At 42.9% G+C, this 220,997-nt stretch carries 234 protein-coding genes, 7 tRNA genes, 2 rRNA genes and 5 pseudogenes (2 of these 248 cut by a window edge); 118 read left to right on the top strand and 130 right to left on the bottom strand.

Going from position 1 to position 220,997, the window contains the following annotated elements; translation table 11 throughout:
• A protein-coding gene (locus tag ACZ5NL_RS09370) for a hypothetical protein (protein WP_464842025.1) crosses the window boundary here: on the bottom strand, positions 1-225 show its start. The gene continues 660 nt to the left of window position 1, outside the view; the window shows 225 of its 885 coding nt (coding positions 1-225); its start codon is at positions 223-225; the stop codon falls past the left edge of the window.
• Positions 226-332: 107 nt separating this feature from the next.
• On the opposite strand from ACZ5NL_RS09370, the gene ACZ5NL_RS09365 reads away from it, so the two are divergent.
• Positions 333-725: a 30S ribosomal protein S8e gene (locus ACZ5NL_RS09365; RefSeq protein WP_004067041.1), complete on the top strand. Its 393-nt coding sequence runs from the start codon at positions 333-335 to the stop codon at positions 723-725.
• Between the two features lie 63 nt (positions 726-788).
• Complete coding sequence (locus tag ACZ5NL_RS09360) at positions 789-1,682, top strand: zinc ribbon domain-containing protein (RefSeq protein WP_464842023.1); 894 nt, start codon at positions 789-791, stop codon at positions 1,680-1,682.
• On the opposite strand, the gene ACZ5NL_RS09355 is transcribed toward ACZ5NL_RS09360, so the two are convergent.
• Positions 1,645-2,700 (bottom strand): NOG1 family protein, encoded by a 1,056-nt coding sequence (locus tag ACZ5NL_RS09355; protein ID WP_464842021.1) that lies wholly within the window; start codon positions 2,698-2,700, stop codon positions 1,645-1,647. The two genes, ACZ5NL_RS09360 and ACZ5NL_RS09355, sit on opposite strands and share 38 nt — an antisense overlap.
• Before the next feature lie 90 nt (positions 2,701-2,790).
• Here ACZ5NL_RS09355 and ACZ5NL_RS09350 point away from each other — a divergent pair, with 90 nt between their 5' ends.
• Positions 2,791-3,738 (top strand): DUF835 domain-containing protein, encoded by a 948-nt coding sequence (locus ACZ5NL_RS09350; protein WP_464842019.1) that lies wholly within the window; start codon positions 2,791-2,793, stop codon positions 3,736-3,738.
• Here ACZ5NL_RS09350 and ACZ5NL_RS09345 read toward each other — a convergent pair.
• From ACZ5NL_RS09345 to ACZ5NL_RS09335, 3 genes are read right to left on the bottom strand one after another with little or no spacing between them, the layout of a single operon-like run.
• Positions 3,733-4,797, bottom strand: a complete 1,065-nt coding sequence (locus ACZ5NL_RS09345; protein ID WP_464842017.1) for a DUF512 domain-containing protein — start codon at positions 4,795-4,797, stop codon at positions 3,733-3,735. The two genes, ACZ5NL_RS09350 and ACZ5NL_RS09345, sit on opposite strands and share 6 nt — an antisense overlap.
• A gap of 51 nt (positions 4,798-4,848) precedes the next feature.
• Positions 4,849-6,171: a TldD/PmbA family protein gene (locus ACZ5NL_RS09340; protein ID WP_464842016.1), complete on the bottom strand. Its 1,323-nt coding sequence runs from the start codon at positions 6,169-6,171 to the stop codon at positions 4,849-4,851.
• A gap of 5 nt (positions 6,172-6,176) precedes the next feature.
• Positions 6,177-7,547, bottom strand: a complete 1,371-nt coding sequence (locus ACZ5NL_RS09335) for a metallopeptidase TldD-related protein (RefSeq protein WP_464842014.1) — start codon at positions 7,545-7,547, stop codon at positions 6,177-6,179.
• 152 nt (positions 7,548-7,699) lie between these two features.
• Between ACZ5NL_RS09335 and ACZ5NL_RS09330 the strand changes: the two genes are divergently transcribed.
• Complete coding sequence (locus ACZ5NL_RS09330; protein WP_464842013.1) at positions 7,700-8,578, top strand: ADP-dependent ribose-1-phosphate kinase; 879 nt, start codon at positions 7,700-7,702, stop codon at positions 8,576-8,578.
• Here ACZ5NL_RS09330 and ACZ5NL_RS09325 read toward each other — a convergent pair.
• The 3 genes from ACZ5NL_RS09325 to ACZ5NL_RS09315 are packed head-to-tail and all read right to left on the bottom strand — an operon-like array spanning position 8,575 to position 11,151.
• Positions 8,575-9,396 (bottom strand): ABC transporter permease, encoded by an 822-nt coding sequence (locus tag ACZ5NL_RS09325; protein WP_464842011.1) that lies wholly within the window; start codon positions 9,394-9,396, stop codon positions 8,575-8,577. The genes ACZ5NL_RS09330 and ACZ5NL_RS09325 overlap by 4 nt on opposite strands.
• On the bottom strand, positions 9,383-10,186 hold the full coding sequence (locus ACZ5NL_RS09320) for an ABC transporter permease (protein ID WP_464842009.1): 804 nt from the start codon (positions 10,184-10,186) through the stop codon (positions 9,383-9,385). The genes ACZ5NL_RS09325 and ACZ5NL_RS09320 overlap by 14 nt, the downstream gene beginning before the upstream one ends.
• Positions 10,183-11,151, bottom strand: coding sequence for an ABC transporter ATP-binding protein (locus ACZ5NL_RS09315; protein WP_464842007.1), 969 nt, complete (start codon positions 11,149-11,151; stop codon positions 10,183-10,185). Before ACZ5NL_RS09315 ends, ACZ5NL_RS09320 begins: the two co-directional genes overlap by 4 nt.
• Before the next feature lie 147 nt (positions 11,152-11,298).
• On the opposite strand from ACZ5NL_RS09315, the gene ACZ5NL_RS09310 reads away from it, so the two are divergent.
• The 3 genes from ACZ5NL_RS09310 to ACZ5NL_RS09300 all read left to right on the top strand — a co-directional run bounded on the left by ACZ5NL_RS09310 (position 11,299) and on the right by ACZ5NL_RS09300 (position 13,006).
• Complete coding sequence (locus ACZ5NL_RS09310) at positions 11,299-11,580, top strand: hypothetical protein (protein WP_464842005.1); 282 nt, start codon at positions 11,299-11,301, stop codon at positions 11,578-11,580.
• Between the two features lie 146 nt (positions 11,581-11,726).
• Complete coding sequence (gene tfe / locus ACZ5NL_RS09305; protein WP_464842004.1) at positions 11,727-12,242, top strand: transcription factor E; 516 nt, start codon at positions 11,727-11,729, stop codon at positions 12,240-12,242.
• A gap of 32 nt (positions 12,243-12,274) precedes the next feature.
• On the top strand, positions 12,275-13,006 hold the full coding sequence (locus tag ACZ5NL_RS09300; protein ID WP_464842002.1) for a DUF2110 family protein: 732 nt from the start codon (positions 12,275-12,277) through the stop codon (positions 13,004-13,006).
• On the opposite strand, the gene ACZ5NL_RS09295 is transcribed toward ACZ5NL_RS09300, so the two are convergent.
• From ACZ5NL_RS09295 to ACZ5NL_RS09255, 9 genes are all read right to left on the bottom strand, one after another.
• Positions 12,990-14,327, bottom strand: a complete 1,338-nt coding sequence (locus ACZ5NL_RS09295) for a hypothetical protein (RefSeq protein ID WP_464842001.1) — start codon at positions 14,325-14,327, stop codon at positions 12,990-12,992. The two genes, ACZ5NL_RS09300 and ACZ5NL_RS09295, sit on opposite strands and share 17 nt — an antisense overlap.
• 111 nt (positions 14,328-14,438) lie before the next feature.
• On the bottom strand, positions 14,439-15,320 hold the full coding sequence (locus ACZ5NL_RS09290) for an Mrp/NBP35 family ATP-binding protein (RefSeq protein ID WP_464841999.1): 882 nt from the start codon (positions 15,318-15,320) through the stop codon (positions 14,439-14,441).
• Between the two features lie 100 nt (positions 15,321-15,420).
• Positions 15,421-16,368 carry a pyruvate synthase subunit PorB gene (gene porB, locus ACZ5NL_RS09285; protein ID WP_464841997.1) on the bottom strand — a complete coding sequence of 316 codons (948 nt, stop codon included), beginning with the start codon at positions 16,366-16,368 and terminating at the stop codon, positions 15,421-15,423.
• A gap of 10 nt (positions 16,369-16,378) precedes the next feature.
• Complete coding sequence (porA, locus tag ACZ5NL_RS09280) at positions 16,379-17,563, bottom strand: pyruvate synthase subunit PorA (RefSeq protein WP_464841996.1); 1,185 nt, start codon at positions 17,561-17,563, stop codon at positions 16,379-16,381.
• 10 nt (positions 17,564-17,573) lie between these two features.
• The gene (gene porD, locus ACZ5NL_RS09275; RefSeq protein ID WP_464841995.1) at positions 17,574-17,891 is read right to left on the bottom strand and encodes a pyruvate synthase subunit PorD; all 318 of its coding nucleotides are present in this window, start codon (positions 17,889-17,891) and stop codon (positions 17,574-17,576) included.
• 62 nt (positions 17,892-17,953) lie between these two features.
• Complete coding sequence (locus ACZ5NL_RS09270; RefSeq protein WP_464841994.1) at positions 17,954-18,889, bottom strand: 3-methyl-2-oxobutanoate dehydrogenase subunit beta; 936 nt, start codon at positions 18,887-18,889, stop codon at positions 17,954-17,956.
• Between the two features lie 5 nt (positions 18,890-18,894).
• The gene (gene porA / locus ACZ5NL_RS09265; RefSeq protein ID WP_464841992.1) at positions 18,895-20,076 is read right to left on the bottom strand and encodes a pyruvate ferredoxin oxidoreductase; all 1,182 of its coding nucleotides are present in this window, start codon (positions 20,074-20,076) and stop codon (positions 18,895-18,897) included.
• A 9-nt stretch (positions 20,077-20,085) separates the two neighbouring features.
• The gene (locus tag ACZ5NL_RS09260) at positions 20,086-20,403 is read right to left on the bottom strand and encodes a 3-methyl-2-oxobutanoate dehydrogenase subunit delta (protein ID WP_464841990.1); all 318 of its coding nucleotides are present in this window, start codon (positions 20,401-20,403) and stop codon (positions 20,086-20,088) included.
• A 39-nt stretch (positions 20,404-20,442) separates the two neighbouring features.
• On the bottom strand, positions 20,443-21,000 hold the full coding sequence (locus ACZ5NL_RS09255) for a pyruvate/ketoisovalerate ferredoxin oxidoreductase subunit gamma (RefSeq protein ID WP_087037513.1): 558 nt from the start codon (positions 20,998-21,000) through the stop codon (positions 20,443-20,445).
• Positions 21,001-21,252: 252 nt separating this feature from the next.
• On the opposite strand from ACZ5NL_RS09255, the pseudogene ACZ5NL_RS09250 reads away from it, so the two are divergent.
• The 4 genes and pseudogenes from ACZ5NL_RS09250 to ACZ5NL_RS09235 all read left to right on the top strand — a co-directional run.
• Positions 21,253-21,717, top strand: a pseudogene (locus ACZ5NL_RS09250) (anion permease); the annotation flags it as partial.
• A 49-nt stretch (positions 21,718-21,766) separates the two neighbouring features.
• The gene (locus ACZ5NL_RS09245) at positions 21,767-22,144 is read left to right on the top strand and encodes a hypothetical protein (protein ID WP_464841843.1); all 378 of its coding nucleotides are present in this window, start codon (positions 21,767-21,769) and stop codon (positions 22,142-22,144) included.
• Between the two features lie 50 nt (positions 22,145-22,194).
• Positions 22,195-22,572 (top strand): hypothetical protein, encoded by a 378-nt coding sequence (locus ACZ5NL_RS09240; protein ID WP_042696758.1) that lies wholly within the window; start codon positions 22,195-22,197, stop codon positions 22,570-22,572.
• A gap of 18 nt (positions 22,573-22,590) precedes the next feature.
• A pseudogene (locus ACZ5NL_RS09235) lies at positions 22,591-23,094 on the top strand (inorganic phosphate transporter); the annotation flags it as partial.
• Positions 23,095-23,104: 10 nt separating this feature from the next.
• Here the strand turns inward: ACZ5NL_RS09235 and ACZ5NL_RS09230 are convergent.
• From ACZ5NL_RS09230 to ACZ5NL_RS09185, 10 genes are all read right to left on the bottom strand, one after another.
• Entirely contained in the window at positions 23,105-24,379 is a 1,275-nt protein-coding gene (locus tag ACZ5NL_RS09230) for an ABC transporter permease (protein ID WP_464841988.1), read from the bottom strand.
• Entirely contained in the window at positions 24,380-25,120 is a 741-nt protein-coding gene (locus tag ACZ5NL_RS09225) for an ABC transporter ATP-binding protein (RefSeq protein WP_464841986.1), read from the bottom strand.
• Positions 25,121-25,140: 20 nt separating this feature from the next.
• Entirely contained in the window at positions 25,141-25,338 is a 198-nt protein-coding gene (locus ACZ5NL_RS09220) for a helix-turn-helix transcriptional regulator (RefSeq protein WP_087037506.1), read from the bottom strand.
• 2 nt (positions 25,339-25,340) lie between these two features.
• On the bottom strand, positions 25,341-25,640 hold the full coding sequence (locus ACZ5NL_RS09215) for a DUF2178 domain-containing protein (RefSeq protein ID WP_464841985.1): 300 nt from the start codon (positions 25,638-25,640) through the stop codon (positions 25,341-25,343).
• Positions 25,641-25,931 (bottom strand): hypothetical protein, encoded by a 291-nt coding sequence (locus ACZ5NL_RS09210; protein WP_087037502.1) that lies wholly within the window; start codon positions 25,929-25,931, stop codon positions 25,641-25,643. It abuts the gene before it with no gap.
• Positions 25,932-26,312, bottom strand: a complete 381-nt coding sequence (locus ACZ5NL_RS09205) for a DUF2178 domain-containing protein (protein WP_464841984.1) — start codon at positions 26,310-26,312, stop codon at positions 25,932-25,934. It abuts the gene before it with no gap.
• Between the two features lie 99 nt (positions 26,313-26,411).
• Positions 26,412-26,792 (bottom strand): hypothetical protein, encoded by a 381-nt coding sequence (locus ACZ5NL_RS09200; RefSeq protein WP_464841983.1) that lies wholly within the window; start codon positions 26,790-26,792, stop codon positions 26,412-26,414.
• Positions 26,793-26,801: 9 nt separating this feature from the next.
• A complete protein-coding gene (locus ACZ5NL_RS09195) occupies positions 26,802-27,107 on the bottom strand; it encodes a PRC-barrel domain-containing protein (RefSeq protein ID WP_252743630.1) in 306 nt (101 codons plus the stop codon).
• 73 nt (positions 27,108-27,180) lie between these two features.
• A complete protein-coding gene (locus ACZ5NL_RS09190) occupies positions 27,181-29,691 on the bottom strand; it encodes a CDC48 family AAA ATPase (protein WP_252743631.1) in 2,511 nt (836 codons plus the stop codon).
• Entirely contained in the window at positions 29,688-30,461 is a 774-nt protein-coding gene (locus ACZ5NL_RS09185; protein ID WP_020953776.1) for a RuvC family protein, read from the bottom strand. Before ACZ5NL_RS09185 ends, ACZ5NL_RS09190 begins: the two co-directional genes overlap by 4 nt.
• Before the next feature lie 139 nt (positions 30,462-30,600).
• On the opposite strand from ACZ5NL_RS09185, the gene ACZ5NL_RS09180 reads away from it, so the two are divergent.
• The 3 genes from ACZ5NL_RS09180 to serS are packed head-to-tail and all read left to right on the top strand — an operon-like array spanning position 30,601 to position 33,493.
• Positions 30,601-30,813: a hypothetical protein gene (locus ACZ5NL_RS09180; RefSeq protein ID WP_464841982.1), complete on the top strand. Its 213-nt coding sequence runs from the start codon at positions 30,601-30,603 to the stop codon at positions 30,811-30,813.
• Between the two features lie 57 nt (positions 30,814-30,870).
• On the top strand, positions 30,871-32,073 hold the full coding sequence (locus ACZ5NL_RS09175) for a molybdenum cofactor synthesis domain-containing protein (RefSeq protein WP_252743633.1): 1,203 nt from the start codon (positions 30,871-30,873) through the stop codon (positions 32,071-32,073).
• Positions 32,074-32,125: 52 nt separating this feature from the next.
• Entirely contained in the window at positions 32,126-33,493 is a 1,368-nt protein-coding gene (gene serS / locus ACZ5NL_RS09170; RefSeq protein ID WP_464841981.1) for a serine--tRNA ligase, read from the top strand.
• Here the strand turns inward: serS and ACZ5NL_RS09165 are convergent.
• From ACZ5NL_RS09165 to ACZ5NL_RS09150, 4 genes are all read right to left on the bottom strand, one after another.
• Entirely contained in the window at positions 33,490-34,179 is a 690-nt protein-coding gene (locus ACZ5NL_RS09165) for a DUF257 family protein (RefSeq protein WP_464841980.1), read from the bottom strand. The genes serS and ACZ5NL_RS09165 overlap by 4 nt on opposite strands.
• Positions 34,180-34,379: 200 nt before the next feature.
• The gene (locus ACZ5NL_RS09160; RefSeq protein ID WP_464841979.1) at positions 34,380-34,754 is read right to left on the bottom strand and encodes a ribonuclease P protein component 4; all 375 of its coding nucleotides are present in this window, start codon (positions 34,752-34,754) and stop codon (positions 34,380-34,382) included.
• 7 nt (positions 34,755-34,761) lie between these two features.
• A complete protein-coding gene (locus ACZ5NL_RS09155) occupies positions 34,762-36,264 on the bottom strand; it encodes a hypothetical protein (protein ID WP_464841978.1) in 1,503 nt (500 codons plus the stop codon).
• Positions 36,265-36,283: 19 nt separating this feature from the next.
• Positions 36,284-36,985, bottom strand: coding sequence for an IS6-like element ISPfu1 family transposase (locus ACZ5NL_RS09150; protein ID WP_011011522.1), 702 nt, complete (start codon positions 36,983-36,985; stop codon positions 36,284-36,286).
• Between the two features lie 122 nt (positions 36,986-37,107).
• On the opposite strand from ACZ5NL_RS09150, the gene rrf (ACZ5NL_RS09145) reads away from it, so the two are divergent.
• A 5S ribosomal RNA gene (gene rrf, locus ACZ5NL_RS09145) occupies positions 37,108-37,229 on the top strand.
• A gap of 74 nt (positions 37,230-37,303) precedes the next feature.
• Here rrf (ACZ5NL_RS09145) and mce read toward each other — a convergent pair.
• From mce to ACZ5NL_RS09130, 3 genes are read right to left on the bottom strand one after another with little or no spacing between them, the layout of a single operon-like run.
• Positions 37,304-37,705: a methylmalonyl-CoA epimerase gene (gene mce, locus ACZ5NL_RS09140; protein ID WP_004068105.1), complete on the bottom strand. Its 402-nt coding sequence runs from the start codon at positions 37,703-37,705 to the stop codon at positions 37,304-37,306.
• Entirely contained in the window at positions 37,702-38,661 is a 960-nt protein-coding gene (meaB, locus tag ACZ5NL_RS09135; protein ID WP_464843463.1) for a methylmalonyl Co-A mutase-associated GTPase MeaB, read from the bottom strand. Before meaB ends, mce begins: the two co-directional genes overlap by 4 nt.
• A gap of 43 nt (positions 38,662-38,704) precedes the next feature.
• Positions 38,705-39,136, bottom strand: a complete 432-nt coding sequence (locus ACZ5NL_RS09130; protein WP_464841977.1) for a cobalamin B12-binding domain-containing protein — start codon at positions 39,134-39,136, stop codon at positions 38,705-38,707.
• Positions 39,137-39,277: 141 nt separating this feature from the next.
• On the opposite strand from ACZ5NL_RS09130, the gene ACZ5NL_RS09125 reads away from it, so the two are divergent.
• Complete coding sequence (locus tag ACZ5NL_RS09125) at positions 39,278-39,925, top strand: PHP domain-containing protein (RefSeq protein WP_464843462.1); 648 nt, start codon at positions 39,278-39,280, stop codon at positions 39,923-39,925.
• Here the strand turns inward: ACZ5NL_RS09125 and ACZ5NL_RS09120 are convergent.
• Entirely contained in the window at positions 39,920-40,477 is a 558-nt protein-coding gene (locus tag ACZ5NL_RS09120) for a Maf-like protein (RefSeq protein WP_464841976.1), read from the bottom strand. The two genes, ACZ5NL_RS09125 and ACZ5NL_RS09120, sit on opposite strands and share 6 nt — an antisense overlap.
• 103 nt (positions 40,478-40,580) lie before the next feature.
• On the bottom strand, positions 40,581-42,389 hold the full coding sequence (locus tag ACZ5NL_RS09115) for a PINc/VapC family ATPase (protein WP_464843461.1): 1,809 nt from the start codon (positions 42,387-42,389) through the stop codon (positions 40,581-40,583).
• A gap of 90 nt (positions 42,390-42,479) precedes the next feature.
• Between ACZ5NL_RS09115 and minD the strand changes: the two genes are divergently transcribed.
• The 7 genes from minD to ACZ5NL_RS09080 all read left to right on the top strand — a co-directional run bounded on the left by minD (position 42,480) and on the right by ACZ5NL_RS09080 (position 50,230).
• Positions 42,480-43,217, top strand: coding sequence for a cell division ATPase MinD (minD, locus tag ACZ5NL_RS09110; RefSeq protein ID WP_464841975.1), 738 nt, complete (start codon positions 42,480-42,482; stop codon positions 43,215-43,217).
• Positions 43,214-43,957 carry an ATP/GTP-binding protein gene (locus tag ACZ5NL_RS09105; protein ID WP_464843459.1) on the top strand — a complete coding sequence of 248 codons (744 nt, stop codon included), beginning with the start codon at positions 43,214-43,216 and terminating at the stop codon, positions 43,955-43,957. Before minD ends, ACZ5NL_RS09105 begins: the two co-directional genes overlap by 4 nt.
• A gap of 123 nt (positions 43,958-44,080) precedes the next feature.
• The gene (gene asnB / locus ACZ5NL_RS09100; RefSeq protein ID WP_464843458.1) at positions 44,081-45,523 is read left to right on the top strand and encodes an asparagine synthase (glutamine-hydrolyzing); all 1,443 of its coding nucleotides are present in this window, start codon (positions 44,081-44,083) and stop codon (positions 45,521-45,523) included.
• Positions 45,524-45,667: 144 nt separating this feature from the next.
• Entirely contained in the window at positions 45,668-46,843 is a 1,176-nt protein-coding gene (locus ACZ5NL_RS09095; protein ID WP_464841974.1) for a cell wall-binding repeat-containing protein, read from the top strand.
• A gap of 35 nt (positions 46,844-46,878) precedes the next feature.
• Positions 46,879-47,946, top strand: a complete 1,068-nt coding sequence (locus ACZ5NL_RS09090; protein ID WP_464841973.1) for a glycosyltransferase family 4 protein — start codon at positions 46,879-46,881, stop codon at positions 47,944-47,946.
• Positions 47,912-48,937 carry an L-threonylcarbamoyladenylate synthase gene (locus ACZ5NL_RS09085; protein WP_464841972.1) on the top strand — a complete coding sequence of 342 codons (1,026 nt, stop codon included), beginning with the start codon at positions 47,912-47,914 and terminating at the stop codon, positions 48,935-48,937. The genes ACZ5NL_RS09090 and ACZ5NL_RS09085 overlap by 35 nt, the downstream gene beginning before the upstream one ends.
• Before the next feature lie 108 nt (positions 48,938-49,045).
• Positions 49,046-50,230 carry a hypothetical protein gene (locus ACZ5NL_RS09080; protein ID WP_464841971.1) on the top strand — a complete coding sequence of 395 codons (1,185 nt, stop codon included), beginning with the start codon at positions 49,046-49,048 and terminating at the stop codon, positions 50,228-50,230.
• Here ACZ5NL_RS09080 and ACZ5NL_RS09075 read toward each other — a convergent pair.
• Together ACZ5NL_RS09075 and ACZ5NL_RS09070 are read right to left on the bottom strand one after the other, a co-directional pair.
• Complete coding sequence (locus ACZ5NL_RS09075) at positions 50,217-50,420, bottom strand: winged helix-turn-helix domain-containing protein (RefSeq protein WP_464843456.1); 204 nt, start codon at positions 50,418-50,420, stop codon at positions 50,217-50,219. The two genes, ACZ5NL_RS09080 and ACZ5NL_RS09075, sit on opposite strands and share 14 nt — an antisense overlap.
• Before the next feature lie 80 nt (positions 50,421-50,500).
• The gene (locus tag ACZ5NL_RS09070; protein WP_464841970.1) at positions 50,501-50,920 is read right to left on the bottom strand and encodes a hypothetical protein; all 420 of its coding nucleotides are present in this window, start codon (positions 50,918-50,920) and stop codon (positions 50,501-50,503) included.
• Positions 50,921-51,407: 487 nt separating this feature from the next.
• Between ACZ5NL_RS09070 and ACZ5NL_RS09065 the strand changes: the two genes are divergently transcribed.
• Both ACZ5NL_RS09065 and ACZ5NL_RS09060 read left to right on the top strand, forming a co-directional pair.
• Positions 51,408-52,115 carry a nucleotidyltransferase domain-containing protein gene (locus ACZ5NL_RS09065; protein ID WP_464841969.1) on the top strand — a complete coding sequence of 236 codons (708 nt, stop codon included), beginning with the start codon at positions 51,408-51,410 and terminating at the stop codon, positions 52,113-52,115.
• Between the two features lie 57 nt (positions 52,116-52,172).
• A tRNA-Gly gene (locus ACZ5NL_RS09060) sits at positions 52,173-52,250 on the top strand.
• 213 nt (positions 52,251-52,463) lie between these two features.
• Here the strand turns inward: ACZ5NL_RS09060 and mtnP are convergent.
• From mtnP to ACZ5NL_RS09040, 4 genes are all read right to left on the bottom strand, one after another.
• Positions 52,464-53,264, bottom strand: coding sequence for an S-methyl-5'-thioadenosine phosphorylase (mtnP, locus tag ACZ5NL_RS09055; protein WP_464843455.1), 801 nt, complete (start codon positions 53,262-53,264; stop codon positions 52,464-52,466).
• 45 nt (positions 53,265-53,309) lie between these two features.
• Entirely contained in the window at positions 53,310-54,350 is a 1,041-nt protein-coding gene (locus tag ACZ5NL_RS09050; RefSeq protein WP_464841968.1) for a tetratricopeptide repeat protein, read from the bottom strand.
• A 105-nt stretch (positions 54,351-54,455) separates the two neighbouring features.
• On the bottom strand, positions 54,456-54,665 hold the full coding sequence (locus tag ACZ5NL_RS09045) for a hypothetical protein (RefSeq protein WP_087037464.1): 210 nt from the start codon (positions 54,663-54,665) through the stop codon (positions 54,456-54,458).
• A gap of 82 nt (positions 54,666-54,747) precedes the next feature.
• The gene (locus ACZ5NL_RS09040; RefSeq protein WP_464841967.1) at positions 54,748-55,593 is read right to left on the bottom strand and encodes a damage-control phosphatase; all 846 of its coding nucleotides are present in this window, start codon (positions 55,591-55,593) and stop codon (positions 54,748-54,750) included.
• 66 nt (positions 55,594-55,659) lie between these two features.
• On the opposite strand from ACZ5NL_RS09040, the gene ACZ5NL_RS09035 reads away from it, so the two are divergent.
• The 6 genes from ACZ5NL_RS09035 (at position 55,660) to ACZ5NL_RS09010 (ending at position 60,588) form a co-directional block, all read left to right on the top strand.
• Complete coding sequence (locus ACZ5NL_RS09035; RefSeq protein ID WP_464843454.1) at positions 55,660-56,943, top strand: MFS transporter; 1,284 nt, start codon at positions 55,660-55,662, stop codon at positions 56,941-56,943.
• 376 nt (positions 56,944-57,319) lie between these two features.
• A complete protein-coding gene (locus ACZ5NL_RS09030; protein WP_464841965.1) occupies positions 57,320-58,666 on the top strand; it encodes a signal recognition particle protein Srp54 in 1,347 nt (448 codons plus the stop codon).
• The gene (locus ACZ5NL_RS09025) at positions 58,663-58,902 is read left to right on the top strand and encodes an Lrp/AsnC family transcriptional regulator (RefSeq protein WP_464841963.1); all 240 of its coding nucleotides are present in this window, start codon (positions 58,663-58,665) and stop codon (positions 58,900-58,902) included. The genes ACZ5NL_RS09030 and ACZ5NL_RS09025 overlap by 4 nt, the downstream gene beginning before the upstream one ends.
• A gap of 12 nt (positions 58,903-58,914) precedes the next feature.
• Complete coding sequence (locus tag ACZ5NL_RS09020) at positions 58,915-59,436, top strand: YkgJ family cysteine cluster protein (RefSeq protein WP_464841962.1); 522 nt, start codon at positions 58,915-58,917, stop codon at positions 59,434-59,436.
• A gap of 65 nt (positions 59,437-59,501) precedes the next feature.
• Positions 59,502-60,215, top strand: a complete 714-nt coding sequence (locus tag ACZ5NL_RS09015; protein WP_087037453.1) for a phosphoribosyltransferase family protein — start codon at positions 59,502-59,504, stop codon at positions 60,213-60,215.
• 28 nt (positions 60,216-60,243) lie between these two features.
• Positions 60,244-60,588: a hypothetical protein gene (locus ACZ5NL_RS09010; protein WP_464841960.1), complete on the top strand. Its 345-nt coding sequence runs from the start codon at positions 60,244-60,246 to the stop codon at positions 60,586-60,588.
• Here ACZ5NL_RS09010 and ACZ5NL_RS09005 read toward each other — a convergent pair.
• The gene (locus tag ACZ5NL_RS09005; protein WP_464843452.1) at positions 60,577-61,023 is read right to left on the bottom strand and encodes an Lrp/AsnC family transcriptional regulator; all 447 of its coding nucleotides are present in this window, start codon (positions 61,021-61,023) and stop codon (positions 60,577-60,579) included. The two genes, ACZ5NL_RS09010 and ACZ5NL_RS09005, sit on opposite strands and share 12 nt — an antisense overlap.
• A gap of 111 nt (positions 61,024-61,134) precedes the next feature.
• Here ACZ5NL_RS09005 and ACZ5NL_RS09000 point away from each other — a divergent pair.
• A tRNA-Arg gene (locus tag ACZ5NL_RS09000) sits at positions 61,135-61,212 on the top strand.
• A gap of 261 nt (positions 61,213-61,473) precedes the next feature.
• On the top strand, positions 61,474-61,677 hold the full coding sequence (locus ACZ5NL_RS08995; protein WP_464843451.1) for a MoaD/ThiS family protein: 204 nt from the start codon (positions 61,474-61,476) through the stop codon (positions 61,675-61,677).
• A 53-nt stretch (positions 61,678-61,730) separates the two neighbouring features.
• Here ACZ5NL_RS08995 and ACZ5NL_RS08990 read toward each other — a convergent pair whose 3' ends face one another.
• From ACZ5NL_RS08990 to dapA, 6 genes and pseudogenes are all read right to left on the bottom strand, one after another.
• Positions 61,731-62,924: an aminotransferase class I/II-fold pyridoxal phosphate-dependent enzyme gene (locus tag ACZ5NL_RS08990; RefSeq protein WP_464841958.1), complete on the bottom strand. Its 1,194-nt coding sequence runs from the start codon at positions 62,922-62,924 to the stop codon at positions 61,731-61,733.
• A gap of 231 nt (positions 62,925-63,155) precedes the next feature.
• Positions 63,156-63,887 (bottom strand): annotated as a pseudogene (gene hypD / locus ACZ5NL_RS08985) (hydrogenase formation protein HypD); the annotation flags it as partial.
• The gene (locus tag ACZ5NL_RS08980; protein WP_011011522.1) at positions 63,886-64,587 is read right to left on the bottom strand and encodes an IS6-like element ISPfu1 family transposase; all 702 of its coding nucleotides are present in this window, start codon (positions 64,585-64,587) and stop codon (positions 63,886-63,888) included. The pseudogene hypD and the gene ACZ5NL_RS08980, both read right to left, overlap by 2 nt.
• Positions 64,588-64,658: 71 nt before the next feature.
• Positions 64,659-65,054, bottom strand: a pseudogene (locus ACZ5NL_RS08975) (hydrogenase formation protein HypD); the annotation flags it as partial.
• Between the two features lie 2 nt (positions 65,055-65,056).
• Entirely contained in the window at positions 65,057-65,281 is a 225-nt protein-coding gene (locus tag ACZ5NL_RS08970) for a HypC/HybG/HupF family hydrogenase formation chaperone (RefSeq protein ID WP_464843449.1), read from the bottom strand.
• 77 nt (positions 65,282-65,358) lie between these two features.
• On the bottom strand, positions 65,359-66,240 hold the full coding sequence (gene dapA / locus ACZ5NL_RS08965; RefSeq protein WP_464841957.1) for a 4-hydroxy-tetrahydrodipicolinate synthase: 882 nt from the start codon (positions 66,238-66,240) through the stop codon (positions 65,359-65,361).
• Positions 66,241-66,286: 46 nt separating this feature from the next.
• Here dapA and ACZ5NL_RS08960 point away from each other — a divergent pair, with 46 nt between their 5' ends.
• From ACZ5NL_RS08960 to ACZ5NL_RS08950, 3 genes are read left to right on the top strand one after another with little or no spacing between them, the layout of a single operon-like run.
• Positions 66,287-67,141: a PfkB family carbohydrate kinase gene (locus ACZ5NL_RS08960; protein WP_464841956.1), complete on the top strand. Its 855-nt coding sequence runs from the start codon at positions 66,287-66,289 to the stop codon at positions 67,139-67,141.
• 35 nt (positions 67,142-67,176) lie between these two features.
• On the top strand, positions 67,177-67,692 hold the full coding sequence (locus ACZ5NL_RS08955) for an NUDIX domain-containing protein (protein ID WP_464841954.1): 516 nt from the start codon (positions 67,177-67,179) through the stop codon (positions 67,690-67,692).
• A gap of 1 nt (position 67,693) precedes the next feature.
• On the top strand, positions 67,694-68,047 hold the full coding sequence (locus ACZ5NL_RS08950) for an Mth938-like domain-containing protein (RefSeq protein ID WP_464841953.1): 354 nt from the start codon (positions 67,694-67,696) through the stop codon (positions 68,045-68,047).
• Here the strand turns inward: ACZ5NL_RS08950 and ACZ5NL_RS08945 are convergent.
• Complete coding sequence (locus ACZ5NL_RS08945) at positions 68,037-69,515, bottom strand: hypothetical protein (protein ID WP_464841952.1); 1,479 nt, start codon at positions 69,513-69,515, stop codon at positions 68,037-68,039. The genes ACZ5NL_RS08950 and ACZ5NL_RS08945 overlap by 11 nt on opposite strands.
• Before the next feature lie 8 nt (positions 69,516-69,523).
• Positions 69,524-70,285, bottom strand: a complete 762-nt coding sequence (locus ACZ5NL_RS08940) for an ABC transporter ATP-binding protein (protein WP_464841950.1) — start codon at positions 70,283-70,285, stop codon at positions 69,524-69,526.
• Positions 70,286-70,369: 84 nt separating this feature from the next.
• On the opposite strand from ACZ5NL_RS08940, the gene ACZ5NL_RS08935 reads away from it, so the two are divergent.
• A complete protein-coding gene (locus ACZ5NL_RS08935) occupies positions 70,370-71,884 on the top strand; it encodes a dihydropteroate synthase-like protein (protein WP_464841948.1) in 1,515 nt (504 codons plus the stop codon).
• A gap of 98 nt (positions 71,885-71,982) precedes the next feature.
• Here the strand turns inward: ACZ5NL_RS08935 and ACZ5NL_RS08930 are convergent, their stop codons facing one another.
• Both ACZ5NL_RS08930 and ACZ5NL_RS08925 read right to left on the bottom strand, forming a co-directional pair.
• Positions 71,983-72,270: a DUF3216 domain-containing protein gene (locus ACZ5NL_RS08930; protein WP_464841946.1), complete on the bottom strand. Its 288-nt coding sequence runs from the start codon at positions 72,268-72,270 to the stop codon at positions 71,983-71,985.
• A gap of 5 nt (positions 72,271-72,275) precedes the next feature.
• Entirely contained in the window at positions 72,276-73,037 is a 762-nt protein-coding gene (locus ACZ5NL_RS08925) for a YchF/TatD family DNA exonuclease (protein ID WP_464841944.1), read from the bottom strand.
• A gap of 77 nt (positions 73,038-73,114) precedes the next feature.
• Between ACZ5NL_RS08925 and ACZ5NL_RS08920 the strand changes: the two genes are divergently transcribed.
• Positions 73,115-74,062: a DUF835 domain-containing protein gene (locus tag ACZ5NL_RS08920; RefSeq protein WP_464841942.1), complete on the top strand. Its 948-nt coding sequence runs from the start codon at positions 73,115-73,117 to the stop codon at positions 74,060-74,062.
• Here the strand turns inward: ACZ5NL_RS08920 and ACZ5NL_RS08915 are convergent.
• The gene (locus ACZ5NL_RS08915; RefSeq protein WP_464841941.1) at positions 74,039-74,302 is read right to left on the bottom strand and encodes a DUF504 domain-containing protein; all 264 of its coding nucleotides are present in this window, start codon (positions 74,300-74,302) and stop codon (positions 74,039-74,041) included. The two genes, ACZ5NL_RS08920 and ACZ5NL_RS08915, sit on opposite strands and share 24 nt — an antisense overlap.
• Positions 74,299-74,988: an MBL fold metallo-hydrolase gene (locus tag ACZ5NL_RS08910; RefSeq protein WP_464841940.1), complete on the bottom strand. Its 690-nt coding sequence runs from the start codon at positions 74,986-74,988 to the stop codon at positions 74,299-74,301. Before ACZ5NL_RS08910 ends, ACZ5NL_RS08915 begins: the two co-directional genes overlap by 4 nt.
• A gap of 180 nt (positions 74,989-75,168) precedes the next feature.
• Here ACZ5NL_RS08910 and ACZ5NL_RS08905 point away from each other — a divergent pair, with 180 nt between their 5' ends.
• Positions 75,169-76,221, top strand: a complete 1,053-nt coding sequence (locus ACZ5NL_RS08905; protein ID WP_464841938.1) for a M20/M25/M40 family metallo-hydrolase — start codon at positions 75,169-75,171, stop codon at positions 76,219-76,221.
• Here the strand turns inward: ACZ5NL_RS08905 and ACZ5NL_RS08900 are convergent, their stop codons facing one another.
• From ACZ5NL_RS08900 to mtnA, 3 genes are read right to left on the bottom strand one after another with little or no spacing between them, the layout of a single operon-like run.
• Positions 76,222-78,972, bottom strand: coding sequence for a DEAD/DEAH box helicase (locus tag ACZ5NL_RS08900; protein WP_464841936.1), 2,751 nt, complete (start codon positions 78,970-78,972; stop codon positions 76,222-76,224). It abuts the gene before it with no gap.
• Between the two features lie 29 nt (positions 78,973-79,001).
• Positions 79,002-80,144, bottom strand: a complete 1,143-nt coding sequence (locus ACZ5NL_RS08895) for an iron-containing alcohol dehydrogenase (protein ID WP_464843448.1) — start codon at positions 80,142-80,144, stop codon at positions 79,002-79,004.
• A gap of 47 nt (positions 80,145-80,191) precedes the next feature.
• Entirely contained in the window at positions 80,192-81,256 is a 1,065-nt protein-coding gene (gene mtnA, locus ACZ5NL_RS08890) for an S-methyl-5-thioribose-1-phosphate isomerase (protein WP_464843446.1), read from the bottom strand.
• A gap of 109 nt (positions 81,257-81,365) precedes the next feature.
• Here mtnA and ACZ5NL_RS08885 point away from each other — a divergent pair, with 109 nt between their 5' ends.
• Positions 81,366-81,890 carry an NTPase gene (locus tag ACZ5NL_RS08885; RefSeq protein WP_464841935.1) on the top strand — a complete coding sequence of 175 codons (525 nt, stop codon included), beginning with the start codon at positions 81,366-81,368 and terminating at the stop codon, positions 81,888-81,890.
• On the opposite strand, the pseudogene ACZ5NL_RS08880 reads toward ACZ5NL_RS08885, so the two are convergent.
• Both ACZ5NL_RS08880 and ACZ5NL_RS08875 read right to left on the bottom strand, forming a co-directional pair.
• Positions 81,879-82,529, bottom strand: a pseudogene (locus ACZ5NL_RS08880) (ABC transporter ATP-binding protein); the annotation flags it as partial. The gene ACZ5NL_RS08885 and the pseudogene ACZ5NL_RS08880 sit on opposite strands and share 12 nt — an antisense overlap.
• A 67-nt stretch (positions 82,530-82,596) precedes the next feature.
• Positions 82,597-83,595 carry a FecCD family ABC transporter permease gene (locus ACZ5NL_RS08875; RefSeq protein ID WP_464841934.1) on the bottom strand — a complete coding sequence of 333 codons (999 nt, stop codon included), beginning with the start codon at positions 83,593-83,595 and terminating at the stop codon, positions 82,597-82,599.
• A gap of 115 nt (positions 83,596-83,710) precedes the next feature.
• On the opposite strand from ACZ5NL_RS08875, the gene ACZ5NL_RS08870 reads away from it, so the two are divergent.
• The 3 genes from ACZ5NL_RS08870 (at position 83,711) to ACZ5NL_RS08860 (ending at position 86,723) form a co-directional block, all read left to right on the top strand.
• Positions 83,711-85,738 carry a hypothetical protein gene (locus ACZ5NL_RS08870; protein WP_464841933.1) on the top strand — a complete coding sequence of 676 codons (2,028 nt, stop codon included), beginning with the start codon at positions 83,711-83,713 and terminating at the stop codon, positions 85,736-85,738.
• A 134-nt stretch (positions 85,739-85,872) separates the two neighbouring features.
• Entirely contained in the window at positions 85,873-86,295 is a 423-nt protein-coding gene (locus ACZ5NL_RS08865; RefSeq protein ID WP_156882076.1) for a hypothetical protein, read from the top strand.
• 50 nt (positions 86,296-86,345) lie between these two features.
• Complete coding sequence (locus tag ACZ5NL_RS08860) at positions 86,346-86,723, top strand: hypothetical protein (protein WP_042696758.1); 378 nt, start codon at positions 86,346-86,348, stop codon at positions 86,721-86,723.
• Here ACZ5NL_RS08860 and ACZ5NL_RS08855 read toward each other — a convergent pair.
• The 4 genes from ACZ5NL_RS08855 to hjc all read right to left on the bottom strand — a co-directional run bounded on the left by ACZ5NL_RS08855 (position 86,695) and on the right by hjc (position 90,241).
• Positions 86,695-87,147 carry a DUF86 domain-containing protein gene (locus ACZ5NL_RS08855; protein WP_464841932.1) on the bottom strand — a complete coding sequence of 151 codons (453 nt, stop codon included), beginning with the start codon at positions 87,145-87,147 and terminating at the stop codon, positions 86,695-86,697. The genes ACZ5NL_RS08860 and ACZ5NL_RS08855 overlap by 29 nt on opposite strands.
• A gap of 44 nt (positions 87,148-87,191) precedes the next feature.
• Positions 87,192-88,229, bottom strand: coding sequence for a lysyl aminopeptidase (locus ACZ5NL_RS08850; RefSeq protein ID WP_464843444.1), 1,038 nt, complete (start codon positions 88,227-88,229; stop codon positions 87,192-87,194).
• A 76-nt stretch (positions 88,230-88,305) separates the two neighbouring features.
• The gene (locus ACZ5NL_RS08845; RefSeq protein WP_464841931.1) at positions 88,306-89,844 is read right to left on the bottom strand and encodes a CARDB domain-containing protein; all 1,539 of its coding nucleotides are present in this window, start codon (positions 89,842-89,844) and stop codon (positions 88,306-88,308) included.
• Positions 89,837-90,241 (bottom strand): Holliday junction resolvase Hjc, encoded by a 405-nt coding sequence (hjc, locus tag ACZ5NL_RS08840; protein ID WP_464841930.1) that lies wholly within the window; start codon positions 90,239-90,241, stop codon positions 89,837-89,839. Before hjc ends, ACZ5NL_RS08845 begins: the two co-directional genes overlap by 8 nt.
• Positions 90,242-90,315: 74 nt before the next feature.
• On the opposite strand from hjc, the gene ACZ5NL_RS08835 reads away from it, so the two are divergent.
• From ACZ5NL_RS08835 to ACZ5NL_RS08815, 5 genes are all read left to right on the top strand, one after another.
• The gene (locus tag ACZ5NL_RS08835; protein ID WP_464843443.1) at positions 90,316-90,840 is read left to right on the top strand and encodes a gamma carbonic anhydrase family protein; all 525 of its coding nucleotides are present in this window, start codon (positions 90,316-90,318) and stop codon (positions 90,838-90,840) included.
• A 6-nt stretch (positions 90,841-90,846) separates the two neighbouring features.
• The gene (uppS, locus tag ACZ5NL_RS08830) at positions 90,847-91,647 is read left to right on the top strand and encodes a polyprenyl diphosphate synthase (RefSeq protein WP_464841928.1); all 801 of its coding nucleotides are present in this window, start codon (positions 90,847-90,849) and stop codon (positions 91,645-91,647) included.
• Between the two features lie 72 nt (positions 91,648-91,719).
• A complete protein-coding gene (locus tag ACZ5NL_RS08825) occupies positions 91,720-93,918 on the top strand; it encodes an elongation factor EF-2 (protein ID WP_464841926.1) in 2,199 nt (732 codons plus the stop codon).
• Positions 93,919-94,116: 198 nt separating this feature from the next.
• Positions 94,117-95,022 carry an asparagine synthetase A gene (locus ACZ5NL_RS08820; RefSeq protein WP_464841925.1) on the top strand — a complete coding sequence of 302 codons (906 nt, stop codon included), beginning with the start codon at positions 94,117-94,119 and terminating at the stop codon, positions 95,020-95,022.
• A gap of 79 nt (positions 95,023-95,101) precedes the next feature.
• Positions 95,102-96,718, top strand: a complete 1,617-nt coding sequence (locus ACZ5NL_RS08815; protein WP_464841924.1) for a hypothetical protein — start codon at positions 95,102-95,104, stop codon at positions 96,716-96,718.
• Here the strand turns inward: ACZ5NL_RS08815 and ACZ5NL_RS08810 are convergent.
• The 3 genes from ACZ5NL_RS08810 to ACZ5NL_RS08800 are packed head-to-tail and all read right to left on the bottom strand — an operon-like array spanning position 96,715 to position 99,519.
• Positions 96,715-97,248: a nitroreductase family protein gene (locus tag ACZ5NL_RS08810; protein WP_464841922.1), complete on the bottom strand. Its 534-nt coding sequence runs from the start codon at positions 97,246-97,248 to the stop codon at positions 96,715-96,717. The two genes, ACZ5NL_RS08815 and ACZ5NL_RS08810, sit on opposite strands and share 4 nt — an antisense overlap.
• Before the next feature lie 30 nt (positions 97,249-97,278).
• Positions 97,279-98,682, bottom strand: coding sequence for an NADPH-dependent glutamate synthase (gene gltA / locus ACZ5NL_RS08805; protein ID WP_464841921.1), 1,404 nt, complete (start codon positions 98,680-98,682; stop codon positions 97,279-97,281).
• Positions 98,683-99,519: a sulfide/dihydroorotate dehydrogenase-like FAD/NAD-binding protein gene (locus ACZ5NL_RS08800; RefSeq protein ID WP_464841920.1), complete on the bottom strand. Its 837-nt coding sequence runs from the start codon at positions 99,517-99,519 to the stop codon at positions 98,683-98,685.
• Positions 99,520-99,742: 223 nt separating this feature from the next.
• On the opposite strand from ACZ5NL_RS08800, the gene shyB reads away from it, so the two are divergent.
• From shyB to ACZ5NL_RS08760, 8 genes are all read left to right on the top strand, one after another.
• The gene (gene shyB / locus ACZ5NL_RS08795; RefSeq protein WP_464841919.1) at positions 99,743-100,747 is read left to right on the top strand and encodes an NAD(P)-dependent hydrogenase/sulfhydrogenase 2 subunit beta; all 1,005 of its coding nucleotides are present in this window, start codon (positions 99,743-99,745) and stop codon (positions 100,745-100,747) included.
• The gene (gene shyC / locus ACZ5NL_RS08790) at positions 100,744-101,610 is read left to right on the top strand and encodes an NAD(P)-dependent hydrogenase/sulfhydrogenase 2 subunit gamma (RefSeq protein WP_464841918.1); all 867 of its coding nucleotides are present in this window, start codon (positions 100,744-100,746) and stop codon (positions 101,608-101,610) included. Before shyB ends, shyC begins: the two co-directional genes overlap by 4 nt.
• A complete protein-coding gene (gene shyD, locus ACZ5NL_RS08785; RefSeq protein WP_464841917.1) occupies positions 101,607-102,347 on the top strand; it encodes an NAD(P)-dependent hydrogenase/sulfhydrogenase 2 subunit delta in 741 nt (246 codons plus the stop codon). The genes shyC and shyD overlap by 4 nt, the downstream gene beginning before the upstream one ends.
• The gene (gene shyA, locus ACZ5NL_RS08780) at positions 102,344-103,591 is read left to right on the top strand and encodes an NAD(P)-dependent hydrogenase/sulfhydrogenase 2 subunit alpha (RefSeq protein ID WP_464843442.1); all 1,248 of its coding nucleotides are present in this window, start codon (positions 102,344-102,346) and stop codon (positions 103,589-103,591) included. Before shyD ends, shyA begins: the two co-directional genes overlap by 4 nt.
• Before the next feature lie 73 nt (positions 103,592-103,664).
• On the top strand, positions 103,665-104,336 hold the full coding sequence (locus ACZ5NL_RS08775; protein WP_464841916.1) for a DUF257 family protein: 672 nt from the start codon (positions 103,665-103,667) through the stop codon (positions 104,334-104,336).
• Positions 104,327-104,998: a DUF257 family protein gene (locus ACZ5NL_RS08770; RefSeq protein WP_464841915.1), complete on the top strand. Its 672-nt coding sequence runs from the start codon at positions 104,327-104,329 to the stop codon at positions 104,996-104,998. The genes ACZ5NL_RS08775 and ACZ5NL_RS08770 overlap by 10 nt, the downstream gene beginning before the upstream one ends.
• A 2-nt stretch (positions 104,999-105,000) precedes the next feature.
• Positions 105,001-105,309 (top strand): tRNA-binding protein Pbp11, encoded by a 309-nt coding sequence (gene pbp11, locus ACZ5NL_RS08765; protein ID WP_464841914.1) that lies wholly within the window; start codon positions 105,001-105,003, stop codon positions 105,307-105,309.
• A gap of 42 nt (positions 105,310-105,351) precedes the next feature.
• Positions 105,352-106,197 (top strand): TatD family hydrolase, encoded by an 846-nt coding sequence (locus ACZ5NL_RS08760; protein ID WP_464843440.1) that lies wholly within the window; start codon positions 105,352-105,354, stop codon positions 106,195-106,197.
• Between the two features lies 1 nt (position 106,198).
• Here the strand turns inward: ACZ5NL_RS08760 and rtcA are convergent, their stop codons facing one another.
• Genes rtcA through ACZ5NL_RS08745 form a run of 3 tightly spaced genes read right to left on the bottom strand, consistent with a single transcriptional unit; the run spans position 106,199 to position 108,928 of the window.
• Positions 106,199-107,251, bottom strand: a complete 1,053-nt coding sequence (gene rtcA / locus ACZ5NL_RS08755) for an RNA 3'-terminal phosphate cyclase (RefSeq protein WP_464843439.1) — start codon at positions 107,249-107,251, stop codon at positions 106,199-106,201.
• Entirely contained in the window at positions 107,238-108,380 is a 1,143-nt protein-coding gene (locus ACZ5NL_RS08750; RefSeq protein WP_464841913.1) for a hypothetical protein, read from the bottom strand. The genes rtcA and ACZ5NL_RS08750 overlap by 14 nt, the downstream gene beginning before the upstream one ends.
• Positions 108,381-108,415: 35 nt before the next feature.
• Complete coding sequence (locus tag ACZ5NL_RS08745) at positions 108,416-108,928, bottom strand: metallophosphoesterase (protein ID WP_464841912.1); 513 nt, start codon at positions 108,926-108,928, stop codon at positions 108,416-108,418.
• A 112-nt stretch (positions 108,929-109,040) separates the two neighbouring features.
• Between ACZ5NL_RS08745 and ACZ5NL_RS08740 the strand changes: the two genes are divergently transcribed.
• From ACZ5NL_RS08740 to ACZ5NL_RS08710, 7 genes are all read left to right on the top strand, one after another.
• Positions 109,041-109,535 (top strand): hypothetical protein, encoded by a 495-nt coding sequence (locus ACZ5NL_RS08740; protein WP_464841911.1) that lies wholly within the window; start codon positions 109,041-109,043, stop codon positions 109,533-109,535.
• Positions 109,535-111,580 carry an AAA family ATPase gene (locus tag ACZ5NL_RS08735; protein ID WP_464841910.1) on the top strand — a complete coding sequence of 682 codons (2,046 nt, stop codon included), beginning with the start codon at positions 109,535-109,537 and terminating at the stop codon, positions 111,578-111,580. The genes ACZ5NL_RS08740 and ACZ5NL_RS08735 overlap by 1 nt, the downstream gene beginning before the upstream one ends.
• Positions 111,581-111,625: 45 nt before the next feature.
• Positions 111,626-112,048, top strand: a complete 423-nt coding sequence (locus tag ACZ5NL_RS08730) for a translation initiation factor IF-2 subunit beta (protein WP_004069445.1) — start codon at positions 111,626-111,628, stop codon at positions 112,046-112,048.
• Between the two features lie 123 nt (positions 112,049-112,171).
• Positions 112,172-113,740: a carboxyl transferase domain-containing protein gene (locus ACZ5NL_RS08725; RefSeq protein WP_464841909.1), complete on the top strand. Its 1,569-nt coding sequence runs from the start codon at positions 112,172-112,174 to the stop codon at positions 113,738-113,740.
• A 10-nt stretch (positions 113,741-113,750) separates the two neighbouring features.
• Positions 113,751-114,131 (top strand): OadG family protein, encoded by a 381-nt coding sequence (locus ACZ5NL_RS08720; RefSeq protein ID WP_464841908.1) that lies wholly within the window; start codon positions 113,751-113,753, stop codon positions 114,129-114,131.
• A 2-nt stretch (positions 114,132-114,133) separates the two neighbouring features.
• Positions 114,134-114,610, top strand: coding sequence for a biotin/lipoyl-containing protein (locus ACZ5NL_RS08715; RefSeq protein ID WP_464843437.1), 477 nt, complete (start codon positions 114,134-114,136; stop codon positions 114,608-114,610).
• Between the two features lie 6 nt (positions 114,611-114,616).
• Positions 114,617-115,750: a sodium ion-translocating decarboxylase subunit beta gene (locus tag ACZ5NL_RS08710; protein ID WP_464841907.1), complete on the top strand. Its 1,134-nt coding sequence runs from the start codon at positions 114,617-114,619 to the stop codon at positions 115,748-115,750.
• Positions 115,751-115,820: 70 nt separating this feature from the next.
• On the opposite strand, the gene thsB is transcribed toward ACZ5NL_RS08710, so the two are convergent.
• Positions 115,821-117,467 carry a thermosome subunit beta gene (gene thsB, locus ACZ5NL_RS08705; RefSeq protein ID WP_464843435.1) on the bottom strand — a complete coding sequence of 549 codons (1,647 nt, stop codon included), beginning with the start codon at positions 117,465-117,467 and terminating at the stop codon, positions 115,821-115,823.
• A 187-nt stretch (positions 117,468-117,654) separates the two neighbouring features.
• Here thsB and ACZ5NL_RS08700 point away from each other — a divergent pair, with 187 nt between their 5' ends.
• Positions 117,655-118,296 carry a YigZ family protein gene (locus ACZ5NL_RS08700; protein ID WP_464841906.1) on the top strand — a complete coding sequence of 214 codons (642 nt, stop codon included), beginning with the start codon at positions 117,655-117,657 and terminating at the stop codon, positions 118,294-118,296.
• Here ACZ5NL_RS08700 and ACZ5NL_RS08695 read toward each other — a convergent pair whose 3' ends face one another.
• The 3 genes from ACZ5NL_RS08695 to ACZ5NL_RS08685 are packed head-to-tail and all read right to left on the bottom strand — an operon-like array spanning position 118,297 to position 120,047.
• Positions 118,297-118,689: a hypothetical protein gene (locus tag ACZ5NL_RS08695; protein WP_464841905.1), complete on the bottom strand. Its 393-nt coding sequence runs from the start codon at positions 118,687-118,689 to the stop codon at positions 118,297-118,299. It abuts the gene before it with no gap.
• Entirely contained in the window at positions 118,682-119,389 is a 708-nt protein-coding gene (locus ACZ5NL_RS08690; RefSeq protein WP_464841904.1) for a hypothetical protein, read from the bottom strand. The genes ACZ5NL_RS08695 and ACZ5NL_RS08690 overlap by 8 nt, the downstream gene beginning before the upstream one ends.
• Entirely contained in the window at positions 119,379-120,047 is a 669-nt protein-coding gene (locus tag ACZ5NL_RS08685) for a hypothetical protein (RefSeq protein ID WP_464841903.1), read from the bottom strand. Before ACZ5NL_RS08685 ends, ACZ5NL_RS08690 begins: the two co-directional genes overlap by 11 nt.
• A gap of 108 nt (positions 120,048-120,155) precedes the next feature.
• Here ACZ5NL_RS08685 and ACZ5NL_RS08680 point away from each other — a divergent pair, with 108 nt between their 5' ends.
• Complete coding sequence (locus tag ACZ5NL_RS08680) at positions 120,156-120,479, top strand: hypothetical protein (protein ID WP_464841901.1); 324 nt, start codon at positions 120,156-120,158, stop codon at positions 120,477-120,479.
• Positions 120,480-120,483: 4 nt separating this feature from the next.
• Positions 120,484-121,149, top strand: coding sequence for a Kae1-associated kinase Bud32 (locus ACZ5NL_RS08675; RefSeq protein WP_464841899.1), 666 nt, complete (start codon positions 120,484-120,486; stop codon positions 121,147-121,149).
• On the opposite strand, the gene ACZ5NL_RS08670 is transcribed toward ACZ5NL_RS08675, so the two are convergent.
• Positions 121,146-122,843, bottom strand: coding sequence for an endonuclease MutS2 (locus ACZ5NL_RS08670; RefSeq protein WP_464841897.1), 1,698 nt, complete (start codon positions 122,841-122,843; stop codon positions 121,146-121,148). The genes ACZ5NL_RS08675 and ACZ5NL_RS08670 overlap by 4 nt on opposite strands.
• A 33-nt stretch (positions 122,844-122,876) precedes the next feature.
• Positions 122,877-123,338 carry a cyclic pyranopterin monophosphate synthase MoaC gene (gene moaC, locus ACZ5NL_RS08665; protein ID WP_464841896.1) on the bottom strand — a complete coding sequence of 154 codons (462 nt, stop codon included), beginning with the start codon at positions 123,336-123,338 and terminating at the stop codon, positions 122,877-122,879.
• Between the two features lie 87 nt (positions 123,339-123,425).
• Here moaC and ACZ5NL_RS08660 point away from each other — a divergent pair, with 87 nt between their 5' ends.
• From ACZ5NL_RS08660 to ACZ5NL_RS08640, 5 genes are all read left to right on the top strand, one after another.
• Positions 123,426-123,755: a YbjQ family protein gene (locus ACZ5NL_RS08660; protein ID WP_464841895.1), complete on the top strand. Its 330-nt coding sequence runs from the start codon at positions 123,426-123,428 to the stop codon at positions 123,753-123,755.
• A 146-nt stretch (positions 123,756-123,901) separates the two neighbouring features.
• Positions 123,902-124,873 (top strand): ABC transporter permease, encoded by a 972-nt coding sequence (locus ACZ5NL_RS08655; RefSeq protein ID WP_464843433.1) that lies wholly within the window; start codon positions 123,902-123,904, stop codon positions 124,871-124,873.
• A gap of 23 nt (positions 124,874-124,896) precedes the next feature.
• Complete coding sequence (locus tag ACZ5NL_RS08650) at positions 124,897-125,811, top strand: ABC transporter ATP-binding protein (RefSeq protein ID WP_464841894.1); 915 nt, start codon at positions 124,897-124,899, stop codon at positions 125,809-125,811.
• Positions 125,812-125,816: 5 nt separating this feature from the next.
• Positions 125,817-128,015: an NEW3 domain-containing protein gene (locus ACZ5NL_RS08645; RefSeq protein WP_464841893.1), complete on the top strand. Its 2,199-nt coding sequence runs from the start codon at positions 125,817-125,819 to the stop codon at positions 128,013-128,015.
• Entirely contained in the window at positions 127,985-128,935 is a 951-nt protein-coding gene (locus ACZ5NL_RS08640) for an ABC transporter permease (protein ID WP_464841892.1), read from the top strand. The genes ACZ5NL_RS08645 and ACZ5NL_RS08640 overlap by 31 nt, the downstream gene beginning before the upstream one ends.
• 18 nt (positions 128,936-128,953) lie before the next feature.
• On the opposite strand, the gene ACZ5NL_RS08635 is transcribed toward ACZ5NL_RS08640, so the two are convergent.
• Genes ACZ5NL_RS08635 through ACZ5NL_RS08620 form a run of 4 tightly spaced genes read right to left on the bottom strand, consistent with a single transcriptional unit; the run spans position 128,954 to position 133,569 of the window.
• Entirely contained in the window at positions 128,954-131,770 is a 2,817-nt protein-coding gene (locus ACZ5NL_RS08635) for an RtcB family protein (RefSeq protein WP_464841891.1), read from the bottom strand.
• A gap of 48 nt (positions 131,771-131,818) precedes the next feature.
• Entirely contained in the window at positions 131,819-132,223 is a 405-nt protein-coding gene (locus ACZ5NL_RS08630; RefSeq protein ID WP_464841890.1) for a methyltransferase RsmF C-terminal domain-like protein, read from the bottom strand.
• Positions 132,220-133,134: a tRNA (cytosine(49)-C(5))-methyltransferase gene (locus tag ACZ5NL_RS08625; RefSeq protein ID WP_464841888.1), complete on the bottom strand. Its 915-nt coding sequence runs from the start codon at positions 133,132-133,134 to the stop codon at positions 132,220-132,222. Before ACZ5NL_RS08625 ends, ACZ5NL_RS08630 begins: the two co-directional genes overlap by 4 nt.
• A 9-nt stretch (positions 133,135-133,143) precedes the next feature.
• The gene (locus tag ACZ5NL_RS08620; protein WP_464841887.1) at positions 133,144-133,569 is read right to left on the bottom strand and encodes an archease; all 426 of its coding nucleotides are present in this window, start codon (positions 133,567-133,569) and stop codon (positions 133,144-133,146) included.
• A 57-nt stretch (positions 133,570-133,626) separates the two neighbouring features.
• On the opposite strand from ACZ5NL_RS08620, the gene panB reads away from it, so the two are divergent.
• Positions 133,627-134,499, top strand: a complete 873-nt coding sequence (gene panB, locus ACZ5NL_RS08615; protein WP_464841886.1) for a 3-methyl-2-oxobutanoate hydroxymethyltransferase — start codon at positions 133,627-133,629, stop codon at positions 134,497-134,499.
• A complete protein-coding gene (locus tag ACZ5NL_RS08610; RefSeq protein ID WP_464841884.1) occupies positions 134,486-135,544 on the top strand; it encodes a pyridoxal phosphate-dependent aminotransferase in 1,059 nt (352 codons plus the stop codon). Before panB ends, ACZ5NL_RS08610 begins: the two co-directional genes overlap by 14 nt.
• Here the strand turns inward: ACZ5NL_RS08610 and ACZ5NL_RS08605 are convergent.
• The 6 genes from ACZ5NL_RS08605 to ACZ5NL_RS08580 form a co-directional block, all read right to left on the bottom strand.
• Positions 135,530-136,375 carry a DMT family transporter gene (locus tag ACZ5NL_RS08605; protein ID WP_464841883.1) on the bottom strand — a complete coding sequence of 282 codons (846 nt, stop codon included), beginning with the start codon at positions 136,373-136,375 and terminating at the stop codon, positions 135,530-135,532. The two genes, ACZ5NL_RS08610 and ACZ5NL_RS08605, sit on opposite strands and share 15 nt — an antisense overlap.
• Complete coding sequence (locus tag ACZ5NL_RS08600) at positions 136,359-136,697, bottom strand: PqqD family protein (protein ID WP_464843432.1); 339 nt, start codon at positions 136,695-136,697, stop codon at positions 136,359-136,361. Before ACZ5NL_RS08600 ends, ACZ5NL_RS08605 begins: the two co-directional genes overlap by 17 nt.
• A gap of 47 nt (positions 136,698-136,744) precedes the next feature.
• Positions 136,745-136,832, bottom strand: a tRNA-Ser gene (locus ACZ5NL_RS08595).
• Positions 136,833-136,849: 17 nt separating this feature from the next.
• Positions 136,850-137,158, bottom strand: a complete 309-nt coding sequence (gene rpsJ / locus ACZ5NL_RS08590; RefSeq protein WP_004068568.1) for a 30S ribosomal protein S10 — start codon at positions 137,156-137,158, stop codon at positions 136,850-136,852.
• A gap of 67 nt (positions 137,159-137,225) precedes the next feature.
• Positions 137,226-138,512, bottom strand: a complete 1,287-nt coding sequence (gene tuf / locus ACZ5NL_RS08585) for a translation elongation factor EF-1 subunit alpha (protein ID WP_464841881.1) — start codon at positions 138,510-138,512, stop codon at positions 137,226-137,228.
• 278 nt (positions 138,513-138,790) lie between these two features.
• Positions 138,791-139,363: a hypothetical protein gene (locus ACZ5NL_RS08580; protein ID WP_464841880.1), complete on the bottom strand. Its 573-nt coding sequence runs from the start codon at positions 139,361-139,363 to the stop codon at positions 138,791-138,793.
• Between the two features lie 188 nt (positions 139,364-139,551).
• On the opposite strand from ACZ5NL_RS08580, the gene ACZ5NL_RS08575 reads away from it, so the two are divergent.
• Positions 139,552-140,145 (top strand): ATPase, encoded by a 594-nt coding sequence (locus tag ACZ5NL_RS08575; protein ID WP_464841879.1) that lies wholly within the window; start codon positions 139,552-139,554, stop codon positions 140,143-140,145.
• Here ACZ5NL_RS08575 and ACZ5NL_RS08570 read toward each other — a convergent pair.
• A complete protein-coding gene (locus ACZ5NL_RS08570) occupies positions 140,142-141,287 on the bottom strand; it encodes an alanine--glyoxylate aminotransferase family protein (RefSeq protein WP_464841877.1) in 1,146 nt (381 codons plus the stop codon). The genes ACZ5NL_RS08575 and ACZ5NL_RS08570 overlap by 4 nt on opposite strands.
• A 147-nt stretch (positions 141,288-141,434) precedes the next feature.
• Here ACZ5NL_RS08570 and ACZ5NL_RS08565 point away from each other — a divergent pair, with 147 nt between their 5' ends.
• From ACZ5NL_RS08565 to ACZ5NL_RS08545, 5 genes are all read left to right on the top strand, one after another.
• A complete protein-coding gene (locus ACZ5NL_RS08565; protein ID WP_004067179.1) occupies positions 141,435-141,977 on the top strand; it encodes a 50S ribosomal protein L16 in 543 nt (180 codons plus the stop codon).
• Positions 141,978-142,164: 187 nt separating this feature from the next.
• Positions 142,165-143,145: an ABC transporter substrate-binding protein gene (locus ACZ5NL_RS08560; RefSeq protein WP_464841876.1), complete on the top strand. Its 981-nt coding sequence runs from the start codon at positions 142,165-142,167 to the stop codon at positions 143,143-143,145.
• A 67-nt stretch (positions 143,146-143,212) separates the two neighbouring features.
• On the top strand, positions 143,213-143,383 hold the full coding sequence (locus ACZ5NL_RS08555; RefSeq protein WP_464841875.1) for a hypothetical protein: 171 nt from the start codon (positions 143,213-143,215) through the stop codon (positions 143,381-143,383).
• 90 nt (positions 143,384-143,473) lie between these two features.
• Positions 143,474-144,211, top strand: a complete 738-nt coding sequence (locus ACZ5NL_RS08550; RefSeq protein WP_464841874.1) for a uracil-DNA glycosylase family protein — start codon at positions 143,474-143,476, stop codon at positions 144,209-144,211.
• A gap of 155 nt (positions 144,212-144,366) precedes the next feature.
• Positions 144,367-145,080: a ThiF family adenylyltransferase gene (locus ACZ5NL_RS08545; protein WP_464841873.1), complete on the top strand. Its 714-nt coding sequence runs from the start codon at positions 144,367-144,369 to the stop codon at positions 145,078-145,080.
• A 16-nt stretch (positions 145,081-145,096) separates the two neighbouring features.
• Here ACZ5NL_RS08545 and ACZ5NL_RS08540 read toward each other — a convergent pair whose 3' ends face one another.
• Positions 145,097-146,329 (bottom strand): 2,3-bisphosphoglycerate-independent phosphoglycerate mutase, encoded by a 1,233-nt coding sequence (locus tag ACZ5NL_RS08540; RefSeq protein ID WP_464841872.1) that lies wholly within the window; start codon positions 146,327-146,329, stop codon positions 145,097-145,099.
• Between the two features lie 93 nt (positions 146,330-146,422).
• Between ACZ5NL_RS08540 and ACZ5NL_RS08535 the strand changes: the two genes are divergently transcribed.
• A complete protein-coding gene (locus ACZ5NL_RS08535) occupies positions 146,423-146,914 on the top strand; it encodes an HIT family protein (protein WP_464841871.1) in 492 nt (163 codons plus the stop codon).
• Between the two features lie 29 nt (positions 146,915-146,943).
• On the opposite strand, the gene thyX is transcribed toward ACZ5NL_RS08535, so the two are convergent.
• The gene (thyX, locus tag ACZ5NL_RS08530; protein WP_464841870.1) at positions 146,944-147,675 is read right to left on the bottom strand and encodes an FAD-dependent thymidylate synthase; all 732 of its coding nucleotides are present in this window, start codon (positions 147,673-147,675) and stop codon (positions 146,944-146,946) included.
• 192 nt (positions 147,676-147,867) lie between these two features.
• On the opposite strand from thyX, the gene argF reads away from it, so the two are divergent.
• The gene (gene argF / locus ACZ5NL_RS08525) at positions 147,868-148,815 is read left to right on the top strand and encodes an ornithine carbamoyltransferase (protein WP_464843431.1); all 948 of its coding nucleotides are present in this window, start codon (positions 147,868-147,870) and stop codon (positions 148,813-148,815) included.
• A gap of 38 nt (positions 148,816-148,853) precedes the next feature.
• Here argF and ACZ5NL_RS08520 read toward each other — a convergent pair whose 3' ends face one another.
• From ACZ5NL_RS08520 to ACZ5NL_RS08490, 7 genes are all read right to left on the bottom strand, one after another.
• Entirely contained in the window at positions 148,854-149,543 is a 690-nt protein-coding gene (locus tag ACZ5NL_RS08520) for an HAD family hydrolase (protein ID WP_464841869.1), read from the bottom strand.
• 85 nt (positions 149,544-149,628) lie between these two features.
• Positions 149,629-149,704 (bottom strand) — tRNA-Gln (locus tag ACZ5NL_RS08515).
• Between the two features lie 54 nt (positions 149,705-149,758).
• Complete coding sequence (locus tag ACZ5NL_RS08510; protein WP_464843429.1) at positions 149,759-150,445, bottom strand: hypothetical protein; 687 nt, start codon at positions 150,443-150,445, stop codon at positions 149,759-149,761.
• 56 nt (positions 150,446-150,501) lie between these two features.
• Positions 150,502-154,329 (bottom strand): DNA polymerase II large subunit, encoded by a 3,828-nt coding sequence (locus ACZ5NL_RS08505; protein WP_464841868.1) that lies wholly within the window; start codon positions 154,327-154,329, stop codon positions 150,502-150,504.
• 11 nt (positions 154,330-154,340) lie between these two features.
• Positions 154,341-156,353 carry a DNA-directed DNA polymerase II small subunit gene (locus ACZ5NL_RS08500; protein WP_464841867.1) on the bottom strand — a complete coding sequence of 671 codons (2,013 nt, stop codon included), beginning with the start codon at positions 156,351-156,353 and terminating at the stop codon, positions 154,341-154,343.
• Positions 156,346-157,608, bottom strand: coding sequence for an ORC1-type DNA replication protein (locus tag ACZ5NL_RS08495; protein WP_464841866.1), 1,263 nt, complete (start codon positions 157,606-157,608; stop codon positions 156,346-156,348). Before ACZ5NL_RS08495 ends, ACZ5NL_RS08500 begins: the two co-directional genes overlap by 8 nt.
• 291 nt (positions 157,609-157,899) lie before the next feature.
• The gene (locus tag ACZ5NL_RS08490; protein WP_464841865.1) at positions 157,900-159,225 is read right to left on the bottom strand and encodes a RuvB-like helicase; all 1,326 of its coding nucleotides are present in this window, start codon (positions 159,223-159,225) and stop codon (positions 157,900-157,902) included.
• Positions 159,226-159,431: 206 nt separating this feature from the next.
• On the opposite strand from ACZ5NL_RS08490, the gene ACZ5NL_RS08485 reads away from it, so the two are divergent.
• Genes ACZ5NL_RS08485 through ACZ5NL_RS08475 form a run of 3 tightly spaced genes read left to right on the top strand, consistent with a single transcriptional unit; the run spans position 159,432 to position 161,199 of the window.
• Positions 159,432-159,740 carry a Gar1/Naf1 family protein gene (locus tag ACZ5NL_RS08485; RefSeq protein ID WP_464841864.1) on the top strand — a complete coding sequence of 103 codons (309 nt, stop codon included), beginning with the start codon at positions 159,432-159,434 and terminating at the stop codon, positions 159,738-159,740.
• A 6-nt stretch (positions 159,741-159,746) separates the two neighbouring features.
• A complete protein-coding gene (locus tag ACZ5NL_RS08480; protein WP_464841863.1) occupies positions 159,747-160,667 on the top strand; it encodes a transcription initiation factor IIB in 921 nt (306 codons plus the stop codon).
• 16 nt (positions 160,668-160,683) lie between these two features.
• On the top strand, positions 160,684-161,199 hold the full coding sequence (locus ACZ5NL_RS08475; RefSeq protein WP_464841862.1) for a metallophosphoesterase: 516 nt from the start codon (positions 160,684-160,686) through the stop codon (positions 161,197-161,199).
• Positions 161,200-161,226: 27 nt separating this feature from the next.
• On the opposite strand, the gene hpkA is transcribed toward ACZ5NL_RS08475, so the two are convergent.
• Positions 161,227-161,430 (bottom strand): archaeal histone HpkA, encoded by a 204-nt coding sequence (gene hpkA / locus ACZ5NL_RS08470; protein ID WP_004068982.1) that lies wholly within the window; start codon positions 161,428-161,430, stop codon positions 161,227-161,229.
• Between the two features lie 418 nt (positions 161,431-161,848).
• Between hpkA and ACZ5NL_RS08465 the strand changes: the two genes are divergently transcribed.
• Together ACZ5NL_RS08465 and ACZ5NL_RS08460 are read left to right on the top strand one after the other, a co-directional pair.
• Positions 161,849-162,238, top strand: coding sequence for a cell division protein SepF (locus ACZ5NL_RS08465; RefSeq protein ID WP_004068980.1), 390 nt, complete (start codon positions 161,849-161,851; stop codon positions 162,236-162,238).
• A 55-nt stretch (positions 162,239-162,293) separates the two neighbouring features.
• Entirely contained in the window at positions 162,294-162,899 is a 606-nt protein-coding gene (locus ACZ5NL_RS08460; protein WP_464841861.1) for a ZPR1 zinc finger domain-containing protein, read from the top strand.
• Positions 162,900-162,902: 3 nt separating this feature from the next.
• On the opposite strand, the gene ACZ5NL_RS08455 is transcribed toward ACZ5NL_RS08460, so the two are convergent.
• The 3 genes from ACZ5NL_RS08455 to ACZ5NL_RS08445 are packed head-to-tail and all read right to left on the bottom strand — an operon-like array spanning position 162,903 to position 165,318.
• Positions 162,903-163,430 carry an ASCH domain-containing protein gene (locus ACZ5NL_RS08455; protein ID WP_464841860.1) on the bottom strand — a complete coding sequence of 176 codons (528 nt, stop codon included), beginning with the start codon at positions 163,428-163,430 and terminating at the stop codon, positions 162,903-162,905.
• Between the two features lie 32 nt (positions 163,431-163,462).
• Positions 163,463-164,473 (bottom strand): homoserine dehydrogenase, encoded by a 1,011-nt coding sequence (locus ACZ5NL_RS08450; RefSeq protein WP_464841859.1) that lies wholly within the window; start codon positions 164,471-164,473, stop codon positions 163,463-163,465.
• Complete coding sequence (locus ACZ5NL_RS08445) at positions 164,470-165,318, bottom strand: CBS domain-containing protein (protein WP_464841858.1); 849 nt, start codon at positions 165,316-165,318, stop codon at positions 164,470-164,472. Before ACZ5NL_RS08445 ends, ACZ5NL_RS08450 begins: the two co-directional genes overlap by 4 nt.
• Before the next feature lie 143 nt (positions 165,319-165,461).
• On the opposite strand from ACZ5NL_RS08445, the gene rrf (ACZ5NL_RS08440) reads away from it, so the two are divergent.
• Positions 165,462-165,583 (top strand): 5S ribosomal RNA (gene rrf / locus ACZ5NL_RS08440).
• Between the two features lie 9 nt (positions 165,584-165,592).
• A tRNA-Asp gene (locus tag ACZ5NL_RS08435) sits at positions 165,593-165,670 on the top strand.
• Positions 165,671-165,684: 14 nt separating this feature from the next.
• Here ACZ5NL_RS08435 and surE read toward each other — a convergent pair.
• Together surE and ACZ5NL_RS08425 are read right to left on the bottom strand one after the other, a co-directional pair.
• Entirely contained in the window at positions 165,685-166,470 is a 786-nt protein-coding gene (gene surE, locus ACZ5NL_RS08430; protein WP_464841857.1) for a 5'/3'-nucleotidase SurE, read from the bottom strand.
• A 2-nt stretch (positions 166,471-166,472) separates the two neighbouring features.
• Positions 166,473-167,039 (bottom strand): DUF996 domain-containing protein, encoded by a 567-nt coding sequence (locus ACZ5NL_RS08425; RefSeq protein ID WP_464843427.1) that lies wholly within the window; start codon positions 167,037-167,039, stop codon positions 166,473-166,475.
• Between the two features lie 92 nt (positions 167,040-167,131).
• On the opposite strand from ACZ5NL_RS08425, the gene ACZ5NL_RS08420 reads away from it, so the two are divergent.
• From ACZ5NL_RS08420 to ACZ5NL_RS08385, 8 genes are all read left to right on the top strand, one after another.
• Positions 167,132-168,103, top strand: coding sequence for an archaeosine biosynthesis radical SAM protein RaSEA (locus ACZ5NL_RS08420; protein ID WP_464841856.1), 972 nt, complete (start codon positions 167,132-167,134; stop codon positions 168,101-168,103).
• 210 nt (positions 168,104-168,313) lie between these two features.
• Positions 168,314-168,571: a 2-oxoglutarate ferredoxin oxidoreductase subunit delta gene (locus tag ACZ5NL_RS08415; protein ID WP_179193041.1), complete on the top strand. Its 258-nt coding sequence runs from the start codon at positions 168,314-168,316 to the stop codon at positions 168,569-168,571.
• 4 nt (positions 168,572-168,575) lie between these two features.
• Positions 168,576-169,793 carry a 2-oxoacid:acceptor oxidoreductase subunit alpha gene (locus ACZ5NL_RS08410; RefSeq protein ID WP_464841855.1) on the top strand — a complete coding sequence of 406 codons (1,218 nt, stop codon included), beginning with the start codon at positions 168,576-168,578 and terminating at the stop codon, positions 169,791-169,793.
• Between the two features lie 53 nt (positions 169,794-169,846).
• The gene (locus ACZ5NL_RS08405) at positions 169,847-170,710 is read left to right on the top strand and encodes a 2-oxoacid:ferredoxin oxidoreductase subunit beta (protein ID WP_464841854.1); all 864 of its coding nucleotides are present in this window, start codon (positions 169,847-169,849) and stop codon (positions 170,708-170,710) included.
• Entirely contained in the window at positions 170,700-171,212 is a 513-nt protein-coding gene (locus ACZ5NL_RS08400) for a 2-oxoacid:ferredoxin oxidoreductase subunit gamma (protein ID WP_464841853.1), read from the top strand. The genes ACZ5NL_RS08405 and ACZ5NL_RS08400 overlap by 11 nt, the downstream gene beginning before the upstream one ends.
• Positions 171,209-172,366: a 2-oxoacid:acceptor oxidoreductase subunit alpha gene (locus tag ACZ5NL_RS08395; RefSeq protein WP_464841852.1), complete on the top strand. Its 1,158-nt coding sequence runs from the start codon at positions 171,209-171,211 to the stop codon at positions 172,364-172,366. The genes ACZ5NL_RS08400 and ACZ5NL_RS08395 overlap by 4 nt, the downstream gene beginning before the upstream one ends.
• A 5-nt stretch (positions 172,367-172,371) precedes the next feature.
• Positions 172,372-173,217 carry a 2-oxoacid:ferredoxin oxidoreductase subunit beta gene (locus ACZ5NL_RS08390; RefSeq protein ID WP_464841851.1) on the top strand — a complete coding sequence of 282 codons (846 nt, stop codon included), beginning with the start codon at positions 172,372-172,374 and terminating at the stop codon, positions 173,215-173,217.
• Complete coding sequence (locus tag ACZ5NL_RS08385) at positions 173,214-173,774, top strand: 2-oxoacid:ferredoxin oxidoreductase subunit gamma (RefSeq protein WP_464841849.1); 561 nt, start codon at positions 173,214-173,216, stop codon at positions 173,772-173,774. The genes ACZ5NL_RS08390 and ACZ5NL_RS08385 overlap by 4 nt, the downstream gene beginning before the upstream one ends.
• Before the next feature lie 39 nt (positions 173,775-173,813).
• On the opposite strand, the gene gltA (ACZ5NL_RS08380) is transcribed toward ACZ5NL_RS08385, so the two are convergent.
• A complete protein-coding gene (gene gltA / locus ACZ5NL_RS08380) occupies positions 173,814-175,256 on the bottom strand; it encodes an NADPH-dependent glutamate synthase (protein ID WP_464841847.1) in 1,443 nt (480 codons plus the stop codon).
• Positions 175,257-176,105, bottom strand: a complete 849-nt coding sequence (locus tag ACZ5NL_RS08375) for a sulfide/dihydroorotate dehydrogenase-like FAD/NAD-binding protein (RefSeq protein ID WP_464841846.1) — start codon at positions 176,103-176,105, stop codon at positions 175,257-175,259. It abuts the gene before it with no gap.
• Positions 176,106-176,270: 165 nt separating this feature from the next.
• On the opposite strand from ACZ5NL_RS08375, the gene ACZ5NL_RS08370 reads away from it, so the two are divergent.
• Positions 176,271-176,735 (top strand): DUF192 domain-containing protein, encoded by a 465-nt coding sequence (locus ACZ5NL_RS08370; RefSeq protein ID WP_464841845.1) that lies wholly within the window; start codon positions 176,271-176,273, stop codon positions 176,733-176,735.
• Between the two features lies 1 nt (position 176,736).
• On the top strand, positions 176,737-177,444 hold the full coding sequence (locus ACZ5NL_RS08365) for a nucleotidyltransferase domain-containing protein (RefSeq protein ID WP_464841844.1): 708 nt from the start codon (positions 176,737-176,739) through the stop codon (positions 177,442-177,444).
• Here ACZ5NL_RS08365 and trm5b read toward each other — a convergent pair.
• Positions 177,413-178,405, bottom strand: coding sequence for a tRNA (guanine(37)-N1)-methyltransferase Trm5b (trm5b, locus tag ACZ5NL_RS08360; RefSeq protein ID WP_464843425.1), 993 nt, complete (start codon positions 178,403-178,405; stop codon positions 177,413-177,415). The two genes, ACZ5NL_RS08365 and trm5b, sit on opposite strands and share 32 nt — an antisense overlap.
• A gap of 86 nt (positions 178,406-178,491) precedes the next feature.
• Here trm5b and ACZ5NL_RS08355 point away from each other — a divergent pair.
• Positions 178,492-178,569: transfer RNA gene (locus ACZ5NL_RS08355), tRNA-Glu, on the top strand.
• Between the two features lie 35 nt (positions 178,570-178,604).
• Here ACZ5NL_RS08355 and ACZ5NL_RS08350 read toward each other — a convergent pair.
• Both ACZ5NL_RS08350 and ACZ5NL_RS08345 read right to left on the bottom strand, forming a co-directional pair.
• Complete coding sequence (locus ACZ5NL_RS08350; protein ID WP_042697605.1) at positions 178,605-178,982, bottom strand: hypothetical protein; 378 nt, start codon at positions 178,980-178,982, stop codon at positions 178,605-178,607.
• 50 nt (positions 178,983-179,032) lie between these two features.
• The gene (locus ACZ5NL_RS08345) at positions 179,033-179,410 is read right to left on the bottom strand and encodes a hypothetical protein (RefSeq protein ID WP_464841843.1); all 378 of its coding nucleotides are present in this window, start codon (positions 179,408-179,410) and stop codon (positions 179,033-179,035) included.
• 65 nt (positions 179,411-179,475) lie between these two features.
• Between ACZ5NL_RS08345 and ACZ5NL_RS08340 the strand changes: the two genes are divergently transcribed.
• Positions 179,476-180,030, top strand: coding sequence for an archaemetzincin family Zn-dependent metalloprotease (locus ACZ5NL_RS08340; RefSeq protein ID WP_464841842.1), 555 nt, complete (start codon positions 179,476-179,478; stop codon positions 180,028-180,030).
• Positions 180,027-180,578 (top strand): class IV adenylate cyclase, encoded by a 552-nt coding sequence (cyaB, locus tag ACZ5NL_RS08335; RefSeq protein WP_464841841.1) that lies wholly within the window; start codon positions 180,027-180,029, stop codon positions 180,576-180,578. The genes ACZ5NL_RS08340 and cyaB overlap by 4 nt, the downstream gene beginning before the upstream one ends.
• Here the strand turns inward: cyaB and ACZ5NL_RS08330 are convergent.
• A complete protein-coding gene (locus ACZ5NL_RS08330; RefSeq protein WP_464841840.1) occupies positions 180,556-181,395 on the bottom strand; it encodes an energy-coupling factor ABC transporter ATP-binding protein in 840 nt (279 codons plus the stop codon). The genes cyaB and ACZ5NL_RS08330 overlap by 23 nt on opposite strands.
• Positions 181,396-181,397: 2 nt before the next feature.
• Positions 181,398-182,882 (bottom strand): TrkH family potassium uptake protein, encoded by a 1,485-nt coding sequence (locus tag ACZ5NL_RS08325; protein WP_464841839.1) that lies wholly within the window; start codon positions 182,880-182,882, stop codon positions 181,398-181,400.
• A 102-nt stretch (positions 182,883-182,984) separates the two neighbouring features.
• Between ACZ5NL_RS08325 and map the strand changes: the two genes are divergently transcribed.
• Both map and ACZ5NL_RS08315 read left to right on the top strand, forming a co-directional pair.
• A complete protein-coding gene (gene map, locus ACZ5NL_RS08320; RefSeq protein WP_464843423.1) occupies positions 182,985-183,875 on the top strand; it encodes a type II methionyl aminopeptidase in 891 nt (296 codons plus the stop codon).
• Between the two features lie 208 nt (positions 183,876-184,083).
• Positions 184,084-184,719 (top strand): DUF257 family protein, encoded by a 636-nt coding sequence (locus tag ACZ5NL_RS08315; RefSeq protein ID WP_464841838.1) that lies wholly within the window; start codon positions 184,084-184,086, stop codon positions 184,717-184,719.
• A 30-nt stretch (positions 184,720-184,749) separates the two neighbouring features.
• Here ACZ5NL_RS08315 and ACZ5NL_RS08310 read toward each other — a convergent pair.
• The 6 genes from ACZ5NL_RS08310 to hpkB all read right to left on the bottom strand — a co-directional run bounded on the left by ACZ5NL_RS08310 (position 184,750) and on the right by hpkB (position 190,923).
• Positions 184,750-184,836: transfer RNA gene (locus tag ACZ5NL_RS08310), tRNA-Ser, on the bottom strand.
• A 288-nt stretch (positions 184,837-185,124) separates the two neighbouring features.
• Entirely contained in the window at positions 185,125-186,135 is a 1,011-nt protein-coding gene (hypE, locus tag ACZ5NL_RS08305) for a hydrogenase expression/formation protein HypE (protein ID WP_464841837.1), read from the bottom strand.
• Positions 186,136-186,206: 71 nt separating this feature from the next.
• Positions 186,207-188,519, bottom strand: a complete 2,313-nt coding sequence (gene hypF / locus ACZ5NL_RS08300; protein WP_464843421.1) for a carbamoyltransferase HypF — start codon at positions 188,517-188,519, stop codon at positions 186,207-186,209.
• Positions 188,520-188,651: 132 nt separating this feature from the next.
• On the bottom strand, positions 188,652-189,347 hold the full coding sequence (locus tag ACZ5NL_RS08295; protein WP_464841836.1) for a metallophosphoesterase family protein: 696 nt from the start codon (positions 189,345-189,347) through the stop codon (positions 188,652-188,654).
• Positions 189,348-189,382: 35 nt separating this feature from the next.
• Positions 189,383-190,654, bottom strand: coding sequence for a TIGR04013 family B12-binding domain/radical SAM domain-containing protein (locus ACZ5NL_RS08290; protein ID WP_464841835.1), 1,272 nt, complete (start codon positions 190,652-190,654; stop codon positions 189,383-189,385).
• Positions 190,655-190,719: 65 nt separating this feature from the next.
• Positions 190,720-190,923, bottom strand: coding sequence for an archaeal histone HpkB (gene hpkB, locus ACZ5NL_RS08285; protein ID WP_004069603.1), 204 nt, complete (start codon positions 190,921-190,923; stop codon positions 190,720-190,722).
• A gap of 511 nt (positions 190,924-191,434) precedes the next feature.
• Here hpkB and ACZ5NL_RS08280 point away from each other — a divergent pair.
• On the top strand, positions 191,435-192,730 hold the full coding sequence (locus tag ACZ5NL_RS08280) for a sodium/proline symporter (RefSeq protein WP_464841834.1): 1,296 nt from the start codon (positions 191,435-191,437) through the stop codon (positions 192,728-192,730).
• Here the strand turns inward: ACZ5NL_RS08280 and ACZ5NL_RS08275 are convergent.
• Positions 192,722-193,423 carry an IS6-like element ISPfu5 family transposase gene (locus tag ACZ5NL_RS08275; RefSeq protein ID WP_011011653.1) on the bottom strand — a complete coding sequence of 234 codons (702 nt, stop codon included), beginning with the start codon at positions 193,421-193,423 and terminating at the stop codon, positions 192,722-192,724. The two genes, ACZ5NL_RS08280 and ACZ5NL_RS08275, sit on opposite strands and share 9 nt — an antisense overlap.
• 97 nt (positions 193,424-193,520) lie before the next feature.
• On the opposite strand from ACZ5NL_RS08275, the gene ACZ5NL_RS08270 reads away from it, so the two are divergent.
• Positions 193,521-193,694, top strand: coding sequence for a hypothetical protein (locus ACZ5NL_RS08270; protein WP_464841833.1), 174 nt, complete (start codon positions 193,521-193,523; stop codon positions 193,692-193,694).
• A 142-nt stretch (positions 193,695-193,836) separates the two neighbouring features.
• Positions 193,837-194,415, top strand: coding sequence for a thymidine kinase (locus tag ACZ5NL_RS08265; protein ID WP_464843419.1), 579 nt, complete (start codon positions 193,837-193,839; stop codon positions 194,413-194,415).
• Here the strand turns inward: ACZ5NL_RS08265 and ACZ5NL_RS08260 are convergent.
• The 4 genes from ACZ5NL_RS08260 to ACZ5NL_RS08245 all read right to left on the bottom strand — a co-directional run bounded on the left by ACZ5NL_RS08260 (position 194,412) and on the right by ACZ5NL_RS08245 (position 198,195).
• Positions 194,412-194,858, bottom strand: coding sequence for an alanyl-tRNA editing protein (locus ACZ5NL_RS08260; RefSeq protein ID WP_464841832.1), 447 nt, complete (start codon positions 194,856-194,858; stop codon positions 194,412-194,414). The genes ACZ5NL_RS08265 and ACZ5NL_RS08260 overlap by 4 nt on opposite strands.
• Before the next feature lie 22 nt (positions 194,859-194,880).
• On the bottom strand, positions 194,881-196,221 hold the full coding sequence (locus tag ACZ5NL_RS08255) for a glycerate kinase type-2 family protein (RefSeq protein WP_464843417.1): 1,341 nt from the start codon (positions 196,219-196,221) through the stop codon (positions 194,881-194,883).
• A gap of 327 nt (positions 196,222-196,548) precedes the next feature.
• Positions 196,549-197,676, bottom strand: a complete 1,128-nt coding sequence (locus ACZ5NL_RS08250; protein ID WP_464841831.1) for an AAA family ATPase — start codon at positions 197,674-197,676, stop codon at positions 196,549-196,551.
• Positions 197,677-197,766: 90 nt separating this feature from the next.
• On the bottom strand, positions 197,767-198,195 hold the full coding sequence (locus ACZ5NL_RS08245; protein ID WP_464841830.1) for a DUF371 domain-containing protein: 429 nt from the start codon (positions 198,193-198,195) through the stop codon (positions 197,767-197,769).
• Between the two features lie 103 nt (positions 198,196-198,298).
• Here ACZ5NL_RS08245 and ACZ5NL_RS08240 point away from each other — a divergent pair, with 103 nt between their 5' ends.
• On the top strand, positions 198,299-198,502 hold the full coding sequence (locus ACZ5NL_RS08240) for a 30S ribosomal protein S17e (protein ID WP_004069582.1): 204 nt from the start codon (positions 198,299-198,301) through the stop codon (positions 198,500-198,502).
• Here ACZ5NL_RS08240 and ACZ5NL_RS08235 read toward each other — a convergent pair.
• Positions 198,499-199,101 (bottom strand): ArsR/SmtB family transcription factor, encoded by a 603-nt coding sequence (locus ACZ5NL_RS08235; RefSeq protein WP_464841829.1) that lies wholly within the window; start codon positions 199,099-199,101, stop codon positions 198,499-198,501. The genes ACZ5NL_RS08240 and ACZ5NL_RS08235 overlap by 4 nt on opposite strands.
• A gap of 137 nt (positions 199,102-199,238) precedes the next feature.
• Here ACZ5NL_RS08235 and ACZ5NL_RS08230 point away from each other — a divergent pair, with 137 nt between their 5' ends.
• The 5 genes from ACZ5NL_RS08230 (at position 199,239) to ACZ5NL_RS08210 (ending at position 206,511) form a co-directional block, all read left to right on the top strand.
• Positions 199,239-199,868 (top strand): MBL fold metallo-hydrolase, encoded by a 630-nt coding sequence (locus ACZ5NL_RS08230; protein ID WP_464841828.1) that lies wholly within the window; start codon positions 199,239-199,241, stop codon positions 199,866-199,868.
• 244 nt (positions 199,869-200,112) lie between these two features.
• Positions 200,113-203,946: an Eco57I restriction-modification methylase domain-containing protein gene (locus ACZ5NL_RS08225; protein ID WP_464841827.1), complete on the top strand. Its 3,834-nt coding sequence runs from the start codon at positions 200,113-200,115 to the stop codon at positions 203,944-203,946.
• Positions 203,947-203,952: 6 nt separating this feature from the next.
• On the top strand, positions 203,953-204,963 hold the full coding sequence (locus ACZ5NL_RS08220) for a hypothetical protein (RefSeq protein WP_464841826.1): 1,011 nt from the start codon (positions 203,953-203,955) through the stop codon (positions 204,961-204,963).
• Positions 204,960-205,607: a hypothetical protein gene (locus tag ACZ5NL_RS08215; RefSeq protein ID WP_464841824.1), complete on the top strand. Its 648-nt coding sequence runs from the start codon at positions 204,960-204,962 to the stop codon at positions 205,605-205,607. Before ACZ5NL_RS08220 ends, ACZ5NL_RS08215 begins: the two co-directional genes overlap by 4 nt.
• Positions 205,608-205,776: 169 nt before the next feature.
• On the top strand, positions 205,777-206,511 hold the full coding sequence (locus ACZ5NL_RS08210; protein WP_464841822.1) for a hypothetical protein: 735 nt from the start codon (positions 205,777-205,779) through the stop codon (positions 206,509-206,511).
• Positions 206,512-206,583: 72 nt separating this feature from the next.
• Here ACZ5NL_RS08210 and ACZ5NL_RS08205 read toward each other — a convergent pair whose 3' ends face one another.
• The gene (locus tag ACZ5NL_RS08205) at positions 206,584-207,228 is read right to left on the bottom strand and encodes a nucleotidyltransferase domain-containing protein (protein ID WP_464841821.1); all 645 of its coding nucleotides are present in this window, start codon (positions 207,226-207,228) and stop codon (positions 206,584-206,586) included.
• Entirely contained in the window at positions 207,197-207,526 is a 330-nt protein-coding gene (locus ACZ5NL_RS08200) for a HEPN domain-containing protein (protein WP_464841819.1), read from the bottom strand. Before ACZ5NL_RS08200 ends, ACZ5NL_RS08205 begins: the two co-directional genes overlap by 32 nt.
• A 295-nt stretch (positions 207,527-207,821) precedes the next feature.
• Here ACZ5NL_RS08200 and ACZ5NL_RS08195 point away from each other — a divergent pair, with 295 nt between their 5' ends.
• Genes ACZ5NL_RS08195 through ACZ5NL_RS08180 form a run of 4 tightly spaced genes read left to right on the top strand, consistent with a single transcriptional unit; the run spans position 207,822 to position 213,608 of the window.
• Positions 207,822-208,523 carry an IS6-like element ISPfu5 family transposase gene (locus ACZ5NL_RS08195; RefSeq protein ID WP_011011653.1) on the top strand — a complete coding sequence of 234 codons (702 nt, stop codon included), beginning with the start codon at positions 207,822-207,824 and terminating at the stop codon, positions 208,521-208,523.
• 57 nt (positions 208,524-208,580) lie between these two features.
• On the top strand, positions 208,581-209,207 hold the full coding sequence (locus tag ACZ5NL_RS08190) for a type IV toxin-antitoxin system AbiEi family antitoxin domain-containing protein (RefSeq protein ID WP_464841818.1): 627 nt from the start codon (positions 208,581-208,583) through the stop codon (positions 209,205-209,207).
• Positions 209,197-210,213 carry a nucleotidyl transferase AbiEii/AbiGii toxin family protein gene (locus ACZ5NL_RS08185; protein WP_464841817.1) on the top strand — a complete coding sequence of 339 codons (1,017 nt, stop codon included), beginning with the start codon at positions 209,197-209,199 and terminating at the stop codon, positions 210,211-210,213. Before ACZ5NL_RS08190 ends, ACZ5NL_RS08185 begins: the two co-directional genes overlap by 11 nt.
• A gap of 5 nt (positions 210,214-210,218) precedes the next feature.
• Positions 210,219-213,608: a helicase-related protein gene (locus tag ACZ5NL_RS08180; protein WP_464841816.1), complete on the top strand. Its 3,390-nt coding sequence runs from the start codon at positions 210,219-210,221 to the stop codon at positions 213,606-213,608.
• Here the strand turns inward: ACZ5NL_RS08180 and ACZ5NL_RS08175 are convergent.
• Positions 213,605-214,048 carry an ASCH domain-containing protein gene (locus tag ACZ5NL_RS08175; RefSeq protein WP_464843415.1) on the bottom strand — a complete coding sequence of 148 codons (444 nt, stop codon included), beginning with the start codon at positions 214,046-214,048 and terminating at the stop codon, positions 213,605-213,607. The two genes, ACZ5NL_RS08180 and ACZ5NL_RS08175, sit on opposite strands and share 4 nt — an antisense overlap.
• Before the next feature lie 98 nt (positions 214,049-214,146).
• Here ACZ5NL_RS08175 and ACZ5NL_RS08170 point away from each other — a divergent pair, with 98 nt between their 5' ends.
• Positions 214,147-214,581 (top strand): EVE domain-containing protein, encoded by a 435-nt coding sequence (locus ACZ5NL_RS08170; protein WP_464841815.1) that lies wholly within the window; start codon positions 214,147-214,149, stop codon positions 214,579-214,581.
• A gap of 119 nt (positions 214,582-214,700) precedes the next feature.
• Here the strand turns inward: ACZ5NL_RS08170 and ACZ5NL_RS08165 are convergent, their stop codons facing one another.
• The 4 genes from ACZ5NL_RS08165 to ACZ5NL_RS08150 all read right to left on the bottom strand — a co-directional run bounded on the left by ACZ5NL_RS08165 (position 214,701) and on the right by ACZ5NL_RS08150 (position 218,283).
• The gene (locus tag ACZ5NL_RS08165) at positions 214,701-215,111 is read right to left on the bottom strand and encodes a PIN domain-containing protein (protein ID WP_464841814.1); all 411 of its coding nucleotides are present in this window, start codon (positions 215,109-215,111) and stop codon (positions 214,701-214,703) included.
• Positions 215,099-215,326, bottom strand: a complete 228-nt coding sequence (locus ACZ5NL_RS08160; protein WP_464841812.1) for an AbrB/MazE/SpoVT family DNA-binding domain-containing protein — start codon at positions 215,324-215,326, stop codon at positions 215,099-215,101. The genes ACZ5NL_RS08165 and ACZ5NL_RS08160 overlap by 13 nt, the downstream gene beginning before the upstream one ends.
• 88 nt (positions 215,327-215,414) lie before the next feature.
• On the bottom strand, positions 215,415-216,746 hold the full coding sequence (locus tag ACZ5NL_RS08155) for a TrpB-like pyridoxal phosphate-dependent enzyme (RefSeq protein ID WP_464841810.1): 1,332 nt from the start codon (positions 216,744-216,746) through the stop codon (positions 215,415-215,417).
• A 331-nt stretch (positions 216,747-217,077) separates the two neighbouring features.
• On the bottom strand, positions 217,078-218,283 hold the full coding sequence (locus ACZ5NL_RS08150) for a CGP-CTERM-anchored Cys-rich protein (protein WP_464841808.1): 1,206 nt from the start codon (positions 218,281-218,283) through the stop codon (positions 217,078-217,080).
• A 163-nt stretch (positions 218,284-218,446) separates the two neighbouring features.
• Between ACZ5NL_RS08150 and ACZ5NL_RS08145 the strand changes: the two genes are divergently transcribed.
• Positions 218,447-219,748: an acetamidase/formamidase family protein gene (locus tag ACZ5NL_RS08145; RefSeq protein WP_464843413.1), complete on the top strand. Its 1,302-nt coding sequence runs from the start codon at positions 218,447-218,449 to the stop codon at positions 219,746-219,748.
• A 67-nt stretch (positions 219,749-219,815) separates the two neighbouring features.
• Here ACZ5NL_RS08145 and ACZ5NL_RS08140 read toward each other — a convergent pair whose 3' ends face one another.
• Together ACZ5NL_RS08140 and ACZ5NL_RS08135 are read right to left on the bottom strand one after the other, a co-directional pair.
• A complete protein-coding gene (locus ACZ5NL_RS08140) occupies positions 219,816-220,604 on the bottom strand; it encodes a DUF8155 domain-containing protein (RefSeq protein WP_464841807.1) in 789 nt (262 codons plus the stop codon).
• On the bottom strand, positions 220,605-220,997 hold the 3' portion of the coding sequence (locus ACZ5NL_RS08135) for an SPL family radical SAM protein (RefSeq protein ID WP_464841805.1). It continues 405 nt past the right edge of the window; the window shows 393 of its 798 coding nt (coding positions 406-798); its start codon lies beyond the right edge, outside the window; the stop codon is at positions 220,605-220,607.

The raw sequence follows: 220,997 nt of genomic DNA, 5'->3' as shown, positions 1-220,997 counted from the left end.
AAGCATCTCTTCAGAAAACGCGCCATGCTCCTCAAAGATAACGCTCTCATTGCCACCTTCTTGAAATTCAGAAAAGCTTCCAAACATCGGCATCTCCTTGACAAGGTAAGCAGAAATCGGACTTAGGATGATTGAGATAATCAGCGGAATTAGCAAGAGCTTGGGATTTTTTGTAATAACTACAATGGTTCTGGCGAAGGCATTTACAGCTCCCATTCCCACCACCAAGCGAGATAGAGGGGTCATGGTTTTAAGGATTTTGGAAAGGGAAAAGATTTATAAGCAAATCCCTAAAATGCCCATAGGGTTAAGATCATCATGAGGTGAGAGTTATGGCTATCTGGCAGGGAAGATCACTCAAAAAGCCTTCAGGTGGAAGGATTATACTCGCAAGAAAGAAGAGAAAGAGGGAACTCGGAAGAGAACCAGCCTTTACAAGGGTAGTTGAAGACAAAGAAGAGAGGAAGATAATCAGAACATACGGCGGCAACAGAAAGGTCAGGCTCGTAAAGGCACTCTATGCAAACGTTTTCGAAAACGGAAAGGGTAAGAAGGTAAAGATAATCAGCGTAGTTGAGAACCCAGCCAACAGGCAGTACGTAAGAAGAAACATCATCACAAAGGGTGCAATAATCCAGACAGAGATTGGAAAGGCAATCGTTACCTCAAGACCAGGCCAAGATGGTGTTGTAAACGCAGTTCTCATTAAGGAAGAAAACGCATGAGTTCTTCTCTTTTTCTGCGAACCTTTTATATATTCTGAACCCCTATTTATTCCGGTGTGAGTAATGGAATACTCGCGCATTGAAAAGATACTCGCAAGTTTATTTGTCGTTTTTCTTCTTCTGGCGAGCATAAACTTTCTCAGAGAGCTTGAGAACATTCCCCAAAGACCAAATTATGAATATTATCAAGAGAAGTACGGGATAAAGGCTCTTCTCGAAAACCAAAGCCGCTTAATGGAACTTGACAGACAGCTATTTGAGGTATATCAAAAGGCAGAGAGCAACCTAACCGAAGCTGAGAGAGTTTACCTCTTCAAAAGAGAAGAATATAGAGTTGCACTCGAGAGCGGGAACGCAACAGAGGAACTAAAGACAGAATACCTAAAAGCCAAAGAAGAATACGAGAGAGCCTACTTCCAATACCTTGGGGCAAAAAGTGCATACGAACAAACGCATGAAAAACTGGAAGAGCTTAATTCAAAAATCCAAGAGCTCATGCAGAAGGCAAATGAGGAATATAGAAGAGCTTACAACGCCTACAGGCTTAAAGTTCTAATTTTAAAGCTTTTATTTGCCGTTCCGATTTTCATAGCATCGCTTTTACTCCTTCGGAGGTACAAAAACATCTACACTTCATCTTTGATAGCGTATTCTTCGCTGTTGCTTATCTATCTCCTCCTCTCTGCAATATGGAGTACAATTCAGCTTATAGGCTTAAGTCTCTTTGGAGCATTTGCAACGCTTTTAGCACTCTATTACTTGAGAAAGGAATACTTCAAGCCTGAAAGAGTGTATAAAAGGAGAATCGCCCAAAACAAGTGCTACAACTGCGGCTTTCCTGTAAAGGATGATTATCTCTACTGCCCTAACTGTGGAGCAAAACTAAAAGAAAAGTGCGAGCACTGTGGAGCCCTAAAGCCTATTCACCTTCAATTTTGCCCATACTGTGGGCAATAGCTTCCATCTCCGGTTTTAGTATTTTTATTACCCTTTCCTTTAGCTCTTCTATTCCAATTCCCTTTTCAGCAGAAATCCTTAGGGGTTCGATTCCTCTACTCCTAAGGAACTCCTCCACCTTCTTTATTTTTTCTTCATCTGCGATATCTATCTTGTTGAGCACCACTATAAACGGGAACTCCCCAAATTCCTCGTAGATTTCCTCAAAAAGGTGCATTTGCTCCTCTATTGGGAAACCACAGTACTCACTCGGATCAAAGATGTAGATTATCAGCTTACCGAGATGCTTTAACGCTAAAATCGCCTGCTTCTCTATTTCATTTCTCTCGCTCAATGGTCTGTCCAAGAGACCTGGAGTGTCTATAACCTGATACTTCATCCAGTGCTCCTCGAACTGCCCAACGTTTATACCCTTCGTCGTGAAAGGATAACTCGCCACTTCAGGCTTGGCGTTTGTGAGTTTTCTAAGCAGTGTGGACTTTCCAACGTTTGGATGGCCGGCTATCACTATAGTAGGAAGGCTGAGGTCAATTACGGGCATATCTTTGAGAACGTCCCTAGCTTTGTTTAGGTATTCGAGGTTTTCGGCTATGTCCTTTATAACGCTTGCAACCCTGCCGTAAAATTCCCTTCTCAGCTGTGCAATCTCCTTTGGATCCCTGGAATACCTAATCTTTTCTACGTATCTCTCTTCAAGTGTCCTTATGGTCTTTATCGCCCAGTTTATTGAAGCAAGAGCCTTATGGAAGGTTCTCTTATCAACCAGCGTGTCAAGAAGCTCCTGATAAAAAGGAGGTAGCGTTGAAACCCCAGGAGTCCTGTCAAGGACTTTCTTTAGGTTGTCCCTAATAACGTTTGAGACGGTTCTTATTCTAAGCTCTTCTCTCTGTCTCGCCTTGCTAATCACACTTCCCCTCGGATTAAAAGCCGAAGCAGCTTTCTCAGCTCGCCTGAAAGCTTTGTCAATGATTTCATCTGCCAGAAGTATTGTTGGCATCTTTTCAAATGGATTTTTCATGCTCTCTCACCTTTCCTATTTTTCCTCGCCGTTAGTGACTTTCCCAATAGGTTTTTAAAGATGTTGTTCAAATTTTGTAAAGGGAAAATAATGGATAGAGAGATTGTTCTTGATGAATACCTTGAGAAGGTGGTCAGTTCGCTTGAGAATAAATCTCCAAAGGAGATTCTAAGCTACGCTATTTTTAACGAAGAGGAAGAAGCAAAGTACTATGCCGAGCTTTCTAAAAAAGCCAGAAGAGAAAGTATCAAACTTCTATTCATCCAGATGAGTGAAGAGAGCGAAGAACACAAAAACAGACTTTACACCCTTTTTAAGAAGCTTTATCCTGATGAAGAGCCAGTTAAAGTGGAAGCTCCACCTGTTGAAGTCCTTCCATTCTACCCAAAATTTGAAACGGTAGATGATTACCTAAAAGCCCTCAATTACTGTATGGAAAGCGAGCTCTTTGCAAAGAAAGCCTACGAGCTGCTTGCTCAAAAAGCTGAAGATGAAGATGTCAAAGCCTTAGCCCTACAGCTGGCACTCTTTGAAGAGGATCATTACGAAAGGGTTAAGAAAGCTTACGAGCTCTTCACAGCTATTAAACAGGGGGGCATTGATCTAAGGGACATTACTCTCCCAGGTTATCTTTTTAGTGACAAAATAAAAGCTCGATATCTCTTTTTAGAACTCCTGAACGGCCGCAAAGGGATTATTTTTTCAAGAGACTCTCCAGAGGAAATCAAAAAATGGATAAAAAGAGAGATACCCTCATTTTGGATAACATCCAAAACGTGCCAGCGGTGCATAACACCCAGAAAATTGCTGGAATCTCTGGAGGACATTCCCAGCGAAGAAAATTCCGTAATTTTGATAGAGAACTTAGAGACACTTAGGATAGCAGCAAAAGATTTTGAGGAATTCTACACAAGCATATCAAGGCTTAAAGACGAGGCTGTAGTAAAGAGGTGCTACGTTATCTTATGTGGAAACAAAAGGGCCTTTGAAAATAAAGAATGGGCGATACTGGAATCGGAGTTCAAGTACGTTTCATAACCTCTCAAGTACTTTTAGAATCTCTTGGGGTTCAAGGGCAGTCTCGACGATGTAGCCCTTTTCCACCAAAATTTTATTAAAGAGCTCTTCTCTCTTCCATCCATCCAAAGTAAGATCTCCATAAAACATGACTTCTGGGAGAAAAAGTACTCCTAAATCCACTTCTGGCAGTTTTTCAACTTCTCTAAGGATATCATAGGCCGTTAATAAGCCAGCAGTGCCTATGTTCCCTCCAAAGAATTCATTTTTGACCATGATCACGTTAATTTTTGGAAAGAGGCGTCTAATCTCTGGATAAGCAAGCTCCCCGGTAAGGATATAGGCTGGTAGAGAGGGTTCAATATCAAAGGGCTCCAGAGGGGTTTTGAACTCCCCAAGCAGAGCTTGGAATATCGGCGGAATGACTATTTTTAAGCTAAGCTCCTTCTGCTTATCAAGGGCAACGTTCTTAACAAAGAGGAGCTCCTCTCTTGTCAAGCCTCTCGTCCTTGAGTACTTTGTGACTCCAATTGGGAAGAGCCTAACTTCGTGAACGCCGATTTGATCTAGGTCATCCAAAATCTCCCCTATATCGGAGACGTTGTAGCCCGGGGTTAGGATTATGTCCGCTATGACTCTAAAGTTCTCTACAACCTTTGGTAAAAGGTCAATAACTTTTCCGGCGTTTCTGTTCTTCATAAGCTTAATCCTCACATCCTTCTTGGTTGTGTGAAGGGAAATCTGGATCTCATCAAGTCCGGCCTCATAAAGGCTTTCAATTCTGCTCTCATCAAAGCGGACGTTTGCACTCGTGTCGGTGACCCTTATCCAGAGATCATAGTGTTCTCTCGCATATGCTATTCTATTCTCAAGCTCCGGATCGTTGAGGGTGTCATGTTTAGAAACTCGATATATCATCTGCGGTGGATTTTGCATAAGGTAGCAAAAAACGCAATCATTACCACATGAGCCAGCTTTCGAAGATGGGGGGATTATGAGCAAATCTTCCCTCTCATCTACCATGTCAAGTTCATATTTGGTAATCTTTCTTAGCTTATAGTCTTCGGTCAGCTCATACATGTTGGGAAAATTAAAAAGATGTTTTAAAAATACTTGGATGGATAAATTATCCTACTTTCCCGCTATCCTCACGTTCTCAAAGGCCATTGCTGGAACTACCATGCTTCCTCCGAAGGGCAATACTTTTTGCTCCTTGCTTACTGCATAGAGGTTTGGCAGCAGCTCGTAAACGTTGCCGCTCACCATGAACACCGTAGAGCCTTTCACTTCTCCGTTTTCGATTAGGAATGCGGGGTTAGCTACAACGGCAAAGTTCCCGTTGTCTGGGTTGCTTGAATGAGCCCCTTGGAATCCATCTACCAGATAGCCGTGCTCTATCTCACCTATAATTTCCTCAAGGCTTCTATCTCCGCTCTCGATTACAACGTTGTGGAGGCCTATGCTTATTCCTCCCGTAGACAGATTTCTCTTTCCATTTCCAGTACTCTCAACTCCGCGGATCTTTGCCCAGTAGTTGTCCCAGATAAAGCCTTTGAAGACCCCTTTCTCTACTAGCATATTTCTCCTTGTTGGGACTCCTTCATCGTCCGCTATGATCGGGTTTATGCTGAGCTCGTGTAGTGGGTCATCATAGATTGTGAGGAGCTCATTTGAAACCTTCTCGCCTATTTTATTAGCCAATGGCGTTGTGCCCTTGATAAGTCTCTCCCCGCTGAACGCTGGAAAGAGCGCATAGGATAAAAGGCTCGAAATTGCCCATGGTTCCAGTATTACTTTTGCTTCCTCTGTTCTGCTTTTTTCAGCTTTAAACGCCCACTTGACTTTTTGTAAGGCATTTTTAACAACGTTTTCCACCTCAAGCTTGAGGGAAAGCTTTGCATCGAAATCAAAAATTCCTGGGGTTACCCTCCCTTCTTTCATCCCGACGAGTTCAACATAGAAGAAAGCTCCACCGCCTTCCTGAGATACGTTAACGCCGTGAGAATTCATTATCAGGCTTTCTCCCCATTCTGCTCCACCGCCACCACCTGCAACTACAACTCCTTGCTCTTGTAATGCAAGCTCTATACCTTCTCTCGCAAGTTCCACAAAGTAATCTGGAGAGACCTCTTTGAGTTCTCTATCAATTTTCCTTGGCTCTCTGTACTTCCCCGGCTCTGGGAACGAAACCCACTTTTCATCAGGTTTGTTAAGCTTTGCCATTTTGTATGCTCTTTCTATAGCTTCTTTGATTTTCCCTTTATCTCCGGTGTCAACTATAGCCACTCCGAGCTTTTTGTCTTTAATGCCCCTAACAACGGTAACAACCCTTTCCCTTAAAGCTGAAGTAGAAACCTCGTTAAGTTCAATGTTAACGCTTGCGTCTCTGTTCTTGTAGATAGCGATCTCGAGCTCATCAAAGAATTTTTCCCCAAAACGAATCAGCTCTTCCATCTTTATCACCCTATTATTATTCCCCCATCAAAGCGCATATGCGGACCGCCGGAGCTGACAAAGGCAGTCTGTCCCTTTCCGCATCTTCCCATTTCGAGACCAAAGTCATTTCCCACGGCGGTTATTTTCTTCAAGGCCTCAATAGCAATTCCGCTTATTGATGTGTCTCTTATGGGCTTCGTTATTTCACCATTCTCTATCATATACCCCTCCTGAACTCCTACCTGGAAGGCTGAGTTAAGCTGTGCTTGGCCTCCCCTGAAATCAACCACATAGTAGCCAAACTTAACATCCTCTATCATCTCCTCGAACTTCCAGTCTCCCGGTTCAAAGATTGTGTTGCGCATTCTTATTATCGGAGGATACGTGTAGTTCTCAGCTCTTGCATGACCATTTGGCTCCATGTTCCACTTATGAGCGTATTCCCTGTTCAGCATTATCTCCTTCAAAATTCCGTTTTCAATTATATGAATATCCTTGACTGGAACGCCCTCATCGTCATAGCGATCGTTTCCGAAACCCCCTTCCACTATGCGCTCGCTCATTGTGACATATTCTGGTGCGATTTGTTTGCCAATTAGTTCCTTGAACGGAGAGTTTATCGTCAAATCCGCCTCTGCAAGATGTCCGAGGGCTTCGTGGGCTATAATGCCTACCACTATTGGCCCAGCAACTATCGGAAACTCTCCCCGCTTTGGTGCAACGCCCTCTAATTGAGCATGAACTTTCCTGATTACTCTTTTGGCGACTTCTTCGTTTGGCTCCTTCTCCTTAAAGAGTTCCCAACCATAGTCCACAGCCCCAACTTCGTCTCTCGCAGCGGCAAGCTTTTCTCCCTCCTTCCCTGTAGCCCAGACGTATTGCCATACGTAGTTCAAATCCCATTTTATTTTTGTGCCTTCGTTTGTTATGAGGATCTTTTCCCCGCTTGCGTCTTCGTAGCGAAGCCACGTTGACCTTATAGTTTTGTCATCTTTAAGAAGAGCCTCCAAATCCATCAATCTCTCAACCTTTTCCTCTATTGGGATCCCCCTAGGTTTTATTTTCATCTTGCTTTTTACCACATCTTGATGAGCTTTTATCTCTGCAAGTTGAATTTTCTCCTTTTTGGCTTTTGCTGTTGCTTTTGCAAGTTTGTATGCACTTTCTATAGCTTTTTCAAGGTTTTCAAGCCTGTTTGTTGAAGAAAACCCCCACGCTCCATCTGCTAGAACCCTAATGGCAATACCCATTTGCCCCTTGCCGGCAAAAGTTGTAAAAGTTCCATCCTTGAGCTCCAAGGTGTTCTTGCTGATGTTTTCATAGCGGATCTCTATGTAATCTGCTTTAAAGTTTTCAAGAGCCCAATTAAGGGCTTTTTCTAATTTATCTTCCATGCATATCACCCACAATCTAAAGGTTTAGATAATCGTTTAAATTAACACTAAGGACTATAAAAGCGTTATCTTGGGTCGAGATGTATACAAAAGGACGTTTGGAGGAGAAAAATATAAATCGGTCAAATGGGGAAGATGTTAGGGGTGAGGGAATGTTTGATGTAATTGCAATAGGCAACCTTAACTATGATATAACACTCCTCGTAGAGAGGTTTCCCGAGTTTCATGAGAAGGTAATTGCTAAGAGAGCCCATTTTGGGCTGGGAGGCGCTGCGGGCAACACAGCTTCTTGGTTAGCCCATATGGGAGTTAAGGTGGGATTCATCGGAGCGGTTGGTAATGATGAAATTGGAGAAGCACATATAAACTACTTTAAGAAAATCGGCGTGGATGTGGGAGGTATTAGAGTCGTTAATGAACACTCTGGAATAGCTATCTCCCTAATAAAAGGCGAGGACAAAAGGATAGTGAAGCATTTAGGCGCTAATGCCTACAGAGATGTTGATTTTGAGTACCTTTCAAAAGCCAAGCATATTCACATGTCATCAAACCCAAAAGAACTTATTGAAAAGACCGTTAACTTCGCCTTCGAGAACGGAATCTCCATTTCGCTGGACATAGGTGAAGCAGAGGTACCGGGATCTGTAGAGGACAAAATAACATATCTGCTAATGAACGAAGATGAGTTCAAACGAAAGTACGGAAGCCTAGAGAAAATCCACGATGTTAAAGCTAAAAACGTCATTGTAACTCTAAACGGCGGTGGAGCAATGGTCAGAGATGAGAAAGGAAAGGTTTTTGAGATTAGGGGGCTGAGTGCCGAAGTAGTAGACTCCACAGGGGCTGGAGATGCCTTTGATGCCGGGTTCATTTATGGGATTCTTAATGGATGGGAGCTGAAAGACGCTGCAAAACTCGGCACTTTGCTAGCATACCTGACGGTGCAGAAGGTTGGTGCCAGAAGTGCGATAATTCCATTAAAGGAAATTAAAAAAATAGCAGAAGAACTGAACTTGGGACTGCCTCTTTAATAACTCTTCAGCCCAACAGTTCTTGCCTGCTTTTCGCTCCACTTATAGCCTAAATAGCCTAACAAAGCATAGACCACTGAAAGGATTATAAGATAGGAAATCTCCCCCACAGATTTTTCGTATCCATAGGCAACAACCTTTCTTACAGCTTCACTAGTTGGGGCATAGGGAAGGATTTTTGCCATTATCTGCAATCCCTTAGGCAAGATTGAAACCGGGTACATTGCTCCGCTTAAAGCAAAGACCAGCATTTCAAGAATCGTTATGAAAGGACCCGGGTCTTTTAAATAAAGAACTATGCCAGCGGCAGCCATTCCCATACCTATCATCCCTGCAGTACCCACAAGCAATACTGGAAGGGCTTTAATGAAGTTGAAGAGGTTAAAGTGAATGTCAAATATTACCACAAAAAGGGGAACATAGATGGACATGTAGATTAGGGACAGGAAGATTCTGGTAAGGACGTTGCCCATAAAGAACGTTAGCCTCCTTATTGGCGCTGCGAAAGAATACTCAAGAGTGCCAGCATAGAGCTCATCGACAACGCTCCACACAAAGCCGCTGAGAAAAGTTAATCCAAAGCCCAATACCATAAATCCCAAAACTGCAAAGGTTACGTAGTCCGAGTATCCCGTAAGCTGCTGAAGCGCGGGGGAATTTCTCTGCCCAGTGAGGCCTATTCCTATTAGCAAAGCCTGACCAACAAAGAAGAAGCCCAACATAACATCGCTGATAAACCATAGCCTGTAGCTCAAAAAGATTCTCCAACTCTTAACTGCAACACCATAAAGTGCTCTGAGCTCGCTAGTAACCTCCATATCCTATCACCCGGGTTATCTTTTCTGCCCATTTGAAAAGCAGATATCCAACCATCCAGTAGAGTGGAATCAAAAGGAGAAGCCAAGTTATTTCACCTTGTATTTCTGCGTAAGTTTTCCCAACAAAAATCGCCCTAACAGCGGAGGCAGCATGGGTGAGGGGAAACACCTTTGAAAAAGCAACCAGCCATTTGGGCATTACACTAAGGGGAAAGAAGACGCCAGAGAAAAAGAGCATTGCAAACTCAAATATCTGAGCAAAAGGACCTATATTTTTTAGAAGCATCACAAGCCCCGCAAAGATGAATCCAAATCCCAAAAAAGCGAAAAGCGATGCCAGAATAATTGGGATAGATTTCAGAATTATTGTAAATGTTAGGGGAATGTCAAATATCACAGCACCAATTACGAAGACAACCCCCATAAGAGCAGAGTCCATTAAAAGCCAGCTAATGGCTAACCCAGAGAGGAGTTCTAAAATCCTAGCTGGAGAGAGAATGTTCATTTCAAAAGTTCCTCTCTGGAGCTCTCTTCTCACACCCCAAACGTAAGCTTCCATTGGTGAAACTGAAACCCACCACAAAACGTACCCAATCAAAGCGTACGTTGGATAATCTCCCATCCCTGTAGAAGAAGCCAAAAGCTGTGAATACCTCCCTCCAAGAACTGCCTGTCCAAAGAAGACAAACTGAAGAAGAAAAACTAAGCCAACGAGAATAGAGCTTACAACCCTTAAAGGATACCTGAAAAACATCCTAAATTCCTTCTCTATTATGGCAGGCAATATCAATCCCTCAGCCCCCTTCCAGTGAGCTTTATAAAAACATCCTCGAGAGTTGGCTCTTTTTGTTCTACGCTTATTATCTTTGCCCCCTTCTTTACAAGCCATTCCACTACCTTAGGAAGCTCTTCCTCATCCACCTGACCTCTTAGGGTTATAATTCCCCTCTCAGCATCTTCCTCGACAACCGCTATCCTCCAAGGTAAGCTATCAAAAGTTCCCTCCCATTTAAGGCGTATTTCCACGGCATCTTCGTCTTTAACAAGCTTCTTAAGACCCTCTGGGGTATCAAGAGCTATAATCTTGCCATAGTCTATTATGGCAATCCTATCGCAGAGCTGTTCTGCCTCGACCATATAGTGGGTGGTTAGGAGAACGGTTTTACCTTTCTCATCAACAAGCTTCCTTATAAATTCCCGGACGAATATAGAACTCTGGACGTCCAAGCCCAGAGTGGGTTCATCCAAAAACAAGACTTCAGGATCGTTTATTAGAGCCTTTGCTATAGCAAGCCTCTGCTTCATTCCTCTCGAGTAGTTCATGACAAGATCATCTTTTCTTTCCCATAGTCCCACTAACTTGAGGAGTTCCTCAATTCTTTCTTTTTCCTCTCTCTTGGGAACATAGTAAATCCTAGCAAAATATTTCAGGTTTTCGTATGCACTTAAGCGCCAGTACAGGGTTCTTTCTCCTTCTGCCACAAGGTTTATCCTCTTTCTGATCTCTCTTGCATCCTTTCGTATGTCATATCCTAAGATTCTCGCCTCTCCTCCGGTAGGCTCAAGCAAAGTGGTTAACATTTTTATTGTAGTTGTCTTTCCAGCTCCATTGGGTCCAAGAAGGCCGAAAAGTTCACCCTTTTTAACTTTAAAGCTGATGCCTTTAACTGCCTCAACCCATTCTACCTTTCTCAATGGGAGCGGAATCTTTTTAGGGTATCTCTTCTTTAAATCAAAGACCTCAACTGCATACATAATTGTTCCCCTAAGATACTCATGCCGATCAGAATACATAAAGATAGTGGTCTTTAATATGCAAAGGCTTAAAAATGGTAACAAAGATAAACCATAAAAAAGACTACAAAAGGCTTAAAGGGCAACTGTATCATGGAGGTGGCTTCGTTGGAAATAATAATTGAGAAATTCAAGCCGAAAGTTACCCGACCTTTTAAGAGGAAAAACGAATACTGGGTGAAGCTCATAGATGAAAGTGGCGAGTACATAATGAAGTTTAAAACCCCTCTAGAAGCTGAAGATGCAATATACGGGCTTCTCGATCTTCAGGTTTATGGTGGTAAAGTTAAGCTGAAGCTTAGAGAGGGAAATGTTATAGAAGATATTCAAATTCTTGAGCTCTATAAGCCCTCTGCAAAGGAACTTGTTGATGAGTATTTTAGCGAATAGCTGAAGTCCTTTTTTGTACATTAAGCTTCTTTTTTCGACAAAAACCTATATATACTACGGGGCCCAAATATATAAGTAGTAGAACCGTACAGTATTTCACAAAATCAATTTTTAAGATAAAATCCAAAAACTTGGAGGTCTTACTTATGGCCAGAAGAAAAAACAAAGAACTCCTGAAATTCGCAGAGGAGATAGGCGGAGAAGAAGCGATTGAGGTAATCAAGGCTCTCGAAAAGAAAAAAGAGGCGACTGATGAAGAGATTGCAGAAATGACTGGGATTAGGGTAAACACTGTCCGAAAAATCTTATACGCTCTCTACGACAACCAGCTTGCAGAGTTCAGAAGGGTTAGGGATAAAGATACAGGATGGTACTACTACTATTGGCGCCTCGAAACGAAAAGACTCCCAGAAATCATGAAAGCTAGAAAGATGCAGGAGCTCAAAAGATTAAAAGAAATGCTTGAGGAGGAGACCAAAGAGGTTTACTACCACTGCGGAACTCCCGGTCATCCAAGGCTGACTTTTGACGAGGCAATGGAGTATGAGTTCAAATGCCCTCTATGCGGTGAAATGCTTATGCAGTACGACAATAGCGAAATAGTCAAGGAACTCCAAGAAAAAATTAAGAAGCTTGAAAAGGAACTGGGAATAAAGGCGTGATTTTAAGTTTAGTGAACTGCGGGGATGATAGAATGGAGATTGTTATTCTTGAGAAGATATATGGAGATAGAAGTGGCTTTGAAAAGCTCAATAAAAAGCTTAAATCTCTTATAGGAGATTTGGAAGTCTCGTGGAAGATAGGGATCACTCAAAAACAATGGGTCAAAATAACTGTAGAAGGAGAAGACGAAGAGATTTCTGCAAATCTCATAAGAGAAGAATTCGGAGAGATCCCATATAAGCTAAGCAACGTAAAGGAAGGAGAGATATACAGGGGAAGGTTTATTGACCTTGGAAAAGTAGGTTATGGAGTCTACGTTGACATTGGGATATTCTCGCCGACCCCAAAGGACGTTTTGGTCCCTCTTTACTATCTCAAGTCCATCTTCGGAGACAAGCCAGTTAGAGCACTCATAAAGGAGTTTGGCTGGGTAGATTATTTGCCAGTAGAATTAGAAATCACAAAAGTAGAATTTGGAACCAGGGAGATGGAGGGAAAATTCAGTGAAAGGCAGCTGAAGCAAATAGAGAAGTGGATAAGCGATGGATATGATAAGATATTCATTGCTGGCACAATAAGCGAAAAGGTTGAAGAAGCATTAATAAAAACCGGGCATTCGAGGGATGTAAAGAGACTTGAAGAGCTCGGACTTATGGAAACCCTTCTGGTTCTTAAAAAAGACACACAGGCCCCGGGGATTATTAAAGAAATAGGGCCATACCTAAAAGCCGCGGTATTTGGAGCAATTAAGTTTGGGGAGTAAGCTCACATATCATTCTAACCGCAAGAGCCGCTGATATGTACTGAACCATTGGGAAGAGCTGAGGGGAGTAAGCCAATAATGGAATAAAGACGATTAGAAGCCAGAAGAACAGGGCTTTTCCTCCTCTCATATTTAACACAGATCTTCTGAAGTTAAACAGCAAGTAAGATATTAAGATCAGTTGAAGAATCCCCTCCCTCAAGAAGGTGAAGAGGGAGCTGGGATCAAAGGACAAGGATATGTTTGGAATTGAAAAGACATTTATTCCCAAAATGAAGAAAGTAATGCTCAGACCCACATAGATTGAGTTTCTTATGGACTTTGTTGGAAAGACAAAAAACGTGAAAAATGGGAAAACAATCAGATAAGGCCACACGAGACTACTCGCCGCAACGATAAGTGAGAGGAGAAAGACATGCCCGATTACTTTAGGGCTGTCTTCCGCGAATTTTGTGTTTAGTGTAAGCGCTGCAACAAGGACTAAGAGAAACACACTGAGATTTGTGGAAAGCTCTGTAATAGAGTTTCTGAAAGAGGGAGACGAGAACATAAGACCAAACACCAGAAAACCAAGCTCTCTATATGGCTTTGGAGCTGTAAAAAATATTAGGGTAGCTGTAAAGAAGAGAACAAAGAAATGAAGAACAAGAAGGGCCTCCTCCGTTGGAGAGTAAACTTGGAAGTAAGAATTGAGAGCAAAAGACAAAAGCGAGTCTTTATTCCCCAACAAGGCACTTTGAAAAGTATTCTTAAGGAAGTCTTCGCCAATAGTAAAGGGCATCGAGTTTGAAATCCAGAGCGCAAAAAGAGAAATCACTAGAAGGTAGAAAAAGTGGGTATATGTTCCATGCCTGGAGAACAAAAACGCAAAGAAAAGCGATAAGAGAATACCTGCGAATAAGAGAGTATATTCCTCTCTGTTTCTGAATCTGTAATGCTGTGAAAATGCCTTTTCTATAAGATATATGTTATTTTCATCTCCCGTGAGGAACACGAGGTTGTTGAGAACTATAACAGATGGTTTCAAGGAAGCCTCTGGAGGTAATCCCGTTAAATTCCAGAGCTTTTTCATCTCTGGGTTGTCGTACACGTTCCCAACAAGAACTAGAGTTTCATCCCCCTTATCTTTAAACCGAGAAAGCTTCTCATCAACGTACCATCCCCATGCTTTAGAATAGTCGCTCTCTCCGGTGATCACATAATATGTCTTCCCATCAGATAAAAACTCTTCAAAGGCATTTTCATTGGGATAGAACTCTAACTGAGACGCAGAAGCAAGGGGAAGCATAAAGAGGAGCATCATGATTAAAAATTTCTTCATTTCCTCCACCGAACAAAATTATGTAGCCAGGTCCAGCGCGGCATCATGGTTTCGGCCTATGCCGATCTCAGCCGCGCATCGATAGATAATAATTCAAAAGAGATTTAAGCTTTACTCTTTTTTCTTTAGCTCTTCCAATTTTGTAACAAGTTTTTTGGCTATTTCCATAAATGCTTTTGCCGCAGGGGTGTCTTCATAAAGGACTATGGGTATACCGTTGTCGCTTGCTTCTCTAGCCTTCAAATCTATGGGAACTTTTCCAAGAAAGTCAACCCCCTCCTTCTTTGCCAGCTTTTCCCCTCCACCTTCTCCAAAGAGATCTATTTTGTTTCCACAATGGGGGCATATTAGATAGCTCATGTTCTCAATGACCGCTATGTAGGGAACGTTCATCTGCTTCATCATGTTCACAGCTTTACCAGTATCAAGCAGGGCAACCTCTTGAGGAGTGGTGACTATTATAGCGGCATCGAGCTGGATTGTCTGAGTAACTGTTAAAATCTGGTCTCCTGTTCCTGGAGGAAAGTCAACTATCATGAAGTCTAGGCTTCCCCACTTTACATCACCAAGAAGCTGTTTAATAGCCTTTGTGACGAGAGAGCCTCTCCATATTATTGGCTGATCTTCAGGAACCATGAGTCCCATGCTCATGACCTTAATTGGAGTTGTTTGACCCAAAAAGTCATTCATTGGAGGTATCATTTCAAAATGCCCATCTTCAAACTTCTCTGCCAGAATCTCGGCCTTTTCAACACCAAGCATTTTTGCCACGTTTGGCCCATGAACATCAGCATCTAAGATACCCACGAAATAGCCCTCCTTTGCAAGGGCTGTCGCTAGGTTTACCGCAACTGTAGATTTTCCCACGCCCCCTTTTCCACTTAAAACTGCCACTTTGTATTTCCACTGCTTCTCTTTCTCTTTTATCCTTTGGGTTAATGGATCAACACCCAATCCAGGCACGTTAAAACTAGGTGGAGTTTTTATTGTCATTTTTATCACCTCTGGTTTAGGCTAGTCTAAAAATGCTTATAAGTTTTGCTCACAAAATACACAACATTACACAAAAATGAGTAACAAAAAAGAAGGGAATTCATGGAAGTTCGACTTCTTTACCGAGAATTCTCCATAGCTCTTTTATCTGGTTCTTGAGCTCCTGTATCGCTTCGGGTCTCTTGAAGAGGTGCTTAAACCTTCCTTGCAACCTAAGGTAGTCTTCAATTGGCTTCTTGAACTTTCCATCCTTGGGGAACCTCTGGAACTTTATGTTATGGAAGTCTCCATTCTCAATCTCAAATAGTGGCCAGAGACCTGTCTCAATTGCCAGCTTAGCTACTTCAACTGTCTTCTCCGGTGGAATCCTCCATCCGGGGACACATGGCGCCAAAACTTGAACAAAAGCTGGCCCATCAACACTAGCTGCTTTCTTCATCTTCCTGTAGAAATCATATGGGTCCCCAATGCTAGCCGTTGCAACGTATGGGACTTGGTGGGCTGCAGCGATTAACGCCACCCACTTCTTTGGCTTGTCCTCACCAATTGAGTACTTCCCTGGAGGTGAGGTGGTTGTCCATGCTCCGTATGGGGTTGAGGAAGACCTCTGAATACCAGTGTTCATGTAAGCCTCGTTATCGTACATGAGGTAGACCACGTTGTGCCTTCTCTCAAGCATTCCGGAGAGTGCTTGGAGACCAATGTCAGCTGTACCACCATCTCCACCAATAGCAAGTATCTTTCCTTTCCTGCCGAGCTTCTTCCATGCAGCTTCAACACCGCTGGCTGCAGCTGCAGCATTTTCAAAAGCTACATGTACCCATGGAGCTTTCCAAGCTGTGTATGGAAATACAGCAGAAACAACTTCCATACATCCAGTTGCATGGGCTATTGCAAAAGCGTTTGGATCACCATATTTCTCCTCCATAGCCTCACTGAATGCTTTTGTAGCTAGCTTCATGACTATAGCCGGTCCACAACCGGCACATGCAGCGTGACCAGGTGCCCAGTATTCGCGAGTTGTGATTGGGGGTTTTCTAACTGCCATCATAACCACCTCACAAAATCTCCTTTCTCAATCCTATCCAGTTGACTTCCTCAACCTTCTCTCCCTCAAGCGCCTTCTTTGAAATCTCGACAATCTCTTCGAGATTTTCGAAGGTGACATCTCTTCCACCGAGACCCAATATGAAGTCGAGGATTATTGGCTTTTCTTTCTCATTTATGAGTGCTCTGCTGGTGTCTGCAAAGACCGCACCGCCAATTCCAAAGCTGATGTCCTTTTCGAGAATTGCAAGAACCTTTGCCTTCTTAGCGAGGGCTCTAATTTCCTCAATTGGGAATGGTCTGTAAACCGTCATCTTTGCTGCTCCGATCTTTACGCCCTCTTCCCTCTTTTTATCCACGAACTCTTTGAGTGTTCCAGCGAGTGAGCCCATAGTGAGGAGAATTATCTCAGCATCGTCTGTCTTGTATTCCTCAATCATGTGATACCTTCTACCGAACTTCTTCTCGAACTCGTCAAATACTTCCTTGATAACTTTTCTCGCGTTTTCCATAGCCTCCCAAACTGTGTATCTTGCCTCCATGTAGTGAGCTGGGAACCCAAGAGCACCCTGAGTAATTGGTCTAGCCGGATCAAGGTAAGCGTGCTTTGGAACGTACTCCCCAAGGAACTCATCAACTACCTCTTGGTCTGGAATCTCAACTGGCTCTACTGTGTGGGTCAATATGAACGCATCGAATCCAACCATTGCTGGGAGCAAAACGCGTTCATCTTCTGCAACCTTAAAGGCGATTAATATCAAGTCAAGTGCCTCTTGGTTGTTTTCCGCATAGAACTGCATCCAGCCAGTATCTCTCTCACTTATCGTGTCCTGCCAGTCGTTCCAGATGTTAATTGGGGCTGAGAGGGCTCTATTACCAATTGCCATAACAATTGGGAGCCTCATTCCTGCAGCTATGAAGAGAACCTCATGCATCAAAGCCAAACCTTGGGAAGCAGTTGCTGTAAAGGTTCTAACTCCTGCAGCAGAGGCACCAACACATGCAGAAATTGCTGAGTGCTCGCTCTCAACTTTTATGAACTCGGCATCCATTTCTCCATCGGCGACAAATTCACTAATCTTTTCGGGAACGAGAGTTGATGGTGTAATTGGGAATGCAGCCACAACCTTTGGCTTTGCAAGCTTAGCTGCCCAAGCAGCAGCTTCATTACCCTTCATAACTTTCCTCATAGGCATTTATACCACCTCACTTGACTTCTCTAACCATCTCAATTGCATTGGTTGGGCATTCGTTTGCACAGATTCCACAACCCTTACAATAGTCGTAATCAAACACTGGATAGCTTTCCTCGTCCAGATAAATTGCGGGCTCTGGACAGAAGGTGTAGCACAAGAAACATCTGACGCACTTATCTTTGTTAAACTTTGGCATGAAAACTCTCCAACCACCGGTCTTGTTAACAACGCTGCTTCCGGGAATGTAGACTATTGCACCTGGTGTCATTTTTTCGCTATACTCCTTTTGGACTCTCTCAATATCAGCCTTGAAAGGACTTTCCGCCATACATACCACCCCGAGTGAGTTATCACACTTTTCTTTAAACTTTTCGCAAAAAGAAATAAAAATCAACCGAAGAGCTCAGCCTTCTTCTTGAGCTCTTCCCATTCCTTGAGCACCCATTCTTGGAGTATCTTTATATCCTCCTTTGTCATGTACTTAAATCTTCCCTGGAGCTTGAGGTACTCTTCGAGGGGCTTTGGTTCTTTGTTTGGTGAAGGCATGTTTATCTTGTATTTTCCGTTCTCGTATTCAAAGAGCGGGAAGTATGCAGTCTGAACCGCTAGGCGAGCAAGCTCTATGCTCTTGTCTGTTGGGCTTCTCCATCCGGTTGGACATGGGGCAAAGAGCTGAATGAAAGAGGGCCCCTTAATTGTTTGGGCCTTTTTGAGCTTTCTCATGAAGTCCTCTGGATAGGCAATGCTCGCAGTTGCTGCATAAGCCGGCTTGTGGGCTATAACAATATCGATAACCTTCTTCTTTGGCCTCTGCTCAAGGAAGTGCTTCTTTCCACCCGGAGTATTGGTTGTCCAAGCACCGTATGGGGTTGAGGAACTCCTCTGGATACCGGTATTCATGTAAGCCTCGTTATCGTACATGATGTAAAGGGCATCGTGTCCCCTCTCAAGGAAACCGCTTAAGGCCTGAAGACCAATGTCAGCTGTACCACCATCTCCAGCCCATCCAATGACCATTATTCCATCTTCGCCCTTTATCTTGTATCCTTTTGCCTTTAATGCCGCCTCAATACCACTAATTACTGCACCCGTTGTCTCGAATGCAGTGTGGAAGAGGGGAGCATTTAAAGCAGTGTAGGGCCATGGGCCGGCTATGATTGTAGAACAGCATGCTGGAATTGTGAATATTGCTTTTCCTCCATAGGCTTTAAGGACGTATCTCAAACCCAAGGCTGCACCACAACCTTGGCAAGCAGTGTGCCCAGCATAAAAGTGCTCTTCAAAGGGAAGGGTTAATCTTTTCTTAACATCAGCAGGAAGCTCCATTTTTCTCACCTCTTCAAGTGGTACCATTCAATTTCCCTATCGAGCTTGCCCTTTTGGATTATCTCCTTCATGTTCTTGGCTATTGCTTTCACATCGTTCACTGTAAGGTCTCTTCCACCAAGTCCAACGATGTAGTTCTTCATTATTGGCTTTGCGTCAGTGTTGTAGAGGACACCCTTAGCCTCGTTGAAGAGGATTCCCTCTTGCCCAAAGGAGAAGTTCCTATCGAGAACCGCTATTCCTTCAACGTTCTTTGCCAATTCATAGAGCTCTTCCTTCGGGAACGGTCTGAACCATATAACTTTGGCTGCTCCGACCTTATACCCCTCACTTCTGAGCATGTCAACTGCCTCTTTTACGGTTCCCATAAGAGAGCCCATTCCCATGAAGACTATCTCAGCATCATCAGTCTTGTAGAGCTCTATCATCTGACTGTAATCCCTTCCAAATCTCTCACCGTATTCCTTTCCAACCTCTTTGATGACCTTCTTTGCCTCTTCCATTGCCTTGGCTATCTTGTACCTAAACTCATAATAGTCAGCTGGAGTTCCTAAGGCGCCAACTGAGAATGGGTTTTCAAAGTCAGTAAGTGTGTACAAGGGCTTCCTCGGTGGGAGGAACTCATCTATCTCTTCCTGCTCTGGCATGTCAACTACATCGTAAGTGTGACTGAGGATGAAGGCACTCTCAACTACCATTACAGGAAGGTTAACCTTCTCATGCTCTGCAATCTTAAATGCCATCAATACTCCGTCATAAACCTCTTGGTTGTTTTCGGCGTAGAATTGAAGCCATCCTGTGTCTCTTTGCGCTAGGGAGTCAGTTTGATCATCCCAAACGCTCCATGGAGGAGCCATAGCTCTGTTAACATCGACCATAACAATTGGGAGCCTTGCTCCAGCCGCCCAGTGGAGCATCTCGTGCATTAGGGCAAGACCTTGGGCGGAGGTAGCAGTAAAAGCCCTAGCACCTGTTGCTGAAGCACCTATACAGGCAGCCATTGCAGAGTGCTCGCTCTCAACGGGCACATATTGAAGGTTTTCAACTTCCCCATTAGCAATGAACTCGGCTATTTTCTCAATAATTGAGGTTTGAGGTGTGATAGGATAAGCGGCTACAACCTCAACTCTAGCATGTTTAGCAGCGTAAGCTGCAGCGTAATTACCACTTACAACTTTCTTTGGCATTTTACCACCTCACTTCTCTTCTCTTACCATGCTTATTGCTTTGGTTGGACATTCGTTTGCACAGATTCCACAACCCTTACAATAGTCGTAGTCCACTGCAGTGTAGCCATCTTCCTTGATATATATTGCTGGCTCCGGACAGAACTTCCAGCAAATGTAGCACTTTATACACTTGCTCTCGTCGATAACTGGCATGAAAGTTCTCCAATCGCCTGTGAAGTTTGATAGTGTCGTCCCTAGTGTTATTGGGGCCTCTGGATACTCATCAACGGACTTAAATACCATTTTTTCAGATTTTGCCTTCTTCTCCCCAAATAAAGTATTCAAGACGTTTCACCCCTAAATGGATTTTAAAGGAAGGAAAAATCAAAGCTCGTAAACAACAGTCTTCTCAAAGGCTTCTCTTGCAGCTTTGGCGTTCTTTTCGCCAAGCTCTCCGGAGAAAGTATCCTTGATAGCCTCTTCCACGCTTTCTATCTTAACTATCCCAGTTGCTTTTGCAACAGCACCAAGAATTGAGGTATTTGTAATCGGCAGACCGAGAATTTCAAGGGCTATTGTTGTAGCGTCAACGAGTGCCAGTTTGGCTGGCTTCTTCTTGAGCTTCTCGAGGACTTCCTCCTTGGTTTTCTCGGTGTTTACAATTACCATTCCTCCCTCTTTAAGACCGGCTGTAACGTCAACCGTATCCAAGAGAGAGGGATCAAGGACAACTACAACATCTGGCTCATAAATCTGGGTCTTGATTCTAATTGGCTTGTCGTCAATTCTTGTGAAAGCTGTAACTGGAGCACCTCTTCTTTCAACACCAAAGAACGGGAACGCTTGGACGTACTTGCCCTCTAAGAAAGCTGCCTCGGCTAGAATGTTTGCGGCTGTAACTGCACCTTGTCCACCTCTACCGTGAAAACGAATCTCTATCATCGTCTCTTCCTCCCAAGTTTTGTCGGTATTATTTCACCTAGTGCATTTATTTAGTTTTCGGTATGGCAAGAAACCTCTTTCGGCATCTGTCTTTGAGTAAAAGTGAACAAATAGTATGTTCAATGGATAATATGATACACCAGCAGACACAAAAAATACCTTTACGTTTGTAAAACATGGAACTAGGAAAGCACAAGAGTTAATTTTTTTAAGCTCTCCTCCGCTATATAGACTATATAGATGGTGAAGGCAATGGAGGCAATAGTAATAGCGGCAATTGCAATTACATTCTACATAGCATGGAACATAGGAGCTAACGATAGCGCAAATGCAATGGGAACTGCAGTAGGGGCTGGATTGCTAAGCTTCCATCAGGCAACATTAACCATAGCGATATTCGTCATGCTTGGGGCTTACCTGAAGGGTTACAAGGTCATGAAAACAATAGGCAAAGGTATTGTTCCTCCAGAGTACCTCACACTCAAAATTGCCATAATAGCCCTCCTTGCGGCTGGTATTTGGGTCACTATAGCAACTATAAAAGGGCTCCCCGTATCTACCACCCAAGCCATAGTTGGAGGGGTTGTGGGAGTTGGAATAGCGATAAATGCTCCGATAAAATGGGAGACTCTATTGAAAATAGCCGGAGCCTGGGTATTTTCCCCTATTTTAGCGGGTTTATTCGCCCTGATACTCTTTAGGTTTTATGGAAAAATAGGGCGTGTTTATAGTAACCTTTATTAGGGTTTTTGCTGAATTCTTTCGGGTGGTTGTCGTGATCCCCAGATGGGATCACAGACTCAAAGACCCTGAAAGCGTGGCATTCGCAATTCTTGACGTTTTAGCAGACTTCGAATCAGAAGGAAAGCTGAAGAACCTGCCAAAATCCAAAAAATTTCCAGTAAAAACAATACTGGCAATACTCCTCTTTAAACAATACTACAACCTACCTCTCAGAGACGCCCAGCACTACGGCAGAAAATTCTTCGGAGCAAACATTCACTACTCAACCCTCCACAACTGGGAGAAAAAGCTGAACCTCGAAGAACTGACAAACCACCTCCTGAAAAAACTCCAGAAATTACCCTACGCCAGCACTCAAGCAGACTCAACCATTATTACAAATAAAAAAAGGGCAGGATAGAAGTTCAGGCAATAACGAGAATCCTGCCGGGTTTACTGTATCCGGTTGCTGTGAAGATCACAACTTCTGAGAACGAGCTGATTGAACTCCTGCCGGGGGGTTCTGGGAATTTTTATGCTGATGGGGCTTATGATTCAAAGAAAGTTCTGAACACTGTGGTGGAAAAGGGTTATCGGCCGATTGTTAAGAAAACTAAGAACGCTCCAGGTGGTTTTGGTAGTAAGAAGAGAGACAGAGTGTTTTCTGAAGAAGAGTACAGGCATAGGAATCCTCATGAGGGGTTCTGGGGTGCGTTTACAACGTGGTTTGGCAGTAGGATCCCCTGTTTTCTGAAAAAGACTACTGTAACCCGAATCCTGCTTGGGGTAATGTGTTATGGTCTGAAAATCCTCCTCAGAGTCAAATACTGTTTAAATAACAGGGGGTGAAACTAAACACGCCCTGGAAAAATAATAAACAGCATTAAAAGCTTGGGGAGAATTGAGTTTCTTTACAAGTGGCTTGCTGTTCTCGGAGGATCATACATGGCATTTAACTTTGGGGCAAATGAGGTGGCAAATGCAACGGGTCTTCTCGTTGGGGCAGGCTTCTTTAGTCCGAAAACTGCTGGGATGTTTGGGGCGTTAAGTCTAGCCTTGGGTTCTTTAACGTTCAGCTACGCCGTAATGTACACGGTGGGTAAAAAGATTACATCCCTCGGCCCCATCTCGGCTTTTTCAGCCCAATTCGGCTCGGCTATAGCGGTTAGCTTGGCGAACATGTTTGGGCTCCCAGTTAGCTCAAGCCAGGCTATAGTGGGAGGAGTTGTTGGAGTAGGACTTGCGGCAGGAAGGGGAGTAGAGAAGAAAGTTATATGGGAGATAGCGTTTGGATGGATCGCTACACCAACAGTTAGCATAGCCTTAGCCCTCGGAATCTTCAAGCTTTTCCAATTCTCAGGATTAATTTAAAAAAGAAAAATTACCCTCTTCTCCTAAATCTCAGCTTTGCCGTGAGGATTTTTTCTGTTGTGAAAAACCTTGCGGTTACAAAGAGCGTCAGTACTGATATAGCTCCTAAATAGATTGCACTGGCGTACATTGTGGAATATTCTCCCATAAGCATTGCCCTAGAAGCCAATATCGGGTGGCTGAAGGGGATTGCTAGCAAAAAATACTTGATTGCCAAAGGCAAAGTTTCTATGTCTGCAAACATGAGTATGAACGTAGGAAATGCCAGCGGCATTATTCCCGCACTTACTACGGTGTTTGCGCTCTTTGTGTCCTCTGCAAAAACAGCAAGTAGCATCGCGAAACTCAAGGCGAATATCATCGCTAGGAACATTATAAGAACAAAAAGTGCCGCCCCCTGTGGAGTAACCGTCAGTCCAAGGTCTTCAAGAGAAATTCCAACCTGAGCTGAAGAAGTCAAGCTCCCGAGATAGTTTCTCATACCTATCATATAGGCTATTGCCGCTATTATGCCTATTACAGCCGTTCCTACCATTTTTCCAGCCACAATAGTTATCCTCTTCACGGGCAGAGTTAGAAGGGTTTCGAGAGTTTTGTTCTCCTTTTCCATAGCCATGCTCCCAGCTGACATTTGGGCAACCAATATTATCATTATGAATATTACGATAGGCATAGAAAAAGACTGAGATGCTATGATGTTCGCTACCAACGAAGGTGGAACGGCAACAATGCGCCCCTTAATTACGGTGAAGCTTTTTGCGTCTATTGGTCTTAGAATAGCCTCGGGGTCACCTTCTATGTTCTGCTGTATCTTTAGCTTCGCGAGATACTCGTTGAGAACTGTCAGCACAGCGTTTATTCTACCTTCGCTTACCGCTTCCCTCATGCCTCCACTTATCCCCTTGATTATGCCGTACACCTCAACTTGAGCCTTTTGGTTGTTTTCTATAGCCTTTGAAAAGTTCTTCGGAATTATTACAATCATGTTGTAGTTCTTCTCTTGAGCTTTCCTGATAGCTTCATCAATGCTCAAGGCATCTATCTTGGTTAGAGTCACATTAGGGGCAGTTTCTAAAGCTTTGATCAGCAGATCGCCGTATTGACCTTCATCAAGGTTCACCAATACAACCTTAGTTTCCTCTTGAGCCTGTTCAAAGCCTACCTGCATCATCTGTCCCAAGGCGGGATATATGATTAGAGGCACTATTATTATGCCAAAGATGAGTCCCTTGTCTCTCAGAAGGTCTTTGAGTTCTTTCATTACGAGTATCCAGAAGTCGCTCATTCAAACACCTCCACCGCCCGTTTGGATTATGGACATAAAGACCTCTTCGAGGTTTTCCGCTTCGTATTTTTCCTTCAGCTCTTTTGGGGTTCCGATCTCAACTATCACACCACGGTTTATCAGAGCAACCCTATCACAGAGAAACTCTACCTCAAGCATGTTGTGACTCGAAACTAGAAATGTTATCCCCTTCTCTCTTGCAAAGCTCTTTATCGTCTGCCTTATGGAGTATGCGTTTATTATGTCCAGCCCGCTTGCCGGCTCATCCAGAATGGCAAGCTTAGGCTCAACCATCAAAGCCCTCGCAAGCAAAAGCTTTCTCGTCATACCCTTTGAGTACGTGGAAATTTTGTCGTTCAGCCTATCTCCAAGGCCACTAAGCTTTATACCAAGCTTAAGCATCTCTCCATAGCTCTTTCCCGTTTTAGCATAGAGCTTTGCCATGAACTGGAGGTACTCAATCCCCTTGAGGTTCTTATAAGCCCCGGCTTCCTCCGGAAGGTAGCTTATGAGCTTCCTTACTTCATCTCCCTCTTTAACTACATCGTGGCCAAAAACTTCAGCCCTTCCTCCCGTTGGAGTTAACAAAGTTGCTAGAATCTTGAGCGTTGTGCTCTTTCCAGCGCCGTTAGGACCAATTAAGCCGAAGATTTCTCCCTCTTTAATCTCAAAGCTTATTCCTTTGAGAGCCTTGATTTTTCCATAATCCTTCTCAAGGTTTTCAACTTTTACAGCGGGCAACTTCTCACTCTCCTACAAGATTACTCTTCTTCGTATATGAATATATCCTCAATCTTCGTGTTAAAAAACCTTGCTATCTTAAAGGCTAACCTTAGAGATGGGTCGTATTTGCCTTTCTCTATCGCTATTATAGTCTGCCTCGTGACGCCAAGGGCTTTGGCAAGCTCCTCTTGCGTTAGTCCTCTCTCTTCTCTGAGCTCGCGGAGACGGTTCTTCATGCTCACATCCTCCTAGCGTAGTATGCTCTAAAGATCCAGATGCTAAAGAATATCGCCATGAAGATTATCAAAGCTGTGTCCCTAGCATCGCTGTTTTTTGTAACAAACCAATGATAAAATAATAAAATGATGTCCACAATCATAACGAGCTCCAAAGCTTTAAGTGCAGTCCTTTTATCTATTTCCCTCGCTCTCTCATCGGCGGGAAGCCCTATTTCTCGAAGCATAATTCTCGTCATCAAAGTTCCAAGAAGAACTCCACCAATAAGGGAGACAACTGCAACGATGAGTAATTCGTTCATTCACATCACCCTGGAATAGTGAATTTCAAGAATCGTTGGAAGGAAAAAGCTGATAAGAGCAACGATCACTAATACAATACAGCGCTCCCTCCCCCAGAAGGCCTCATAAAACAGCATTAAACCAACGAACACTTGCAACACTTGAAGGGTCTTCTTCGCTGCTAGTCTGCTGATATTCTCTCCCCTCTCATCTAGCTTTTCCCCCAAAGCTTTGCGTCTCATATAATTTAAACACGCCAAGACGAGAACGATTGAGAGAACAATTAGATAGTAAACTGCCAATGGATTCATTCACATCACCCTCGCGTAATAGTGCCTTAGAATGAAATGTAGGAAAAGCATTCCAGCAAGTGTGAGTCCTATGGCAGCAAAAGCCCCCGCAAACTTCGGATCACTCAGCTTTCCTGTGAGAGCTATCATAGCGATAGCCAAAGTTACTTCTACAATTTGAATAGTTCTTACTGCGGCAATTTCGCTTATCCTTTTTGTACGCTCGTCCTCGAAGACATGACCCCTATTTTCAAGGATTAAGTAATAGGTGTGAATGAAAAACGCTCCTAAGACAAAAACCGCCACGGATACTTCAACTTTTCCCTCTGGGAGTGCCCAACCCATTATCCATCCCATTGTCATAACACCAACTAGTGGTGGAAGATGGACAAGCTTGCTCATCTTTCTCACCATGTAAAGTTTCCTTTACGTAAAGTTTCCTTTACATCCTTATAAACCTTTTCCCCACACACCTGTTCCCAACTTCAATATTTCAAAGCTCTACCTTTTGAGCCAGTAATAGAGCCTTGCGACTAGAAAAGAATATACAAAGAGTTGCACTACAACAAAAAAGTATCTACTGAGGATTTCAAACTCCTTTGTCCCATAACTGCTCGCTAACTTCCATACGGAGAATGCCGCTATTATCGGAAAGGAAATCTCAAAGGTTAAAGTTAAAACTTCCATTTCCTTAATTCTCTCATCTTCGCTCCTTTCAATTCCTGCAAGTTTCATTCCCAAATATATGGAACAAAACGCCAGAATCACAGATATCGCAGCTTTATCGGGATTTTTAGATTTTATAAAGTGAACCGTGAGAATTACAAATAAAATCATGAAGACAAAAGCAGATATCCAAACACCCCAGCGCTTAATCTCCATGCAATCACCTCAAGGTCTTTGAAGTTTCTCCTTTATCGTTGAAATCCTTCTTAGCTTGGACTTTACAGCGAGTTTGCTGTGATCAATAACAATAAATTCTCCGATGCTCTTAACGGCCTTCATCGGTATGAGGAGAAGCCCTTCATGATCGGTAACAAACTCACTCGTGTCTAGGTCTTCATCCGGCTCAGCAACAATCACCAAAATTTCTCCGGTTTCCTCATCAAAACTCAGATCGTAAAGCCATCCGAGTCTTATTCCAGTGTCAGTTATAAGTTCCATATCCCTAAGCTTTGATGCCTTAATTTTCACCATCTTAGTCCCCTCCAATTTTTGCCTACATAAAAAATCGCCTTTTTTCTATAAAATCTTTTCTGAAAATGAAAGATCAAAGGGTGAAGTAATCAACCTCCTTACGTTCCCCTCCCCCAGTAGCTTTCCTGCTCTCCTCAAATTGTTTGTAATAATCGAGCATATACCTTGTTATACTTGGCCTGACTTTTTTCATCGCCTCTTCAAAGTCCCTCTTTGAAACGCGAAGCTTTTCAAGGAACTCTTCAGCTTGTTCTTCTATTAGCTCCTTAGGAGTTCTGGAAACAGCTCTTCTAAGGGCAATCAAGGCTGCTTCTCTAACCAATGCAGCTAAATCTGCACCGCTGTAGCCTTCGGTTTTCTTTGCTAGCTCCTCCAAGCTAACATCACTTGCAAGAGGAACCCTCCTCGTGTGAACCTTGAGAATCTCAAGTCTTGCCTTCTCATCCGGAGCTGGAACTAAGATGAGCCTATCGAATCTTCCCGGCCTAAGTAACGCCGGATCGAGGATATCAGGCCTGTTTGTAGCAGCAATGACCACAACACCACTGTTCTCTTCAATCCCGTCCATTTCTGTGAGCAGCTGGTTAATAAGCCTATCAGTAACCCTGTTGATGTCGCTTCCCCTCATTGGGGCTATTGCGTCAATCTCGTCAATGAACACCACCGTAGGAGCAGCCTGTCTTGCCTTTCTAAAAATTTCTCTAACCCTTTTTTCGCTCTCTCCAACCCATTTGCTAAGCACTTCTGGCCCTCTGATGCCAATGAAGTTGGCCTCACTTTCGTTAGCGACGGCTTTAGCTAATAAAGTCTTACCAGTTCCCGGAGGACCATAGAGGAGGATTCCCTTCGGTGGAGTAATTCCAAGCCTCTGGAAAGCCTTAGGATACTTGAGAGGCCACTCCACTGCTTCCCTCAGTTCTTGCTTAACGTTCTCAAGGCCTCCAATATCTTCCCACCTAACGTTGGGGACCTCTATGAGGACTTCCCTTAAAGCCGAAGGTTCAATCATCTTCAATGCCTCATAGAAATCATTCTTTGTGACCTTAAGCTCCTGAAGCACCTCTGGTGGGATCCTTTCTTCCTCGGGGTTTATCTTCCCTTCTGTTATTAGCCTCCTCAGGACAACCATTGCGGCTTCTCTCGCTAATGCTGCCAAGTCAGCACCAACGAACCCGTGAGTCTTCTCAGCAAGCTCCTCAAGGAGAAGGTCAATCAAACGATGCCTAACTTCTTTGTATATCTCGCCGTCCTCTTTTAAAATCTCCTTAATCTCGTTTTCGTCCTTTGCTCCCTCAACTTTCTTAATAATTTCATCGAGCTTTGCCTTCTCGAAGGAGGATTTCCTTTTCAGCTCATTTAACACCCTCAAGACGCTCTTCTTATCATAATCTGGCTCAAGGGGCATTCCTCTTGTGTGGATTTGGAGTATTTCCTTTCTTCCCTGCTTGTCTGGAACGCCAACCTCAATCTCCCTATCAAACCTACCAGGCCTTCTAAGGGCAGGATCTAGAGCATCGGGTCTGTTAGTGGCAGCTATTACTATTACCTTGCCTCTGCTCTTCAAGCCGTCCATCAAGGTTAAAAGCTGAGAAACAACTCTCTTCTCAACTTCACCTGTAACTTCTTCTCTCTTTGGAGCTATTGCGTCAATCTCGTCAATGAAGATTATGCTCGGAGCATTTTCTTCCGCCTCCTTAAAGATCTCCCTTAGCCTCTCTTCGCTTTCTCCGTAGTATTTGCTCATGATTTCTGGACCGTTAATTGCTATGAAGTGAGCATTAGCCTCATTGGCAACAGCCTTAGCCAACAAAGTCTTACCAGTCCCCGGAGGACCATAAAGCAAAACACCCTTAGGCGGCTCAATGCCAAGTCTCTCAAACAGCTCCGGATGCTTAAGAGGAAGCTCTACCATCTCTCTAATCTTTTGGATGGCTTCTTTAAGGCCTCCAATGTCCTCATAGGTAACTTCAGGAACCTTTTCTTCTTTAACCTCTACCGCCTGTGGAAGAACCTCTATTTCGGTGTTGTAGGTTATCTGAACGATCCCTTTTGGATTAGTGTTCACAACGATGAACTTAAGCTCGCCAAATCCCAAAGGAAGGCTCTCAAAGAAGCCCCTAAACAGCTCATCAAATGGGGAGCCGGTATAGAATTCTGTCTCCCTTCCACTTGCCACGATTAGGTCTCCTTTGACCACCGGTCTTCCGAGGAGGTTTCTTTTAACGAGCTCACCTGGAATCTGGAGATAGACCCCCTTTTGTGCCGGTGCCAAAACGACCCTCTTTGCTTCTTGAACCTCCGCTTTTCTTACCGTGACGTAATCCCCTATGCTAACTCCTGCATTTCTCCTAATATAGCCGTCCATTCTTATTATGTCAAGGCCTCTATCGTCGGGATGAGCATTTTCAACTATTGCTGCGGTTTTCCTCTCTCCTTCCAGCTCCACTATATCTCCAGGTTCAACGCCAAGCTGCTTTTGATACTTTCTATCAAACCTAACTATCCCCCTACCAACATCTCGCTTTAACGCTTCAGCAACCCTCAATTTTATTTCTTCTTTGGTTTCCTCCTTCCCAAAAATCATTTTTTATCACCCTTTTTCTTTTTATGAATTTCAATCGCTTCTTCCAGGGTCAAATTTCCCTTAGCCACTTCTCTCGCAAGCTTCGACGAGATTGTTATTTTACCATTACTCAATTCTCGGCTCCGAGTTTTTATGTACTCGATTTCACCCTTTGTAGGTTCACCAGCATGGATAAGCTCTCCCAATTTAACCTCTCTTCCATCTCTTAAAGCTATGTTTATCGAGGCAACTATATCCTGCACCTGAGAGATTTCTATCCCACCAACCTTTGGGGTTGTGCCCCTCTCATTCACGAGGATAATGGGAAAATCCTCACCAAGCACTGAAGCAAGGCTTTTAAGCATTAATATTCGATGTCTTTTTGCCCCATGTCCTATCTTAATCTTTGCCTTGGGATACTTCTCCAAAAGCTCTAAGATCGTGCCAACGTCCTTAGGATTTTTGAGATGATAGACCTCAATTACCCGGTTGTCTGCAACAACGGCCACTCCCGGCCTCTCTCCGGGATCTATGGCAATGTATATGTTCTTAAACCTTTTTCTCCCTTCAAGCCTCGCCAGAAGTTCGTCTATGAAGTTCTCATTTACAACCGCTATCTTGACTGGGAAATTGATTTTATCGTACTCCTCCAAGCTCGTCAGAACGACCTCAACATCAAAGGGGATTCTATCTGTAAGCTTAAGGCTGTAAAAAGGGATTTTATACTCACGTAAGACCTTTGTTGCAAGGTAGTAAACCCTCGCATTCTCAGTAACAACCGCAACCCTCATGATTGATAAATCACGTGAGGACATTAAAAACATTAAGGAAAACACAAAAAAGCAGGAAACTGCTTGAATTTGGAAACAAAGCTGTAAAACTTGAAAAATTTTTTGATAAAGTTTATAAACCTTGGCTGCAGAGATAAGAATGCCCCTAGAGGGGGCGGAGGTGATAAACATGCAACCTCCCAAGAAAAAGAAAGTCGAGGATTATGAAGAGGAAGAAGAGCTCTTCGAAGAGGAAGAATGGGAAGAAGATTGGGATGAGGACTGGGATGAAGAAGAATGGGAAGAGGAAGACTGGGAGGAAGATTTTGAAGAGGACTGGGACGAAGACTGGGACGAGGAAGAAGAGTGGTAAACCATCTCATCCAACAATTTTATTAATCCTTTTCTCCTTCTTTATCCGGGTGATAAAATGGCATTTTTGAAGGTTGTTCCTCTTGAGGAAGCACTAAAAATCATTAACTCCCTACCGCTCAAGCCGAAAATTGAAGAAGTTGCCTTGGAAGAAGCTCTTGGAAGGGTTCTTGCGGAAGATATACGCTCCCCCATAGATGTTCCGCCCTTTGATAGGGCAACGGTAGATGGATACGCGGTTAGGAGTCAAGACACCTGGAACGCGAGTGAGAGCAATCCGGTAGTTCTTAAGGTAATTGGAGAAGTTCATGCTGGGGAAGAGCCTCAAATTGAGCTCGGCGAAGGAAAAGCTGCATACATCTCAACCGGAGCGGTGTTACCAAAAGGAGCCGATGCTGTAATAGAGTTCGAGATAGTAGAGAGAAAGGGAGATGAGGTAATAATCACCAAGCCTACGTATCCCCAAGCGGGTGTAATGAAAGCGGGGACAGATATTCCAAAGGGAACTCTTCTTTTAAAGAAGGGGACAAAACTTGGCTTCAAGGAAACTGCCCTTCTCTCTGCCGTAGGGATAAGCAAGGTGAAGGTCTTTGCAAAACCCAAAGTTGCAGTGATCAGCACGGGGAATGAGGTCATCTTACCCGGAGAAGATCTCAAACGGGGAAAAATTTACGATATTAACGGAAGGGCTGTAAGTGATGCCGTTAGAGAACTTGGAGGCGAAGCATATTTCCTCGGAATAGCAAGGGACAATGAGGAGAGCTTGAAAGAGAAAATACTTGAGGGGCTTAAGTATGACATAGTAATCCTCTCTGGCGGAGCAAGCGGAGGTACGAGGGACTTAACGGCATCAATAATAGAGGAGCTTGGGGAGATAAAAGTGCATGGAATAGCCATACAGCCTGGCAAACCAACAATAATCGGGGTTATAGATGGAAAGCCTATTTTTGGACTTCCGGGGTATCCAACTTCTTGTCTAACGAACTTCACCCTTCTCGTTGCCCCGCTGATTAGGAAGATCCTAGGCGGAGAGTTTGAAACCCAAAGAATCAAAAAGAAGTTGGCCCATAAGGTGTTTTCCGTCAAAGGTAGAAGACAGTTTTTACCGGTTAAGCTAGAAGGAGAAATTGCAAAACCGATCTTGAAAGGCAGTGGAGCAGTCACAAGCTTTATAGAAGCAGATGGGTTTGTTGATATTCCAGAAAACGTTGAGATACTCGAGGAAGGAGAGGAGGTAGATGTTATACTGTTCCGCTTTTAATTTCCAAATAACTTTTAAATGATCTCCTCATTATTAGGGTAGGTGAAAAGGAATGCTCGATATAAAGCTCATCCGTGAAAACCCGGATCTGGTAAAGGGTGACCTAATAAAGCGTGGAGAATTAGAAAAGCTCAAATGGATAGACGAGATTCTTGAACTCGATGAAAAGTGGAGAGAAAACTTAAAGAAAATTAATCTCCTCAGAAGAGAAAGAAACAGGCTTGCCGTGGAGATAGGAAAAAGAAAAAAGGCAGGAGAGCCTGTGGAAGAGCTTTTAGCAAAGAGCAACGAAATAGTAAAACAAATTGAGGAAATCGAAAGAGAAAACAGGGAAATCAAAGAAAAAATCGACTATTATCTCTGGCGCCTTCCCAATATAACCCACGAAAGCGTCCCCATAGGAAAGGACGATACAGATAATGTTCCAATAAAATTCTGGGGCAAGGCAAGGGTATGGAAAGGTCACTTAGAGAGCTTTCTAGAGCAGAGCCAAGGAAAGATGGAGTATGAAGTGATTGAATGGAAGCCACAGCTCCATGCTGATCTTTTACCTAAACTTGGAGGAGCGGACTTTGAAAGGGCCGCAAAGGTAAGCGGTTCAAGGTTCTTCTACCTCTTAAACGAAATCGTCATCCTCGACCTTGCATTGATAAGGTTTGCCCTCGACAAGCTCATTGAAAAAGGATTTATCCCTGTAATACCGCCGTACATGGTTAGAAGATACGTGGAAGAAGGAGTTACCAGCTTTGATGACTTTGAAAACGTGATCTACAAAGTAGAGGGAGAAGACCTCTACCTAATCCCAACCTCAGAACATCCACTTGCTGGTCTTCACGCAAACGAGATTCTTGATGGGAACGATTTACCTCTCCTCTACGCTGGGGTAAGCCCATGTTTCAGGAAAGAGGCAGGAACAGCTGGAAAAGACACTAAGGGAATCTTTAGGGTACACCAGTTCCATAAAGTTGAGCAGTTCGTATATTCAAAGCCAGAAGAAAGCTGGGAATGGCACGAAAAGCTCCTCCAGAATGCGGAAGAAATCTTTCAAGCCCTTGAGATTCCATACAGAGTTGTTAACATATGTACCGGAGACTTAGGCTATGTTGCGGCAAAGAAGTATGACATTGAAGCGTGGATGAGTGCACAAGGAAAGTTCAGAGAGGTTGTAAGCTGTTCAAACTGTACAGAATGGCAAGCGAGGAGATTAAACATAAGGTTTAGGGACAAGCCAAACGAAAAGCCGCGCTTCGTTCACACACTCAACTCAACGGCAATAGCTACATCAAGGGCGATAGTGGCAATAATAGAGAACTTCCAGGAGGAGGATGGAACAGTAAAGATACCAAAAGTTCTTTGGCCATACACAGGGTTTAAAGAAATAGTGCCGGTAGAGAAGAAAGAAAAGTGCTGCAAAGGTTAATCTCTGCTTTGGCTTTCCTTTAACAATTTCATTCCCTCTTTTACATCAACTTCGCCTTCAAAGCCATCCAGCTCAAGGTTCAAGGCTTTGAGAACCTTAAATTGAAAAACCGAGCCACGTTTGTTCACTCTTACCACAGTTGTAGCAAACTCTTCAAACATCGGAAGTATCATCGGTTCAGCCTTTTCAATCATGTCCAAGTTCAAGAAATAGAATATCTTTCTTCTCTCATCACCAACAAAGCTTAGCATAAAATTAACCAAGCTTAGGGTATCCCTCACGGAGCTTGAGTACAGTGCAAAGAGCTTTCCCACACCGACAACAATATTAACAACGTTTCCCTCCGGAAACAGACTTTCCAACAGTTTTGCAATTTCCTTTTCTATAACGCTTTCCTCACTTATGGGAATTCTCCTAAGGACGTTACCGACCTCAAGCCTGCCCCCGAGCTTGATAACTTTGATATCATGAAAAACATTCACATCAAGGCCACTAAGCCTAGCATGCTCCATATAAATCTTTAGCGTGTCCAAAATATCCGTGACCACTACCATGTACCCATTTTTCCTGGCCCAGCTAACCAAGCTATAGAGCCCAAACGAAGGGAAACCTATGCTGTTGTACTCAAGGAGCACAGTCTCACCAAACTTCGTTTTCTCCCAAATATTAACAACAGGGTGCTGCATCTTCCATCACCTTCGTTATAACTCAGCAAGAACATTAAAAAACGTTGCTATTTCTTCCGAAAGTTTTCCATTAGAGAAGTTAGGTAAGAAGCAAACGGCTTTTGAATTATCAAACCCTGCCAAGTTTTGAAACTGTAAGAGGAGCTTGAGGAGGTTTCTTTAAAAACCGAAGAGATAATGAGTGAAGAATGGGAAAGGCATCAGTGTGATGCATTGGCATCTTTCTTTTTCCTCCGTTCTTTCTTCTCTCTCAAATACGGGTACCTCATTATATGCCCACATTCCAAGCATTTTATAACAACGTGAGGCATTCTCTTCTGTCTCAACCTAACCTGAGCATTAACGCCGGGAACAAGAAAGGAATGGCACCTCTTGCAGTACCTTCTCTTCCATTTCCTTGGCATTCTAACCTTAGCCTTTTGTTGCACTGCCAAGGCTATCTCAACGTAGCGATTTGCTAGGTCTTTATCATAGGGGAAAACCCTTTCAGCTAAGCTAAAAAGAATATCTATCCTTTCGAGGGCTATTCTTTTCTTTTCCCTCTGTTCCCTACGCTTTATGAACTTTTTTGACATATTCCCACTACTCCGGCTTTATCATCTTTAACCTACCCATGAACGGCTCATAAAGGTATCCATCGGCAATAAGGCGTTCTATGACCTGTTCAGCATAGGATGGCTTGAACCCATATTCCACCAGCGCGTTGTAAAACTCCTCCCTGCCAACCGAGCCATCTGTGGAAGTTGCCTCTAAATCCATAAAAACTCTCAAAGCCATTACCAAGCGTTTATTTCTAAAGTCCTGCTCGATGTATTTCTCATAAATCTCCAGCACCTTCAACATATCCCTTTCTGAAATTTCGTTTATCCACATGTCTACTATCTCTTGGTTCATGTTTATAACTTCATTTATGATGCGGGTGTTTATCTCGCCTTCAAATCGTCCCATCGATCCGAGAAGACGGAGGCTCAAGAGATACCTCGTGTTTGTTTCAAATATCATTCCTTTAAGTCTTAAAGCATCGAACTTTTCTCCATATTCCCGAGCATTTCTAAAGACCCATCTTTCAAATCTTTCTCTAAACTTCTCTATCATTTTATCAGAAGGGTTAAGCGAGGGTATTTTTTCTTTTTCCAGAAATATTGTGGCTAGGAGATTTGGAACAAGTTGCTCCAGCTCCCGGTTTTTCTCCCACCCTATGGGTTCATTTACAATAAAAGGCGTTTCGGAAGTGTAGGCCAAAGGATCCTCTGGAGAAATCCGTTTGTATACTTTTGGGGTCAGAAATATTGCCCGCTTTTTCTCAAAATAATCTCTAGCCCATTCTGCAACCGGAATTTCTTTTTTAAGGAGGCTTTTGTTTGAGGGCGAGTAGTACTTACCCCCTTCAAGGAAGAAGGGAAAGTCAAGATCAAGATTATCATCTACAAAGGATTTTGCTTTTCCTTTTTTCAAGATAAGCTCTTCAGGAAAAAGGTTGATCAAGTATTTCGAGGCTTCCCAAAGAGATTTTACAATCTTGAGGTCATTTTTGAGGGCAGAAAACGTCACGCCCTCTCCCCAAAACCTTCCACTACCAACTACCGAAGGAGAGGCAAAGAGAGAATAAAGAATAGCCTGCCTGAGCTCGTAATTGGCATTGATTGTCCCCTCTATGAGATTCTCCAGCTCTTCCTTTTTAAGGGCAAGCTCCTTATACTGAAGCCAGTAATTCTCAACACTGGCTTTTTCCAGAGAGATAACATGTATAAGGCGCATGTTTCCGAAGGGATACGCATCCATAATTCCTTCAATTTTAACGTACTCCCCACTCTTCAGTTCTGCATTTATCCTGCTCTTTTCGGTTATCTTTATAGCCACGTAGGGTCTAATATCACTTTTTGAGAGCTCACTTGGGGAGAGAGGGGAGAGAAGATAGTACACTCCATCTTTCGGCACATCTGGAGGCGGTCTTAGGATCAAGAACCCCTCTACCTCTATAGGTTCCCCATTTTTATAGGATTGAATAACCCTCTGAAAGTCCCTAGCCCTCTTTGAGGGGCTTATTGCTAATCTCTCAACACTTCTGAGCAATGCGTAGATCATCAGAGGAAATTCGATACTGTTAGGATAACTGGGGCATCACCTCCTGAAGCCATTCAGTAACATCACCAGGCGGATCACCAAAACTAGAATGAATTCTGACAAAATTATACCAGAAGGCAAACAGAAAAACAAACCTATGAACCCTCCTCCAGTCTTTACCCCTGAAATTATTCCAGAAACGCTTCGTCCTCTCCTTCAACGTCCTAAACCAGCGCTCAACACTGTTCCTCGGCCCGAAAGTCACATGCAGATAACCCAACCTCAAACTCTTAAAAGCAGACTTATACCAGCTCGCCCTGTCAACCAGAAAGACAGGCTGCCCTTCACACGACTTTAAAACAACCAGAATGAAATCCCTGGCAACCCACCAGTTTCTAACAGTCGTAATCCAGACTGCTAAAACTTCCTTGCTCTCAACGTCAATTGCAGCCCAGAGGTATCTTTTCTTCCCGTTGATTTTTATTACTGTTTCGTCAACTGCGATGAAGTTTCGCTGTTTTTTGACTGCGAGGATTTTTGGCTTGTAAACTGCTTCTGCGAGTTTTTGGACTGCCTCCCAGACTGTTACGTGACTGATTTTGAGTATTCTGGCGGTTTGCCGGTAACTGAGGCCTCGCAGGTATAATTCTACTCCCCTGATTTTCTTTTCTGGTGGGATTTTGTTGCGACGAAAGGGTTTTAAGGCTGAAACCACCCAGTAAATAATGGTTTCAGACTTCATGTTCCCCCTTCTTTTTCTAAAGTACTGCCAGTAACTTAAACCTGACACCCCACAGCTTATCCTAACAGTATCGGAAATTCAACCGTAAACTTTATAAAGCCTGTGCTGAGAGTTAGTATCGGTACGGCGGTCATAGCGGCGGGGTCACACCCGGACTCGTTTCGACCCCGGAAGTTAAGCCCGCCAGCGATCCCGGGTGTACTGCCCTCCGAGAGGGGGCGGGAAACCGGGGACGCCGCCGGCCACTCAATAAACTTCTTCTAAGAAAAACTCCCGATAAGAATAGACTTTCCCTTTTTGTAAAAAATTAAAAAGGAGTCACTCTTCTCTTTCACAAAGCTCGAGAAGAACTCCGCCAACACTCTTTGGGTGCACAAAGGCTATTTTGGCACCACCTGCTCCTATTCTAGGCTTTTCATCAATAAGCCTGAATCCTTTTTCTTTAAGCTTCTCTAGGTGCTCCTCAATATTGTCAACGCCGAGAGCTATGTGGTGTATTCCCTCTCCTCTCTTCTCAATGAACTTAGCTATTGGCGAATCCTCTGCCGTTGCTTCCAGGAGCTCAATTCTTGTTTCGCCAGCGTGGAATATCGCTGTTCTAACTTTTTGATCCGGTACTTCTTCAATCTCCTCAACTTTTAATCCGAGGTTTTCCCAGATTTTAATTGCCTCCTCGAGGTTCCTAACAGCAATTCCAATATGGTCAACTTTCTTTATCACACTTTCACCCCCAAAGCTTTCTCTAAAACAAGATCAGCAGCAGAATAGGGATCAATCTCCCTGTTGGCAATCTTCTCTATAAGCTGAGATATTTCGTTATCCCCCATCATTTCTCCAATTTTCCTTGCGATAGTGCTTGAAACTATTGCTTTAATTTCTTCCTCCACTCTGAATTTCCTTTTCTTTTCGATTTCCCCGCTCTCTAACAAAAAGACCCTATGCTTATTGATGGCTTCCCAAAGCTGGTCGATCCCTTTATTGGTAAATGCAACCGTGGAGACTATTGGTGGTCTCCAGCCCCTTTTCTCCCACTTTTCTTTCTCAAGATCGAGCATTAGCTCAAGCTCAAACATTGTAGCCTCTGCACCTTCTTTGTCAGCTTTATTGACCACAAAGATATCTGCTATCTCCATAAGCCCCGCTTTTATTGCCTGGATATCATCTCCCAATCCAGGAACGGTTACCAAAACTACCGTATCGGCAGTTTTTACGATATCCACTTCAATCTGTCCCACACCAACGGTTTCTACAAATATCACATCACACCCATAGGCATCAAGTATTTTTATAGCATCGTTGGTTGCCTTTGCTAGCCCCCCAAGGGAACCCCTTGTTGCCATACTCCTTATAAAAACACCTGGGTCTGTAGAGTGCCTCTGCATCCTTATCCTATCCCCGAGAAGAGCCCCCCCAGTAAATGGAGAAGTGGGGTCTATGGCTATAACTCCTACTATTTTCCCTTCGTCCCTAGCTTTTTTTATGAGCTTATCAACTAGAGTTGACTTCCCAGAGCCAGGGGGACCGGTTATTCCAACTATATAAGCATTTCCCGTATATGGATAGATCTTCCTGACTATCTCCCTTGCTTTTTCTTCGTCGTTCTCTACTAGAGTTATCAGCCTTGCAGTTGCTCTCTTATCCCCTCTAAGCATTCTCTCAATTAGTTCATCTATCATGCCTACCACTTGGATTAATTATCCAAAAAAGAAAATATAAACCTTAGCTTTCTCCCTTAAACTTTTTGAGTTTTGGGACATTTTCGTCGATAAATTTAATAATCTCCTCAATTGAACTTCCGGGACCAAAGACCCTTGCGACGCCCATTTTTTCAAGCTCTTGAGCATCATCAGGCGGTATTATACCTCCAGCGAGTACGAGTATATCTTCATTCGGTTTTATACCTCTCTCTTCTAGAAGCTTGAGAATCTTTGGGATAAGAACCATGTGTGCTCCGGAAAGGATGCTCAAGCCGAGAACATCTATGTCCTCTTGGATGACGCTTTCCACTATCTGCTCCGGCGTTTGTCTTATTCCGGTGTAGATGACTTCAAAACCCGCATCCCTAAGTGCTCTCGCTATGACCTTTGCTCCTCTATCATGACCATCCAGTCCTGGTTTTGCTATTAGAACTCTAACTTTTGAGCGGTTCATCTTTCACCACCGACTTTCATTAGAGTAAAATAGTATTTAAAGGTTGTCAAACCTAAAGGTTGGGGTTTACATTGGATATTTTATCCAGAAAAGTGCAAGGCTTTTAAATTTTTAAGCGAATAAGACATGGGAGCTAAAATGATGGATCTCCACACTCATACAAGGTTTTCTGATGGAATTGGTTACATAAGGGACAACATCGCCGAGGCTGAGAGAAAGGGACTAAAGATTGTTGGAATCAGCGACCACATACATTTCTTTACTCCCCACTTGCTCAACTCCTATCTTTCCCTTATAAATCAGGCCAAAAAAGAGAGTGAAATAACTGTTCTAGCTGGAATAGAAGCCAATATTCTCCCAGAGGGCATCGATATAAACGACGACTTTAGAAAAAAGCTCGACTATGTAATAGCTTCCGTTCACCTTTACTTCGACCCAGGGAGGTATGATGAGTATCTCAAACTTATAAAACTCGCCATTCAGGATGAGAGCATCGATATAATAGGACACTTTGGAAACGTCTTTCCGTACATAGGCTATCCCTCAATAGAGGAATATGCAGAGATTGTTGAGCTGGCAGAAGAATATGGGAAGGCTTTTGAGATAAGCTCCCGGTACAGAGTGCCAGAGCTAGATTTCATAAAGCTGTGCATCCAGAAGGGAGTAAAACTAACCTTCGCAAGCGATGCTCACCAGCCGAGAGACGTTGGAAGCATAAGCTGGAGTTTAAAAGCATTTAAAAAAGCAGGTGGAAAAAAGGAAGATCTACTTTTCTCCGAGCTCTTATGAGAGTTTAAATCCCAAGTTTTTAAGTTCAAGGATTACCTTCATTGGGAAGCCAACAACATTGTAGTAGTCACCTTTTATCCATTCCACCAGAATGCTGCCTTTCCCTTGAATTCCATAGGCACCAGCCTTGTCAAATGGTTCGCCTGTGGAAACGTACCATTCTATCTCCTCCTCGCTGAGGTCTCGGAACTTAACCTCTGTGACCACATAACCTGTAATCTCCTTTCCCTCATGGAGGATGCAGTAACCAGTTATAACCTTATGTATTCTTCCGCTTAAAGTTTTGAGCATTTCTCTTGCTTCTTCCCCATCTTTTGGTTTGCCAAGGATTTTGCCATCTAAGACAACAATGGTGTCTGCGCCAACTACAGTTCCCCCATATCGGGAGTAGACATCACGGGCTTTCTTCTTTGCCACTTCTACCGCGTGCTCTATTGGATTTGTTGTTTCAGATTCCTCACTAACACTACTCGGGACAACATCAAAAGCATCAAAGAATCTCGCAAGGATTTCCCTTCTCCTTGGACTTTGGGACGCTAAGATTAGTCTCATCAAAAGGCACTTAAAGGATTAAAATATAAAAATTTCGGGCAATGAAGACAATTTCGCTAGCTGAGTAGTGATGAGTACCCTCGCAACTGAGCCAAAAAATATATCAGAGAGAAGCCCAGATCTCTATTCCTGCATCCAACACTCTCTTGAGCTCTTTACCTATTGGGGTGTTCTTATTAACCTTTACAAGCCCCTTTCTCGAAGGCGTCGCGGTGAAAATATACTGCTCACCTGCAAAGAATTTAAGGGGTTTCTTGGCAAAATCAGGTGAAACTCTGAGGACTATTTGCTTTTTCTTCTCTTCTGCTTCAACAGCTATCTTTTCCTTGGGCATTTCTGCGAGCTTTTCGTCAAAACTCCTTACATCAATACTTATGCCGAGCTTTTTCTCTATTTCGCTAATTCTTTTGCCCTTCTTTCCTATTATTGCCGGGATATCAAATTCATCTGCGTATATTATGGCCTTGTGCGGACTTGCAAGCTCAACTTCCGTGTAAACATCTGGCAAGAACTTCTTGATCTCCTGTTTGAGCTTTTTCTCAGCAAGCTTCATTGCCGGCGGTTTCTCTTTTTTCTTTACTGGAACAACGCTTATCTCTTCTCCATAGGTATAGATCTCGTATTCAAGTTCACCCGTCATGAAGTCTCTAACCTCTATAACCGGTCTTGCTAAGTCCTCCTCTGTCATTCCACTAGGCACTTTAACTTTATACTCTAAAGTCAGAACTTTATCAACATTCCCTGCTTTTATGAATATCACGGTATCAACTATTTGCGGGATCATTCCAAGCTCAACCCTTCCAATAAACCTCTGAATGGCATCTATGGGCTTTGTAGCGTGTACAACGCCTATCATTCCAACTCCAGCGAGTCTTAAGTCGGCATAAATCTTGAAGTCACTCGTCTTTCTCATCTCGTCGAATATAGTGTAGTCTGGTCTTACAAGCAATAGAACATCCCCAGTTTTCTCCATTCTTCCTCCAAGTGCTGTATACTGGGTTATCTCTTCACTAACCTGAAGGTCTCTGGGCTTCTCCATGGTCTTAACTATTTTACCCATGGAGGCATAGTATTCAGCTAAAGCCTGTGCAAAAGTTGTCTTTCCCTCACCAGGAGCGCCAGCTATAAGTATCCCTTCCGCTTTGTCGGTTAAACGTTCCAAGAGCTTTTCTGGGAGATCATAGTCCTCTATGCTTAATTTGGTTATTGGCCTGACAGCTGTAATCTCTATTCTATCGGCAAATGGAGGCTTTGCTATGACTATACGGTAGTTCCTCAGCTGAACAACAGTGGCTCCGGGTTCGTCAAGCTCTATAAATGACTCTGGATCCCTCTTAGCCCTCTCTACTATGTCATCTGCTATCTCTTCGAGCTCCTCATCTGTGAGTTTCTCGTCCCTTATGGGAACAAGCCTCCATTGACCGGGCTTTCCTTTCTTTGCCAAAGGCCTTACACCAGCTTTTAAGTGAACGCTCATTGTATGCTCATCAAAAAAGTCCTCAAGTCTGTGTTTGACCTCTTTTTTGCTCTCCAAGTAGATTACCTCAATGCCTTTAGCTATAGCAATGTCCCTCTGCACCTGATCCCCGGTTATAAGGGTTGCATTAAGCTCTCTAGCAACTTCTCTTATCATGTGGTCTATTTCCCCGGCTTTTGCCCTCCTAATTTGCCACAAATCCGGCCTCTCACCGTAGAATTCCAAAAGAATTTTATCTTCTTCCGCGAGCTTTCTAAGTTTTTTTAGCTCTTCCAGTCCAGTGTGCCCTATAGCCTTGCCTTCATTTGCCTGATGCTCGATCTCAGCAACGACAGCCTCAGGAATAATCACCTTAACCTTTTCGTTAATCCTGTTAAGGTATTGAGTGAGCCGTCCATCAACTATAACACTCGTGTCCGCAACAAATACTCTCATTTTTCTCACCTTCCCATTGCTGGTCTCTCCACTTATAACCTTTTGGTAAAAGTTCATAAAGGTTTAGGAGAATTATAGTGGGGAATAAACATGGGGAGAATAATCTCAATAGCTTCTGGAAAAGGAGGCACTGGGAAAACAACCATTACAGCAAACCTTGCGATTGCTCTAGGGAAGTTAGGAAAAAGAGTATGCGCTGTTGATGCAGATTTGACCATGGCAAACTTAAGCTTGCATTTTGGACTAGACGATGCCGGAAAAACTATCCACGATGTGTTGATTGAAGGGGAAGACATAAGAAAAGCTGTACACACCACGAGATACGAACTCGTGTACGTAGTCCCAGCTGCAGTGGATTGGGAGCACGTTGCTAAAGCAGACCCCAGAGATCTGCCCAAGGTGATCCCAAAGCTAAAGGAGGACTTTGACTATATCCTTATAGACTGTCCAGCCGGGTTGCAAATAGATGCCATGAGCGCCATGCTAAGTGGAGAGGAGATTATTCTAGTGACTAATCCAGAAATAGCAAGCCTCAGCGATACAATGAAAGTGGGGATAGTCTTGAAAAAGGCTGGACGAGAAGTTTTGGGGTTTGTACTCAACAGGTACGGCGGACATAAAAACGACATACCCCCGGAGGCTGCCGAAGAGGTTATGGAGTTTCCTCTCTTAGCCGTTATCCCAGAAGACCAAAAAGTAAGGGAGGCAGCGCTGGAAGGAATGCCCGTAGTAGTATACGAGCCAAATTCAAAAGCCACGAAAGCATTTTTTGAACTGGCGGAGAAGCTTGTAAGAATGGAAACGGAAAAACAATGGTGGATGGAGTGATAGTGGTATTTGTTGGAACTGCTGGAAGCGGAAAAACAACTTTGACAGGAGAATTTGGAAGGTTTTTGGAAGAGAATGAAAAAAGGGTAGCATATATAAACCTAGATACTGGAGTTAAGACCCTTCCTTACACTCCTACAGTGGATGTTAGAGACCACATAACCGTGGAAGAGCTAATGAGAAAGGGCTACGGGCCTAATGGAGCTATTGTGGAAAGCTATGACTTTTTGATGAACTACCTCGAGGATTATCTTGAAAAGATACTAGAGCTGGAAAAAGAAAACGACTACGTTCTTATAGACACCCCCGGCCAGATGGAAACGTTTCTCTTCCATGATTTTGGAGTTAAGCTAATGGAAAATCTCCCAAGTCCGCTTGTTGTGTACTTGTTTGATCCCACAATACTCAGAAAACCCCATGACTACTGCTTTGTTAGGTTTTTTGCCCTTTTAATAGACCTTCGACTTGGTGCAACAACTATACCAGCCCTTAACAAAACAGATCTCCTTAGGGACTTGAAAAAGGTAAAGAGATACTTAGAGGACGTTGAATACCTTTCAGGCCGCTTAAAGCTTGACAGTTCAATGCAAGGGCTTTTGGCATACAAGCTGTGTAAATTTTTGCCCGAAGTCTCGCCTCCTGTTAGGGTGCTCTATCTATCTGCAAAAACGAGAAGCGGATTTGACGAGCTTGAGACTGTTGCTTATGAACACTACTGCACCTGTGGGGATTTAACATAAGTTCAGCAGAAAAAATGAGAACAGAAATTCCATTCAAGAACTCCTTTCCAAAATGAACCCTTTTTTAGGAAGAAACCGGGAAAGTTTTTATTGGCAGGTAAATAAGAGATTTTGGTGAGAGAAGTGTGCCTTATCGCAGGAGGGATCGGGAGACATCTAAAACCAAAACTCATAGCAATGATAAACTCCGGAAAACATAGGGGTAGAGACTCCTTCGGTGTGTGGACTGAGGAAGGAGTATTGAAGAGCGAGGATTTTTCTCAGATTAACGAAATTCCAGACGGAAGTATAGGGCTTCTCCAGTGCCGTTTGGCCATGACAGGCTCAAAAAGCTTTACTCAACCGTTCTTTAATAATTTTGTCTTGATCCATAACGGAGAGATATATAACCACAGACAAATAAGAGAGTTTTTAGAGAGAAAAGGAGTTGGATTTGAGAGCGACGTCGATACGGAAGTAATTCTGCGCTTCTTGGAGTTTCAAATTGAAAGAGGTAATTCTATAGCTGAGAGCGTGAAACGCTTAATGAGAATCTTAAACGGAGATTACGCTGTAGCATTTTCTGATAAAGAGAACATTTATCTTTTTAGAGATCCAATTGGGATTAGGCCCCTTTATTACTCCCAGAACGGCTTCTTTGCCTCGGAAAAGAAAGTTCTCTGGAGCATAGGAGAAAGGGCAACCCCTGTAAATCCAGGAGAGCTCGTTAAAATATCCAGAAAGGGCATTGAACGAGTCCAGCTCTTTACAATCTTAGAACTAAAAGGGAAGTCTTTTTCCTATGAACAAGCAAAGCTAAGCATAAAGAAAAGCCTAGAATATGCCGTGAGAATTAGGAGTGCAAAAAAGGTGGGAGTGTTGTTTTCAGGGGGGCTAGATAGTTCTTTAATAGCCTTTCTTGCTTCAAAATACTCAGATGTAGTCCTTTACACAGCGGGAGCAGAAGGAAGTCAAGATTTGGAGTGGGCTAGAAAAGTTAGTGAGAAACTTGGCCTGAAGCTTAGGGAGTACGTGTTTGACCTAGAGGATGTAAAAAGCTCCCTTGAAAAAGTTATGTTTGCCATAGAGGAGCCCAACCCCATGAACCTCGCGATAGGGATCCCAATCTACTTCGCAACAAAACTTGCCCGAGAGGACAACACCAAAGTTCTTTTAACTGGTCAAGGAGCCGATGAACTTTTTGGAGGGTATGCAAAATATCTCCGGGATCCTTCACTAATGGAGAAGGATATTTTGGAAATGGGGGAAAAGAACCTTGCCAGAGATGATAAAATTGCCATGCTAAACAGCGTTGAAGGAAGGTTTCCGTTTTTGGATCTTAACGTCGTCGGAAGTGGACTCAGAACACCTCTGGAGTACAAAATCCACAGTGGAGTAAGAAAAGCTATCCTAAGGGAAGTAGCTCTTGAAACAGGCCTCCCCAAAGAGGTCGCATACAGAGAAAAGAAGGCCTGCCAATACGGAAGCAATGCACAAAAGATTCTGGAAAAGATAGCAAAGAAAGAGGGTTTGAGATTATCTCAATTTGCTGAAAAAGTCTTTTATGAAGTTTTTGAACATACATAAACGGTTTTAAACTTTTTTTAACTCTCACAAAGCCAAAAAGAATTCTCGCGGGATTTGAATAAACAAATGAAGACAAAACAAAACGATTTCATGAAAAAAGCTTAAATAGGGGTTCTTCTCTATAACAAAGTGAGGTGATAAGCCATGATGGTGAAAAAAGTATTTGCATTGTTGTTTGGTGCTTTGCTCTTAGCAAGCATAATGCCACTATCACAAGCACAGAGTCTTTCAATAGTTATCCTCGTAAGCGACAACGAGGCAGATTCAGCACTTGCAGAGGAGCTTGCGGAAGTGTTAAACGCAACCGTAGTAGTTACAACCTGGGGAGTGTACGATCCAAACGTTACGGCGGAGATAATGAGCTATGCTCCAGACAAAGTTATAATCATAGGCGGGCCTGATGCAGTGCCAAAAGACTACGAAACGGATCTAGGCGAGCTGGGAGTTTCATATGTTAGGTGGTATGGTGAAAATAGGTATGAGACCAACCTAGAAGTGCTTAAAAAGGCTATTGAAGAGTATCCAGAGCTCTTTGAAGGTGTCAAAATAGTAATCGCCCACGGAAGAGATCTGGGGGCAATTAAACAGGCAAAGGGCATAGAAGGAAAGAAATTTGTCCTGTATGTGGATAACAATCTAACAAATACAACTGAAATAATTGGCACTCTGCTCAAAACCAAGAGCGTAATAATAATCAAAAGCCCATTAATGGACAATAAAACTGCCGAAGAGGTAAGAGAACGTGTTAGGGAGAGGGTCAGAGACGGAAACATAACCGAAGAGAACGTAACCATAACACCTGAGATGGCATGGGAGGCAATACAAGTAGCCATTAACAGAACTGAAACGGCAAAAGAAATGCTGGACGACCTCCCAGTTCCAGCCGCTAAAAGGCTAATTGAACTTGCCGAAAAGAAGATACAAATCGCAAACGAGAGCTACAATGAAGGAAAGTATGGAAAAGCATATGGACAGGCAATAGCCGCAAAGGCCCATGCAGAGGCAGTAATTAAGCTGGCCAGCAAGGAATGGCAAAAGGTCATTCATGCGAGGGTTGACATCCAGCTCGAAAAGGAAGTACACAGACTTGAAGTTAAAATAAAAGTTCTCGAAAAAGCTGGAATTGATGTAACTCAAATAAAGGAGAAGATAGATGCTGCAAAAGCTGCAATACAGGCAGGAGATTATGACACTGCCAGAGAGCTCATTGAAGATGCCAAAAACATGCTAAGAGAAGCCTTTATACAAGGAAAAGGCAAAATAAAGGAAAAGCACTTGCCGGTAAATCCACCACGTGGAAAAGGTAAAGGCAGACCATAGAAAGGCTTTTTACTTCTCTTCTATATTTTTTATTCATGAGAATATTGGTAGTAGGGCATTACCCTCCCCACAAAGGGGGAGTTGCAAATCACACTGACAGCTTAGTTAAAGAGCTTAGAAAACGTCATAAGGTTTACGTCCTCACTTACGGTCCTATAACACCCAGAAAGTTCGAGAGGGAGTTAGTTCATCAGGTAAAAGTTCCTCCAGTCTTCGGGTTGAGAGGAATTTTCTTTGCTTTCTTAGCTTTCTTAAAGATAGTGAAACTCCACAAAAAGCTGAATTTCGAGCTCATCCACGCCCACTACGTTGGAACAACCAGCTATGCAGGAGTTCTCGCAAAGAAGAAACTGAGGATCCCCTTAATTGTAACAGCCCACGGAAGCGACCTTGACTTTATGTCAAACCTTCCGCTCGGGAAGTATTTTGTTAGAGAGAGCATAGCAAAGAGCGATGTGATAATAGCTGTAAGCCACTACCTAAAAAAAAGAGCTCTCTCATTTGGAGCAAAAAGAGTAAAAGTTATTCCAAATGGAATAAAGGCACTAAAGCTAAAAAAGGCAGCAAAACGGTACATCACATTCATCGGAACACTAACTTATTATAAAGACCCAAAAACGTTTATACAGCTTGCAGAGTGCTTTCCCACCGAAAAGTTCCTAGTGGTTGGTGAAGGCCCGTTAATGGAAGAACTGAAAAGCACAGCACCTCCCAACGTTAAGTTTCTCGGCTATAGAGAGGATATTGATAACATACTCGCGGAAAGCAAAATGCTGATAGTTCCTTCCCTAAGAGAGGGGTTTGGGCTTGTGGTTGTTGAGGCGAACTCCCTTGGCGTGCCTGTAATTGGGAGGGCTGTTGGAGGTATAAAGGAGCTCATAAGAGACGGAAAAAATGGGTATCTCTTTAAAGATTTTGACGATCTTGTGGAAAAAGTAACACTTTTGCTTGATAACAAAAAAGCTTTAAAAATGGGCAAAATTGGAAGAAGAATCAGTGAAAAGTACACGTGGGGAAAAGTTGCTGAAAGAGCTGAGAGGGTTTACATGGAAGTTTTGGGTGAGGAACATGACAATAGTGATAAACATGCGAGAGGGCATTGACTGGAAAAAAATTAAGATAGCTGCCAGGTTTATTAGAGAGGGAAAGCTTGTTGCATTTCCTACGGAGACGGTTTATGGGTTAGGTGCAGATGCTCTAAATGAAAATGCCGTCAAAAGGATATTTGAGGCAAAGGGGAGACCCCCAGATAATCCTCTAATAATCCACATAGCTGAGTTCAATCAGGTTTATGAGCTTGCAAGAGAAGTCCCGGAGAAGGCCAAAATGCTCGCAGAGAAGTTCTGGCCAGGCCCATTAACAATAGTGCTCCCAAAAGGGGACAAAGTTCCCTACGCGACTACAGGTGGGTTAGATACGGTAGCAGTAAGAATGCCCGCTCATGAGATTGCGCTTGCATTGATAAAGACAAGTAAGAGACCAATTGCTGCTCCATCTGCAAACATAAGCGGAAAGCCGAGTCCTACCATAGCGGAACACGTTGCTGATGACTTTTATGGAAGGATAGAGTGCATAATAGACGGAGGAGAGACAAAGATAGGAGTAGAGTCAACGGTAATAGACCTAACCACAGAACCTCCAATGCTCCTAAGACCTGGTGGGCTGCCTCTTGAAGAAATAGAGAGAGTAATCGGAAAAATAAAAATTCATCCAGCCGTAAAAGGAAAACCGGTAAAGCTTGCAAAAGCTCCCGGGATGAAGTACAAACACTACGCCCCGGAGGCCCAGGTTGTGGTTATAGAAGGGGAACGTAAAAAGGTTAAAGAAAAGATCAAGGAACTTGTCAAGGAATATAGGGCTCAAGGCTTGAAAGTGGGTGTAATGGCTACTGGAGGATTCTATGAGGCAGATGCATATTTTAACATAGGAGAGAGCGAGGAGGAGATAGCAAGGAATTTGTTTAAAGCTCTTAGAGAACTCGACAAGTCTGGGGTAGACATAATACTAGCCGAAGGGATTGAAGAGAGGGGATTAGGGCTTGCGGTTATGAACAGGCTTAGGAAAGCGGCTGGATATAGAGTGATAAGAGTATAATTTTTCGAAAATTTTTTGAGTTTTAATGTGTTCTATTGTCCATCGGAGAAAGCGTTAAATACACTGGGGTAGAATAAATAATTGCTAAAACCAGGTGAGGTGACCCTTTTGATAACTGGTATAATAAGGTCCAGTCCGGGGGAGCTTGAACTAGCTGGGAAAAGCTTGGTGACTAAGGGAGAGCTGAAAACGGGTATACGGCTTCTTATAAAATCCGCGAGAGAATATGAAAAGCAAAAAAGAATTTTAGATGCTGCCCGGATTTATAGATACATTGGGGACCTCATTCTTAGTGCTAATCCACAGGCCCTAAAAGATGCTAGACCTTTTCTCCTTAAGAGTGCGTATTATTATCTGGACATTCTGGAAAGAGAAGTCGAAGCCGAGGAGCCCAATTTAGAGCTCCTCGATGAATTCTGCTCCAATATCCTCAGAATATTTGAAATTCTCGGTGAGAAGAACAAATTTGAAAAATACGCAAAGGAATTTGCAGTGATGTACAAATCAATGGGCGACACTCAAATGAAAAGAAAGAAAATTCAGAAGGCGATTGAGTCATATGAGGCAGCGTATAGATATTACAAGATAATCCACGATTCAAAGGGCATCGAGGACATGGCAAGCATTCTCCTTGACCTCTATGGGAAGGGAGCGGAGATATTTGTGGCCAAAAAAGAATATCAAAAAGCAGGAGACACCTTTTTCAAGCTCGCATTTATTGTTAAGGATATTTTTGGTTATAATGACCACTTTATGGAACTCATGGAGAACGCAGGAAGAAACTACGAAAGAGCAGGCAGAGAATGGTACGCCGATGGAAATCTCTACTATACCGCAAAAACTTTCCTTAGTGCTGAATATTCCTACCTACTGGCAGGAAACTCTCAAAGAACAAAACTCGTAGGCCTAAATACCACAAAAATGCTCTACCAGCTCTCAGGAGAATACAGAAAAGAAGGATTCATGGAGGAGCTTGGGGATACCCTGCTAATGCTTGCCCAATCCCTCTTCGCCCTCGATAAACTTCTGGAGGGTCTCAAGACTTATAAGAACCTCATCCTGGAAGTAGAGGCAACATTAGAACACAGGTACAGGATAAGAAAGGCCCTTCTTCTTTATCTGGCCGCTAAGGAAAGAAGCAGAAACTACTTAGAATTTGTTGAGCAAATGGATTTCTATGCAAAGAGAGAGGCCTATGCACAGGCAATAGAGCTAGCGGAGCTCATCTTCGAGACAAGATATCCAGAAATTAAAAAAGGATTACAGAAGGTAGAAGGATTCAGCCCAGAATGACTTTTCTTCTATAGCCCCTCCTTCTGGCGTCTCTTAAGAAAAATATTTCCTCAACAAGCTCTTTCTCCTTAAGAATCTTCAGGGCATAACGAACAGTCCTTTCAGAAAGGTTTGTTTTTCTTGCAAGCTCCTTAGAAGATACTGGCCTGTCTTCTAAGGCGTTAAATACCTGAAGCGCTGATTTTGGCAGAGCAAAGTAAATCCCCCCTCATCACAACCACCAAAAAAGAAGGGAAAAGAGAGTTTATAAGAATTTTGATAGAGGCAATTTCAAGATTGCTGCCTTATAGTTACTCTTGGAAGAGGAATCGGATAAGGAATTCTCATTTCTTTAGAAATTACCATTATCAGAGGGGTTATTTCATTAGTTACAAAGTTCACTATCTCTGCAAACATTTCTGGAGGTATCTTCTTCTCTTTTTCCCAACCATCAAGGATTTCATCTATCTGTTCTTTTTTGGGCGGTAGATAAAACACAGCCCCCTTTACTAGTGCCCTTGCAATTTCGGGATTATAGCTAATCTGATAAGTGAAGAACACCTCAATACCATTCACTTTCCCAGAAGGGGTCTTTACTTCTCCCAATCTAACCTCCTCAATCTTTGGAGAGAGATTCACCTCAACCTTACCTAATGCCCCTCCCTGCTTTTCGACCTCAATGTTCGTTATGTTAACACCTACAACAGGCATTTTTCCACCTCCTTCTAAAGATAAACATTGCCCTATTAAAGGTTACTTTTTTCTCTTAAAAGCCTCGCCATTTAGGGCAGGGATGCAGTAGACCACCTAATTATTCTTTAAGTGTCGAAAGTTTTTTAAACTTTGGATTGTATTTTTAATTGAGCCCGGTAGGGTTCATAAAGAAGAGCCCGTTGAAAAGCTTTCAAACGTGTCCCTGCTTCAGCAGGGATGACACCGGGAGGCGTCCTCTAAAAATTGTCGTTGGGCAGTTTGAAACTGGAGGGGGCTGGAACGATAACCCCGAGCCGGCTTTGCCGGTAGGGGTAACGGGCCGAAGACCCGGCCTTCGGGCTGAACTGAAACCGGCAACGGGAGTAGGTTGTGAGCCCGTAAACCGAACCGCTCGTTGGCGAGGGGTTAAGCTGAACCCTTGCCTTTCAAGGCGGGGAGGAGGTCAGCGATTGGATTTAAAAAGAACAATGACAAAAAGGGTATCATGCCAAGAGAGAAGATTGTTAGAGTGTGGGACGAAAGGGAGATCGTATACTCATCCAAACGGTGGAAAATCTTGAAAGAGAAGCGTGAAAAGGCCCTAAAAATAATGGAAAGGCTAGACCAATTTGAGCCCTATGTCTACGGGAGCGTGGCAAGAGGGGACGTTAGGAAAGATAGTGATATTGACATCGTGATACCCTATAAAGTTCCCAGCTTCCTAATCGAGCTAAGCTTGGAGGGAATCCCATTTGAAAAGCGAAGAATTGTAATGGCGACACCATGGCACTTAATAAAGGGACATATCGAAATCGACGAAGAAACTACGATAACGTTTCCCCTTGTTGAGCCCAAAGATAGAGAGATCGAATTTTATAAATGGGGAGGAATGGTTGATCTCTGGGGACTCAAAACAAACCTCCGAGTGCCGGGAGTTAACAAAAAGCTGATACTAATAGTCCCAACGGAAAAAGGACATATAGAGAGGGAAGTCATTGGGAGAGAGAGCGAGGTTGCGAAAATTCTTGGAGTGAGTATAGACATAGTCCAAGAAAGGGTGAAGATTTTAACCAAAAGGGACTCTATCGGGAGAACGGGGATATACCTCAATGAGGAAGTCCCCGACTGGATGAGCTTTGAAGAAGCATTGAAAAGGATAGCTGATAGAGATCCGAACGTTAGGAAAAGAGTCAGGGAAAGTGGTGGAATTTAAAAACACCTTGGCGAAAAATTTATAAAGCGTCTGCAATTGATTATCTACCGGGCTTGTGCGGTGGTAGTCTAGCCTGGCCTAGGACAGCGGCCTGCCACGCCGCGGGCCCGGGTTCAAATCCCGGCCACCGCACCACACTCCATTCTTCAAGCCTCGGGAAAGCCTCTTCTAAAAACAAAAATTCTCAAACTTTGTGCCATTTTTCTCTAAGGAGCGGATCTTCATAAACCAAATCCTTTAGGTTGATCCCTTACTCTCCAATTGCTCCAATCGGGCAAGTAATTCCTTCGATTTTGTCTTCCAAGATTAATCTTTGACACGCCCCTGGATATATTGAAAAAATAAAAATCAACCTGTAGCACCTTTTAAAGCATCCTTACATGCACATCTCCTGATTTTAGGGATGTATTCCACAGCTTTCATTAAAAGAAGCTTTATTTCTTCACTTTTTTGCTGCATAAGCTCCACTACTTCCGAGTGGGTGAGCTTGGTCTTGCTTATTCCCGCAGCATAGTTAGTTACAATAGCAACACTTGCATAGCACATCTCAAGCTCCCTTGCTAAAATTGCTTCAGGAGATTGGGTCATCCCCACAACATCAGCCCCTAGGATTTTTAATGCTCTAATCTCTGCCCTTGTTTCAAACCTAGGCCCTTCCATAGCAGCGTAAGTCCCTCTGGGATGATAGCTGAATCCTAGCTCTCTAGCCGCTTTTATTAGAGCGTCTCTAAGCTCCGGACAGTATGGATCAGTGAAATCAATGTGGGCAACGAACTTCCTTTCATGGGGAGAGTCTTCCCCATCGTAAAATGTATAAACCCTGTTTTTTGTAAAATCAATTAGCTGATCAAGTATAACAAAATCTCCCGGTTTCATGGCCTCATTTAGAGATCCCACTGCCGATGTTGCGAGTATTCTTTCAACACCAAGCTCATACAACCCCCATATGTTGGCGCGGTAGTTTATCTTATGCGGTGGAACACTGTGCTTTTCTCCGTGTCTTGCTAAAAACGCAATCTCTTCGCCCTTGTACGTTCCAATTTTTACCGTAATGTCCCCATAAGGAGTTCTAATCCTTTCTTCCCTTATGTTTTCTAGAAGCTTTGGATCGTAAACCCCAGATCCACCTATTATCGCTATCCTTACCACAGACATCACCGGAAAAAGTTGGAAGAAAAGAATTTAAAGCTAATGTCATCCCTCAGATTCTTCTTTGGCTGCAAGTCTTAGAACCTTAATCAATATCTCCGCCAAAAGTCTCGAGTTCCATTTTAGATCTCTAACGTTTTTTACGGTCTCTATGGCTTTATCCAGATCATCTTCTTTTAGGTAACCCAGAGCAATTTCTCCAAATGCTAATGAGCGCAGGTAGCTATCTTGCAGTCTATTTGCGTATGTTAATGCTTTCTCTTTTTCTCCAACCCTGGTTAAAAATGACACCACTTTTACCTGCACACTTTCATCGGGCACTTTCGCTGCAATTCTCTCTACTAACTCGATATACTCTCTCCTCGGAGACTCTATGAGAATGTCGAGCAATTTCTTTGCAGCACTTACCAATTCTTCCTCTTTTAGCAGTTCAAAGAACTTTGAAACATGTTCTGGAGAGTCAACAAGCTCTTCTATGATCTCGTTGATGAACCTTTCCCGGTTCCCCTCAACGGTGTTAAAGATATCTAGAGCATTCATGACTTCTCCGCTCTTGATGTAGTACTTTATTATCTCCGACTTTGCTATTGAGCTCCAAGGCTCTTCAAGCAGGTCTTTTGAAATTTTAATTGCTTTAGCAAGCTGACCTTCAGAGAGGTATCCCCTAATAATTGGGATAAGCATGCTATTTCTCACTCTACCGTCTTTGATTTTCATTGCATAAGAAACCGCTAAATCGTAGAGCTTGAGTTTTAATGCAGCTTCTATCATCTTTTCTAGGGCTCTATTACGGATTTTAGTTGGCATGCGTTCAACCAGTTCAAGAACCCTATTAAAAACTCTTGCAGCGGCGGCTTTGTTTGTTTCTCCCAGATACGTGGCAATCTGGATGAGCAAAAAAGCGAGCTCGGCTGCATCTTCAATTTCTTCTGCAGTTTCTAGTGCTTTTCTAAAGGCATCCCTGTACTTTTCGTTGCCCATCCGAAAAAGTTCAACCCCAATATTAGCATAGGTGAGTGCCCTAATTTTCGGGTCTGCTATTATACCGACGAGATCGAAAATATCGTTAATTGTACTCTCTTTCATTGTTCATCATCATAAAAAATTGGATAAAGAAATATTTAACCATTTTGACATTTTTGTTTTATGCCTATAAAACAAAAGTCGGAAAGAAATTCGTCAAAAAACGAATTAACTGAGTTCATCATAAACTACACTGACAACTTCACCATCGTCCAATGAGACAAAGCTCACTTTTATCTTTTTGCCAGTTTTGGGATCTACTACAACAAAATCAGGCTTCTTAAGGTATTCACTTGATGGAACACGCCAGACATCGTCGTAATGAAGTTTTAATTCCTTCATAAACTTTTTTAAATCCTTTTTAATCATCGTCGGCATAGGTATCACCACTATATTATACAACTTTAAAGTATAAAAGCCTTTCTAATCGATGCTTGTCAATAATAATATCGTCAAATGTCTATATACACAGCATGCTCCCTTGAGGCACTCCCAATTCCCTCGCCACGGGGCGACATTTAGCCTTTAAAAGATAAAAAACACGCTTATCGTCAATTTCGCTAAGAGTTTCAAAGTTTCCCTGCCCTTTTGCTATAATGACGTCAGCTTTTTCGAAAATTTCTTTGAATTCGTCAGAAACTTCCTCAAAAGGAACTCCTACCATTCCAGAACCTGTCGAGATCACTTTCCCGATTTTGTTTAATCCAGCTTTTATTAAATCATCTACAGTGGCATCGTTTATTATTGGAGTTTCTTTTCCAACAATGTAAATATCCAAATGAGGGAAGTTTTCTCGAACCTTTTTCAAGAAGAGCCTATCAAAGTATATCTCGCCACAGTTATCGGTAAGGTACAATAAAACTTCAGCATTTTCAAGCTTTTTGAATAGCTCTTCAGAGCGGTCTATGTATAGATCCTCTTTAACCAGTTTCACCACGTCCTCCCCAATCTTTTCTGGAGAGTAACCAACAGCAAAATCAATCACATTGCCCACTATTGCAAGCTTCAACGCGGTTTTAAGGTCAACCTTTATAACCTTCTCAATCTCATTCAAAATCCTCTCCGCTAACTTATTGGAGGACTCTTTGTAGTCTTTAAACGGATCATCAACTCCAAGGAATGCGTAGAGATTAAAGAATATCTTGCTGGACACTATCGCAGGTATTGAGTCTTCCTCAAGCTTTCCCATAAGTTTTGCGCTAAGAACAGCGGCTTTCTTTCTTTTTGCCAGGTCTTCTGTACTCATCTCAATTATCCTCTGGCACTGATTTGCGATACATGTGAAACATTCATAGTGGATCTTCATGTCAATCCTATTAAAATTTGCAATAGATTTAAAAAGCATTAACCGAACATTTGTTCGGTGATGGTCATGGAGGTAATAGACAAGGCAAGATTCGGAAGGTTTCACTACATCCTTCTGGCCATCCTTGGAACGGTATGGGCATTCATAGCAATAAACACTCTCTCCGTGAGCTTTGTCATTCCCCTCCTAACCAAAGAACCGGCGTTTCAGGGGAGTCTGAGCAAACTTGGAGCAATGGGATCTGCAGCATTATGGGGGATGCTCTTCGGTGCATGGCTTTTCGGGACAGTTGCAGATTATATAGGGAGAAAAAACGCCTTAACATTAGCAGTTTCGCTTTTTGGATTGGGAAGCATCACAAGTAGCTTTGCTAATAGCTTAAATCAGCTTATAACACTTAGGTTTATAGTTGGGCTTGGTTTGGGGGGAGCTTTGCCCGTTGCGAGTTCCTACTTTGCCGAGTTCATGCCCTCAAAAATTAGAGGAGCCATGATATCTATCTTGGAAAGCTTCTGGGCCGTTGGTACGATAATAATAGGAATAGTCGCAATCCTCTTAAAAGCCAGTTGGAGAAGCATACTCTTATTTGGGGGAAGTGTACTGCTGTTGCTTCCAGTAATACTCTGGCTTCCAGAGTCCCCGAGATTTCTAGCTCTCAAAGGAAAAACAAAAGAAGCTGAAAAGGTCATAGAAAGGATAATCGGAAGAAAAGCAGATATTAAAGTACAAGAAGGCAAACAAGCAAAGATAACAATAATAGAGCTCTGGAAAAAGTACAGCAAAATAACCTTAATGCTTTCAATTGCGTGGTTCAGCATAGCCTTTGCTTATTACGGATTCTTCATATGGCTTCCAAGGTTCCTAGCAGCAACTTTGAAGATAACTGTCTTTAAGAGCTTCCAGTACTTTATAATAACTGCCGTAGCCCAGCTACCGGGATACTGGAGTGCAGCTTATCTTCTCGAAAGGATAGGGAGGAAGAAAACGCTCTCCACATATTTACTGCTCTCCGGCTTGGCTGGAGTCATGTTTTACCACTACGCAAGTTCAGGAAACGTTTACATGATACTCACAAGTGCCGTACTCTTCAGCTTTTTCAATCTCGGAGCTTGGGGGGCTATATATGCCTACACTCCCGAACTTTATCCAACAGAGGTTAGGGGAACTGGAACAGGATGGGCAGGGGCGATGGCAAGAATTGGAGGAGGGCTAGCTCCAATATTGGCAGGGAGAATAATGGAAACCTCAACCGTTGGAGTGGCTGTGCTTGTAATCGCCGTGATCTCAATTATAGGGGCCCTGGACGTTCTTGCCCTTGGAAAAGAAACTAAAGGGGCGGAATTAGTATAAACCTTCAAGGAATGCAAGCTCCTCAACTACAGGCCTTCTTTTTCTTTTTTCAAGCTCTCTCATATAGAGGTAATCATAAAGCTTTGATATCATCTCCATTTCTCCCACCTCCCTTCTTTTTTGAGTTCTCACTCGAATATAATTAGATTAATTTCGTTTAAAAACATTTTCAGCTCTTTTTTAGCTATGAATGAGCGGAATAATGCAAAACTCTCGGAAAAACAGCTGAATGATCGTGTTCAAAGTTTAATGTACATGCATGAACAGCTGAAATAACTCTCCGAGTGTTTCTTTTTCAAAATAGACACATCAGTACAAAGGCCAGAGAGCTAAGGATTATAAACCTAAGGACAGCTTTACATATGGTGGAGGAAAAATGGTATTAGACAAGCTCGGTCAGTCACTCAACAACGCCTTAAGAAAACTTGCGCGTGCCAGTGCAGTTGATGAGGCCCTTGTGAGAGAGGTAGTTAGAGACATTCAGAGGGCCTTACTTACGAGTGATGTTAACGTTCGTCTAGTTCTTGATCTTACCAAGAAAATTGAGAAGAGGGCTTTAGAAGAAAAGCCACCAGCTGGAGTCTCCAAAAAGGAGCACATAATTAAGATAGTCTATGAGGAACTGACTAATTTTTTAGGGAAAGAGGCAAAGCCCATAGAGATAAAAGAAAAGCCCGCTGTTCTCTTAACGGTTGGTATCCAAGGATCAGGAAAAACCACAAGCGTGGCAAAGCTCGCAAGATATTTCCAAAAACATGGGTACAAAGTCGGCTTGGTATGTTCGGACACCTGGCGTCCAGGTGCTTATTTCCAGTTAAAACAGCTGGTAGAGCCGTATGGAATTGAGGTTTTTGGAGATCCTGAAGAAAAAAATGCAGTAAAGCTTGCTAAAGAGGGTGTAGAGTACTTCAAAAAGAAGGGCGTAGATGTTATAATAGTGGACTCAGCAGGAAGACACAAGGAGGAGAAAGGCCTCATAGAAGAGATGAAGCAAATAAGCGAAGCGATAAATCCTCACGAGGTTATTCTCGTAATCGACGGAACAATTGGACAGCAGGCGTATAATCAGGCATTGGCTTTTAAGGAGGCAACTCCTATAGGATCGATAATTGTAACCAAACTAGACGGCTCAGCCAAAGGTGGAGGGGCTCTTTCTGCTGTTGTAGCGACTGGAGCTCCAATAAAGTTCATTGGTGTTGGTGAGAAAATAGACGATTTAGAGCCCTTTGACCCAAAGCGCTTTGTTTCGAGGCTCTTAGGACTGGGAGATATTCAGGGGTTGCTGGAGAAGTTCGAGGAGCTTAGCAAAGAGACTGAATTCAAAGAGGAGGATGTTGAAAAGTTCTTAAGAGGGAAGTTTAATCTCAAAGACATGTATGCCCAGCTAGAAGCTATGAGAAAAATGGGACCACTCCAGCAGATACTAAAGATGATCCCCGGAATGGGCTATTCTATCCCCGATGAGGTAATTAAGGTAAGTGAAGAAAGACTGAAAAAATTTAAGGTCATTATGGACTCTATGACCGAGGAAGAGCTCGAAAATCCTGAGATAATAAACTACTCAAGAATTAAGAGAATAGCAAGAGGCTCTGGCACGACCACAAAAGATGTAAAAGAACTGCTCAACCAGTATAAACAGATGAAAAAATTCTTTAAGGGTATGGACAAAAGAAAATTGGCTAAGATGGCCAAGAAGTTTAACTTTGGAGGGTTGGGCATATGATGGAGGCATTTATTTTAATTATTGTAAAGCCCGGAAATGAAGACGTGGTATATGAAAAGCTGAAGGACGTCCCCCAAGTGAAGGAGATATACAAAGTCTATGGAGAATACGACATAATTATACGAGTTGAAATTGAGAGCATTAAAGAGTTAGACAGCTTCCATGACGAGATTTTAAGGAAAATAAGGGAAATCGAGATGACCGAAACACTAATAGCAAGCTCTTACGGGAGCTGAGGTGATAAAAAGGTGAGGAAGAGGTGGGTAGCGACAATAAATTTAGAAACACTGCAAATTAAAAGTGATCCCTCTTTTAAATTTAAATGCCTTCAGTGTGCTAACTGTTGCATAAACCTTGAGATACCCCTCAGAGATGAGGATATAACAAGAATAGAGGATTTGGGATTTAACGCGTGGGAGTTCGTGGATTATGAGAAAATGTTCTACAGGGGAGATAAGTTTTTGGGATACGGACTTAAGAAGAGACCGTTTGACGATGGCTGTGTTTTCCTTGGGGAAAATGGAAAGTGCAAGATTTATCCCAAACGGCCATTGGCATGCAGGCTTTACCCCTTTATTCTAATCAAGCATGAACTCGTTATCGAGGTGTACGTAAAGGAAGATCCATTCTGTAAGGGGGTTAATCATCCAGATGGAGAGCATATAGATTTAGATTTTGTCATGCGATATTTTGGTGAGGTAATTTCGGAATACCGGCAAAAAATGGGAATCTCCAATCACCAGAATAAACCAGCAAATCTTATAATTTGAGCATAAACCGAAACCTATTTATACATTTTCTTGTCAATATTATCCCACCAGCAGGAGGTGGGAGCTTGAGTCAGATAGAGGCAGTTAAAGAGAAACTCCGTGTCATCAGGATTTTAAGGCTCTTAAAAAAGAGCTATACATATGAAGAACTCTCAAGGATCACTGGACTTCCAATAACGGTGCTCAACAGATACGTGAGGGGAAAAGTCCTTCCAAGCACGCAGCGTGCCAAAGAGCTAATAAAGGTTCTCTCCCCATACGTAAACCTTGAAGAGGAGGTTAAGAAGAGAATAGTTTTTGATAAACATGGATTGTTTGATAACTTGAAAATTCTCAGCGATACAGACCTAATGAGCCTTATTGCTGAGAGCGTTGCCTCAAGGTACATGGAGATGGACATAGACAAAATACTAACGGCGGCTACGGATGGAATCCCTCTGGCAATTCACATTGGAAACGAACTTGGGGTAGATGTCGTCTACGCAAAGAAGAAGAAAGAAGTTGGAGTGGAAAAGTTTTACGAGGTAAATTATGTCTCAAGCTCTTCAGGAAGCGTTATGACGCTGTACCTCCCTTCTTGGGCAATTAAAAAGGGAGAGAGAGTTTTAATAGTTGACGATGTTGTGAGGAGTGGAGAAACCCAAAGGGCTCTCATAGAGATGTGCAAGCAGGCAAATGCAACACCTGCAGGAATGTTCTTCCTTATAAGTGCCGGCAATGCAATAGACAGGATAAAAGAGGAATACAACATCCCCGTGGACGTTATGGTAAAGCTTTGACTTTTATTATTTATTTGGAGGACTTAATATGGAAAATTTGGAGAATGAAGACAGGTTTATGATATACAATGTGGCTGGAAAGAGCATAATGGTGGAGGCAAAGCTCGGGGAGGAGTTTGACTTTATCTGCAATGAGAAGGAATGTGGAGAGAGATTGGAGCTGCATGGCGTTATAAAGGTTGTACCCCCTCAAGAATATCGAAAAGTTCTAAAGGCAACGCTAAACGAAAATGAGGAGTTTCAGGTTATAGAAACTCTAAATCCAATTCCACTAATATTTGAAGGCACGGTGAACGGAGAAAAAGTAAAGTTGCCCGCTGAAACTGTGCAAAACTTGGCGAGGAGATTTGTGAGGAACTTCCTAGACCTCTAGCGTTAAATCTTCCTTTACTATGTCCATTGCAACATGAGTGTAAGTCTTTTCCACCCCATCTATCCTCAAAAGCTTCTTGACAAACTTGTTCATATCCTCTCTTCCCTTGAATTTTGCGATGACTATTATGTCGTATTCCCCCGTAACATCGTAAACACAAGCAACATGAGGATCTTTGGCTATTTCCCTCTCAATCTCAATTATCCTCTTTCCCTGAGCCTTAACTCCAATTATAGCCGTAAGGTCATAGCCAAGTTTAGCGTAATCTAATTTTGGAGCAAACCCTCGGATAATCCCCTCTTCTTCAAGCTTCTTTATTCTGTTATACACCGTTCCCACAGCAACTCCCACTTTTTTCGCTATCTCCCTATAGGACAATCGGGCATCTTCCTGAAGAATAGAGATTATTTTTCTGTCCAGCTCATCCACCATCAGCCACACCAGAGAAAGTTTTGAAGGGAAGTTTAAATACCCTTTGATTTCTATTAAACTATTTTGTTTAACAAAAGATTTATAAGCCAGTGAGAGAGGATAGGAAACGGGAGTGGACCGGTAGCCTAGCCAGGATAGGGCATCGGCCTCCTAAGCCGAGGGTCCGGGGTTCAAATCCCCGCCGGTCCGCCATAAATTTGCTCTGTTCTGGAACTTTCTGATGCTATTATCCAAGGACTCTTATTGAAATTACAAAAACTGTTGAAAGTGCTGTTCTCAGAAAAGAAAAAAGGTTATAAGGTGCATATAGAGTTTGTCTCAGGTGTGATGGCCTTCATCACCCTTCAGTGCCGGGCCTCGACCATCATCGACGTTTATATATCCTTCAGAAACTTAAAGAGTTTTTTCGACAAAGTTAAAAACCTATGTAGGAATTCCTTTCCGGTGGTGATTATGATCAAGGTGAGAGTGATCGGAAGAAAAATCGAGAGAGAGCTGGAGTATCAGAAAGGTATGAAGGTTAAAGACGTCCTCAAGGCTGTCGGATTTAACACAGAAAGCGCCATAGCCAAGGTAAACGGAAAGGTAGCTTTAGAAGACGATCCCATTAAGGATAACGATTACGTCGAAGTCATCCCAGTCGTATCTGGAGGGTGAGTTTGGTTTAATTTCTTCCAAATCTTGAAAAGCACAAAATAATAAAAGGGGAATCAGCCAAGCCTCTCCTTCATAAACTTCTCCAAATTGTCCATGGCCTCCTCTAACACTGGAATAGGAGCTAGGAATATCGAACGGAAGTGCATTTCTCCGCCTTCTCCAAACCCTGAACCGTGAACAAAGAGCACATGGGCGTTGTGGAGAACATCAAGGACGAATTCTTTATCATTCTTCCATGGCCCTTCTTCAATCTTGGGGAAGATGTAGAATGCTCCTTGGGGCTTCTGGGTGCTTATTCCCGGCATTTCGTTAAGCCTCTCATAAATGTAATCCCTTCTCTCCTTCAGCTTTGCCATATATTCTTCGAGATAATCCATTGGTCCTCTAAGGCCAGCTATTGCTGCTTTTTGAGCTGGAGTATTTGGACAGAGCCTTATCCTTGCGAGCTTTCCTATTGCTTCCCTAACCTCAGCAAGCTTGTTCTCTGGATCCACGAAGTACATATAACCCAATCTCCACCCAGTTGCAAAGTAAACCTTTGAGAGGCCGTTCATAACTATTACAGGCACATCTTTAGTCAATGAACCTGGAGAAACGTGCTTTCCTTCATAGGTCATCATATCGTAGATCTCATCACTTATAATGGGCAGGTCATACTCCCCAGCAAGGTCTATTATCTCTTGAAGGGTTTTCTTTTCATAAAGAGCTCCAGTTGGATTATTTGGATTTATAACGGCTATCGCTTTTGTCTTTTCGGTTATCTTTTTTCTCATGTCATCTACATCCGGCTGCCACCCCTCTTCTTCAATAGTTCTGTAAGCCTTAGGGATGCCTCCATAAAACTTCACAAGCCCAACGTATGGTGGATAGCTCGGCCCGGGGATTAGTATCTCTTCCCCCCCATCGATAAGGGCTCCAAAAATGAACTGTAAAGCTTCTGTAACAGCCGCTGTAACTTGAACATCTTCTGGAGTGATATCCACACCATTCTTTTTCTTTTCCCTCTCCACAATGGCCTCTCTAAGCTCTCTATCTCCCTCGCTGTCTCCATAATAGTTGTGACCTTCCATTATTGCTTCACAATACGCTTTTCTCATGTGCTCCGGTGGCTGAAAGTCAAACTTCACAGGATCACCGATGTTGAGCTTGATGATTTTTACCCCTTGCTTTTCAAGCTCCCTTGCAGGCAGAACAACATCTCTAATAGCATATTCGATGCTCATAGCCCGTTTTGATGCCTTAATCATGGACAACACCTCCAAATATTTCATGATATTGTTGTTTTACAACCATAAAAATTTTCCTATGTTTTGAGGATAGCTTTAAAAACGAAGGAGCATAGGTATTTCAGGCGATGACGATTAGCAAGCATGCTGAGGAGTGATGACGTGAACACCCTCTGAGCCTCTGTGCTTCTTTTAAACCCCAGAAAGGTCGTTGTAGAATATCCTGCCGCAAATATAAAGAAAAACAACAGCTCAAAAGAGCGCCCCGTATTTGTAAAATATCTGGCACGTTCCTTCATAAGAAACCATACACGGACCGACGGGGTTCCTTGGAGTGCACTTCTTTCCAAAGAGCGGGCATTGAGTAGGCAGAGCCAACCCTCTAAGCACAGCCCCACATATGCATCCCTTCTCCAAATCTGGCAGCTCTGGAGGCTTTACCTTGTAAAAGGTTCTTATCTCATAGTCTTTGTATTCGTTTTTGAGCTCTAACCCGCTCTTCGGAATAACTCCAAGAGCCCTCCACTTTGCATCAACAACATCAAAGAGAGCTTCTATCGTCCTTTGAGCCTCAACGTTTCCCTCGTATTTCACAACTCTTGTGTACTGGTTCTCTATTTTTGCTTCCCCTTTTCTTATAATTCTCAGGAGCATGAATATACCCATGAGAAAATCAACCGGCTCAAAACCCGCCACTACCTGAGGAACGCCATATTCTTTTGTTATATACTCCCAGCCCTTTACTCCTATTATTGTTGAAACATGTCCCGGATCAATTAAACCATCAAAAACCGTCCCCTGCTTAATCAATGCCTCAACGGCAGGAGGAGTTAGACGATGAACTGAATAAATTTTAAAGTTCTCTATCCCCTTCTCTATAACCTCCTTCAGTATGCCTGCGGCAGGGGCAGTTGTGGTTTCAAATCCCGGAGAGAAGTGAACTACCGTCTTGTCCTTCTCTTTGAGTGCTATTTTGATACTGTTAGGATAACTGGGGCATCACCTCCTGAAGCCATTCAGTAACATCACCAGGCGGATCACCAAAACTAGAATGAATTCTGACAAAATTATACCAGAAGGCAAACAGAAAAACAAACCTATGAACCCTCCTCCAGTCTTTACCCCTGAAATTATTCCAGAAACGCTTCGTCCTCTCCTTCAACGTCCTAAACCAGCGCTCAACACTGTTCCTCGGCCCGAAAGTCACATGCAGATAACCCAACCTCAAACTCTTAAAAGCAGACTTATACCAGCTCGCCCTGTCAACCAGAAAGACAGGCTGCCCTTCACACGACTTTAAAACAACCAGAATGAAATCCCTGGCAACCCACCAGTTTCTAACAGTCGTAATCCAGACTGCTAAAACTTCCTTGCTCTCAACGTCAATTGCAGCCCAGAGGTATCTTTTCTTCCCGTTGATTTTTATTACTGTTTCGTCAACTGCGATGAAGTTTCGCTGTTTTTTGACTGCGAGGATTTTTGGCTTGTAAACTGCTTCTGCGAGTTTTTGGACTGCCTCCCAGACTGTTACGTGACTGATTTTGAGTATTCTGGCGGTTTGCCGGTAACTGAGGCCTCGCAGGTATAATTCTACTCCCCTGATTTTCTTTTCTGGTGGGATTTTGTTGCGACGAAAGGGTTTTAAGGCTGAAACCACCCAGTAAATAATGGTTTCAGACTTCATGTTCCCCCTTCTTTTTCTAAAGTACTGCCAGTAACTTAAACCTGACACCCCACAGCTTATCCTAACAGTATCGCTATTTTATAAGAATCGTAAATTGAATAAACAACTCTAACATCAAATCCCTCGCTCTTCAGGTCGGCAAAGCTCCCTACCGCGGTAGGGATTTTATACATGTCTCCAAACGTAGTTAGAATAATCTCTTCCCCTTCTTCTTTTGCTTTGCGCATTATTTCCATCATTGCTGCAATGTCCTCGGCTGGAGTTATACAAACAGGACACCCGGGACCGCTCATGACTTTAACGTTTTCCGGAAGGAGAGATCTTATTCCACTTCGCGTTACTGTGTCTTCATGGGTGCCGCAGACGTGCATTAGCTTTACTTCTCTACCTATTTTCTCTGCCTCCCGTTTTATTCCCTGGAGAATTTTTTGAGCTAGCTCCCTGTCCTGAAAAATCGAAAGCTCCATGTTCACTCCTCCACAAGGTTCATGACTTCTTCCCAAGCCTTTAAACTCTCAAGTGCTGCCTTTTCGTCCAATTTTTCAATAGCAAATCCTGTGTGAACTATAACGTAATCACCAACTTTAACGTCCTTCACAAAGTCTATGCGAGCTTCTCTCCTAACTCCACCAAAATCGACTATCGCAACGTTATCCTTAATTTCAACTACTCTAGCAGGTATAGCCAAACACATTTTCCCCACCTAATCAAAACTACAGAAGGGAGTTTTTAATTCTTTTTTAAACCATAGGTTGTTCACAAACTTGTGTATCACAAAAGACCTATCTCAATTAAAGCCCTTTCTATATCCTCAAGGGCCCTTTCATCAAGGGGCAAAGCTGGCATCCTTGGATAGCCTACTTCAAAGCCAAGCATTCTCATAGCCTCTTTTATCGCACTTATCTGGTTGTACCTTTTGACAACAACCTCATTGAGGTAGTTTATCATGAGCTGGAGTTTTCTTGCCCTCTCATACCTTCTCTCGAGAAATGCATTGTAAAGCTCAACACAGAGCCTCGGAGCGACGTTTGCAACCGCCACAACGGCCCCATGCGCTCCCAGCATCCATGAAGGATACATAACATCAGCGGTTCCGGCTAAGATGCTTATCTTATCCCCCACTCGCCTTATAAGCTCTGCTATCCTCCCTATTGACCCGCTTGAGTCCTTTATCCCGACGATATTGGAATGCTCATCCACAAGCTTCTCGATTACATCTAGATCTAAGTTAATTGTGGTAAATTTTGGGACGTTGTAGAGTAAGATAGGAGCTTCTACCTCGTAGGCAATTCTGGAATAGTGGGCAAAGAGCTCTCTTTTGTCGGGCTTGAAGTAGTACGAGGGAGCTATCAAGAGGGCATCTACACCTATATCCCAAGCTTCTTTTGCAAGCCTTATCGTTTCCTTGGTGGAATTCTCGGTAACGCCAGCTATGACGGTGACTGGGGATTCCTCCCGCACAATCTTAAGAACCCTGAGCTTCTCCTCAAAGCTCAAATAGGGAAACTCCCCATTGCTCCCCAAAGTTACCAGGCCGTTTAAACCGGCATCAGCAAAATAATGGACAAGTTCACGCAACATTTCTTCATTTATCTCTTCTTCGTCATCAAACGGAGTTATGTGTGGAACAAAAACCCCTTCAAACATAGGCATCAATTTAAAAAGGGGCTTTACCTAATTAAACCTTGCGGTGAATGGAATGAGATGTTTGGTGATTGGACACTTAACCCATGACATCATAATAAAAAATGGAAGAAAAACCGAGAGGATTGGTGGGGGAGCATATTATTCCTCCCTTGCACTTTCAAAGTTCTGTGAAGTAGTGGTTTTGACTAAAATCGGGAGGGACTTTCCAATTAGATGGCTTGAAGAACTTGAATCCTACGGAATATCAACGATAATAATCCCCTCTGAAGAAAGCACAACTTATGAACTCCTCTATCTAAACGAAGACAGCAGACAACTTAAGCTTCTCTCCAGGGCCGATCCTTTCACCCTTGATGAGATTCCCCAAGAAAAGTTTGATATCATCCTGCTAAACCCTGTCGCAAATGAACTTCCCCCAAAGACACTGGAGGCTGTAAGAGCCAAGGAAGTTGTCGTAGATGTTCAAGGATTCCTTAGGGACGTCGAAAACGGTAGAGTTGTCCTGAAAGATATAAACGGAGGGTTTTTAAAAAATGCACAGGTTGTCCATGCAGATGCCAATGAATTCATACACCTAAAAAACCTAAACCCCTCTGATCTGGAGGTTCTCTTAATCTCAAACGGCGCTGAAAGAGGAGTAGCCTACTACAAAGGAGAGAGGTACATTTATCATCCCCTTAAAATAGATGCAAGGGATCCTACAGGTGCTGGAGATGTTTTCCTAGCAAGTTTTGCATATTTCTACAAGGAATGTCCATTTATTCAAGCCCTGAAGAGGGCAAATGCCTTTACAGCGACTTTTTTGGAAAGGCGAACCATTGACTTCCCTATTGAAGAAGCCCTAGAAAAGGCTAAATTTGTGAAGGTGGAGAAAGTAAACACCGATGAGGAAACGTCAGCACGCTGAGGGATGATGAGAAGGGACTTGACCGAGGTGGTTGTATGGAGCGATACGTCCTCCTCCTAAAAGCCCCGAGAGGGTACGATATAGTTCCAATCAAAAGAGATGTAGAAAAGCTGATAAAAAACAAATATCCAGACGTTAAAGCAGAGATTCACAAATGTATAGGCTTAACCGTGGACCTCGTAATACTCTACAAAGACGGGATAGTGCTGATAAAGAGGCGTAATGAACCGTATAAAGGTTATTGGGCTCTACCAGGAGGGTTTGTAGAATACGGGGAAAGGGTTGAAGATGCCGCCGTAAGGGAAGCAAAAGAAGAAACTGGACTGAAAATAGAGCTCTTAGATCTCATAGGGATTTACAGTGACCCAAATAGGGACCCAAGAGGCCATACCGTTACAATAGCCTTTTTAGCTAAGGGTAGGGGAACCCTAAAGGGAGGAGACGATGCAAGTGAAGCGAGGGTTTTTAGCCTTAGCGAGATAAAAAACCTGAAGCTTGCCTTTGATCATAGGAAGATTATAGAAGATGCACTTCGTGTTTTGGGTGGTTAAGATGATAGAGAAAGTTGAATTTGGAAAGATAAGCATAGACGGGAAGGAATATTCTCATGACGTTATCCTTTATCCCTCCGGAAAGATTGAAAAGCGTAAAAAGTGGATCTCAAAAGAAAAACACGGAACAAGCCACAAACTCGATCCAGAAGAGCTGAGGGAGTATTTAAAAGAAGATTTCGAGGTACTTGTTGTTGGAACAGGTATCTATGGAATGCTCTCACTTCTTCCAGAAAGCAGAAAGCTAGTAGAGAGAAAAGAGATAATTGAAAAACCCACTCCTGAGGCAGCTAAACTCTTCAACGAACTTAGGAAAAAGAGAAAAACACTGGGGATATTCCACATTACCTGCTGAGCCTTCCAAGGAGAAATGCAAGAGTTAAAGATACCGCAAGGACTATCAGTTCGCTTCCAATCAAGCTGGAACTTACAAAAATCGGAAGGGCAATAATGCCAAAAACTATACCAACGATTATGAACATAAGGATTATCTGCGGCCATCTGAGCTCAGGGATACCAATCTCTTCTCCCTTATACCTGAAAAAATAAAGCATCGTTATTGAAGAAGCTATAAACGGGAGGAAAATGGCATAGGAAAGTAAACTAAAAGCTTCTGGATCATAAACGATGCCAAGAGCAACCAAGGAAAACCCTAAGAAGGTCGGAATAAGGGCCATTGATATAACTTTTGCAATGACGAAATCCCTCTTTTTTATGGGGAGGGTCTTGAGGAAGTCCAGATTCTTCCCTTCAACTTTGAGAACTGCATCAGCGCCGGGAACGGAGAAGAGGCCAATCATAAAGAGCACAGGCAAAAGCTCTTCTAATCCTAATCTTCCTCGCTGAAGGGCGGAGATAAGTGTTGGAAAAATTATGTAGATGGGAAAGAGAAAAGCAACAAGCATTGCCGGTTTTCTAACAAATATCTTGAAATCTTTTAAAACCAGAGCTAAGATTTTGCCCTTTGGCGACGCCTTAAAATTTGAGATGCTACGCCTTTCCGAAACCACGGTAGGCTCGAGAATCTTCTTCCACACCCCCTTGAGGGTTAGATAGTACACAAGCCCAAAAGTAGTTAGATATGCAAGAAAAAGGGCCATACTTCTCGGAGGATCAAAGACAGAGGAGACTGCAAAGGGATAGGCAACAAAGTATTTTTCTACTATATCGGCAACCTCTTCAGAATGGTCTCTTATGTAATATTGAAGGTAGTTCATCATCATGAACATGCCTATAAAAAGCAAAAACATCACAACCCTGGCAAAGCTCCTCAAAGAATACCCTCTCCCTGCTCTTTGGTGTATCCCGAGAGAAAAGAAGTTAACCAAGAGCAATCCGAGCGTGTGGCCCAAAAATAGCCCCAAGAGTAGCCAGAGGACTGCAAGAAATCCCGATAAAGGGTACTCCACCATGAGAAAGAGGGCACTTGGAAGGACTGTGGCGAGGGAAGGTGCAATTTCAAGAAGCAAAAGACCGCTGAGATACCTAGAGCCCAATTTTACGGGAAGGAGCTTTAAAGGTTCAAACAAGCCTACCGAAAGAATATACGAGGTCTGCACTGCAGTAACGTACATTGCAAAGACAAAAGGTATCAACGCAAGAGAAACCATGAGAGATGAAAGAACTAGCTTCTCAGTGGTGAAAGCAAAGGTAGACGCCATCAACAGGCCAAATGGAAGAAAACCAAGGATTTGAATAGCGATGTTGCGTTTAATGTTCATAGCATTTTTAATTGCCTTTTGGAACTGTTTCTCATCATTTGCTATTAGGGGGTTTCTCTTCGCTATCTGGTAATGGAGCTCGCGGTAAAGGATTTCAAGCATAGAACCACCTATAACGCATCTTTTAGGGCTTGCAAAATATTTTCTACCTCCCCTTTGCTCTCCGTCAGCTTGAGAAATATATCTTCCAAGTTTTCTTCATGAGCTTTCTCTTTTAACTCTTCCATCGTCCCTTCCGCAATAAGCTCTCCCCTATAGATAAGCCCAATTCTGTCGCATATCATTTCTGCCAAAGGCAGCACATGGGTAGAAAACACTATGCTCCACCCCTCTCTCTTAAACTCGAGCAAAAGCTCTCTCAATATCCGGGCACTTTTAGGATCAAGGCCGTTCATGGCCTCATCAAGAACAAGAACCTGCGGGTCGTGAAGCAAGGCAGAGATAATAGAAATCTTCTGCTGAGTACCAAAGCTCAGCGTTCCAATAAACTGATCTAGATACTCCTCGATCCCAAAGGCTTTGACTAAATAACTAACCCTCTCTTCCAGCTTTTCTCTGGCAACTCCCCTAACACTTCCAATGAAGTTAAAGAACTCTTCTGGAGTTAGGCTTTCATATAGAACAGGCGTTTCGGGTACAAATCCCGCAACCTCCTTCACCCTTACAGGGTCTTTTAAAGGATCAACGCCGGCTATAACCACCTTGCCAGAAGTCGGTTTGACTATACCAACCAGAATCTTCATTGTGGTAGATTTTCCACTTCCATTGGGGCCTAAAAGTCCATAAATTTCACCATCATTAACCCGAAAGCTTATCCCGTTGAGCACTGTTTTCTCGCCAAATCTCTTGGTAAGGTTTTCCACTACTATCATGAAACTGCCTCGATTAATTGAGAACCATTGCTCTAATAAACCTTTTGAGAGAGATTTATAACCATGAAATGCGAGAATGATAACATGAAAATCCTACTCGTCACGGGTATCCTTGCGGAACCCTTAGTCAGGAGGTATGGAAACGGGTGTGATGTGTTTGTATGTCCCGTTAGTGTGGCAGCTTTTCTTACTCCGAGAATGATTGTAAACTGTTTAAAAAAAGTCCCCGTAAGTGATTATGATCTAATATTAATCCCCGGACTTGTAAGAGGGTCAGCCCAAGAGATCGAAGATGCCATTGGAATCCCCACGTTTAAAGGGCCAAGAAACGCTTGCGATATACCCCAGGTAATCCAGGCGCTCAAAAAAGGGTTTAAGCTAAGCAAAGAGATCCCCGCTGATGATCTTTTCGAAATAGATGCCCTCAAGAAAGTTGAAGATATCAAAAACAGAACAAAGAACAAAAGATACATTGAAAAAGCTCTTAAAAAACCCTATAACTTCCTTATAGGAAATTTGCCAGTTGGGCTTGATTTTCCGCAGAGGATAATAGCCGAAATTGTAGATGCCCCAAAGCTCAGCTTTGAAGAGCTTTTTAATAAAGCCCTTTACTACCTTAAAAACGGAGCCGACATAATTGATATAGGGATGGTTAGCGGAGAAGAGCATCTCAGCTTCGTTGAGACCATTCCAAAGCTCAGAGAAGCCCTAAAAAGATCCGGGTATGAGGTGCCAATAAGCTTTGATTCCCTGAACCCAAGAGAGATTGAAAAGGCCCTCGATTTTGCAGATTTATTTTTAAGTGTTGATGAGAGCAACTTAGAGGCCTTAGTAACTAAAAAACCCGTTGTTTTAATTCCAACAAATCAGGAGAAAGGATATTTTCCCACTAATCCACAAAAAAGGGTTGAATTTCTGGAGAAACTTAAAGAAAGGGCATTTTCTTTAGGATACAAGAGAGTTATCCCAGATTTGATTCTTGAGCATGTGCCCAATTTAGCCCGCTCCATTTCGGCTTTTCAGCTCTACAGGGAAAGACATGGCGAAGATGTCCTCCTAGCTGGAGTTGGGAACGTTGTGGAGATGATAGATGCAGACAGTGTAGGGATTAACGCCCTACTGGCTGGAGTTGCGAGAGAACTAAACATCTCACTTCTTCTGACTACAGAGGTGAGCCCGAAGTGCAGAGGAAGCGTCAAGGAGCTGAGAAGGGCTTTAGACATGATGTTCTTTGATATTCCCAAGGATCTTGGCTTTGACCTACTACTTCTAAAAGAAAAGAAAAGCGAGAGTATTATTTATGAAGTGGAATCCCCCATCGTAAATGCCAGGGAAAAGAGCGTGAAGCTTGAGGATATTTACTTTAGAATCTTCCTCAAGAATGGCAAGATATGGGTGATAGCGCATAGGGGCACTAAACAGCTTCTAACAGTGGTTGGAGAAGAGCCCAATGCAATAATCGACACAATTTTGGAGCATTTTGAGATCTCACCCAGACACGCTTTCTATCTCGGACGGGAGCTTGAAAAGGCAAAAACTGCACTCAAACTAAAAAGAAGCTATCTGCAGGAAGGTGAGCTCTTTAAAGATTTCTATTAAGGGAAAAGTATTAAAACCAGTTCACCAAACCCAATTACGGGCTGGTGATGAGACCCTATCCCGAGCCCTAGGGCTATGAGGAGTACAGCCAGGGCTGATTAAGGATTTTCAAAGAGCGGGACTCTCGGCTTCTTAAACTTCTCTTCCAGCTCCGATCTTTTTGCCCTGACATCCTCCAGAAGCTCATTTATTTTTTCGCTTTCATGCTTTCTCGAGAGACTTACCAGAATCCCCTCGATAAAGCCCAGTATGGAAATGTTTATAAAATCTTCTCCCTTTTTGCTGGAGAGCTCCTTTTGAAGGCTTACAAAGGAATCAACTGCACTAATAAGATGCTCCTCACCAAGTTCCTTGCATAATGCCTTTATCTTTTCAACTTCCTCCATAGGGATCACCTCAGATTTAATTTAAAGAATTTTACAGTGTTTTCTCGGGTTATTGCCTCTACCTCCTCAATCGGCATGCCCTTTAAGTTGGCTATCTCTTCCACCGCAAACTTTACATAAGACGGCTTATTCTTTTCACCCTTGAAAGGGCTCATATATGGGGCATCGGTCTCAGCGAGAATGCTCTCAACGTCCAAAGCCTTCACGACTTCCCTAACTTCAGGAATGAAAGCTACTCCCGTGCTTATACCTATAAAGTGACCGTTCTCAACGATTTCCTTCGCCGTTTCAACATCCCCGGTGTAGGAGTGGAAATATCCATAAAGGCCTTTTCTTTGAACAGCCTCATAAACTTCTCTTTCCGCATCCCTTGCGTGAAGTACAACCGGCTTACCAAGTTCCAGAGCCAAGTCGAGGAGATATTGAAATATTTCCCGCTGATTTTTTCTCTCCTTCTCTGTCTCGGCATAGTAGTAATCAAGCCCGATCTCGCCAATGGCAACAATCTCATCCCTATGCTGTATTATAAACTCCTCAACCCTCTTGACCTTTTCCCAGTTGCCTCTCCTTGCTTCATTTGGAGCAAAGCCCAAGGTTGGGAATATGAACCCAAAATAAGGCTTTAGAAGTTCCCAACTTTTCCATACGTGAAATTTCCTGTATTCAGTTATGGAATCAACTATGGCATCCAGATGTTTTTGGCTATCTTCAACGATGGCAGGAATTTCTTTCTTGAACATCTCCACATGGGCGTGAGCGTCTATCACTTGAACCCCCTTCCATCATAAAGAAGGGAATAGAAAAGCTTTTCTATTTGAACTCCACAAAAATTATGGGAGGTAAAATGGAATGGGAAGAAATTGTTCAGGATGATCAAATTATTAGATATCTTCGAGAAAAATCACCCAAGGACGTTCTGAGCTTTCTGATTTTCAACAAAGAACACGAAGCCAATTTTTATGAAAAACTTTCTAAAAACTGCAGTTTAGAAAGCGTTAAGACGTTGTTTTCTTCATTTTCAGAGGAGAGCATTAAGAAGAAAAAAGAACTTTACGAAAAATTCCAACTGCTTTACGTAGGGGAAGAACCAAAGCCTCCTGAACTCTCATTTTTCCAGAACAAAAGAGCCACAAAAGCTCTTAAAACTATTCGAGAGCACCTCAAAATTATCAGAACATGCATGGATCTCGAGCTTGCTATAAAAGAAACCTACGAGATCCTCTCAAAGGTAACGAAAGACGAGAATCTAAGATCAACCCTATATGAGCTTTCCCACATTGAAGGGGAGCACTATGACAAGCTGAGAGAGCTTTACGAGCTTTTACTGGCACTTTCTGAAGATGAGGTTAAGATCAAGGAACTCGCCCCGGGTGGTTATCTTTTCTCCACCAAGTTCAAAGCACGCTACTTCCTTTTGAATCTCGCTGATAAGCATAGAGTGGCAATCATAACAAGGGACTCTCCAGATGAAGTCAAAAAATTGTTTAAGGACAATGTTGAGGTATATTGGTTAACAAACATCCCGACAGTTGGCTCCATCTCTCCAGACAGGTTTGACGAAGCAAGGAAATTTATGATCGACTTCTTAAAGGAGGGAAACTCTATTCTGGCTATAGAAGGAATAGAGCACTTGAATGCAAGACTTGGATTTAAAAAGTTCTTCGAAGTGCTAACCTACATCAAAGACTATGCAGTAATAAACCAAAGCTACGTAATCTTATCCGGGGATTTAAATGCTTTTAGCGAAAGTGAAAAAGGTGTCCTGAGCTCAGAATTTCACCTCATCTCCTAGCCCCCTCTTCTTCCAAACAACCCTTCCATCTTTTCTAACGACAGCCAGGATTCTGTGATAAGGGATCTGAGTATCTTCAATAAAGAAATAGCCGTGGCCCAATTCTATAAGCTCGACAGGGATTTTCTTGACATTCCCATACGCTCCCCGATGCTCAATAACTATATAATAATCCTCCTCTCTCTCCCTTGGATCGTATTTAATTTTGGAGAGAACCTCTTTAACGAATCCCTTTCTCACTCAAAAGCCCCCAAAACCTTTTTGATTGATTCAAAGTTCTCTTCCCATTTCATTATGGGATTCCCATGTCCGGGCAGAGCAATGTAAACATCTAAAGACTCCAGCTTCTTTAGGCTTTCTACCAGTTCTTCAAAGCTTCCTGTAGGCAAATCGGTCCTTCCGACTGTGCCTTTGAACAAGGTATCCCCTGTAAAGAGAACTTTTTCCCTCGGCTCATATAAACAGAGACTCCCCGCAGTATGACCGGGTGTATGGATGACCCTAAGCTCCCTACCACCAACACCTAAGATGCTTCCATCCTTAAGCCTCACATCCACATCATGCGGCGTAAACCGTCTTCCGTAGGCATACGATAGAATAACATAGTCGTTACCTTTTTCAATAGCATCTGCCGCGACAGCGTGAGCAGCAAAGGTAACCTCAATATTTCTTTTTTCCAAAAGCTCCTTAAACTTCCTATTACCCCCAATATGGTCAAAATGCTCATGGGTATTTATAATTGTGATTTTTTCGAGACCCTCAAGGTAGCCCTCCCTCTCAAACACCTCAAAATACCTGTGCCAGTAAACCCCTGTTCCCGTGTCGATTATCACACCTTCCTTTCCGTCTCGAAACAAATAGATGTTTGAATCATACCCTATTCCCCTAAGCATTACTGTATTTGGTGGAATTTCTATAGGAATCATCGCAATCACCTCAAAGAAGGCTCGAGGGGGGACCGCCTCTTCATCTCGGGGGAGCAAGTCCCGTCAGGAGGGATGAATCTCTTCATCGCCCAAGAGTAATAAGAGTGAAGCCAACATAAACTTTTCCTTTCCACAGTGTTTATAAGCATCTGTGAAGATTAACCATATTAGGTGACCCAAATGAAAGCCGAGAGAGCAAAAGACATTTTGGTTGAGCTCTTAAAGATCCCATCTCCATCAGGGCATGAAGATCGTCTTGCCTTGCATATAATGGAGTTCCTACACAAATTAGATTATGAAGTTCACATAGAGAGCGATGGGAAGGTAATTGACCTTGTTGTAAACCCGGAAGCAGAGCTATTCTTTGAAGTTCACATGGACACAATAGACATAAGAGCCGAACCTTTTGTTAGGGGGAACATCGTCTATGGAACTGGAGCAAGCGATGTTAAAGGAGGGCTGGCAAGTGTTCTCCTAATGCTTGAGAGCCTCAAAAAAGAAAAGCAAGATCTCAATGTTGGAGTTGTATTTGTAAGCGATGAAGAAAAAGGCGGAATGGGATCAGCTCTTTTTATGGAACGCTATAAACCAAAAATGGCAATAGTAATAGAGCCAACTGACCTTGAAGTGCACATAGCCCACGCTGGAAACATAGAGGCTTACTTCGAAGTTGACGGAAAAGAAGCACATGGAGCTTGCCCTGAAAGCGGAATAAACGCTATAGATCAGGCTTACAAAATGATAGAGGAACTTAAAGCTCTTGAACCGTTCAAGCAGAAGGGGAAATACTTCGATGCTTACATAGGACTGCAAGAGCTGATATGTGAAAACCCATATTATCTAATCCCCGCCCTCTGCAGAGGAAGATTTGAAGCGAGGCTCTTACCCAACCAAGAGGTTGAGGATGTTTTGGACTTAATGGAGCCTATTTTAGATGAATATACCCTTCGCTACGAGTATACGGAGATATGGGACGGCTATGAGCTGGATGAGGACGAAGAGATTGTGCAGCTGGCCAAAAAAGCTATGGAAGAGGTTGATCTAGAAGAGTTCGGAGGAATGAGAAGCTGGACAGATGCAATTAACTTCATGTACAACGGAACAAAGACGATCGTCTTCGGTCCAGGAAACCTTGATATCTCTCATACAAAAAGCGAAAGGATAGACGTTAGGGATGTAGTAAAAGCAAGCGAGTTTTTGAGGAAAGTTAACGAGATCTACGGGAGGAGTTAACTAATCTTTCCAAAATTTCCTTGTTCTTATATACCTCCTCTCAGCTTCCAAAAGAGCTACCAAGAGTGCTTCTCCCCTATACTGGCTTAAAAGCCTAGCAGCCGTGTCTGCACCGACGCCGTAGCTTGCCAGCGCCAAGAGGGCATCAAAACCATAAGCCCTGAGCAGATCACTCGCCTTTATCAGTCTCCTATAAGCACTTTCCTCTTCTTTTTCAAGTTTTTCTCCTTTTTTGAGCTTCTTCAGTGAGGAAATAAACAGTTCGGCATCTATTGGATGTGCAACGGCAATCATCCTAGAGGAACACTTAGGGCATTGAAGGTAATTTAAACGGTTTTTCAAGCGTAGAACCTTTGTAGTGCTCTTCCACCCACAGTTGGTGCATATCAGCACAACTTCTGTGTTGAGAAGTCTTTCCTTAAATAACATTAGTATCTCATCCCTTTCAAGCTCCCCACTAACTAAAAACTCCCGGCCAACGCTTAGGTTGAGGACACCGAGGGGCGAAGGTTCTTTTCTTAAAACTCCTTTTATTCGAATTTTTCCATCCTTAATAGCTTTCAAAACTTCTTCAGCCCTCTTCACGTCGAGTTTATCATGGAAAAGCTCATTTAATGTTTCTTTTTCAATTATGGTTCCTTCAAAGAGCCTTTCTACTTTTCTTATCCTTGCCTCTTTTTTCAATGCCCCAATCCTCTTCGCCACGTTAAGCATTCTCCACCTATAGGCCGGGCTTTCTCGTACAGCCTTAGAAAGAACAAAGGAAAGTGCCCTTGCATCTTGGAGAAGGTAGCTTTTAACTTCACCTGGGTTGAGCTGGAAAGGAGAGTTAACCACTACTGCATGGGCCTGTGCCTTCATGGAAAAAACTTTTCCGTATTTTGCGGCCAAGAATGCTAAAAGGAACCTCCCGATTGCTTCGTTCGTTTTGTTCCCAAAGTCTGCATGGAGAATTAAAGCTTTTGGAAGGGATTCTATTCCAAGGTCCCTATCAGTGCCTAACGGTTCCTGCTTCTTTAAAATTGAGAGGGCAAGCTCAAGCTCCTCATCGTCGAAATCAACTTTAGAGATAAGACCCTTACCAGAGCTGAAGCTGAAAAGAAGCTCCCTCTTGAGTCTTCCAACACCTTGGGCTACTTCAAAGGGAACTGGAATCATCTCCCCCTCCCAGCTCGGCACCGCACTTTCCAAACTCTTGCTCTCTCTGACCTTTAACAGCCTGGATTCCTCATCAATCCCTAGCAAAATCCAACTCCTACCGTGCATTATAAATTCCACTCCCTCTTCAAGATCCATCACGAAGCTCTCATCCAAACGCCCAATTATTCTCCCGCTTTTTATGTCAAAAACCCTGTAGCTGATTTCATCTGGAATTGTGGAAAGGTTCTCATAATAATACTGGTAGGCTCCTCTCCTCAGATAAAGAAGGCCTCTCTCCTCGTCATAACCAATTAAACGCGCCTCGCTTAACATGTTTAAAACTTCACCGTATTCCTCCCACTTCAGCCTCCTGTAAGGATATGCCCTCTTGGCGATCTCAAAAGGAACCTCTTTTGGCAGTCTTTTATGCTCTATTAAAAGACCCACGATGAAATGCCCAAGAACATCCAAAGCATTTTCATAAGGTTCAACGGCTTCAAGCTTTCCTTCAAGCGCCCTTTGGGCTATTACCAAGCTCTCAAGATAATCCTCAACATTTGTGGCAATTATGTAACCTTCACTAATTTCTCCTCTCCTATGTTTTGCCCTACCTATCCTCTGAATTAGTCTGTTAACCTGCCTTGGGCTCATATACTGCACGACAACATCTATATCTCCAATGTCAATCCCGAGCTCCATAGAAGATGTGCACACAAGGGCTTTTATTTTACCCTCTTTTAAAGCCTTCTCGGCACTTATCCTTGCTTCTCGTGAAAGACTGCCGTGATGAACTTCAACAGGCTTGCCCCAAGCTTTCAGGCGGTGGGCAAGAATTTCAGCAAACTGTCGTGTATTCGTAAAAACCAACGCCCTCTCGTGCTTTTCTATTATCTCCCAGAGAACCCTCAACCTAGTGGCAACATCGAGGGGAACGCTCAGGTTTTGAGCAAGCCCAAGATCCCTCTCATCAGGCTGAGGAAAGAGGACTTTGATCCTGTAGCCCTTGTCAATCGGTGGTTTGACTACAACATCTGCTTTAAGCCAAGCTTTGATTTCTTCTTCATTCCCAACGGTTGCTGAAAGTCCAATTCGCTGAAAATCGGCAAACTCAGCGAGTCTTTCAAGGGCCAAGCTAAGCTGGGCACCCCTCTTGTTGTCAACAAGCTCTACTATCTCGTCAACTATTACGAACCTAACGTTTTTGAGGGCTTTTCGGAAGGACTTCATCGTTAGGATTACCCCAAGAGTTTCGGGAGTTATGATGAGCATGTGAGGGGGCTTTTTGACCTGTTGGGCCTTTCTATAGGTGGAAGTATCACCATGTCTGACCTCTACATTCAGGTTAAGCTTCTTCCCCCACCAGAGCAGCCTGTCGAGAAGATCTCTATTAAGCGCCTTTAAAGGAGCAATATAGATAGCAGAGACTGGATATAGCTTCTCTTCTAAAATTGCATTAAAAACAGGCAATACAGCTGCTTCAGTTTTTCCACTTCCCGTTGGGGCAACTATTAAAACGCTCTTCCCAGAGCTAACCTCTTCAAAAGCTTTCTCTTGGAGCTCATTAAGATTCCCAAACTTCTCCTCTATAGCCTTTTTTAAGAGGGGATGCATGATAAAAAGAGCGAAAGAGGATTTAAAAATCACTCGGCATAGTAGGCTTTTCTGTAGAGTTCCTTTATGTCTTCAACACTGGGCTCTACGGGGTTAAAGTTAACCAACGGATCTGCATAGGCCTTTTTTGCCATCTCCTCCAGCTTTGCCATAAAGATATCCTCATCTACGAGCTCATTGAGTTTAGGCACATCAAGCATTTTATTAAACTCCTTGATAACCTCAACTAGTTCTTCAGCAGTGTTGAATCCTATCTCCTTTGCTATCTCCGTGTATTTCCTTCTTGCGTAGTCGCTTTTCATATTGAACTCAATCACGTACGGGAGAAAAATAGCATTAAGCAACCCATGAGGAGCAATCCAGGCAGCTTTGTGGCTTAAACTGTGACATATTCCCAGGCGGGCATTCAAGAAGGCTATTCCTGCCATTGTTGCTGCATAGTGAATTTTCTCTCTTGCAGTCTCATCCCCCTTAACTGATAAGGGAAGCCACTTAAAGACAGTTTTTACAGCTTTTATTGCCATTGCATCGCTGAAAGGAGTTGAAGCGGTTGTTGTGTAGGCCTCAATTCCATGAACTAAGACATCAAGTCCGCTGTTCCTTGCTACCTCCCGCGGCATTGTCCTAGGCAATCTTGGATCTAGAATAGCGTATTCCGGAGCAATTTCATATGACACAAAATTGTACTTTATGCCATCTTTCTTGAGAACGCTTGCCGCAGAAACTTCACTTCCAGCACCGCTTGTAGAGGGTATTGCTACTAGGGAAGTCTTGAGCTTAGGAATTACTTTGGGAGGCTTTGTAAACCTGTCAAGGAATGCAATTTCCTCAAAGCTCAGTTCCGGAGCATCATAAAATACTTTTATCGCCTTTGTGACGTCTATTACACTTCCCCCTCCTAAAGCTATAAGCAAGTCTGGAGAAAACTCCCTAACTCTCGGCATCAACTCCTCAACGTCCTCATAGCTTGGTTCTGCGGGTAAGCCTTCTATAACATCAACTTCCGCACCGGCTTCTTCTGCATAGTCCATGACCTCGCTTAGAAATCCATGAATGCGCATTGATTTACTCGATAGTATCAAGACCTTCTCATGATTCCTAGCGATACTCTGCACATACCTAAGGCTCCCTTCTCCGCTTACTATCCTTGTTTTTAAGCTGAAGAACTTCATCTCAATCACCAAAAAATAAGTTGAGTTGAAATATTTAAACCCTAAGCTCATTCAAAAAGCTTCTTCAAATTCTTCTCAAAAGGCGGATAAACAACTCCTCTGTCCGTAATTATTGCCGTCAAGTATTTGTGGGGCGTTACGTCAAAAGCCGGATTGTAAACATCAACATCAGGTGCTATCCTGCATCCTCCACAAGTTAGAACCTCTTCTTTGGGCCTTTCCTCGATTGGAATCTCTTTACCGCTCTTGAGGCTCATATCAATCGTCGATAGAGGTGCTATAGTAAAGAAAGGTATCTTGTGTTCCTTTGCAAGCACAGCCAGAGAGTAAGTACCTATTTTGTTTGCAAAATCACCGTTAGCAACTATTCTGTCAGCACCCACTATTATTGCATCAACCATCCCCTGCTGCATCACAAAACCGGCCATGTTATCGCTTATCAGCTTTAATGGAATCCCATCATAGTGGTATTCCCATGCTGAGAGTCTGGCCCCTTGAAGAACCGGCCTAGTCTCATCAACCCATAAAAGCTTAAGCTTGCCCTCTTTATGCATTACTCTCAATGCAGCCCCTACAGTACCAAGGTGGACTGTAGCTAAGCTCCCAGCATTGCAGTGAGTTAGGAGGTTCCCCTTCGGAAGAATTTCCGCCGCATAGTGCCCCATCCTAAGATTCGCCTCAACATCTTCATCCGCTATTTTATGGGCCTCCTCAACTATTAATCTTTTTATTTCACTAAGGCTCTCCTCTCTATGCTCCTCCACGAGATTTTTAATCCTATTAAGAGCCCAGAACAGGTTTACTGCAGTTGGGCGAGTGTTCTTAAGAATTTCAAATGCCCTGTAGAACTCTTCAAAGAATTCCTCCTTATTTTTTGCTTTGCTTTTCTCTGCAAGTAAAGCCAACCCATAGGCAGCAGTTGCTCCTATTGCCGGGGCACCTCTAACTTGAAGGCTCTTTATAGCTCTAGCAACTTCTTCAACGGTAGTTAATGGAATTACTTTAAACTCCCTCGGAAGCAGGAGCTGATCAATAATGTAAACCTTCCCTTCTCTGAATTCAACACTTCTAGGAAGCTTTGTAAGTTCTTCAGGCTTGTATTTTATCTTCATCACTATCACCTTTAGTTCTTTTCGGTTATAACGATTTAAAGTTTGCCTCGTGAAAGACTAATGGGTAACTTCGACAGATTATTAAGCCTTTATTTTCTTTTTAACTTGGGTGAGCCTTATGAAAATCTTTATCACAGGCTTACCGGGAGTGGGCAAAACAACTCTCGCATTAAAAGTTGCTGAGGAGTTAAAAGCCCATAACTTAAAAATTGGCGGTTTTATAACACAGGAAGTAAGAGAAAAAGGCAGGAGAGTCGGATTCAAAATTAAAGCTCTTGACACTGAAGAGGAGGGCATCTTAGCGTGGATCGGAAGTGGATATCCGAGGGTGGGAAAATACACCGTTAATCTGGAAGACTTAAACCGCGTTGGAGTTTCGGCAATACGAAGGGCACTTGAAAATGTAGATCTTATAATCATTGACGAAATTGGAGCAATGGAGTACAAAAGTAGAGAATTTGCAGATGCTGTTGAGAAAGCCCTCAAGAGCAAAAAACCACTTTTAGCAACAGTTCACAGAAGATACATTGAGCGATTCAGGGATTATGGAAAGCTCTACTTTTTAACCCCAGAAAACAGGGAGAACATAAGACAAGAAATCATTGAAAGTCTAAGGAAGCTTCTAAAGTTCTAAAGCTACAACAACTTTTAAACCCTCCACATCCACTATTTTCGCTTTTACGCCATACACCTCCTCTAGGATGTCAGGAGTCAGAGTAGAAGACATACCGCTCCACTGTATCTGGCCTTTGTTTAGAACTATAATCCTATCCGCATAGTTCAAAGCCAAGTTTAAGTCGTGCATAACGCTCACAAGGATTTTTTCATCTTTGAGGTCCTTCAAAAGATCCATTATATGGAGAGCGTGATTAATGTCCAGATGGGAAGTTGGTTCATCAAGCAGCATGACATCGCTCCCTTGAGCTAAGGCCCTTGCTATCAACACCAGCTGATACTCGCCTCCACTCAGCTTTGTTACAAGTTCTTTTCTTCTTTCCCACATTCCTACCTTTCTTAATGCTCCTTCCACATCGCCCTTAGTTGCATACGTGCCAAGCTCAACAAACTCTTCAACTGTGAATGCAAACTCCGGAAACGAGCTTTGTGGAACATATGAGATGTACTTTGCCCGTTCTTTGGGCTTTAAGCTTAAAAGCTCCAGACCGTTTAGCTTGACGTATCCTACAGGTCTTAAAATTCCAACTAAACACTTTAGAAGGGTTGATTTTCCAGCGCCGTTGGGTCCTACAATTGCTAAAAGCTCCCCCTTTCTAACTGAAAAAGCCACGTCCCTTAAAATTTGCCTCTCGCCATAGGAGAAAGACACATTCACTTCCAACTCACTCAAAAAGCTCACCCCTCTTCTTTTTTATGAGGAGATAGATGAAAAACGGGGCCCCAAATAGAGCTGTGATAATTCCCACCGGAACCTCTGCCGGCCTTAGGAGTATTCTGGCAAGTATGTCGGCAAAAACCATTAAACTCCCTCCAAAAAGGGCCGAGGCAGGCAAAAGTCTCTTATGATTTGGTCCAAATACTATCCTCATGGCGTGAGGACTTATCAAACCTACGAACCCTATTATTCCGCTGGTAGCTACGGCAAATGATGTCAAAAGAGAGATAACACCAATTATTATTTTTCTATAGAGATTCACATCAAGTCCCATTGAAACACTCTCCTCTCCCAAAAGGAGCAGGTTTAGCTCTCTCCAGCTGAAAAGCAAAATACTAACTCCCAATACAGATGAAAACAACACCATCTTGACATCTCCCCAATCAGCTCCATTAAACGTCCCCATGAGCCAAAAGATTGCATTGTGGATTCTCTCCCTCCCTACGTAGAGGAGATAAGATGTTAGGGCACTTGTAAAAAATCCTAAGGCAATTCCAGCCAGAAGCAACGTATCTACAGGAATATGGCCATTAACCTTTGCAATCCTATATACCGCAACAACTGCCAAAGAGGCACCTATCAACGCAAAAACACCCATGTATTGGGGGAAATACAAGGCCGCTATTGAAGCTCCAACCGCAGCGCCTCCGCTTATCCCGATTATATAAGGATCTGCAAGCGGGTTTTTAAAGAGTGCTTGGGAAGCTGTGCCCGCAGAGGCTAAGCTTATCCCGACAAGATACGCTAATATAACCCGGGGCAATCTTATCTGAAGGACAATGTAGCTGTTCTCATTAAGCGAATTTGGATTTAAAAGTGCCTTCTTTAAAGTATCTAAACTAAACGCCGCTAGAATATCCCGGAAGGGTATCTTTACCGGACCAACAGCTATCCCTAAAAGTACAAGGAACACTGATGATACCAATAGCGGGATGATTTTCCTCATGGTCTCACTGGATTATTTATCCAAAACTGGTGTATAAAAAGTTATCCTCGACCAGCCTATGGGTTAAGAAAATATAAATACCTGAACGCACTATATGATACAAGGTGATCCTATAATGAAGAAAGCCTTAAGTCTCGCCATATTTTTGCTCTTAGCGATATCCAACTTTGTAGCAGGACAGATACTAATAAAGAATCCCCAACCGTCTTTGGTGATCCTTGGAAATCCCTATCCAAAGTACTTTTCAATACCTGAAGGGGAAGAGTATACTGCATATTTCTATGTCATTGAGGACTTGGACATTGAAGAGGTCACGTTCTATTACAGAATAAATTATGGCGAATGGCAAGCAAGACCCATAAAAAGCGCAAACATAAATGAAAATGAAGAAATATACAACTCGATAGTCAGTAGAATATATAACAAATCCGCGATACTGAGGACATTTTATGGAAAAGCTATCATTCCCGGACAAAAAGCTGGAAGTGTCGTAGAGTTTAAGGTAGTTGTAAAAGATAAAGAGGGACATATAAGCGAAAGCATCATCGGAAAGTATTTTGTCGTAAATCCCTCAGGAAAGCATATACTCATCGTTGACCCCTCCGTAAAAGAGGAACTTTTTTTGGAGGGAGCAGAGAACGTAGAACGTCTCGTCAATGCAACGGAAAAGTATCCGGTAGATCTAAGCGATTATAAAGAAGAACTCGATAAAGTAAAGCCATTCCTTAGTCATTCAAGATTCCTAAAACGACACCATTGGGAGTACCTTGCCCAGTATTACAATATTACGATAGTGTCCCCGGAAGAGCTTGCAGCTGCTCTTAAAGAAGTTCGCCCTGAGGTTGTGGTCTTATCGAATCTATGGCTCAAAAGATGGGAGATTCCAGACATCCAAGACCTAATCAGGTATCTCAGAGAAAACAACGCAGGAATAATCGCAACTCACGGAACACTATTTGATGGGTCTGTTTACGATGGAGAGAAACTAATAAATATAGGGCCAGTTTCCCACATAGGGACGTTTGATTCCTATGAAAAGGGAAGCCTAGCCACATTGCTTGGTTTTGAGCTCTTGCCAGTAGTAGAGGAAGCTAAAAAAGAAACTGCCGAAAAGGGGAACTATGCAATATCTGAAATCCCAACTGTATTGCCGTTTATTCCTTCCGCAGAACTCCTCCTCATTAAAAACATAGAGGTTATAAAAAGTGTTTCATTTCTAGAATTTCCTAACGAGACCAACTCTGCATTTGGATGGCAGTATATCCTACCTCCGGAGAGTCTAAAATTTGCCAGGGATGTAATAAGAGAAAAGAAAAGCCTAGAAAAAGACAAGATATTAGAGTTCTTTAGCCTCCAAGAGGAAATATTTGGGCATTCAAAGCCATTTAGAGGAATATATGCGCTGGACTTTCCATTGGTTGATGCTTTGAGAACTTTAAGCTTAACAGATGATGAGATACGAATCCAGATAGGGGGCACTACAGTAGCTTTAACCCCCAATCGCCCAGTAATAGAGAGAGTCCGCTTGCTAAATGCAATAAATAGGGACATTGTGAACATAGATGCTATTTCAAAAGATTATCTCTCCACAGTTATAACGAGAGACGAGAAACATAGAGGAGATGGAATAAGAAGTGTGTACGTCTCCTTTGAAATTGAGGCCGGAGGAGAATTAGAGCTACTTGCGTTGAGAGATCTGATAGAATGGGCATCAGACTTTGAGCCAATAAAGACTTTTGCACCTATTGTCCAAATAACGATACTCTCAAACGATATCGATTGGAATATAAAGGGACAATACATCAAAGAACACTTTGAAAAGTTAGGTGCCATGGTCACAAGGGTAAGGCCAGATGAATTTGAAGCCTATAAGAAGAGCAACATCATAATAATTCTCGGCGGTCCTAGAGCCTATGAAGGAGTCGGGGAGTACGTAAAACAAGTCTTAGATGAATACGAACAAAAAAGAGTAATCAACGGAGAACAGGGAATTTTCATAAAGAGGGACGTTTGGGACAGAGGACAGATAGTCATAATACTGGCCGGAAAAGACAGGTACCAAACAGGGGAGAAAGTGCTAACTTATTCTAAGGGGGTAAATGAAGACTACGTAAACCTACTTGCAGAATTTTTAACAAGCTAACCTCCACACCTAAATAATCAGCTTTCATTTTTGTTTTTTTAATTTAGATGCCTAATGAATTGGAAAACCCGACATTCAAAAACAACAGGGAGAAAAGTTGTATAAACTTTAATTAAGCTCTTGCTCAGCAGGGCGTGTTTATAGTAACCTTTATTAGGGTTTTTGCTGAATTCTTTCGGGTGGTTGTCGTGATCCCCAGATGGGATCACAGACTCAAAGACCCTGAAAGCGTGGCATTCGCAATTCTTGACGTTTTAGCAGACTTCGAATCAGAAGGAAAGCTGAAGAACCTGCCAAAATCCAAAAAATTTCCAGTAAAAACAATACTGGCAATACTCCTCTTTAAACAATACTACAACCTACCTCTCAGAGACGCCCAGCACTACGGCAGAAAATTCTTCGGAGCAAACATTCACTACTCAACCCTCCACAACTGGGAGAAAAAGCTGAACCTCGAAGAACTGACAAACCACCTCCTGAAAAAACTCCAGAAATTACCCTACGCCAGCACTCAAGCAGACTCAACCATTATTACAAATAAAAAAAGGGCAGGATAGAAGTTCAGGCAATAACGAGAATCCTGCCGGGTTTACTGTATCCGGTTGCTGTGAAGATCACAACTTCTGAGAACGAGCTGATTGAACTCCTGCCGGGGGGTTCTGGGAATTTTTATGCTGATGGGGCTTATGATTCAAAGAAAGTTCTGAACACTGTGGTGGAAAAGGGTTATCGGCCGATTGTTAAGAAAACTAAGAACGCTCCAGGTGGTTTTGGTAGTAAGAAGAGAGACAGAGTGTTTTCTGAAGAAGAGTACAGGCATAGGAATCCTCATGAGGGGTTCTGGGGTGCGTTTACAACGTGGTTTGGCAGTAGGATCCCCTGTTTTCTGAAAAAGACTACTGTAACCCGAATCCTGCTTGGGGTAATGTGTTATGGTCTGAAAATCCTCCTCAGAGTCAAATACTGTTTAAATAACAGGGGGTGAAACTAAACACGCCCCCCTCCAGAAAAGAAGTTAAAAATTTCAAGCCCTCTTCGAGGAACTGGAGGTATTCTTCCATGTTCTTAAAGGCTATCTCATCATTGAGTATGTCATAGTTGTAAATTAAGACGTCCCTTAGCTGAACCAAAAAATCGAGCTTCTCCTTCAGTTCATCATCAATAATTCTCTCTTCATGCAAGTTCTCAATTATCCCTCGATAACTCACTGCTCTAAGCCCTAAGCTGGAGGAGATTTCGTTAAGAGCACCAAGAAGATTCTGAATTGCAAATTCAAGCTGCTTGTATATTCCGTCTTTGGCAAGCCCCATCTTTGAAAATCTTTCTTGAGTTTTTGGGAATGATGTTCTTATAACTTGAATGCTCTTTTCTACGAGTTTTATTTTATACTCAATTTCTTCTTTCTTCACACATAACACCAAGAATAATTAGGAATAAGAAAAGATAAGGTTTTTCATGGAGTTAAGTCCATCGGCTTAAGCTCTTCTAAGAGATGCTTTGCAAGCTTTATAGTATTATCGACGTCTCTTGCATCAGCTAATTCCACTTGGGAGTGCATGTATTTTATTGGAATCGAAAGGACTGCCGTTGCTACTCCTTCACGGTTTATCTGCATGATGTTTGCATCAGTTCCAGTTGGTCTTGGACTCGGTTCTACCTGAAGAGGTATCTCGTATTTTTTAGCTACCTCATCTGCAAATGCTCTAACCTTTGGATTTATGTTTGGTCCAACGTCCATTACGGGGCCTTTTCCAAGCTCTGGAACTATTTTGCCTTTATCCCCTGGCTGTTTGGCAAACGTAACGTCCATTGCTATTCCAATCTCCGGGTCAATTGCATAGCTTGCCACCCTAGCTCCTCTCAAACCAACCTCTTCCTGAACGCTTGCCACAAAGTATATGTCTGCTTGATGCTCTTCCAATGCTCTTGCCGCTTCTATCATGGCGTAAAGGCAGATTCTGTCATCTAAATAAGGTGTTGCAAATCGGTTTTCGTTAAGCTTTGTAAAAGCGGGAGCGAACTCCATTATGGTTCCTACTTTTACGCCCATCTCTTCCACTTCTTCCTTTGAGTCTGCTCCAATGTCGACAACTATTGTATCCCAATCGGCAGCTTTGTTTCTCTCCTCAGGCTTAGTTAGGTGTGGTGGAACGTGTCCAACGACGCCGTATATTTCTCCCTTCTCCCCAAAGATTCTTACTCTTTGTGCCACAAGTGTTCTTGGGTCAACGCCTCCAACTGGAACAACGTGTAGGTAGCCTTTTTCATCTATATGGTTTACCATAAGGCCTATTTTGTCCATGTGGGCAGCGATCATTACCTTTGGACTGTCCCCTTTCTTGTGGGCTATAACGTTTCCGAGCTTGTCTACTTTGACTTCATCGGCGTAATCTTCAAGAGCCTCGATTACAGTGTCTCTGATTCCCATGAACTCATACCCAGAAACTCCTGGAGCTTCGATAATCTTCTGCATAAGCTCCCAGCTGACCATTTTATCTACCTCCATTTAGATGCTTATCTTAATGAATCTTTGAACTTTAAAAATTTTTCCGAAGAAAAGAGGATATTCAAAGAATAACCTGCAAAAACGCCTCTTCCCCAGGTTCAAGTTTGTCTATTTCCCATACCACTTTGCCGTCTTCTATTTCTGTCTTCCCTTTTGTTGCCCTTGCATCGACAGCGTTTATTGCTTTTTCATATCTGAAGTTGCGGAGTTCCCTTAGCCTTGGAGCCTTCACCTTTACGAAATAATACTTGTCGAGTTGCTCTTCGAATTTGAGGGGCTTGAAAAGGGCTAGGTAAGAGGTGCTTCCAAAGATTATTGCAGAGAGAACTAGGATTATAGGCAAGTTTCCATAGTCTCTTGGTTTTGCTGGAGGAATTGGCGTTGTCTGGTTTATAGGGGGAGTAGTTTGAGTTGGAGTCTCAGTTTCCGGTTTTTTGGGTTCCTTAACAGTTACTATTGCCTCAGCCCCCAGATATCTATCGCTTTCGGCTTTTAGGGAGATGCTACCGAAGCCAGTCTCGTTTAGGTTTATCACTGCTGTTCCGTTCTCATTCGTTACACTGTAAGTTTTCCCAATTGGCCCTATGGCTTCTATTGTCACGTTTCCTATTCCTTTCCCTGCGGAGTCTCTAATGTAAACTAGGAGTGTTTCGTTTTTTTGTTCGTAACTCATAAAGAGCTTTTTAACCTCTACAAATGTCTCAACAATTTTACCATCAAGATTTAGGCTTATACGGTAAGTTCCAGGTTCTTTTGCTTCAATAAAAGCTATTCCGTAGGAATTCGTTTTCAGCTCAGTGCCTTCTATCGTTACCGGTACTCCTTCCACTCCCTTTCCTTCCTCATCTAAGACTCTCACGTATATTATGCCCTTTTCGAACTTTGTCTCGTATCTCAACTTCCTTTGATAGACCTCAAAGCTTTTTGTGATTGTTTTTGAGATCCCTCCAAACCTAGCTCTCATAACAATTGTATATTTTCCAACGTCTGGCTTGGGGAGAAATATTACGTACTCCCACCTGTTTTTTGGGTATTCAGGGTAAAGAAAGATGTTGTGGATGGACTTCTCTGCAACTGAAACGTTCTCTCTGTAAATTTCATAAGAGACATCTCCAAAAATAATCCCGTTGGACGAGGAAGAAACCTTCAGCGTTATGGCAACGTCTTCCCCAAAGAGATACCTATCATTTACATCGATGTCAATTGAATAGCTCACTTTTGTGAGAACTCTTAGAGATATTGGGACTTCAATAAGCACTGCCCCTACCCTTGCAACCACTTTGAGTTCATAAGTCCCAGCTTTTGGGTTTTCAACATATATTGGCAGAGTTTTCTCTATTTTTTCTCCAGGTTTCAGGGTTTTTATGACATCTTGGCTGTAGAGAAGACCCTCAACGAGCGGTCCCGAAATGTAGATGGTTACGTTCTCTGCAGTTTCGTTACCAATATTGCTCACTGCAACTGGAACTGAGATTGTTTCTCCGGGCTTTGCTTCAAAACTTTTTTGAGGAACTTCAAGTAGCAGAGAAGGCTGGGCACTTACCCCTGAGATAGGAAGCAAAAAGAGAATTGTTATCAAAACAACGGCTCTTTTATCCACCTTTAATCACCTCAATTAAAGATTTTTGCTTACCAGCTATCTCATCAAAGGTTTTAGCCTTATGCTTTGCCATTTGGAGGGTTATTCTATAATTTTTTCCACTCTTTTTTAGGTTTTCAGCATCAAAAAAATACCAGCCGTTGTTTATGAATTTGATAGCAAAGATTCCTTTTCCTCCAAATCTGTTGGCAAAGCTTTTTACCTTTTCAACATCGTCCTCACTTAAATATATTTTATCGTCTCTTGTTGTTTTAACCTCGATGCAGAGATAAAGCTTACCATTTCCCGCAACTATATCGACTTTTTTGCTTCCAGCTGATCTCACAACTGCAAATCCCTCTTTCTCAAGCATCTTTATGAGCTCCCTTTCGGCACTAGCCCCTTTTCGGTATCTCATTAGCTTTCCACCACATATCTTTTAGGGTGTTAAAGTTTATAAGTTGTTTTACCCAGCCATTACTGGTGGTAATCATGGTGGTTTATGAGCTAAATGGAAAGAAACCTAAAATTCACGAGACTGCGTTTGTGGATGAGAACGCTTATGTAATCGGAGATGTCGTCTTGGAGGAGAAGACGAGTGTTTGGCCTTCAGCAGTTCTGAGGGGGGACATAGAACAGATATACGTGGGGAAGGGCTCCAACATTCAGGACAATGTTAGCATTCACACATCCCATGGAATGCCCACAATAATAGGGGAGTACGTTACAATAGGGCATAACGCAGTTGTCCACGGAGCAAAGATCGGAAATTACGTTATTGTAGGAATGGGAGCCGTTGTATTGGACGGGGCAAAGATCGGAAATCATGTTATCATAGGTGCTGGAGCTTTGATACCTCCAGGAAAGGAGATTCCAGATTACAGTCTTGTCGTAGGTGTCCCGGGCAAAGTTGTGAGGCAGCTCAGTGAAGAAGAAGTGGAGATGACAAAGAAGAATGCCGAAATCTATATTGAGCTTGCCGAAATGCACATTGCGAAGAGAAAGAGGATTGAGTGAAGGGCGATGCTCTATAGGATTGTTTCCAAAGTCCCTCATATTTTATTTAAACCCGCTTATGACTTGTATGAGTCTTATCTCTTTGAGAAGGTCAAGTCTCAGCCCGAGAAAATACCCAAGCATGTGGCAATCATAATGGATGGCAATAGAAGGTGGGCAAAGCTTTTGGACAAACCTCCATGGTACGGCCACCTTTTTGGTTCCAGAAAGCTGGAAGAGATACTTGAATGGTGTAGGGAACTGGGAATAAGAACACTAACGGTTTACGCTTTCTCAACTGAGAACTTCAGGAGAAGCAAGGAAGAAGTGAAGATGCTCATGGATCTCTTTGAAAAGAAGTTCAAAGAACTCGTACATGATGAGAGAGTCCACAAGTATGAAATTAGGGTTAATGTCTTAGGCAGAAAAGAGCTGTTGCCAAAGAACGTGAGGGAAGCAGCGGAAGAGGCTGAGAAAGCGACGAGAAAATACAGTAACTATACTCTAAACATTGCCGTTGCCTATGGTGGAAGGAGCGAGATTGTTGATGCCGTAAAGAGAATTGTTGAAGATATTCAAGCTGGAAAACTCAGCAAAAACGAGATAAATGAGGAGCTTTTGAAGAAGTATCTTTATGTGCCCAACATGTCTGATCCAGATATAGTTATAAGAACGGGTGGAGAGATAAGGATAAGCAATTTCCTTCTTTATCAGATTGCCTATAGCGAGCTTTTCTTCGTTGATGTGTATTTTCCCGAATTCAGGAAGATTGACTTTTTGAGGATAATAAGGGAATATCAAAAACGCCACAGAAGGTTTGGGAAATAGCTATGGAAAGATTTATAACTGGACTTTTGAAGTGAATGATGAACTGACGATCAATGTTTTAGGTGGTGCGATATGGGAAAAAGGGAAGAGATGATTAAGGAAATCAAGCAATTGATGACTCAACCAGAGAGAATTAGAAATATGGGTATTGCCGCTCACATTGACCACGGTAAGACAACACTTAGTGACAACCTGTTAGCTGGAGCAGGAATGATTAGTGAAGAGCTTGCAGGAAAGCAGCTCGTGCTTGACTTTGATGAGCAGGAACAGGCAAGAGGTATTACAATTAACGCCGCTAACGTTTCAATGATTCACGAATATGAGGGACAAAAGTACCTCATCAACCTCATTGACACCCCGGGTCACGTTGACTTCGGTGGTGACGTTACAAGAGCAATGAGAGCTATAGACGGGGCAATAATCGTTGTGGACGCTGTTGAGGGTGTAATGCCTCAGACAGAGACAGTTCTTAGGCAGGCTTTGAGAGAATATGTGAAGCCGGTTCTCTTCATTAACAAGGTTGACAGACTCATTAAGGAGCTCAAGCTTACCCCACAGCAGATGCAGGAGAGGTTCGTTAAGGTAATTACCGATGTAAACCGCTTGATTAGGAGATACGCCCCCCCAGAGTTCAGGGACAAGTGGCTTGTTAAAGTTGAGGACGGTAGCGTTGCCTTTGGTTCAGCTTATTACAACTGGGCACTCAGCGTTCCCTACATGAGGAAAACCGGTGTCTCATTCAAGGACATCATTGATCTCACGAATGCAGGTGATCTAAAGACCCTTAGAAAGAAGGCTCCACTTCACGTAGTTGTTTTGGACATGGTAGTTAGACACCTTCCAAATCCACTGCAAGCCCAGAAGTATAGAATTCCTCACCTTTGGAGAGGAGACATCGAGAGCGACGTTGGACAGGCAATGCTCAACTGTGATCCAAATGGAAAGATGGCCATGGTTGTTACAAAGATCATTATCGACAAGCACGCCGGTGAAGTTGCAACCGGTAGAGTATGGAGCGGTACCGTAAAGACAGGTCAAGAGGTTTACCTCATCACCGCAAAGAGGAAAGCTAGAATCCAGCAGGTTGGTATCTACATGGGGCCAGAGAGAATCAACATGGAGGCCGTTCCAGCGGGTAATATAGTTGCCGTGACAGGTTTGAGAGATGCAATGGCCGGTGAGACAGTTAGTGAGGAGCAAATCGAACCATTTGAGGCTCTCCACTATACAAGTGAGCCCGTCGTAACAGTGGCTATCGAGGCCAAGAACGTTAAGGACTTACCAAGGCTTATCGAAGCTCTCAGACAGCTTGCCAAGGAGGATCCAACGCTCCACGTCAAGATTGACGAGGAAACCGGTCAACACCTCCTCAGCGGTATGGGTGAGCTCCACCTTGAAGTCAAACTCGTACACTTAAAAGAGCAATGGGGCGTTGATGTTGACGTTTCAGAACCAATCGTTGTTTATAGGGAGAGCATTACAAAGCAAAGTCCAATAGTCGAAGGAAAATCACCGAACAAGCACAACAGGTTCTACATTGTTGTTGAACCAATGCCAGACGAAATTTATCAGGCAATTAGAGAGGGTGAAATACCAGAGGGAAGACCAAAAGATCCAAAGGCTGTTGCGAAGAAGCTTGCTGAGCTTGGAATGGACTACGACATTGCAAGGGGCATTGTGGACATCTACAATGGAAACATGTTCCTTGACAACACCAAAGGTATTCAGTACCTCAATGAGGTTATGGATCTTCTCGTAGATGGTTTCCACCAAGCAATGGATGAAGGGCCTCTCGCTAGGGAGCCTGTAATGAAAGTAATAGTTAGACTTGTGGATGCAAAGATCCACGAGGACAACGTCCACAGAGGTCCAGCTCAGATCTACCCGGCAATTAGAACCGCTATCCACTGTGCAATGATGAAAGCAAACCCAGTGCTTTATGAGCCATACCAGAAGGTCATCATTAACGTTCCATACGAATATATGGGTGCAGTCAGCAGAGAGCTTAACCAGAGAAGAGGACAGCTTGTTGATATGAGGCAGGAAGGTGAGGTGATGATTATCATTGCAGAGGCTCCAGTGGCGGAGATGTTCGGATTTGCTGGAGCAATAAGAGGTGCAACAAGCGGTAGGGCATTATGGAGCACAGAGCACGCTGGATTCAAGAGGGTTCCAAACGAACTTGCCATACAAATCATAAGACAAATTAGGCAAAGAAAAGGCCTTGATCCAAACCCACCGACAGAGAAGGACGTCTGTCCACAGCAGTGAAGGCTTTTTCCTTTCTTCTCTTCTTCTCGCAGGTTTTTGCTTTTGAAGTTTTTATGGAGATTGTGTCAATATTATTTATAAATTTGTTGGATATAATTTAAAATAGAGCCCACTTTCTTTTACAAAATTACCAATTTTTCAACTTTTTTTGCATAAAGTACATATAGGACTAAGGAATTTGTCATAGTGGTGATGCTCATGAACGCAGTTCAACTCGTAAGTAGGGATATTGAAAAAGCAATAAGAGTGCAGACGAAAGTTATAGACTACATGACAGACTTCTTTGTGAAGAAGGGCTTTAAGTGGCTCCTGCCAGTTATGCTTAGCTCCATAACAGACCCCTTATGGCCCGATCCGGCAGCGAGTAAAATGAGAGCTCCGGAAATTGAGGCCTATGGAGCAAAGCTCAAGCTTATGCACAGCATGATTCTCCATAAGCAGTTCGCCATAGCTATGGGGTTGGAAAAGATATTCATCCTTTCCCCAAACATAAGGCTTGAGGAGAGAGATAGAGACGATGGGAGACACGCATATGAGTTCACCCAGCTTGACTTTGAGATAGCCTATGCCACTATGGACGATGTCATGGGATTAATTGAGGAGCTTATGGTTGGTCTTTTTGAGGAAGCAAGAAAATGGGAAGAAATTGAAGAAAGAAGCTTACCTAAAGTTAAGGCACCATTTAAGCGCTTTACACTAGCTGAGATAAAGGAAGAGTTTGGAAGTGATGAAGAAGCAAGCAAAGCAATGAGTGAGCCTTTCTGGATAACGGACATCTCAAGGGAATTCTATGATAAGGAAGATCCAGAAAGACCAGGGCACTTCAGAAACTACGATTTGATACTTCCAGAGGGTTACGGAGAGGTTTCGAGCGGAGGAGAAAGAGAGTGGGAGTATGATGTAATACTTAGAAAACTGAAGGAAAGCGGGTTGAGCTTGGAGGCCTTTAGGCCTTATCTTGAGGTTGCAAAAGCTGGGAAGCTTAAACCTTCTGCTGGAGCCGGCATAGGTGTTGAAAGGCTTGTCAGGTATATAGTGGGTGCAAAGCACATAGCTGAAGTGCAGCCGTTCCCAAGAGTTCCGGGGATACCTGCGGTTATTTAACTGAACTTCCTTTTTTTGTTACAATTATCTTGCAGATAATCGAAAAATCTTTATTAAGATGAAGAGACTAACTATAAGCATGAATAGGAGAAAATTTTCATTCATACTTTTGGTGCTTATTCTATTAACTCCCCAAGCTGGGGCTGTTTCTCTTGATGAAGCTAAAAAAGATGTAATTAAGGAGCTTGTTCAAGATAAATCCATTAAAAACGCTGATCTGAATTACAGGATATATGTTCGCTCTCTTGAAATAATAGCAATTGCTAGGTCAGGTTTTAAGGAAAGGGAAATCATTGAAGAATACGCAAAATGGCTAAAATCACTTCAAGAAGCCGATGGCTCATTTCCACCCATCATAACCTTTGATGTTCCTGGTGTTCCCTTCTGTGATGCTTATTATTACGCAGAAAGACCTAAAGACTTTGAAAGTTTTCCTTCTTGTCTTTATGGGTTTTCACTCAGGAAATGTCCAGAATACAGTTATGTGATAACCTGTTCTAGGGTCGCTTCAACAGCTCTGATTTTATATGCACTTCTGGATGCTGGCGAACCTGAGGATTCCCCTGTAATAAAGAACGGAGTACAATATCTCCTGAAAACTATGAAAAATGAGACATATTGGACCTATGTCTATACTATCTCTTCTTCTAAGGGTGGATACTCAACTTGTGAAGAAGCAGAAAAGATATGGGGGTTCAAAGAAACACCGAGCTTAGTTTCCACGGCATATGCCATTGCACTTCTCCACAGATTGGGATATGATGTTTCAAAACCTTTGGAGTGGTTGAATTCAAATTTTGAACCTAAAAATTTAATGAATGAGAAATATCTAGCATACTTCCTTGAAAATGAAACTCCTGAGTGGGGCTATAATTTCCCCTTCTACCAGCTTGGATTTCCAAGTGTTCACTTTCTTCATAGAGAACCCCTTGAGAGCTTGGTTGTTCCATTAGTACTAATTAAGGAAGAAGGGTTAGAACTCAACCAAACTGCCATCAACTTCGTGGTCTCAGTCTTAAATAAAACGAAACTCTCTTTTACCAATTATTATGACCTCCATATTTCAGTAAATTTGTTCTGGGACTCAAAAGAGAAGTATTATATCCAAATGACGTTTAATGGAACCAATTTAAGTAAAATTGAAGAGAACGGGACTTTTCATTACCTTTTAAGCAAGAGATGGGAGTTTGAAGCATTTGAAAAGAATTTCACAATAAGTGGAAACATTAATTTTACCATCCCGGAAGAAATTAGTTGGGAGCCGGAAATTGCAGTGTTTCTTCTCAAGAAGCTTTCAAATGGGAGTTATATGAAGGTGGGTTGTGCTGAAATAGAGAAATGCAACAAGGGCTGTTATAATTTCAAAATTCGCCCCCGTTATGACTGGTGGAGTGATTCTCTCAGACCCTCTGTGATGGCTCTTCTTTGGTACTATCTATCAGGTGAGACTCAGGATATAAGAAAATTCCTGGAAGAGTACAATTTGCTTAGATGTGAAAGTGAGCTGACAGGGGAGTACGGGATAAGGGGATGTTCTGAAGATTACGCAATGCTGCTTCTTTTAATGGATCTTCAAAGTGGGAGCTTTGAAATTAGTGAGAAGGAATTCTTACAGAGAAAACTAGCAGGATTTTTTGTAGCTCTGATGTCTATTTCATTGATAGCATGGTATATTAGAAAAAGGAAAGTGAGTTAAAATTTACTCCCAAAATGGTTCAAATGAACCCTCTCCCACATTATCTCCTCTTTGCTGTGTTCGGGCTTTTGTTCAGTTGGATAACCTATGCCTATGACGCACAAAACTCTTATATGCTTGGGGATTCCCAAGAGTTCCCTTACGTATTCTTCAGCGCTCTTTTCTTCGCTGTATTTTCTCTCTAGAATATGGCCCCAGCATGCTCCCAAGCCAAGGGCTGTTGCCGCTAATTGTATGTGCTCGGCTGCTATTGAGGCGTCAAAAATCCACGCTGAGCTTATGCTTTCGTCTCCACACACTACTATTGCTAAAGGAGCTGTTTCAAGGAATTCAAGTGCTTTCCTTGTCTTTGCCAGCTTTCTGATGAGCCCCCTATCATCGACAACTACAAAGTGCCATGGCCTTCTGTTCCTCGAGCTTGGGGAATAAAATGCCGCCTCAAGAATCTTCTCCACGTGCTCCTTTGGCACATCTTTATCTTGATATTTTCTAATGCTCCTCCTCTTCTTAACAACTTCGAAGAACTCCATAATATCACCAAAAATAGAGAATGGGGGAATTTAGGCATTTCCGCTTAAGTATTCGTGTATGCTCTTTGCGGCTTTTCTTCCGTCGCCCATTGCCAGTATAACAGTTGCCTCTCCCCTTATGGCATCCCCACCAGCAAAGACTCCAGGAATGCTTGTCATTAGCTTATCATCCACTACTATCCTTCCCCACCTGTCTACGAGAAGATCGGGTACACTTTGTATAAACGTCTTATTTGGGGTCTGCCCTATTGCTATTACAGCATTGTCGAATTCCATAATGAAAGTTTCGCCCGTTGGAACTGGCCTCCGCCTTCCGGTTTCGTCAGGTTCTCCAAGCTCCATCTTCTCAAGCTCTATTGCCTTAAGATTTCCATGCTCATCTCCGATGAATCTTTTTGGAGATACCAAGAACATGAACTTCACTCCCTCTTCTTCGGCATGGTGTATCTCTTCTATTCTTGCTGTCATTTCCTTTTTTGTTCTTCTGTAGAGAATCCACACTTCAGCGCCGAGTCTCAACGCAGAACGAGCCGCGTCCATTGCTGTGTTTCCCCCTCCAATAACTGCAACTCTTTTACCCACTTTAATCGGAGTATCATACTCGGGGAACTGATATGCCTTCATGAGGTTAACCCTTGTGAGAAACTCATTTGCCGAATAAATTCCATTTAAGTTTATCCCTTCCCACTTCACGAATTTTGGCGTTCCAGCTCCGGTTCCTATGAAAATGGCATCGTACTCCTCTTTCAGCTCTTCAAAGGTAATTGTCTTGCCCACAAGCGTATCTGTTTCTATCTTCACACCAAGCTTTCTCAGGTTCTCAAGCTCTCTCCTCACTATCTCTTTGGGAAGCCTGAATTCAGGAATTCCATATATGGTAACTCCTCCCGGCTCGTGGAGGGCTTCAAATATTGTAACCTCGTAGCCCATCTTTGCCAGCTCAGCGGCACAGGTAAGGCCAGCGGGTCCAGCCCCAATAACGGCGACCTTCTTTCCATTTGGCTGTATTCCTTTTATCTGCTCTTGGAGGAGTTCTTCGTCTATGCCGTGTTTTCTTGCGTAATCTGCAACAAACCTTTCAAGCTTCCCAATATTAATAGGATCTCCAACCTTGCCCATTGTACATACTCCTTCACATTGGTCTTCTTGAGGACAGACCCTACCGGTAATTGCTGGAAGTGAGTTGTTCCTCCATATGACCTCTAGGGCCCCTTTCATATCCTCTTCGATTATCTTCGCTATAAAGGCTGGTATGTCTATATAAACGGGACATCCCTGTACGCAGGGAGCGGGTTTACATTGAAGGCATCTTTCTGCCTCTTTCTTTGCGAGCTCTAAGGTATAGCCCAGGTTTACCTCATTAAAGTCCTTGTTTCTCTCCTCAGGAGGTCTTTCTGGAGTTGGAACTCTCTCTTTTATAATCTTTCTTGGCATTTAAACCATCCCCCTCTCGCGCTTCCATTTTTCAAATGAAAGCTTCTCCAAGTCTTTATAATAATCCAGTCTTCTCATAAGTTCATCAAAATCAACTTCATGTCCATCGAACTCTGGTCCATCTACGCATGCAAACTTTATCTCTCCTCCTACCGTAACCCTACAAACACCGCACATACCCGTTGCATCGACCATTATTGGGTTTAAACTAACTATGGTTTTGATTCCATGGGGTTTGGTCAGCTCTGAAACAAATTTCATCATAATAGTGGGCCCTACAGCATGTACGAGATCTATCTTTCTTCCTTCATCGATGAGCTTTTGCAGTGCGTGAGTTGTGAATCCTTTCATCCCATAGCTTCCGTCGTTGGTTGTTACTATCACTTCATCGCTTACTGATCTCAGCTTATCCTCCCAGAAAACTAGCTCTTTGGTTCTAAAACCGAGGATAGATATTACATAGTTTCCCGCTTCTTTCATTGCTCTTGCAACTGGGTAAATCTCTGCTACTCCTACTCCTCCTCCTACCATGACAACTGTTCCAAACTTGTCTATGTGGCTTGGCTGTCCCAAGGGCCCCAGAACATCCAAAAGGTACTGTCCTGCCTCATACGTTCCAAGCTCATAGGTCGTTTTCCCCACCTCTTGGGCAACTATTGTTATTGTACCGCTTTGGGGATTTGTATCAGCTATCGTTAGAGGAATTCTTTCTCCCCTCTCGTGAAGCCTTATGACAACAAACTGCCCTGGTTTTGCATGTTTAGCTATTCTGGGTGCTTCTATTTCAAAAAGATTAATGTGTGGAGCCAATCTCTCCTTGTGAACTATTTTGAACACAAGACATCACCACTATTAGTTTGTAGGTTTACTAATATAAACCTTTTCCAGAGAGGGACATTGGTGCTCATCGTTATACTTTTAGTTATAAATTGTCATCAATCACCATTAGTGTACTATAAAGTATATGTTTGTAACATTTGGTTGATCACCTTCCGTTTAAAAAATCCTTAAATCGGTTCTTTACAAACATAAAATTGAATAATAGTTTCGGGTGATTGTCTTGCGATATGTAAAGCTATCTCAAGAAAATTTTGAGGGATTCTTCAACTCTTTGAAGAAATGGGGCAAAGTGTACGCTCCGGTGAAAAAGGGGAACATCTATTCCTTCCAGCATGTCGAGAAACCTTCACAAATAGCCTTTGATTACACTAGAACGATGCTTCCTCCAAAGAAGTTCTTTGTGAGGCCTAAAGATGAGATGCTCAGACTTAAAGGAGGTAAATGGGAAGAAAGCGACGGAGTTGAACCGATAGTTCTATTTGGGGTTCATTCGTGTGATATCCATGGATTGGAGATACTCGACAAAGTTTACCTTGCCGAGCCGGTAGATCCTTATTACAAAAAGAGAAGGGAAAATGCAGTTATTATTGGAATAAGCTGTATGCCAGATGAGTACTGCTTCTGCAAGAGCTTGGGAACAGACTTTGCAATGCACGGCTTTGATCTCTTCCTCCATGAGCTTCCAGATGGCTGGCTGGTCAGAGTTGGAAGTGTAAAAGGACACGAGATTGCCTGGGAGAATGAGGAGCTCTTTGAAGAAGTCACAGAAGAGGATTTCCACAATTTTAGGGAATTTGAAGAAAAAAGAACCAATGCTTTTAAGCGCTCCCTAAACAAGGAGGGGCTGGCAGATATTTTGGATCTTGCGTTTGACAGCCCGGTGTGGAAGAAGTATGAGAAGATTTGCCTTGGCTGCGGGAACTGCAACATGGTTTGTCCGACGTGCAGATGCTATGAAGTGTGTGACCTATGGATGAACGCTTATGAGGCGGTGAGGGTGAGAAGATACGACTCCTGCTTTATGGAAAGTCACGGCTTGGTTGCTGGAGGTCATAACTTCAGGCCTACTCGTTTGGATAGATTCAGGCACCGCTATTACTGCAAGAGCTACTTTGACCCTTCAGCGGGCTTCAACTGCGTCGGCTGTGGAAGATGTGATGAATTCTGCCCAGCTAAAATAGAGCACGTTAAGGTTCTCGATGAGGTAAGGGAGGGATTACAATGACCTTTCAAACACACGACGCGAGGATTTTGGAAGTTAAGGAGCTAACCTCAAGGGAAAAGCTCTTTACACTTCGCTTTGTTGACCCTGAAGTTAACAGGAACTTCAAATACAAGCCCGGCCAGTTTGTTGTAGTTGACATAAGGGGCTTTGGAGAGTTCCCGATAAGCCTATGCTCCACTCCTACTAGAGAGGGCTACTTCCAGCTCTGTGTTAGGAGAGTTGGAAGAATGACAAAATACATGCATAAGCTCAAAGAGGGCGACATAGTTGGGATTAGAGGCCCTTACGGCAATGGCTTTCCAATGGAGAAAATGGAAGGGGCTACACTGGTTCTTGTTGCTGGTGGTCTTGGAATGGCACCTCTTCGCTCGGTGCTGTGGTATGCCTTGGATACAGGAAAGTACGAGAGAATATACCTATTCTATGGAACCAAGGCTTACGAGGACATTCTCTTTAGAGATGAGATAATTCACCTCCTTAAACATGGAGAAGACATGAACTGTCACGTGAAGCTCGCCTACGAAGTAGAAAGCCCCTCATGCATATACCTAGAAAAGGGTTATTCACCGAGGGTGTGCAAAGGAGTCGTCACAGATCTCTTCAGGGGGGAGACCTTTGACGTTGAGAACACCTATGCACTAATCTGCGGCCCACCAGTGATGTACCGCTTTGTTATAAAGGAACTTCTCGATAGAAAGCTTTCCCCGGGCAGAATCTACATGACCCTCGAAAGGAGAATGCGCTGTGGAGTTGGAAAATGCGGCCACTGCATCGTGGGAACGAGCACTTCTATTAAATATGTGTGCAAAGACGGCCCTGTATTCACTTATTGGGATGCTCTATCCACAAGGGGGCTGATATGATGCTTAAGCTTGGTGTTTTTGAGCTGACTGATTGTGGGGGCTGTGCATTGAACATTCTCTTCCTCTATGAGAAGCTCTTTGATCTGCTTGAATTCTATGAAATAAAGGAATTTCACATGGCTTCAAGTTTTAAAGAGCACGATACCCTCGATGTTGCAATAGTAACGGGAACGGTTTCAACTCAAAGAGATCTTAATTTGCTCCACTATGCAAGAAACCATTCAAAGTATCTCATAGCCCTTGGGACATGTGCCACTCATGGAGATGTGCAGGCCAGTGTGGAAGGGAAGATAAGAGACAAACTTGAGAAAGTTTATGGAACGAGAGCAAACCCAATGAAGGCCTTGGATTCAACTCCCGTTGTGCAGCATGTTGCCGTTGATTACGCCTTGCCGGGCTGTCCCTACGATAAGGATGAAATTTATCAGGTACTCATGAATTTGGCAAAAGGTGTTGAGCCGCCGACGAAGGACTATCCGGTCTGTGTAGAATGTAAGCTCAATGAATACGAGTGTGTTCTTATTAAGAGGGGCATCCCCTGTTTGGGCCCTATAACCCTTGGCGGATGCAACGCCGTGTGCATAAGGTCTCAACTCGGGTGTATTGGCTGTAGAGGTCCAATACCAAAAGAGGCAAATCCTGCAAGTGAATTTGAGATTCTCAAGGGACTTGGCTATGATGAAGAGTACATTCGGAGAAAGTTCAAGACGTTTGCAAGGGGTGAGCTGAGATGGTGAGCATTGAGATCGAAGCCTTTACAAGGGTAGAAGGAAACGGAGGAGCAGAAATAATCATTGAAAATGGAGAAGTGAAGGACGTTAAGGTGAAAATATTTGAAGGGCCAAGGTTCTTTGAGCTTCTCACCCTTGGAAGACACTATTGGGATGTGCCGGATTTAGAGGCGAGGATATGTGCTATCTGCTATCTATCACATTCAGTTGCTTCAGTGCTTGCCATTGAAAGAGCCTTTGACGTTAAGGTTCCCATGGAGATAACGCTTCTGAGGGAGCTCGGACTTCTCGGGGAGCTTCTTGAGAGTCATGCTCTGCACCTATACTTGTTGGTAGCCCCAGACCTTTTCGGCTATGCTGATGCCATAAGAATGGCGAGCAAACACGGTGAGATCGTCAAGGAGGGTCTTGCACTTAAGGCGTTTGGCAACTACCTCAGGGAAGTTATTGGCGGAAGGGAGATACATGGTATAAACGTCAAGCCCGGCGGGTTTGGGAGATATCCAACTATAGAAGAGCTTGAAAGAATGGAAAGGCAAAGCGAAGCCTTGATAAAGCTTGCAAGGAGAGGCGTTGGTATATTCGCAGGTCAAGAGCATTTAGGGGCAAAACCAGAACACTACGTTGCAGTTAACGGCTATCTCTATGGAGATAAATTGATTGCTGACGATGGGGAACATTTTGACTACTTTGAGCACATTGAGGAGAGAACCCTCCCATACAGCTTTGCAAAGCAGAGCAGGTACAGGGAAAAGGTGTTTATGGTGGGAGCTTTGCCAAGGGTAATGCTGAAGTATGAAATGCTCACCCCAATGGCAAAGCATCTCTACGAAGAGTATAAGGAAAAGCTTGCTCAGGGATACGTTAGCTTAAACAACCTAGCTCAAGCCATCGAATTAGTATATGCTCTTGAGAGAACAAAAGAGATAGCTAGAACTCTCCTTGATAAAGGCTTCGAGGCAGAAAACGTCCCAGTTGAACCGCAGGAAGGGGAAGGGATAGGTTATGTTGAAGCACCGAGAGGAGTGCTGGTACACCACTATAAGATTGATGGAAATGGCAACATAGCTTATTCTAACATCATAACTCCCACAGCTTTCAATCACGCTATTATGGAGCTAAGCCTTTACGAAGAGGCCAAAAAAAGGTATGGAAGCTCAGATGAAATGAGTTTCCTTCAAAAGCTGGAAGAAACCGTGAGGGCATTTGACCCCTGCATCTCTTGTTCTGTACACGTTGTCAGGCTCTGATTCTTCTTTATTATTTTTGTAATGCAAAAAAGTTATATCTGTAAAAGTATTAGCTAATTATGGGGGTGAGAGTTTGGAATCCTTAGAAGAGGTTTTTAAACTCATTGATAGGATAAAGTTTGGAGAGATTGTTCTTGTTGAATACTACCGATCGTTTATACCTGAGCTCATGACTCTTGGGCTTCTGTATTATGGGAAATCGAGGGGCCTGCCAGTTATAATCGATGATAACTTCGATTCCCTGCATGTTATCCAGAAACATCTTGAATTTGTTGGCATTGATGAGGACTTTAGAGATGCCCTTGTTGTTAAGACTGGTGGAAAAAGGAACGTTGGAAATGTTGTTACGAAAGTGAAGTTTGTCAGCGAGCCGGCTATATACATAAGAAACTATGAAGAAGCAGGTAGAGCGGTCTTTTCAAAGGTCAAGAAATCCATAAACATTGTTCTTGGTCTTGAAAGGTTATTTTCCTTTGTTTCGTCGGTATCGGAATTATATGCCCTTATCCTTGCGATTCAGTCTTTCCTTGGAAATGAGAAGCGGAAGGCCTTCTATCTGATCAATAAGGACATTGCATCCTCAGCTACATTTAACCCTCTGCCGGAACTTGAAAGAATATCAACCACGGTAATTGAAGCCGTCCCAACTCCCACAAGTGGTGTTTTTACTTTCAAAAAATCCACGAGTTTAGATCTGCTTGGAAAGGAAATTGAAATTCCTATCGGGGTGATAGGATGGAAATGACAAAAGAGATGCTTTTTAATGTTATAGATAAAACACCCTTTGGTGATCTGGTTCTTATCGAGGATGAGACTTCCTACGGTTCGGTTATGGCTACCTATGCTTTTGTGAGGTATGCCCGGGAAAGGGGAATGAAAATAATGATTGACGACAGCTTGGACACTCTCTTCATGGTAAAAAAGCAATTGGAGTTTCTCGGCGTTCAGGAGGATTTCTCAGATGTCCTTGTAATTAAAACTGGGGGGAAGATGGAAGTTGGAAAGGTCGTAGGAAGACTTCCCTTGGAAACAGAGCCGGTGATATATTTGAGCAGATACGAGAGCGTAGCAAACGAAGTTTTTGCTGAGGGAAAGTATATCAACATAGTCCTTGGTCTTGAGAGGCTTTTTGCTTTCATGCAGGAGCCTGTCGAGTTCTATACAGTAATAAACTCCATTCAGGGATTTTTAGATAACAAAAGCAGAAAAGCGTTTTATATAATAGACAAAAAAGTTGCCTCAGGTCTCAAGTTCAACCCGATTCCAGAGCTAGAGGAAATAGCAACGACGGTGGCATATATCAAAGGCGAATACGGGAAGGGAAAGATTACTTTTGGAAAGAACCCGTTTATAGAATTTCTGGGCAAGGAGTATGAGGTCTCCCTTGAGAAGGTACTTCAGTGGTGAATATGAGGATTTTTGATGTTTTCAAAAAGAAAGAGAGTAAAGTTGAGGTATTTTCAAAAAGACCCGTGGCTAAGTTTAAAGTGGAAAGGGTCTTCGAAATCCTTGGTAGAGAGGTGTTAGTGGGGGAAGTTGCTGAGGGAGTTATCTATCCGGGCTATAAAGTAAAGAGAAAGAAAGCTGCACTCATAAGGGAGATACAGAGAGAAAGACAAAGGGTTGATTTTGCCCTCGAATATGATAAAGTTGCCCTTGTTTTAGAGGGAAGGCTTAACCCAAAAGCCGGGGAGATGCTTGAAGTCTATCAATCCTAATGGCTTTTAAACCCCTTCTCTTATACCTTTTTGGTGGTGGGAATGATAATATTTGACAATCACTTTCACGTTGACCCCTTTAAAGGGCTGTTTTTAGAGGCAGTTAAAGAATTTCACCGGGCTGGAGGAACGCATCTGAACGTTGTTTACAAAAGCGCCCACGACTATGGATTTAGTGGGGTTAAAGCAGAAGACTTCATGAAGGCTATGGATTTCCACATTGAACTGGTGGAGAAAATAAATAAAGAAACTCCCGTTAAGGCCTTTGCTGTGGTTGGAGTTCATCCAGCAGAGTTTGCTTATTTGGCAGACAGAAAAGGGGTGGAATACGCTAAAAGTGAGGTCATGAAAGCTTTGGAATACGCTCAAAAGCTATGCTTGGAGGGAGAGGCAATAGCAATAGGTGAGATAGGGAGACCACATTACGAGGTCAGCGAAGAGATATGGAATGCAAGCATCGAGCTCATGAAATATGGAATGGAATTGGCTAAAGATGCCAACTGTGCAGTTCAACTTCATACGGAGAGCTTTAACGAAGAAAAGTTCAGAGAACTTGGAAAGATCGTCAAGGAAGTTGGCATAAAGCCCTACAGAGTTGTGAAGCACTACTCTCCTCCATTAATAAAAGTCGCTGAAGAAGTTGGAGTCTTTCCTTCAATTTTAGCTAGCAAAAAGGCTCTCATGGAGGCCCTAATGCAGGGGAGCAGGTTTTTAATGGAGACTGACTATATAGATGATAAAAAACGCCCGGGAGCAGTTTTAGGACCAAAGACCGTTCCAAAGAGGACAAAAGCATTTCTTCAGCAAGGTTTAATGGATGAGGAGAGGGCATACAAAATCCATGTTGAAAATCCAAAAACGGTTTATGGAGTGGAAATTGAGGAGTAGCTTAGAGCTCTATCCTCTTCACCACTTTTACTTTTCCAGGCTTTCCAATTTCTCCTTCTATCTCGAAGACCTTTCCAAAGAACTGTTCTACTACCCAGACGTTGGTTATTAAGTGGTTTGTGATTTTACTCACCCATATTTCCCCTCCAGCGAAGGCTAAGAAAGGTATGAGCTGATCTCCGAGGAACTTATCCACCGCATGTTTTGGTTTTAGCTGTTCTATGAGCTCATTTGCAGCCTCTCTTCCCACAACTTCTGCTGGCTTGCCTCTCTCTCCAAGGGCATCTCCTCCCAAGCGGAGAACGTCTGTGTTCGCCCATATAACAATCCCACTACCAGGCCCGAGGTGAGGGTCTTTTTCTGGTTCATAGAACTCTTCTTTCACATTTACCGGTACGAGAGGATAGGCCCTTTCAAGAGTCTCTTTTGCCGCCTTTGCCTGTCTTACAGCGACGTGAGAAGGCAACCTTACAGCGTGGCTTATTCCTTCAAAGCTGTAGATTTTCTTGAACTCTTTAGCAATCAGCGGCTTTTTTTCTTCCCAAGGATAGGCTTTGCCAACAACTAATCCCCCACCTTTCGGATAGTGTCCCCTTCTTTTTATTTCTATTTCCACCCTAATGCCGAGCTTTTTAAGGGCGTAGAGGGTTATGTGTTTTAGATAATCTACCGGAGGGCTCCAAGGTACGTCAGTCCCCCCTGTTATTTCAAAGGTGATCTCCTTATCTCCAAAGACCATCGCTGGCAGGAGAGCTTGGAGGACAAGGGTTATGCTGCCGGCGGTTTTTATCGGCACTCTGATATGCTTTGTTTTTATACCTTTGGGGTAGAACTCCAGCTCAGTTGAACCTTCTCTCGCCCCCCTTACTTCTCCATTTGAAAGTTCCCGAAGGGCTAGAACCCCGTAGAGGTGCTGCGGCCTTAGTCCGGGCTTTGGCCTTTTAGCTCTGATTTTGATTATTTTAACAGGTTCCCCAGTTATGACTGAAAGGGCAAGTGCAGTCCTTAATATCTGTCCCCCACCCTCTCCGTAGCTTCCGTCAATGATCTTCATCCTCTTCACCGAGAAATAGTACAAGAGCCCCCTTTAAAAGTTCTTCTGGCCTTTTGTTGGGTTTTTGTTCTTTAAGCCTCTTGAGGAGCTTTGAGAGAGTTGAGATGGTCTTAAAGGTTCTTTTCTGTTCGGGTATTTTTTCTACCACTTCATCTGGTATCTTCAATTTAGTTTTTCTGGCTAAAATCTCCTTAAATTCTTCCTCACTTAAGTACGGCAGCTTTATTTTCACAGGCAGGTCGTACTTTTTTGTATCCTTGCTTTCCACTATTAATGTAAATTCTACTGGTACCTTGAGGCCTTTAATCCTTGCACTTCCTTTTTCCTTAATCCTCAACAGCTTTTCAACTAGCTCTCTCGGAGGTTCTCTGAGTACTAGAAATCCCTTGTGAGCTTTTAAGAACAGAGGGGCGTTGTAAATCCCCTTCTCAATTTCATTAACTTCAAAATCCTCTAGGGAATCAACGTAACCGTCCCAAACTATCACCGGAGGTTTTATGAGAAGCTCTTCTCCTTTCTTTACCACTTTGTGGAGCTCATTGTCAAACAGCTGGAGCTTCAGCGGGCCAAGTTCAAGTATTTCTGGGATTTTAACGGCTCCTCTAGTTATTTCATCTAAAATCTCCGGAAGAGGGAGTTCTGCATGGTTTATTATCAGCGTATCCTCCATTAGCTCCAGTACCTTAAGCTTTTCAATAAACCTCGACGGGAGAGTTAGCTTTTTGAACTCGAATTTAATCACTTCCTCTTGCAACTCCTCTTTGGCGCGTATTTCCTTTAAAAGGTCTTTGCTGAGGGAGGTTATCTGGTATATCTCTTTCCTTCCTTGAAGGTAGAGGATCCCATTTGAGAGCAGTCTTAGTCCAAGACGTCCAAGAAAAGAAGAAAGCTCGCTCTCGGTTCGAGTACTTATAATTTCCTTTCCTTCAACTTTCTCGTACCCTTTATCAACCACAACAAAATCTGCCGGATGGATTCCCTTTTCGTATAGAAATCTCTCTAGGATGTCTTTAGCAACCTCTTCGCTTTCTGCATAGACCTTTACGAACTCTACCGCACCATTTTTTCTAACTCCAATAAAGACTACTCCGCTGTATCTTTCTTTAGGTGTAAGCAGATCGGTCTCCATGATTCTCTCTTTGCTTTTTGTTCTTATATCCTTTTTCAAAGGCTCATAAACCCGAGTGGCTCTTCAGTGTCGAGGTTTACTATTTTTATTTCTCTCTTTCTTGTGTCCAAAAATGCGACGCTCTTTACTCCACTGACATAGCCGCAGACCTCTCCTGGATTGAGAACTATGCTCCTTCCGGTTTCTCTTATCTCGTATTTATGAGTGTGTCCTCTTATCACAACGTCATAAAGCTGGCTCCTTATAAATGCCTCAACTATCTTCTCATTTGTGCCGTGGAGGAGGACTATCTTAAGTCCATCTATCTCTAACTCTATTACCTCATCCTCTACTCCAATTGCCTTTTTGAGACCTTCCCTCTCTCCATCGTTGTTGCCAAAGACACCCTTTAAAGGTGCATTTAGTTTTGAAAGTTCTCTTTTGACAAAAGGTGCCACATAATCGCCTGCATGAAGCACAAGATCCACTTCTTCCTTGTTAAATAGTTCAACAGCCCTTGCTATAGCCGGGAGATTGTCATGGGTGTCGCTCATTATTCCTATCAGCATATGACCACCTCTGTATAGTCAAGGATAAGGAGTTTATATTTTTATCCTCGTCGGGCTAAAGCTTAAGAACTTCGGATCATCAACAATCTATACGATGAGAGGGTGAAAGGTAATGCTGGTTGGCAGGGCGTTGATTCCAGTTAAGGTGTTAAAATCATTTGGAAGCTGGAAAGCTGGGGATACTCCGTTAATTGAAGATTGGAAAGCCAAAGAACTTTGGGAAAGAGGTATAGTGGAGATTATAGATGAGAGCGAGAAAATCATTCGCGAACTAGAGAAGGTTATAAATGAAGAAAAAAACAGCGAGCCAATAACTTCAATTCCAGAGGGACTTTATGAAAGAGCCGAATTCTATATTTATTACCTTGAGAACTATGTAAAGACCAAGAAAGACGTTGATATAGAAGTTTTAAATGCCAAAATGACCAAGCTTTCCAATTTAAAGAAAAAGTACCAGTATCTCAAAAGGCTCCGCTTTAACAAGATAATCAATGCAATAATGTTCAGACCCGGAAGCTTAGAGATCCTAAGCAGACTCTCATTGGAGGAAAGGAGGATATACCTCCAGATATCCCAAATTAGAAATGAGTGGTTGGGTGAGAAGTGATGGACAAGGAGGAGATGATAGAGAGATTTGTGAAGTTTCTCAGAGAATATACCGATGACAGCGGGAACAAGGTTTATTTAGATGAAATAAGGGATGTGCTGACAGTTGTCCCTAGGAGATATATTGCGATAAACTGGGAGCATTTAAACGCCTTTGATCCCGAACTTGCTGGAGAGCTTATAGACAACCCCGAGGAAGTTATCCTCGCGGCTGAAGATGCTATCCAGATAATCCTGCAGGAGGAGTTCTTTAGGAAGGAGCCTTTTCTAATTCACGCCCGTTTTCATGGTCTGCCAAAGAGCTACCTTGTGAAAGAGCTTGCGAGTGAGCATATAAACAAATTCATCCAAGTTGAAGGGATAATAACAAGAATGACCGAGGTGAAGCCTTTTGTTTCCAGAGCGGTTTATATCTGTAAGGATTGCGGACATGAGATGGTGAGGCTTCAAAAACCCTACGCTACTCTAATCAAGCCCAACAAGTGTGAAGCCTGCGGAAGCAGAAACGTGGAGCTTGACGTTGATAAGAGCACTTTCCTCAATTTCCAGAGCTTTAGGCTCCAAGATAGGCCTGAAAGCCTTAAAGGTGGCCAAATGCCCCGTTTTGTTGATGTAATTTTGCTTGACGACCTTGTGGATATTGCCCTTCCAGGGGATAGGGTGGTTATAACTGGAATCTTAAGGGTTGTTTTAGAGCAGAGAGATAAGAGGCCAATATTCAGAAAGATAATAGAGGCAAACTATGTGGAACAGCTAAGCAAGGAGATAGAAGAGCTCGAAATAACACCCGAGGATGAGCAGAAGATTAAAGAGCTTGCAAAAAGGAAGGATATTGTCGATGTAATAGTTGACTCTATTGCTCCTGCCATTTATGGAATGAAAAAGGAAAAACTCGGAATTGCTCTCGCGTTATTTGGAGGAAACACACAGCAGCTTCCCGATGGGACAAGACTGAGGGGAGAGAGCCACGTTTTGCTTGTAGGCGATCCGGGAGTGGCTAAAAGCCAGCTCCTTCGCTATGTGGCGAATTTAGCACCGAGAGCTATCTATACGAGTGGGAAGAGCTCAAGCGCCGCAGGGCTTACTGCCGCCGCGGTGAGGGATGAACTGACAGGTTCTTGGGTTTTAGAGGCTGGAGTTCTCGTCTTGGCGGATATGGGAATTGCGTTAATTGACGAGATTGACAAAATGAGCGACAGGGACAGAAGCTCTATACACGAAGCCCTCGAGCAGCAGACCGTTAGTATCTCAAAGGCAGGAATTACTGCAACTTTAAATGCTAGAACTACCGTTATAGCCGCAGCAAATCCTAAATATGGAAGGTTCAATAGAATGAAGTCCCTTCCGGAGCAGGTGGATTTGCCCCCAACGCTCCTAAGCAGATTTGACCTTATTTTCGTTCTTCTCGATGAGCCCGACGAAAAACTGGACTCCGAGATAGCCGAGCACATACTTAAGGTCAGGAAGGGTGAAGCAGAGGCCGTTGCTCCAAAGATACCACATGACCTTCTTAAGAAGTACATAGCCTATGCAAGAAAGAACATCAAACCAGTGCTCAGTAAAGAAGCGATGGAGGAAATCAAGCGCTACTACGTTAAGATGAGAAGGACAATAGGGAGAGGAGGCAGTGAAGAGGGAATTAAACCGATTCCAATTACCGCAAGACAGCTTGAGGCCCTTATAAGACTCAGCGAGGCCCATGCAAAAATGCGGCTGAGTGAGATTGTCACAAAAGAAGACGCTAGGGCTGCAATTGAGCTTGTGGAGTACACATTAAGGAAAACGGCAATGGACGAAGAAGGAAACATTGACGTTAGCATCTTGGAGGTCGGAAAATCGTCAAAGAAGATCAACAAGATGGACAGAGTCCTTAGCATAATAAAGGAGCTTCAGGACTTAGAAGATTACGGAGCCCCAAGGGAGGAAATAATAAAAGAGGCAAGCAGACATGGGATAGGGAAGAGTGAGGTTGAGAAAATACTAGAAGAACTCAAAGCCAATTCAATGATATATGAACCGCGCTCAGGCTATTACAAGGTTTTGTGAAAAGGTTAATAAGGCGAAGATAGAACCTATAGCGAGGTGAGAAAAATGGAGTACGATTATTATGATTATGAGAAGCTTTTGGAAAAAGCGTACGAAGAACTTCCAGAGAATGTCAAGCATCACGAATCAAGATTTGAGGTTCCTGCTGCAGTTGTAACAATCGAAGGGAACAAAACGATAATCGAGAACTTCAGGGATATCGCTGAGGCTATGAACAGAGACCCGAATCACTTGCTTAAGTTTATCCTGAGGGAAGTCGCTACTGCGGGTGTCTTGGAGGGAAGGAGAGCTGTACTGCAGGGACGTTTTACACCATATCTCATAGCAAACAAAATGAAGAAATACCTCAAAGAGTACGTCATATGTCCTGTGTGTGGCTCGCCGGACACAAAGATCATCAAGAGAGATCGCTTCCACTTCTTGAAGTGTGAAGCTTGTGGTGCTGAAACCCCGATAGCCCACCTCTGAGATCTTTTTCACTCTTTTATTTGTGCACATGTACTCTTCTGGGCATTTTATGACTATGAAAATCCTTTTAAAGGGGTTTACAAACTACAAATTAGTTAACCAATGGTTATGGGGGCAACTCTTATGAGCATGGAGGAAAAAGTGAAGGAACTCTATGAAAAGAAGGAGAAAATTCTGAAGATGGGTGGAGAGGAGAAGGTAGCAAAACAGCACGAAAAAGGGAAGCTCACTGCAAGAGAAAGAATCGAAAAACTCCTTGACCCGGGAAGTTTTGTGGAGATAGGAATGTTCGTTAAGCACAGAAACACAGAGTTTGGTCTTGACAAGATGGAACTCCCTGCCGATGGAGTGATAACAGGATATGGAACGATTGATGGCAGATTGGTTTTTGTTTATGCTCAGGATTTCACTGTTATGGGTGGCTCTCTGGGAGAGATGCACGCGGCAAAGATAAAGCGCATTATGGAACTGGCTCTAGAGGCAGGCGCTCCAGTGATAGGGCTCAATGATTCTGGGGGAGCAAGGATTCAGGAGGGCGTTGATTCCCTTAAGGGGTATGGTGAGATATTCAAGATGAACACTATTCTGAGCGGAGTGGTTCCACAGATTACAGCTATTATGGGCCCATGTGCTGGTGGAGCAGTTTACAGCCCAGCAATAGGTGATTTTATTCTCATGGTTGATAATCCTGCAAGCTTCATGTTCATTACCGGTCCTCAAGTAGTAAAAGCCGTTACTGGAGTGGAAGTTTCTCCAATTCAGCTTGGTGGTGCAATGGTTCATGCCCAAAAAAGCGGCCAGGCTCATTTAATAGGCAAAAGTGACGAGGAAGTTTTAATGCTCATAAGGAGGCTAGTAAGCTATCTCCCATCAAACAACATGGAGAAGCCGCCTAGATATCCAACCAACGACCCGCCGTTTAGAAAGAGCGATAGGCTCTATGAGATAGTTCCAGATGATCCCAACAAAGGTTATGATGTGAGGCAGGTTATTTATGAGATTGTTGATAGAGATGCAAACGGAAATCCAGACTTCCTTGAGATACTCCCCTACTTTGCTCCAAATGCTGTTGTAGGCTTTGGAAGGATGAACGGACAAACGGTCGGAATTGTGGCAAACAACCCAATTCACTTGGCTGGCGTTTTAGATATCGACAGCTCCGATAAGATTGCACGCTTTGTCAGAACCTGTGACGCCTTTAACATTCCAATAGTAACACTCGTTGACGTTCCCGGCTATCTACCGGGAGTTCAGCAGGAGTACGGTGGAATCATAAGGCACGGTGCAAAAGTTCTCTACGCTTACTCTGAGGCAACTGTACCGATGGTTACCGTGATCCTAAGAAAGGCCTATGGTGGGGCTTACTTGGCAATGGGGAGCAAACACCTAGGTGCAGACTTTGTATTTGCATGGCCAACGGCTGAGATAGCCGTTATGGGGCCAGAAGGGGCAGCAAACATTATCTTTAGGAAGGAGATCGCCAAAGCGGAAAATCCCGAAGAGGTTAGACAAGAAAAGATACGGGAGTATAGAGAAAAGTTTGCTAACCCGTATGTTGCCGCAAGCAGGGGTTACATAGACGACGTTATCGATCCAGCAGAAACAAGAGGGAAGATAATCATGGCGCTGGAGGCTTTAGAAAGCAAGCGTGTAAAGCTCCCACCAAAGAAACACGGAAACATTCCTCTGTGAGGTGCGAAAAATGGTCACTTGGGAGTTTTTCCTTGAGGGTCTTTATATTACCATTTTAGGCGTTACGGTAGTTTTCCTAGTGCTCTCAATACTAGCCCTTGCAATGTATGGCATTGGCTACCTTGAAAGGGTGTTGATTGAGAGGGAAAAGCCCGTGGAAGTTAAGCCTTTACCTAAGGAAGAGAAAGCAGTTGTTGAAGAAAGGCCTTCAATTGAGCCAAAGAAGCTCGCTGTAATTACTGCTGCGATTTTGGCTTACATGGCAGAGAAGAACGCTCAACTTAGGCCTTTGCCGTTTAAAAAGAAACCCTCTGATGCTTGGCGTCTGTACGGTATCCAATCCCAAATAGAGGAAGTTGAAAACTTTAACTATGAAATGGGGGCATGGTGAGGATGAAAGGTAAAGTTAAGGTCATTGTTGATGGTGTTCCTTACGAGGTTGAGGTTGAAGAACTCGGTGTAGGAAAGTTCAAAGTAAGCTTTGAAGGAGAAAGCTATGAAGTTGAAGCTAAGGATCTTGGAATCCCAATGGGGGCTCTCGCTGCTCAACCCACCCAACCCGTTGCCCAGCTTGTAAGTACCCCTTCTGCACCTGTGTCGGCTCCAACTCCAGCTCCTGCGGCTCCAGTTGAGGTTCCTTCGGCGCCAGCGGCTGGTGGGAATTTGGTTGCGGCTCCGATGCCTGGTAAGATACTTAGGGTTTTGGTTGGGGAGGGTGATGTGGTTAAGGTGGGTCAGGGGTTGCTTGTTTTGGAGGCTATGAAGATGGAGAATGAGATTCCTTCGCCTAGGGATGGTGTTGTGAAGAGGATACTTGTTAAAGAGGGCGACACAGTAGACACAGGCCAACCACTAATAGAACTTGGGTGATGGAGAATGGGAATTGAGCAAGCAATACTTGACTTCTTTGCCAACATAGGTCTCTTTCATTTAACAGTCGGAAATGTGATAATGATAATTGTTGGTTTCATCCTGATGTATTTGGCCATAAGGTATGAGATGGAGCCATTGTTGTTGCTCCCAATTGGAATAAGTGCTGTATTGGTAAACCTTCCATTGACTGGTATTTTGAGTGCTGATCCAGAGCATCCAGGGTTGTTTTTCTTAATTAAGCACTACCTTATTGATACTGAAGTTGTGCCGTTGCTAATCTTCTTTGGCCTAGGAGCAATGACTGACTTTGGCCCAATGATTGCAGATCCAAAAACTGCATTGCTCGGTGCAGCGGCTCAGATTGGTGTCTTCATTGCAATGCTTACTGCAGTGGCTTTAGGCTTTAACCTTCAAGAGGCGGCTTCAATTGGTATTATCGGCGGTGCCGATGGTCCCACAACGATTTATCTAACCACTAAGCTCGCTCCCCATTTACTTGGTGCAACTGCAGTAGCTGCTTACTCCTACATGAGCCTTGTTCCAATAATCCAGCCTCCGGTTATTAAAGCCTTAACAACTCCAGAAGAGAGAAAAATCAGAATGGAACAGCTAAGACCGGTTTCAAAGAGGGAAAAAGTTATCTTCCCAATAGCTTCAATGATAATCATAGGTCTTCTTGTGCCTTCAGCAGCTCCTTTGGTTGGAATGCTCATGATCGGCAACCTTTTCAGAGAAAGCGGTGTTGTTGAGAGGCTTAGCAAAGCTGCAAGGGAAGAACTAATGAACATCGTCACAATCTTCCTTGGACTTGGCGTTGGATCAACAATGCAGGCGGAGAGCTTTCTAACTTTGAGCACTATAAAAATCCTTCTCCTTGGTGTCATAGCGTTTGCAACGGCAACTGCTGGTGGGGTATTGTTGGGTAAGCTCATGATGAAGCTTAGCGGTGGAAGGATAAACCCAATGATCGGTGCTGCCGGTGTTTCAGCAGTTCCAATGAGTGCTAGAGTTGTTCAAAAGCTTGCTGCAAAAGAAGATCCGGGTAACTTCATACTAATGCACGCAATGGGACCAAACGTTGCTGGGGTTATAGGAACGGCAGTAGCTGCTGGAGTTTTGCTATCAGTCCTAGGTTGACTTCTTTTTTAATTTAGAATTTCTCAAAATTTTTAATTTTCTAAATTGAAAGAAAAGTTAAGAAGAGAAATCACATCATACCGGGCATTCCGCCCATTCCACCCATTTCTCCTTCTCCACCTTTACCTTCGCTCTTTGATAGCTTTGCGGCAATGACGTCGTCGATTCTGAGTATCATTATTGCAACTTCACTTGCACTCTTGATTGCTTGTCTCTTAACCCTAGCTGGCTCAATGACGCCTCTCTCGAGCATGTCAGCTGGTTCCCCAGCAAAGACATCGACACCAATTGCTTTTCCCTTGTTCTTGTGTTCGCTTATGGCTTTAACGAGAACATCTATTGTGTCTAGTCCGGCATTTTCGGCAAGGGTCTTTGGAATAATCTTTAAAGCCTCAGCAAATGCCTCAACCGCAAGCTGTTCCTTTCCACCTACTTGCTTTGCAAACTCATCGAGTCTAATGCTGAGCTCAAGCTCTGTGGCTCCTCCACCTGGCAAGATTGCACCATCTTCCATTACATCTTTGACGACTTTTATTGCGTCTTCGAGGGCTCTCTCGACTTCATCAACGACGTGCTCTGTTCCTCCTCTAATGAGGATTGTGACGGCTTTTGGATTCTTGCAGCCCTCAACGAAGATCATGTTCTCCCCAGCAACTTTCCTCTCCTCAACAAGCTCAGCGTAGCCAAGGTCTTCACTTGTTAAGTCTTTAACGTTTGTGACGATTTTTGCGCCTGTTGCTTTAGCAAGCTTCTCCATGTCGCTCTTCTTGACTCTTCTAACTGCTAGAATTCCTGCTTTTGCGAGATAGTGCTGTGCTAAATCATCAATACCCTTCTGGCAGAACACAACATTGGCACCAGTAGCTGCTATTTGCTCCACCATCTCTTGGAGCATTTTCTCCTCCTGCTCAAGGAATGCGTAGAGCTGGTCTGGGCTTGTGATGTTTATCTTTGCATCTGTCTCGGTCTTTTTAACCTCAAGCGCATCGTTTATGAGGGCTATTTTTGCGTTTTCAACTTTCTTCGGCATTCTTGGGTGAACTCTCTCCTTGTCAATGACTACACCCTTGATGAGCTGGGTGTCTCTGACACTTCCACCCTCCTTCTTCTCAAGCTTGATGTTATCAATATCTACTGTATATGTTCCGTTAATCTTCTCGGCAACCTGTTTAACTGCCTCAACTGCTAACTTTGCCAGAAGCTCTTTGTGGCTTTCAGCGTTTTTACCGGTTATTGAAGTTGAAGCTATTTTTGTGAGGGTTTCCTCGTTGTCTGGTTCAACTGCGATTGCCATGTTGTCAAGTATCTCTTGAGCTTTTTCAGCTGCAAGTGTGTAACCCTTAATAATTATGCTCGGGTGAATGTTTTGATCCAAAAGCTCCTCAGCCTTTGCCAAAAGTTCGCCTGCAATAACAACGGCTGAAGTTGTTCCATCTCCAGCTTCCTTGTCTTGGGTCTTTGCAATTTCGATAATCATTTTGGCTGCTGGGTGCTGAACATCGATTTGCTCCAAAATTGTTGCTCCGTCGTTTGTGATTACTATGTCTCCAAGGCTGTCAACAAGCATCTTGTCCATACCCTTGGGACCAAGGGTAGTTCTTACGGTTTCTGCTATAACCCTAGCGGCCAAAATGTTCAATCTCTGGGCATCTCTTCCAACGTATCTTTGAGTTCCTTCTGGAAGAATAACAACCGGCTGTCCACCTTGTCCTACCATCATTTCAATTACCTCCATTTGTTAAACAAGAGCCTTTCGTTAGTGCTCTATAAAAAAGTTTCTACTTAAAAGGCTGAATTTAACGAAAAATTTTGAATAATGAGCAACAAATAAGCTAAAGTTTTGCCTAAATTACAAGAATGAAAACACAAAAGATTCTTAAGGAGGTTTTTGCCTATTTCCCCTCATGGATGGATATAGGACAATTAAGGGCTTTGGGAAGGTTGAAAAGCTCTATGTAGATTCTCTCTTTATTGGCTATGCTATGCCGGTGAAATCAGAAAAAGAGGCTAAAGAGTTCATTAGGAGAGTTAAAGAAATCCACTCAGATGCAACACATAATGTTTCCGCTTATCGGGTTAGGGAAGGAAACACACTTCTCGTTCACTATGATGACGACGGAGAACCGAGGGGAAGCGCTGGGAGGCCAGTTTTCAAGGTTCTTGAGTACAAAGACCTGGAAAACGTCGTGGTTGTCGTGACGAGGTATTTTGGTGGAACAAAACTGGGCTATGGAGGTTTGATCAAGGCATACAGTGAAACAGCGAGCGAAGCTCTTGAAAAGGCAGGGATAATCGAGATTATTAAAAAAGAGCCCGTTGAAATAGTCTTTCCATACAATCTTTATAACTCAGTTGAGAAAGCTCTCAAGAAATTCGAAGCGGAGATTTTTGAGAGAGAATTTGGTGTTGAAGTTAAATTCGTAGTTGGCATTTTACCGGAGAAGAAGGAAGAGTTCATAAATTATGTGAATAAAATTACCAAGGGGAAGGCAAGAATAAGGGAATTCTTGGACTGGGGAAGGGGAATTGGGAAGAGAATAGGTTGATTATCTTTCCAGGGCATTTATTAATTCCTTATTATCTAGCTTTTTAATGATTCTGAGCTCCAAAGCATGTTGGAGAATAAACTCTGGAACCTCATTATCAAAAAATGCTCTTATCCCTTTTCTTGGTATGTAAAACGCGTAAACCCTTGTTGTTCTACTCCCACATTTCCCTCTTGCAACCATGAATCCCTTTTCGGCGTTTACTCTAACAATTTCCCATGAAAAAGTCTCAGCTAGGGAAAAGAATGCCTCGAAGAGCTTAGCTTTAGCCTCTTTCAAAGATTTGTTCACAGCCTGTCTTGAAATTCCAAGGCTCTCTGCTATCTCTATCTCTCTCATTCCCTTAGCTCTCATAGCCCAAATTCTTTCCATGCTTTCCGGGAGCCTAATCATCACTTAAAACCTCCATGATTGCTTTGATGGCTTTTTCCACTTTATCTCTAGGAGCATTAGAGGTTAAGAGATATTTACCTTTCCTTGTTCTCAAAACGATGTAATCTTCGGTGTCGATATCGTACACTATCCAGAGAGACAGCACAATTAAGAATGGTATCATTGGAACCAATTCGACTTCATAGCTCTTGATCCATAGAAGAAATGCACCGGCGATAGAAATAGCTGATGTTACGAGAAGTTTATGAGCGGTTTTTCCAAGGGGCACTGCCATTGAAATCAGTATAGAGCTCGAGAATACAATGAATCCAATAACTCCCATATAATACCCTGGCAGGAGGCTCTTCGGAAATGTAAGATAACGATATAATGCATAGATGAGTGTGCCTATATAGACGATTCCAATTCTGGGAAAATACATTAAAAGAACTCCTCTTTCTAGTCTGTTCAAAACTAAAATCTCCTCAATCTCCTCTCCTTTGAGCTTTATGGGTAACAATCCAAAGGCATATTTGAGAATTAATGTCTTATTTTCAATTTTGGCTGATACTCCCCATGAGGCAAAAATAAGGATCCACCCAGCAATCCACATCCACCAGGAGGAGAACTCCATACCTCCTAGTATTAGAACAAAGGAAAGAATGGCTATTAATGATGGGATTCCACCAAAATTTGAGGGTCTGACACCTTCAAGCTTCATTTTTAACACCCTCAAAAGCTTTGATAATTTTCCTTCCATCCAGGCAGCTAATTACAAAAGTCTCCTTCTCTGTGAATATTATCACATAATCAACCATTACGTAAAAGACCATAAAAACCAAGAATGTCAATGCCAGTAGTATTCCTAAACCAAGGCTCTCTCCTATTAGAATGGATACACCTATTGCTCCACCCAAACTTGCTAGGAATATCTTTCCAAAGTTTTCTCTTAAAACATAAATCGGTACGGAGACAAGGAGGAGAAAAGCAATTAAAAAAGTAAAGATCCATGCCAGAAACGCTATGGGGAGCTCTGTCCAAGAGGTAGCAGTAAACAGCATAAACAAGAGAACGAGTGAAAAACTAACTTCCTTCCAGATACATTTAAACAACGCTACTCCTTTGAGCTCACTTGCAAGCATTACTTCTTTAATCTCATCTAATTGTATTCTGGTCTTTCCGATTGTATATTTTAGTGTTAATGTGCTGTCTTCAATTTCTACTCCCCACCCAGAGGAGAGGACAAAAAGTGCCATAGCAGCCCAAATGAATGTGATACTGTCTTGAATCAGGACCATAAAAAGACATGCAATTGCTAGTATCCCGAAAATCCGAGAGATTCCCTCAGAAGTTACAGGGGATGCACCCTCAATCTTCATCTCCTTCCCCCAAGGCATTACTTTTTTGTCAACTAATGTAAGTTGACATGGTATTTAAGATTTCCGGTAACCCATGAAACTTTAATACACGAAATGCCCAATACTCCAATGGGGATAAAAATGAAGGATGTTGAGGTCTACACTGTTGAAGATTTTGAGAAACTCAAAGAGCTCATAAAAAACGTTGAGAAATACAACCTTCTGGATGTCGAAGTTCAGAATAGAGCATCACTTTTTGATGAGATGCTCAAGAACAAAGATGAAAGGCTTAAGTACGCCATCGAAAAGCTTGAGGAGAACAGAATTGATGAGGCAAAGGCTGTGATAAGAGATGATAAAGTTATAGTAACTTTAAAAATTGAAGATGTTATTTCAATCAGGTTCATATTTAGGGATAGTAGTGTTCTCAATGAACTGGGAATCACAAGGTGATATCATGAAGCTAATAAAGCAAGGAGCAGAGGCAAAGATTTACATAGCAGGTTTTGAGGAATTGTACTTCCCGTTTAATAAGGAAAAGGTCATAATAAAGCACCGCATTCCAAAGCGCTACCGCATAAAGGAAATAGACGAAAAACTCAGGAAGGAGAGAACCGTAAGAGAGGCAAGAATCCTTCACAGGGCAAAGCAGTTTGGAGTTAATGTTCCCTACGTGTATGAGGTTGATTTAAAGGACATGAAAATAGTCATGGAATACATTGAGGGTGAAAGATTAAAGGAACTCCTGGAAAAAATTTCCATGGAAGAACGCTTAAAACTCTGCAGGGAAATTGGCAGACAAATAGGAAAGCTCCACGAAGCTGGAGTGGTTCATGGCGACCTAACAACTTCAAACATGATCCTTAGAGAGGGAAAAATTTACTTCATCGACTTCGGCCTTGCGGAGTTTGATTCTACGCTTGAAGCTCAGGGGGTTGATCTTCACCTTCTCAGGAGGGCCATGGAGAGCACGCATTACAAGTGGTTCGAGGAAGGATTTGAAGAAGTTCTAAAGGGCTATGAGGAGGTTAGAGGTTCAGAGAAGAGAAAAGAGGTTGAAGCAAAGCTCGATGAAATTGAAAGTAGAGGGAGATACAGGGAGAGGAGCTGGGTTAAAGGCTAGTTTCTGAAAGCCCTCCAAACCTTCTCAAAAATTTCCTTCTCCTTTCCGCGCTTTTTCTTTGCTAGTCTTTCAACGATAAGCTCGGGAGTGCTCTTTCCAAGCTTTCCAAACTTGGGCTGTCTATCCACTATCAAGTTGAGATTCTCATCCAGCCCTTGAGCTTCAATTCCATCAACCCTGGCAAAAGGCAGCTCTCTCTTCAAATCATCTCCTAAGTGCGAGACAATAACAACGTAAAAGCCTTTCTCATGCGCTATCTTCAAAAGCTCGCCAATTATCTTCACAGCCGCACCGGGCTCGGTTATGGCCTCAAACTCATCTATGAGAATTAGCTTTTTACCATCTTTTATGAGGGAGCGAGCAAAGGAGCGGAGGGCAGTTTCAAAGGCTCCTGCTCCATAAGAAGAGCGCTTTCTCCTGAAAAAGAAAAGCTCATCTAACGGTTCTACCCAAGCTTTTTCCGCTGGAACTGGAAAACCCATGTGGGTAAGAATAGTTATCTGAGTAATAAGCTCAAGCAGAGAGGTCTTCCCACCACTGTTCGCCCCCGTCAGAATCACGATTCTTTCTCCTTTTGTTTCCTCAAAGCTCACGATGTTCCCAACGAGATAGCTAACTGGCTGGGGATTTTTTATGAAGAGATGTCTTCCATTTATGAAACCAACCCCTCCGCTGGCAACCTCTGGAAAGACAAAGCCTTCGGTAAACTCTTTTACAGCCCTTAGGAATTCCAGTTCATAAGCCCTTTGGAGCTCCTCTTTTAATCTTGGGATTAGGGGCTTTATTTTTCTTAAAATTTCCCGACTCGTTAAATAGGCCTCAACTCTTGTTTCTTTCTCTAGCTCTGCTCTCAGAAACTCGATTGTCTCTGCAGAAACTTCCACCGGATATAAGTTTTCTCTTGAAAACACTTCTGCATCAAGATTAAATAATTCGCTGAGACGCTCTTCGCTTTTTCGTATTTCTTTCAGAATTTCATTCTCAACTTGGGAGAAATGGGAGAATATTGCCTGGTAATTTCCCTCTTTTAGTTCTTTTAGAAATTCTAAAAGCTCTTTTCCACTTAGTGTTAAGCTGAATTCCTTTAGTCTTTCTTCAATCTTAGAGTTTAACTTTTGCTCTTCTCTTCGAATTATCTCGTCAAGGTTTTCCAAAAGTTCTCTCCTTTTTGCAACTGATTCGAGCTTTTTTAGTTCTATTAAGATGTCTTCTGCAACAGAATGGGAGTTTAGTAGTCTTCCTATACTAGCAAGGGCTTTGAGAGTTTCTCTATTTTCCCACAGAGGCATTATATAGAGTTCTGGGGCTATTTCGCTAATGGAGAGCTCCACTTCGATACCATAATCAGCCGTGCTTAGTATTAAGTCATACCCCTCCTCTGGCTCCAGAGAGACATCGCAGATGTTAAGGCGTTTTGCTCTCTCAAGTTCTTCTTCGCTAACTACAAGAAGCCTATCATGAAGGTATTCCTTTCTAAACCTTGCTGGCTTTATTTTTGAAAGGAACGGTTTGAGTTCTTCCCTAATTTTTGAAAAACCTTCTTGCAGATACTTCTGCCTCCTTAGTATTTCTTCTCTATTGCTTGTTGGCGAAAATTTCTCAAGATATGCCAGGCTTTCTTTGAGCTGAATTCTCTTTTTTATCTCATTTTTTATGCCCTTGTATATTTCTTTCGCTTCACTGTTGAGCCTCATCTCTTAATAAACCTCTGGCAGATTTTATAAACTCTACTCCTTAAGTTTCTCCACGACCTTAATCTCTTCAATTTTTGTGAATGGGTATTGGCCGTTAGCATCTTTTTCTACGGCCTTAACCATATCCCATATTGTAAGGAGAGCAACACTGACACCTGTTAGTGCCTCCATTTCAACACCGGTTTTGTAGTAAGCTCTCACCTCACATGTTGCCTCTATATAGTCTTCTCCGAAGTCGAAGGATATGTCCACCCCAGTGAGTGGAATTGGGTGACATAGGGGGATAAGTTCAGGAGTTCTTTTTACAGCTAAAATTCCCGCAAGCTGTGCAGCAGCTATCACGTTCCCCTTTTTTGTTTTTCCTTCTTGGATTAGTTTGATGGTCTCAGGTTTTAGTCGTATTCTCCCTTTTGCCACGGCCTTTCTGAAGACTACATCTTTATGCCCAATCTCAACCATTTTCACACCTTTTTCATCGACGTGTGTGAGCTTCATTTTCTCACCCCTTCTATTATCCCAGAAAAGTATTTAAGCTTTAGAATATAAAATTACCTCGAAGTTCGAAGTATTTGGGTGGTGAATATGGAGGAATTTCTTCTTTCCACAACGGAGAATGTTCCGGGGTATAGGGTAGTCAAAGTTCTTGGAATTGCAAGGGGAGCAACCGTTAGGGCAAAGCACCTCGGAAAAGATATACTGGCGGGTTTAAGAAACATTGCTGGGGGAGAGGTGAAGGAATACACCGAAATGCTTGCAGAGGCTAGAGAAATAGCCCTTCAGAGAATGATTCAACATGCAAAGGAAATGGGGGCTAATGGAGTTATTGGAGTTAGATTTATGACTTCAGCAGTCGCCTCTGGGGCGGCAGAAATTTTTGCTTACGGTACCGCTGTTGTATTGGAAAAAGAATGAATGCTTGTTCTTTACTTTTCCATTTAACAATTCTCTCGATTGCCGGTTTGCTTCCTTCCATTTTACTCTGTTTTTTGAATATCGAATAAAACTTAAAATAGTAATAGTTTTAAGTATGTGAGTTGCTATCAGAATTGGTGATTAGGATGAAGGCGATAAATATTGCAGTGAAGGATTTTGAGGTCGGCGTCAAAACAAGGAAATTTCAAATAACGGCGGCGCTATTTGCAGTACTCTCCTTGGGGATGATCTACAGTTCAAAGAAACTTGGGCTAAGCACGGATTTGTATAAAACACCCTTCCAAATGCTTTTCCTCTCAAGCTTCTCCAATGCCTTCAACTACTCAATAGCCTTGATGGGCATCCTTCTAGGAGCAACTGCAATAAATGAGGAGAGAGAACGGGGAACCCTGAGAGTAATTGCATCAAAGCCTATATACAAAGACCAAATACTTATTGGAAAGCTTTTAGGGGGAATTTTAATCCTTGGACTATCTTTGGCGTTGTTTTATGTTCTAACGGTGGCATTTTCCTTGATTTTGGGCGTTCCGCTCACCAAAAAGGATTTAACGATGTTTTTGGCGACTCTTCCTTTTGGCTTGCTCTATGGGATGAGTTTTCTGAGCTTGGGAATTTTGATCTCGACCTTTATAGGAAGATCTAAGAACGCTGTTGTAATGGCGGTTTTTGTTTTTGTATTTTTCAGCTTTCTTCTTTCGGCAATCGCTGGTGTAGTGGCATTTGCCATCGTTGGGCTTCCACCTGTTCCAAATCTCCCCGACAATGCAGTAAACCTTACTGAAGAACAACTTGAAGAGTTGATCATCAAAGACCCGGCTTACCAGCAGTGGCTGAGTGAACTAGCGGCAACTACAGAGAGAATACTCTATGTTTCTCCAAACTATCACTATCAGGAGATCATTAGAATACTGTTCGGTGGAAAACCCCAAATAAGTGAAGTGATCTCTGCTTTAGCTTACGAAGGGGATATAGTTGAAGATAGATCCATATCTGAGAGTTTGGGCTTAGTTTGGGAGAATATTCTGGTATTGGTTCTAATTTCTTTTCTTCTTGTCCCTATTTCGTATGTAAGGTTCCTCAGGATGGAGGTTAGATAAGCAAAGAGTGTTGGGGTGGTAGTATGAAAGCCATAGAAGTCGAAAACCTAACCAAAAGCTACGGCAATTTCAAAGCCATTGATGAATTGAGCTTTGAAGTTTATAGCGGAGAGATTTTTGGGTTTTTAGGTCCAAATGGAGCAGGCAAGACAACTACTATCTTGAGCATGCTTGGGCTTATAATTCCCGACAGAGGAACTGTAAGGATACTTGGAAGCGATGTTTTCAGAGAGCCTATAAAAGTCAAAGAGAAAATCGGCTTTCTCCCGGAAAATGCAACTCTATATGAGGAATTGACAGCATGGAGGAACTTGGAGTTCTTTGCTAACTTTTACAACTTTCCAAAACAGGAAAAAGAAAAGCGCATTGAGGAACTTTTAAAGCTCGTTGGGTTATGGGAGGCGAGATACAGGAAAGTCAAAACCTTTTCGAAGGGCATGAAGCAGCGGCTTTTGTTGGCTCAAGCGTTAATAAACGATCCCGAAGTCCTAATACTGGATGAGCCTACGAGTGGCCTTGACCCCGAAGGGGCTTACTTGGTAAAGAATATCGTTAGAGAAGAACGCAAAAACGGAAAGACGGTGTTTTTCTCATCTCACATACTCAGCGAAGTAGAAGAGCTCAGTGATAGGGTTGGCATAATAGTCAAAGGAAAGCTTAGGGCACTGGGCACCCTTAAGGAAATAAAAAGGGAATTCATGGAGCTTCAAGGATACGAGATAAAGGTTGAGACAAAGCAAGTACTCCCAGAAATTGAGCTTTCTGAGGTTATAAGTATTCAAAGAGTAAACGCGAATAAGGCAATTATATTTGCGAGGGAGGATATTAGGGAGCAGTTGTCGGAGCTTCTTGCGAGGAAGGGGGTAACAATCGTGAGCCTTGAGGTTGAAGAGCCGAGCCTGGAGGATGTTTTCTTGAGGACCATTTACAAGAGGTGAGCCCAATGAAAAAGAAAGCTTTTACTATTGTTTTTCTCTTCTTGCTCTCAGGTTTTCCCCTTATAAATGCCCAGCCTTGGGTAACGGTGTTTGAAGGTAGGATAAAGATAGGGGAAACCATAATTGTGGGGAATTATAAAGTAGACGTGACCTTGGAAAAGAACGAAATGAGGCCGTATGCAATAATCTACGAGAATGGAGAAATAAAAAAGATAGTTGGACAGGGAAACCTCACTGACGTTGGTAACATAAGAATTGTCCTTGGAAGCTACAATGCTGAAAATGAAGACGTCTTTGTTTTATTGCAGTATAAGCCCTCCCTAATCAGAGGGGTAGCCCCTGAAAAAGCTGCCTCATTTGAAGTAGGAGATTATTTTCTAAAGGTAATCGAATCAAATGATAAAAGCGTGTTGCTGAGCATAAACGGAGATGAAATAGAAGTAAAGGCAAAGTCTGTCAGAGTTTATGACAAACTTCTCCTGAAGTACACTGGCAATGTTTTGGAGGTTTACTACACCAATGTTGAGGTTGAAAGAGAGGAGAGAAAAGATTATGAAATATATTACCCGTTTAGAGAATTAAGGGTGGAAGCAGGCGATGAAGTTCAAATTCCGGTGGAAGTTAGGAACAGAGGCAATGAGGACTTAAGGTTGAGGTTAAAAGTTCTCTCAAAGCCTCCTAACTGGGACGTGAAAGTTCTCGATGGAAGTGGGAAATATGAGGTTGGTGAAATAGCTTTAAACTCGAAGAGCTCTGCTGTTCTAACCCTTTTTATAAAAATTCCTGAAAATGCAAGCGGGACAAAGGAAATTCGCTTTGCAGCTGGTAAGGAGATGGGAGAAATCACTCTTGATGTGGCTAAAAATGAGGGCATTGATGTTATCATCCCCCTGCTCAGCTTAGAAAGCGAAGCAGGCCAAAGCGTTACATTTCCAATAACCCTAAAAAATAAGGGGGATAAGAAAGTTGTAATGCTGGAAGTAAAAGAGAAGCCTGCAAACTGGAACGCCTATTTTGTCATGGGTAATCAGAGAGTTAGGTCTTTTCTTTTGGAAGAAGGGCAAGAGATGACCCTTTTTGTGGAAGTCCCAAGAAATGCCGAGGTTGGTGAACATAGGATAAGGTTTTTGATAAATGGAATAGAAAAGAATGTAAGCGTTTTTGTCTACAAGACGCACAAAGGAGAACCAGCAAAGCTGCTTGTAAGTGTTAAGGATGAAGATGGTAGCTTTATCCAAGGGGTAAAAATTAGTACTGGAAATAAAACTGTCTTAACAGACAGCTATGGAAAAGCTAAGATAGAGCTTAAACCAGGTGATTATAGGATTTTCATGGAGAAAGAGGGGTATGAAACGGTTGAAAAAGAAGTTACACTTGAAGATGGAGAGGAAAAAACCTTGGAGATAACCCTGATGAAGCTCCCCCACTACTTCGAGCTTGAGGGAAGCGGAGACACAGTTGCAGTTACGGTTGGATCCATAGGAAGATACGAAATGACAATAAAGAACTTGGGAAAGGAAGAAGATTCGTACTCGCTTTCGACTTTTGATGTTCCGGAGGGATGGTCAGCTGAATTTTACTATACAGAAAGTCCCATCAGAAACATAAAGGTCCCCTCCGGAGAATCCAAGGAAGTTGCTTTGAGAATAATCCCACCTTTCAATGCCCGGCCAGGAGAATATAATCTAACGATTGCTGTTAAAAGCTCCTCTGGACTAGAGAAAAGGATAGCTCTTGTTGTGAAGCTTATAGGGGAATACAGATTCGAGATGTATCCAGAGACACCGATGGTGAACATTAAAACCGGCAAAGAAGGAATTATTTATCTTTCCCTTGAAAACACTGGAACCGCTCCAATAACGAACATAGAATTTGAAGTAAGTGCTCCTCAAGGATGGGACGTTAAGGTTACCCCTCAGGTAATTCCAGAGCTTAAGGCGTCATATTTCGAAGATGGCATTGTTGGAGTAAAGAGGACAGGAACAGGGCAAACTCGCCTGACAGTTACGATAAAAGTCCCTGAAACAACCCCAGCTGGGACATACCAAATAACGATTACTGGAAAGGGAGATCAAGCCCAAGCTAGCACCCAGATTACGGTTAGGGTAACGCGGAGCTCTAATACCGCGTACATCGGGATATTAATACTAGTGCTAACATTCGGGGTTGTAGTATGGATGATGAGGAGGGTGGGCAGGAGATGAAGGTGCTGAACATTGCAATGAAGGAAGTATATGTCTCAATAAAAAGTAAAAGGTTTGCAATACTCCTTGGCGTTTATGTTTTTCTCCTTCTTCTACTCTCTTACTCTTTGAAGGACAACCTAAGTGAGCTGACTTCTCCCTTTGTTGAAAGTCTATCAATGGATCCATTTGGAGTGAGAGGGGATGTCTTTGCTACACCGCTCTCGACCGTGCTTACCCTCAACTTCACGCTCTTCACAGTAATAGGGGCTATTCTAGGAGCTTCTCTTGGGGCAGATGCTATAAATAAAGAGGTTGAAAGCGGAACTATAAAAATACTCCTTGGCAGTCCTGTTTACAGGGATGAGATCATAAACGGAAAATTCCTCGGCAGTGCATTTGTTTTGGCAATCACAATCACTGTGGGATATGCATTTATGATCGCTTTTCTCCTTATCAATGGAACTTCACTTGATGGAGGCTCGATCGTGAGGGGATTTGTTGTGTTTCTTTTGACACTTCTCTATTCATCGGTCTTTTTGAGCCTCTCCCTCCTTTTCTCGACACTCTTAAAAAAGCCTGAGACGTCTATGCTTATATCACTAAGCTTGGCAGTCTTTCTAACGATGATATATGGACTGGTAGTTCCATTAATAGCCCAACACTTTGCTGGAGAAATGCCACCTTATGGAACGCCTGCTTTTGGAATGTGGGAGGGGAACTTCGAACTCTGGAAGCAGAGATTGCACTTCATAAATCCTGCCCATCACTATGCGGCCTTAGTTGTGGCAGTTTTTGCTGGGGATAAAATAGCCAACTACTATGCTCCCCTTGGAGATTCCTTAATTCTAGTACTCAACAATCTCTCAATGCTTCTGATGTTCCTGCTCCTCCCGTTTGCCTTTGCTTACGTTAGGTTTATGACAAGTGATCTCAGATAAAAAATAGAAAAGACCAAGCTATCCCTTGGCAACCCCGATAGGTCTCATCCTTGCCACTAGATTTGCTATTCCAGCTTCATGCACGACGTTAACAACGTTATCGACGTTCTTGTAGGCTCCTGGAGCTTCCTCCGCCACGACCCTCATGCTCGCTGCCCTGATGTATATTCCTCTCTGCATAAGCTCGTTCCTAAGCTTATCTCCTCTAAATTGTCTTGTAGCTGCATGTCTGCTCAAAACCCTACCCGCACCGTGGCATGTGCTACCAAACGTTTCCTTCATTGACCCCTCAGCTCCAGCAAGCACGTAGCTTGCCGTACCCATTGAGCCGGGAATTAGGACGGGTTGTCCCACGTTGCGGTAGGCTCTTGGCACGGCTTCGTGTCCAGCTGGGAATGCTCTTGTGGCACCTTTTCTGTGAACTACAACTTTGACTTTCCTTCCATCGACTTCATGCTCTTCAACTTTTGCTATATTGTGGGCAACATCGTAAACTATGCTCATTCCTAAATCTTCCGCCTTTTGCCTGAATACTTCTTCAAAGCTCTCCCTCACCCAGTGGGTAATCATCTGCCTGTTGGCCCATGCGAAGTTTGCTGCAGCCTTCATTGCGCTGAAGTATCTTTGACCTTCTTCTGTTTGGAATGGAACGCTCACGAGTTCTCTGTCTGGCCATGGCACGTTGTATTTTCTATTCGCTTTCTCCATTATTCTAAGGTAATCGCTCGCCACTTGGTGCCCAAGACCTCTTGATCCTGTGTGCACCATTACTACTACCTGCCCTTCAAATAAGCCGTAAACTTTTGCTATTTCCTCATCAAAGACTTTATCTACAACTTGTACCTCCAAGAAGTGGTTCCCTGATCCGAGAGATCCCAATTGTGGGGCTCCTCTTTGTTTTGCTTTTTGGCTTACTGCGTTTGGATCCGCCCCTTCCATTCTGCCGTTCTCTTCTAAATGTTCTAAATCTTCCTTCCATCCATAGCCATTGTCCACGGCCCACTTTGCGCCATCTGCAAGAACATCATCCAACTGTGTCCAGTGAAGCCTAATCCTTCCTTTGCTTCCAAGTCCGCTTGGCACGTTCTTAAATAGAGTATCGACGAGCTGTTTGATTTTTGGTCTAACCTCTTTCTCCGTTAGATTCGTTCTGATTAAGCGGACGCCGCAGTTGTGAACGACGACGCCGTTGGCTATGAAGTTGTGGGCCTCGTGGTAGACGCCGACATCATAAAGTTTTTGTGAATCACTTTTTACCCTCTTGACTTCAATTACAGGATCAAGGACGAAACCACCTTTAAGTCCATGGGTTTTGATAAAACTTTCGAATTCTGGTAAAAGTTCTCTCATTTTTCTGTTTCTCTGAACCAAGTTGTTCTCTGAGATGCTCCCTCCTATCACAATTTTTCTTCTCAGGTACTCTGAGAAAATTAATGCGTAAGATTTCTGAGCTGTGTATTCGTAGCCGATCTTAGAGAGGAAGTTGTACATCTCCTTCGTATTAGAGTATATCACAAGCCTGTACATTACCCGGTTGTTGTACTCTTTAACCTTTCTTACGTGAGAAGTTACCTCGAACTCTTCCAGTAGCTCTTTAATGGAATTAAGGAACCTTATGAGACTTTCTTCACATTTTTTGGTCTTAACTGCAGTTAAGGATATTGAGTTTGGCGTGTACTTGTGATCGACCGACAGCAATCTTGGCTTGCTACCGTCTGCACCAAAAAGCCCTGCCAGGAAGTTCCGCTTAACCCACTTGGGCGCTTTTTTGATCCACTCTGGAACGTCAAAGTCAACCTCAGTTTTCTTGCCAACTGGGGCACCCAGCTTAATGAGAAGCTTTGAAAAGGCTTTGGATGTAACTTTTATTGAGTACTCTGTTCCCTTAGTCTCAAACTCTCCCCAAGCAGTCTTGACGTTCTCCTTTCTGGTTCTCTTGTAGACTCTGGAGGCCCTGATGTTAAAGTAGAACTCAAGGTCCTTCCTAAGAGCCTTCAGCCCTCCCTCATCTCCATAAAAGACGGTGATTATTCTTTCCCTTCCGTTCTTCTCACGATAAATGTTAAAGGATCCGTCTCCTATAAAGTACCCCAGTATCCTTGCCAAAATTCCAATTCTTGGATCGTCCATCCTCAATGGGAGCAGTCCTCTCTCTTTCAAGTACTTTACTAGTTGTCTGTCTTCATTTTTGAAATCTTCTGGAGTTAATAATGTCCTTGATTCAGGTTCTTCATACTCTACTCCCTCGAAAGGATATACCACAACCAAATCACCTGGCTTTAAGTCTTCTGCCCTTACGTACCCGTTCTCCGTAAGTATTGGGTGGTCTCCGGAGGCCTTAAGAACTCTTCCACTTGCAAGCTTTATTTCATATATTTCCTCATCACTATCCCTTTCGGCAACCAGCATGATCCTTGAGTAGTCGTTATGGCCCTCTTTTGTGTCGTAAACTTTTAATGGTATTCTTTTGAAAACTTTTGGAAGATCCTTCACTCGAATCCTGAATCCCAAATCACTTATGACCTCTGTCTTCTCGTGAAGACAGTTCACATCGTATCCCACGCCTCCGGGGCTTATAACGCCTTCTTTCACGTCAAAAGCCGCCACTCCACCTATTGGGAAGCCATAACCTTGATGGCCATCGGGCATTACTATTGAATATTTATAAATCCCTGGAAGCATGGCCACATTTGCGGCCTGTTCGAGGGTTCTATCTTGTCTCATTTTTTGGATTAGTGCATCGTCTGCATAAACTCTCCCCGGCACTCTCATCCTTTTATCGAACTTCGGTATCTCCCACCTAATCTTATCTATTCTCTTTAATGGGATCTGCACTCTTCTCACCCCCAACTTAAATAGCTCTCAAAATTTTAAAAGATTGCGTTATTTGAGGTTTATTCTTCTTTCTTTTGGCACGTAGTTTTTAATTATACCGTCTTTTGCTTTTCCACAACCGAGGTAGTACAAGCCCCATTTTAGTATTACCCATCCTCTCATTTCAGTTGGGGCTTTCAAGTCTTCTCCACTCAGCCAAAGCTTGGCATCTTCTTCACTAACTTCAACGACGTTTTTCGTGGCTTTTGGACCAACTAAAAAGCTCCCCTCTATAGTTAGTCTTATTCCATCGCTTTCAATTTTTCCAAAATAAATCCCCCTGTCTGTGTGAGTCTTTGGATTAAACCCGCAGGGCTTATAGGCATAAACCCTTCTGCTCCTTTTTACTTCAAAAATCAGATCTGGAGCGTACCCATACTGCTTCATTAGTATTTCCTTAACTTTTTTGCTCATGGTTTCCTTATCTTCGCTATGAAGAACGCTTCCGTGTTGTTGTCCTGTGGATGAATGCGGAGACATTTTTTCACCTCCTCAGAATACTTCTTCCCTTCAAACTCCAAAATAGGGGGCGTTGACTTTAGAGGCAAGTTGATCTTCTCAAGTCTGGCGTCGGTTTTAGAGAGTAGGTAATCAACGACTTCTTCGTTTTCGAGAGGGTCTATAGTGCATGTTGAATACACCAAAACTCCACCGGGCTTTAGAGCTTTGTAAGCGGAGATTATCAGCTTTTTTTGAATGTTGGAGTATCTTATAACCTTCTTCATGCTCCAATCCGTTAAGAATTTGAAGCTTTTTCTTATCATCCCTACACTTGAGCAAGGTGCATCGAGGAGTATTCTATCAAAGGTATTTTCAAATCGCGAAAAGTACGTGCCGTCTTTGACAGTAACCCTTGCGTTAAGCACTCCAAATCGGTTTAGATTTGCTATTAAAACATTAGCACGCCATTTTTTCAGATCATTAGCTATTATGCATCCTTCGTTCTTCATATACTGTGCTATTTGTGTCGTTTTGGCTCCCGGAGCAGCCGCCATGTCAAGGATAAGCTCTCCAGGCTTGGGATCTAGAACGACGGGTGGTATCATTGAGGAGGCCTCTTGGGGAAAGACCAGTCCAAGGGCGTACTCTATCATGTCTCCGAATTCTCTGGTGTTAATAAAGAAGCCCTCCTTCACCCAAGGGATAGGCTCAAGCTTGTATCTCTCTTCCAACCTTGTCTTAACGTACTCTAGGGGAGCTTTGAGGGTGTTAATTCTTATACTCTGCCTCAAGGGTGCCATCATAAGCTTCCAGAATTCCTCCCCATCATCAAGCTTTTGATACCTCTCATAGAATGCTCTGTTTATCTTGGCAACTTCTTCCATGCAACCACCTCATATATCCGGGACAAGCTGTGCCATCCATTCTCCACTGGGGAGCTGTTTTATCTCCATATCGTGGTAGGTTATAGCTTTGACTTCTTCTTTTGGCTCATGCTTTTCGCTTAGCTTTTCTCCATAGGCTTTTGCTTTGAGTTTGTATCCCCCTTCGGTTTTTTCTATCTTGACCTCAAAATCCCTAAACACCAGTCCCTCCGTGTCATGGAGAATGAGGAGTTCTTCAAGGAAGTTGTAAAGCAAGGAGTATAAATCTTCCCCCTCAACTTCGATTTCTCTTACTTCTTTTTTCTCAACTTTCTCGACATTAACCATCACATCAAAAAGAGCAATTGCGACGGCTTCAAAGGCCTCTTCCAGAGTCTCTCCATACCCCCTTATCCCAATGTCGGCAGTGTGCTCATAGTGCTCCCACCTTTTCATTTTCTCACCCGATAGGTTAATATTTCCCCAAGTTTATTAGGCTTTAGGGAGATTGCCATGAGAGAGATAACACCAAAGAAGATTATGGAAATGAAGGGGAAGGAAAAGATTACGATGGTAACTGCATACGACTACCCATCAGCGCTTCTAGCGGATAAAGCCAAAATTGACATTATTTTTGTTGGGGATTCATTGGGAATGGTGGTCTATGGGGATCAGAACACCTTAAATGTAACCATGGAACAAATGGTGTATCACACTAGGGCAGTTGCAAAGGCCGTTAAAAGAGGATTGGTTCTCGCTGATATGCCCTTTATGAGCTATGAAGTTAGTTTGGAGGAAGGGATGAAAAATGCCGCTCGGTTAATTCAGGCAGGAGCAGATGCGGTGAAGATTGAAGGCGGTTACGATCACAGAAAACTCGTGAAGAAGCTCGTTAGGGCTGGCATACCTGTTATGGGACATACCGGCTTAACTCCTCAAAGGTACCTTCGTTTGGGAGGTTACCATATAACGGGAGAGAGCGAAGAGGAAATTGAGGAAATACTTAGGGATGCAAAGGCACTAGAAAAAGCGGGTGCTTTTGCAGTTGTTTTGGAGTTCGTTCTGGCGGATGTAGCTAAGCTGGTAACTGAAGAAGTCAAAATACCAACAATAGGAATCGGCTCTGGCCCTTATGTAGATGGCCAGGTTCTGGTATGGCACGATCTTCTCGGTATTTATGAGCACGTGCCTCCATTTGTAAAGAAATACGCAGATTTGAGGAGTATAATTCAGCTGGCACTTGAAAATTATAGAGAGGAAGTGAAAGAGGGTAAGTTCCCAAGCGGTGAACACTATTGGGAGTTCCTTGATAAGGATGACTTTGAGAAAAAGAGGAGAAAAGTCATAGAACGCCTATTGGGGGAAACATTTGATGAAGGAGTTTAAAGTCCGCAGAGAACTCTTTGCCCTTGAAGTGCCTGGGGGATATGCGGATAAGATTGGACGTGGAGAAAGCTTTCTTGACTGCTCCCTCGGCACAAATCCATTTGGAACCTCCGAAAGGGTAAAGGAAAGGTTGAAAAACTTAGAGATAGATCTCTCTGCTTATCCAGATGTGAGGTATACCCACCTTAGAAATGCCCTTGCGGAGTACTGGAATATCGATGAAGAGAGTATTTTCTTTGGTTATGGGACTATCGGATGCTTTGAAAAGGTGAACAAATTTGTCATAAACCATGGCTCTAAGGTGCTTGGAATTTCTCCGCAGTATACAAGGTATATAAGCGACGTACTTGCCATGGGAGGTTCCTATGAGTCGGTTTCTCTAAAAAAGGAAAACAAGTTTAAAATCGATGTCAGTGAAGTCGTGAATGCCCTCAATTCAGATTATTCTCTTCTTTACCTTGACAATCCCCACAATCCCACGGGACAGGTGTTGGGGCTCAAAGAAGTCGAGGAAATTGTTGAGGATGCAGAGAGAAAGGGTGTTCTTGTCTTGGTGGATGAAGCCTATGGAGATTTTGTTGAAAAAGAAGAATCAGCAATAAACCTTGAGTATGATAATCTCATTGTCCTGCGCTCTTTTTCAAAAGGCTTTGGACTGGCATCTATGCGGGTAGGATATGCTGTTATAAAAAACCGAAAGCTTGGGGAGCTTTATAGAAGGGTTGATTTACCGTTTCCGATAAGTAAAATTGGGGAGATTCTGGCAGTCGAAGCACTTAGAGATCAAAAATTTCTAAAGGAGAGCAGGGAAAAGATAGAGATCATAAAAAAGAAAATTATCAGAGCCCTTGAGAGACAATTCCAAATAGCTGAAACCCATATGCAGACCCCGATACTGCTCTTGTGGGGAGAGGGAGATACCTACCACTATTTTCTTAAAAAGAAGGTATTAACCGTTAGAGGTTCCGTATTCAGATCTTTGGATGATTCTTACGTGAGGCTCAGGATTCCAAAAAATGCCGAGGAGTTATTAAGCCGTCTTTAGCTCGCTTTTAATCCTGCTGACCATAAAGGTTCCAATGGTTATGAGTATAAACCCTGACAGATGATACAGTGTAAACGCTTCCCCGAGGAGGATTGCGGCCCCTATTGCCACTGCAGGAGCGGGCGTTATTATTGCCGTTGCCTTTGAGAGGTTTATTCTTTTTATTGCTAGGTACCATATCACCTGACCAAATGAGAGTATTATCCCCTCTGCTATGGCAAGCTTTGAAAACTCAAGGTCAGAAGAGAGAGCAAGTAGAAAGAGCAACAGCCCTCCAAAGGTGTTCCTAAAAGCTGCTATAAGGAAGGGGTTGTATGGGAGTTTTTTTGCTATTACATGTCCGCTCTGCCAGAAAAGGGGGACTAACAGGAGAAGTAAATCTCCTTTTCTTGGTATTAGCGTCTTTCCTTGTGTTATCACCAAAAACAAGCCAGTAAGAATTAAAAATGACCAGAAGACTTGGTGTTTAGTTATTTTCTCCCTTAGGAAAATGTATGCAAGAACAAACGAGAAAAGCACCTCCGCTCTTGTTATAAGAGAAGCATTTATTGCAGTGCTTAGCCGAGCACCATAGGAGTAGGCTATATAGGCTAAAGCAGTTCCGAACACTCCTACCAAAAAGGCTCTTGGGACATACTGCGGATTTTCTTTCACTTCTCTCCAGCTGGATGTGAGTAAAACGATTGGCCAGAGGATTAAAGAGGCTATTAGAGCAGAAAATGCCGCAAAGCTTAGTGGGTTGGCGGGATTTGCTTTGATTACCACAGGCTCTATACCATAAAGAAACATGCCGAGAAGAGCCAAAAGAGTTCCTTCAGTCTCTTTGTTCATCCCATCCACCCAAGAGGATGAGATTTCTCTTGTACAGCTCAAGGATAAAAGTGACAAGTCTTTCGTATAGTGGTTCAGCCTTTTCTCCAAATTTTTCTCTCACTTTCTTCCCTATTTGTTCTATTGTCCTTGTGCCGTCGCAAAGTTCCCATACAAAAACCCCTATCTCATCAAGTTCTATTCTCCTGTAGTCACCATGGAGCTTTCTTGCGAGAAAATCCAGTTTGGATGTCATGGGAATTAAAAGATAGTACTTCCCTTCAATCTTCTTTAGTTCGATTCCCTCATTTCTCTTGGGGATAAGCGTGAGATAGTTCTCCATATCTCTATTCACCAACGGAGATGAGAAGAAGAGGTTTATAAGGGTGTTGGCGCCGGGGCAGGGATTTGAACCCTGGCGGGCTTAACGCCCACGGACTCTCCAGGCCCGCGCCTTCCCAGGCTAGGCTACCCCGGCGCTAAAAATAATGAGAATCATGAGATGAGCTCAATCTCGATTGTCACGTCTTCAGGAACACGAATCCTCATGATCTGCCTCATAGCTCTCTCATCAGCTTCAATGTCTATGAGCCTTTTGTGAACCCTAAGTTCGAACCTATCAAAAGTTGCACTTCCTTCCCCATCTGGACTCTTTCTTGTGGTTATCCTTATCCTTTTAGTTGGAAGTGGAATGGGGCCGCTCATTCTGACTCCTGTCCTCTCTGCAATCTGCTTGATTTGATCTGTAACCTCATTAAGAGCACTTATGTTTGTGCTCGCAAGTTTAATTCTTGCTTTTTGCATTTTTGCCACCTCTCTAAGTTCTAATGGGAAAAGTAATAATTTTAAAGGAAAAGGCTAGAGAAGGGCTTCACTCGCCCTTCTGGATGGATATGACCATACCAGCGGCGACTGTTTGACCCATGTCTCTGATAGCGAATCTACCGAGTTGTGGTATCTCCTTAACTGGTTCGATGACCATTGGCTTGGTTGGCCTGAGAATTACGATAGCTGAGTCACCGGTCTTGATGAATTGCGGGTTCTCCTCAACGATGTTACCGGTTCTTGGGTCAAGCTTGGCCAAGAGTTGCTCGAATCTAACTGCGACCTGGGTTGTGTGAGCGTGGAGAACTGGTGTGTAACCGATTGTGATTGCTGTTGGGTGGTTGAGAACGATAATTTGGGCCTTGAATGTGTCCTTTGGTCTGACAACTGTTGGTGGGTTGGTTGTGTGACCAGCGACGTCACCTCTCTTTATGTCGTTCTTACCGACACCTCTGACGTTGAAACCAATGTTGTCACCTGGAAGAGCCTCTTCAAGTGGCTCGTGGTGCATTTCAATGCTCTTGACTTCACCTTGTATGGGCTTGTGGAAGATTGTTGATGCTGGCTCGAAGATGACTACATCTCCAACCCTAAGTCTTCCGGTTTCAACTCTACCAACTGGAACTGTACCGACACCCTTAATTGAGTAAACGTCTTGGATTGGGATTCTAAGTGGCTTGTCAACTGGCTTCTCTGGCTCTGGAATCTGGTCAAGGGCCTCTATGAGTGTTGGGCCGTTGTACCAGGGCATCTTGTCGCTCTTCTTAACTACGTTGTCACCTTCCCAAGCGCTGATTGGGATAACTGGGAAGTTCTTGTAACCGAGCATTTGCAAGAGCTTTGTGACCTGTGTTGCAACCTCTTTGAACCTCTTTTCGTCGTAGTTGACCATGTCCATTTTGTTGACTGCAACGATTATGTGGTTGATACCGAGTGTTCTTGCAAGGAATGCGTGCTCCTTTGTCTGTGGCATGACACCATCTGTGGCTGCAACGACGAGAACTGCAGCGTCAGCTTGGCTTGCACCGGTAATCATGTTCTTAACGAAGTCTCTGTGACCTGGAGCGTCGATAATGGTGATGTATCTGTGTGGGGTCTCGAACTTGGTATGGGCAACGTCGATTGTAATACCTCTTTCTCTCTCTTCCTTGAGTCTGTCCATAACCCAAGCGAACTTGAATGACTTACCCTTTTCACCCATTTCCTCGAACTTCTTGATGATCTGCTCTGGAATGTTGGCTGTGTCGAAGAGCAATCTTCCGATTGTTGTACTCTTTCCGTGGTCTACGTGTCCGATAAACACTATATTAACGTGTGGCTTCTCCTTTGCCATCTTAACACACCTCCAAAGTTATGCCTAAGTCTATTCATCAAAGTGGGTTTTTAAAGCTTTCTCTAAACCTCAGCTCTCTCACGCGGGAAACCCGCATTCTTTTGAGAGAGCCTCATGAGTTCATGGTGGGATAAAAATTAGGGTTTAAAAAATTAACTAAAATTGGACAGTGAGTTCTTAGGTATCAAAGGCAAATTTCCAAAAGAATAGCGTCTATTGGAGTATATCTACACAAAATCCACGAAACCTAACGGGATGTACCTCCCAGGACCCCAAATCTACTTTTTGATTTCAAACCAGTCCTCTCCCTTCAGCATTTTTTCTTTCCAGTAGGGAAGTGTTATCTTTGAGTATTCCAAATTTGGATCGTATACAACTACAACTTTATATCTGCCCTCCCATGGAAAATACCAGTCTCTTACCCCGTCTTGCTTGGGATTTACACCCCAAGAGAACCGATAGTTACGAAGGATTTCATCTCCAGGATGAAGAACTTTAAGGTTCTCGTCTGTTGGGGACAAAATAGAGGGTCTTGGCCCAGTGTACTTAATTTGAGTCCCATTTTCAAAATAAATCTCTATACGTAAGCTTACCCATCGTATTGGTGGGATAACTCTAACTTCATTGCTCCCGGTGTTTTTCAGAGTAACAGTTATGTTGAAGTTTTTGCTTGAAGTTAGGACTTTTGGAGAAACAACTACAGAAAGCGAGAGATTTCCCTTAGAAATTGGAGTTGTACGTGGTTCTGTCTCTTTATACCATTGTCTCCCTTTTAATTTTCCAGGGATGTCGAACACCACGAGAGAAAAAATGAGAATAACAAGAAGGAAGAGCACCATACGTTTTTTCATAACTTGTTCACCATAATTACGTTCGTTGTAAAAACTTAAAACTTTTTAGACTTCAAATTAGAGCAGCGAAGAGACTCTTTGCCTCCCCTGTAGGGAGACCTTTTACGCCTCATTTTATCCCCCTAATAAGGGTTTGCAACCATATAGTTAATAACATCAAAACCCAAATGTCTTTTGGTGACAAAGAAATGGGCGTCTATATCTTCACACCGGAGGATCTTTTGAGATACGAAACCATAACCAAACACCAGCTGGAAGTGATTAAAGAGTCCATATTAAAGAAAGAAGACATTCTCGTCGTTGGGACAAGTAGGGCCGGTAAAACAAAGCTGATCGAGGCGATGATTCATCTCATTCCAGAAGAATGGAAAATAGCCGTTGTTACTGCCTATGGAGAGTTTAAGCCTTTCAAGAAGAACATCCATGTGATAGACACCGAGTTTAATGAGAAAAGCACCAAACACAGGACTAAGGAGGTTATAGAGGAGATTAAGAAGCTCAATCCCGACTACGTTGTTATAGACACTCTTCATACAATTGACATCCCATACCTACTGGATAAAATAATCGATGATTATCCATTTATAATTTCCTCGCTTGTTATCTCAAGGGACTTAATTGAGGAAATAAAACATTGGCTTAGAATAGACGACAAAACCCTTGCAAGGTTTGAGCTGGTTATTGAGCTTTACAGGGATATAAAGAGCGGCCTTAGAAGGGTGAACGCAATTTACAGGGTTGTAGAAAAAGAAGGAAAAGTGGAGCTTGAGAAGATCGCCTAAGCTTTTGCTTTCAGCTCTTCTATTACTTCTTTCAAATTTTGGAGCATCTCTTGGATGTCTTCGAAGGTAATGTATCCCATGTTGCCGATTCTGAAGGTCTTCTCCTTTATCCCTTCACCGTATCCTTTGGCAAGCTCGAAGCCCCTCTGCCTCATGGCTTCATAAACCTGGTCACCTTTTATCCCTGGCGGAGTGAGCACGGCAGTTATGGTTGGGCTCTCGTAGCCGGGTTCAGCTAGGATATCAAGCCCAATTTCTCTCACTCCGTTTCTTATCATCTCGCTCCTCTTCCTGTACATATCAAGCCACTTCTCTTTCCCGCCCATCTTTTCAATTATTCTAAGCACAACGTTTAGGCCAAACTCTTGGGGCATTGCCGGGGTTGAAGGTGGCCCCTGCTTCTCGTTTTGGACTTTAATGTACCTTGGAATGTCAAAATACCAACCCCTTTCTTCCATTTTATGAGCTATTTCAATGAATTCCTCGCTGAAAGCTCCAATGGCTAACCCTGGAGGAACTCCAAAGGCCTTTTGGGAGCTTCCAAAGACTACATCGATTCCCCATTTGGTGAACTTGATATCTGCTCCACCCATTGCACTCACAGCATCCACGAAAACGAGCTTATCGTGCTCTTTTGCCACTTTGGCCAATTCAGGAAGTGGATTTAGAACACCAGTTGAGGTTTCATTGTATGTTATTGTCACAGCTTCGACATCGGGATTCTTCTTTAACGCTTCATCAAGGTCTTCTGGCTTTACTGCTTTTCCGGGCTCATATTCAAGGGTCACCGCTTTTCTTCCATTGGTCTCTACAACTTGTTTGTATCTTTTTCCAAAAGCCCCGATTATTGTCACAAGAACTTTTCCGCCTTTGGAAACACCGTTCCTTATGCTTGCCTCCATCACTCCAGTACCGGAGCTTGGGAATAAAAGTACTTCTCCTTTTTCAACTTCAAGGAACTTCTTGAGCCTTTCAACGGTATCGACGTGCATCTGCTTATACTCCTTTGCCCTGTGGCTGAACATCTGAACCTTCATTATCTCAAGAACTTCCGGGAAACAGGCGACGGGACCAGCTGTAAAGAGCTTGTATTTTGGCTTTACTATCTCATAAACTTCTTTATATGCTTCTTCAAACTGCATAGCACCACCCAATTGAATGATACCTCATTGATTATAAAAACCTTTATATACCAACCACCAAAAAGCTTTCAAGTCGAAAATCCAAAACTTTTATAAGTTAAGCAAAGTGCTTACCTTTAGATTACGCTCATTTGGGAGGTGAGAGGTATGGCTTTGAGACCAGCCAAGATTGACAGGTACGTTGATAAGCCCGCTTATACGAGGAGGGAATACATTAGAGGTGCTCCTGGACCGAGGATTACCATATTCGATATGGGGAACCCCGCTGGAGACTTTGAGTTTGAAGTCAGCCTTCACACAGCCGAACCAGTCCAGATCAGACAAAACGCCCTCGAAGCTGCTAGAACCCAGCTCAACAGATTCCTTACTAAGAATGTTGGTAGAAGCAACTTCCACTACAAAATTAGAGTTTACCCATTCCAAGTGCTTAGAGAAAACCCAATGGCTACCGGAAGAAAAGCTGACCGTTACGGAAATGGTATGAGAAGGCCCTTTGGAAAGCCAATAGGACTGGCTGCAAGACTTAAGAAAGATCAAAAGATCCTCACAGTTAGGGTTAACAGGCAGCACCTGAAGTTTGCAATTGCAGCAATGAAGAGAGCAAGCATGAAGTTCCCATGCAAGTGCTACTACAGAATCTACGACAAGGAAGGAAACGATGTAACAACTAAAGTCCTTTCAACACTCTGATTTTTTGGTATTTTTCACCATACATTTTTCTCTGCAAGGTCTGGTAAACATTTCTTGTCTCTACTCTGGCGTTCTCGAGGGGTTTCTATTCCGATCTGAGAGTATAGAAAATTGGACAAATTATCCAATAAATTTATATACCCTAGTGTTCTTAGTGTTGTTGGACAAATTATCCAAGGTGAAAAGCATGAAGAGAAATGCCCTTATAGCACTATTACTTGTATTCGGAGTGTTTATTGCTGGATGTGTGGGCCAAAATCCCACTGCATCAACACAAAGTACTCCGAAAGAGACACAAACAACGAGTTCTCCTGTTGAAAAGTACCCCCTAGAAGTCACAGACTTTGCAAATAGAGAGGTGAAAATAGAAGCTGAACCCATGCGTATTGTATCCCTCGCTCCTAGCATTACAGAAAGCCTCTATTTCATTGGGGCATTGGACAAAGTCGTTGGAATCACGACATGGGATAACTACCCAGAAAATGTTCAAAAAGGCCGAACAGTGGTTGGAGACATGGATCCCGACATCGAAGTAATTGCCTCCTTAAACCCTGATTTAATAATAGGGCTCAATTATCACCTTAAATACCTAGATCAGCTGGAGAAGATCGCCCCTGTTTTAATAGTTGAACCTCAAAGCATAGAGGAAATTTATACCGCTCTAGAGCTCCTTGGAAAAGTGGTCAACAAAGAAGAACAGGCCCAGAATGTTATAGCTGAGATGCAGGATAGGATAGCCGCAATTCAAGAAAAAGTGAGGGGAGAGGAAAGACCCAAAGTTTTCTACATTGTCTGGGCTGACCCATTGATGACAGCCGGCAATGGGACATTTATTGGGGAGCTGATAGATCTTGCAGGAGGAGAAAACCTTTTCGCAGACCTTCAAGGGTGGGCTCAGGTGAGTGTTGAAGAAGTAATTGCCAGAAATCCAGATGTAATCATTCTCCCTCCGAGTGCAGGGATAGCTGCAAGTGATTTATGTGATGGCCCGCTTGCAACTACCAATGCTGTGAAAAACGGTCAGGTATATACCCTTAGCAGTGACGATATAATATCAAGACAGAGCCCAAGGATAGTTGAAGGATTAGAGGAGATTGCAAAATTCTTGCATCCAGAGAAATTTGGCTTTGAAGCCCAACCTCTGGTTTGCGAAGCTAGTACTGGTTAATTTCTCTTTCTTTTTAATTTCCCAGAATCTTTAAAAGCCTAAGGGATTATTTCTACAAGGGGAGAAGATGGAAAGAAAGAGGCTTTACCGGTTGTTGCTCCCAATAGTTGTAATTCTGGCTATTTTGTACACTTTGGGCCTCATAGGGATCGTGCCCTTTACAATAAGTTACTACATCACAATTTTTATGATATTCTTGTTTATTTTCCTCCGCTGGGAAGCTAGGATGAGAAGATAACATTTAAGCAGTTTTTTCCTTTTTACCAAGGACTTTTTAACCTCCAATGAAACCACCAAAATTATAAGCACGCTTGATATTTCTATTTATATGTTGTTGAGATTTGAGGATTTAAAAAAGGTCGGCGAAATTTACATAAACCCCAAGAATCTTAAAATCATGCCCCTTATCTTAAGAGATTGGCAAGATTTGCTCGCTTTAGATGAAAAAACTTATGGAACCTATTCAAGGACAATATACAATCCCTACGAACGCTTTTTAGTTAAAACTCCTGAAGAAGAAAAGAAGGCCTTACAGCTTGTGACCCTTTATAACGAATTCATCAATAATCCCTTGAAATTCTGTCATAAGGAATATTATGAATATCAACTCACTATAAAAGCCTTTGAGGGCCTTCCTTTTGCAAACGGCTGGGTTGGCTCTGGAGTTGTCCTTGTGGGGGAAGCTCCTGGAAGACAGGGATGCGGATTAACAGGTATATGCTTCTACCGAGATGCTTCTGGAATGCTTCTTCGGAAGACCCTTTTTTCCCTTGGTATAAATCCAGATTTCGTTTATATTACCAACGTCGTAAAGTGCAACCCGCCAGAAAATAAATTAAGGGGGTTTGATGAGAGGGAGCTTTCCCTTCTAGAGAGGGAGCTCGCGATAGTCAGGCCCAAAGCCGTGTTTGCTATCGGCCGGAGTGCTCATAAAGCATTAGAGAAACTGGGACTCAAAGTAATTTATCTTCGACATCCTGCCTGGTATGTAAGAAAAGGGTTGAGAGAACCCAATGAGGAAATTCTTGAGGAATACCAAGTGATAAAGAGCTCTTTTAATAAATAGAAAGATAGCAAAGTATAATAAATTCTTAGCCTGAACAAATTAAAGGCATATCTTTATATAGTATGAAAATCAATTACAAAATAGTTGATATAATTCAAGAAGAATCTTTATATAATTAAATGGATTCTAATTTGGGATATTAGGAGGTGTTATTCTTGCTTACCAAACATGAAAGGGAAAGACAAGATAGAGAGATTAGGCTTCTTGGGCCAGAAGCCCAAAAAAAGCTCAAAGAGGCCAAAGTAGCTATTGTGGGCCTTGGAGGATTGGGCTGTCCTGTAGCTTATTATTTGGCTGGTGCCGGTGTAGGAACTCTTCTGTTAATCGATTGTGAAAGCCCCGAACTTAGCAATCTGGATCGTCAAATACTTTACTGGGAAGAAGATGTGGGGAAAAATTCCAAAGTGAGCTCTGCAAAATGGAAACTTGAACGTTTTAATCCAACAATAAAAGTGGAAGTTTCCGAAAAAAAGTTATCAGAAGAAAACATAAAGAAAGTGCTAAAAGGGGTTGATGTCGTCGTTGATTGCTTAGATAACTTCCATACCCGATATCTCCTGGATAGATACTGTCAAAAAGCAAAAATACCTTTAGTGCATGGTGGAGTTAAGGAGTTTTACGGAGAGGTCACCACAATTATTCCAGAAGAAACTCCAAGTTTGGAGGAGCTATTTCTAGGATTTGAAGATACAGAAACAGAAAAAACGCCAATTTTGGGGTCACTTGCAGGAATTATCGGTACTATAGAAGCAGCAGAAGTTGTAAAGATTATAACCCACTGCGGGGAATGCTTAGCCAATAAACTGCTCATTGTGGACTTGGCTACAGATTCCTTTGAGACAATAGAACTTAACAAGCCAAAAACATGATAAAAAGGAAAGCAAACTAGGCTCCGAACTTTTCAGTTCTTCCCATTAAATCCATCATCATCGATACTATGTACTTTCCTCTTATTCTCCCTATTCCTCCACGCATACACTCCCTCTCGCCAAAACTCTCTGTGTAATCTGTCCTAACTCCTCCACCGGCCATTAATAGAGGCACTGGATCCCCACTGTGGTTCTTAACTTCACAGGGTGTTGAGTGGTCTCCTGTGATGGCTATGACTGTTTTCTCAAGGTCAATGTTCTCTATTATGTATCCTATCATTTCATCCGCTTTCTCAATCATCTCTACCTTTTTCATCGGATTGTTATCGTGACCAGCTGCATCAGTTGGCTTGAAATGGAGAAATACAAAGTCATAGTCCTTCAGAAGCTCAACTACCTTCTTTGCCTTTGCCATTGGGTCGGTGTTGTATTCACCTGTAGCCCCCTCGGGAGTGTAGACGTCAAACCCTATTGCCCTTGCAACCCCTTTGACTAAAGCAGTTGCAACAACGGCAGCTGCCTTAACCTTCCACTCTTCGGTGAACTTCATTGGGATGTTTGGATAGGTTCCGGCTCCGCGAATGAGGAGGTAGTTTGCAACTGGTTGTCCTTCCTTTCTTCGCTTCTCGTTTATCGGGTGCTTTTCAAGAACCTCATGGGCTTTCTGCACGAACTCCTCGAGAATCTCTGCGACCTTCTTGCTATCCTCATCGGCATATTCAAATTTGTGTGGTGGCTTTCCGGCATCGTGGGGGTCGTTTTCACCAACCTTATACCCTTTGGCCATGCCTTTAAGCACGAGAACCGCCCTGTGACCTGTTGCTCCGACAAATATGAAGTCCACCGGTATTTTAACGTTCTCCTGAATGGCCTTTGCAAGCTCGTGAGCTTCTTCTGTGCTTATTCTTCCAGCTCTCCTGTCAGTTATTATTCCGTTCTCGATTGTGGCAAAGTTAACTCTAAATGCCAAGTCGTCCTCATCTAGGTCTAATCCCACCCCTAGGGCCTCAAAGAAGCCCCTTCCTCTGTAGGTTTGATATGGATCATAACCGAAGATTGCCAGATGCGCTGTGTCGCTCCCAGCGGGTTTACCCGGGGCTATGGGGTCTTGCTGCCCGAGAATTCCGATCTTTGCGAGCTTATCCATGTTTGGAGTTTTTGCGTACTCAAGGGGAGTTTTCCCATCAAGTTCTTTTACGGGTCTATCTCCAAGCCCATCAAGAATTATAAGAACTCCCTTTCTTTTCATACCCTACCACCTAGGGTGAATACAGAGAGAGAATTAAAAACTTTATGAGAAACCTTTTTAATATCAATGTTTTCTCCCAATTGAGGTGAGAGCGTGAAGCTAATCTGGGCACCGTGGCGCATCGAGTACATTCGTTCACCCAAGCACAACGGATGCATATTTTGCGATTTCCCCAAAGAAAACCGCGATGAAGAGAAATTGATTCTCTACAGAGGTAAGCACGCCTTCGTCATCATGAACAACTATCCCTACAACCCCGGGCATGTAATGATCGCTCCTTACAGGCATGTTGGACAATGGGAAGACCTCACCGATGAGGAGCTTTTGGATATTATGAAGCTTTCCCAACTCATGATAAAAGCCCTTAAGAAGGCTATGAATCCAGACGGTTTTAATATGGGAGTGAATCTTGGAAGAGTAGCGGGAGCTGGTATAGACGACCACGTTCACCTCCACATCGTGCCAAGGTGGAATGGTGACACTAACTTTATGCCAGTAATAGCTGACACGAAAGTTATCCCCGAGTCCCTTGAAGAAGCATACAAGGAATTAAAAAAGGCCTTAGAAGAAGTTTTAAAAGAATAATTTCCCTGACTTAAAAGATTAAATCAAGTCTACTCGGCAACGCTTTTCCACTTTTCCTTTGTCATCTTCAGGCATCCTGGTGGCATGAGTTCTCTCTCAGGGCAGTAGCCCAGGGCTATGCACCTTGGTCCGAGCTTTGCCCATTTTATTATCGGCTTTAGCTCTTCTATCTTGGCTATTTCCTTGAGCATTTTCCATGCAACCTCTCTTATCTCCCACTGTGCCCTTTCACACGCTCTAAAGCCCAGAAAATGTTTGAGTTCTCTCAAGTTCATTGTGACCACGAGTTTGGTTTTTACTGCTTGGGGCAAGATGAAGCGTGCGTCCTCTTGGTGTATCCCTTTAGCATAGGTCTCTTCGTAAAGCTCTATTGCCTCTCTCATAAGCTTTTTCCATTTTTCATATAACTCTGGACTTTCTTTAATGCTCTCAGGAATAACAAACGTTTCTTCAACGTCTTCTGGATTTATCTTAATGTAACGCATTGACTGTTGGGTATAGCTTGCTAGTCTATGTCTCACAAGCTGGTGACTACAGATTCTTGAGCATCCTTCAATTGCAAAAGTGAAAGTTGCGTGTTCCAAAATTGATTCGTGCCCGTAGCTGAGAACCCTTGGTAGATGCCTCTCCACATCTGCCATTGTTGTCTTTTCGAAGGCTTCACTTTCCCATTTATCCCAATAACTTATTAGAGCTGCCCAGGTTACTGTTTCAAGAGGTTTTGGAGTGTAGTTTACTAGCTTGACCTTTAGACCTTCCATCACACACACCTGGAATAAAAGGGGGAGACTTCCCTTATTAGCCTTGTTGAAAACTTCAGCAAAATATAAGTTTGGTTTGATTTACATTTATCCACTAGCTTTCAGAAATTTTTTGAAAATTTTCGCCATAGGTTATTTTCTAACGACGAAATAGTTATTAAAGAAAATGCCAAGCTTTAGACGGTGATGCACATGGTAGTGAGTTTAGCTGGAAGGGATATACTATGCCTTCAGGACTTTACAAGAGAAGAAATTGAGACAATTCTAAAAACAGCTGAAATGATGAAAATCTGGAACAAAATTGGGAAGCCACATCGAGTTCTCGAGGGCAAGACTTTAGCTATGATCTTTCAAAAACCCTCTACAAGGACAAGAATAAGCTTTGAAGTCGGTATATACCAGCTTGGTGGATATGGGCTGTATTTAAACGCCCAGGATCTCCAATTGAGGAGGGGAGAAACGATAGCAGATACAGCGAGAGTTCTCAGTAGATATGTGGATGGGATTATGGCAAGGGTTTTTGATCACCAAGACGTTGTTGATCTTGCAAAATATGCAAGCGTTCCCGTCATAAATGGTCTTAGTGATTTCTCACACCCATGCCAAGCTTTAGCTGATTACATGACTATAAAAGAGAAAAAGGGAAGAATTGAAGGGCTTAAGGTTGTTTACGTCGGCGATGGCAACAACGTTGCCCATTCCCTCATGATCGCAGGAACGAAGCTAGGTGCAAATGTTGTTGTTGCTACACCGGAAGGTTATGAACCCGACGCAAAGGTTATAAAGTGGGCTGAGCAGAATGCTGCAGAGAGCGGGGGAAGTTTTGAGCTTCTCCATGACCCGGTTAAAGCAGTTAAAGATGCCGATGTGATATACACCGACGTCTGGGCTTCAATGGGTCAGGAAGCTGAGGCCGAGCAAAGAAGGAAAATATTTGCTCCATTCCAGGTTAACAAAGAGCTCGTTAAGCACGCAAAGAAAGATTACATCTTCATGCACTGCCTCCCAGCCCACAGGGGAGAAGAAGTAACCGATGATGTAATAGACTCACCAAACAGCGTTGTTTGGGATCAAGCAGAGAACAGGTTGCACGCCCAAAAAGCAGCAATGGCTTTGATAATGGGTGGAATTAAGGTTTGATCTCCTCTTTTTTCTTCAAAATTTAGAAAAATTTAGAATTAAATCCGGGATAGGACTTCTGGCAGGTCTTTTACACTTTTGACCACAAAGCCTCTCTCATGTATTTGCTCGATCTTTTCTGCCTTGGGATTTATCCAGCATGCGTACATTCCCACACTTAATGCCCCCTCAAAGTCTTCCGCTCTGGTGTCCCCAATATGTATTGCTTCGCTGGGAGGTATGTTGAAGTGTTTCAATGGTGCTAGGAATGCCTCTCTCATGGGTTTGTAAGCTTTGACTTCATCCGAATAGAACTGCTTGGTTATGTAATCACACACTCCAAACTTTTCCAAGATGAGCCTTGTGTATGCAGAAGGCCAGAACATCACATTGCCAGTGGTAGTTATGATGTACTTTCCATGGAGCTCCTTTAGGGTCTCCTTTACGCCGAGAAGGACAATTTCCTCGCCAACGGTTAGGGTGGCCTTTGCAGCGGCCCTCTTGATTATCTCCACTTCAACCCCCAAGGCTCTTGCAAGAAGCTCTTGGCTTTCCTCTAGGGCTTTTTCTGGATTGCCTCTCGTGTCCTTTCTTATTCTTTTGATTTCTTCTCTAACCTCAAGGATTTTCTCCATGACTTCTTCTTCTGGTAAATTCAAGAGGTCTGAAAGGGCCTTTCCAAGGGCTTTAATCATTACTTTGATATCCAGAAGGGTGTTCCAGACATCAAAGGAGATCAGCTTTATCATTGCTATCACCTTAGTGGTATTGAAAAAATGGATTAATTAAGTTTAAGTTTTTGATTGAAGAATTTGGGTTCTGGAGCCCGGGGTTTGGTAGCCCCGCGGGGATTCGAACCCCGGTCGCGGGATCCAAAGTCCCGCATGCTTGGCCGCTACACCACGGGGCTGCGCCCAATCACTACTTTATGGTTGCATTTATAAATTTTACTGCAGAAGAAAAGCTAGAATATAATCTCTTCCTCCCCAATACCCAATGAGAACTTTGATATCACTTTCTCGAACTCGCTTTCAGCTGTATATACAAATCCGCACGTGTGGCATTTCAAGTAGTTATCCTCCACACTCAGCTCGGAGAAGCAGACTGGACAGCGGTATTCGCTCCTCTCAAGCTCTTCAAATATCTCGTTTCTCATAACCAGCATTTTTAGGTCGTTTTCCCAATCCTCGTGCACCATTCCCCAGTACGGGGTGGATACTGGATAATAATCCTCAAGTATCAGGGGGTTAATGCCCAAACTTCTGATCCCGGGTGGTAGCTTTTGAGCAGGTTCAATAGAAACCACGAACTGGTCATAGAACTCTATGTATTGGGATCTTACGCTTATACCCGATGTTATCCTCTTTTTGAGGGGATATATCTGGAGAAACAGCAGGTCGTTTGAAGGCTCAAAAAATACAGAAATCCCCACGTCCCTTCTCTTAAAGAAATATGAATATTCATCTTCACCAATTTCTTCGCCAATGAGGGAAAAACCAAGCTTTTTCAAGGCCCTATTAACAAAAGAAGGCTTTGGGAGAGACTTACGAATAATTAAATGCTCCCCTATCCATCCGGCTAATGCCATTGAATAACCTACATAAAACTGCCTCTGGATTCTAAGGTAAGCCACACTAGGCACTAATTTCATCGCTCTCAAGAATAATCTTGCTTTTCAAGTATTTATCTTTTTTGCTGAATTGAAAGTTAAGAGCCAAAGAAATCCTCTAAGCTGATGACTTTTTTGCCTCTTTTCTTTTTAGATTTGATATCCTTCTTCTCTTCACTCTCTTTGAGCTTGGTCTCCTTGGCTGTGCTTTTTTCTTCTCTCTTCTTTTTCCACTTGCCGTTTTCTCTGAGCTCATCCAAATATCCGTTTTTCTTTGTGATTTTTCCCGTCCTTTCTGCAATCATTCTTTCACAGACGTCCATAGCACCAAGTGCAAGAAGGGTTCTCTGGGTTTCTGGAAATACATTCTGGAACAGGCTCTTTATGTCTTTTTCTGTAATACAGATTCTCTGTCTTGTGTAATCTATAACGTTATAATGGGTAACCAGCATCTTCGCTGTGGGTAGATATTTCTCAATTGCTCCCTTTGAGACTGTGAGAACTATCTTGCCCCCGCATTTTGGACATTTTCCAGTTAGAGGTGGCCTCCGGTATTTGGTGTTACACTTCACACATCTAAATTCTTGCCTTGTAAAGCTTCTTAGGTTTCCTCTTAAATCTGGCACTATGTGAGAGTTTATTATAGTCTCAGCTACGTGGTGCTCGTTCACTGCTCTAATGCGTTCTGCTAGGGCCAACTGCCTGCTTACCTTGTCTTCCATGTCTCCTAACTGTTTGTAGAGGCTCATTTTTGGACCTAAAGCTATGTCGTCTGTATCGTGGGTAAACTTTAGTCCCTCGTACATTTCTGGCTTGCCCAAACGATCTTCCACCCTCTCAATAACTCCAACTAGCTCCTTTGGAGATTTAAGCTCATAAGTTGCTCTGTAGAACTCTAAAGGATAGTATCTGGCTACATCCATATTGTGAACTTCGCTATCAACTTCTCTTGGGTCAAGCCTTGTAGTTACGACGAGGGGAGCATCCATTTTTCCTCCACGTTTTTCCGGCAGATAGTAACGTGAGAAATTAAGAAGAGCATCGAGAAGGAGCATTACACTGTCTTCGTCGCCATCGCAGTTTCTCCTCTTTGCTGCGTGGTAGTACGGATGAGCATAGCCAACGAGGGCATCAACGAAGCCTATAATCCTTCCAATGATTCCAGCTGATGTATGGGGAGCTAGGCCGATCACTAGATGCCCTATTAGATCTTCCATTTTCTCAACGTTGTAAAACCTCGGCAATCCGTAGAACTTTTCAAGAAGGTCATCTATAAACTTTGCAACTCTGACTAGATACTTTCCGGCCTCTTTTGAAAGAATTACATCTTGGACTTTGAGCTCGACTATCTGATCCTCACTTACAAGGGGCTTTCCCTCAAAGTCGTGGGTATAGCCAAGCTCCTTTAATTTTTCGACACTTGTCCCTATCTCCTTAGGTTTGAAGTGGGTTATCGGAGCATCTGTGGCGTCAAATCTTATGGTGCCATCCTTAAAGACGTAGACATCGTTTTTTGCCCTTAGTATTCCTTTTTCGAGAGGTTCTGCTATTTTGTGGGCGGAGCTCATACCCATTACGCCTTTGAGCCTGTCGAGAGTGTAAACTCCAACATTTTGCATGGACTTGTTTAATAGTTCTGATGGATTTATCTTTCTCTTGCGATAAGCTTTCATTTCTATACCACATTTTGGGCATTCCGTGTCGATTGTTGATTCAAAGCCACATTTAGGGCAATGATAGAGTAGCTTAGCCTCGCTTCCACATTTAGGACAGGTGGGATAGATATCTACATGACCGCAACTGGTGCATTTGAAGTGTGCTATTTCAACTTCTGCGGTTTTTCCTTCTTGGGCAGCTTTGTAAATATCTCTCGAACTTCCTCCGGCTAGTCCTATCGGGAAAAGAACATGAACTGGGGGTTTCATTTTTCTTTCTTTTGCCTTTTCTGGTCTTCCCATTCTTGCCCCTATCCAGCTGATTCCTCTGTCTCTAAGCTTAACATCACTTATCTCATTTATCAGATCTATGGGAGTGTAGAATTCTTTGAATTCAATTTTCTTCTCTAAATTGGCTAAAGGAGTTAACAATGCTGCTGACCATGGATACTCAATTATAACGAGGTCCTCAGAGACTTTATGCTCTATCCCAAGGAGCTCCAGATATCTCTTGGCCTTTCCTAGAGATTTGAGAGGGATTTCAACTCTTTTCGCATATTTGAAGCCTCTATATTCTTCCCAATCTACCCTAGCATTTACGAGGGCATTTTGAAGAGAAATAAGCTCTTCCGCCTCTAGGGTATTCCAGTAAAGTGTGTAGTAGGGATGAAGGGGTATTTTGAGAATGCGCGAGAGGTGTATAGCGTCTTCGACTGAGGGCTTTACTTTGACCGGATCGTGAAGAAGCCTTCCCAAAAATTCTGGATCTAGGTCAAGATAATCTGCAGCTTCCTCCACAATTTCTCGCTCGTTTTCCTGGAAAGGTTTGAGCTCAAGTTCGTAAACTTTGTTTACCGCTTCCACAAATTCCTGAATCCACCACTCTTCAACATAATTGGCAGGTAAAAGGGTTTGATTGTTCTCCACAAAGTCTCCAAAGGCTATAAGTGCATCTCCAAGGTATAGAATCTCCTCAACTTGATCTTTCAGTTCGATGGCTCTGTAATAATCGTCAACTCTCACAACGCTTCCATCTTTTAACTTTACAATAGGCCCCTCAATAGTGGTCACTGGGGTCACAATTGCCCCTTTCCCGGGCCTTTCGGTCTTTATTTGTGTTCCTACAGCTAGGAATTCATCGACCATTATCATGACTGCTGGATTTATGCTCCACGTTGCGAATCCACTCACTCTGCTCCTTCCATAGCGGAGCCTAAAGCCACCGTTTCTTGAAGGTTCAGCAAAAAGAGGTCTCCCGCCTATTATTTCTTTTGTGTATTTTGGATTTGGAGCTATGTTTTTTCTGAACTTCTCGTAGAGCTCGTAGTAAAAGCCTTTTTCCACCTTTATGGTGGTTTTTTCTAGGTTCTCCTCTTTAACTTCTTCACTCTCTTTGTTTCCTCCTTTTCCCTCTCCGCCACCCTTTTCTTTTGCCTCAACGAACTCCTTTAGCCATTCCCAGCCCTCAATGCCCATTTTGTCAATATACTTTACAAGCTTTTTCGCCTTTTGGAGAACACCTTCTGCCAAAACGAGGATTGCTCCTCCCCTTAGATGGTTCGTTTCTACTCCGGGAACGTTTCTGTGGCTTACCTCTACGTCATCGGTTGCTTCTCCAGTTATCTCTATTGGGATGTTCCTCACTGCTAGACGGACTTCCTCTGGTGAAGGGTGATATTGGAGTCTTGTAACGGCTCTGTGATAAAGATCTACCTCCTCAACATATCTCTCTATATGTTCTTCACTTGGCTTAAACCTATCAAGGCCGAGCTTCCTTCTGACGTAGTCTCCAACAAGAACACTTAGGGCCTGCGCTGTCCCTCCGCTACTTCTAATTGGACCGGCATAATAAATTGCAAGGTAATTGGTACCGTCTGAGTTTTTCTTTATTTTAACATCAGCTATTCCTTCAAGAGGAGCGGAGACAATGCCCTCAGTTAGAATCGCCAGAGCGGTTCTCACAGATTGATCGGCAAGTTTCTCTTTGCTCTCAAACTTTCCAAATTTTCCTTCTATTATTTCATCAACAACCTTAAGAGCGGCAAGTTCTTTTCCATATTCCTTCACGAGCTCTCTTATTCTCTCGGCAACTCCCTTTGGACCCACAAGACTCTCAACTCTCCCCGCCATATCGGTTGCCTGGGGGACTTCAATGTCTCTCACAGGATCTTTCCCTTGAGCTCTAGCTTGTTTGGCTATCTCATAAGCTTTGTCAATCTCCCTTTGCAGGGATTCGAAATATCTTCTCATATCTTCGCTGTAAAGCTCCATATTATTTCACCTCAGACGTCACACCACTTACTAAAGTCCACTATCATTCTTAGCTTGGCAGTCTCCACATCTATAATTGGAACTCTGGCGGGAGTTGGAACGATATTAACCATCTTCTGGAACTCCGTTTGAGCTTGCCAGGTTGCCGAGTTTATTAGGAAGACTCCTCTGTATATCTGGTAGTCCAAAACGTGGACATGACCCATCTGAACCAAATCTGGAACACTCTCTATGACAAGCAGGTCCTCTGGATCAGGAGCTATTGGGACTTTCCCTCCAAAAGTTGGGGCTAAGTGCCTTAGTTTCAAAAGTTGCACCATGGGCTTTACGGGCTGATGGTGGCTCATATTTGGAACATAGCTAACAACATCCTCTATTCCTCTACCGTGAACAATTAGAAACTCTCTTCCATGTAAATCTATAACGGCGGGATTGCTTATTATGACAGCATTCTTCAGTTCATAAAGGGGCTTTGCATATTCTCTATAAAACTCCGGCTGTGGCAAAGCTGTTCTCGCAGCATCGTGGTTTCCCGGGCCTATAAACATAGTTATATGATCGGGGACGTTGGAAAGCAAATTGGCGAGAGCCTCGTATTGATCAAAAATATCAGGTATGCTTAGTTCGTTGTATTGACCTGGATATATGCCAATGCCATCAACAACATCACCGGCTATTATCATATATTTTATCCTGCTAACTATCTCCTCTTCAGCCTTTGTGTTTACATTCCCGTTTAGCCACTCCAAAAACTTCATGAATGCCTTCTCACAGAACTTGTTGCTCCCCACGTGTATGTCACTTATCAGAACGGCGTACACTTTTTCTTCGAGCGGTGGTTTTTCCTTTTTATACAGCGGGACATCAGGGAGGTAAATGTTTTCTGCAAAAAATATTCCTCTTTTTGAATACCTCCCCTTGAATGCCACTACACTGTCGGGCATTATCTCAAAGGCTTTTTTGTAGTCCTCTTTGTCTCTCCCTATGAAGACTTTTATTATTCCGGTTAAGTCCTCAACCTCAAACATATATCCGTTTCTTGTTTCTCTTTTTGAGTTTACGAGCCCTATGATTGTTATGTCCCCTTCGGGGTTTATATAGCTCAGTTTTCCTATATCAATAACACCAGAAACTTCGGGATTTTCACGAAGTATTCTTCTCATCTTTCTCAGTCTGCTTTTGAAATAATTCTCATAAACCTTAACAATAATCTCTCCTTCCTTAGTTGTCCCGTTTTTAGCCTTTGGCGGCTTGAGCTTAACGTTTCTCACGTCAAATTTAACCTTGAAGTCTGGCTCTAGCTTTTTGGCAATAAACTCAAATCCTTCTTTTGGAGAAACCTTAAAGTCGGCATAAACGGAATAAGCTTTCTTTTCCTCTTCGGGTAATTCTTCCTCAGCTACCAAAGGAACCCCATATTCCTCGAAAATAACTTTTCTTTTAACTTCTCCATTTTCTCCATTCTCTTCTCCATTAGCCTCAAAAGGTTCCTCTACTTCTTCTGCCTCTTCCACCTCTGCAAATTCTTCTACAATCTCTTTGTTATCCCCCTCAATTGTCTCTACTTCTTCTACAAATTCGCTTACACTTTTTTCGTCTTTCTCCCCTATTTCTTCCATTAGAGGCTCTTTGGTAATTTCGGAAGTGGCATATCCTTGAGTTTCTGGAATTTGAGGAGGCTTTTCAACTTCTTCCTCTCTGCTTACAGACGCTGGAGTTTCTAATGCTTCCTCGGTTTCTGGGATTTCTAACGTTTGTTCCCCTTCAAATTCTTCCGAGCCTTTTTCTTCAGATTTTTTGCCTGTCATGAACTTCTCTAGGTGTTTTGGTTTTGTTATAACTCCCTTAGACTCTAAAAACTCCTCTGCAATAATCTCATCTATTATGAAAGTCCCTTTTGCCTTTGCGAATTTTATAAGTTCTGGGAGGGTAAAATCCTTGTTGTAGTGTTCAGACAAAAGAAAATATGCGGGGGGAGTTATTAGATAGCTGTTTGATATCAAACCCCTCACAAGTTCATCCATAGAACAACCTCCTCTGCTTAAGCATGCTTACTGATATCAATGGCCTCAATGTCTCTTCAAAGCGGTAGATGTTTTTAACTTTATAGGGTGTTATGTTGAGCCTTATCTCTTTTGTTCTTCCGTATCTGCCCTTGCTGACGACCTTGGCATTGATAATACCGAGCATATCCAGCTCATTTATCAAATCGCTTATTCTCCTTTGGGTTAAAGGCTCAAGGTCGAGGTAATCACAGAGATCTTTATAGACGGAGTAAACATCGCCCGTGTTTGCCGGTAATTCTCCGTTTTCGTCGAGGAGGACTATTGCATAGAGCAGAATCTTTGAATGTAGGGGAAGTGTTTTAATTACTTCCTCCATGGTATCTTGCTCTATCTTTTCTTGGGCTTTCCATACGTGTCTTTCAGTAACCTTTGGAGCCATTTCTCTCTCCGCTATCTCCCCGCTCACTCTCAGCAGATCAAGAGCCCTTCTTGCGTCTCCATGTTCTCTCGCTGCCAAAGCAGCACACAGAGGAACAACAGCTTCATCCAACACACCGTCATAAAAAGCCTCTTGAGCTCTCTGCATAAGTATGTCCCTCAGCTGATTAGCGTCGTATGGTGGGAAAACAACTTCCTCTTCGCTTAAACTTGAGAGAACTCTTGGGTCGAGATATTCCTTGAACCTCAGGTCGTTTGAGATACCTATTATGCTTACTTTTGCTTTTTTAAGTTCCGTGTTTATTCTTGTTAAGGAATACAGGATGTCATCGCCGCTCTTCTTAACCAGCTTGTCTATCTCGTCTAAGACTATTATCACAAAGCGCTCTCTCATATCCAGCACTTTCTTTAGCTGTGCATAAACTTCATCAGTTGGCCATCCTACAAGGGGAACCTCTACACCGCTCTCCTCTTTGAAATGGTTAACTATGTTCGCTAGAACCCTATACTGGGTATCAACAATCTCACAGTTGAGATAAATAACATCTACTGGAACATTGTACTTTTGAGATATCCGCATCAAATCCTCAGTTACATACCTAACGGTAACCGTTTTTCCAGTTCCTGTCTTCCCATATACAAATATGTTTGAAGGCGTCTCCCCCCTTAAAACAGGGACTAATATGTGAACGAGAGTTTCTATCTGCTCTCTCCTGTGTGGAAGTTCTCGGGGGGTATAGCTGTGCCTCAAAACATCCTTGTTTTTGAAGATCCGCTGTGTGTGGAGATATTTTTCAAAAAGTGATCTTAGGTTGGTCTGTCCTTCCTGTAACATTCCTCGTCCCTCCATTGGAAATATATCCAATTCTTGACAATTTGACCAATTTTTTGGTCTTCTTAGTTATTATAGCACAAATTTGTGCCTATTTTTTGCATTTTTTCATTTTAATTCAGTATAATTTTAACACCTTTTAAAAGGTTTCCACTGGAAGCAGATGATCCAGAGGAAGGCATTTCATAGGTTATAATCAGGGGTATATATGCTTTGTTGAGCAAATTTATGACTAAAATCCATGGAGCCTTTAAAAATATTTAGACTTAAAGTAAGTTTATAAATAAAAAAAACTCAGCGGAGCATCCCTTCAAGATTTTGGACATATTCTGTGCTTCTCTTTATGTCGGCGAAATATTCTCTTGCTTTCTCAATGTGGCCTTTTTCTACCTTTTTACCGTCAGCTAAGATGCTTGCGGGAGCTAAAAGCTGAACTGCATATCTCAAGCTTGTCTTTTCTCCGAGCTCTGCCAGATACTCTAAAGCTTCCTCTGAAATCTCTATACCTTCTTCTCTCGCTCTTATCTTCACGATTTCCTTGACTTCCTCCTTTTTATAGGGTTCAGTGTTGATTATTAGTAATCTGTCGAGCATGTCTATTGGTATTCCATGGGGTGATTCTAAGTCAGTTCCCCTTATCTTTGTGATGCCCCTGTTGGTTGCTAAGATTAGAATGGGTGCCAGCTCATTTTCCATGGCTCTAGCTAAGAACGAAAATGCCTCTATGTCAAGCATATGGCATTCATCTATGAAAAGAACTCCTGGCACGAGAATGGCTTTTCCTTCCTCTATCCACTGCTTCACCATTTCATCAACTTTCTCTCTTATCTCATCTGTAATCTCAAGTCCTCCCCCAAAGAAGAGGCTGAATATTCCACCAGCCCGACTGTTTACGAGATCCAAGTCATGGAGAGTCACTGTATATGTGAATTCCTTAATCTTGAGCACAGGTCCGCTTGGCATTTCGATCTTTTTCTTGAAGAATAGCCCTTCTTCTTCCTTTGTCGTTCCGAGTTTTGAAATTCTGCCTGTTTCGGCATCTATTTGAATAACATCTCCCTCTTCTACTCCCATCTCTAAAAGCTGGTATGCTATCTCTCTCCCAGCCCTGATTGTTTTTTCATCGTCTTTGGTTTTTAGAGTAATTACAACGGACTCGGGGATTTCTACATAGGGATTAAAGGGATGTTTTGTCTTGTTGACCTGTATTCTCTCTACCTTCCCTTCGTAAACCTTTCTCTCCTCGCTTATCCTAACTCCAATTGCCCTTCTCAAAGCCTGCTTTAGGAATTCGGTCTTTTTAATTTCAGCGGAGTATATCTCGCTTCCAGAGATCTGAACAAAAGGCACATCCTCTCCAAGTTCTCTTGCTATGCCCATTGCAATGGCGGTTTTTCCACTCCCTGTTGGCCCTGCAAGGAGAATTCCTTTGCCAGCCAGCTTCCCTTTCTTTATGAGCTTAACGGCAATTCCTGCTGCTTCTCTTGCCCTTGTTTGTCCTACCATCCCGTCTGCAATGAACTTGGCTTTACCGTTTTCATCTAATCCAAGCCCTCTTATGTGGGAATGACTGCCTATTCTCTCAAATCTGTGGGTTGCGACTTCTTCAATAAGTGGCATCTCTACCTCCCCCCTAAATTCTTTAGAAACCGTTTGTAGTTAAAATACTCATGAATTTAAAAGGTTAACGTTGCAAAAATTCCAGTGGAAAGGCATCTCTTACTTAAAAACTTTTCTATAAAATCTTACTATTGTTTATGGTATTGCGAAAAGTTTAAAAAGGTCGGGAGGAATATATTTAAAAGGTTTTCGATTGGGGTGGGGCTATGAAGCGTTTAGGCAAGGTTTCTCATTACGCCAAACAGGGTTTCTTGATACTCCGTTCAACATTTGCACCTGCACTAAATGATCCTGTAGTGGATAAGAATCTTCAGGTTATTGGAATTGTTAAGGATGTTTTTGGTCCAGTTAATTATCCATATGTTGCTGTAAAACCCCGTGTTAAAGATCCTCAGAAGTATGTTGGGGAAGTTTTATACGTTGATGAGCGCAGAAAAAAAGCTCCTTCTAAAGCTGGTAAAAAGCATAAGGGGAAGGTCAAGAAAAAGCGCCCTGCCCCCCAGAAGAGGGGGTGAGAGTTTTTGACTCAACTTGGAGGTATTAAAAGATGCCCTATTTGTGGTTCGGAAAGCTTGATTTATGACCCAAGTAGGGCCGAGATTGTTTGTTCCAGCTGTGGATATGTTCTGGATGAAGAGATTATGGATTTGGGGCCAGAGTGGAGGGCTTTCGAGCCTGGACAAAGGGAGAAACGTTCTAGGGTAGGAGCACCGGAAACTGTAATGCTTCATGATAAGGGACTTTCTACAGATATAGATTGGAGAAACAAAGACATCCACGGGAGCGATATCTCAGGGAGCATTAGAACAAAGATATACCGCCTTAGAATGTGGCAGAGAAGGATGAGAATAAGCGATGCTATAGACAGAAATCTTGCGTTCGCTTTGAGCGAGCTTGATAGAATGGGTTCCCAGCTGGGACTTCCTAGGAACATAAGAGAAATTGCGGCGGTTTTGTACAGAAAGGCCGTCATTAACAAGCTAGTTAGAGGGAGATCCATAGAGGGAATGGTTTCCGCTTGTCTTTACGCAGCGTGTAGGATTGCAAATGCACCAAGGACCTTGGACGAGATAGAGGACGTATCGAAAGTTGATAAAAAGGAGATTGGGAGAAGTTACAGGTATCTGGCTAGGGAGCTCAATCTTCGACTAAAACCAACCAGCCCTATTGATTACGTTATAAGATTTGGAGATCAGCTCGGGATAAGTGAAAAGACAAAAAGAAGGGCGGTAAAGATACTAAATCAGGCAATTGAAAAAGGTCTTACAAGTGGGAAAGGTCCGACAGGAATAGCTGCAGCTGCTATTTACATAGCGAGCCTTCTTGAAGGGGAAAAAATGACCCAAAGAGAAGTGGCTGAGGTTGCGAGAGTTACAGAAGTTACGGTAAGGAACAGGTATAAAGAACTTGTGGACAAACTTAATATACGCATCCCCACTTAAACAAGTGGGGGAAGAAATGAAAATAGGAATACTTAGCGATACTCACTACCCCGACAAAACTTCCTATCTTCCCGATTTAATTTTTGATGTTTTTAGAAATGAGGGAGTAGAGCTAATAATCCATGCTGGGGATTTGACATCCCCTGAGCTTTTTGATATTTTTAGAGAAATAGCGCCAGTAGTTATCGTTAGGGGAAACTTAGACAAGCCAATTTTTCCAGAGGAGAAGGTTTTAGAAATCGAAGATCTGAAAGTGGGCATCATCCACGGCCATCAATTTCTCAGCTTGGATGAGCAAAGTCTCAAATACAAAGCCCTTGATATGGGAGTTGATTTGTTAATTTTTGGTCATACCCATAGGTTCTTCTACAAAAGCTATGAGTATATGGGTAAAAAAGTGCATCTCCTTAATCCCGGCTCCCCAACGGTTCCAAGAATGAGTGATCCAACGTTTCTCGTTGGCAAGATAACGGGTGAACGTTTCAAATTTGATATCTACAAGCCGTGGGAAACAGAGTGGAAATACCCATAATAGAAAAGACAAAAAAGGGAAAGGCTTTCAAGCCTTAATTGCAAGCTTAATGTCCTCGGCTTTGACTGTCTTCCTGCCGGCGTGTCTAGCGAATTCAACAGCCTTCTTTCCGAGCTCGACTGCGTATTCTTCGAGGTACTCGGCGAGTATCTTGGCAGCCTCTTCACTAACTCTCTCGGCACCAGCCTTTCTAATCAATCTGTCAATTGGGGCAATTGGCAACTCAGCCATTCACAACACCTCCTTGGGAAATTCTTCATTCTTATTTTTTGAATTAAAGATATATAAACCTTTCGATAAAAGCGGCCATTTTCACCCTTTTCATCTCCCATTTTCTTATAAATAAATAGGAACTATTTAAGGGAGAGGTGAGATACCCCATCTCTGGAAAATGTTTTCCTATATAGACAATCAGCGAAATTTAAGGTCTTACCCAGGTAGGGAAAGTTGTGCATAAGAGCACTCACAAAGATTTTTTGCTCACCTATTGGAAGACCTAATTTATTTTAATTTCTCGATTGACAAAAGACGTACCTTCACTTTTTGATACACCATCTCTTTGCCACTTATTAATTAGCTCATCCATAAGAAATATAAAGACCTAGTACCAAAAAATAACTTAGTCAAGAATGTTTTTGGGGTGAAAAGTATGGGACTGTTTGACAAGATTATCAAAAAAGAAGAAACAAAGAAGGAACTTGGAACGGGAAGAAAGAGAGATGTCAGACGTGAAATTGATGTCGTCCCTCTGGAAGAGGATGTTATAGCGAAAACGATTGTTGAGCCGGAGATTAGATATGTCAAGAAGATTGTTGTTACTAGTTACAGCGATTTGGAAAAGATTTCTGAAGAAATACAGGCAGGTAACATTATTATCGCCGATTTAACACCGTTGGAATCAAAACCTGAAGTGCTTGCAAAGGTTGTTGAGCAGATAAAGGGGATTACTCAAGCCCTTGGCGGAGAGACGGCAAAAATAGCAAAACACGAGATTAAGATTCTCATTACTCCTTCAGACATTAAAATATACAAAGGTTGAAAGGCTTCTTTAACCTTTATAAATCCTCTATTCTTTTTGATCTTGGTGAGTTGAAATGAGCGAGATACATGAGGTTAGGCTTGGCGACTGCCCAGTATGTGGGGGAAAGAACACTCTGAAGGCTCTTAATCACATTCATGAAATTCCATATTTTGGTAAGGTGATGGAGTCTACGATAATATGCGAGAAGTGCGGGTATCGAAATGCCGATGTAATGATACTCGAAGAGAAAGAGCCCAAACTTTACAGTATCAAGGTAGAAGAAGAAAAAGATCTCTTTACAAGGGTTGTAAGGAGCAAAAGTGGGACTATTGAGCTTGAAGAGATCGGGGTTAAAATAGAGCCTGGACCAGCGAGTCAGGGGTTTGTAACGAATATAGAAGGTGTCCTCGAGAGGACTAGGGAAACTCTGCTAATGGCCAGGAACTTTAAGACCCAGGAAAATGACGAGGAAAGTGTAAAAAAGATTGATGAACTCCTCTCATATATTGAGGAAGTGAAAGAGGGCAAAAAACCCCTAACAGTAAAAATCATGGATCCCTTTGGGAACAGTGCATTAATAGGGGAGAAAGTCAAGAGCAGACTTCTCACAAAAGAAGAAATCAAAAAACTCAGCACAGGGCCTTACGTAGTATATTACCCTGAAGAAGAAACCGAATGAAGGCTAGATAAAGTGAACTTCTCTCACGGTGAGGTCTTCGAGAAGAGTTTTAACCCATGGCTTCCTTGTCCTGCTTGAAAGGTGGATTATTCCCTCTACGTGAATGCCATAAAGCTCCTTCATTTTTTCTCTTGTAAGGGGTTCTCTAAAAAGAAACGGCTTTTCTATGGTAAAGGCATAGCCGTATTCTTTTATATACTGTTTAAGCCACTTTTTACCCTCTTCTTCGCCATAGACAAAACTAAGCCCACTGGTATCCTTCGTTAACTCCCACAGTGTTTCAAAATCGGCTTTAATAACTTCCCCGACTTCAAACCCTCCAACAATGCTCCCCCTTTTAGTTAAAACTTGTTCCTCACTAAGGCCGAGTTTTCCCAGAGTTCTTCTTAAGAAGCTTAGGTCTCCTCTTGCGATATAGAGAAAAACAGTATCCCCTTCCCTAAAAACAGGGGCTTTTCTTATTTCATGATACTTAAGCCCCCTGAATATCAGCTCTCCATAAACCTGATGGAGGGCTATTACATGCTTCACACTCTCACCGAGTCAAAAAATCCAGAAGGGAGTTATAAATATTTGGTTCTTAAGGATGCTCTTATTATGTCGCTCACAACTCCAGAGGCAGTCTCTTTTATCCCTGCCCCAGCTCCCCTAATAACTAACTCCCCTAATAAATCGCTCTCTATCAAAGCAACGTTTGAAGTACCTTTAACGGCTAGGGGACTGTTCATGGGTAATCTTCTGGGCTTTATCTCCACTTTCCCATCTTCCACAAGGGCAACAAGCCTTGTAACAGATCCTTTTTTGAAGTTATCCCTGGTTTTCTCCTCCGATATTCCCTCTATACCTTCTATGTAAGCTTTTTTGAAATCAAAGGGGTAAAAGGCTATGTTGTGCAGAATGACCCCCTTATAACCTGCATCAATTCCTTTGAGATCATTTGATGGATCTCTTTCTGCTATTCCAAGCTCTTGGGCTTTTTTAAGGGCTTCTTCAAAGCTCATGCCTTCTTCTACTGCATTTAGGATAAACGTTGTTGTGCCGTTGAGCACTCCCCAAATCCTTTCTATAGAATCAGCGAGTAGAGCACTCCTAAGGAGGTGTATTATAGGCGTCCCCGCCATTACTGTAGCCTCAAAAAGGTAAGGCACATCTTTTTCAGACGAGACCTTGAGGAGTTCTCTATAACTAAAAACCACAGGTGGTTTGTTTGAGGTTACAACGGACTTTCCATTCTTTAAAGCCTCCAAATGCCATTTTGCTGCGTTTTTGTCGTTGGTAACGTCAACCACCACATCGCTGTCGATTTCTTCAACAACCTCAGAAGCTCCCAACTCATAAACCTCATACTCATTTCCCCAGAATTTAAGCGAACCAAAACTTTCCTTAGTTTCCAAAGCCTCTTTTAGGTCTATCCCGTTGGGATCCCATATTGTGGCGGTAGAATCGGTAATGCTCACTACCTTGATCTCGAGGTTGTATTTCTCTTTGAAATACTGATGCTTGTTGAGAAGTACCTCAGCAACCCCTTTCCCCACGTTTCCAAAACCAATAAGAGAAAGGGAAATTTCCTTCATGCCTTTTTCACTATTACCCTTATGAGGTCAATGTCTCTAATCAACCCTATTATTTCTCCTTCCCCTTTGACAACGGGTAGCTGCTCTATGTGTTCCCTTGTCATTATGTTTGCCACTTCATAAACACTCATATGTGGGGTTGCAAGTTTTAGTTCGGTTGTCATAATTTCTTCTACTGGCTTTTTGGGAAGCTGAAGTTCTGCCTTCTCAAAGAGAAGCACGGGGTGGCTCTCCAATATCCACTCCTCCTCGCTGGAAGCTGCTAACTCCGCACTCTTCATAACCCTCACAATCTCGCTGTCTTTGAGGAGATCTGTCTCGTCGATAATGCCTATAAGGTTCCCTTCATCATCTATTACGGGCAAAGCCATGGAGTTTGAAAGCAGCAGTGCCTTTAATGCCGCCTTTAAGGGCGTTCCCCTCCAGACAACGCTCACATATCTCTGGTAATAGGGCTCAATTTCTATCTCCTTCATCTTTTCGTTCTTGGAGAGGTACCTTCTTATTATATCTCCCACCGTTAGAATACCCACAACCCGGTTTTGATCATCCACTACAACAACACGCCTGTAGTCGTATTCAAGCATCAGCTTAACGGCCTTTTTCAAGGTATCATTGGGATGTACGGTAGGAACATCTCTCTTAACGAGCATTGCGAGTTGATCCTCATCAGGGTGCAAAAGAACACTTTTTATGCTAACTATACCAGCAAGCTCCTTTGTGCCTTTTTTAACTACCGGAAAAGACCTAACTCTATGTTTTTTGAAAAGATCGAGTGCGTAATTCCTCGTTGCCGGAAGTTCAATTACCACTGGGTCTGGAGTCATGAGGCTTTTAACTTTCATTTTTCATCACCGCTTTTATGTAGGAAGCCTTTTCACTATTTAAGTTTTTCACTTGAAGAAGTGTATTTAAACTTTGCACCTCTGAAAGGCAAGTTCTGCGTTACCGCAAAATTTATAAACCCAATGCCGGGAGTTGTTAGTGGTACGGCGGTCATAGCGGCGGGGTCACACCCGGACTCGTTTCGACCCCGGAAGTTAAGCCCGCCAGCGATCCCGGGTGTACTGCCCTCCGAGAGGGGGCGGGAAACCGGGGACGCCGCCGGCCACTCAAATTGCCCGGGTGGTGTAGCCAGGCCCATCATGCGGGACTGTCACTCCCGCGACTCGGGTTCAAATCCCGACCCGGGCGCCAAAATTTTCTTGCTTCTACAGTTCTAAAAGTCTTTTAATCTCGTCTAAATTCACTCTTGCTGTCATGTCGATGTTTATTGGAGTCACGCTAACTTTTCTCTCAACTTTAACTGCATACATATCCGTTCCCGGCTCTAATGCCTCCTTAGGGCACTGAGTTCCAACTATCCAGTAGTAGGGATTCCCCTTTGGGTCTATGCGCTCTTCAATAGAAGGCCTATACATCCTTCTTGCCAGGCGAGTAAAAGCTATCTCTGTTCTTTCATTTGCATCATAAGGGACGTTAACGTTCAGCATATCGACTCCTTTGGGGAGGCCTTTCTTTAAAACCGCCGTTGCAATCTTTCTCAAAAAATATTTGGCAGTCGAGAAGTCTATTTCCTCGCCTTCTCCAAATTTGTGTTTTTCTCTATTAACCTCTAGGCTTATAGCAATGCTTGGTATCTCTTGAGTTGCAGCCTCTATTGCAGCGCTTGCAGTTCCGGAAACTGTTATCTCGGTGCTCATGTTTTCTCCTAAGTTTATACCACTTATTGCAAGGTCGAACTCTCCAAATCTAGCCATAGCAAAGATAACGCAATCAACGGGCATCCCATCTAATGCATAGGCTGCTTTTGCGCCGCTCATACTTATTCTTTTAGCCCTTAAAGGCCTGTGAATGGTCATTGCCCTCCCACTTGCGCTCCTTTGAAACATTGGGGCAACTACGTAGATCTCTCCTAATCCCTGAAGGGCCTCTACGGCAGCTTTTATTCCTCTCGAGTGGATTCCGTCATCATTTGTTACAAGTATCTTTGCCATCTCTACCCCTCTCCGTTTTCAGCTCTTTCTGGGAGAGAAAGGTATGCAACTATTTCCAGTATCTTTCCTGCCAAGATTATGAGCACTCCAAGTCCAAAAACGATTACCAAGATAGCTCCTAGAAAGTACAGAGAACCTGTTGTCTTAAATACATCAACACCACTTTCAGCTGCGATCTCTTCATAGCTCTTTTTAAGATAGTAGGAACCAAGAAGGAAGAGGATCCATGCCAAGAGTGCTCCCACTAAAAATGTGGCAATTACATGTCTTAATGCCCAAAAACCCTCTTCCATAGCCCTGAAAGGCATCCCTTTGAATACTGCAACTCCAATCCCAACTAAAACAGCAATTATGAGTACCAGAAATGCCCCCAAACGGAGGATAAGTGCTACAAGGTAGCTTCTAAAAATGTCTTCTCTTCTGAATTCGTCGGAAATCTCCTTTACCGCAAATAATATCATTACCATCCCTGCTATCGTAACTAAAACCCCTACCCTTGGTATAAGGCCTCCTAGGAGGGAAAGGATTGCTCCTATACTCCCATAAGTCTTGGCTTCCTTTAAGCTCATAGCTCTCACCTACTGCCTTTTGGTTTTATCATATATGAGGGTTTCCATCAAACTTAAAAAGCCATTCTCTAAGCTTTGGTAGGTGAGAATTAATGACGTTTTGGACAAGCGAGGACAACGTTGCTGGAAAAAGGGGAACTGCTCTCTACATCATTCTACCTACAATTGGATGTTACAGGTATAGAATTGGAGAAGCATGTTATATGTGTTCTTATCCGGCAGAAGCTCCCAAAGTCCCTTGGAGTCAAGAGAAGCTTGTGGAGTACTTTAAAAAAGCCCTTAAGAAAATTGAGGGTAAAAAAGGTCCAGTAGCAGTTAGGATTTTTACATCTGGGAGTTTCTTTGATGATGGTGAGCTAAAGCGGGAGACTAGAAGGAGGATTTTCTCGATACTGGCGGGGATGAATAATGTTGAGGAGATAGTAGTGGAGAGCAGGTCAGAGCTTGTGAGATATGATGCAGTCAGAGAGCTTGTTGAAATTATCGGGGAGAAATACTTCGAAGTTGCTATAGGGCTGGAGACTGCAAATGATGATGTCGCAGATGTGAGCATAAATAAGGGAAATACCTTTGAAGAGTTCATACGGGCTAGTGAGATAATTAGGGATGCTGGAGCTAACGTTAAAACATATCTTCTCTTTAAGCCGATCTTTTTGAGTGAAAAAGATGCAATTGAAGATGTAAAAGAAAGCATAAAGAAAGCCGCTCCATATACGGATACGTTCTCCATAAACGTGACCAACATACAAAAGGGGACAACTTATGAGAGGCTATGGGAAAAAGGAGAATACAGAACACCTTGGCTTTGGAGCGTTGTCGAAATCTTGAGGTGGGCCAAAGAGAACTTTCCAGAAAAGAGGATACTGAGCGATCCTGTGGGAGCTGGTTCAAAAAGAGGGCCTCATAACTGTGGTAAGTGCGACAAAGTTGTTGCAAAGGCGATTAGAGACTTCTCAAACACCCAAAATCTAAAATTCCTCAAGAACATTGAGCATGACTGTTTAGATGAATGGGGGTATATAGTTTCCGAGGGGTTGCTTGACTGGCAGCTCCAAATCTGGTGAGCATCTTTACAAATGTAAACCACATCCCCAAAAATTCCAAGCTAAAGAAGGCTGTTTAGTGACTATTACTGTACAATGTGGGCATGTTTGTTAGGAATTCGCTCAAAAAAAGCAACCTACAGACCAAATTTATTCATAGATGAGAAAATTTTCGAAAACTTTAAATGTTTTACATACGTAAAAACACTTAGCAAATCGCAGGTGATGATTATGGCAAACGTCGAAGTCAAAAAAGATAATTATCTGGCTGTTGGGAAAACTGAAGCAGTCGAGATAAGCGTTGACACTTTCCTCTGCAAAGGATGCGGCATTTGTGTTGAGCTATGCCCAAGAAAGGTTTTCGAGTGGAGCCAGGAACTTAGTGAAAAAGGCGTTCATTATCCAATTCCAGTGCATGCAGATAAGTGCGTGAAGTGTAAGCTCTGTGAGCTCCTCTGTCCGGATTTTGCAATAGCGGTTAAGTGGTGATAAGATGATAATCCGAGGAGACGAGCCCGAACAAATAGGGCTCTTAAAAAAGCTTTATCCAAAGGGAAACTACTTTATGCAGGGCGATGAAGCTATAGCTTATGGAGCTCTTTTTGCTGGGTGCAGGTTTTATGCTGGTTACCCAATAACTCCCGCAAGTGAAATTGCCGAAACAATGGCAAGAGAACTTCCAAAACTCAAGGGTTACTACATCCAGATGGAGGATGAGATAGGGAGTATAGCCGCTGTTGTTGGAGCATCTTGGACAGGCCTTAAGAGCATGACTGCAACTTCTGGCCCGGGCTTTAGCTTAATGCAGGAAAACCTTGGATATGCTGTATTTACAGAAACCCCTTTAGTCTTGGTCGATGTTCAAAGAAGCGGCCCCTCGACTGGTCAGGCAACAAAAGGTGCCCAGGGGGATTTCTTCCAGGCAAGATGGGGAACTCATGGAGATCATCCAATAATTGCAATCTCTCCAGTAAGTGTAGAAGACAGCTTCTGGGAGACAATAAGGGCATTCAACTTGAGTGAGAAATTCAGAATGCCCGTGATTCTTCTCGCTGATGGGATAATAGGGCACACGAGAGAACAGATAAGAATCCCTGATCCAGAGGAAGTTGAGATAATATATAGAAAGCTTCCTGCTGATGAAGAAGAGGCGAAGTATCCGTTTGGAGACGTTCACGGGGATTTAATTCCCCCAATGCCCCTCTTCGGCAACGGCTATTTTACCCACGTTACTGGCTCTACGCACAAGGAAAATGGCTTGAGAGATGTTTATACTCCTGAAGTTCACGATCGCTTGGTTAGAAGGCTCCACAAAAAGATAGAGATTCATGAAAAGGAAATCCAAAAGTGGGAAGAATACTACACCGACGATGCGGAGATTTTGCTTGTGAGCTGGGGAGTAAGCGCGAGGCCATCACTTGGAGCAGTAATAGAGGCCAGAAAGAGAGGGATAAAAGCTGGACTCATTGTCCCGAAGACCGTTCATCCGTTTCCAGAAAAGAGAATTAAGGAACTCTCTAAGAGAGTCCACGCAATTCTTGTGCCCGAAATGAACCTTGGACAGATGATACTTGAGGTGCAGCGCTTCGTAAGGGAAGAAGTTCCAGTTATTGGCGTGAACAAGATAGGAGGAGTCCCATTAACAGTAGAAGAGATTTTAAAGGAAATAGAGAGCTCAGCCGAGCGTTCTCGTCACCGTTCGGCGGATTAGATATTCATCATCGCTGAATAAGGTTGGTGTTTGGATATTTAAAGGTGATGTGTATGGCAAAACAAATTTACACGAAGTATGAAATGGCTAAGTACCTTCGGAAGGAAGCCCTTCCAACCGCACTTTGTCCCGGATGTGGTGGGGGGACTGTGTTAAATGCCTTTGCAAACGCCATAGACCAGCTAAAAATCGACCCGCGTGACTTAGTTGTCGTGAGTGGGATAGGGTGCTCGGCTTGGATAGCCTCACCGTACTTTCTTGCTGACACTCTGCACACTACACATGGAAGGGCTATAGCATTTGCGACGGGTGTTAAGGTTGGTTTGCCCGATAAGAAAGTGGTTGTTATAAGCGGTGATGGAGACCTAGCGGGAATTGGAGGAAATCATCTTATTCATGCAGCAAGGAGAAACATTGACATAACTGTGATTCTTGTTAACAACTTCATATATGGGATGACCGGTGGGCAAGTAGCACCAACAACTCCCTTCGGAGCAATTACCACCACAACACCTTATAGAAACATTGAGCATCCATTAAAAATAGCTGAAACTGTGGCATCCGCTGGAGCCTCTTATGTGGCAAGGTGGACTACCTTTCATGTTTACCAGTTAATAGAGAGCATAAAGAGGGCATTGACTGTTAAGGGATTCTCGCTTGTTGAGGTAGTTTCTCAATGTCCCGTGCAGTTCGGAAGAAGAAACAAGATGAAGACTCCAGCTGAGATGCTTCGCTGGTTTTCAAAAAATGCCGTACCCATAAGCAAAGCCAAGAACATGCCCCCAGAGGAGCTTGAAGGCAAGATTATCATTGGGGAATTTGTAAACAGGGAAAAGCCTGAATTTACAGAGGAACTCAATAAGCTTATTGATGAGGTTGCTCAATATTACAAGCTGGGTGGTGAAGATGCAGATTAGGTTAGCAGGTGTTGGAGGACAGGGAGTCGTTCTTGCGGGGATAATCCTAGGGGAGGCTGCGGCCATAGAGGGACTTAACGTTATCCAAACCCAGGATTATGGCTCTCAAAGCAGGGGAGGGCATTCAATAGCGGATTTGATAATCTCAAAGGAGCCGATCTATGATTTGATGGTCACAAAAGCTGATATTCTCGTTGCTCTTGCCCAACTCGGTTACAATTCAACAAAAGACTCTCTCCGTGAGGATGGGCTTTTGATAATTGACACCGACCTTGTAAAACCTGATAGGGAATATGTAGGCGCACCGTTCACCAGACTTGCTGAAGAAAAAACGGGCTTGGCTCTAACGGTCAACATGGTTGCACTTGGATATTTGGTTGCAAAAACGAATATTGTGAAAAAAGAGAGTGTTGAAAAGGCCATAAGGAGAAGGGTTCCCAGAGGAACAGAGGAAATAAATCTAAAGGCGTTTAGGATAGGTTATGAGGAGGGATTAAGATGAGATATCCGTTTCCTGTAGGTGCTGCGGATTTTATTCAGGGAGATGAAGCTATAGCAAGGGCTGCTATTTTAGCTGGGTGCAGGTTTTATGCTGGTTACCCAATAACCCCCGCAAGCGAAATTTTTGAGGCAATGTCCCTTTACATGCCCCTTGTTGATGGCGTAAGCATTCAAATGGAGGATGAGATAGGGAGCATAGCCGCTGTAATAGGTGCTTCGTGGGCCGGAGCCAAGGCTATGACTGCAACTTCCGGCCCGGGCTTTAGCTTGATGATGGAGAACCTCGGTTATGCGGTAATGACAGAGACTCCCCTGGTTTTGGTAAACGTTCAAAGAAGCGGCCCCTCGACTGGTCAGCCCACTTTGGCAGCTCAGGGCGATTTAATGCAGGCTATATGGGGGACCCATGGTGATCACAGCCTAATAGTTCTAACACCAGCAACGGTTCAAGAGGCCTTTGACATGACAATAAGAGCATTTAATCTTGCAGAGAAGTACAGAACTCCTGTTATACTTCTAACCGATGCTGAAGTGGGACACATGAGGGAGAGAGTCTACGCTCCAAATCCGGACGAGCTTGAACTCATCTATAGAAAGCTTCCTGCTAATGAAGAAGAGGCGAAGTATCCGTTTGGAGACGTTCACGGCGATTTAATCCCCCCAATGCCGATCTTTGGGAAGGGGTATAGGACATATGTCACTGGATTAACGCACGACGAAAGAGGAAGGCCCAAAACGGTTGAGGCAGAGGTTCATGAGAAGCTCATAAAGCGCATTGTTGCCAAGATAGAGAACAACAAGAAGGACATCATTGATTATGAGACCTATGAACTGGAAGACGCTGATATAGTGTTAATAAGCTTTGGGATCGTGGCAAGATCTGCTATGAGAGCCGTTAAGGAACTCCGCAAAGAGGGTATAAAAGCCGGATTGCTCAAGCTTAATGTGATCTGGCCTTTTGACTTTGAACTAATAGAGAAAATAGCCGAAAATGCAGAGATAATGTACGTAGCGGAGATGAACCTTGGTCAGCTCTATCACTTGGTTAGAGAGGGAGCCAACGGGAAGGCTGAGGTTGAGCTCATAAGCAAGATAGGCGGTGAGGTTCATACCCCTGGAGAGATAGTAGAGAGAATTAAGAAGGATTTGAGGTGAGGAAGATGTACCTAAAACCCAGCTACGATATTAGGGACAAATACCTTAGAAAAGACATGCTTCCCACGATATTCTGCCCGGGATGTGGTATTGGAGCGGTTTTACAGTATACCCTCAGGGCTATTGATGATCTCGGTCTAAACCAAGACGAAATAGTGTGGGTAAGCGGTATAGGTTGTTCCTCAAGGGTTCCTGGCTATGTGAACTTTGATGGCCTCCACACAACCCATGGAAGGGCATTGGCTTTTGCAACTGGGATCAAATTAGCAAACCCTGACCTTAAAGTGATAGCTTTTATGGGCGATGGTGACGCTGCCGCTATAGGTGGAAACCACTTAATTCACGCCATAAGAAGAAACCTTGATGTTACTGTCATTCTCATTAACAACTTCACGTATGGGATGACCGGTGGGCAAGTAGCACCAACAACTCCGAAAGGTCTTAGAGGAACGACTGCTCCATATGGAAGCTTTGAAAATCCATTTGACATTGCCGAGCTGGCGGTTGCTGCTGGAGCAAACTACGTTGCAAGGTGGAGCGTTTTCAACTACTTGCAGGGGATAAACAGCATAAAGAAGGCTCTGCAGAAGAGGGGGTTCACTTTGGTGGAATTCTTATCTCAGTGTCCAATAAGCTTTGGAAGAAGAAACAGACTTAAAACGGGTCCGGAGCTTATAAAGTGGTATCAGAAGATAACAGTTCCCATAAGTAAGGCCAAGAACATGCCCCCGGAAGAGCTCGAAGGTAAAATCGTCATTGGGGAGTTCGTAGACAGAGACAGGCCGAGCTTAATAGAGGAATACGAGGCATACAAGAAAAGGGCAAAGAAAATGATGGGGTGGGAAGAATGAGAAAAGAAGTCCTTATAGGTGGCTTTGGTGGACAAGGAGTTATCTTAGCAAGTGTTATTCTTGGGAGGGCAGCAGCGGTCTACGAGGGCCTTTATGCAGTTCAAACCCAAGCTTATGGACCGGAATCAAGAGGAGGAGCAAGCAGAGCTGAAGTTGTAATAAGTGATGAGCCCATAGACTATCCCAAAGCACTGGCTCCTGACTATGCAATTTTGCTTTCTCAGCAGGCTTATGAGAAGTACCTCCCCCTTGTTAAGGAAGGAGGCTTTGTCATAGTTGAGAAGGACTTAGTTCCAAATAGAAATGAAGAGCTTGAGAGAAACTTCAAGGTTTTTGCGCTTCCCCTAACGGAAATAGCAGAAGAAACCACCGGGCTTAGCCTGACAATGAACATTCTAACCCTCGGACTCCTAGTTAAGCTTACCGGTATCGTGAGTGAGGAGGCCATAGAGAAAGCCGTTCTTGATTCAGTTCCTAAGGGAACCGAAAACATAAACCTAAGAGCCCTCAAAAAGGGCTTTGAACTCGGTGAAAAAGTTCTCAAGGGGGAGATTTAACTCCATATTTTTATTTCTCCTCAAAATAAAGAGAAAAAGCTAAGCTGGAAGACGTTTCTTTTGGATGTACTCGTCTATAGACCTTGCCGCTTTCTTTCCGTCTCCCATGGCTAGAATAACAGTTGCCTCCCCCCTTATAGCATCCCCACCAGCAAAGACACCAGGAATGCTGGTCATGAGGTTTTCATCGACTATAAGGGTTCCATCGGGGTTAGTCTTTAAAGCTACCGCTTCTTCGCTTATTATCCTATTGGGCTCAAGACCAATGGATATTATGACGGTATCGGCTTCAATCGTGACGTACTCACCAGTTCCAACTATTTTCCTCTTTCCTTTGGCATCCCTCTCCTCAAGAGGTCTCATCTTCTCGAATTTAACAGCCTTCACCTTTCCGTTCTCGTCTCCAATGAACTCAATTGGATTTAGGAAGAACTCGAACTTAACTCCTTCCTCTTCTGCATGCTTTATCTCCTCTATACGGGCAGTCATGTCCTCTCTTCCACGGCGGTAGGCAATAATAACTTCGCTCCCCATCCTGAGGGCGGAACGAGCTGCGTCCATGGCTGTATTCCCCGCCCCAATCACGATGGTCTTCTTTCCTATAGCTATAGGCTCATCATATTCGGGGAAGAGGTAAGCTTTCATGAGGTTTATCCTTGTGAGGAACTCGTTGGCAGTGTAAATTCTGTCGAGGAGGATTCCGGGAATATTGAGGAGCTTTGGCGTTCCAGCTCCAGTTCCTATGAAGACGGCATCGTACTCCTCAAGAAGCTCTTCGAGGGTTACCGTTTTTCCCACTATGTGGTCGAGCTTTATCTCAACACCCAACTCATGAAGTTTAGCTATTTCTTTGTCAAGGATCTCTTTTGGAAGTCTAAATTCAGGAATACCGTAGATGAGAACCCCTCCTGGCTTGTGGAGGGCTTCAAAGATAGTCACCTTGTAGCCCATTTTTGCTAGTTCCCCAGCACAGGTAAGCCCTGCTGGGCCTGAACCTACTATCGCTACCTTTCCTTTTATCTCATTCTCCTCGGAAACAAATTCTTTAAGGAGTTCTTCGTCTATGCCGTGTTTTCTTGCGTAATCTGCAACAAACCTCTCAAGCTTCCCAATATTAATAGGATCCCCAACTTTACCCATGACGCATGGTGCCTCACACTGTTCCTCTTGAGGACATACCCTCCCGGTAACGGCTGGTAGGGTGTTGTCGTTCCATATTACACGGAGAGCATTTTTAACAGCCTCATCTGGATTCTCAGAACTCTCACGGAGGGCTTTTATGAACCCTGGAATGTTTATGTGAACAGGGCAGCCTTTAATGCACGGAGCATATTCAACTGGGCACTGGATACATCTCTCGGCTTCCTTCACCGCGGAGGCAAAGTCGTAGCCCATATTAACCTCTACAAAGGTCTTTATTCTTTCTTTAACCGGGATCTCCGGGGTAGGAACGCGTTCTTTGATAAGCTTTGGTCTGGCCATTCAGATCACCCCCTTCTCTCTCAGCTTTGCAATGTAACGCTCCCTTGCAAGCTTTTCCTGCTCTGCAAAGCGGGCGTTTCTCTTTATGGCATCATCCCAGTCTATCTTGTGGGCATCCAACATGGGCCCATCTCTGCAAGCAAACTTTATCTCTCCGTCGTAGAGAACTCTGCACGAGCCGCACATGCCTGTTCCATCGACCATTATCTGCCTAACTGTAACGATAGTAGGAATTCCATAAGGTTTGGTTAGTTCAGCGAGCTTCTTAAGGGAGCCGAGTTTTCCACCGGCAAAAACTATGTCAACTCTATCCTGTGCTATGAGTTCCTTTACAACATCTAGGTAGTGACCCTTCCTCCCAACGCTACCGTCTTCCGTTGTGATGTAAAATTCATCTGCAACTGGCTTCGCAAGGTACTCCTCGGGATATGTGTTGTTCTTATTCTCAAAACTGTGGATGGCTATGGTGTAATTGCCTGCTTCCTTCATAGCTTTTAGAGTAGAGTAGCACTCCGCCTGTGCACATACTGCATCCGCAGCGAAGACAACGTTTCCATAGTGCTTCACTTCAATTGGCTTTCCAAGGGGCCCAGTTATGCTTAGAATTTCATCCCCAACATGGAATTCGTGCCATAACTTGAGAGTCGTGACTCCATGTCTTCTTATGAACATCCCTATCTTTCCGTCCTTTGCATAGTAAACTGACATCGGTACCCTTTCCCCCCTCTCATCGGGGATTAAAACGACGAACTGTCCAGGCTTCCAAGATTTTGCTATGTGAGGGGCCTCAACCTCCATGAAAAAGTCAATTGCACTCAGATTTTCCTTTTTTGTTATCCTATAACCCATAATGCACCACCTTGTACACATGTTTTGGTTTGTACACTACAGTTGCTAACCCTTAGTTTATAACTATTTTTTAAACCGAAGGTTAACAACTGAAAGTATTTTCAAGTATTAAAAGTGGGATATGTCGCAACGCTTATTTAGACAGTGGGTTATCCTTTATCTGGCATGCTGATAAACAAAACAAAGGGCAAAATCTGGAGTGGAAAAGTCAAAGTTGCAGATACGTTCTTTAGGAGATTCAGGGGGTTAATGCTAAAACCAACCATAGACTATGCTCTCGTGTTTATTTTGCCAGCGGAGACAAGGATAAATGCCTCAATCCACATGTTTTTCATGCTTCAGAGCATAGATGTTATCTTCTTGAACTCTTCCCGAGAGGTGGTAGATCTGAAAAGGGCCCGTCCATGGAGGATTTATGTGCCGAGGGAAAGCGCTAAGTATATAATTGAAGCTCCCTTGGGAGTAGTGGATTATTTAAATGCTGAAATTGGGGATGAAATGGACTGGAGAGTCGAAGAGGAAAGAAAAGCTGTTCCCTCTCCCGTTGAAGCACTGAACAAAATAGACATAAAGAGTTCAAACAGCGCAATAAGCCTCGCAGAGCCCAAACCCAAGCTTAAGGGGGAGTGATATGGATAATCTCCCTATCAACTGCATAAGGAACAAAATCAAAAGCCGTTCCGAGCTTTTAGATGAGCTCTACTCTCTAATTCTCTATGGCTCAGCCGTGAGAGGGGATTTTGTTAAAGAGGTAAGTGATCTTGACTTTTTTGCTGTTGTTAAAAGCACGGATGAGGTTCTGCCATCGTTAAAAGAAATTTTAGAGGAGTGTACTAAAAATACAGGTGCGGTTGAAGTTGATTTAGCATGGGAGTTCCTTGAGAATCTCAAGGACCCTCTCAACAAAGGAGTTCCCTTTAAGTTTTTAACCATTTACCAGGAAGATTTCTTGAAGAACCACTTGGTCATCTATGGAGACGATATAACGCAAATTCTTCCTAGATATAGGTTTGAGGAACTCGTCGAATGGAGGGTTAAAAGACTTCTCAAGCTAAGTGAGTTAAACGCGAGAAACTTAAAAATGCTCCATATAACTGCAGGAGAGGTTACAAGACTTCTTGCTCTCCTTAATGGTGCAAAAAGCCTAAAAAAGGAAGATATTCTCTGGGCACTTCACAAGCTTAAAGACGAAGATGCTCTCTCTGTATACACCTCTTATCTCAACAGGAGGAGCACGCCATTTGATGAGAATTTTTTGAGAAACTTCATCCTCACAAGGTGCAACGAAATTTTGAGAAAGCTTAGCCTCAAAACACAGCAAAATCAATTGCGATATTGAACTGATACGGCGCATATGGTCTTACTTTCCTTTTTTCAAGAACTTTTATGCTCTTTCCAAGTTTTTCTGCAACCCCGTTTATCTTTTCTAGGTGCTCTTCAAAGAGATTGTTTTCATGTGAAAATCCGTAGTAATGAACAACTCCACCTCTTTTAACGCTCATCATTGCTTCCTTTAAGAATTCATGGGCGAACTTGGGGAGGTTCATTATTACGCGATCGGCTTTTATTTGCCCAGCTACTTTTCTCACATCTCCAAGAATTGGAACAACATTTTCAGCTTTGTTCAGCTTTTTGTTCTCTTCTAAATATTTTATGGCCCATGGGTTTATATCACAGGCAAAAACTATCTTTGCTTTCTTTGCGAGAAGAATTGAATACGGCCCAACTCCTGCGAACATATCAAAAACGATCTCTCCCTCTTTAGCCTTCTCAAAAACCCTCATTCTTTCTGTTGCAAGCCTAGGGGAGAAGTAAACCTTCGCGACATCTAGCTTTAGTCTTATCCCGTTTTCCCTGTGGATGGTCTCAGTTCTCTTCTCACCAGCAAGGTGTATGAGCTCTCTCACCCTATATGCTCCTGAAATCCTGCTTCCTTTTGCAAAAACAGCCTTTATATGCTTGTGTACTTTTAATATTGCCCTTCCAATGTTTTCTCCATAAAGGATGAGCTCTTCTGGAAGTTCTATTATAGCGATGTCTCCTATTATATCGAAGGATGATGGAAGAAATGGCTTAAGCTCGGAAGGAATTTCTACAACTTCCCTATAGTTGTGAGGTCGCCTTTCGGCTTTTTCAAAAGTTTCCTCAACGGTTTCAAATCCTTCTACTTTTTCTTTTACAGGGAATACCACAAATTCTCCCTTATGCTTGACCTTAAAATTAGTATCCAATAAGCCAAGTTCGATGAGCTTTTTTCTAACTTTCTCAGCCTCTTTTTTTGGAACCTTTATCCCCAGCATTTTCATAACTAAACTCCCGCATAAGCCCTTTAAAAGGGTTTTGAGCGAAAAGTTTTTAAATGCATCTCAACGTTAGGATATTGGACGCCCCGGTGGTGTAGCCCGGTCAAACATGCGGGCCTTTCGAGCCCGCGCCCCGGGTTCAAATCCCGGCCGGGGCACCATAAGAAACTTTTGCTGAGCAAGGGCGTGTTTAGTTTCACCCCCTGTTATTTAAACAGTATTTGACTCTGAGGAGGATTTTCAGACCATAACACATTACCCCAAGCAGGATTCGGGTTACAGTAGTCTTTTTCAGAAAACAGGGGATCCTACTGCCAAACCACGTTGTAAACGCACCCCAGAACCCCTCATGAGGATTCCTACGCCTGTACTCTTCTTCAGAAAACACTCTGTCTCTCTTCTTACTACCAAAACCACCTGGAGCGTTCTTAGTTTTCTTAACAATCGGCCGATAACCCTTTTCCACCACAGTGTTCAGAACTTTCTTTGAATCATAAGCCCCATCAGCATAAAAATTCCCAGAACCCCCCGGCAGGAGTTCAATCAGCTCGTTCTCAGAAGTTGTGATCTTCACAGCAACCGGATACAGTAAACCCGGCAGGATTCTCGTTATTGCCTGAACTTCTATCCTGCCCTTTTTTTATTTGTAATAATGGTTGAGTCTGCTTGAGTGCTGGCGTAGGGTAATTTCTGGAGTTTTTTCAGGAGGTGGTTTGTCAGTTCTTCGAGGTTCAGCTTTTTCTCCCAGTTGTGGAGGGTTGAGTAGTGAATGTTTGCTCCGAAGAATTTTCTGCCGTAGTGCTGGGCGTCTCTGAGAGGTAGGTTGTAGTATTGTTTAAAGAGGAGTATTGCCAGTATTGTTTTTACTGGAAATTTTTTGGATTTTGGCAGGTTCTTCAGCTTTCCTTCTGATTCGAAGTCTGCTAAAACGTCAAGAATTGCGAATGCCACGCTTTCAGGGTCTTTGAGTCTGTGATCCCATCTGGGGATCACGACAACCACCCGAAAGAATTCAGCAAAAACCCTAATAAAGGTTACTATAAACACGCCCTTCTGGAGGGTGAGAGGTGAGGATAGGAATCCTTCCGTTGGTGATGAAAGAGGTTGAAGAAGACGTTCTAAAAGCGGTGGGGGAGTATATCAAAAAATTCTACTCAAAATTCGGGTTTGAAGTGGAAATTTTGCCTCCCTTAACTGCAAACGATCTCTTCTTCTCCTACAATCCAATTAGGGGGCAATTTCTTGGAAGATTCTTCCTTGCAAAGGTTGCGGAGCATAGAAAGGACTTTTTGGCAGTTTTAGGAATCACGGATGCAGATCTCTACGAGGAGGGCATGAACTTCATCTTCGGACTTGCCAATCCCTACTTAAAAGCCGCCATAATATCACTAGCTAGACTAAGGGCAGAATTTTATAACGAAAAAGATGGGGAGGTTTTAAAAGAAAGGGCCATAAAGGAGGCAATGCACGAACTCGGCCATGTGTTTGGGCTTAGTCATTGCGAAAATCCAAGATGCGTAATGTATTTTTCAAATTCAATAATCGACACCGATTATAAAGGGAAAGACTACTGCGAAAGATGCTTGAATAAGCTAAAAAGAAACCTGGAGGGAATAGAATGATCGAGATTGAGCTCAAAGGGTACGCAGATGAGGAGGTATTCGAAAGGGTTAGGGAAACATTTAACTTTATGAGAAAGGAAATACACGAGGACATCTACTTCAACCACCCATGCAGAGATTTTGCAGAGACAGATGAAGCATTGAGGATAAGGATAAAGCGCTTTAATGGCCATTTTGAGGCATTTCTTACATACAAGGGACCCAAGATCGACAGAGTTTCAAAAACCAGAAAAGAGATAGAGGTCAGCATTGAGGACGTTGATGCATATCTTGAACTTTTAAGGCTTCTTGGCTTTAAGGAGGTTCTCACAGTGAAAAAAACTAGGGAAAAATACTACGTGGAGAAAGGTGTTACCATCACGTTAGACGATGTAGAGGGGCTTGGAAAGTTCGTCGAGATAGAAAAACTTGCAAAAGATGAGAAAGAAGTGCAAAGAGAAGTTCCAAGACTTATGGAAATTCTAAAGTCTCTGGGAATTAAAAACTTTGAGAGAAAATCTTACCTAGAGCTGCTGATGGAAAAGCTCAGCTCTTCAACAGGGCTTTAAGGACCTCTATGAGTTCTTTATCATTTAGGGCAGCTTTTTTGAGAAGCCCTTTCCTTTTCAATTCAGCTCCTATTTTTACGCTGATAGGAATTCTGATGCCAAGCTTCCTTAGATAATCCGCCTCCTCAAAAACCTCCCTTGGTTTTCCCTCCATTACTAGCTCTCCCTTATCGAGAACTATTATCCTATCAGCGAAATCAAATAGATATTCAGTGTTGTGCTCAACCAAAACTATTGTAATCCCCTGCTCCTTGTTTAGAAGGGTTATTAAGCTCAAAACTTGCTCCCTACCAATAGGATCTAGCTGGGACGTTGGTTCATCAAGCACAAGAACCTCAGGCTTAAGGGCTAAAACACTGGCTATCGCAAGCCTCTGCTTTTGTCCACCACTTAAATTTGGAGGGAATTCCTTTTCAAGACCTTCAAGCCCAGTAATTTTTAATGCCCAATAAACCCGCCTCCTTATTTCCTCCACATCCAGGCCAAGGTTTTCAAGGGCAAAGGCCACTTCTTCCTCAACGGTCATGTTGAAGAGCTGAGAGTCAGGATTTTGGAGAACAAGCCCCACGATTTTCGAAAGTTCTGCCACACTAGCTTCTCTAGTGTTGTAGCCCTTTACAAAGACATTGCCCTCAAAATCCCCTCTTATTGAATGGGGGATTATCCCGTTAAAGGTTAAGCATAAAGTAGACTTACCGCTTCCACTTGCCCCTAAAATGCCCAAAAATTCTCCTTTTTTAACCCTAAAACTAATATCCTTGAGGGAATACTCTTTTGCTCCAGTGTATTTAAAGCTCAAATCTTCCACTCTTATCATACCTACTTCCTCTCCACGATTCTAGGCACCATTAGAACAACGCCAAATATAAACACCAAGGTTGAGAATATCTCAAGCCTCCCAATCCACATGTGAAGGATAAGGAGAACCTTAACGTCCAGCGGCAAGCTGGGTGATGTTATCCCTATGCTTAACCCAACGTTTCCCTGAGCCGAGGCAACTTCAAAGAAAGCGTCTGCCAAGCTGGCTCCAATCCTAAGCATGACCCATACGGTTCCAATTAGCAAGAAAGCAATGTAGGTCATAGTAAACCCTAAAACCTCCTGCAGGTCTTCTTCCGTAAAGATATAGTCGCCAATTTTCCTTTTTATGACTGCCCCCTTAGGGAGAATAGCCTGCTGAATGGTCCACTTCAAGGTCTGGAACGTTAGGGTTATGCGGATGAGCTTTATACCTCCCGCCGTACTTCCAGCACCTCCTCCAACTACCATCAGAAAGCCTATGAGAAGCTTTGCCAGCTCTGGATACTGGGATAAATCGGAAATGGAAAAGCCAGTACACGTTATAGCAGAGACTGCATGAAACACAGCTTCTCGGAATGATTCTCCAATTGTCAATCCATCGTAAACCATAAGCCCATATCCAATGAGTGCTATAACAGGGGTTAAAAAGAAGAACATGTACTTAACCTGAATATCCCTAAAGAAGGGCACAAGAGACCTTTCTTTGAATAGTTTATAGTGAACGGTGAAGTTTGTTGCGCCCATTATCATAAGAAAAATCGTAACTGCCTCTATGCTAAGGCTGTTGAAAAACCCTATGCTCAAATCATGAGAGCTCATACCACCCGTTCCAAGCCCGGTCATTGAGTGTATCACGGCATCAAAGAGCCCCATGCCATTTATGTAGTATAGATAAACACCTACAACTGTCAAGACGGCATATATCTGGAAGATTATCTTTGATGTATTTGCTAAGTTTGGGAGGATTCTCTCGCTTCTGGCTTCCGCTCTATAAAGTCTCGCCGCAGCAACTCCAGGACGAATCAAAATAGTTAGGGCAACCAGCACTATACCAATTCCACCAAGCCACTGCATCCAAGCTCTCCAGAAGAGGATTATATGGGGGTAGCTTTCGAGATTGCGCATCATCGTTAACCCCGTTCCAGTCCAAGCAGACATGCTCTCAAAATAAGAGTCAACAAAGCTCATGCCCGCTATTCTCATGAACGGAACCACACTTACAAAAGAGGCAAAAAGCCAAACGAAAGCCGCAGAAATCATTGCCTGTCTCAGGTTTACATCCTCTATGTGTTCGGAGTGTCTGGCAAGCCATGCACCAAAAAGGATACACGCCAAACCAGGAACAACAAAATAATAAACGTACTTCATCTCTTCTCTGTAAATCCACGTAATTAGGACTGGGATTAAATAAGCAACACCTATACCTTGAAGGAGCGCTCCTATGAGATTTCTTATGACAAAGATGTCATCGGCGATGTTGATGTACTTCCGAAGCTCTAGCATTGGGTCACCACATTGTTTAAGGAGAATAGGGCGTTAAAAAATTTTCGAGAAATCAGACAACTTTTTTAAAAACAAAATAGAGAGTGAACTTAGGTGGTAAAAGTGGAAGACAAAATTGAGAATCTCCTCAAAGCAGGTGAAATTGCAAAGAGGGTTAAAGAAGAAGTTTTGAAGCTAATAAAACCCGGAGCATCACTTTACGAGATAGCCGAGTTTGTTGAAAATAGAATAACGGAGCTCGGAGGAAAACCAGCTTTTCCGTGCAATCTTTCAATAAACGAGATCGCCGCTCACTACACCCCTTATGTGGGAGATAAAACTGCAGTCAAAGAGGGCGATTACCTAAAAGTTGATCTGGGAGTTCACGTTGATGGCTACATAGCAGATACAGCTTTTACAGTGAGAGTAGGAATGGAAGATGATGAGCTAATCAAAGCTTCAAGAGAAGCCCTAGAAAATGCGATAAGCGTCATTAGAGCCGGGGTAAAAATAAACGAAATTGGGAAGGTTATAGAAGAAACCATAAGAAAACACGGCTTTAACCCAATAGTCAACCTCAGTGGGCATGTAATAGAGAGATATAAACTCCACACAGGCATTTCAATTCCAAACATCTACAGGCCGCATGATAGCTATGAGCTCAAAGAGGGGGATGTTATAGCGATAGAGCCCTTTGCGACCACAGGGGCTGGGCAGGTAATAGAAGTACCGCCCACGCTGATATACATGTACCTCAAGGACCGGCCCGTTAGGCTACCCCAAGCAAGGAACCTCTTGAGCTACGTTAAAAAGAACTTCTCCACCTTACCCTTTGCATACCGGTGGGTTCAAAAGCTCATGCCGGATGCACAGCTGAGACTAGCATTAATACAGCTCGAAAAAGCCGGAGCGTTGTATGGGTATCCTATCCTGAAGGAAATACGGGGGGGACTTGTTTCCCAAGCAGAACATACTGTAATAGTTGAAAAGGACGGGGCGTTGATAACCACGTAGTTTTGTTCTGCTTTTCATCTTTCATTCAGTTTTATGAAGATTACATCCTTTTATATGGACAGCAATTTATTTAAGAAAATTCTCAGGCTTAAATTACAATTCAAGAATTGTAAACTGTTTAAACGAAAAATTTAAAAATTAGATGTTTTATTAACAATTGGTTATTAAATTGTAGATTCACTTCCAACAACTGCTGGAGGTGATGGGGATGAGAGAGATTAATGCACTATTGGAGAGGTTGAAGTTTGGAGAGACAGTTCTTTTGGAGCACAATTCCCTAACCACTCCTGCACGGGGACTGTATTACCTCGTAAAATGGGCTCAAGAGAAGAACTACCAAATTATAATAGATGATGTCCTAGACACTCTATACCTCTACAGCATACAGATAAAGCTCTCAGGACTTGACCCAAGTATTTTAGACAGTGTAAATGTCATTAAAGAAGGAGGAAGAATAGAGGTGGGCAATGTAGTAAAAAGACTTCCAATAAAAGAAGCGGGAATTCAAGAGAAAGAATACGCCAAGGTGTTTGATCCATTGCTTGAACAAGGCAGGATCATCAATCCAGTAGTGGGCACTGAAAAACTTCTGCTTCTCTCCCCATCAAAACGAGAAATCTTAACCATTCTAAACACAATCTTGTCCTACACGGGAAATGAAAAAAGAATTGCATTCTATTTCATCAACACAGACCTTTTAGAAAAAAGCAACCCCTGTGTAATCCCCATGTTAGAAGAGATAGCCACTACAGTAATAAAGGTGAGCAAACAAGGCAGAGAAACCCTCTTTAGCGTTGTAAAATCAGTAAATAATGAGATTGATGGAAAGGAAATAAAACTATAAAATCTTTTTCCTGTTTCTTTACTCGGCTATTGGCGCCGGGGCGGGGATTTGAACCCCGGCGGGCAAACGCCCAGTGGATCTCGAGTCCACCGCCTTCCCTGGCTAGGCTACCCCGGCGCTCGATTTTTAGTAAAAAAGAGCAACTTATAAACCTTGCTGGTTTTGAGGAGCAAAAATGTAAAAAGTAAAGGTCTCACTCCTTATCACTGCAAGATGCCAACCCGCAGAGCAAAAGCAATGGAAAGTCCTCTAAGCCTATTTTTCCCTCAATAAGCTTTTTTCTTACAAGCTCTCTAATATCTATCATTGTATCACCACCGGTGGCGAAGAAAAGAAGCACTTTATAAATTTTTGTGACTCAAATAAGGACACAATGTACATAAAAGAACATTGAAAAGGAATAGCTCAGCAGACTCTCGGCACGGGGTCGCCAACGGGTGGCTCCATAAATCTCTTCCCACCTATGCCAGTCTCAAGGAGAACTTTGCCACGATATTGATCTATAACTTCCCCTATAATCGCAGCATCTCTGCCGAGTTCGGTTTTTCTCATAGCTTGAAGAGCTTCCTCCGCGTATTCTCTCGCTACAACCATCACGACCTTTCCTTCATTGGCAACTTCATATGGACTTATACCAAGCATGTCACTAGCAGCCCTTACCTCGGGCTTTACTGGGATATCACTTTCCCTCACCAGAATTCCAACGTCGCTCTTTCTTGCTATCTCGTTCAGGGCGTTGCTTAATCCGCCCCTTGTGGGGTCTTTCATTGCGTGAATGTTCTCCCACCCAATTGCTTCAGCGACAGCTTTTACTACTTCCCATACGGGGGAAACGTCGCTCTTAAGCTCCGTCTCAAAGGCTATCCCCTCTCTATGGCTCATCAAAGCTATCCCATGATCTCCAACAGTTCCGCTGACCAAAACAATATCTCCCACCTTTGCCCCAGCATCGCTTATCGGCCTTTCAGCAATTCCAATTCCAGCCGTTATAACGAAAATCCCTATCTTATCTTCGACGACTTTGGTGTCTCCGGTGACTATAGGAACTGGAACTTCCTTTGCAGTTTCATCCATTGATTTTAGTATTCTCTCAAAGTCCTCTCCGCTAAACCCCTCTTGGATTATCATAGAATTTGCAAGCGCTAAAGGTTCTGCCCCCATTACGGCTAAATCATTCACCGTCCCGCTCACAGCCAAGCGACCTATATCCCCTCCGGGAAAGAAGAGCGGCTTAACTGTGTGTCCATCTATGGTAAAAACCAAATGCTTATCTCCAAAGGGAATTGTTGCGGCATCGTCTAAGGCATCTAGCCCTATCCCACCGGCTGATTTCAATGTAAGGTTTTTGAGAATCACATCTCTAATAAATTCCTCCATCAACTCTCCACCAGCTCCGTGTTCAAGCTTTATTCTCATATTCACCACCTGCTTTTTTTTTCTCTAAGGGAACCCTTTAAAATGTTACTAAGGAGGCAAAAAAGAGGAAATCAAAGTATCAAGTCCTCTTTACTCAGATAACCCTCCAAATAGAGACCCCCAAGGAAAGCCTGGCCGACGTTTGTCCCATTGTCCCCCCTTGGTACTTCGTACGTTGAGTAGAACCTCAGACCATTGCCTTCCACGATTTTTCTTATCGTTTTCACTATGAGTTCGTTGTATGCAACCCCTCCGCTTATGCCAATGTTCTTAACTCCAAACTCCTTGGCCTTCTCAACTGCAACTTCTCCAAAAGCCCTACCTATGGCCAGATGAACTGAATACGCTATATCCGCCGGATTTGCTTTGCTCTCGAGAACCTGTTCAAAGAGTTCCTCAACCTTCAGCTCTTCCCCCTCTATGGGAATGCTAAAGCCCAGATCGTTTTTGCCCTTAAAGGCAATTCCCTCAAGCTTCATTGCGGGTTCTCCTTCGTAGGTTCTCCTATATGCAACGTTGAGCAGAACGGCCATCGCGTCAAGAATCCTGCCGGTTGAGGAGGCATAGCCAACGTTTATCTCCCTCGCGAGCTGGTTAAGTATTACGTTGAACTCAACCTTCCCGTATCTGAGGTTTTCAACAGCTTTTGGACAGTGCCTTTCGATGATCTCTTTTACTTCCTCTACGCCATAGAGCTTGCTCAAAATTCCCACTAAAGCCCTAAGAGGATAATAGCTTGCTAAATCCCCACCTGGAAGAGGATAATAGCTTATATGGGCTAACCTCTCAACGTCCTCATAGCTCAAGTATAAAACTTCACCGCCCCATGTGTTTCCGTCGCTTCCATAGCCAACTCCATCCACCGCTATTCCTACTATCTCGTCAAGATTGTTTTCAGCCATAACAGAAGCAATGTGAGCGTAGTGGTGCTGTACTTGGATAAATTCTGCATTTTCCTCTTCCGCTATCTCCATTGCTAGTTTTGTGGTATTGTAAAGCGGGTGAAGGTCAGCAACCACAAGGTCAAACCCCTTAACCCTTAGTATTTTCTTGAAGTGGGCTATGGCACTCCTCATGAACTCAAGAACTTCAACCTTTGAAGTGTTTCCTACGTATTGGCTCGGATAAACCCTCGAGCCCTTTACCATTCCAAAAGCATTCATGAGCTCTGCCCCAACTGCCAACCCCGAATACTCAAAAGGTATATCTATTGGCAATGGAACAAATCCTCTGCTCCTCCTTATCACCGCTCTCTTACCATCAACGAACCTGATAACGCTGTCATCTGTTCTGTTGAGGATTCTCCTATTGTGCAGTAAGAAGTAATCAGCTAGATCCTTAAGCTCCTTAAAAGCCCTCTCGTTGTCTATCACCATCGGCATTCCAGGGTAATTTGCCGAAGTCATGACATAAACAGGGCTCTTTGAGTAGTGGAAGAGGATGTAGTGGGTTCCAGCATAAGGGAGCATCACACCTATGGTAGGCAAACCCGGGGCTAAAGCCTCCGGTAGTGGGAAGGGTTCTTTCTTCCTTAAAGCCACTATCGGCTTTCTGTAACTCGTGAGTTCTTCCTTCTCCACATCACCAACTATTGCAAAGCTTTCTACCGTTTCTAGGTCTTTAGCCATTATTGCAAATGGCTGCTGAGGTCTTAGAATTCTCCTTCTCAGCTCTTTCACCACTTCCTCATTGGTGGCATCGCAGGCTATGTGAATTCCACCTATGCCCTTTATTGCCACTATATAACCTTTATCAATGAGCTCTGCGGCCTTTTTTAGTGGATCTCCTGTTATTTCCCTTCCATCGTTTGTGTAGAGCCTATAACTCGGCCCACATACAGGGCAGCAAACAGGTTCCGCGTGATACCTTCTATTTAGTGGATCTTTGTATTCACCCTCACAGTAATCGCACATGTCAAACTCCTTCATTGTGGTATTTACCCTATCGTAGGGGAGATCCTCAATTATGGTAAACCTCGGACCGCAGTTTGTGCACACAATGAAGGGATACATATACCTTTTATCCGTGGGATCAAAAAGCTCCCTGAGACAATCATCGCATATGCTCACGTCTGGAGGAATGACAGAATCCCCACCTCCCCCTCCGTTGGAACTCTTTTCTATGTAAAACCTGTCAAATCCCTGAAGTGGGATTTCTTTCACATTTATCCTCTCAACCCTCGCAAGGGGTGGTGCCTTTTCTCTAAGGTCTCTCAAGAAGGCCTTTACTTTTTCTTCTTTTCCCTCAACTACTATCTCCACTCCAGCATCGCCAAGGTTTTTAACGTACCCCCTTAGATCATGTTCATGAGCAATTCTGTAAACGAAGGGTCTGAATCCAACCCCCTGAACAATTCCCTCAACGTGAATATGATAAGCTTTCACTACCTCCACCTGTTTCAAAATTAGAAAAAAGGAATTTATATCTTTCCAAAACCAAAAGTTAAAAACTAATGAAGAGTTTTCAACCAAAGGTTTGAAGCTGGGAGTTTTTGAAAGAAGAAATAAGTGGGTTCATCAATATCCCTCATAAAGCCTATATGCCAAAAACCTTGGCAGACCCGCTTCTACTATCTTCCTCGCTGCAGCATCTACGTCATATTCGACCCTTTCGAATATTACTTCATTGCTATCCGTGTCTATGAAGGCATAAGCCGCCCTCCAGTCACCATCCCTCGGCTGTCCCACTCCGCCGGGGTTTATTATCCTTCTGCCTCCAATCTCTTTGAGCATCTGCATGTGTGTGTGGCCCACAACAAGGTTCTTTTCTTTGAAATACTTTAAAACCTCAATGAACTCACTGTCAGGAAGCCAAGGAAAGAGATATTCATCCAGAGGTGCTCTTGGGGAGCCGTGGATTATCAAAAAATCTTCCTCATCTATTCTAAAAAGCTGCCTCACAGGGAGCCTTCGAATGAATTCAATGTTTTCACTGCTCATTACTCTTTCATGCCATCTTATTGCCTCCCTTGCATAGGGATTAAAGCCCCATGTAATGCCAAAGGCAACAGCATTATCGTGGTTTCCTCTAACACAAATGATATCCCTCTTTTTCATCTCCTCCCTGAAAAATTCCACAACCTCATTGGGATTTGCCCCATAGCCCACTAAATCACCCATGCAGAATATCACATCCGCATTCTTTACCCTTTTCCACACAGCCTCTAGGGCTTCAAGGTTTGAGTGGATGTCGCTAATCAATGCTATCAGCATGTTATCTGATCAACCCCAAAGATTAAATCCTTTTCTCAGCAGACTTCCTTAACCTTTCCAAAGTAGCTCGGGCTCTCTTCATAGAACTCCTCAATGAGCCTCTGGAGCTTCTTTGAGAGTTCTATCTGAACTCCCCAAGAACCTTCGATGTAGCCTTTAGCCGCCATTCTTCCGAGGAACTTTTTCATCTCTTCGCTCAAAGGTGAAGGCTTACATCTTGCCCACGGAGTCCCCGGCAAGGGCATGAAATAATGAGCTCTAACCTTTCCGCCTTTTCTCATTATCCACTTCATGAATTCAATGCTCCTCCTCTGGCTTTCTTCATTTTCGTTTGGCAGGCCGACTATGAAGTCAACAACCGGCTCTATGCCGTATTCAAGCATATACTCCACCGCCTGCCTCACATGCTCCGTTGTATGTAAACGGTGCATAGCCCTAAGCATCTCATCGTCGCCACTCTGGGCTCCTATAGCTAGTCTTCTGTTGTCGGCATATTTTATAAGAAGCTCAAGCGTTTCAGGCTTAACGAACTCCGGTCTCACTTCACTCGGAAAAGTCCCATAAAACAGTCTCCTCCCCTCTTTTCTAAGGGGCTGAAGAGCTTTTAAAAGGGCCTCAAGCTTGTCTAACCTCAACACCGCTCCCGGACTTCCATAGGCAAAGGCGTTTGGAGTTATGTAGCGCATGTCCTTCATTCTTCTTGAATACTTCACGATCTGATCTATCGGCCTGTGCCTCATACGAAAGCCCTTTGCATAAGGAGTTTGGCAATAGTAACAACCAAAGGGACAGCCACGACTTATTTCTATGGGGGCTATCAGATAAGAGCTTTCAGCAAAGGGAGGGAACTTAGTAAAGTCTTCAACCTTCGCAAAGCCCGTAAAGGCGAATTCGCCGTTGAGATAAAATGCAAGCCCCTTAATTTCCATGAGCTCTTTTGTTATCCTAAAGCTACTCTTTTTAAGGGCAGTTAAAAGCTGGAATATGACTTCTTCCCCCTCCCCAATAGCCGCTATATCAAAACCCATCCTTAACGTATGCCTAGGCATTGCGGTTGCATGATAGCCCCCAGCCACCAATAAGGCGTTGGTTTTTTCTTTTAGGAGGTTTACTTCTTTCTCAACCTCCCAGATTTCCTCAGTGAAGAAGGAGTATAAAACAACCCTGGGCTTCGCCTTTAAAATCTCATTAAAATCCTTTGTTATTAAGAGCTCACCAACATCAAAGCCTTGAGATTCAAGTGCGCCCAAAAGATGCACAAAAGCGTTGTGATTTCGCCTTGTCATTCTAATAGCTATCTCATACATGGTATAAAGTCAGAAGTGGATTTTTAAATGTTTACTCAAAAAAGAACAAAAGAAGGGGGAGGCCATCAGGCCTTGATTGCAAGCTTAATGTCCTCAGCCTTAACGGTCTTTCTTCCGGCGTGCTTTGCAAGGTCTACTGCCTTCTTGGCGATCTCCATAGCCTTTTCCTCAAGGTGCTCAGCCAAAACCTTAGCTGCTTCCTCACTAACTCTTGGAGCACCTGCCTTTCTAATCAATCTGTCAACTGGGGCAATTGGCAACTCAGCCATTTCCCACACCTCCTAAAGTTGTCTAAATTGGTATTTGCATTTTATTTTATGAAAGAAGTTATATATAAACCTTTCGGAAAAGAGCCCCTTTGAGAGCAAGAGAGGATGAGCGGTCTTATAACAAGGCATAAGCTAAACATCTCAAGGGCACTTATCGAGAGCATGACATTCTAAGGGGTATAATTTCCACAGTCTAAAAATAAAGGAATCACCACAGTTGCTGATTTTGTTTACGTTTATCAAATAACATGATGTTCTATATTAACAAAAACATGGAACACATCTTGATGTTATTGCCGAACTATTTTGACATAATTTTCTTCGACAATTAACTGAAAACGTAACGTTTATATATGAACACTGGCACATATTTTACCGATAATGTACATGGGAGGTGACAAGTGTTATGCTTGGGGCAAAGTTGGTGCTTTTTGTGCTACCAACACTGATAGTTTTGTGTTCGGTGGTAATATACTACGCCAGTGGTAAGAAAACTTAGGAGGTGTGAAATGTGGCGAATGCATATGAAATGCTGAAAAACCCCGTTGCACTCGCAGCATTTTTGTTTACCCTCCTGTTGCCAATATTCGTAGGATTTTTAGTAATGAGGAGAACAAAAACAGAAGAGGACTTTTTTGTCGGTGGCAGAGCAATGAACAAAATTGTTGTGGCGCTCTCAGCAGTTTCTTCGGGCAGATCTTCATGGCTTGTCCTTGGTCTTAGTGGAATGGCTTATGCAAGGGGAGTAAGCGCTGTCTGGGCTGCAGTAGGTTATATCGTTGCGGAAATGTTCCAATTCGTTTACATGGGAATAAGACTAAGAAAATTCTCAGAGAGGCACAACTGTATAACAGTTCCCGATTATTTTGAGGAGAGGTTTAAGGATGAATCCAAGATCATAAGGCTGGTGGCTTCAATAATCATTGCCCTCTTCTTGACCGCTTATGTCGGGGCACAGTTTAATGCAGGAGCGAAGTCACTTAGTACTGCGTTAGGAATGTCCACATTAACAGCGCTTTTAATTGCCGCACTCATGATCCTCATTTACATGGTCTTAGGTGGATTCATAGCTGTTGCATACAACGATGTCATAAGAGCGGTAATAATGATATTCGGACTAACCGTGCTTCCTGCAGTTGCTGTAGCCAAAGTAGGGGGAGTAAACGCAATGCTTTCAGTTCTTAAGGCACTTGATCCTAAGTATATTGATCCGCTCTCTCTAGGAGTAGGCGGTCTTATAGGATTTTTAGGGATTGGTCTGGGATCTCCAGGACAGCCCCATATCATTGTTAGGTACATGTCAATTGACGATCCCGATAGACTTAGAGCATCAACCGTTATAGGTACCTTCTGGAATGTAGTTTTGGCTTGGGGTGCAATCTTTGTTGGTCTGGCAGGAAGGGCTTTATACACAGATGTCAATATGCTCCCCGATGCAAACGCAGAGATGATATACCTCGTCCTTTCGTCAGACTTCTTTGGACCTCTCCTCTATGGATTACTTATGGGTGGAGTTTTTGCAGCAATACTATCTACCGCTGACTCACAGCTGCTTGTAGTTGCCTCTACCATAGTAAGAGACTTTTATCAGGAGATCATAAACAAAGGAGAGCAGTTAAGTGAAGAGAAGGCAGTCTTCTTAAGTAGAATAGTTGTTTTTGTAGCGGGTATATTCGCAATGCTGTTGGCATACTTTGCAAAGGACATCATTTTCTGGTTAGTCCTCTTCGCCTGGGGAGGACTGGGAGCGGCTATTGGCCCAACCCTTATAGTCTCTCTGTACTGGAAGAGGATACTGTCAGGATAACTGGGGTATCACCTCCTGAAGCCATTCAGTCACATCACCAGGCGGTCCACCAAACCGAGAATGAATTCTAACAAAATTATACCAGAATGAAAACAGAAAAACAAACCTGTGAACCCTCCTCCAGTCTCTAGCCCTGAAGTTATTCCAGAAACGCTTTGTTCTCTCTTTAACAGTCCTAAACCAGCGCTCAACACAGTTCCTCGGCCCGAAAGTCACATGCAGATAATCCAGCCCGAGAGATTTAAACGCTGATTTATACCACGGCCCTTTGTCAACCAGGAAAATTGGCTGTCCCTCGCAGGATTTCAAAACAACTAGAATGAAGTCCCTGGCAATCCACCAGTTCCTAACGCTTGTAATCCATACTGCTAGGATTTCTTTGCTCTCAACGTCGATTGCAGCCCAGAGAAATCTCTTCTGGCCGTTGATCTTTATCACTGTCTCGTCAATTGCGATGAAGTTTCTCTGTTTTTTGACTGCGAGGATTTTCGGCTGGTAAACTGCTTTCGCGAATTTTTGGACTGTTTCCCAGACTGTTGTGTGGCTGATTTCGAGGATTGTTCCTACCTGTCTGTAACTTAGTCCGTGCAGGTACAGGTTTATTGCCCTGGTTTTCTTTTTTGCTGGGATTTTGTTCCGGCGAAAGGTTTTTAAGACTGAAACCAGTAAGTAAATAATGGTTTCAGTCCTCATTTCTCTCCCCTTTTCTGAAGAGGTATCAGAAACTTAAACCTAACGTCCCACTGCTTATCCTGACAGTGTCACCACTAAATGGGGAGTAGTTGCGGGAATGGTAGTAGGAGCACTGACAACAATAATTTGGAAGCTGTACATTAGACCAATAACTGGGCTCTACGAGCTCGTACCAGCGTTTATCTTTGCCCTCATAGCCACAATATTGGTTAGCCTCATAACGGAGCCTCCTGAGAACGTAGATGAATTAATGAAAGACATGCTAGAATGATTCTCTTTTTGTAATTTTTTCCACTTTATTTTTAAATGCAATGTTATTCAAAGCAAAAACTGTATGATTGATTGTTTAAAATCCAAAAATTCCAAGGAAAGAACTTTTTAGATGGGAGGGCAAAAGACAAAAGGTGATAAACATGCATCCAGAGGGATTCTTGGAAGTCATTACCGGACCAATGTTTGCAGGAAAGACGAGTGAGCTCATAAAGAGAATCGAAAGGCAGATGTTTGCAAAGAGAACGGCAGCACTCTTTAAGCCCTCGATAGACAACCGCTACAGCGAAGATAAAGTTGTGGCTCACAACGGACTCAGCTATGAGGCCTTCGTCGTTCCCACAACCGAGGAAGGAGTCGAGATGATATACCAGAAAACCAAAGAAGAGGGCTTTGAAGTGATAGGCGTTGATGAAGTTCAATTCTTTCCGATGTCGATTGTGGAGACCCTAAACAGGCTCGCCGATGAAGGAGTCTATGTCATTGCCAGCGGCTTAAACCTAGATTTCAAGGGAGATCCCTTCGAGGTTACGAAGGAGCTTCTGGCAAGGGCAGACAACATAGTTTACCTGACGGCTATATGCACTGTCTGCGGAAGAGAAGCCACAAGGACGCAAAGGCTTATAAATGGAAAGCCGGCTCCGAGGAACTCACCCCGGATACTCGTGGGCGGAATGGAAGCTTATGAAGCAAGATGCAGAAGGCATCATATAGTACCTTAAAGGACGTCGAAGCTTATCTCGAGGAGCTCTTTGCTCTTCCTAAACCGGACTTTCCTGATTTTTATCTCCCCTATTTCGCCAGTTGTCTTTGTGTGCTCCTTGTTGCATGCGTTGACGTTCCAGCCTTCGATAACCACAACTCTAAGGGTTCTAACTTCCTCCGGGATAGGGAAGAGGTCGTACATGTCCTCTCCAAATTTTTTCTCAGCCTCTTCCCTTTGAAGCTCATAGATGCGTATGGGAGCGTTTTCTTTGATTTTTTCATTGGTTAGCCTCTCTATTTCTTTAATCTCCTCTTCAGCTGGCTTTCTGTTGAACTTAACCGTTAGCCTTCCATGGTTGCCGTTAACATAAACGCTCGCCGTCCATTTGGCATCTTCACCTAAAACCTTCACCACAGCACCTTTAAGGACATGCAGAGCTGTGTGGGTTTTGACTTCCATCTCAATCACCCAAAAAATTAAATCAGAGGATTACAGCGATAATTATAGAGTTGACATTCGTCCTCGTGGGACCAGTTATAAGGAGAGCTTTGCCCCTCTTTAATGCCTCGTAAGCATTGTGCCTCCTGAGAAACTCCTCAACATCAAGGTTTTCTTTTTTGAGGAGCTCAAGAGTATAGCTGTCCACCAAGCCCCCAGCAGCATCCGTAGGACCATCGGTGCCATCAGTATCCACAGCCAAAACTGCAACACCTCTAAGGTCTGCTATCTTTCTCGCTATGCTCAAGGCAAACTCCTGATTCGGGCCTCCAAGACCCGCTTCGCCCTCTATCGTTACCGTCGTCTCGCCACCGGCTATTAGGACGCAGGGCTTTTCAAAGGGCCTCCCTCTGTGGTAGATCTCCTCAATTATTGAACCAAGGGCTACGGCAACTTCTCTGGCCTCTCCCTCAAGGGTCGTTGTGAGAATATGGGCATTAAATCCAAGTTCTTCTGCCTTTTTCTTTGCGGCTTCACAGGCTAATGAGTTGCTCGCTATCAGGAAGTTGTGCACATTGGGTAAATCCTCTTTGAGCGTTTCCTCTTTTTCTCCCTTCAAACCGAGTTCTATGTGCCTTCTTACGCTTTCAGGGAGCTTATCCCAAAGATTGTAGAGCTTTAATATCCTATAGGCATCCTTAAACGTCGTGGGATCCTTCACAGTTGGTCCCGAGGCTATTGCCTCAAAAGGATCACCAACAACATCAGAAAGGATGAGACTTATCAGAGTCCCTTTAACGAGCTTTGCCAGCTTGCCCCCTTTGACCTTTGAGATGTGCTTTCTGACAGTGTTGATTTCATAGATTTTAGCCCCGCTCTTTAGAAGGAGCTCGTTAGTCTTCATCTTGTCTTCAAAGCTTATGCCGTCCTCAGGCAGCATGAAGAGAGCGCTTCCCCCACCGGAGATAAGAACGAGGAGGATGTCCTCTTTGCTGACTTTTTTGGCAAGCTCTACTCCAAGCTGAGCTCCCTTCATTGAATTCTCGTCCGGTATTGGGTGCCCCGCTTCAACCACCTTAATCCTTTTTAACGGCAATGAATAGCCGTATTTTGTCACTGCGATGCCCTCAGCAATTCTTTCGCCCAAGAGCTCTTCAACGGCCTTCGCCATAGAACAGGCAGCCTTTCCAAAGGCTAAAACATAGACTTTCCCTTTTATTGGAAACTCCTTTCCTTTAACGATGAGCTTGTTATCCTCAACTTTTAGGGCCCTTTTGACCGCTTCGTAGGGATCGGCGCTCTTTATTGCCTCTTCCATGAGTGTGAGGGCTATTTCCTTGGCTTTAACATCCCCGTGGGAGAGAAGTTCTTCTAGATTTACCATAAGTATCACCAAGCGAGGATGGGTCAGACAAAATATAAAACTTAAGCAGTTTTTAACAATATGTGCCTAACCAACTTTACACCTTTCTCCCGAAAGCCTCGCCCTTTAGAGCGGAGAGGAGGTCAGAAGCTTAACTACCATGTGCGAAACTATACTTTCACAATTTGTAAATTTTGTGAAAATATACTTTCATAGATTACACAATTTATGAAAGTCTAATCCCCTTCGCACATCTCCACCAACATAGTGGCTCTCTCATATAGCCGTGGAAACGAAAGCCCACTATGTACTCTAAAGTTGCAATTTTACCTTCAAAAGTCTTGATCCTCATTGTGAAGGGGAGGTTAGAGCAATCCTCAGGAGTGGATCCTCCACCCAAAACCTCTTTCCATCAGACCGTATGAAACCAGCCTTTTCAAGAGTTTCCAGATACTTGTAGATGTGCTGAACTCTTTTGGGGGCTTCACCTATGTTATTCAGTTCTCTGTAAACTTCTGCACCTCTGAGAGCGCTTGGATAGGCCCTAGCAAGAACCTTAAGTATACCAACATAGACAGGACTGTTATAGACGTTTAAGAAAGCCTCTAAATCCTTTTTCCATTCATCAAGAGCAAAACTCCTGGTCTCCTCAAGAGCCTTTGAAAGAGCTTTCTCAATACTGATACCTCCCCTTATGAAGTTTACTGCAGTGAGGCCGTAATAGGAAACAAATCCTGGAACACCCCCAAGTTCTTTTACTGCCCTCTCAAGTTCAAATTCGTCAGTCACTTTAATCCCATAAACCCTAAAACCGCTCTTCAAGAACTCCACGCCTTCTCTCACGCTCCAACGGGGAAGAGTGAACACCTCTGCTGAGCGCATGAAATTTGGCTTACTTGCTTCTGGGTTGAGATACTCCATGAGAATTCCAGGCATTGAACCTGTGAAGACTATGGATATGTTAGGATAGCTGTCTGTTATCTCTTGGAAAAAGCCTCTAAAGTCCAAGTTCTTCAACCTTGCGAGTACCTGAGCCTCATCAAAAACAAGAAGTCCTTTCTTTGCGTTTTTAGACAAAACCCTTAAGAGTGTAGAAAAGTCCGATGTGAACTCCTCAATGCTAGTCTTCCTAACTTCAACAGAAAATCCACGGAGGGAAAGAGTGTAGCTTTTGCTTGTAGTTATCAGCTCCATCGATGTTCTCTTCGGCTCTATGTCAGAGATTGAAATGGCTCTAGCACCAATAAAGCGGGAAAAGTTAAAGTATATGTAATGATATCCTTTTTTCTTTGCGAACTTTTCAGCGGCTACACTTACAACACTTGTCTTCCCTACTCGTCTAGGGCCTAGGAGAACTGAGGTATTACCCCTAAAGATGGCCTGAAGAAGTCCCTTGAGGACATTTTTATGACCTTCTCCCCAGAGACATTCCTCTTCTATAATAGGTCTCGTGCTGAAAAAGTTTTTACATGCCATGTAAATTACACCCCATGTAAATTACATTCCATGTAATAAAAGGTTTTCGCTGGAAGGGGTCAAGGAGGGTGCCTCACCGCTAAGCTGTCATCACTTAATCTCATTATCCACGATTAGCACAACAAGGACCTCTTGATTTGGGTCTTTTAACTTCTCCACTAGCTCCCGCTTAATGTCCTTCGCGGCTTTGTTCGCTTTTATGGCCAGAGTCCTACCATCAACGTAGTCGCTCTTTCTTATAACCATGGAAATCTCATTTTCAAAGCTCAGCCTTTCATCCCCAAAGGCCTCAATCTCATCCACAAGATCGTCAACAATTATCCTAATCTTTATTTTCTTCCCGCTTTTTAGGGCTTTTTTAAGCTCATCTCCAAGATCCCTTAATCCCTTGTTAGCCTTTATGCATATTATGCAGTCTCCCCTAGGCGTTAGATAATCCTCTCTGGTTATCTCCAGAGTCGAGCGGTGTGTAGCCTTGACGTTCTCATGGCCATAGCAGACGATGGTTTCCTTAATCATGTAAAAACCTTTAAAGGGAAGCTTTATAAATTTGGCTGGGAAAAGTTTAAAACAGCCTCACTTGATTTGGGTGTGGAAATTAAGATTATCGGAGGGATGAGGAATGGGAAACATTAAGCAAGGTTTCATTAAGAGAACCGCGAGAGAGCTCTTTAACAGATATCCAAACGAGTTCACAAGAGACTTCGAACACAACAAGAAAAAGGTTGAAGAGCTCACAAACGTCACAAGCAAGACCATAAGGAACAGAATAGCCGGCTACATAACAAGGCTTGTAAGGCTTAAGGAAGAGGGAAAAATTCTCTAAATCAGTTCTCTCTTTATCCTTTTTAAATCCTCAAGGATATCTCTTGGGAGGATCCCTTCAAATTCCTTTAAAAGCTCATCAAACTGCTCCTCGCTTTCCCTAGCAACCCTGCGCATGAGGTTCTTTATGTAAGCCTCGGTAAGCATTCTCACTTCTTCAAGCTCGCTCTTCATTCTCATGTGCTCCTCTATTTTCTGCTCTATCTCACTTAAGAAGTCAGAAAGCTCCCTGATTTTTTCTTCCAATGGTTCCTGGGACTTTATGAGCTGTTTTATCTCCTCATATTCCTTTGTTTGTCTTGGAGCTTTTGGCTCGTACATCTCGGTGCCGAATGAATAAGGAGTTAAGAGAACCTCAAGCCTGATGCCCCGCTTTATTTGGTAGTACTTTCTAGGCCTGCCCCTTGGAATCTTCTCTATCCTGCCCTCAATCAACCCAGCACTCTCAAGGATCCTGAGGTGCTCAAGGATGGCCTTCTGCCCCACTCCCAACTCCTTCGAGAGTTCGCTTACAAAGTAAGGCCTCTTCGTGAGCAGGAGCAATATCCTCCTTCTTGTTTCGTTTCCAAGGACATCGAGCAATCTTCCGTGCTCCTCCATGATCTCACCCCATGATGACAGTGATACTCTTCCCTTATCTAACTTAATGTAAATAAAAATCCTACTTAAATCTTTTGGTTTTAACTACACAAAATTACTTTAAGGTTGAAGGGAGAATATATTTTTGGTGATCTCGTATGAGGGTTGTTGGGAGCATTCACCTGGTGAACGACACCTTTGCAAACGTTTACCTAATAGAAAGGGCAGAAAAGCTTTTACTTATAGATGCTGGGCTTCCGGGGGAATATGGGAAGGTTTTAAAGTACATAGAGAAGCTCGGCAGATTTCCAGAAGATGTAGAAACAATAATAGTGACTCACGCCCACTACGACCATGTGGGCTCTTTAAAAGACCTTAAAGACGCAACCGGTGCAAAGGTCGCAGCTCATGAGGAGGAAATTCCCTATTTAACCGGTGAGAAGACATTCCGACGAGAGATTAATCCCGTGGAAGTGGAGGTAGTTCTGCATGACGGGAATGAGATTGAAGGGCTGAAGGTTATTCACTCTCCCGGCCATACACCCGGGAGCATTTGCTTGCTTGATTTGGAAACAAAAGCCCTTTTTGTTGGAGATCTGGTTAGGGAAGAAAATGGGAAGCTAGAGGAGATTCCGCATCAGTATTCACTTGATCCGATGAAGAACAGGGAAGCGATAAAGAAGCTTTTGGATGTGGATTTTGTGCATTTGCTGCCAAGCCACGGGAGACCGATTCTGAACGAGGGGAAGGAGAAGTTGAGGGAGCTGGTGGAGAGGCTTCAAATCTAATACTCTTCGAAAGATGAACCTTTTCTAAGCTTTAAGTTTTCCAAAGGTTTAAGGATGTTCCCAGTTTAAATAGCATAACTATTACACCATTCTACTATTAGCATTCTTTACTTGTATTACTATTTCTTAGTAAGGGTTATATATTTGTTAATTGTTATAATCTGGATGAATTATTGTCCTGCAGTCTATCTTAGAAATAACGCCCTATACGTTGGAATTCCTTATTATCTCTGGAGGGTTGAATATGTACCATGACATTGAAAAGAAACTTAAGGAACTTAAACCAAAGATGAAAGTTGATGATGCAATCAACGTTTTTAGAGATATCTTTGTTGACGTTTGGAGTTTTGATTATCACGATGAACCAATTCCAAAGACTGAACTCAATGAATCTGTTGCCCAAAATACCGGGGTAATCAAGATAATCGCAAAGACTAATCCACCAGAAGAGGACAGCTTCTACATTGTTTATGCCCAAAGCGATAGCGATACTGTAAAGTACAGGCAGAGATTGGTGAAAGACCTACTTGATTTCACGTATTCTTTAAACTTAGAGTTTGCAAACTTTCTTATTATTCTTGACTATGGCGAATACTGGAAGCTTGTTGTGCCTGTTTACAGAAGAGAGCTTGAGAATGCCAAGCTTAACATTTATGTGATTGATCCGGAAGAAAGGAAGTTTAGGACGCTTGTTGAAAATTTAGTTGCAGTTGCTGAAGAGTTGAAGAAGTTTAAGAAACATCCACCGGCAATTCAAATAAAAACGATCATTGATGAGTACATGCAGGTTAAGCCCCTCACGGAGGAGTTTTTCAAGGAATACAAGAATTACTATTACAAACTTAAGGGAGAGATAAAGAAGCTCTATGGAAAGAAGCTTGAAGAAGTTTACATGGGAGAATTACCAAAAGAGATATTTGTTGAAAGAGCCGCCAAGACATTTGCCCATACTTTCTTTAACAGACTAATGTTTGTTTATTTCCTCCAGAAGAAGGGGTGGATTGTTGAAGAATCGGCCCTTAGAAAGGATCTCCAAGAAAAAGTCAATATTAAGAACTTTGTAAGATGGCTTCATAACCAGTGGGAAGAATATGGTGGCGAATTTTACAAGGACTACCTTAGGGTCTTGTTCCTCTATGCAATGAACACTCCAAGAATGGGATATGAAAGAAGAAATGTAAAAGAAATTCAAAATATTCCTTCCCCAATTGTCAGAGATGTGTTTACTTATGGAATTCCCTACTTTAATGGTGGTCTCTTTAGTCATGTTAAAATAGGGGGCGTTGATTTAGACGAGATAATAACTTCCCTCCCCGATAACGTGGTAAAAGAACTCATCTTCCATTTCTTTGAAGAGTACAACTTTACAGTAACAGAGGAAACCCCATATGAAGTTGAAGTTGCAGTTGATCCAGCAATGCTCGGAAAGATTTACGAATCTTTGATTGCCGAGGAAGAAAAGGCTTTAGAGGAAGAAGAGAGGAGAGTTTCGGGAATCTTTTACACACCAAGAGCAGAAGTGGACTTCATGTGCAGGATGGCGATTTATGAATATTTAAAGAGAAATATCAAAGTCGATGATGAGCTTTTGAGAGAGTTTGTCTTTAAACCAGTTCATGAATGGGAGCCGAGATCGTTGCCATGGGAGATAGTTGAGGCACTTGAGGAAGTCAGGATAGTCGATCCAGCGGCTGGAAGCGGTGCTTTTTTGGTTGGCATGTATCATCTCCTAACGGAGCTCTACGAAAAAGCCAACGTTTCGGTAGATTACAAAAAGAAGCTTGAGATAATCAGAGAAAACATCTATGGCGTTGATATTAAGGAGTGGGCAATAAGAGTTGCTAAGCTCAGGCTATGGTTAGCATTAATTGAGAAAGAGGAGAGAATTCCCAACGAGCCTATCCTGCCGAACCTTGAAACCAAGCTGGTTGTTGGTGATTCTCTTGCTCCACCACACATAATTATTAAGGGAGAGAATGGAAAGAAAATTGTCCTCGATATTCCCCTTTCCAAGTGGCGTGAAAGCTTAAGGCAAAAAGCCGCAAGAAGTGGGCCCGCTTTCTGGATAGTTCAGTACAAAGAACTTGCAAAGAAATACTATGAGGGTAGGGAAGTAAGCTGGAAGAGTTTAGAGGAAACCAAGTGGCATGTCCTTGAAGCTTTTGCGGAGGACGTTTTGAAAGAGCTAAAGGATTCAAGGGAGAGCAAGGACAAAAAAGCGTTTAAACTTTTGCTATCAGCGATTAGAGAAGGTAGAATTGAAAAGCCGCCCTTCATCTGGGAGCTTGACTTTCCGGAGGTAATGCTCTACAAGAAGGGCTTTGACATCGTGATTGCCAATCCGCCATACGTTAGACAGGAGAAGATTTATCCGGAGTACTATGATCTTGCGGAGTTCGAGATGCTCAGCAAAAAGGAGCAGGAGAAGCTAAAGAAGGAATACAAGAAGAAGATAATCAATCACATGGAAACAATAATCAAGGAGAAGTTTGAGCATGAGATGCGTTTGAATAAAAGGAGCGACCTGTACGCTTACTTCTTCATTCAGGGTGTTAACTTGCTCAATCCTAAAGGTGCGTTGGTTTTTATTACATCCAATTCATGGCTTGATGTCGATTACGGAACTCAACTGCAGGAGTTTTTCCTGAGGTTTACCAATTTGAGAAGAATTATTGATTACACAACGAGGTCTTTCGAGCAGGCTGATGTTAATACGGTAATTACAGTTCTGACGAGAAAGCCTAAAGAGCTGTTCAATACAGTTGGTGACGACTGCGTGAACTTCATCCTTCTGAAGAAAAACTTTGATGAGCTGGGTCTTGAGATAATAGACAAGATGCTCGATTGCTATGTTGGGAAAGTAAAGGAAGTTGAGGTTTTTGGCGGAGAAGTTTACAGCTACGAGGACGATGATATTAGGGTTAGGAGCGTTAAAGCTGTAGATTTGGCCAAGATGGGAGGCATTGAGATTGGTAAAAAAAGCATGCTCCTCGGGACTTACAACATCTTCGGGGAGTACAAAGGTATGAAGTGGGGCGGGATACTCATCAGGGCTCCAAGGATATTCTACGTGATTCTGGACAGGGGTAAGGGGAAGCTTGTGAGGCTTGGTGAGATCGCCGAGGTCAGGAGGGGATTCACAACGGGAGCGAATGAGTTCTTCTACCTTGAGCCGATTAAGAACCCTGTGGAGTGGCCGGTCTGTCAGGTTTGCGGAAGGGTCCATAAACCGGATGAAGGGTTAATTGCCGTGAGGAACAAGGCGGGATGGGAGGGCTACATCGAGGAGGAGTTCTTGAGGCCTGTCATAGTAAGTCCTCGTGAAATCAAAAAAGCTTTGGTCGATGTTTACGAATTAAAGATGAGGGCATTAATCTGTAACGAATCTTTAGATTCGTTAAAGGATAAACTAAAAGTTCATGTTCTGAATTACATTAGATGGGGAGAACACATGGGTTATCCCGAGCGAAGAACTCTTAAGAGTAGAAAACCTTGGTACAAATTAGTCCCACATGATGCTCCAGATGTTTTATGGCCAATGATACACAACGATCGGCTAATTGTTGGGATGTTACGAAACAAAGATATTGTAGTTGATCATAATCTCTTTGAAATAAAAGCCAATAAAAACGAATCGCCTATTGTTCTTTTTGTGTCTTTGTTTTCGACTTATCAGGCACTCATTAGAGAACTTCTCGGGCGTTCAAATCTCGGAGAGGGAGCATTAAAAACTGAGGGCATTGACATTAAAAAACTCATTGTCTTCAAAAAAGAAGCTTTAGCTGAATCTATGGATCGGTTAAACCAGATTGTCAGAAAATTAGGAGATTATAAAATTAAATCCATCTTCGAAGAGCTCGGTCTTCCAAAGCCCAACCGCGACTTAAGCAACATCAATCCAGACGACGTTAGCCTAGACAAGGTAATGCCTGATAGGAGAGCTTTGGACAAGGTCATCTTTGAAGCCCTTGACCTAACCGAGGAAGAGCAGCTGGAGGTTTACAGAGCCGTTGTGGAGCTTGTGAAGGCGAGGCTGGTGAAGGCAAAGACGTTTTCGGGGAAGAAGGGGAAGAGGTGAGTCTTCGTGGATTCACAGGTTTACCTTCTTTACATTCCGTTAAAGTCCGAAATTGAGATATCTACTGTAACGGAAGATGAGATACAGGCAGAGGAACTCTCTGGAGATGAAATACAGAGGTTTCTTGATTTTATTGAAAAAGACATACTCAGACTAGCAAAACACAGTTATGACGAGAATGATTTTAAGCGGAGCTTAGTGCGTAGAATAAAAAGGATAATATCACACCAAGACCCAGATGAGCTTGAGACTATTCTTTTGGACTTCCTTGAAAACGGAACAGCCACTTCAATGAGGGCTGAGGGAAAATATGTAATCGCGATACTCTATGGAAACATGCTTTATCTCATACATAGTAAAATTAAAGAAAGAAGTATGGGAAGAGAGAAAAACACGGAGAACTTTAAGATTTATGAGCGTTTTTTGGACAAGGACAACCTCTACCGCTTTGTCGTGTTTATCCTTGAGGAGGATAAACTCAAAGCTAAGATGTACCTCAAACACGAGTCTAATAAAACATTTTTAGAGTGGCTTGGAATTCCGCCGAAAAAACGACCACTTCCTGAGAACCTAACAGTAAAGTTTGTAGGCACTTTTGGAAGCTATAAGCTCTCTGTAGAACTGGATATTGACACTATTCTAAAATTAGAAGAGAGAATGAGGGGTGGAACAGCGATATATGGAGATGTTAGCATTGACCTAAACGAGGGGAAATTAAAGGTGGGAGGACTAACCCTAACTATTGACTACGGAGTACTTCCAGCATTTAGAAAGAGAGTACCAAAAGAAAAACTTGGTGAGCTGTTTTATTATGTTAAACAGTTACGTTCTGACTGGGATTATCAAATAACATATCTTGAAGAGCTTCCGAGTAGACTCCAGAAACTCCTTGGCAGCCTGATTTGGAATCTACATTTAATGCTATTAAGGGAAATCCACCTTATGAAGAGAGGATTGATGGCCTTTACCACAAAGACACACAGAAATTGGTATTACCAAAAGATGTGGGGGATATGATCCTCGTGTATTTTAACAAAAATTATGAAAGATTTATTGAATTATCGCCTGAGTTTCTTAGGATAATTTCAGAGAGGATCCTCGAGAACAGCACTACAAAAATAATGGTTCTCAACAAAAACCTTAGTCCTGACTTTCCAATTCAAATTGATAATATCTACTTGTACAACAGGCTTTCTTCAGAATTTTCAGAGCTTCTCAATGCACTACCTAAACAGTCAGATGGTTGGAGGGATTTATCCCCTACCTATCGTACATTGCTAAAGCTGTCTATTCTAAACTTCCTTGGGAGCTTTAGTGGGCAGTATTACATCTTCCAGAAGGTGCTAAAGTATTTAGAAAAAACAAAACGAGTTGTGAATATTGACATGGTTCCCGAAATAGAAGGGATAATGGAGTTTAAAGGACGAGATTTGTTCTATAAAGATGGCTTCACGCCAAAAGATAGCTCGGAAATTGTTCAGGAATTATTGGTGGATATCATTACAAAACTAAATGAATTCCCCTTTAAGTTCTATGTGGTGGGAATAAACAAAGAGTCACGAAGAATAGAGCCTCTAAAAGAAGGTAACTTTTGGGATGATATTATCAGGAAGGATATTTACGAACCATTAGGAGATACTCTCGAAAAAGAAGGTATTTAAGTAACAGAACCTCTCAAACTCCCAGTAAAAGAAGGATTTGTATTGTTATTCTCCGTAAAGTGGAAAGACCCATTCATGAGAGAAAAACAAATCGCAGAGGGATTCAAAAATCTGATAACTTCTCATAACCCACTAAACTTTTAAAACAGTATGTATGAGGGATTAAAGGATGTACGAGCTCGACAAGGCAATATTTGAAGTCTTTACGGGCTCGGGAGGAACGTTTGCGGCTAATCTAAGGCCCTACCTTAGTCTGGTTCTTGAGATTTATGGAGCATTCGAGATTATTCACAGGTTTATCCAATGGCGGAAGAGAGAAGAAAGGAAAAGGAACCTCAAAAGATCCCTCGCACTCACGTTCCAGAAAAAACTCAACAAGGCTCGTAATGATATTGAAAAACTGGCAGATGATGTCGCATACGCGTTTGGAGCACTCTTCATATACTCTGTGGCAATACCTCCCTTTGAGCCTAAAGAAAAGGCCAGAGACATAATCAAACAGCTCGAAAATGATTACATTGAAATGACAAAGAGCATGGGGGAATTAATGAGATTGGTTAAGAAACACGAAAAGATGATAGTTTCAGCCCTTGAGCTGGATGAAACCCAAATTATATTGCTGGAAGGTTTAATCGAAGCTTTTGAAAAAGAAAAGCCTGATATCGAAGCGCTCATTGATTATCTTCCTTTAATTGTCCACGAAATGCAGAAGACCGAAAAAGATAGAAAGGCTTTCAGCCGTGAGCTTGCTAAAGGAATGGGAAAGTTCAACTCCACCTCTGGACTCATCGTGATAAACCACGCCCTCGGAATCAACCGGCGGTACAAGCGGTGCTTCAAAAAAGCAGCCAGACACGGGCTTAAAGAGTTCTCTCAGAAGTTCAATGAATGCCGATTTGGTTAATTTCAGATAGTTCTCCGACTGTGATCATCTTAACGCTTTTCCAATGCAACCCCTTTCCTCAGGCGGCCGGAATCACAGGGTGTAAAACAGATCCGCCCCTTTCAGAACTGTGAAGGCCTCGTACTTAACCCCCCAAAGCTCAAGAAACTCCCTGAAGCGGTAAGTGTGCTGGATGGGCACCGCTATCACCCATGCACCCCACTGTTCACCGTTGAGTTCCTTCAGCAGGCCGCTTTTCATATCCCTCCCCTTCAGCGCGTACTGGAAGCGCACCCGTTCTTTTCTTGGGAGGCCGTCCAGAGTGAAGCGAAAGATGGTGTAGGCTTTCCCGTTCATGAGCTCTGCGAGGTTTTTACCGTGGCGGAGGGAGTGCCCTTCTATCAACACCCCCAGGCTCGCGAGGTTGTTGGGGTCGAAGAGCTCTTCGAGGCTCATAGCCCTAACGTCGAGTTTTTCCCGGGGGATTATTGTAGAGAATGCCCCCTTCAACTGGAGGATTAGCTCCCTGAGCCGCAGGGGTGGAAGTTTTTTTCGGGTGAGTATCATCAGATCTATATCGTTGGGTTTCTCCTTTCCCAGAACCGTCGAGCCGTAGAGGACTACGTCAAAGACTTCCTCATGACTTTCAAGAAAGGCTCTTACCTCATCTTTGAGGCGCTTGGAGTGGGAAAATGGAAAAGGATGTTCAGATTTTGTTGTAGAGTTGGTGGGCGTCATTTTTCAGCACCTCCACCCATTCTTTTGTGGCCCTCATGAGGTATGCCCTGCGGTAGTTGTTGAAGTGAAAGTCCACGATATCATAGATGTCCTGATATCTGGCCTGCAGGATTCTAAAGCGTTCAGTGTGGTTTCTTGGGAGCTTCCCGGTGTCCCGGAGGATTATGTAGTCGCAGATTGCCACAAGAGCCTTGAAGTAGAGGTTTAGGGCCGAGTTGTAGTGGCCTTTGTTGAATAGGTAGTCCGCGTCTTCGAGGTATTCTCGTGCGTTGTCTTTGAGTTCTTGGAGATTGACCATGCGATTCCCTCCGTTATCATGATAACCAACAGCAAGTATATAAAGTTTTTTGTTATCGTGATAACAGAAAAAACGAGAATATAGGTGGTTGTTATCATGATAACTTCCCGCAGGTAAGACTGATCATAAGATAGAACCCGGGTTCTAGAAGACTTCAAAAATCTCCAACCAAGTGATACTCTATCACCAGTGATTGGGTGTTCACCTCTACAGAATTTGAATAACGACACTGTCAGGATAAGCAGTGGGACGTTAGGTTTAAGTTTCTGATACCTCTTCAGAAAAGGGGAGAGAAATGAGGACTGAAACCATTATTTACTTACTGGTTTCAGTCTTAAAAACCTTTCGCCGGAACAAAATCCCAGCAAAAAAGAAAACCAGGGCAATAAACCTGTACCTGCACGGACTAAGTTACAGACAGGTAGGAACAATCCTCGAAATCAGCCACACAACAGTCTGGGAAACAGTCCAAAAATTCGCGAAAGCAGTTTACCAGCCGAAAATCCTCGCAGTCAAAAAACAGAGAAACTTCATCGCAATTGACGAGACAGTGATAAAGATCAACGGCCAGAAGAGATTTCTCTGGGCTGCAATCGACGTTGAGAGCAAAGAAATCCTAGCAGTATGGATTACAAGCGTTAGGAACTGGTGGATTGCCAGGGACTTCATTCTAGTTGTTTTGAAATCCTGCGAGGGACAGCCAATTTTCCTGGTTGACAAAGGGCCGTGGTATAAATCAGCGTTTAAATCTCTCGGGCTGGATTATCTGCATGTGACTTTCGGGCCGAGGAACTGTGTTGAGCGCTGGTTTAGGACTGTTAAAGAGAGAACAAAGCGTTTCTGGAATAACTTCAGGGCTAGAGACTGGAGGAGGGTTCACAGGTTTGTTTTTCTGTTTTCATTCTGGTATAATTTTGTTAGAATTCATTCTCGGTTTGGTGGACCGCCTGGTGATGTGACTGAATGGCTTCAGGAGGTGATACCCCAGTTATCCTGACAGTATCTTGAATAACAACCACTAACTTTTTATGGGTTGTTATTCAAAATTAATATCATGAGACCAATTACCCAAATACTCCTATCTGAATTTGGGGGTAAAGTCATTACGAGAGAAGAGCTGGGAAAGCTTTCCACTTATTTGAAAGTAGATGATGTAGATTACCTCGTAAACTACCTCATTCAGTATGGTTACATCATAAGAATTCTAAGGGGACTTTATTATGTTAAAACGCCAGTTGAGTTCTCTTTTAAGAGCTCCCCCACAATTTACAAACTCCTCTCATTAGGGATGAACAAAATAACGAAAAACTGGTACTTTGGCTTATTCACAGCATTGGTTCTAAATGGATTAACTCACGAGCACTACACTACAATCTTCGTAATCAACGACAAGATCGCAAGGACAAAACTCATTCACATAAACGGAACTCCAGTCAGAATAATCAAAACCAAAAGAGGGCTATTCGACTTTGGGATAACCAAGAAAAATGGTATGCGAATTTCTGATTTAGAAAAAACACTCTTAGATTTCCTCTACTTTGGAAATTATGGAACGATTTCAAAAGAACTGGCTTTAAGAATCTGGAGGGAATACAAAGATAATGCAGATTGGAAGAAGTTGAAGAAATATTTGGAAAAATATCCAGAGTCCATTGCAAAGGTGGTTGAAAATGCAAGATAATGAACTTCTCTTTAAAATTAAGGAAAACGAGAGGAAGGGCTTTGCCAATTTTGTTTCCAAGAAGGTTGGTATTAAAAACATAGACTTTATTGAGTGGGACTACATCATCCATACCATACTCAAAGAACTTGAAAAAGACCCTTATTTTAGAGAAAATTATGTTTTCAAAGGTGGAACATGCTTGGTTAAATGTCATTTAGGCTATTACCGCTTTAGCAGGGATTTAGATTTCGCTTACAAAAACAGTAAAGAACTCCAAGAGATGTCAAGAAGCAAACTCAAGAAATTCTTAAGTGAAGAGACGGGAAGAATTGCTGAAGCACTGAATTGCATTGCAAGAGATTTAGGACTAGACTTTAGATACAGAGGCCATGACGACTTTAACAATCACCGCTACTTTAGCTTTTTGATAGGGCCCGGCTGGTTTAGGGAGATAATTGCCTATTCTCCAGCGGGAGAGAAAATAAAACTTGAGTTCAACTATGCTGAAAAGTTTGCATTTAAACCCAAAACAGCTAAAGCGCACACTCTCTTATCATGGAAAAAGACGAAGTTGAAAGTTACAGATTATGAGAAGTACATTGAGTTTCTTGGGGATTATTACCCCATTAAAGTCTTAGCTTACCGAGATAAAGAAATCTTAACTGAAAAAGTTAGAGCCATTTTGACGAGAAAAGAATTCAAACTGCGTGATTTGTATGATCTTTACAAGCTTTATCAAGCTAAAGGTTTGAAAATTAAAAAATATGAAAAACAAATAATAATGAAGATTGAGAATTACCTCAGCTTGAGCAACAATGCGCGTGAGAACCTCTTGAAGACCTTTGAAGAACTTAAGCGAGAGGATTACTTGAATGTACTCAAGCCAGAAGTTGAAAAAGACGCTATCCTTATTGTTGAGAAGTTTGATAAGGACAAGTTCTTTGAGTTTGTAGAATCTCTCAGGAGAGAATTACTGGAACTGGTTAAATCAGAGAGATTTGCCACTCTCATCAAGAAGGGGTGATACAAATGTCTGCGATTAGTCTCCTAAATAAATATGGTCTTGTTGACAATCAAAGAGTAAAGCTCCTTGATGTTTTGAAGGAAGTTCTAGTATCCGGGCAGTACAAACAGATAGATGTTGCAGTTGGTTTTCTTTTCATAAGCGGACTAAGGGAAATTCAAGAAGAGCTTGATGAATTCTTCTCCCAAGGCGGAAAAATGAGGATAGTAATAGGAAATCAAACGGATAAAGAAACCTATGAGCAGCTCAGCATGGCCTATCACTCTCTTGAAGTACTTAAGAAGATTAAAGAAAAGAGCCAAAGAAATAAATCCAACCTTGACGAACAGGCTGAAGATTTGGAAAAGAATACAAACTTTATGGAGCAGACTGAAGAAAATGAAAGGTTTCTCAATAAGCTCGTTTCATGGCTTGAAAAGGGAAATATTGAAATTAAAGTATATGTTAAAGAGTTCATGCATGCAAAAGCCTACCTCTTCTATCCCAAAAGTGAATCTATTGCTCCAATTGGCCTTGTTGGCTCAAGCAATTTTAGCCTTGCTGGATTCTATGGGAATACTGAACTAAACGCCGGATTGTTCTCAGTCCATTTTGAAAGCTTGAGAGACTGGTATGAGAAGCTCTGGGAAGAGGCGGAACCTTTTAATCCAACGCTTATTGAGATCATTAGAAGAGGGTGGCCCGGACAAAAGCCAGGGACATTCCCCTTGCCTTACGAAGTTCTAATAAGGAGTCTTTATGAGCTTTACAAGGACATTATTGACAAGGACACTGGCTTCCTGATTAGAGGTCTCTATGATGTCCTCTATGACTTTCAAATGGATGCAGTAAAAAAGGCAATCTCAATAGTCAATAAATATGGTGGGGTTTTGATAAGCGATGTTGTTGGTTTAGGAAAGAGCTACATTGGATTAGCACTTTTAGAGCACTTCTCCCTCCTTGATTTGTTAAATGGAAGACCCAATAAAGTTGCAGTGATAGCGCCTCCTGAGCTCGTCAGGTATTGGGAAGAATTATTGAGGACATACAACATTGAAGGTAAAGTCTTTTCAGCAGGTTTGCTTCCAAGAAAGGAAACATCACCAGAGAAATATAAGGACATGGAAGAGTACATTAAAACCGTCAACACTGTTCTTGTGGATGAATCTCATCACTACGCAAACACAGCAACAAAATCTTACAAAAATCTCCAAGAACTCCTTCTTGGAAAGAGGGCAATACTCCTAACAGCCACTCCATACAGAAAACAATATCGCGACATAATAAACCAAATTAGATTGTTTAGACCTGAAAGAAGGCATCCTTTTCCAATAACACCTCAAACCTGGGATGATTTAGTTAGAGCAATTGAAAAGGGGGAAGTTGATCCATCATATGTTTTAAGAGAGATAATGATTAGAAGAACTAGGCATGATATTTTGAAGCTTTACGGAGGAAAAGATAATTGTATCAAAATCAGAAACAAAAAACTCTGTTTCCCAGAGAGGAAACTAAAGACTCTCGAATATAAGATTTCAGAAGTTTATCCTCTTGAAAAAGTTCCAGAGGAATTAATTGAGAAAATCTCTGAAAACTCAAATATTGAACCTGTTGACATTTACACTCTGTTCTTAGCAGGCATAAATTCGATGAGATATGCAAGATTTGCGCTTTATGAGTATGTTAAACCACAATTTAGAGACAAGAACCCATACACGGACTTATCTGTCGTTGGAAAAAATTTGAGGGGACTAGAAAGAATTCTTTACCTGAAACGTCTGGAGAGTTCGTGGTATTCAATGTATCAAACCCTTCACAGAGACGTCATCAAAACCAAAAACTTCCTAAACTTTGTTAAGCATGACTTCATACCCGCTGGTGATGAGTTTAACGATGTCCTGTTGGGCAAAATAGGTGGCAATGAAGCTCATGTCTTAAGCGATGAGGAGATAGAACACTTTATTAGCGAATACAAGAAAGTTAAGGAACCGGTATATAAAGCGGGGGCTTTTGACATTAAGAGGTTAATTGAGGACTTAGAGCATGATTTAGAGAAACTTGAAGCAATGGAACAGGTTCTTAAGCCTCTCAAGGAATATCTTGAACAGAAACCACAGAGAGATCCAAAACTCTCGAAATTAGTTATGCTCATAAATGATTTAATGTGGAATAAAAAGCAGAAGATTTTGATTTTCAGTGAGTTCGAGGAAACTGTGCAATGGATATACAGAGGACTAAAAGAGCTTAAATATACAGAAAAATACTCAATTGAAGCCGTAAGCTCCAATACAAAAGGAATTCTTGACAAGATCAGACGTTTTGCCCCTAAATCAAATCATTATGAGACAGAAGATGAGATCGATATCTTAATTTCGACGGATGTTCTCAGTGAAGGGCTTAACTTACAGGATGCAAATATTGTGATAAACTATGATTTGCACTGGACACCAATAAAGTTAATCCAAAGAATCGGTAGGGTTGATAGAATTGGAACAGAACATGATGTTATATATGTTTACAATTTCTTCCCGGAGAAAGCTCTAGAAGAAAATCTCGGGCTCCTTGAAAAGGTAAGAAGGAGAATAGCGGAATTTAACAATGCATTGGGCGCTGATGGCAAAATACTTGAGGAAAGCGAGGAGTGGAGACCCTCGGCAATTGAGGCCATCTACCGTGGAAAAATTGAAGAACTCGAGACTGGAGTTGACATCCTTTCTGTAACGACACTTGCTGAGAAACTTGTAAGAGAGTTCAAAGAAAGCAACAAGGAACGCTTTGAAGAATTAAGGAAGAGATATTCAATGAGAAGCGTTGCCAAATACAAAGGGAATGAGTATTATGCATTTTTTGTGTGCAGTGATGGGATAATCTCACAATACTTCATCTACAGAAAACAGGGCGATATTTGGATTCAGCAGAATGTCTCTCTTGAGGAGCTCTTAGAAAAAACCAAACTTGATAAGGATACACCGCCATTTAATGACTTCAAGGAAATGGACGTCTACTATGAAATCGCTAAGAAGGTTTTAAATGATTTCAATGAGCTTAGAACTATTAAAACAAGCAGTTTGACGTTTAAAAAGCACCCAAAAGCCCCGAAAAACGTGAAGAAGATCCTTAGTAAACTTTACAATAGGATGCAGAGAACTAAAAACGAGTCAGAAAGAAGATATTTGGGTAAGCTCATAGATTTAGTAAAATGGGGTTATGCCCATCATGAACTTTTTGCAAGAGCCATAAGAGAGATCAACCCAAATATGGCTACAGATAAAATTATCAAAGCCTGTGAATCCTTAATAACAAAATATCAACTTCCCCTAAGGAAAGATGAAATAGAACAAAAGAAAGAAGAATTAGGCACAAAAGGAGTTAAACCCCATATTGTTGCAGGCATTCTCTTTGTTCCAGAGGTTTAGAGCTGCTTTTGTATTTCTTGGTATTCTCTTTCCTTTACGTACCTCCCTGAGACTGCAATAAAGCGTTTTGGTTTCACAATCTTCGGATACTTTTTAATGTTCTTTAGAACTACTGCCATCCATGGCTTTGGTCTTTTTCCTTTTGTTCTCCATCTTTCAGAAGTTTTAATATATTCCCTAAATTCTTTTTCAGTTAGAAAAATCCCATCTTTGTACTTTTCTAAAATCTTTACTGGATTCTCAAAGAGCTCAATACTTTCAATATCTGCTTCACCATAAAATCCTTGGTCTTCTCTTGAGGCATAGAAGATGATTTTCATGCCAGGCCTGAGTCGTGTAAGAGTCGCTGGCTTTACAAAGACGTCTTTCCCTTCCTCAAGAATTCTTTTCAATAGAGGCTTTGGAACTGGAAAGGTTGCTCCGATAATCTCTTCCTCCATAGTGCTCACCTTTAATTTTCTTGTCTTTTCTGGAATAAATATCTTTTGGAACAAAATGCTTATTTAGAATGCTAACTAAGAAAATTTGGGTGATTATCATGACCTACTGGCTCTGCATTACAAACCGTGACAATTGGGAGGTTATTAAAAAGAAGAACGTTTGGGGTGTGCCGAAGAGGCATAAAAACACCATTGCCAAAGTAAAACCTGGTGACAAGCTCGTGATTTACGTCAAGCAGGAAAGAAAAGACAAGCAAATCCTCGAACCTAAAATCGTCGGCATTTTTGAAGTAGTAAGCGAGGTTTTCACTGATTCAAGCAAGATTTTCAAGAGCCATGTTCCGGGCGAAACCTATCCATTGAGAGTCAAAATCAAGCCAATAAAGCTCGGTGAAGTTGAATTCAAGCCCTTAATTCCAAAGCTGAAGTTCATTACAAACAAGAGAAAGTGGAGCGGCCACTTGATGGGCAAAGCAATGAGAGAAATTCCAAAAGAAGACTACAAACTCATCGAAGAACTAATGAAAGAATAGATGCTGCCTTCACTTTAATTTTTGGTCCGATGCCGTCAGAATAACTGTGACATCACGTCTGAAACCATTATACCGGTTTTTTAGAGTAGATGAAAAACTAAAAGTTAAACGCTCCAACCTCAAATCTCCCCTGGCAAAACTTTAACCCCCAGCTTTGCTGCAAGTCTTCTGAGCTTCTGATCAAAGCTCCCTAGGTAGCCTTTCTCCAATGCATGGACAAGAATTACCATGTCATTAAAACGCGATAACGAGAGCTTTTCTCTTTCAAGAAGCTCAAGGGCACGAAGAATTACCTTATGGTCCTCCACAAGCCCCCTGAACCTTGGGTCAGAGGTATACTCCGCTAGCATCATCTTAGACTCCTTAACTGAAAACCCCTGATTTTTAAAGAACCATATATACTCCTGAAGCACTATGGGAGGGATGTACCATTTATCGAGGGAATCCAGAAGATTCCTCGCCTTTTCATGAAATCCAGAGTCGCTAAACGTGTCATAAATCAGAACATTCGTATCTATCACTGCATGCATTCCTTCATCCCCTCTTCTATAGATTCCTCGATTTCTTCAGGGGTTATCTTTTTGCCAAGCTTAAGTGTTTTCCTCTCTTTTTTGAGTCGCTCTATGACGATCTTCCCATTTTCAAGCTTCACCTCGAGCAGCTCACCTTCTTTAATCCCAAGAGCTTTTCTAATCTCTGCAGGGATCGTTATCTGATAGTTCCGGGTAACTTTCGTGACTGGCATACTATACCCACCTAACTAGTAGTCCAAAGTTTATACTATATTAATCTTCCTCCTAGACATCGCAAAAATTCAAAAATTGAAATAAAAATCAAAGAAGTCCGTTTAAAGCTGGAATCTCCTCGGGCTCATAATCTTTCAATCTTCCCTCCAAGAAATCCTCATATCCCTTAAGGTCAAGCAGGCCATGGCCGCTTAGATTGAAAAGTATAACCTTCTCTTTTCCTTTCTTCTTTACCTGAAGTGCCAGATCAATTGCGGCCTTTATAGCATGGGCACTCTCTGGAGCTGGGACTATTCCCTCAGCCTTTGCAAAGAGAGTAGCCGCCTCAAAGACTTCCGTTTGATGATAGGCTAAAGGTTTAATGATTCCATGATTAATAAGCACACTTAACGTTGGAGCCAGGCCGTGATACCTCAACCCTCCGGCATGGATGGGAGGAACGTAGTAGGTGTGGCCAAGGGTGTGCATCTTCATTTTCGGAGTAAGCCTCCCTGAATCCCCATAGTCGTAAGCATAAACTCCTGAAGTCATGGTTGGAGCGGCTTTGGGCTCAACCGCTATGAACTCATACTCTTCTTTTCCCTCTAAAACATCTTTGACAAATGGGTATGCTAAACCAGCGAAATTGCTCCCTCCCCCTACGCAGCCGATTATTACATCTGGTTCCTCAAATTCCTTCATTTGCTCCTTTGCCTCGAGGCCGATAACTGTTTGATGCATAAGGACATGGTTTAAGACACTACCAAGAGAATAGCGGGCGTTCTCATCTTTTAAAACATCCTCAATGGCTTCACTTATCGCTATACCAAGACCTCCGGGATGATTTGGATCCCTAGCCAAGAACTTTCTCCCGACTTCCGTCCTATCGCTCGGACTTGGATAAACTTCAGCCCCATAGATGTTCATTAGAACTCTCCGATAGGGCTTTTGCTGGTAGCTCGCCCTAGCCATGTAAACCCTGACCTTTAGGCCAATAAGAGCCCCAGCAAGGGAAAGAGCCGTCCCCCATTGACCTGCTCCCGTTTCGGTTACAAGTCTCTGAATCCCTTGCTTCTTAGCATAATAGGCCTGAGCTAGAGCGGTGTTTATCTTGTGGCTTCCCGTTACCGTTGCTCCTTCGTATTTGAAGTAAATCCTTGCCGAAGTTCCAAGCTTTTTCTCAAGATTCGTTGCTCTAAAAAGGGGCGTAGGGCGTCCAATTTTTGCATAAAGCTCTCTAACTTCTCTAGGAATCTCAACATAACGCTCCTTGCTCATTTCCTGCTTTACAAGCCCCTCTGCAAATATCCTAAGCAGCTTTTCTGGCTCTATGGGCATTTCTGTCTCCGGATCTAATGGAGGCTCCAAGGGTTCAGGAAGGTCGGGCAAAATGTTGTACCAAAACTTTGGTATCTTCCCATCTGGAAGAACAGCTTTCATTTCAACCACCTCTTTCTCTTTGTAAGTCCCAAAAGTGAGGGAATAATCAGCGTAAGGGATTTAAGGCCAACAAAAAGAGTCAAGCTAGAAGTTTTAACTAGAAAAATGCCGGAAAACCTGCCAAAAACAATCCCGCCTGTTAACCACTAACCCAGAAGAGAAAAGGGTTCCATTACAAATTCCAAAAACACTCACTCCTTATCGACATAGCTCTACTAGATGCACTTACTCCTTAAATGTTCTTTGCTAAAATTGTTGTAGATATGACAAGTCTTTAAAGAAAGATATGGACAAGTTTGCCAGTCTGTCAAAGAATTAAAAAGTTAAGGCCTCACTTCCTGAAGAGCAGAGGGAGGAGGAGAAGCCCGACAAAGACTCCCGGTCCACAAACTCCATTTTGTGTACCTTGTGAAGTAGTGCTCGAGCCCTCTAGAGGGGATGAGGGAGCTGATGACTTAAGCACGATCTCCCCTTTTGGAAGTGTAACGTTGAAAGGGGCCCCAATGCACTTGAGCAGAGTTGGACTATCGCTCTCATCGTAGGCAACCCAAGTATAGACCCCGTTCTTCTTGTACCAGCCTATATGGGAGTTATAGCCGGCTTTTCCCTTCTCCGCAGCCTCCACGATTGCATTAAGGTCTTCATCACTTATCTTCACTATTCCATTCTCTCTCAGCCACTCAAGCTCAACCTTAAGGGCTTCGCTGAAGTTGAAGGAATATGCATCCACAACCCCCAATGGAGCATTTACAGTTTCGGTCTTAAACTGCAGTTTATCAAAGGCACACGAAATGCCGAGCTCCTTAAAGAGTGCCTCAAGCTCGTTCAAATCGCTCTCGCTTGGCTTCTCCTTTCCATAGTCAGCTATGTAGATCTCAGCGAGGGGGAGCTTAATCACCTTGGAGGGCTCAATGTTATGATCTTTCAAGCACTTTTCGAATTCTGGAGTGGGCTTCCACGTGCAGAGCCCATTATAGCAACCACAGCTTGTCAGTTTCAAACACTCATACCACTCCCTGTAAACACAGGGCGTAACTATTTCCCTTGCAAGGTCTCTTGTCGTGCAGACCTCTCCGGAGCATCCACCAGCAGCACAGTCCAAGTTGCTCTTGCACTCATTTCCTTTTCTTGGACTTATCTGGACATAGAGCGGTCCTTTTTTGAAGGTGTAGTTTTCCACCTCCCAACCTAGAGCCTTAATCTGCTCTAAGCTTTCATTGGAAATTAGCAGGGGGGATTCGAATGAAGAATGAGCATAGGAGGATTCAAAGCCCTTCGCAGGTATCTGAATCCTAATCCACAGAGAAGAGTTAACCTCTTTCAGAATAACTCCAACCCTTCCATCATAGTGGGAACGGTAAATTATGCTTCCATTGTCAATTATTACGTTTTTCGCGTTCTCCAGAGGGCTTAAATCGTAGGAAATTCCGGGCTTGTTTAGCCTGACCTCAACAGCTAAGGAATCCATTGGATTGTAGCATGAACTAACTAATGGCACAGCCAATAGGAGCAGTAACAAAACAAGAATCCCTTTCATGATCTCACCAGATAAGAGTTCGACTTCAAAGTATATACACCTATTTGGCAGCTTCAAAAACAATTGAAGCTATGGTAGCATTTAAATCTCCAAACGATTATAAATTTATCAAAATCAAAACGTTTTTATCTTTCTATTTTACAAATTATAATTGGTGATTCCTATGGTAGTGGAAGATGAGGTTTTTAATGATGTACAAACAAACGGTATTATTGGGCCACATTCCAAAATGCTCGGTCCAGTAGCAGACGGTGGGAGAATAATTTTCGTAACAGCCCCCGGTTGCTGGGGTCCTATGATAACGCCAACCATCAGGGGAGGACACGAAGTTAACGTTCCAGTTGCTGTAGAGGGAGCAAAAGTTGGGGATGGAATTGCGATAAAGGTAAAGAGCATAAGGGTTCTATCGAAAGCCGCATCCTCTGGCGTTGATACAGTTAGAGAAGGGGCTTTTGTTGGAGATCCATACGTTGCAAAGAAATGTCCAAGCTGTAACGAACCATGGCCTGAATTTGAGGTCATTGGAATTGGAGAAGACGCGATAAGGTGCAAGCACTGCGGCTCTCCGGCTTCACCCTTCAAAATGGTCAACGGATATACCATGGTTTTTGACCACAACCTCGGGGTTGGAGTTACCGTAAACAAGGAAACCGCAGAGATGATTGCCAAAGATGCATGGGAGTGGCATTCCCTTCCCAAGAATTCAAAGCAAGTGCCAATACTAATCTTTGCCAAGGCAGATATAGTTGGGGTTCCTTCAAGAATGAGACCTTTCCTCGGTCAGCTCGGAACGACACCAGCCGTTGATATTCCAGACTCTCACAATGCCGGAGACTTCGGCTCCTTCTTGATCAACGCCCCCCATCCTTATGGGATAACCAAAGAGGACTATGAGACAAAGTTAACCGATGGCCACTTAGACGTTGATTCAGTTAGAGAAGGAGCGATAATAATAGCGCCGGTAAAAGTTGAGGGAGGAGGGATTTACGCTGGAGACGCTCATGGAATGCAGGGAGATGGAGAGGTAGCGGGACATACAACCGATGTCACTGCAGAGAGTGTCGTTGAGGTCTCGGCTATTAAAAACATAAACCTAGACGGCCCTATTTTGTTACCCCCCGAGGAGGACTTGCCTCCTCTCGCAAAGCCATGGAGAAAAGATGAGTGGGAGAAAGTGCAGGATTTGGCAAGAAGATTTGGAATTGAGCCAGAACCAGTCGCCCCAGTCCAGATCATTGGTTCGGGACCCACTATAAACGAAGCAGCAATGAGAGGTTTCGAGAGAGCAGCAAAGCTCTTCGGAATGAGCTTAGAGGAAGTTAGAAATAGGGTAACGATAAGCGGTGCCGTAGAGATCGGCAGACTTCCCGGAATAGTGCAGGTTTCAATGCAAGTTCCGCTGAGTGCTTTAGAAAAAATAGGGATAGACGAGATAGTGGTTAAGCACTATGGTCTTCCCTACTGATCTTTTGTTTTTACCTCAATTTTAATTGGAGTTGGATTTTTGAGATCCTTACAAATATCAAAAAATTTTAGATTATCTCAAGTTCTATGATCTCTCCAACCTCAAAATCCCCACCAATAAGTTTAACCTTCTCCTCATTGCAGTAAACTCCAACTCCCTTCACTTCTTTTCCATTAGCAAATACCTTAAAATCTGCTTTAAAAATCCCTACGCCATTTTCAAGAATTTTCTCAGCTTTCACCGTTTTTTCAAAAAGTCTCGCCTCACTTCCATTAAAAATCGCTCCGTAACGATAATGAGGCAAACCTCCTTCAATCTCCCCAAAGGGCGTCATCCCTCTCCCTTCAGTTTTTAGCGGTTTAAGCCAGAGATAATGGGTGGTTTTTTCAACAACCTCAAATTCCCCTCCCCTAATAACCGGAACAAGAGGCCTAACCTCAGGAAATATCGTTAGTCCTCCTCTTGCCCTATATCGATCTTCACACCATCTAAGCTCAAAATGGGCATGCTTATCGCTCCAAGGTGAGAAGAAGCCCGAAAGTCTTAAGGATCCAATTTCGTCCCCAAGAAAAGCCTTCTCACCCACTTTGAGCATAGGTTCTACATGAAGAACCTTTAAGCAAAACTCTCCAACCTCAAAGATGAGAAGGTAGTCATCCATAACCGGGATGTATCGAGGAGTTTTTATCTTCCTCACTTCAACTAGCTTTCCTTCCTCAAAAGGGAAAAGAGCCTTTTCCTCAAAGTACACATCAACTGCAGTTCCGAGTTCATGGCCGATGTATGGAGTGTCAAAGAAGGAATACCTAACATCTGGGACTTCCAACCATAGATCCCCTGCCCGGGCTATTCTCATTTACTTCACCTCTATGAACTTCCAGCCTCTTTTGTGCACTTCAATCCCCTCTGTCCTCACGTTCAACCGTTTTATGAGCTCTATGAGCTCTTTAACGAACCGCCAGAACTTATCATCGTTAACCATAACCTCGTAGCTTTCGGGGAAGTTTTCTTTTAATAGCTCTCCAAATTCCCTTCCAGCGGCTTTCAAATTAAGTATTTCAAAGAAGTAGTAGTCAGCAACATCCTTTGTATCCCTGATTATCTCCCCCACATCAGTAATCTCGGGAATAATCGGGCTTATAAAGGTGTAGTTCTTTATACCTTCTTCTTTTAGAGTTTTCAGTGCATCTACCCTGAGCTTCTGTGAGGGAGTAAAGGGCTCTATAAGCTGTTTCTCCTTCCCTTCAAA

The organism is Thermococcus aegaeus (assembly GCF_055393685.1).
Note: the sequence above shows the minus strand (reverse complement) of the source record. Positions and strands in the feature narration are given on the sequence as shown.

What these genes read in the sequence shown, in the direction of transcription:
- ACZ5NL_RS08745 (WP_464841912.1), bottom strand. Translation starts at nt 108,928, where the DNA reads ATGCTGATAGGAATAATGAGCGACACCCATGACAATCTCCCGGCTATA.
- ACZ5NL_RS08460 (WP_464841861.1), top strand. Translation starts at nt 162,294, where the DNA reads ATGAGCGAGATACATGAGGTTAGGCTTGGCGACTGCCCAGTATGTGGG.
- ACZ5NL_RS09255 (WP_087037513.1), bottom strand. Translation starts at nt 21,000, where the DNA reads ATGATAGAGATTCGTTTTCACGGTAGAGGTGGACAAGGTGCAGTTACA.
- ACZ5NL_RS09230 (WP_464841988.1), bottom strand. Translation starts at nt 24,379, where the DNA reads ATGAGCGACTTCTGGATACTCGTAATGAAAGAACTCAAAGACCTTCTG.
- ACZ5NL_RS08875 (WP_464841934.1), bottom strand. Translation starts at nt 83,595, where the DNA reads ATGAGGAAAATCATCCCGCTATTGGTATCATCAGTGTTCCTTGTACTT.
- rtcA (WP_464843439.1), bottom strand. Translation starts at nt 107,251, where the DNA reads ATGAAGATCATTGACGGAAGCTACGGAGAGGGTGGGGGACAGATATTA.
- ACZ5NL_RS08810 (WP_464841922.1), bottom strand. Translation starts at nt 97,248, where the DNA reads ATGGAGTTCTTCGAAGTTGTTAAGAAGAGGAGGAGCATTAGAAAATAT.
- ACZ5NL_RS08950 (WP_464841953.1), top strand. Translation starts at nt 67,694, where the DNA reads ATGATAGAGAAAGTTGAATTTGGAAAGATAAGCATAGACGGGAAGGAA.
- ACZ5NL_RS08555 (WP_464841875.1), top strand. Translation starts at nt 143,213, where the DNA reads ATGGAAAGAAAGAGGCTTTACCGGTTGTTGCTCCCAATAGTTGTAATT.
- ACZ5NL_RS08725 (WP_464841909.1), top strand. Translation starts at nt 112,172, where the DNA reads ATGAGCATGGAGGAAAAAGTGAAGGAACTCTATGAAAAGAAGGAGAAA.
- panB (WP_464841886.1), top strand. Translation starts at nt 133,627, where the DNA reads ATGAGAGAGATAACACCAAAGAAGATTATGGAAATGAAGGGGAAGGAA.
- ACZ5NL_RS08565 (WP_004067179.1), top strand. Translation starts at nt 141,435, where the DNA reads ATGGCTTTGAGACCAGCCAAGATTGACAGGTACGTTGATAAGCCCGCT.
- ACZ5NL_RS08560 (WP_464841876.1), top strand. Translation starts at nt 142,165, where the DNA reads ATGAAGAGAAATGCCCTTATAGCACTATTACTTGTATTCGGAGTGTTT.
- ACZ5NL_RS08550 (WP_464841874.1), top strand. Translation starts at nt 143,474, where the DNA reads ATGTTGTTGAGATTTGAGGATTTAAAAAAGGTCGGCGAAATTTACATA.
- ACZ5NL_RS08230 (WP_464841828.1), top strand. Translation starts at nt 199,239, where the DNA reads ATGAGGGTTGTTGGGAGCATTCACCTGGTGAACGACACCTTTGCAAAC.
- ACZ5NL_RS08375 (WP_464841846.1), bottom strand. Translation starts at nt 176,105, where the DNA reads ATGGGTTATAGGATAACAAAAAAGGAAAATCTGAGTGCAATTGACTTT.
- ACZ5NL_RS08575 (WP_464841879.1), top strand. Translation starts at nt 139,552, where the DNA reads ATGGGCGTCTATATCTTCACACCGGAGGATCTTTTGAGATACGAAACC.
- ACZ5NL_RS09085 (WP_464841972.1), top strand. Translation starts at nt 47,912, where the DNA reads ATGACAATAGTGATAAACATGCGAGAGGGCATTGACTGGAAAAAAATT.
- ACZ5NL_RS08640 (WP_464841892.1), top strand. Translation starts at nt 127,985, where the DNA reads ATGGATGATGAGGAGGGTGGGCAGGAGATGAAGGTGCTGAACATTGCA.
- ACZ5NL_RS08680 (WP_464841901.1), top strand. Translation starts at nt 120,156, where the DNA reads ATGGGGATAAAAATGAAGGATGTTGAGGTCTACACTGTTGAAGATTTT.
- ACZ5NL_RS09345 (WP_464842017.1), bottom strand. Translation starts at nt 4,797, where the DNA reads ATGTATGAGCTGACCGAAGACTATAAGCTAAGAAAGATTACCAAATAT.
- ACZ5NL_RS08580 (WP_464841880.1), bottom strand. Translation starts at nt 139,363, where the DNA reads ATGAAAAAACGTATGGTGCTCTTCCTTCTTGTTATTCTCATTTTTTCT.
- ACZ5NL_RS08720 (WP_464841908.1), top strand. Translation starts at nt 113,751, where the DNA reads ATGGTCACTTGGGAGTTTTTCCTTGAGGGTCTTTATATTACCATTTTA.
- ACZ5NL_RS09155 (WP_464841978.1), bottom strand. Translation starts at nt 36,264, where the DNA reads ATGATCTACGCATTGCTCAGAAGTGTTGAGAGATTAGCAATAAGCCCC.
- ACZ5NL_RS08200 (WP_464841819.1), bottom strand. Translation starts at nt 207,526, where the DNA reads ATGGTCAATCTCCAAGAACTCAAAGACAACGCACGAGAATACCTCGAA.
- ACZ5NL_RS09095 (WP_464841974.1), top strand. Translation starts at nt 45,668, where the DNA reads ATGATGGTGAAAAAAGTATTTGCATTGTTGTTTGGTGCTTTGCTCTTA.
- ACZ5NL_RS08160 (WP_464841812.1), bottom strand. Translation starts at nt 215,326, where the DNA reads ATGCCAGTCACGAAAGTTACCCGGAACTATCAGATAACGATCCCTGCA.
- porA (WP_464841992.1), bottom strand. Translation starts at nt 20,076, where the DNA reads ATGCCAAAGAAAGTTGTAAGTGGTAATTACGCTGCAGCTTACGCTGCT.
- ACZ5NL_RS08465 (WP_004068980.1), top strand. Translation starts at nt 161,849, where the DNA reads ATGGGACTGTTTGACAAGATTATCAAAAAAGAAGAAACAAAGAAGGAA.
- hpkA (WP_004068982.1), bottom strand. Translation starts at nt 161,430, where the DNA reads ATGGCTGAGTTGCCAATTGCCCCAATTGACAGATTGATTAGAAAGGCT.
- porD (WP_464841995.1), bottom strand. Translation starts at nt 17,891, where the DNA reads ATGGCGGAAAGTCCTTTCAAGGCTGATATTGAGAGAGTCCAAAAGGAG.
- surE (WP_464841857.1), bottom strand. Translation starts at nt 166,470, where the DNA reads ATGGCAAAGATACTTGTAACAAATGATGACGGAATCCACTCGAGAGGA.
- ACZ5NL_RS08185 (WP_464841817.1), top strand. Translation starts at nt 209,197, where the DNA reads ATGCAAGATAATGAACTTCTCTTTAAAATTAAGGAAAACGAGAGGAAG.
- ACZ5NL_RS08520 (WP_464841869.1), bottom strand. Translation starts at nt 149,543, where the DNA reads ATGATAAAGCTGATCTCCTTTGATGTCTGGAACACCCTTCTGGATATC.
- ACZ5NL_RS09330 (WP_464842013.1), top strand. Translation starts at nt 7,700, where the DNA reads ATGTTTGATGTAATTGCAATAGGCAACCTTAACTATGATATAACACTC.
- ACZ5NL_RS08610 (WP_464841884.1), top strand. Translation starts at nt 134,486, where the DNA reads ATGAAGGAGTTTAAAGTCCGCAGAGAACTCTTTGCCCTTGAAGTGCCT.
- ACZ5NL_RS08700 (WP_464841906.1), top strand. Translation starts at nt 117,655, where the DNA reads ATGGATGGATATAGGACAATTAAGGGCTTTGGGAAGGTTGAAAAGCTC.
- thyX (WP_464841870.1), bottom strand. Translation starts at nt 147,675, where the DNA reads ATGGAAGGTCTAAAGGTCAAGCTAGTAAACTACACTCCAAAACCTCTT.
- ACZ5NL_RS08180 (WP_464841816.1), top strand. Translation starts at nt 210,219, where the DNA reads ATGTCTGCGATTAGTCTCCTAAATAAATATGGTCTTGTTGACAATCAA.
- ACZ5NL_RS08370 (WP_464841845.1), top strand. Translation starts at nt 176,271, where the DNA reads ATGCTGATAAACAAAACAAAGGGCAAAATCTGGAGTGGAAAAGTCAAA.
- ACZ5NL_RS08235 (WP_464841829.1), bottom strand. Translation starts at nt 199,101, where the DNA reads ATGGAGGAGCACGGAAGATTGCTCGATGTCCTTGGAAACGAAACAAGA.
- ACZ5NL_RS09030 (WP_464841965.1), top strand. Translation starts at nt 57,320, where the DNA reads ATGGTATTAGACAAGCTCGGTCAGTCACTCAACAACGCCTTAAGAAAA.
- ACZ5NL_RS08935 (WP_464841948.1), top strand. Translation starts at nt 70,370, where the DNA reads ATGAAAATCCTACTCGTCACGGGTATCCTTGCGGAACCCTTAGTCAGG.
- ACZ5NL_RS08690 (WP_464841904.1), bottom strand. Translation starts at nt 119,389, where the DNA reads ATGAAGCTTGAAGGTGTCAGACCCTCAAATTTTGGTGGAATCCCATCA.
- ACZ5NL_RS09355 (WP_464842021.1), bottom strand. Translation starts at nt 2,700, where the DNA reads ATGAAAAATCCATTTGAAAAGATGCCAACAATACTTCTGGCAGATGAA.
- ACZ5NL_RS08625 (WP_464841888.1), bottom strand. Translation starts at nt 133,134, where the DNA reads ATGGAAGAAGTTGCCAAGATAAACAGAGCATTCTATGAGAGGTATCAA.
- tfe (WP_464842004.1), top strand. Translation starts at nt 11,727, where the DNA reads ATGGCCAGAAGAAAAAACAAAGAACTCCTGAAATTCGCAGAGGAGATA.
- ACZ5NL_RS09360 (WP_464842023.1), top strand. Translation starts at nt 789, where the DNA reads ATGGAATACTCGCGCATTGAAAAGATACTCGCAAGTTTATTTGTCGTT.
- ACZ5NL_RS08930 (WP_464841946.1), bottom strand. Translation starts at nt 72,270, where the DNA reads ATGGAGGAAGTTGAAAAGATAAAGGCATTATGCAAGGAACTTGGTGAG.
- ACZ5NL_RS08895 (WP_464843448.1), bottom strand. Translation starts at nt 80,144, where the DNA reads ATGAAGTTCTTCAGCTTAAAAACAAGGATAGTAAGCGGAGAAGGGAGC.
- ACZ5NL_RS09050 (WP_464841968.1), bottom strand. Translation starts at nt 54,350, where the DNA reads ATGAAAGAGAGTACAATTAACGATATTTTCGATCTCGTCGGTATAATA.
- ACZ5NL_RS08990 (WP_464841958.1), bottom strand. Translation starts at nt 62,924, where the DNA reads ATGATTAAGGCATCAAAACGGGCTATGAGCATCGAATATGCTATTAGA.
- ACZ5NL_RS08955 (WP_464841954.1), top strand. Translation starts at nt 67,177, where the DNA reads ATGGAGCGATACGTCCTCCTCCTAAAAGCCCCGAGAGGGTACGATATA.
- mtnA (WP_464843446.1), bottom strand. Translation starts at nt 81,256, where the DNA reads ATGAAGATAAAATACAAGCCTGAAGAACTTACAAAGCTTCCTAGAAGT.
- ACZ5NL_RS08710 (WP_464841907.1), top strand. Translation starts at nt 114,617, where the DNA reads ATGGGAATTGAGCAAGCAATACTTGACTTCTTTGCCAACATAGGTCTC.
- ACZ5NL_RS08980 (WP_011011522.1), bottom strand. Translation starts at nt 64,587, where the DNA reads ATGAAGTCTGAAACCATTATTTACTGGGTGGTTTCAGCCTTAAAACCC.
- ACZ5NL_RS08205 (WP_464841821.1), bottom strand. Translation starts at nt 207,228, where the DNA reads ATGACGCCCACCAACTCTACAACAAAATCTGAACATCCTTTTCCATTT.
- ACZ5NL_RS08190 (WP_464841818.1), top strand. Translation starts at nt 208,581, where the DNA reads ATGAGACCAATTACCCAAATACTCCTATCTGAATTTGGGGGTAAAGTC.
- ACZ5NL_RS08145 (WP_464843413.1), top strand. Translation starts at nt 218,447, where the DNA reads ATGGTAGTGGAAGATGAGGTTTTTAATGATGTACAAACAAACGGTATT.
- argF (WP_464843431.1), top strand. Translation starts at nt 147,868, where the DNA reads ATGGTAGTGAGTTTAGCTGGAAGGGATATACTATGCCTTCAGGACTTT.
- ACZ5NL_RS09175 (WP_252743633.1), top strand. Translation starts at nt 30,871, where the DNA reads ATGGCATTTTTGAAGGTTGTTCCTCTTGAGGAAGCACTAAAAATCATT.
- ACZ5NL_RS09325 (WP_464842011.1), bottom strand. Translation starts at nt 9,396, where the DNA reads ATGGAGGTTACTAGCGAGCTCAGAGCACTTTATGGTGTTGCAGTTAAG.
- ACZ5NL_RS08920 (WP_464841942.1), top strand. Translation starts at nt 73,115, where the DNA reads ATGGAATGGGAAGAAATTGTTCAGGATGATCAAATTATTAGATATCTT.
- ACZ5NL_RS08315 (WP_464841838.1), top strand. Translation starts at nt 184,084, where the DNA reads ATGAGAGAGATTAATGCACTATTGGAGAGGTTGAAGTTTGGAGAGACA.
- ACZ5NL_RS09295 (WP_464842001.1), bottom strand. Translation starts at nt 14,327, where the DNA reads ATGAAGAAATTTTTAATCATGATGCTCCTCTTTATGCTTCCCCTTGCT.
- ACZ5NL_RS09160 (WP_464841979.1), bottom strand. Translation starts at nt 34,754, where the DNA reads ATGTCAAAAAAGTTCATAAAGCGTAGGGAACAGAGGGAAAAGAAAAGA.
- ACZ5NL_RS09180 (WP_464841982.1), top strand. Translation starts at nt 30,601, where the DNA reads ATGCCCCTAGAGGGGGCGGAGGTGATAAACATGCAACCTCCCAAGAAA.
- ACZ5NL_RS09185 (WP_020953776.1), bottom strand. Translation starts at nt 30,461, where the DNA reads ATGAGGGTTGCGGTTGTTACTGAGAATGCGAGGGTTTACTACCTTGCA.
- ACZ5NL_RS09365 (WP_004067041.1), top strand. Translation starts at nt 333, where the DNA reads ATGGCTATCTGGCAGGGAAGATCACTCAAAAAGCCTTCAGGTGGAAGG.
- ACZ5NL_RS08250 (WP_464841831.1), bottom strand. Translation starts at nt 197,676, where the DNA reads ATGGCATGTAAAAACTTTTTCAGCACGAGACCTATTATAGAAGAGGAA.
- minD (WP_464841975.1), top strand. Translation starts at nt 42,480, where the DNA reads ATGGGGAGAATAATCTCAATAGCTTCTGGAAAAGGAGGCACTGGGAAA.
- rpsJ (WP_004068568.1), bottom strand. Translation starts at nt 137,158, where the DNA reads ATGCAAAAAGCAAGAATTAAACTTGCGAGCACAAACATAAGTGCTCTT.
- ACZ5NL_RS09205 (WP_464841984.1), bottom strand. Translation starts at nt 26,312, where the DNA reads ATGAGCAAGCTTGTCCATCTTCCACCACTAGTTGGTGTTATGACAATG.
- ACZ5NL_RS08750 (WP_464841913.1), bottom strand. Translation starts at nt 108,380, where the DNA reads ATGGAGACCGATCTGCTTACACCTAAAGAAAGATACAGCGGAGTAGTC.
- ACZ5NL_RS08825 (WP_464841926.1), top strand. Translation starts at nt 91,720, where the DNA reads ATGGGAAAAAGGGAAGAGATGATTAAGGAAATCAAGCAATTGATGACT.
- ACZ5NL_RS08510 (WP_464843429.1), bottom strand. Translation starts at nt 150,445, where the DNA reads ATGAAATTAGTGCCTAGTGTGGCTTACCTTAGAATCCAGAGGCAGTTT.
- ACZ5NL_RS09130 (WP_464841977.1), bottom strand. Translation starts at nt 39,136, where the DNA reads ATGAACCGCTCAAAAGTTAGAGTTCTAATAGCAAAACCAGGACTGGAT.
- ACZ5NL_RS08660 (WP_464841895.1), top strand. Translation starts at nt 123,426, where the DNA reads ATGGAGGAATTTCTTCTTTCCACAACGGAGAATGTTCCGGGGTATAGG.
- porB (WP_464841997.1), bottom strand. Translation starts at nt 16,368, where the DNA reads ATGGCAGTTAGAAAACCCCCAATCACAACTCGCGAATACTGGGCACCT.
- ACZ5NL_RS09210 (WP_087037502.1), bottom strand. Translation starts at nt 25,931, where the DNA reads ATGAATCCATTGGCAGTTTACTATCTAATTGTTCTCTCAATCGTTCTC.
- ACZ5NL_RS09270 (WP_464841994.1), bottom strand. Translation starts at nt 18,889, where the DNA reads ATGGAGCTTCCTGCTGATGTTAAGAAAAGATTAACCCTTCCCTTTGAA.
- ACZ5NL_RS08195 (WP_011011653.1), top strand. Translation starts at nt 207,822, where the DNA reads ATGAGGACTGAAACCATTATTTACTTACTGGTTTCAGTCTTAAAAACC.
- ACZ5NL_RS08740 (WP_464841911.1), top strand. Translation starts at nt 109,041, where the DNA reads ATGCTGGTTGGCAGGGCGTTGATTCCAGTTAAGGTGTTAAAATCATTT.
- gltA (WP_464841921.1), bottom strand. Translation starts at nt 98,682, where the DNA reads ATGCCAAGAAAGATTATAAAAGAGAGAGTTCCAACTCCAGAAAGACCT.
- ACZ5NL_RS08295 (WP_464841836.1), bottom strand. Translation starts at nt 189,347, where the DNA reads ATGCTGATAGCATTGATTAGCGACATCCACTCAAACCTTGAAGCCCTA.
- ACZ5NL_RS09065 (WP_464841969.1), top strand. Translation starts at nt 51,408, where the DNA reads ATGCCAAGAGAGAAGATTGTTAGAGTGTGGGACGAAAGGGAGATCGTA.
- ACZ5NL_RS08275 (WP_011011653.1), bottom strand. Translation starts at nt 193,423, where the DNA reads ATGAGGACTGAAACCATTATTTACTTACTGGTTTCAGTCTTAAAAACC.
- ACZ5NL_RS08945 (WP_464841952.1), bottom strand. Translation starts at nt 69,515, where the DNA reads ATGCTTGAAATCCTTTACCGCGAGCTCCATTACCAGATAGCGAAGAGA.
- ACZ5NL_RS08450 (WP_464841859.1), bottom strand. Translation starts at nt 164,473, where the DNA reads ATGAAGGAAATTTCCCTTTCTCTTATTGGTTTTGGAAACGTGGGGAAA.
- ACZ5NL_RS08685 (WP_464841903.1), bottom strand. Translation starts at nt 120,047, where the DNA reads ATGAAGATTGAGGGTGCATCCCCTGTAACTTCTGAGGGAATCTCTCGG.
- ACZ5NL_RS08815 (WP_464841924.1), top strand. Translation starts at nt 95,102, where the DNA reads ATGAATAGGAGAAAATTTTCATTCATACTTTTGGTGCTTATTCTATTA.
- ACZ5NL_RS08675 (WP_464841899.1), top strand. Translation starts at nt 120,484, where the DNA reads ATGAAGCTAATAAAGCAAGGAGCAGAGGCAAAGATTTACATAGCAGGT.
- ACZ5NL_RS08325 (WP_464841839.1), bottom strand. Translation starts at nt 182,882, where the DNA reads ATGCTAGAGCTTCGGAAGTACATCAACATCGCCGATGACATCTTTGTC.
- ACZ5NL_RS08735 (WP_464841910.1), top strand. Translation starts at nt 109,535, where the DNA reads ATGGACAAGGAGGAGATGATAGAGAGATTTGTGAAGTTTCTCAGAGAA.
- ACZ5NL_RS08270 (WP_464841833.1), top strand. Translation starts at nt 193,521, where the DNA reads ATGGTAGTAGGAGCACTGACAACAATAATTTGGAAGCTGTACATTAGA.
- hjc (WP_464841930.1), bottom strand. Translation starts at nt 90,241, where the DNA reads ATGAGATACCGAAAAGGGGCTAGTGCCGAAAGGGAGCTCATAAAGATG.
- ACZ5NL_RS08175 (WP_464843415.1), bottom strand. Translation starts at nt 214,048, where the DNA reads ATGGAGGAAGAGATTATCGGAGCAACCTTTCCAGTTCCAAAGCCTCTA.
- trm5b (WP_464843425.1), bottom strand. Translation starts at nt 178,405, where the DNA reads ATGCTGGGGATAAAGGTTCCAAAAAAAGAGGCTGAGAAAGTTAGAAAA.
- ACZ5NL_RS08870 (WP_464841933.1), top strand. Translation starts at nt 83,711, where the DNA reads ATGAAGAAAGCCTTAAGTCTCGCCATATTTTTGCTCTTAGCGATATCC.
- ACZ5NL_RS09340 (WP_464842016.1), bottom strand. Translation starts at nt 6,171, where the DNA reads ATGGAAGAGCTGATTCGTTTTGGGGAAAAATTCTTTGATGAGCTCGAG.
- ACZ5NL_RS08910 (WP_464841940.1), bottom strand. Translation starts at nt 74,988, where the DNA reads ATGATTCCTATAGAAATTCCACCAAATACAGTAATGCTTAGGGGAATA.
- meaB (WP_464843463.1), bottom strand. Translation starts at nt 38,661, where the DNA reads ATGATAGATGAACTAATTGAGAGAATGCTTAGAGGGGATAAGAGAGCA.
- ACZ5NL_RS08770 (WP_464841915.1), top strand. Translation starts at nt 104,327, where the DNA reads ATGGAAATGACAAAAGAGATGCTTTTTAATGTTATAGATAAAACACCC.
- ACZ5NL_RS08650 (WP_464841894.1), top strand. Translation starts at nt 124,897, where the DNA reads ATGAAAGCCATAGAAGTCGAAAACCTAACCAAAAGCTACGGCAATTTC.
- ACZ5NL_RS08475 (WP_464841862.1), top strand. Translation starts at nt 160,684, where the DNA reads ATGAAAATAGGAATACTTAGCGATACTCACTACCCCGACAAAACTTCC.
- ACZ5NL_RS08760 (WP_464843440.1), top strand. Translation starts at nt 105,352, where the DNA reads ATGATAATATTTGACAATCACTTTCACGTTGACCCCTTTAAAGGGCTG.
- ACZ5NL_RS08695 (WP_464841905.1), bottom strand. Translation starts at nt 118,689, where the DNA reads ATGATTAGGCTCCCGGAAAGCATGGAAAGAATTTGGGCTATGAGAGCT.
- ACZ5NL_RS08600 (WP_464843432.1), bottom strand. Translation starts at nt 136,697, where the DNA reads ATGGAGAACTATCTCACGCTTATCCCCAAGAGAAATGAGGGAATCGAA.
- ACZ5NL_RS09150 (WP_011011522.1), bottom strand. Translation starts at nt 36,985, where the DNA reads ATGAAGTCTGAAACCATTATTTACTGGGTGGTTTCAGCCTTAAAACCC.
- thsB (WP_464843435.1), bottom strand. Translation starts at nt 117,467, where the DNA reads ATGGTAGGACAAGGTGGACAGCCGGTTGTTATTCTTCCAGAAGGAACT.
- ACZ5NL_RS08210 (WP_464841822.1), top strand. Translation starts at nt 205,777, where the DNA reads ATGTACGAGCTCGACAAGGCAATATTTGAAGTCTTTACGGGCTCGGGA.
- hpkB (WP_004069603.1), bottom strand. Translation starts at nt 190,923, where the DNA reads ATGGCTGAGTTGCCAATTGCCCCAGTTGACAGATTGATTAGAAAGGCA.
- ACZ5NL_RS08240 (WP_004069582.1), top strand. Translation starts at nt 198,299, where the DNA reads ATGGGAAACATTAAGCAAGGTTTCATTAAGAGAACCGCGAGAGAGCTC.
- ACZ5NL_RS08140 (WP_464841807.1), bottom strand. Translation starts at nt 220,604, where the DNA reads ATGAGAATAGCCCGGGCAGGGGATCTATGGTTGGAAGTCCCAGATGTT.
- ACZ5NL_RS08445 (WP_464841858.1), bottom strand. Translation starts at nt 165,318, where the DNA reads ATGAAAGTTAAAAGCCTCATGACTCCAGACCCAGTGGTAATTGAACTT.
- tuf (WP_464841881.1), bottom strand. Translation starts at nt 138,512, where the DNA reads ATGGCAAAGGAGAAGCCACACGTTAATATAGTGTTTATCGGACACGTA.
- ACZ5NL_RS08415 (WP_179193041.1), top strand. Translation starts at nt 168,314, where the DNA reads ATGGCAAACGTCGAAGTCAAAAAAGATAATTATCTGGCTGTTGGGAAA.
- shyC (WP_464841918.1), top strand. Translation starts at nt 100,744, where the DNA reads ATGACCTTTCAAACACACGACGCGAGGATTTTGGAAGTTAAGGAGCTA.
- ACZ5NL_RS08225 (WP_464841827.1), top strand. Translation starts at nt 200,113, where the DNA reads ATGTACCATGACATTGAAAAGAAACTTAAGGAACTTAAACCAAAGATG.
- ACZ5NL_RS08155 (WP_464841810.1), bottom strand. Translation starts at nt 216,746, where the DNA reads ATGAAAGCTGTTCTTCCAGATGGGAAGATACCAAAGTTTTGGTACAAC.
- ACZ5NL_RS08900 (WP_464841936.1), bottom strand. Translation starts at nt 78,972, where the DNA reads ATGCATCCCCTCTTAAAAAAGGCTATAGAGGAGAAGTTTGGGAATCTT.
- ACZ5NL_RS08645 (WP_464841893.1), top strand. Translation starts at nt 125,817, where the DNA reads ATGAAAAAGAAAGCTTTTACTATTGTTTTTCTCTTCTTGCTCTCAGGT.
- ACZ5NL_RS08170 (WP_464841815.1), top strand. Translation starts at nt 214,147, where the DNA reads ATGACCTACTGGCTCTGCATTACAAACCGTGACAATTGGGAGGTTATT.
- ACZ5NL_RS09025 (WP_464841963.1), top strand. Translation starts at nt 58,663, where the DNA reads ATGATGGAGGCATTTATTTTAATTATTGTAAAGCCCGGAAATGAAGAC.
- dapA (WP_464841957.1), bottom strand. Translation starts at nt 66,240, where the DNA reads ATGCCTATGTTTGAAGGGGTTTTTGTTCCACACATAACTCCGTTTGAT.
- ACZ5NL_RS08940 (WP_464841950.1), bottom strand. Translation starts at nt 70,285, where the DNA reads ATGATAGTAGTGGAAAACCTTACCAAGAGATTTGGCGAGAAAACAGTG.
- ACZ5NL_RS08395 (WP_464841852.1), top strand. Translation starts at nt 171,209, where the DNA reads ATGAGATATCCGTTTCCTGTAGGTGCTGCGGATTTTATTCAGGGAGAT.
- ACZ5NL_RS08540 (WP_464841872.1), bottom strand. Translation starts at nt 146,329, where the DNA reads ATGAAAAGAAAGGGAGTTCTTATAATTCTTGATGGGCTTGGAGATAGA.
- ACZ5NL_RS08905 (WP_464841938.1), top strand. Translation starts at nt 75,169, where the DNA reads ATGAAAGCCGAGAGAGCAAAAGACATTTTGGTTGAGCTCTTAAAGATC.
- ACZ5NL_RS09090 (WP_464841973.1), top strand. Translation starts at nt 46,879, where the DNA reads ATGAGAATATTGGTAGTAGGGCATTACCCTCCCCACAAAGGGGGAGTT.
- ACZ5NL_RS08835 (WP_464843443.1), top strand. Translation starts at nt 90,316, where the DNA reads ATGGTGGTTTATGAGCTAAATGGAAAGAAACCTAAAATTCACGAGACT.
- ACZ5NL_RS08970 (WP_464843449.1), bottom strand. Translation starts at nt 65,281, where the DNA reads ATGTGTTTGGCTATACCTGCTAGAGTAGTTGAAATTAAGGATAACGTT.
- uppS (WP_464841928.1), top strand. Translation starts at nt 90,847, where the DNA reads ATGCTCTATAGGATTGTTTCCAAAGTCCCTCATATTTTATTTAAACCC.
- ACZ5NL_RS09290 (WP_464841999.1), bottom strand. Translation starts at nt 15,320, where the DNA reads ATGACAATAAAAACTCCACCTAGTTTTAACGTGCCTGGATTGGGTGTT.
- ACZ5NL_RS09045 (WP_087037464.1), bottom strand. Translation starts at nt 54,665, where the DNA reads ATGCCGACGATGATTAAAAAGGATTTAAAAAAGTTTATGAAGGAATTA.
- ACZ5NL_RS08400 (WP_464841853.1), top strand. Translation starts at nt 170,700, where the DNA reads ATGCAGATTAGGTTAGCAGGTGTTGGAGGACAGGGAGTCGTTCTTGCG.
- ACZ5NL_RS08365 (WP_464841844.1), top strand. Translation starts at nt 176,737, where the DNA reads ATGGATAATCTCCCTATCAACTGCATAAGGAACAAAATCAAAAGCCGT.
- ACZ5NL_RS09125 (WP_464843462.1), top strand. Translation starts at nt 39,278, where the DNA reads ATGGATCTCCACACTCATACAAGGTTTTCTGATGGAATTGGTTACATA.
- ACZ5NL_RS08425 (WP_464843427.1), bottom strand. Translation starts at nt 167,039, where the DNA reads ATGAGCTTAAAGGAAGCCAAGACTTATGGGAGTATAGGAGCAATCCTT.
- ACZ5NL_RS09220 (WP_087037506.1), bottom strand. Translation starts at nt 25,338, where the DNA reads ATGAAGAACCGTCTCCGCGAGCTCAGAGAAGAGAGAGGACTAACGCAA.
- ACZ5NL_RS09035 (WP_464843454.1), top strand. Translation starts at nt 55,660, where the DNA reads ATGGAGGTAATAGACAAGGCAAGATTCGGAAGGTTTCACTACATCCTT.
- ACZ5NL_RS08605 (WP_464841883.1), bottom strand. Translation starts at nt 136,375, where the DNA reads ATGAACAAAGAGACTGAAGGAACTCTTTTGGCTCTTCTCGGCATGTTT.
- ACZ5NL_RS08495 (WP_464841866.1), bottom strand. Translation starts at nt 157,608, where the DNA reads ATGTTACAGGAAGGACAGACCAACCTAAGATCACTTTTTGAAAAATAT.
- ACZ5NL_RS08150 (WP_464841808.1), bottom strand. Translation starts at nt 218,283, where the DNA reads ATGAAAGGGATTCTTGTTTTGTTACTGCTCCTATTGGCTGTGCCATTA.
- ACZ5NL_RS09070 (WP_464841970.1), bottom strand. Translation starts at nt 50,920, where the DNA reads ATGCCTGTTGTAGGTGTTAACATAACGAACATTGAGGTCGAAAAGCAG.
- ACZ5NL_RS08490 (WP_464841865.1), bottom strand. Translation starts at nt 159,225, where the DNA reads ATGCCACTTATTGAAGAAGTCGCAACCCACAGATTTGAGAGAATAGGC.
- ACZ5NL_RS09335 (WP_464842014.1), bottom strand. Translation starts at nt 7,547, where the DNA reads ATGGAAGATAAATTAGAAAAAGCCCTTAATTGGGCTCTTGAAAACTTT.
- ACZ5NL_RS08715 (WP_464843437.1), top strand. Translation starts at nt 114,134, where the DNA reads ATGAAAGGTAAAGTTAAGGTCATTGTTGATGGTGTTCCTTACGAGGTT.
- shyD (WP_464841917.1), top strand. Translation starts at nt 101,607, where the DNA reads ATGATGCTTAAGCTTGGTGTTTTTGAGCTGACTGATTGTGGGGGCTGT.
- ACZ5NL_RS09190 (WP_252743631.1), bottom strand. Translation starts at nt 29,691, where the DNA reads ATGATTTTTGGGAAGGAGGAAACCAAAGAAGAAATAAAATTGAGGGTT.
- ACZ5NL_RS08215 (WP_464841824.1), top strand. Translation starts at nt 204,960, where the DNA reads ATGATCCTCGTGTATTTTAACAAAAATTATGAAAGATTTATTGAATTA.
- ACZ5NL_RS09010 (WP_464841960.1), top strand. Translation starts at nt 60,244, where the DNA reads ATGGAAAATTTGGAGAATGAAGACAGGTTTATGATATACAATGTGGCT.
- ACZ5NL_RS08730 (WP_004069445.1), top strand. Translation starts at nt 111,626, where the DNA reads ATGGAGTACGATTATTATGATTATGAGAAGCTTTTGGAAAAAGCGTAC.
- ACZ5NL_RS08410 (WP_464841855.1), top strand. Translation starts at nt 168,576, where the DNA reads ATGATAATCCGAGGAGACGAGCCCGAACAAATAGGGCTCTTAAAAAAG.
- ACZ5NL_RS08570 (WP_464841877.1), bottom strand. Translation starts at nt 141,287, where the DNA reads ATGCAGTTTGAAGAAGCATATAAAGAAGTTTATGAGATAGTAAAGCCA.
- ACZ5NL_RS08265 (WP_464843419.1), top strand. Translation starts at nt 193,837, where the DNA reads ATGCATCCAGAGGGATTCTTGGAAGTCATTACCGGACCAATGTTTGCA.
- ACZ5NL_RS08500 (WP_464841867.1), bottom strand. Translation starts at nt 156,353, where the DNA reads ATGGATGAACTTGTGAGGGGTTTGATATCAAACAGCTATCTAATAACT.
- ACZ5NL_RS09115 (WP_464843461.1), bottom strand. Translation starts at nt 42,389, where the DNA reads ATGAGAGTATTTGTTGCGGACACGAGTGTTATAGTTGATGGACGGCTC.
- ACZ5NL_RS08245 (WP_464841830.1), bottom strand. Translation starts at nt 198,195, where the DNA reads ATGATTAAGGAAACCATCGTCTGCTATGGCCATGAGAACGTCAAGGCT.
- ACZ5NL_RS08850 (WP_464843444.1), bottom strand. Translation starts at nt 88,229, where the DNA reads ATGGTCAGCTGGGAGCTTATGCAGAAGATTATCGAAGCTCCAGGAGTT.
- ACZ5NL_RS08630 (WP_464841890.1), bottom strand. Translation starts at nt 132,223, where the DNA reads ATGAGCAAAAAAGTTAAGGAAATACTAATGAAGCAGTATGGGTACGCT.
- ACZ5NL_RS08620 (WP_464841887.1), bottom strand. Translation starts at nt 133,569, where the DNA reads ATGAAAAGGTGGGAGCACTATGAGCACACTGCCGACATTGGGATAAGG.
- ACZ5NL_RS08290 (WP_464841835.1), bottom strand. Translation starts at nt 190,654, where the DNA reads ATGTATGAGATAGCTATTAGAATGACAAGGCGAAATCACAACGCTTTT.
- serS (WP_464841981.1), top strand. Translation starts at nt 32,126, where the DNA reads ATGCTCGATATAAAGCTCATCCGTGAAAACCCGGATCTGGTAAAGGGT.
- moaC (WP_464841896.1), bottom strand. Translation starts at nt 123,338, where the DNA reads ATGAAGCTCACACACGTCGATGAAAAAGGTGTGAAAATGGTTGAGATT.
- ACZ5NL_RS08655 (WP_464843433.1), top strand. Translation starts at nt 123,902, where the DNA reads ATGAAGGCGATAAATATTGCAGTGAAGGATTTTGAGGTCGGCGTCAAA.
- ACZ5NL_RS08670 (WP_464841897.1), bottom strand. Translation starts at nt 122,843, where the DNA reads ATGAGGCTCAACAGTGAAGCGAAAGAAATATACAAGGGCATAAAAAAT.
- ACZ5NL_RS08485 (WP_464841864.1), top strand. Translation starts at nt 159,432, where the DNA reads ATGAAGCGTTTAGGCAAGGTTTCTCATTACGCCAAACAGGGTTTCTTG.
- ACZ5NL_RS08405 (WP_464841854.1), top strand. Translation starts at nt 169,847, where the DNA reads ATGGCAAAACAAATTTACACGAAGTATGAAATGGCTAAGTACCTTCGG.
- ACZ5NL_RS08255 (WP_464843417.1), bottom strand. Translation starts at nt 196,221, where the DNA reads ATGGTAAATCTAGAAGAACTTCTCTCCCACGGGGATGTTAAAGCCAAG.
- ACZ5NL_RS09165 (WP_464841980.1), bottom strand. Translation starts at nt 34,179, where the DNA reads ATGCAGCACCCTGTTGTTAATATTTGGGAGAAAACGAAGTTTGGTGAG.
- ACZ5NL_RS09350 (WP_464842019.1), top strand. Translation starts at nt 2,791, where the DNA reads ATGGATAGAGAGATTGTTCTTGATGAATACCTTGAGAAGGTGGTCAGT.
- ACZ5NL_RS08420 (WP_464841856.1), top strand. Translation starts at nt 167,132, where the DNA reads ATGACGTTTTGGACAAGCGAGGACAACGTTGCTGGAAAAAGGGGAACT.
- ACZ5NL_RS08385 (WP_464841849.1), top strand. Translation starts at nt 173,214, where the DNA reads ATGAGAAAAGAAGTCCTTATAGGTGGCTTTGGTGGACAAGGAGTTATC.
- ACZ5NL_RS08820 (WP_464841925.1), top strand. Translation starts at nt 94,117, where the DNA reads ATGAACGCAGTTCAACTCGTAAGTAGGGATATTGAAAAAGCAATAAGA.
- cyaB (WP_464841841.1), top strand. Translation starts at nt 180,027, where the DNA reads ATGATCGAGATTGAGCTCAAAGGGTACGCAGATGAGGAGGTATTCGAA.
- ACZ5NL_RS08330 (WP_464841840.1), bottom strand. Translation starts at nt 181,395, where the DNA reads ATGATAAGAGTGGAAGATTTGAGCTTTAAATACACTGGAGCAAAAGAG.
- porA (WP_464841996.1), bottom strand. Translation starts at nt 17,563, where the DNA reads ATGCCTATGAGGAAAGTTATGAAGGGTAATGAAGCTGCTGCTTGGGCA.
- ACZ5NL_RS09120 (WP_464841976.1), bottom strand. Translation starts at nt 40,477, where the DNA reads ATGAGACTAATCTTAGCGTCCCAAAGTCCAAGGAGAAGGGAAATCCTT.
- hypE (WP_464841837.1), bottom strand. Translation starts at nt 186,135, where the DNA reads ATGAGAATAAAGCTTGAACACGGAGCTGGTGGAGAGTTGATGGAGGAA.
- ACZ5NL_RS09300 (WP_464842002.1), top strand. Translation starts at nt 12,275, where the DNA reads ATGGAGATTGTTATTCTTGAGAAGATATATGGAGATAGAAGTGGCTTT.
- ACZ5NL_RS09215 (WP_464841985.1), bottom strand. Translation starts at nt 25,640, where the DNA reads ATGAACGAATTACTCATCGTTGCAGTTGTCTCCCTTATTGGTGGAGTT.
- ACZ5NL_RS08960 (WP_464841956.1), top strand. Translation starts at nt 66,287, where the DNA reads ATGAGATGTTTGGTGATTGGACACTTAACCCATGACATCATAATAAAA.
- ACZ5NL_RS08390 (WP_464841851.1), top strand. Translation starts at nt 172,372, where the DNA reads ATGTACCTAAAACCCAGCTACGATATTAGGGACAAATACCTTAGAAAA.
- ACZ5NL_RS08995 (WP_464843451.1), top strand. Translation starts at nt 61,474, where the DNA reads ATGATCAAGGTGAGAGTGATCGGAAGAAAAATCGAGAGAGAGCTGGAG.
- pbp11 (WP_464841914.1), top strand. Translation starts at nt 105,001, where the DNA reads ATGAGGATTTTTGATGTTTTCAAAAAGAAAGAGAGTAAAGTTGAGGTA.
- ACZ5NL_RS08260 (WP_464841832.1), bottom strand. Translation starts at nt 194,858, where the DNA reads ATGGAAGTCAAAACCCACACAGCTCTGCATGTCCTTAAAGGTGCTGTG.
- ACZ5NL_RS09200 (WP_464841983.1), bottom strand. Translation starts at nt 26,792, where the DNA reads ATGGAGATTAAGCGCTGGGGTGTTTGGATATCTGCTTTTGTCTTCATG.
- gltA (WP_464841847.1), bottom strand. Translation starts at nt 175,256, where the DNA reads ATGGCCAGACCAAAGCTTATCAAAGAACGCGTTCCTACCCCGGAGATC.
- ACZ5NL_RS08165 (WP_464841814.1), bottom strand. Translation starts at nt 215,111, where the DNA reads ATGCATGCAGTGATAGATACGAATGTTCTGATTTATGACACGTTTAGC.
- ACZ5NL_RS09040 (WP_464841967.1), bottom strand. Translation starts at nt 55,593, where the DNA reads ATGAAGATCCACTATGAATGTTTCACATGTATCGCAAATCAGTGCCAG.
- ACZ5NL_RS08505 (WP_464841868.1), bottom strand. Translation starts at nt 154,329, where the DNA reads ATGGAGCTTTACAGCGAAGATATGAGAAGATATTTCGAATCCCTGCAA.
- ACZ5NL_RS09315 (WP_464842007.1), bottom strand. Translation starts at nt 11,151, where the DNA reads ATGTATGCAGTTGAGGTCTTTGATTTAAAGAAGAGATACCCTAAAAAG.
- ACZ5NL_RS09195 (WP_252743630.1), bottom strand. Translation starts at nt 27,107, where the DNA reads ATGGTGAAAATTAAGGCATCAAAGCTTAGGGATATGGAACTTATAACT.